The sequence below is a fragment of the Synechococcus sp. NOUM97013 genome (assembly GCF_014279815.1).
GTDB lineage: Bacteria > Cyanobacteriota > Cyanobacteriia > PCC-6307 > Cyanobiaceae > Synechococcus_C.
The window spans coordinates 1,959,013-2,181,330 of sequence record NZ_CP047941.1; the positions used below are offsets into that span (position 1 = coordinate 1,959,013).

Annotated in this window: 227 protein-coding genes, 4 tRNA genes, 3 rRNA genes, 3 pseudogenes and 1 riboswitch (1 of these 238 only partly in view); of the genes and pseudogenes, 117 read left to right on the forward strand and 120 right to left on the reverse strand. The window is 60.2% G+C overall.

The annotated features are described in order from the left end of the window. Both SynNOUM97013_RS10710 and ald read left to right on the forward strand, forming a co-directional pair. Window positions 1-646, forward strand: partial view of an NAD+ synthase gene (locus tag SynNOUM97013_RS10710; protein WP_186479788.1) — the end only. The gene continues 1,085 nt to the left of window position 1, outside the view; the window shows 646 of its 1,731 coding nt (coding positions 1,086-1,731); the start codon falls outside the window, past its left edge; the stop codon is at window positions 644-646. A gap of 29 nt (window positions 647-675) precedes the next feature. Further along, the gene (gene ald, locus SynNOUM97013_RS10715; protein WP_186479789.1) at window positions 676-1,815 is read left to right on the forward strand and encodes an alanine dehydrogenase; all 1,140 of its coding nucleotides are present in this window, start codon (window positions 676-678) and stop codon (window positions 1,813-1,815) included. Between the two features lie 4 nt (window positions 1,816-1,819). On the opposite strand, the gene SynNOUM97013_RS10720 is transcribed toward ald, so the two are convergent. The 14 genes from SynNOUM97013_RS10720 to SynNOUM97013_RS10785 form a co-directional block, all read right to left on the reverse strand. Beyond that, a complete protein-coding gene (locus SynNOUM97013_RS10720; protein ID WP_186479790.1) occupies window positions 1,820-2,248 on the reverse strand; it encodes a YchJ family protein in 429 nt (142 codons plus the stop codon). Further along, window positions 2,248-3,279, reverse strand: a complete 1,032-nt coding sequence (locus tag SynNOUM97013_RS10725; protein WP_186481587.1) for a DUF3326 domain-containing protein — start codon at window positions 3,277-3,279, stop codon at window positions 2,248-2,250. The genes SynNOUM97013_RS10720 and SynNOUM97013_RS10725 overlap by 1 nt, the downstream gene beginning before the upstream one ends. Before the next feature lie 20 nt (window positions 3,280-3,299). Beyond that, on the reverse strand, window positions 3,300-3,503 hold the full coding sequence (locus SynNOUM97013_RS10730; protein ID WP_186479791.1) for a hypothetical protein: 204 nt from the start codon (window positions 3,501-3,503) through the stop codon (window positions 3,300-3,302). Beyond that, window positions 3,500-3,835 (reverse strand): 2Fe-2S iron-sulfur cluster-binding protein, encoded by a 336-nt coding sequence (locus SynNOUM97013_RS10735; protein ID WP_186479792.1) that lies wholly within the window; start codon window positions 3,833-3,835, stop codon window positions 3,500-3,502. Before SynNOUM97013_RS10735 ends, SynNOUM97013_RS10730 begins: the two co-directional genes overlap by 4 nt. 32 nt (window positions 3,836-3,867) lie before the next feature. Continuing rightward, a complete protein-coding gene (locus SynNOUM97013_RS10740; protein WP_186479793.1) occupies window positions 3,868-4,596 on the reverse strand; it encodes a TIGR02466 family protein in 729 nt (242 codons plus the stop codon). A 79-nt stretch (window positions 4,597-4,675) separates the two neighbouring features. Then, on the reverse strand, window positions 4,676-5,626 hold the full coding sequence (locus tag SynNOUM97013_RS10745; RefSeq protein WP_186470316.1) for a F0F1 ATP synthase subunit gamma: 951 nt from the start codon (window positions 5,624-5,626) through the stop codon (window positions 4,676-4,678). Window positions 5,627-5,636: 10 nt separating this feature from the next. Beyond that, complete coding sequence (gene atpA, locus SynNOUM97013_RS10750; RefSeq protein WP_186479794.1) at window positions 5,637-7,157, reverse strand: F0F1 ATP synthase subunit alpha; 1,521 nt, start codon at window positions 7,155-7,157, stop codon at window positions 5,637-5,639. A gap of 60 nt (window positions 7,158-7,217) precedes the next feature. Then, window positions 7,218-7,766, reverse strand: a complete 549-nt coding sequence (gene atpH / locus SynNOUM97013_RS10755; RefSeq protein ID WP_186470314.1) for an ATP synthase F1 subunit delta — start codon at window positions 7,764-7,766, stop codon at window positions 7,218-7,220. After that, window positions 7,766-8,287 carry a F0F1 ATP synthase subunit B gene (locus SynNOUM97013_RS10760; protein WP_370586422.1) on the reverse strand — a complete coding sequence of 174 codons (522 nt, stop codon included), beginning with the start codon at window positions 8,285-8,287 and terminating at the stop codon, window positions 7,766-7,768. The genes atpH and SynNOUM97013_RS10760 overlap by 1 nt, the downstream gene beginning before the upstream one ends. Further along, window positions 8,287-8,751, reverse strand: a complete 465-nt coding sequence (locus tag SynNOUM97013_RS10765; protein WP_186479795.1) for a F0F1 ATP synthase subunit B' — start codon at window positions 8,749-8,751, stop codon at window positions 8,287-8,289. Before SynNOUM97013_RS10765 ends, SynNOUM97013_RS10760 begins: the two co-directional genes overlap by 1 nt. An 80-nt stretch (window positions 8,752-8,831) precedes the next feature. After that, on the reverse strand, window positions 8,832-9,080 hold the full coding sequence (gene atpE, locus SynNOUM97013_RS10770; RefSeq protein WP_006911576.1) for an ATP synthase F0 subunit C: 249 nt from the start codon (window positions 9,078-9,080) through the stop codon (window positions 8,832-8,834). Window positions 9,081-9,234: 154 nt separating this feature from the next. Next, window positions 9,235-9,963, reverse strand: coding sequence for a F0F1 ATP synthase subunit A (gene atpB / locus SynNOUM97013_RS10775; protein ID WP_186470311.1), 729 nt, complete (start codon window positions 9,961-9,963; stop codon window positions 9,235-9,237). A 21-nt stretch (window positions 9,964-9,984) separates the two neighbouring features. After that, window positions 9,985-10,320 carry a hypothetical protein gene (locus SynNOUM97013_RS10780; RefSeq protein WP_186479796.1) on the reverse strand — a complete coding sequence of 112 codons (336 nt, stop codon included), beginning with the start codon at window positions 10,318-10,320 and terminating at the stop codon, window positions 9,985-9,987. A gap of 113 nt (window positions 10,321-10,433) precedes the next feature. Beyond that, complete coding sequence (locus SynNOUM97013_RS10785; RefSeq protein ID WP_186479797.1) at window positions 10,434-11,672, reverse strand: trans-aconitate 2-methyltransferase; 1,239 nt, start codon at window positions 11,670-11,672, stop codon at window positions 10,434-10,436. 113 nt (window positions 11,673-11,785) lie between these two features. Here SynNOUM97013_RS10785 and SynNOUM97013_RS10790 point away from each other — a divergent pair, with 113 nt between their 5' ends. From SynNOUM97013_RS10790 to SynNOUM97013_RS10820, 7 genes are all read left to right on the forward strand, one after another. After that, a complete protein-coding gene (locus SynNOUM97013_RS10790; RefSeq protein WP_186481589.1) occupies window positions 11,786-14,743 on the forward strand; it encodes a phycobilisome rod-core linker polypeptide in 2,958 nt (985 codons plus the stop codon). A gap of 421 nt (window positions 14,744-15,164) precedes the next feature. Beyond that, on the forward strand, window positions 15,165-15,650 hold the full coding sequence (locus SynNOUM97013_RS10795) for an allophycocyanin (protein WP_067095786.1): 486 nt from the start codon (window positions 15,165-15,167) through the stop codon (window positions 15,648-15,650). A 39-nt stretch (window positions 15,651-15,689) separates the two neighbouring features. Then, the gene (gene apcB, locus SynNOUM97013_RS10800; RefSeq protein WP_186479798.1) at window positions 15,690-16,178 is read left to right on the forward strand and encodes an allophycocyanin subunit beta; all 489 of its coding nucleotides are present in this window, start codon (window positions 15,690-15,692) and stop codon (window positions 16,176-16,178) included. 4 nt (window positions 16,179-16,182) lie between these two features. Beyond that, window positions 16,183-16,383 carry a phycobilisome linker polypeptide gene (locus SynNOUM97013_RS10805; protein ID WP_186479799.1) on the forward strand — a complete coding sequence of 67 codons (201 nt, stop codon included), beginning with the start codon at window positions 16,183-16,185 and terminating at the stop codon, window positions 16,381-16,383. A gap of 112 nt (window positions 16,384-16,495) precedes the next feature. Beyond that, the gene (locus SynNOUM97013_RS10810) at window positions 16,496-17,788 is read left to right on the forward strand and encodes an FtsW/RodA/SpoVE family cell cycle protein (protein ID WP_255442751.1); all 1,293 of its coding nucleotides are present in this window, start codon (window positions 16,496-16,498) and stop codon (window positions 17,786-17,788) included. Window positions 17,789-17,940: 152 nt separating this feature from the next. Next, window positions 17,941-18,609, forward strand: a complete 669-nt coding sequence (locus tag SynNOUM97013_RS10815; RefSeq protein ID WP_255443101.1) for a cytochrome c biogenesis CcdA family protein — start codon at window positions 17,941-17,943, stop codon at window positions 18,607-18,609. Window positions 18,610-18,611: 2 nt separating this feature from the next. Beyond that, on the forward strand, window positions 18,612-19,904 hold the full coding sequence (locus SynNOUM97013_RS10820) for a cytochrome c biogenesis protein ResB (RefSeq protein WP_186479800.1): 1,293 nt from the start codon (window positions 18,612-18,614) through the stop codon (window positions 19,902-19,904). On the opposite strand, the gene queF is transcribed toward SynNOUM97013_RS10820, so the two are convergent. After that, complete coding sequence (gene queF, locus SynNOUM97013_RS10825) at window positions 19,876-20,286, reverse strand: preQ(1) synthase (RefSeq protein ID WP_186479801.1); 411 nt, start codon at window positions 20,284-20,286, stop codon at window positions 19,876-19,878. The genes SynNOUM97013_RS10820 and queF overlap by 29 nt on opposite strands. 296 nt (window positions 20,287-20,582) lie before the next feature. Between queF and SynNOUM97013_RS10830 the strand changes: the two genes are divergently transcribed. From SynNOUM97013_RS10830 to SynNOUM97013_RS10840, 3 genes are all read left to right on the forward strand, one after another. After that, window positions 20,583-20,798, forward strand: coding sequence for a DUF4278 domain-containing protein (locus tag SynNOUM97013_RS10830; protein WP_186479802.1), 216 nt, complete (start codon window positions 20,583-20,585; stop codon window positions 20,796-20,798). Between the two features lie 70 nt (window positions 20,799-20,868). Then, window positions 20,869-21,096, forward strand: coding sequence for a hypothetical protein (locus SynNOUM97013_RS10835; RefSeq protein ID WP_186479803.1), 228 nt, complete (start codon window positions 20,869-20,871; stop codon window positions 21,094-21,096). Between the two features lie 33 nt (window positions 21,097-21,129). Beyond that, window positions 21,130-21,468 (forward strand): P-II family nitrogen regulator, encoded by a 339-nt coding sequence (locus tag SynNOUM97013_RS10840; RefSeq protein WP_186470301.1) that lies wholly within the window; start codon window positions 21,130-21,132, stop codon window positions 21,466-21,468. A 16-nt stretch (window positions 21,469-21,484) separates the two neighbouring features. On the opposite strand, the gene SynNOUM97013_RS10845 is transcribed toward SynNOUM97013_RS10840, so the two are convergent. Then, entirely contained in the window at window positions 21,485-22,312 is an 828-nt protein-coding gene (locus SynNOUM97013_RS10845) for a TlyA family RNA methyltransferase (RefSeq protein WP_186479804.1), read from the reverse strand. A gap of 98 nt (window positions 22,313-22,410) precedes the next feature. Here SynNOUM97013_RS10845 and SynNOUM97013_RS10850 point away from each other — a divergent pair, with 98 nt between their 5' ends. From SynNOUM97013_RS10850 to fumC, 4 genes are all read left to right on the forward strand, one after another. Beyond that, on the forward strand, window positions 22,411-22,626 hold the full coding sequence (locus SynNOUM97013_RS10850) for a hypothetical protein (RefSeq protein ID WP_186479805.1): 216 nt from the start codon (window positions 22,411-22,413) through the stop codon (window positions 22,624-22,626). Window positions 22,627-22,694: 68 nt separating this feature from the next. Beyond that, complete coding sequence (purB, locus tag SynNOUM97013_RS10855) at window positions 22,695-23,990, forward strand: adenylosuccinate lyase (protein WP_186479806.1); 1,296 nt, start codon at window positions 22,695-22,697, stop codon at window positions 23,988-23,990. 15 nt (window positions 23,991-24,005) lie between these two features. After that, window positions 24,006-24,113: an adenylosuccinate lyase gene (locus tag SynNOUM97013_RS10860; protein WP_186479807.1), complete on the forward strand. Its 108-nt coding sequence runs from the start codon at window positions 24,006-24,008 to the stop codon at window positions 24,111-24,113. Window positions 24,114-24,131: 18 nt separating this feature from the next. Further along, complete coding sequence (gene fumC, locus SynNOUM97013_RS10865) at window positions 24,132-25,529, forward strand: class II fumarate hydratase (RefSeq protein ID WP_186479808.1); 1,398 nt, start codon at window positions 24,132-24,134, stop codon at window positions 25,527-25,529. A 16-nt stretch (window positions 25,530-25,545) separates the two neighbouring features. On the opposite strand, the gene SynNOUM97013_RS10870 is transcribed toward fumC, so the two are convergent. Next, window positions 25,546-28,320, reverse strand: a complete 2,775-nt coding sequence (locus SynNOUM97013_RS10870) for an RNA helicase (RefSeq protein WP_186479809.1) — start codon at window positions 28,318-28,320, stop codon at window positions 25,546-25,548. 9 nt (window positions 28,321-28,329) lie between these two features. Next, window positions 28,330-29,253, reverse strand: coding sequence for a bile acid:sodium symporter family protein (locus SynNOUM97013_RS10875; RefSeq protein ID WP_186481592.1), 924 nt, complete (start codon window positions 29,251-29,253; stop codon window positions 28,330-28,332). 68 nt (window positions 29,254-29,321) lie between these two features. Here SynNOUM97013_RS10875 and SynNOUM97013_RS10880 point away from each other — a divergent pair, with 68 nt between their 5' ends. From SynNOUM97013_RS10880 to SynNOUM97013_RS10900, 5 genes are read left to right on the forward strand one after another with little or no spacing between them, the layout of a single operon-like run. Beyond that, a complete protein-coding gene (locus SynNOUM97013_RS10880; protein WP_186479810.1) occupies window positions 29,322-30,467 on the forward strand; it encodes an aminotransferase class I/II-fold pyridoxal phosphate-dependent enzyme in 1,146 nt (381 codons plus the stop codon). Next, a complete protein-coding gene (locus tag SynNOUM97013_RS10885; protein ID WP_186479811.1) occupies window positions 30,464-31,192 on the forward strand; it encodes an alpha/beta hydrolase in 729 nt (242 codons plus the stop codon). Before SynNOUM97013_RS10880 ends, SynNOUM97013_RS10885 begins: the two co-directional genes overlap by 4 nt. Continuing rightward, complete coding sequence (locus SynNOUM97013_RS10890) at window positions 31,189-31,947, forward strand: methyltransferase (RefSeq protein WP_186479812.1); 759 nt, start codon at window positions 31,189-31,191, stop codon at window positions 31,945-31,947. Before SynNOUM97013_RS10885 ends, SynNOUM97013_RS10890 begins: the two co-directional genes overlap by 4 nt. Then, complete coding sequence (gene bioD / locus SynNOUM97013_RS10895; protein WP_186479813.1) at window positions 31,944-32,615, forward strand: dethiobiotin synthase; 672 nt, start codon at window positions 31,944-31,946, stop codon at window positions 32,613-32,615. The genes SynNOUM97013_RS10890 and bioD overlap by 4 nt, the downstream gene beginning before the upstream one ends. After that, window positions 32,612-32,767, forward strand: a complete 156-nt coding sequence (locus tag SynNOUM97013_RS10900; protein ID WP_186479814.1) for a hypothetical protein — start codon at window positions 32,612-32,614, stop codon at window positions 32,765-32,767. The genes bioD and SynNOUM97013_RS10900 overlap by 4 nt, the downstream gene beginning before the upstream one ends. 14 nt (window positions 32,768-32,781) lie before the next feature. Here the strand turns inward: SynNOUM97013_RS10900 and SynNOUM97013_RS10905 are convergent, their stop codons facing one another. Beyond that, the gene (locus SynNOUM97013_RS10905; RefSeq protein WP_186479815.1) at window positions 32,782-33,072 is read right to left on the reverse strand and encodes a hypothetical protein; all 291 of its coding nucleotides are present in this window, start codon (window positions 33,070-33,072) and stop codon (window positions 32,782-32,784) included. A gap of 56 nt (window positions 33,073-33,128) precedes the next feature. On the opposite strand from SynNOUM97013_RS10905, the gene bioA reads away from it, so the two are divergent. Beyond that, a complete protein-coding gene (gene bioA / locus SynNOUM97013_RS10910) occupies window positions 33,129-34,418 on the forward strand; it encodes an adenosylmethionine--8-amino-7-oxononanoate transaminase (RefSeq protein ID WP_255442754.1) in 1,290 nt (429 codons plus the stop codon). Window positions 34,419-34,424: 6 nt separating this feature from the next. On the opposite strand, the gene SynNOUM97013_RS10915 is transcribed toward bioA, so the two are convergent. Together SynNOUM97013_RS10915 and SynNOUM97013_RS10920 are read right to left on the reverse strand one after the other, a co-directional pair. Beyond that, window positions 34,425-34,691, reverse strand: coding sequence for a DUF3143 domain-containing protein (locus SynNOUM97013_RS10915; protein ID WP_186479817.1), 267 nt, complete (start codon window positions 34,689-34,691; stop codon window positions 34,425-34,427). Next, on the reverse strand, window positions 34,633-35,160 hold the full coding sequence (locus tag SynNOUM97013_RS10920) for a J domain-containing protein (RefSeq protein ID WP_186479818.1): 528 nt from the start codon (window positions 35,158-35,160) through the stop codon (window positions 34,633-34,635). The genes SynNOUM97013_RS10915 and SynNOUM97013_RS10920 overlap by 59 nt, the downstream gene beginning before the upstream one ends. Before the next feature lie 61 nt (window positions 35,161-35,221). On the opposite strand from SynNOUM97013_RS10920, the gene rsmG reads away from it, so the two are divergent. Further along, entirely contained in the window at window positions 35,222-35,986 is a 765-nt protein-coding gene (rsmG, locus tag SynNOUM97013_RS10925) for a 16S rRNA (guanine(527)-N(7))-methyltransferase RsmG (RefSeq protein WP_186481593.1), read from the forward strand. Here the strand turns inward: rsmG and SynNOUM97013_RS10930 are convergent. The 14 genes from SynNOUM97013_RS10930 to rpsT form a co-directional block, all read right to left on the reverse strand. Next, the gene (locus tag SynNOUM97013_RS10930) at window positions 35,962-37,170 is read right to left on the reverse strand and encodes an aldo/keto reductase (protein WP_255442755.1); all 1,209 of its coding nucleotides are present in this window, start codon (window positions 37,168-37,170) and stop codon (window positions 35,962-35,964) included. The genes rsmG and SynNOUM97013_RS10930 overlap by 25 nt on opposite strands. Beyond that, window positions 37,170-37,568, reverse strand: a complete 399-nt coding sequence (locus tag SynNOUM97013_RS10935; protein WP_186479819.1) for a ferredoxin — start codon at window positions 37,566-37,568, stop codon at window positions 37,170-37,172. The genes SynNOUM97013_RS10930 and SynNOUM97013_RS10935 overlap by 1 nt, the downstream gene beginning before the upstream one ends. Window positions 37,569-37,595: 27 nt before the next feature. Further along, on the reverse strand, window positions 37,596-37,988 hold the full coding sequence (locus tag SynNOUM97013_RS10940) for a DUF1257 domain-containing protein (protein WP_186479820.1): 393 nt from the start codon (window positions 37,986-37,988) through the stop codon (window positions 37,596-37,598). Continuing rightward, window positions 37,988-38,197, reverse strand: a complete 210-nt coding sequence (locus tag SynNOUM97013_RS10945) for a DUF2997 domain-containing protein (RefSeq protein ID WP_186479821.1) — start codon at window positions 38,195-38,197, stop codon at window positions 37,988-37,990. The genes SynNOUM97013_RS10940 and SynNOUM97013_RS10945 overlap by 1 nt, the downstream gene beginning before the upstream one ends. A gap of 104 nt (window positions 38,198-38,301) precedes the next feature. After that, window positions 38,302-39,111: a HEAT repeat domain-containing protein gene (locus tag SynNOUM97013_RS10950; RefSeq protein WP_186479822.1), complete on the reverse strand. Its 810-nt coding sequence runs from the start codon at window positions 39,109-39,111 to the stop codon at window positions 38,302-38,304. A 15-nt stretch (window positions 39,112-39,126) separates the two neighbouring features. Further along, a complete protein-coding gene (locus tag SynNOUM97013_RS13800) occupies window positions 39,127-39,252 on the reverse strand; it encodes a hypothetical protein (RefSeq protein ID WP_255442756.1) in 126 nt (41 codons plus the stop codon). A 39-nt stretch (window positions 39,253-39,291) separates the two neighbouring features. Next, window positions 39,292-41,055, reverse strand: a complete 1,764-nt coding sequence (locus tag SynNOUM97013_RS10955; protein ID WP_186481595.1) for a sodium:solute symporter family protein — start codon at window positions 41,053-41,055, stop codon at window positions 39,292-39,294. Window positions 41,056-41,083: 28 nt separating this feature from the next. Beyond that, window positions 41,084-42,124: a 23S rRNA (adenine(2503)-C(2))-methyltransferase RlmN gene (rlmN, locus tag SynNOUM97013_RS10960; protein WP_186479823.1), complete on the reverse strand. Its 1,041-nt coding sequence runs from the start codon at window positions 42,122-42,124 to the stop codon at window positions 41,084-41,086. Next, the gene (locus SynNOUM97013_RS10965) at window positions 42,121-42,273 is read right to left on the reverse strand and encodes a chlorophyll a/b-binding protein (RefSeq protein ID WP_186479824.1); all 153 of its coding nucleotides are present in this window, start codon (window positions 42,271-42,273) and stop codon (window positions 42,121-42,123) included. The genes rlmN and SynNOUM97013_RS10965 overlap by 4 nt, the downstream gene beginning before the upstream one ends. Window positions 42,274-42,341: 68 nt before the next feature. After that, the gene (locus tag SynNOUM97013_RS10970; protein WP_186479825.1) at window positions 42,342-46,433 is read right to left on the reverse strand and encodes a DNA-directed RNA polymerase subunit beta'; all 4,092 of its coding nucleotides are present in this window, start codon (window positions 46,431-46,433) and stop codon (window positions 42,342-42,344) included. A 46-nt stretch (window positions 46,434-46,479) separates the two neighbouring features. Next, entirely contained in the window at window positions 46,480-48,384 is a 1,905-nt protein-coding gene (locus SynNOUM97013_RS10975) for a DNA-directed RNA polymerase subunit gamma (protein WP_186479826.1), read from the reverse strand. 48 nt (window positions 48,385-48,432) lie between these two features. Further along, complete coding sequence (gene rpoB, locus SynNOUM97013_RS10980) at window positions 48,433-51,726, reverse strand: DNA-directed RNA polymerase subunit beta (protein WP_186479827.1); 3,294 nt, start codon at window positions 51,724-51,726, stop codon at window positions 48,433-48,435. Between the two features lie 267 nt (window positions 51,727-51,993). Then, window positions 51,994-52,779 (reverse strand): TatD family hydrolase, encoded by a 786-nt coding sequence (locus SynNOUM97013_RS10985; protein WP_186479828.1) that lies wholly within the window; start codon window positions 52,777-52,779, stop codon window positions 51,994-51,996. Window positions 52,780-52,852: 73 nt separating this feature from the next. After that, window positions 52,853-53,158 (reverse strand): 30S ribosomal protein S20, encoded by a 306-nt coding sequence (gene rpsT, locus SynNOUM97013_RS10990; protein ID WP_186481596.1) that lies wholly within the window; start codon window positions 53,156-53,158, stop codon window positions 52,853-52,855. A gap of 108 nt (window positions 53,159-53,266) precedes the next feature. Between rpsT and hisD the strand changes: the two genes are divergently transcribed. After that, on the forward strand, window positions 53,267-54,589 hold the full coding sequence (gene hisD, locus SynNOUM97013_RS10995) for a histidinol dehydrogenase (RefSeq protein WP_186479829.1): 1,323 nt from the start codon (window positions 53,267-53,269) through the stop codon (window positions 54,587-54,589). A 2-nt stretch (window positions 54,590-54,591) separates the two neighbouring features. Here hisD and rpiA read toward each other — a convergent pair whose 3' ends face one another. Together rpiA and SynNOUM97013_RS11005 are read right to left on the reverse strand one after the other, a co-directional pair. Beyond that, the gene (gene rpiA, locus SynNOUM97013_RS11000) at window positions 54,592-55,308 is read right to left on the reverse strand and encodes a ribose-5-phosphate isomerase RpiA (protein ID WP_186479830.1); all 717 of its coding nucleotides are present in this window, start codon (window positions 55,306-55,308) and stop codon (window positions 54,592-54,594) included. A gap of 37 nt (window positions 55,309-55,345) precedes the next feature. Continuing rightward, window positions 55,346-56,416, reverse strand: coding sequence for a trypsin-like peptidase domain-containing protein (locus SynNOUM97013_RS11005; protein WP_255443102.1), 1,071 nt, complete (start codon window positions 56,414-56,416; stop codon window positions 55,346-55,348). 223 nt (window positions 56,417-56,639) lie between these two features. Here SynNOUM97013_RS11005 and SynNOUM97013_RS11010 point away from each other — a divergent pair, with 223 nt between their 5' ends. The 9 genes from SynNOUM97013_RS11010 to SynNOUM97013_RS13870 all read left to right on the forward strand — a co-directional run bounded on the left by SynNOUM97013_RS11010 (window position 56,640) and on the right by SynNOUM97013_RS13870 (window position 66,588). Further along, window positions 56,640-56,906 carry a hypothetical protein gene (locus SynNOUM97013_RS11010; RefSeq protein WP_186479831.1) on the forward strand — a complete coding sequence of 89 codons (267 nt, stop codon included), beginning with the start codon at window positions 56,640-56,642 and terminating at the stop codon, window positions 56,904-56,906. 98 nt (window positions 56,907-57,004) lie between these two features. After that, window positions 57,005-57,916: an extracellular substrate binding-like orphan protein GrrP gene (gene grrP / locus SynNOUM97013_RS11015; RefSeq protein WP_186479832.1), complete on the forward strand. Its 912-nt coding sequence runs from the start codon at window positions 57,005-57,007 to the stop codon at window positions 57,914-57,916. A gap of 33 nt (window positions 57,917-57,949) precedes the next feature. Next, on the forward strand, window positions 57,950-58,270 hold the full coding sequence (grrA, locus tag SynNOUM97013_RS11020; RefSeq protein ID WP_186479833.1) for a GrrA/OscA1 family cyclophane-containing rSAM-modified RiPP: 321 nt from the start codon (window positions 57,950-57,952) through the stop codon (window positions 58,268-58,270). After that, window positions 58,267-59,412 carry a cyclophane-forming radical SAM/SPASM peptide maturase GrrM/OscB gene (grrM, locus tag SynNOUM97013_RS11025; protein WP_186479834.1) on the forward strand — a complete coding sequence of 382 codons (1,146 nt, stop codon included), beginning with the start codon at window positions 58,267-58,269 and terminating at the stop codon, window positions 59,410-59,412. The genes grrA and grrM overlap by 4 nt, the downstream gene beginning before the upstream one ends. A gap of 157 nt (window positions 59,413-59,569) precedes the next feature. Next, complete coding sequence (rimP, locus tag SynNOUM97013_RS11030; protein WP_186479835.1) at window positions 59,570-60,037, forward strand: ribosome maturation factor RimP; 468 nt, start codon at window positions 59,570-59,572, stop codon at window positions 60,035-60,037. 56 nt (window positions 60,038-60,093) lie between these two features. Further along, window positions 60,094-61,569, forward strand: a complete 1,476-nt coding sequence (nusA, locus tag SynNOUM97013_RS11035; protein ID WP_186479836.1) for a transcription termination factor NusA — start codon at window positions 60,094-60,096, stop codon at window positions 61,567-61,569. After that, window positions 61,566-61,847, forward strand: coding sequence for a YlxR family protein (locus SynNOUM97013_RS11040; RefSeq protein WP_186479837.1), 282 nt, complete (start codon window positions 61,566-61,568; stop codon window positions 61,845-61,847). The genes nusA and SynNOUM97013_RS11040 overlap by 4 nt, the downstream gene beginning before the upstream one ends. A gap of 62 nt (window positions 61,848-61,909) precedes the next feature. Continuing rightward, complete coding sequence (infB, locus tag SynNOUM97013_RS11045; RefSeq protein WP_186479838.1) at window positions 61,910-65,296, forward strand: translation initiation factor IF-2; 3,387 nt, start codon at window positions 61,910-61,912, stop codon at window positions 65,294-65,296. After that, the gene (locus SynNOUM97013_RS13870; protein WP_370586423.1) at window positions 65,296-66,588 is read left to right on the forward strand and encodes a low-complexity tail membrane protein; all 1,293 of its coding nucleotides are present in this window, start codon (window positions 65,296-65,298) and stop codon (window positions 66,586-66,588) included. Before infB ends, SynNOUM97013_RS13870 begins: the two co-directional genes overlap by 1 nt. On the opposite strand, the pseudogene SynNOUM97013_RS11055 reads toward SynNOUM97013_RS13870, so the two are convergent. Next, window positions 66,532-66,717 (reverse strand): annotated as a pseudogene (locus tag SynNOUM97013_RS11055) (DUF3493 domain-containing protein); the annotation flags it as partial. The gene SynNOUM97013_RS13870 and the pseudogene SynNOUM97013_RS11055 sit on opposite strands and share 57 nt — an antisense overlap. 40 nt (window positions 66,718-66,757) lie before the next feature. Between SynNOUM97013_RS11055 and SynNOUM97013_RS11060 the strand changes: the two are divergent. Both SynNOUM97013_RS11060 and SynNOUM97013_RS11065 read left to right on the forward strand, forming a co-directional pair. Further along, window positions 66,758-66,830 (forward strand) — tRNA-Thr (locus SynNOUM97013_RS11060). Between the two features lie 72 nt (window positions 66,831-66,902). Continuing rightward, window positions 66,903-68,123 (forward strand): DUF389 domain-containing protein, encoded by a 1,221-nt coding sequence (locus SynNOUM97013_RS11065; RefSeq protein ID WP_186479839.1) that lies wholly within the window; start codon window positions 66,903-66,905, stop codon window positions 68,121-68,123. A gap of 495 nt (window positions 68,124-68,618) precedes the next feature. Here SynNOUM97013_RS11065 and psbA read toward each other — a convergent pair whose 3' ends face one another. Next, window positions 68,619-69,698 carry a photosystem II q(b) protein gene (gene psbA / locus SynNOUM97013_RS11070; RefSeq protein WP_006040880.1) on the reverse strand — a complete coding sequence of 360 codons (1,080 nt, stop codon included), beginning with the start codon at window positions 69,696-69,698 and terminating at the stop codon, window positions 68,619-68,621. Window positions 69,699-69,891: 193 nt separating this feature from the next. Here psbA and SynNOUM97013_RS11075 point away from each other — a divergent pair, with 193 nt between their 5' ends. The 4 genes from SynNOUM97013_RS11075 (at window position 69,892) to SynNOUM97013_RS11090 (ending at window position 71,382) form a co-directional block, all read left to right on the forward strand. Continuing rightward, window positions 69,892-70,044 (forward strand): hypothetical protein, encoded by a 153-nt coding sequence (locus tag SynNOUM97013_RS11075; protein WP_186481671.1) that lies wholly within the window; start codon window positions 69,892-69,894, stop codon window positions 70,042-70,044. Window positions 70,045-70,084: 40 nt separating this feature from the next. After that, the gene (locus SynNOUM97013_RS11080) at window positions 70,085-70,432 is read left to right on the forward strand and encodes a hypothetical protein (protein WP_186479840.1); all 348 of its coding nucleotides are present in this window, start codon (window positions 70,085-70,087) and stop codon (window positions 70,430-70,432) included. Between the two features lie 125 nt (window positions 70,433-70,557). Beyond that, window positions 70,558-70,917: a hypothetical protein gene (locus SynNOUM97013_RS11085; RefSeq protein WP_255442759.1), complete on the forward strand. Its 360-nt coding sequence runs from the start codon at window positions 70,558-70,560 to the stop codon at window positions 70,915-70,917. A 96-nt stretch (window positions 70,918-71,013) separates the two neighbouring features. Next, window positions 71,014-71,382 carry a hypothetical protein gene (locus tag SynNOUM97013_RS11090; RefSeq protein WP_186479841.1) on the forward strand — a complete coding sequence of 123 codons (369 nt, stop codon included), beginning with the start codon at window positions 71,014-71,016 and terminating at the stop codon, window positions 71,380-71,382. On the opposite strand, the gene SynNOUM97013_RS11095 is transcribed toward SynNOUM97013_RS11090, so the two are convergent. Then, window positions 71,379-72,308, reverse strand: a complete 930-nt coding sequence (locus SynNOUM97013_RS11095; protein WP_186479842.1) for an aspartoacylase — start codon at window positions 72,306-72,308, stop codon at window positions 71,379-71,381. The two genes, SynNOUM97013_RS11090 and SynNOUM97013_RS11095, sit on opposite strands and share 4 nt — an antisense overlap. A gap of 55 nt (window positions 72,309-72,363) precedes the next feature. Here SynNOUM97013_RS11095 and SynNOUM97013_RS11100 point away from each other — a divergent pair, with 55 nt between their 5' ends. The 3 genes from SynNOUM97013_RS11100 to SynNOUM97013_RS11110 are packed head-to-tail and all read left to right on the forward strand — an operon-like array spanning window position 72,364 to window position 75,895. Continuing rightward, window positions 72,364-73,353 (forward strand): glutathione S-transferase C-terminal domain-containing protein, encoded by a 990-nt coding sequence (locus SynNOUM97013_RS11100; RefSeq protein WP_186479843.1) that lies wholly within the window; start codon window positions 72,364-72,366, stop codon window positions 73,351-73,353. Then, complete coding sequence (locus SynNOUM97013_RS11105; protein ID WP_186479844.1) at window positions 73,350-73,988, forward strand: DUF2301 domain-containing membrane protein; 639 nt, start codon at window positions 73,350-73,352, stop codon at window positions 73,986-73,988. Before SynNOUM97013_RS11100 ends, SynNOUM97013_RS11105 begins: the two co-directional genes overlap by 4 nt. Continuing rightward, entirely contained in the window at window positions 73,985-75,895 is a 1,911-nt protein-coding gene (locus SynNOUM97013_RS11110; protein ID WP_186479845.1) for an ABC-F family ATP-binding cassette domain-containing protein, read from the forward strand. The genes SynNOUM97013_RS11105 and SynNOUM97013_RS11110 overlap by 4 nt, the downstream gene beginning before the upstream one ends. Here SynNOUM97013_RS11110 and SynNOUM97013_RS11115 read toward each other — a convergent pair. Further along, the gene (locus tag SynNOUM97013_RS11115) at window positions 75,876-76,373 is read right to left on the reverse strand and encodes a hypothetical protein (RefSeq protein ID WP_186479846.1); all 498 of its coding nucleotides are present in this window, start codon (window positions 76,371-76,373) and stop codon (window positions 75,876-75,878) included. The genes SynNOUM97013_RS11110 and SynNOUM97013_RS11115 overlap by 20 nt on opposite strands. 156 nt (window positions 76,374-76,529) lie before the next feature. Between SynNOUM97013_RS11115 and SynNOUM97013_RS11120 the strand changes: the two genes are divergently transcribed. Next, window positions 76,530-76,748: a CP12 domain-containing protein gene (locus tag SynNOUM97013_RS11120; RefSeq protein ID WP_186479847.1), complete on the forward strand. Its 219-nt coding sequence runs from the start codon at window positions 76,530-76,532 to the stop codon at window positions 76,746-76,748. Window positions 76,749-76,818: 70 nt separating this feature from the next. On the opposite strand, the gene SynNOUM97013_RS11125 is transcribed toward SynNOUM97013_RS11120, so the two are convergent. Further along, a complete protein-coding gene (locus tag SynNOUM97013_RS11125; protein WP_186479848.1) occupies window positions 76,819-77,001 on the reverse strand; it encodes a hypothetical protein in 183 nt (60 codons plus the stop codon). A gap of 94 nt (window positions 77,002-77,095) precedes the next feature. Beyond that, a complete protein-coding gene (gene obgE / locus SynNOUM97013_RS11130) occupies window positions 77,096-78,085 on the reverse strand; it encodes a GTPase ObgE (RefSeq protein WP_186479849.1) in 990 nt (329 codons plus the stop codon). A gap of 60 nt (window positions 78,086-78,145) precedes the next feature. Here obgE and SynNOUM97013_RS11135 point away from each other — a divergent pair, with 60 nt between their 5' ends. Then, complete coding sequence (locus SynNOUM97013_RS11135) at window positions 78,146-79,378, forward strand: ABC transporter ATP-binding protein (RefSeq protein WP_186479850.1); 1,233 nt, start codon at window positions 78,146-78,148, stop codon at window positions 79,376-79,378. 41 nt (window positions 79,379-79,419) lie between these two features. Here the strand turns inward: SynNOUM97013_RS11135 and SynNOUM97013_RS11140 are convergent, their stop codons facing one another. The 4 genes from SynNOUM97013_RS11140 to SynNOUM97013_RS11155 form a co-directional block, all read right to left on the reverse strand. Further along, window positions 79,420-81,798 (reverse strand): endonuclease MutS2, encoded by a 2,379-nt coding sequence (locus SynNOUM97013_RS11140; RefSeq protein WP_186479851.1) that lies wholly within the window; start codon window positions 81,796-81,798, stop codon window positions 79,420-79,422. Further along, a complete protein-coding gene (locus SynNOUM97013_RS11145; RefSeq protein WP_186479852.1) occupies window positions 81,798-82,196 on the reverse strand; it encodes a VOC family protein in 399 nt (132 codons plus the stop codon). Before SynNOUM97013_RS11145 ends, SynNOUM97013_RS11140 begins: the two co-directional genes overlap by 1 nt. 132 nt (window positions 82,197-82,328) lie before the next feature. Next, window positions 82,329-83,330 (reverse strand): porphobilinogen synthase, encoded by a 1,002-nt coding sequence (gene hemB, locus SynNOUM97013_RS11150; protein WP_186479853.1) that lies wholly within the window; start codon window positions 83,328-83,330, stop codon window positions 82,329-82,331. Window positions 83,331-83,385: 55 nt separating this feature from the next. Further along, entirely contained in the window at window positions 83,386-84,402 is a 1,017-nt protein-coding gene (locus SynNOUM97013_RS11155; RefSeq protein ID WP_186479854.1) for a DnaJ C-terminal domain-containing protein, read from the reverse strand. A 118-nt stretch (window positions 84,403-84,520) separates the two neighbouring features. Between SynNOUM97013_RS11155 and SynNOUM97013_RS11160 the strand changes: the two genes are divergently transcribed. The 3 genes from SynNOUM97013_RS11160 to SynNOUM97013_RS11170 are packed head-to-tail and all read left to right on the forward strand — an operon-like array spanning window position 84,521 to window position 87,067. After that, window positions 84,521-84,889 (forward strand): hypothetical protein, encoded by a 369-nt coding sequence (locus SynNOUM97013_RS11160; RefSeq protein WP_186479855.1) that lies wholly within the window; start codon window positions 84,521-84,523, stop codon window positions 84,887-84,889. Window positions 84,890-84,893: 4 nt separating this feature from the next. Next, on the forward strand, window positions 84,894-86,534 hold the full coding sequence (locus SynNOUM97013_RS11165; protein ID WP_186479856.1) for a SulP family inorganic anion transporter: 1,641 nt from the start codon (window positions 84,894-84,896) through the stop codon (window positions 86,532-86,534). A gap of 11 nt (window positions 86,535-86,545) precedes the next feature. Further along, a complete protein-coding gene (locus SynNOUM97013_RS11170; RefSeq protein WP_255442762.1) occupies window positions 86,546-87,067 on the forward strand; it encodes a TerB family tellurite resistance protein in 522 nt (173 codons plus the stop codon). Here SynNOUM97013_RS11170 and SynNOUM97013_RS11175 read toward each other — a convergent pair. The 3 genes from SynNOUM97013_RS11175 to SynNOUM97013_RS11185 form a co-directional block, all read right to left on the reverse strand. Then, complete coding sequence (locus tag SynNOUM97013_RS11175) at window positions 87,064-87,237, reverse strand: hypothetical protein (protein ID WP_186479857.1); 174 nt, start codon at window positions 87,235-87,237, stop codon at window positions 87,064-87,066. The two genes, SynNOUM97013_RS11170 and SynNOUM97013_RS11175, sit on opposite strands and share 4 nt — an antisense overlap. A 534-nt stretch (window positions 87,238-87,771) precedes the next feature. After that, window positions 87,772-88,125 (reverse strand): hypothetical protein, encoded by a 354-nt coding sequence (locus tag SynNOUM97013_RS11180; RefSeq protein ID WP_255442763.1) that lies wholly within the window; start codon window positions 88,123-88,125, stop codon window positions 87,772-87,774. A gap of 394 nt (window positions 88,126-88,519) precedes the next feature. Beyond that, window positions 88,520-88,660, reverse strand: a complete 141-nt coding sequence (locus SynNOUM97013_RS11185; RefSeq protein WP_186479858.1) for a hypothetical protein — start codon at window positions 88,658-88,660, stop codon at window positions 88,520-88,522. A 278-nt stretch (window positions 88,661-88,938) separates the two neighbouring features. Between SynNOUM97013_RS11185 and SynNOUM97013_RS11190 the strand changes: the two genes are divergently transcribed. Further along, window positions 88,939-89,250: a hypothetical protein gene (locus tag SynNOUM97013_RS11190; RefSeq protein ID WP_186479859.1), complete on the forward strand. Its 312-nt coding sequence runs from the start codon at window positions 88,939-88,941 to the stop codon at window positions 89,248-89,250. Window positions 89,251-89,781: 531 nt separating this feature from the next. Here the strand turns inward: SynNOUM97013_RS11190 and SynNOUM97013_RS11195 are convergent. Continuing rightward, on the reverse strand, window positions 89,782-90,123 hold the full coding sequence (locus tag SynNOUM97013_RS11195; protein ID WP_186479860.1) for a hypothetical protein: 342 nt from the start codon (window positions 90,121-90,123) through the stop codon (window positions 89,782-89,784). 232 nt (window positions 90,124-90,355) lie between these two features. Here SynNOUM97013_RS11195 and SynNOUM97013_RS11200 point away from each other — a divergent pair, with 232 nt between their 5' ends. After that, the gene (locus SynNOUM97013_RS11200) at window positions 90,356-90,721 is read left to right on the forward strand and encodes a hypothetical protein (protein ID WP_186479861.1); all 366 of its coding nucleotides are present in this window, start codon (window positions 90,356-90,358) and stop codon (window positions 90,719-90,721) included. 221 nt (window positions 90,722-90,942) lie between these two features. Here SynNOUM97013_RS11200 and SynNOUM97013_RS11205 read toward each other — a convergent pair. The 3 genes and pseudogenes from SynNOUM97013_RS11205 to SynNOUM97013_RS11215 all read right to left on the reverse strand — a co-directional run. After that, a pseudogene (locus SynNOUM97013_RS11205) lies at window positions 90,943-91,155 on the reverse strand (Nif11-like leader peptide family natural product precursor); the annotation flags it as partial. A 173-nt stretch (window positions 91,156-91,328) separates the two neighbouring features. After that, window positions 91,329-92,903 (reverse strand): iron uptake porin, encoded by a 1,575-nt coding sequence (locus SynNOUM97013_RS11210; protein ID WP_186479862.1) that lies wholly within the window; start codon window positions 92,901-92,903, stop codon window positions 91,329-91,331. 69 nt (window positions 92,904-92,972) lie between these two features. Next, window positions 92,973-93,608, reverse strand: a complete 636-nt coding sequence (locus SynNOUM97013_RS11215; protein ID WP_255442764.1) for a HupE/UreJ family protein — start codon at window positions 93,606-93,608, stop codon at window positions 92,973-92,975. Window positions 93,609-93,614: 6 nt separating this feature from the next. Then, window positions 93,615-93,764, reverse strand: a riboswitch (cobalamin riboswitch). 218 nt (window positions 93,765-93,982) lie between these two features. Between SynNOUM97013_RS11215 and SynNOUM97013_RS11220 the strand changes: the two genes are divergently transcribed. The 3 genes from SynNOUM97013_RS11220 (at window position 93,983) to SynNOUM97013_RS11235 (ending at window position 96,331) form a co-directional block, all read left to right on the forward strand. Further along, entirely contained in the window at window positions 93,983-94,255 is a 273-nt protein-coding gene (locus tag SynNOUM97013_RS11220; protein WP_186479863.1) for a hypothetical protein, read from the forward strand. Between the two features lie 261 nt (window positions 94,256-94,516). Then, window positions 94,517-94,807 (forward strand): hypothetical protein, encoded by a 291-nt coding sequence (locus tag SynNOUM97013_RS11225; protein WP_186479864.1) that lies wholly within the window; start codon window positions 94,517-94,519, stop codon window positions 94,805-94,807. A gap of 351 nt (window positions 94,808-95,158) precedes the next feature. Then, window positions 95,159-96,331, forward strand: a complete 1,173-nt coding sequence (locus tag SynNOUM97013_RS11235; RefSeq protein WP_186479865.1) for a class I SAM-dependent RNA methyltransferase — start codon at window positions 95,159-95,161, stop codon at window positions 96,329-96,331. A 5-nt stretch (window positions 96,332-96,336) separates the two neighbouring features. On the opposite strand, the gene SynNOUM97013_RS11240 is transcribed toward SynNOUM97013_RS11235, so the two are convergent. Further along, window positions 96,337-96,738, reverse strand: coding sequence for a phage holin family protein (locus tag SynNOUM97013_RS11240; protein ID WP_186479866.1), 402 nt, complete (start codon window positions 96,736-96,738; stop codon window positions 96,337-96,339). Beyond that, complete coding sequence (locus SynNOUM97013_RS11245; protein WP_186479867.1) at window positions 96,735-97,175, reverse strand: hypothetical protein; 441 nt, start codon at window positions 97,173-97,175, stop codon at window positions 96,735-96,737. The genes SynNOUM97013_RS11240 and SynNOUM97013_RS11245 overlap by 4 nt, the downstream gene beginning before the upstream one ends. Before the next feature lie 54 nt (window positions 97,176-97,229). On the opposite strand from SynNOUM97013_RS11245, the gene SynNOUM97013_RS11250 reads away from it, so the two are divergent. The 3 genes from SynNOUM97013_RS11250 (at window position 97,230) to SynNOUM97013_RS11260 (ending at window position 102,511) form a co-directional block, all read left to right on the forward strand. After that, complete coding sequence (locus SynNOUM97013_RS11250; RefSeq protein WP_186479868.1) at window positions 97,230-97,640, forward strand: hypothetical protein; 411 nt, start codon at window positions 97,230-97,232, stop codon at window positions 97,638-97,640. 104 nt (window positions 97,641-97,744) lie between these two features. Continuing rightward, complete coding sequence (gene smc / locus SynNOUM97013_RS11255) at window positions 97,745-101,296, forward strand: chromosome segregation protein SMC (RefSeq protein ID WP_370586424.1); 3,552 nt, start codon at window positions 97,745-97,747, stop codon at window positions 101,294-101,296. A gap of 60 nt (window positions 101,297-101,356) precedes the next feature. Continuing rightward, a complete protein-coding gene (locus tag SynNOUM97013_RS11260; RefSeq protein ID WP_186479870.1) occupies window positions 101,357-102,511 on the forward strand; it encodes a PRC-barrel domain-containing protein in 1,155 nt (384 codons plus the stop codon). A gap of 43 nt (window positions 102,512-102,554) precedes the next feature. Here the strand turns inward: SynNOUM97013_RS11260 and msrB are convergent, their stop codons facing one another. The 3 genes from msrB to SynNOUM97013_RS11275 form a co-directional block, all read right to left on the reverse strand. Next, on the reverse strand, window positions 102,555-102,980 hold the full coding sequence (gene msrB, locus SynNOUM97013_RS11265) for a peptide-methionine (R)-S-oxide reductase MsrB (protein WP_186479871.1): 426 nt from the start codon (window positions 102,978-102,980) through the stop codon (window positions 102,555-102,557). Window positions 102,981-103,006: 26 nt separating this feature from the next. Beyond that, complete coding sequence (locus SynNOUM97013_RS11270; RefSeq protein ID WP_186479872.1) at window positions 103,007-104,293, reverse strand: glycosyl transferase; 1,287 nt, start codon at window positions 104,291-104,293, stop codon at window positions 103,007-103,009. 29 nt (window positions 104,294-104,322) lie between these two features. Continuing rightward, a tRNA-Leu gene (locus tag SynNOUM97013_RS11275) sits at window positions 104,323-104,404 on the reverse strand. Between the two features lie 150 nt (window positions 104,405-104,554). Between SynNOUM97013_RS11275 and accC the strand changes: the two genes are divergently transcribed. Beyond that, window positions 104,555-105,901, forward strand: coding sequence for an acetyl-CoA carboxylase biotin carboxylase subunit (gene accC, locus SynNOUM97013_RS11280; RefSeq protein ID WP_186479873.1), 1,347 nt, complete (start codon window positions 104,555-104,557; stop codon window positions 105,899-105,901). Window positions 105,902-105,934: 33 nt separating this feature from the next. Here the strand turns inward: accC and SynNOUM97013_RS11285 are convergent, their stop codons facing one another. Next, window positions 105,935-106,264: a YggT family protein gene (locus SynNOUM97013_RS11285; RefSeq protein ID WP_186481603.1), complete on the reverse strand. Its 330-nt coding sequence runs from the start codon at window positions 106,262-106,264 to the stop codon at window positions 105,935-105,937. 88 nt (window positions 106,265-106,352) lie between these two features. On the opposite strand from SynNOUM97013_RS11285, the gene psbX reads away from it, so the two are divergent. The 4 genes from psbX to SynNOUM97013_RS11305 all read left to right on the forward strand — a co-directional run bounded on the left by psbX (window position 106,353) and on the right by SynNOUM97013_RS11305 (window position 108,533). After that, window positions 106,353-106,475 (forward strand): photosystem II reaction center X protein, encoded by a 123-nt coding sequence (gene psbX, locus SynNOUM97013_RS11290; protein WP_186470221.1) that lies wholly within the window; start codon window positions 106,353-106,355, stop codon window positions 106,473-106,475. An 80-nt stretch (window positions 106,476-106,555) separates the two neighbouring features. Then, a complete protein-coding gene (locus tag SynNOUM97013_RS11295; RefSeq protein WP_186479874.1) occupies window positions 106,556-107,518 on the forward strand; it encodes a Ycf66 family protein in 963 nt (320 codons plus the stop codon). 35 nt (window positions 107,519-107,553) lie between these two features. Further along, window positions 107,554-108,048: a Tol biopolymer transporter periplasmic protein gene (locus SynNOUM97013_RS11300; RefSeq protein ID WP_255442765.1), complete on the forward strand. Its 495-nt coding sequence runs from the start codon at window positions 107,554-107,556 to the stop codon at window positions 108,046-108,048. After that, a complete protein-coding gene (locus SynNOUM97013_RS11305; protein WP_255442766.1) occupies window positions 108,045-108,533 on the forward strand; it encodes a hypothetical protein in 489 nt (162 codons plus the stop codon). The genes SynNOUM97013_RS11300 and SynNOUM97013_RS11305 overlap by 4 nt, the downstream gene beginning before the upstream one ends. A gap of 14 nt (window positions 108,534-108,547) precedes the next feature. Here SynNOUM97013_RS11305 and SynNOUM97013_RS11310 read toward each other — a convergent pair whose 3' ends face one another. Together SynNOUM97013_RS11310 and SynNOUM97013_RS11315 are read right to left on the reverse strand one after the other, a co-directional pair. Then, complete coding sequence (locus SynNOUM97013_RS11310) at window positions 108,548-108,763, reverse strand: chlorophyll a/b-binding protein (RefSeq protein ID WP_186479875.1); 216 nt, start codon at window positions 108,761-108,763, stop codon at window positions 108,548-108,550. Between the two features lie 9 nt (window positions 108,764-108,772). Then, window positions 108,773-110,434, reverse strand: coding sequence for an ABC transporter ATP-binding protein/permease (locus tag SynNOUM97013_RS11315; RefSeq protein ID WP_255442767.1), 1,662 nt, complete (start codon window positions 110,432-110,434; stop codon window positions 108,773-108,775). Here SynNOUM97013_RS11315 and SynNOUM97013_RS13805 point away from each other — a divergent pair. After that, window positions 110,426-110,644 (forward strand): hypothetical protein, encoded by a 219-nt coding sequence (locus SynNOUM97013_RS13805; RefSeq protein ID WP_255442768.1) that lies wholly within the window; start codon window positions 110,426-110,428, stop codon window positions 110,642-110,644. The genes SynNOUM97013_RS11315 and SynNOUM97013_RS13805 overlap by 9 nt on opposite strands. Before the next feature lie 138 nt (window positions 110,645-110,782). On the opposite strand, the gene SynNOUM97013_RS11320 is transcribed toward SynNOUM97013_RS13805, so the two are convergent. After that, entirely contained in the window at window positions 110,783-111,124 is a 342-nt protein-coding gene (locus SynNOUM97013_RS11320) for a histidine triad nucleotide-binding protein (protein ID WP_186481606.1), read from the reverse strand. A 73-nt stretch (window positions 111,125-111,197) separates the two neighbouring features. Between SynNOUM97013_RS11320 and SynNOUM97013_RS11325 the strand changes: the two genes are divergently transcribed. Next, entirely contained in the window at window positions 111,198-112,757 is a 1,560-nt protein-coding gene (locus tag SynNOUM97013_RS11325; protein WP_186481607.1) for a YifB family Mg chelatase-like AAA ATPase, read from the forward strand. A gap of 32 nt (window positions 112,758-112,789) precedes the next feature. Here the strand turns inward: SynNOUM97013_RS11325 and SynNOUM97013_RS11330 are convergent, their stop codons facing one another. From SynNOUM97013_RS11330 to def, 5 genes are all read right to left on the reverse strand, one after another. Beyond that, window positions 112,790-112,933 (reverse strand): hypothetical protein, encoded by a 144-nt coding sequence (locus SynNOUM97013_RS11330; protein WP_186479877.1) that lies wholly within the window; start codon window positions 112,931-112,933, stop codon window positions 112,790-112,792. A gap of 96 nt (window positions 112,934-113,029) precedes the next feature. Further along, window positions 113,030-113,200, reverse strand: a complete 171-nt coding sequence (rpsU, locus tag SynNOUM97013_RS11335) for a 30S ribosomal protein S21 (protein WP_006043142.1) — start codon at window positions 113,198-113,200, stop codon at window positions 113,030-113,032. 43 nt (window positions 113,201-113,243) lie between these two features. Then, entirely contained in the window at window positions 113,244-113,885 is a 642-nt protein-coding gene (locus SynNOUM97013_RS11340; RefSeq protein ID WP_186479878.1) for a DUF3747 domain-containing protein, read from the reverse strand. Between the two features lie 56 nt (window positions 113,886-113,941). After that, complete coding sequence (locus SynNOUM97013_RS11345) at window positions 113,942-114,139, reverse strand: hypothetical protein (RefSeq protein WP_186479879.1); 198 nt, start codon at window positions 114,137-114,139, stop codon at window positions 113,942-113,944. A gap of 4 nt (window positions 114,140-114,143) precedes the next feature. Then, the gene (gene def / locus SynNOUM97013_RS11350; protein ID WP_186479880.1) at window positions 114,144-114,749 is read right to left on the reverse strand and encodes a peptide deformylase; all 606 of its coding nucleotides are present in this window, start codon (window positions 114,747-114,749) and stop codon (window positions 114,144-114,146) included. Window positions 114,750-114,814: 65 nt separating this feature from the next. Here def and SynNOUM97013_RS11355 point away from each other — a divergent pair, with 65 nt between their 5' ends. Then, on the forward strand, window positions 114,815-116,743 hold the full coding sequence (locus SynNOUM97013_RS11355; RefSeq protein WP_186479881.1) for a prolyl oligopeptidase family serine peptidase: 1,929 nt from the start codon (window positions 114,815-114,817) through the stop codon (window positions 116,741-116,743). On the opposite strand, the gene SynNOUM97013_RS11360 is transcribed toward SynNOUM97013_RS11355, so the two are convergent. Next, the gene (locus SynNOUM97013_RS11360; RefSeq protein ID WP_186481608.1) at window positions 116,728-117,408 is read right to left on the reverse strand and encodes a class II aldolase/adducin family protein; all 681 of its coding nucleotides are present in this window, start codon (window positions 117,406-117,408) and stop codon (window positions 116,728-116,730) included. The genes SynNOUM97013_RS11355 and SynNOUM97013_RS11360 overlap by 16 nt on opposite strands. Further along, entirely contained in the window at window positions 117,395-118,507 is a 1,113-nt protein-coding gene (gene mtnA, locus SynNOUM97013_RS11365; protein ID WP_186479882.1) for an S-methyl-5-thioribose-1-phosphate isomerase, read from the reverse strand. The genes SynNOUM97013_RS11360 and mtnA overlap by 14 nt, the downstream gene beginning before the upstream one ends. Before the next feature lie 103 nt (window positions 118,508-118,610). Here mtnA and SynNOUM97013_RS11370 point away from each other — a divergent pair, with 103 nt between their 5' ends. Next, on the forward strand, window positions 118,611-120,044 hold the full coding sequence (locus SynNOUM97013_RS11370) for a sodium/glutamate symporter (protein WP_255442769.1): 1,434 nt from the start codon (window positions 118,611-118,613) through the stop codon (window positions 120,042-120,044). A gap of 16 nt (window positions 120,045-120,060) precedes the next feature. Here the strand turns inward: SynNOUM97013_RS11370 and SynNOUM97013_RS11375 are convergent, their stop codons facing one another. From SynNOUM97013_RS11375 to SynNOUM97013_RS11395, 5 genes are read right to left on the reverse strand one after another with little or no spacing between them, the layout of a single operon-like run. Then, window positions 120,061-121,341 (reverse strand): SufS family cysteine desulfurase, encoded by a 1,281-nt coding sequence (locus SynNOUM97013_RS11375; protein ID WP_186479884.1) that lies wholly within the window; start codon window positions 121,339-121,341, stop codon window positions 120,061-120,063. Continuing rightward, complete coding sequence (gene sufD / locus SynNOUM97013_RS11380) at window positions 121,338-122,516, reverse strand: Fe-S cluster assembly protein SufD (RefSeq protein ID WP_186479885.1); 1,179 nt, start codon at window positions 122,514-122,516, stop codon at window positions 121,338-121,340. Before sufD ends, SynNOUM97013_RS11375 begins: the two co-directional genes overlap by 4 nt. A 2-nt stretch (window positions 122,517-122,518) precedes the next feature. Next, the gene (sufC, locus tag SynNOUM97013_RS11385; RefSeq protein ID WP_186479886.1) at window positions 122,519-123,307 is read right to left on the reverse strand and encodes a Fe-S cluster assembly ATPase SufC; all 789 of its coding nucleotides are present in this window, start codon (window positions 123,305-123,307) and stop codon (window positions 122,519-122,521) included. Between the two features lie 51 nt (window positions 123,308-123,358). Further along, entirely contained in the window at window positions 123,359-124,798 is a 1,440-nt protein-coding gene (sufB, locus tag SynNOUM97013_RS11390) for a Fe-S cluster assembly protein SufB (protein ID WP_186479887.1), read from the reverse strand. A gap of 5 nt (window positions 124,799-124,803) precedes the next feature. Continuing rightward, complete coding sequence (locus SynNOUM97013_RS11395; protein ID WP_186479888.1) at window positions 124,804-125,163, reverse strand: ferredoxin-thioredoxin reductase catalytic domain-containing protein; 360 nt, start codon at window positions 125,161-125,163, stop codon at window positions 124,804-124,806. Between the two features lie 228 nt (window positions 125,164-125,391). Between SynNOUM97013_RS11395 and sufR the strand changes: the two genes are divergently transcribed. From sufR to SynNOUM97013_RS11435, 8 genes are all read left to right on the forward strand, one after another. After that, window positions 125,392-126,066, forward strand: coding sequence for an iron-sulfur cluster biosynthesis transcriptional regulator SufR (gene sufR / locus SynNOUM97013_RS11400; RefSeq protein ID WP_186479889.1), 675 nt, complete (start codon window positions 125,392-125,394; stop codon window positions 126,064-126,066). Next, entirely contained in the window at window positions 126,063-126,446 is a 384-nt protein-coding gene (locus tag SynNOUM97013_RS11405; RefSeq protein ID WP_186479890.1) for a hypothetical protein, read from the forward strand. The genes sufR and SynNOUM97013_RS11405 overlap by 4 nt, the downstream gene beginning before the upstream one ends. Window positions 126,447-126,520: 74 nt before the next feature. Next, window positions 126,521-127,111: a phycobiliprotein lyase gene (locus SynNOUM97013_RS11410; protein WP_186479891.1), complete on the forward strand. Its 591-nt coding sequence runs from the start codon at window positions 126,521-126,523 to the stop codon at window positions 127,109-127,111. Window positions 127,112-127,204: 93 nt separating this feature from the next. Then, window positions 127,205-127,963: a phycobilisome rod-core linker polypeptide gene (locus SynNOUM97013_RS11415; RefSeq protein ID WP_186479892.1), complete on the forward strand. Its 759-nt coding sequence runs from the start codon at window positions 127,205-127,207 to the stop codon at window positions 127,961-127,963. 174 nt (window positions 127,964-128,137) lie between these two features. Next, on the forward strand, window positions 128,138-129,208 hold the full coding sequence (locus SynNOUM97013_RS11420) for a DUF4912 domain-containing protein (RefSeq protein ID WP_186479893.1): 1,071 nt from the start codon (window positions 128,138-128,140) through the stop codon (window positions 129,206-129,208). A gap of 10 nt (window positions 129,209-129,218) precedes the next feature. Beyond that, a complete protein-coding gene (locus SynNOUM97013_RS11425) occupies window positions 129,219-129,401 on the forward strand; it encodes a hypothetical protein (RefSeq protein ID WP_186479894.1) in 183 nt (60 codons plus the stop codon). A 56-nt stretch (window positions 129,402-129,457) separates the two neighbouring features. Next, window positions 129,458-130,879 (forward strand): phosphatidylserine/phosphatidylglycerophosphate/cardiolipin synthase family protein, encoded by a 1,422-nt coding sequence (locus SynNOUM97013_RS11430; protein WP_186479895.1) that lies wholly within the window; start codon window positions 129,458-129,460, stop codon window positions 130,877-130,879. 96 nt (window positions 130,880-130,975) lie between these two features. Continuing rightward, window positions 130,976-133,003 (forward strand): tetratricopeptide repeat-containing sulfotransferase family protein, encoded by a 2,028-nt coding sequence (locus SynNOUM97013_RS11435; protein ID WP_186479896.1) that lies wholly within the window; start codon window positions 130,976-130,978, stop codon window positions 133,001-133,003. Between the two features lie 1,298 nt (window positions 133,004-134,301). Here the strand turns inward: SynNOUM97013_RS11435 and SynNOUM97013_RS11440 are convergent. From SynNOUM97013_RS11440 to SynNOUM97013_RS13880, 3 genes are all read right to left on the reverse strand, one after another. Further along, entirely contained in the window at window positions 134,302-134,607 is a 306-nt protein-coding gene (locus tag SynNOUM97013_RS11440; protein WP_186479897.1) for a hypothetical protein, read from the reverse strand. 581 nt (window positions 134,608-135,188) lie between these two features. Continuing rightward, entirely contained in the window at window positions 135,189-135,629 is a 441-nt protein-coding gene (locus SynNOUM97013_RS13875; protein WP_370586425.1) for a tyrosine-type recombinase/integrase, read from the reverse strand. Between the two features lie 324 nt (window positions 135,630-135,953). Then, window positions 135,954-136,250: a hypothetical protein gene (locus SynNOUM97013_RS13880; RefSeq protein WP_370586426.1), complete on the reverse strand. Its 297-nt coding sequence runs from the start codon at window positions 136,248-136,250 to the stop codon at window positions 135,954-135,956. Window positions 136,251-136,450: 200 nt separating this feature from the next. Between SynNOUM97013_RS13880 and SynNOUM97013_RS11450 the strand changes: the two are divergent. Further along, window positions 136,451-136,747 (forward strand): annotated as a pseudogene (locus SynNOUM97013_RS11450) (phospholipase D-like domain-containing protein); the annotation flags it as partial. 130 nt (window positions 136,748-136,877) lie between these two features. After that, a complete protein-coding gene (locus SynNOUM97013_RS11455) occupies window positions 136,878-137,264 on the forward strand; it encodes a hypothetical protein (protein WP_186479898.1) in 387 nt (128 codons plus the stop codon). Window positions 137,265-137,276: 12 nt separating this feature from the next. On the opposite strand, the gene SynNOUM97013_RS11460 is transcribed toward SynNOUM97013_RS11455, so the two are convergent. Then, window positions 137,277-137,516, reverse strand: a complete 240-nt coding sequence (locus tag SynNOUM97013_RS11460) for a hypothetical protein (RefSeq protein WP_186479899.1) — start codon at window positions 137,514-137,516, stop codon at window positions 137,277-137,279. A 113-nt stretch (window positions 137,517-137,629) separates the two neighbouring features. Here SynNOUM97013_RS11460 and SynNOUM97013_RS11465 point away from each other — a divergent pair, with 113 nt between their 5' ends. Continuing rightward, a complete protein-coding gene (locus SynNOUM97013_RS11465) occupies window positions 137,630-139,288 on the forward strand; it encodes an alpha-D-glucose phosphate-specific phosphoglucomutase (protein ID WP_186479900.1) in 1,659 nt (552 codons plus the stop codon). A gap of 34 nt (window positions 139,289-139,322) precedes the next feature. Here the strand turns inward: SynNOUM97013_RS11465 and SynNOUM97013_RS11470 are convergent, their stop codons facing one another. Genes SynNOUM97013_RS11470 through SynNOUM97013_RS11480 form a run of 3 tightly spaced genes read right to left on the reverse strand, consistent with a single transcriptional unit; the run spans window position 139,323 to window position 144,129 of the window. Beyond that, a complete protein-coding gene (locus SynNOUM97013_RS11470) occupies window positions 139,323-139,628 on the reverse strand; it encodes a hypothetical protein (protein WP_186479901.1) in 306 nt (101 codons plus the stop codon). Further along, the gene (locus tag SynNOUM97013_RS11475; protein ID WP_186479902.1) at window positions 139,625-143,056 is read right to left on the reverse strand and encodes an efflux RND transporter permease subunit; all 3,432 of its coding nucleotides are present in this window, start codon (window positions 143,054-143,056) and stop codon (window positions 139,625-139,627) included. The genes SynNOUM97013_RS11470 and SynNOUM97013_RS11475 overlap by 4 nt, the downstream gene beginning before the upstream one ends. An 11-nt stretch (window positions 143,057-143,067) precedes the next feature. Beyond that, window positions 143,068-144,129, reverse strand: a complete 1,062-nt coding sequence (locus SynNOUM97013_RS11480) for an efflux RND transporter periplasmic adaptor subunit (RefSeq protein ID WP_186481609.1) — start codon at window positions 144,127-144,129, stop codon at window positions 143,068-143,070. A 135-nt stretch (window positions 144,130-144,264) separates the two neighbouring features. On the opposite strand from SynNOUM97013_RS11480, the gene SynNOUM97013_RS11485 reads away from it, so the two are divergent. Beyond that, the gene (locus SynNOUM97013_RS11485; RefSeq protein WP_255442773.1) at window positions 144,265-146,481 is read left to right on the forward strand and encodes an AAA family ATPase; all 2,217 of its coding nucleotides are present in this window, start codon (window positions 144,265-144,267) and stop codon (window positions 146,479-146,481) included. Between the two features lie 75 nt (window positions 146,482-146,556). Here the strand turns inward: SynNOUM97013_RS11485 and SynNOUM97013_RS11490 are convergent, their stop codons facing one another. From SynNOUM97013_RS11490 to SynNOUM97013_RS11500, 3 genes are all read right to left on the reverse strand, one after another. Beyond that, window positions 146,557-147,183 (reverse strand): alpha/beta hydrolase, encoded by a 627-nt coding sequence (locus SynNOUM97013_RS11490; protein ID WP_186479904.1) that lies wholly within the window; start codon window positions 147,181-147,183, stop codon window positions 146,557-146,559. A gap of 208 nt (window positions 147,184-147,391) precedes the next feature. Further along, window positions 147,392-147,892 (reverse strand): thymidylate synthase, encoded by a 501-nt coding sequence (locus SynNOUM97013_RS11495; protein WP_186479905.1) that lies wholly within the window; start codon window positions 147,890-147,892, stop codon window positions 147,392-147,394. A gap of 24 nt (window positions 147,893-147,916) precedes the next feature. Next, the gene (locus tag SynNOUM97013_RS11500) at window positions 147,917-148,582 is read right to left on the reverse strand and encodes a 4'-phosphopantetheinyl transferase superfamily protein (RefSeq protein WP_255442774.1); all 666 of its coding nucleotides are present in this window, start codon (window positions 148,580-148,582) and stop codon (window positions 147,917-147,919) included. Here SynNOUM97013_RS11500 and bcp point away from each other — a divergent pair. After that, on the forward strand, window positions 148,581-149,048 hold the full coding sequence (bcp, locus tag SynNOUM97013_RS11505) for a thioredoxin-dependent thiol peroxidase (protein WP_186479906.1): 468 nt from the start codon (window positions 148,581-148,583) through the stop codon (window positions 149,046-149,048). The genes SynNOUM97013_RS11500 and bcp overlap by 2 nt on opposite strands. Here bcp and SynNOUM97013_RS11510 read toward each other — a convergent pair. Then, a complete protein-coding gene (locus tag SynNOUM97013_RS11510) occupies window positions 149,026-149,748 on the reverse strand; it encodes a type III pantothenate kinase (RefSeq protein ID WP_186479907.1) in 723 nt (240 codons plus the stop codon). The two genes, bcp and SynNOUM97013_RS11510, sit on opposite strands and share 23 nt — an antisense overlap. A gap of 2 nt (window positions 149,749-149,750) precedes the next feature. After that, window positions 149,751-150,503 carry a phosphoadenylyl-sulfate reductase gene (locus tag SynNOUM97013_RS11515; protein WP_255442775.1) on the reverse strand — a complete coding sequence of 251 codons (753 nt, stop codon included), beginning with the start codon at window positions 150,501-150,503 and terminating at the stop codon, window positions 149,751-149,753. Window positions 150,504-150,593: 90 nt separating this feature from the next. On the opposite strand from SynNOUM97013_RS11515, the gene SynNOUM97013_RS11520 reads away from it, so the two are divergent. From SynNOUM97013_RS11520 to SynNOUM97013_RS11545, 6 genes are read left to right on the forward strand one after another with little or no spacing between them, the layout of a single operon-like run. Next, entirely contained in the window at window positions 150,594-151,766 is a 1,173-nt protein-coding gene (locus tag SynNOUM97013_RS11520; protein ID WP_186479909.1) for an NAD(P)/FAD-dependent oxidoreductase, read from the forward strand. Continuing rightward, window positions 151,763-153,433 carry a GTPase HflX gene (gene hflX / locus SynNOUM97013_RS11525; protein WP_186479910.1) on the forward strand — a complete coding sequence of 557 codons (1,671 nt, stop codon included), beginning with the start codon at window positions 151,763-151,765 and terminating at the stop codon, window positions 153,431-153,433. The genes SynNOUM97013_RS11520 and hflX overlap by 4 nt, the downstream gene beginning before the upstream one ends. Next, window positions 153,426-155,270: an SLC13 family permease gene (locus tag SynNOUM97013_RS11530; RefSeq protein ID WP_186479911.1), complete on the forward strand. Its 1,845-nt coding sequence runs from the start codon at window positions 153,426-153,428 to the stop codon at window positions 155,268-155,270. The genes hflX and SynNOUM97013_RS11530 overlap by 8 nt, the downstream gene beginning before the upstream one ends. A gap of 5 nt (window positions 155,271-155,275) precedes the next feature. Beyond that, complete coding sequence (locus tag SynNOUM97013_RS11535; protein WP_186479912.1) at window positions 155,276-156,679, forward strand: TrkH family potassium uptake protein; 1,404 nt, start codon at window positions 155,276-155,278, stop codon at window positions 156,677-156,679. Window positions 156,680-156,703: 24 nt separating this feature from the next. Next, window positions 156,704-157,408 (forward strand): TrkA family potassium uptake protein, encoded by a 705-nt coding sequence (locus SynNOUM97013_RS11540; RefSeq protein ID WP_186479913.1) that lies wholly within the window; start codon window positions 156,704-156,706, stop codon window positions 157,406-157,408. 8 nt (window positions 157,409-157,416) lie between these two features. Next, window positions 157,417-158,571 carry an anhydro-N-acetylmuramic acid kinase gene (locus SynNOUM97013_RS11545; protein ID WP_186479914.1) on the forward strand — a complete coding sequence of 385 codons (1,155 nt, stop codon included), beginning with the start codon at window positions 157,417-157,419 and terminating at the stop codon, window positions 158,569-158,571. Window positions 158,572-158,696: 125 nt separating this feature from the next. Here the strand turns inward: SynNOUM97013_RS11545 and SynNOUM97013_RS11550 are convergent, their stop codons facing one another. Then, complete coding sequence (locus SynNOUM97013_RS11550) at window positions 158,697-158,996, reverse strand: hypothetical protein (RefSeq protein ID WP_186479915.1); 300 nt, start codon at window positions 158,994-158,996, stop codon at window positions 158,697-158,699. Between the two features lie 142 nt (window positions 158,997-159,138). Here SynNOUM97013_RS11550 and SynNOUM97013_RS11555 point away from each other — a divergent pair, with 142 nt between their 5' ends. The 4 genes from SynNOUM97013_RS11555 to SynNOUM97013_RS11570 all read left to right on the forward strand — a co-directional run bounded on the left by SynNOUM97013_RS11555 (window position 159,139) and on the right by SynNOUM97013_RS11570 (window position 162,065). Beyond that, window positions 159,139-159,453 carry a hypothetical protein gene (locus tag SynNOUM97013_RS11555; protein ID WP_186479916.1) on the forward strand — a complete coding sequence of 105 codons (315 nt, stop codon included), beginning with the start codon at window positions 159,139-159,141 and terminating at the stop codon, window positions 159,451-159,453. Window positions 159,454-159,568: 115 nt separating this feature from the next. Beyond that, window positions 159,569-159,796, forward strand: coding sequence for a hypothetical protein (locus tag SynNOUM97013_RS11560; protein ID WP_186479917.1), 228 nt, complete (start codon window positions 159,569-159,571; stop codon window positions 159,794-159,796). Window positions 159,797-160,036: 240 nt separating this feature from the next. Next, window positions 160,037-161,761, forward strand: coding sequence for an ABC-F family ATP-binding cassette domain-containing protein (locus tag SynNOUM97013_RS11565; RefSeq protein ID WP_186481611.1), 1,725 nt, complete (start codon window positions 160,037-160,039; stop codon window positions 161,759-161,761). Between the two features lie 115 nt (window positions 161,762-161,876). Next, on the forward strand, window positions 161,877-162,065 hold the full coding sequence (locus tag SynNOUM97013_RS11570) for a hypothetical protein (RefSeq protein ID WP_186479918.1): 189 nt from the start codon (window positions 161,877-161,879) through the stop codon (window positions 162,063-162,065). Between the two features lie 7 nt (window positions 162,066-162,072). Here the strand turns inward: SynNOUM97013_RS11570 and SynNOUM97013_RS11575 are convergent, their stop codons facing one another. Further along, window positions 162,073-163,191, reverse strand: a complete 1,119-nt coding sequence (locus tag SynNOUM97013_RS11575) for a trypsin-like peptidase domain-containing protein (protein ID WP_186481612.1) — start codon at window positions 163,189-163,191, stop codon at window positions 162,073-162,075. Between the two features lie 280 nt (window positions 163,192-163,471). On the opposite strand from SynNOUM97013_RS11575, the gene SynNOUM97013_RS11580 reads away from it, so the two are divergent. The 8 genes from SynNOUM97013_RS11580 (at window position 163,472) to SynNOUM97013_RS11615 (ending at window position 169,301) form a co-directional block, all read left to right on the forward strand. Continuing rightward, window positions 163,472-163,735, forward strand: coding sequence for a DUF2973 domain-containing protein (locus tag SynNOUM97013_RS11580; protein WP_186479919.1), 264 nt, complete (start codon window positions 163,472-163,474; stop codon window positions 163,733-163,735). Window positions 163,736-163,791: 56 nt separating this feature from the next. Further along, window positions 163,792-164,175: a hypothetical protein gene (locus SynNOUM97013_RS11585; RefSeq protein WP_186470175.1), complete on the forward strand. Its 384-nt coding sequence runs from the start codon at window positions 163,792-163,794 to the stop codon at window positions 164,173-164,175. 239 nt (window positions 164,176-164,414) lie between these two features. After that, entirely contained in the window at window positions 164,415-166,952 is a 2,538-nt protein-coding gene (hrpB, locus tag SynNOUM97013_RS11590; protein ID WP_186479920.1) for an ATP-dependent helicase HrpB, read from the forward strand. 69 nt (window positions 166,953-167,021) lie between these two features. After that, the gene (locus SynNOUM97013_RS11595; RefSeq protein ID WP_186479921.1) at window positions 167,022-167,165 is read left to right on the forward strand and encodes a chlorophyll a/b-binding protein; all 144 of its coding nucleotides are present in this window, start codon (window positions 167,022-167,024) and stop codon (window positions 167,163-167,165) included. A gap of 112 nt (window positions 167,166-167,277) precedes the next feature. Further along, on the forward strand, window positions 167,278-167,460 hold the full coding sequence (locus SynNOUM97013_RS11600; RefSeq protein WP_222929847.1) for a hypothetical protein: 183 nt from the start codon (window positions 167,278-167,280) through the stop codon (window positions 167,458-167,460). Further along, complete coding sequence (gene xseA, locus SynNOUM97013_RS11605) at window positions 167,450-168,604, forward strand: exodeoxyribonuclease VII large subunit (RefSeq protein WP_186481613.1); 1,155 nt, start codon at window positions 167,450-167,452, stop codon at window positions 168,602-168,604. Before SynNOUM97013_RS11600 ends, xseA begins: the two co-directional genes overlap by 11 nt. A 99-nt stretch (window positions 168,605-168,703) precedes the next feature. Then, complete coding sequence (gene xseB / locus SynNOUM97013_RS11610) at window positions 168,704-168,952, forward strand: exodeoxyribonuclease VII small subunit (RefSeq protein ID WP_370586427.1); 249 nt, start codon at window positions 168,704-168,706, stop codon at window positions 168,950-168,952. After that, window positions 168,945-169,301 carry a DUF2834 domain-containing protein gene (locus SynNOUM97013_RS11615; protein WP_186479924.1) on the forward strand — a complete coding sequence of 119 codons (357 nt, stop codon included), beginning with the start codon at window positions 168,945-168,947 and terminating at the stop codon, window positions 169,299-169,301. Before xseB ends, SynNOUM97013_RS11615 begins: the two co-directional genes overlap by 8 nt. Window positions 169,302-169,312: 11 nt before the next feature. Here the strand turns inward: SynNOUM97013_RS11615 and SynNOUM97013_RS11620 are convergent, their stop codons facing one another. The 11 genes from SynNOUM97013_RS11620 to SynNOUM97013_RS11670 all read right to left on the reverse strand — a co-directional run bounded on the left by SynNOUM97013_RS11620 (window position 169,313) and on the right by SynNOUM97013_RS11670 (window position 181,513). Then, window positions 169,313-169,663 (reverse strand): hypothetical protein, encoded by a 351-nt coding sequence (locus tag SynNOUM97013_RS11620; RefSeq protein WP_186479925.1) that lies wholly within the window; start codon window positions 169,661-169,663, stop codon window positions 169,313-169,315. Between the two features lie 47 nt (window positions 169,664-169,710). Further along, complete coding sequence (locus SynNOUM97013_RS11625; protein WP_186479926.1) at window positions 169,711-170,649, reverse strand: YihY/virulence factor BrkB family protein; 939 nt, start codon at window positions 170,647-170,649, stop codon at window positions 169,711-169,713. A 112-nt stretch (window positions 170,650-170,761) separates the two neighbouring features. Further along, a 5S ribosomal RNA gene (rrf, locus tag SynNOUM97013_RS11630) occupies window positions 170,762-170,878 on the reverse strand. Between the two features lie 117 nt (window positions 170,879-170,995). Beyond that, window positions 170,996-173,861: ribosomal RNA gene (locus SynNOUM97013_RS11635) — 23S ribosomal RNA — on the reverse strand. A gap of 390 nt (window positions 173,862-174,251) precedes the next feature. Further along, window positions 174,252-174,324: transfer RNA gene (locus SynNOUM97013_RS11640), tRNA-Ala, on the reverse strand. 9 nt (window positions 174,325-174,333) lie between these two features. Further along, window positions 174,334-174,407, reverse strand: a tRNA-Ile gene (locus SynNOUM97013_RS11645). Window positions 174,408-174,594: 187 nt separating this feature from the next. Next, window positions 174,595-176,079 (reverse strand): 16S ribosomal RNA (locus SynNOUM97013_RS11650). The 16S, 23S and 5S rRNA genes sit together here with 2 tRNA genes alongside, the layout of an rRNA operon. A 600-nt stretch (window positions 176,080-176,679) precedes the next feature. Then, window positions 176,680-177,483 carry an inositol monophosphatase family protein gene (locus SynNOUM97013_RS11655; RefSeq protein ID WP_186479927.1) on the reverse strand — a complete coding sequence of 268 codons (804 nt, stop codon included), beginning with the start codon at window positions 177,481-177,483 and terminating at the stop codon, window positions 176,680-176,682. Window positions 177,484-177,498: 15 nt separating this feature from the next. Then, window positions 177,499-179,223, reverse strand: coding sequence for a TolC family protein (locus SynNOUM97013_RS11660; RefSeq protein ID WP_186479928.1), 1,725 nt, complete (start codon window positions 179,221-179,223; stop codon window positions 177,499-177,501). A 24-nt stretch (window positions 179,224-179,247) separates the two neighbouring features. After that, entirely contained in the window at window positions 179,248-180,645 is a 1,398-nt protein-coding gene (locus tag SynNOUM97013_RS11665) for a TIGR03279 family radical SAM protein (protein WP_186479929.1), read from the reverse strand. Between the two features lie 19 nt (window positions 180,646-180,664). Next, the gene (locus SynNOUM97013_RS11670) at window positions 180,665-181,513 is read right to left on the reverse strand and encodes an undecaprenyl-diphosphate phosphatase (RefSeq protein WP_186479930.1); all 849 of its coding nucleotides are present in this window, start codon (window positions 181,511-181,513) and stop codon (window positions 180,665-180,667) included. 141 nt (window positions 181,514-181,654) lie between these two features. Here SynNOUM97013_RS11670 and SynNOUM97013_RS11675 point away from each other — a divergent pair, with 141 nt between their 5' ends. From SynNOUM97013_RS11675 to nadB, 3 genes are all read left to right on the forward strand, one after another. After that, window positions 181,655-182,386, forward strand: a complete 732-nt coding sequence (locus SynNOUM97013_RS11675) for a DUF3120 domain-containing protein (RefSeq protein ID WP_255442779.1) — start codon at window positions 181,655-181,657, stop codon at window positions 182,384-182,386. A gap of 116 nt (window positions 182,387-182,502) precedes the next feature. Further along, window positions 182,503-182,880 (forward strand): photosystem II complex extrinsic protein PsbU, encoded by a 378-nt coding sequence (psbU, locus tag SynNOUM97013_RS11680; protein WP_186479931.1) that lies wholly within the window; start codon window positions 182,503-182,505, stop codon window positions 182,878-182,880. Window positions 182,881-182,961: 81 nt separating this feature from the next. Continuing rightward, complete coding sequence (gene nadB / locus SynNOUM97013_RS11685) at window positions 182,962-184,647, forward strand: L-aspartate oxidase (protein WP_186479932.1); 1,686 nt, start codon at window positions 182,962-182,964, stop codon at window positions 184,645-184,647. A gap of 18 nt (window positions 184,648-184,665) precedes the next feature. Here the strand turns inward: nadB and SynNOUM97013_RS11690 are convergent, their stop codons facing one another. Further along, entirely contained in the window at window positions 184,666-185,607 is a 942-nt protein-coding gene (locus tag SynNOUM97013_RS11690; RefSeq protein WP_186479933.1) for a vitamin K epoxide reductase family protein, read from the reverse strand. A gap of 75 nt (window positions 185,608-185,682) precedes the next feature. On the opposite strand from SynNOUM97013_RS11690, the gene rimO reads away from it, so the two are divergent. Both rimO and SynNOUM97013_RS11700 read left to right on the forward strand, forming a co-directional pair. Continuing rightward, window positions 185,683-187,095: a 30S ribosomal protein S12 methylthiotransferase RimO gene (rimO, locus tag SynNOUM97013_RS11695; RefSeq protein ID WP_186481615.1), complete on the forward strand. Its 1,413-nt coding sequence runs from the start codon at window positions 185,683-185,685 to the stop codon at window positions 187,093-187,095. Further along, the gene (locus tag SynNOUM97013_RS11700) at window positions 187,092-188,318 is read left to right on the forward strand and encodes an MFS transporter (protein WP_222929825.1); all 1,227 of its coding nucleotides are present in this window, start codon (window positions 187,092-187,094) and stop codon (window positions 188,316-188,318) included. The genes rimO and SynNOUM97013_RS11700 overlap by 4 nt, the downstream gene beginning before the upstream one ends. Here SynNOUM97013_RS11700 and SynNOUM97013_RS11705 read toward each other — a convergent pair. Further along, the gene (locus SynNOUM97013_RS11705) at window positions 188,305-188,397 is read right to left on the reverse strand and encodes a cytochrome B6 (RefSeq protein ID WP_186479935.1); all 93 of its coding nucleotides are present in this window, start codon (window positions 188,395-188,397) and stop codon (window positions 188,305-188,307) included. The two genes, SynNOUM97013_RS11700 and SynNOUM97013_RS11705, sit on opposite strands and share 14 nt — an antisense overlap. 156 nt (window positions 188,398-188,553) lie before the next feature. On the opposite strand from SynNOUM97013_RS11705, the gene SynNOUM97013_RS11710 reads away from it, so the two are divergent. Then, window positions 188,554-190,128, forward strand: coding sequence for a B12-binding domain-containing radical SAM protein (locus SynNOUM97013_RS11710; protein ID WP_186479936.1), 1,575 nt, complete (start codon window positions 188,554-188,556; stop codon window positions 190,126-190,128). An 8-nt stretch (window positions 190,129-190,136) separates the two neighbouring features. Here SynNOUM97013_RS11710 and SynNOUM97013_RS11715 read toward each other — a convergent pair whose 3' ends face one another. Together SynNOUM97013_RS11715 and SynNOUM97013_RS11720 are read right to left on the reverse strand one after the other, a co-directional pair. Continuing rightward, on the reverse strand, window positions 190,137-190,511 hold the full coding sequence (locus SynNOUM97013_RS11715) for a DUF4346 domain-containing protein (protein ID WP_186479937.1): 375 nt from the start codon (window positions 190,509-190,511) through the stop codon (window positions 190,137-190,139). Between the two features lie 24 nt (window positions 190,512-190,535). Further along, on the reverse strand, window positions 190,536-191,714 hold the full coding sequence (locus tag SynNOUM97013_RS11720; protein ID WP_186479938.1) for a GNAT family N-acetyltransferase: 1,179 nt from the start codon (window positions 191,712-191,714) through the stop codon (window positions 190,536-190,538). A 67-nt stretch (window positions 191,715-191,781) separates the two neighbouring features. Here SynNOUM97013_RS11720 and SynNOUM97013_RS11725 point away from each other — a divergent pair, with 67 nt between their 5' ends. Beyond that, the gene (locus tag SynNOUM97013_RS11725; protein WP_255442782.1) at window positions 191,782-192,288 is read left to right on the forward strand and encodes a hypothetical protein; all 507 of its coding nucleotides are present in this window, start codon (window positions 191,782-191,784) and stop codon (window positions 192,286-192,288) included. Here SynNOUM97013_RS11725 and SynNOUM97013_RS11730 read toward each other — a convergent pair. Next, window positions 192,258-192,932, reverse strand: coding sequence for a RibD family protein (locus SynNOUM97013_RS11730; protein ID WP_255442784.1), 675 nt, complete (start codon window positions 192,930-192,932; stop codon window positions 192,258-192,260). The two genes, SynNOUM97013_RS11725 and SynNOUM97013_RS11730, sit on opposite strands and share 31 nt — an antisense overlap. Before the next feature lie 8 nt (window positions 192,933-192,940). Continuing rightward, window positions 192,941-193,861 carry a 6-carboxytetrahydropterin synthase gene (locus tag SynNOUM97013_RS11735; RefSeq protein WP_186479939.1) on the reverse strand — a complete coding sequence of 307 codons (921 nt, stop codon included), beginning with the start codon at window positions 193,859-193,861 and terminating at the stop codon, window positions 192,941-192,943. 51 nt (window positions 193,862-193,912) lie between these two features. Between SynNOUM97013_RS11735 and SynNOUM97013_RS11740 the strand changes: the two genes are divergently transcribed. Next, complete coding sequence (locus SynNOUM97013_RS11740; protein WP_186479940.1) at window positions 193,913-194,488, forward strand: shikimate kinase; 576 nt, start codon at window positions 193,913-193,915, stop codon at window positions 194,486-194,488. 3 nt (window positions 194,489-194,491) lie between these two features. On the opposite strand, the gene SynNOUM97013_RS11745 is transcribed toward SynNOUM97013_RS11740, so the two are convergent. After that, the gene (locus SynNOUM97013_RS11745; RefSeq protein WP_186479941.1) at window positions 194,492-194,755 is read right to left on the reverse strand and encodes a chlororespiratory reduction protein 7; all 264 of its coding nucleotides are present in this window, start codon (window positions 194,753-194,755) and stop codon (window positions 194,492-194,494) included. Between SynNOUM97013_RS11745 and SynNOUM97013_RS11750 the strand changes: the two genes are divergently transcribed. Further along, complete coding sequence (locus SynNOUM97013_RS11750) at window positions 194,754-195,524, forward strand: DUF6816 family protein (protein WP_186479942.1); 771 nt, start codon at window positions 194,754-194,756, stop codon at window positions 195,522-195,524. The two genes, SynNOUM97013_RS11745 and SynNOUM97013_RS11750, sit on opposite strands and share 2 nt — an antisense overlap. On the opposite strand, the gene SynNOUM97013_RS11755 is transcribed toward SynNOUM97013_RS11750, so the two are convergent. Continuing rightward, window positions 195,433-196,161 (reverse strand): glutathione S-transferase family protein, encoded by a 729-nt coding sequence (locus SynNOUM97013_RS11755; RefSeq protein ID WP_186479943.1) that lies wholly within the window; start codon window positions 196,159-196,161, stop codon window positions 195,433-195,435. The genes SynNOUM97013_RS11750 and SynNOUM97013_RS11755 overlap by 92 nt on opposite strands. Before the next feature lie 59 nt (window positions 196,162-196,220). Between SynNOUM97013_RS11755 and SynNOUM97013_RS11760 the strand changes: the two genes are divergently transcribed. The 5 genes from SynNOUM97013_RS11760 to SynNOUM97013_RS11780 all read left to right on the forward strand — a co-directional run bounded on the left by SynNOUM97013_RS11760 (window position 196,221) and on the right by SynNOUM97013_RS11780 (window position 200,547). Then, entirely contained in the window at window positions 196,221-196,427 is a 207-nt protein-coding gene (locus tag SynNOUM97013_RS11760; RefSeq protein WP_186479944.1) for a DUF751 family protein, read from the forward strand. 1 nt (window position 196,428) lies between these two features. After that, window positions 196,429-196,851 (forward strand): 30S ribosome-binding factor RbfA, encoded by a 423-nt coding sequence (rbfA, locus tag SynNOUM97013_RS11765; RefSeq protein ID WP_186479945.1) that lies wholly within the window; start codon window positions 196,429-196,431, stop codon window positions 196,849-196,851. Beyond that, window positions 196,838-198,454: a glycoside hydrolase family 3 protein gene (locus SynNOUM97013_RS11770; protein ID WP_186479946.1), complete on the forward strand. Its 1,617-nt coding sequence runs from the start codon at window positions 196,838-196,840 to the stop codon at window positions 198,452-198,454. The genes rbfA and SynNOUM97013_RS11770 overlap by 14 nt, the downstream gene beginning before the upstream one ends. A gap of 75 nt (window positions 198,455-198,529) precedes the next feature. Continuing rightward, entirely contained in the window at window positions 198,530-199,741 is a 1,212-nt protein-coding gene (locus SynNOUM97013_RS11775; protein WP_186481618.1) for a glycosyltransferase, read from the forward strand. Then, complete coding sequence (locus tag SynNOUM97013_RS11780) at window positions 199,738-200,547, forward strand: uroporphyrinogen-III synthase (protein ID WP_186479947.1); 810 nt, start codon at window positions 199,738-199,740, stop codon at window positions 200,545-200,547. The genes SynNOUM97013_RS11775 and SynNOUM97013_RS11780 overlap by 4 nt, the downstream gene beginning before the upstream one ends. Here SynNOUM97013_RS11780 and SynNOUM97013_RS11785 read toward each other — a convergent pair. The 3 genes from SynNOUM97013_RS11785 to zds are packed head-to-tail and all read right to left on the reverse strand — an operon-like array spanning window position 200,526 to window position 203,009. Then, on the reverse strand, window positions 200,526-201,143 hold the full coding sequence (locus SynNOUM97013_RS11785) for a hypothetical protein (protein ID WP_186479948.1): 618 nt from the start codon (window positions 201,141-201,143) through the stop codon (window positions 200,526-200,528). The genes SynNOUM97013_RS11780 and SynNOUM97013_RS11785 overlap by 22 nt on opposite strands. Then, window positions 201,094-201,543, reverse strand: a complete 450-nt coding sequence (locus SynNOUM97013_RS11790) for an SRPBCC family protein (protein WP_186479949.1) — start codon at window positions 201,541-201,543, stop codon at window positions 201,094-201,096. Before SynNOUM97013_RS11790 ends, SynNOUM97013_RS11785 begins: the two co-directional genes overlap by 50 nt. Further along, a complete protein-coding gene (gene zds, locus SynNOUM97013_RS11795) occupies window positions 201,543-203,009 on the reverse strand; it encodes a 9,9'-di-cis-zeta-carotene desaturase (RefSeq protein WP_186481619.1) in 1,467 nt (488 codons plus the stop codon). Before zds ends, SynNOUM97013_RS11790 begins: the two co-directional genes overlap by 1 nt. Window positions 203,010-203,119: 110 nt before the next feature. On the opposite strand from zds, the gene SynNOUM97013_RS11800 reads away from it, so the two are divergent. The 4 genes from SynNOUM97013_RS11800 to SynNOUM97013_RS11815 all read left to right on the forward strand — a co-directional run bounded on the left by SynNOUM97013_RS11800 (window position 203,120) and on the right by SynNOUM97013_RS11815 (window position 205,511). Next, window positions 203,120-203,545, forward strand: a complete 426-nt coding sequence (locus tag SynNOUM97013_RS11800) for an iron-sulfur cluster assembly accessory protein (protein ID WP_186479950.1) — start codon at window positions 203,120-203,122, stop codon at window positions 203,543-203,545. Window positions 203,546-203,612: 67 nt separating this feature from the next. After that, the gene (locus SynNOUM97013_RS11805; RefSeq protein WP_186479951.1) at window positions 203,613-204,032 is read left to right on the forward strand and encodes a hypothetical protein; all 420 of its coding nucleotides are present in this window, start codon (window positions 203,613-203,615) and stop codon (window positions 204,030-204,032) included. A gap of 1 nt (window position 204,033) precedes the next feature. Then, on the forward strand, window positions 204,034-205,239 hold the full coding sequence (locus SynNOUM97013_RS11810; RefSeq protein WP_186479952.1) for a lipid-A-disaccharide synthase-related protein: 1,206 nt from the start codon (window positions 204,034-204,036) through the stop codon (window positions 205,237-205,239). After that, window positions 205,236-205,511, forward strand: coding sequence for a hypothetical protein (locus SynNOUM97013_RS11815; RefSeq protein WP_186479953.1), 276 nt, complete (start codon window positions 205,236-205,238; stop codon window positions 205,509-205,511). The genes SynNOUM97013_RS11810 and SynNOUM97013_RS11815 overlap by 4 nt, the downstream gene beginning before the upstream one ends. Here SynNOUM97013_RS11815 and SynNOUM97013_RS11820 read toward each other — a convergent pair. Continuing rightward, window positions 205,447-206,391: a TIGR01777 family oxidoreductase gene (locus SynNOUM97013_RS11820; RefSeq protein ID WP_186479954.1), complete on the reverse strand. Its 945-nt coding sequence runs from the start codon at window positions 206,389-206,391 to the stop codon at window positions 205,447-205,449. The genes SynNOUM97013_RS11815 and SynNOUM97013_RS11820 overlap by 65 nt on opposite strands. A gap of 90 nt (window positions 206,392-206,481) precedes the next feature. Then, window positions 206,482-207,735, reverse strand: coding sequence for a cation:proton antiporter (locus tag SynNOUM97013_RS11825; RefSeq protein ID WP_186479955.1), 1,254 nt, complete (start codon window positions 207,733-207,735; stop codon window positions 206,482-206,484). Between the two features lie 58 nt (window positions 207,736-207,793). On the opposite strand from SynNOUM97013_RS11825, the gene SynNOUM97013_RS11830 reads away from it, so the two are divergent. Next, complete coding sequence (locus SynNOUM97013_RS11830; protein WP_186479956.1) at window positions 207,794-208,051, forward strand: NAD(P)H-quinone oxidoreductase subunit O; 258 nt, start codon at window positions 207,794-207,796, stop codon at window positions 208,049-208,051. On the opposite strand, the gene SynNOUM97013_RS11835 is transcribed toward SynNOUM97013_RS11830, so the two are convergent. The 4 genes from SynNOUM97013_RS11835 to SynNOUM97013_RS11850 all read right to left on the reverse strand — a co-directional run bounded on the left by SynNOUM97013_RS11835 (window position 208,048) and on the right by SynNOUM97013_RS11850 (window position 213,721). Further along, complete coding sequence (locus SynNOUM97013_RS11835) at window positions 208,048-210,126, reverse strand: phospholipid carrier-dependent glycosyltransferase (RefSeq protein ID WP_186479957.1); 2,079 nt, start codon at window positions 210,124-210,126, stop codon at window positions 208,048-208,050. The genes SynNOUM97013_RS11830 and SynNOUM97013_RS11835 overlap by 4 nt on opposite strands. After that, window positions 210,126-210,842 carry a J domain-containing protein gene (locus SynNOUM97013_RS11840; RefSeq protein ID WP_186479958.1) on the reverse strand — a complete coding sequence of 239 codons (717 nt, stop codon included), beginning with the start codon at window positions 210,840-210,842 and terminating at the stop codon, window positions 210,126-210,128. The genes SynNOUM97013_RS11835 and SynNOUM97013_RS11840 overlap by 1 nt, the downstream gene beginning before the upstream one ends. Continuing rightward, the gene (gene cysK, locus SynNOUM97013_RS11845; RefSeq protein WP_186479959.1) at window positions 210,839-211,807 is read right to left on the reverse strand and encodes a cysteine synthase A; all 969 of its coding nucleotides are present in this window, start codon (window positions 211,805-211,807) and stop codon (window positions 210,839-210,841) included. Before cysK ends, SynNOUM97013_RS11840 begins: the two co-directional genes overlap by 4 nt. A gap of 240 nt (window positions 211,808-212,047) precedes the next feature. Continuing rightward, entirely contained in the window at window positions 212,048-213,721 is a 1,674-nt protein-coding gene (locus tag SynNOUM97013_RS11850) for an iron uptake porin (RefSeq protein WP_186479960.1), read from the reverse strand. A 512-nt stretch (window positions 213,722-214,233) separates the two neighbouring features. Here SynNOUM97013_RS11850 and SynNOUM97013_RS11855 point away from each other — a divergent pair. The 3 genes from SynNOUM97013_RS11855 (at window position 214,234) to SynNOUM97013_RS11865 (ending at window position 218,500) form a co-directional block, all read left to right on the forward strand. Then, window positions 214,234-215,820 carry a glycosyltransferase family 39 protein gene (locus SynNOUM97013_RS11855; RefSeq protein ID WP_186479961.1) on the forward strand — a complete coding sequence of 529 codons (1,587 nt, stop codon included), beginning with the start codon at window positions 214,234-214,236 and terminating at the stop codon, window positions 215,818-215,820. A gap of 43 nt (window positions 215,821-215,863) precedes the next feature. Beyond that, the gene (locus tag SynNOUM97013_RS11860) at window positions 215,864-216,943 is read left to right on the forward strand and encodes a glycosyltransferase (protein WP_255442785.1); all 1,080 of its coding nucleotides are present in this window, start codon (window positions 215,864-215,866) and stop codon (window positions 216,941-216,943) included. 87 nt (window positions 216,944-217,030) lie between these two features. Further along, window positions 217,031-218,500, forward strand: a complete 1,470-nt coding sequence (locus SynNOUM97013_RS11865; protein ID WP_255442786.1) for a glycosyltransferase family 39 protein — start codon at window positions 217,031-217,033, stop codon at window positions 218,498-218,500. A 14-nt stretch (window positions 218,501-218,514) separates the two neighbouring features. On the opposite strand, the gene SynNOUM97013_RS11870 is transcribed toward SynNOUM97013_RS11865, so the two are convergent. From SynNOUM97013_RS11870 to psbD, 3 genes are all read right to left on the reverse strand, one after another. Then, window positions 218,515-220,143: a DUF2079 domain-containing protein gene (locus SynNOUM97013_RS11870; RefSeq protein ID WP_186479963.1), complete on the reverse strand. Its 1,629-nt coding sequence runs from the start codon at window positions 220,141-220,143 to the stop codon at window positions 218,515-218,517. A 27-nt stretch (window positions 220,144-220,170) separates the two neighbouring features. Beyond that, a complete protein-coding gene (locus SynNOUM97013_RS11875; protein WP_186479964.1) occupies window positions 220,171-221,130 on the reverse strand; it encodes a pectate lyase in 960 nt (319 codons plus the stop codon). Window positions 221,131-221,222: 92 nt separating this feature from the next. Then, window positions 221,223-222,278 (reverse strand): photosystem II D2 protein (photosystem q(a) protein), encoded by a 1,056-nt coding sequence (psbD, locus tag SynNOUM97013_RS11880; RefSeq protein ID WP_006041823.1) that lies wholly within the window; start codon window positions 222,276-222,278, stop codon window positions 221,223-221,225. Between the last annotated feature and the right edge of the window lie 40 nt (window positions 222,279-222,318).

Consider the following 222,318-nt stretch of genomic DNA (forward strand, 5'->3'; position numbering starts at 1 on the left):
GGGATTGGCCCATTCCATCGTTCCGATCGAAACCCTGATGGAGGGCTTTGAAACGACCTTGACCCCCGCGCTCCAGGCCGCGCCCAGCGGCGTGACCGCAGAAAATCTGCAGTCGCGCATCCGCGGCACGCTGCTGATGGCCGTCGCCAACCAACAGGGACAACTGCTGCTCACCACCGGCAACAAATCCGAACTGGCCGTGGGCTATTGCACCCTTTACGGCGACATGAATGGTGGTCTGGCGGTGATTGGCGATCTCTACAAGTCGACCGTGTTCGCGCTTTGTCGCTGGCTGGAAAGCGACGCCGCAGGCCCCTGCCGAAGCGAGCTCGGCCTTCCCGCAGAAGGCGCACTGATCGGAACAGCGATTCTCGAGAAACCGCCCAGCGCCGAGTTGCGCCCAGACCAGAAGGACATCGACTCGCTGCCCGACTACGACCGGCTGGATCCGTTGCTGATCGATCTAATCGAACATCGGCTCAGCGGAGATCAGCTTGTGGGCGCCGGTCACGATCCCAGGGAAGTCGAGCGGATCGAACGCCTGTTCCGACGCGCGGAATTCAAACGCCGACAGGCCGCTCCCGTACTGAAGATGAGCAACCAGGCCTTCGGTAGCGGCTGGCGGCTGCCGATCGCGGCCGTCTGAGCCAGATTAAAGGGACGATTCCGCCCTCCATGGCCCATTCCGTCCTGACGGCACCGATGGCCAGCATCGGCGTGCCCACCGAAATCAAAGCCGATGAGCAGCGGGTGGCACTCACCCCCGATGCGGTGCGTGAACTGGTGACCCACGGCCTGGAGGTGCGCATCCAGCATGGTGCTGGGGCAGGAGCCGGAATCAGCGATGACGCCTTCGCCTCCGCGGGCGCTCGCCTGGTGGATCGCGAGGAAGCCTGGGGCGCCCACCTGGTGGTGAAAGTGAAGGAGCCCCAGCCGGAGGAGTTCGGCCTGCTGCGGGACGACATGGTGCTGTTCACCTATTTGCACCTGGCGGCCTACAGCAAGGTGGGTCAGGCACTGCTGGATGCAGGCACCACGGGCGTGGCCTATGAGACGGTGCAACTGGAAAACGGCAGCCTGCCTCTGCTGGCACCGATGAGCGAAATCGCCGGACGCTTGGCAGCCCAGGTGGGTGCACGCCTGCTAGAGCGCCCAAACGGTGGGCGCGGTGTGTTGATCGGAGGCTGCACCGGCGTCCGTCCAGCGAAGGTGGTGGTGCTGGGTGCCGGCACGGTGGGCTGGAATGCCGCCCGGCTCGCCGCCGCCATGGATGCCGAAGTGCTACTGCTGGATCGATCTCCGGAGCGGTTGCGCAGTCTGGAATCAGATCGCCGTGGTCGCTTAATCAGCATGGTGAGCAGTCGCGGCTTGCTGGAGCGGCTGGTGCCAACGGCCGACCTCCTGATCGGTGCCGTGCTGACCCCTGGCGGTCGGGCTCCCACCCTGGTGGATGAAGAGATGGTCAGGCAGATGCAACCCGGCTCAGCGATTGTCGATGTGGCCGTCGATCAGGGGGGCTGTGTCGCCACCAGCCGGGAGACCACACACACGAATCCAACGGTCTGCATTCACGGTGTGCAGCATTACGCCGTCGGCAACATGCCCGGCGCTGTGCCCTTCACATCCACGGAAGCCCTGGTGAGCGTGACGCTGCCCTACATCCTCGGCATTGCCGGACGCGGCCTGGAAGAAGCCGTGACCGAACGGCCGGAGTTGCTCTCAGGCCTGAACACTGTGAAGGGTGCGGTCTGTCACCCCGGCGTCGCCAAGGCCCTGGGCGTCCCCCCACGGCATCCGATGGCCTGCCTGCGTTGAGGCGTCAATCCAACGCGCGGATGTAAAGCCAATCACCCTCGGGGTCTCCATTGCGGCGTTGGAACAACGACGTCTCACGGTGCACAAAGCGCTGGCCTCCGGCCGAGAAGACCGCCTCGAAACGCACGATGCCCTCCAGATCATCGGCTGTACCAGCCTCGGCGGACAGCACCTTGAGACCGCACCATCGACTGTCGCGACAGCTCTGTTTCAGGTCACGACGCCGTTGAGCAGGTGCTTCAGAGGGCATGGGATGGGTGGCAATCAAATAGTCGAGCTCCCCAAGGGCATAGGCGGAGTAACGCGAGCGCATCAGCGCTTCCGCCGTCGCAGGCTTGCGTTCACCACGATGCAGAGGACCGCAGCAATGGTCGAGGGTGTCACCGCTGCCGCAGGGACACGATTGAGCGGCCGTGGCAAACCCCCGTGTCATCAGCTCAGCTCCCGCAAGCCAGGCAGAGGACGGGTCAAGGCCTGCGGCGCGATGCCCTCGCGCAGCGCCATCAGCAACCCGGCTGCCTCGGCGTAGGAGGAGGCTTTCAGCACATGCTCGCCTAACGCCAAGGCCTCGGCCGTCACCGACAGCACGCCAGGGTTGTGAACGGCAATCACGGGAACGCGGCGTTCGAGACAGGCGAGGACCGCTTCCCCGCCCAAGGCGCCATCCGGCACGACCATGGCACCGAGCTGCTCCGCCGCCAGGTCCCCGGCATGAACCGAACCGGAGGCGGCCACCAGCGACGGCGCCTGGGCCAGGCCCACCAGCACACAAGCAAGAAAGGTGTGTCCAAGTTCCTCTCCAGCCGCTCGAGGATCCAGATCGGGGTCGAGAGGCAGCGCCCCCAGGGCCGGTGCATGCGCACAGGGGAGCTGCAGATGCCGGACCAGCAGATGACTGATCACCGCTTCAGCGCCCGCCAAAGCATCCACGCCTGAACCATGGCGGTACGCCTCCAGTGCGGTGGCGTCGGAATCCTCCGGGAAACGTGCGACCACAGCAATGGCCGTCGCACCGGCAGCCTTGAGCTGTTCTCCGGCTCGCAACAACGCATCCGGTCGCTGCATGGTGCCCCAGCTCGCACCGCTCTCACCCTGCTCCAGCGTCACCCCCAACGACACATCGCTGGTAACCACAGGGCCGATCTCCAAGCCGAGTGTGGCCCGACAGCCATCGGCCACCTGCAGATGCCGCTGGCGCAGATCAGCCTCGATGCCGGCATCCAGGAGCAATCCGATGCGTTGACGCCGCACAGGACGCAACCGCAGATCACCTGCAGCGAAACGGTCAAGGGCATATCCCTCGACGTAGTGAATGCGGGGATCACGCCAGTAGAGGGCCGCACCGTTCATCACATTCGGGTGCGTGATCAAACAACCACTGGCTGCTGCCAAGCAGCGGGCACTGGGCAGGGCATCGCCCGCAAAGCCGCCGATCTCACAGCCAATCCCTGTGGGAACCACCATCAGGGTGGGAAGTGGTCGTGTCACGGCGTGTCCACCGTTGGTGTGAGCACCACGGCCTCCACCTGCACGCACTGCTGCCCAGCCGCATTGACGGCAAGCCCTGTGATCGCCCAACGCAGCGGCTGACCGTGGGGATGCAACTGCTGATGCACCCAGTTGCGCATCTCAACGATCCCCTGGTGCTCAGGCCGAATCAGATCAAGCCTGAGCGACGACAGCTTCACTTCTGGTACTGACCGAACTGGGCCTCATAGAGCGCATCTTCCTGACCAGCAATCACCTTCAAATCCGAACGGGGATAGGCCACACACAGCAGTGAGAAGCCGTCCTTGCGCAGATCCTCCTTCACTCCCATGGCATCCGGCTGATGCACCGCACCCTCACTGAGGCGGGCGGCGCAGGTGGTGCAGACCCCGGCACAACAGGAACTGGGCACCATCACCCCAGCAGCCTCAGCCGCCGAGAGCACGGTCTGATCGGCACGACACTGGAACTGATGCTGCTGGCCATCCAGCTCAACACTGATTGTGTAGGTGGCCACCGTTGATTCGCTCATCCTTCAGGGGACGTTCCAGGCATGGCATCCTCTCAGGGCACGGGCCGTTTGCAGCGCTGCCATTGATGGGGATGGGGCGACAGGTATTCCGGAGGACGGCCTGCAGCACGCGCAGTGAGCACGAAGTCAAAACTGACGGACACACGCAGCGCATCCTCTGTCTCGTTGGCCGCCACGCTGTGGTGCAACCGCGACGGGAACAACACCAGCAAACCCGGTTCCGAGGACAGCATCCATTCCCGCTGATTGCAGGGGTGGTCATGGCTGATGGGCCCGCCATGGCCGACGGCCAAACCCGGAACCAGTTCGTTGAGCTGCTGCGGCGCGTGCAGACACAACGGTCCATCCACACCGCTGCCATCACCGCTGAAATACAGAACAGCACTGAGATGCGCATTGGGATGGTGGTGTCGCCCGACCACTTGCCCCCACTCGCTGAGCACAGGCCAGCAGCGCTGCAGATGAAGGTCAAGTGCATCGGCATCGAATCCCGTCAACGCCAAATAACGCCAGACGCGCGTCGTCACCTGATCCGCCAGGTCACGGAAGTCAGGGTGCTCATGCAACTGCCACACGCCATTGAGATCGCCGGTCCAGGCGCAGCCCTCATCGGGATTGCTGGAGGCGTCACCCCGCATCGCCAGGAGCGTCTGCAGTTGAGCCGCCAGATCCAGCGGGTCAAGAACGAGGCGATCCGTTGCAACAACGGTGGGGAACAGATGGTGCAGCTCCACAGGCAGGCGATCACACCGCCTCGCCATCCTCGTTCAAGACCACTGAACCGATCGGCAATAAAAAAGCCGGCCCTGGGGCCGGCGAAGAAAAACGGTTGAGATGAGATCAACCAACAGCGGCAGCACCACCTGCCACCTCGAGAATCTCCTGCGTAATCGCAGCCTGACGCGCCTTGTTGTAATCCAGGGTGAGCGTCTTGGCGAGCGCCTTAGCGTTGTCGCTGGCGTTATTCATCGCAGTCATCCGGCTGGCAAGCTCGGACGCTGCTGATTCCTGCAGAGAGCGCAGCAGCTGATTCTGCAAATACAGAGGAAGCAGTGCATTCAAGAGCTGCTCAGGGCTCTGCTCAAACACGATGTCGGAGGGAAGCTCCGGCTGGGTGTTGGCAGGAGCCGAACCCGATTCCACCCGCAGCTCACCATCTTTGGTGGTGAGACGGAAGATTTCATCATCCGCTTCTGCGATCCCTTGAGGATCGAGAGGCAGCAAGGTCTGAACGACAGGCTTGCAGCTCACCAAGTTGATGAACTTGGTGTAGATGATCTCAACGCGGTCGGTGGTTTCCGAGAGAAACTCAGCAAACACCTCGTTGGCGATGGAACCGGCTTCGTCTGCGGTGGGCACCTGCTCCAGACCTGTGAAGGTGGCCTGAATCGGGTAGTTGCGGTTGGTGAAATAGCTGATGGCTTTGCGACCGATCAGCACCAGATCAACCTTGTAGCCCTTGCTCTGAAGCTCTGCGAAACGCACTTCAGTGCGCTTGATGATGTTGGTGTTGTAACCACCGCAGAGACCACGGTCGCCGGTGACCGCGACAAGGGTGATCGACTCAACATTGCGCTGCTCCATCAAAGGAGCATCAGCGTCTTCAAACTGCATTCGCGTCTGAAGATTTTCCAGCAGGCGCGCAAGACGATCCGCAAAGGGACGGCTGCGCAACACCTGCTCTTGAGCGCGGCGAACCTTGGCCGCAGCCACGAGGCGCATGGCCTCGGTGATCTTGCGGGTGTTCTTGACCGATTTAATTCGGTCTCGGATCTCTTTGAGATTTGCCATACCTCAGACCTCAGTTAGCGGTCGCCAGCATGGTGGAGGTCACTTCGGAGATGGCCTCCTTCAGCATGGTTTCAGCCTCGGGGCTGAGAACTTTCTCGTCCTGGATCTTCTTGATGAACTCAGGCTTGTTGCTCTTCAGGTACTCGCGCAGTTCACGGGAGAACTGAACAACCTGTTCGACGGGAACGTCGTCGATCAGACCCTTGACGCCGGCGTAGACGATGGCCACCTGCTCAGCCAGCACCAGGGGGCTGAACTGTGGCTGCTTGAGCAGCTCACGCAGACGCTTACCGCGGCCCAGCTGCTTCTGGGTTGCAGCATCGAGATCGGATGCGAACTGGGAGAACGCAGCCAGCTCGTCGAACTGAGCGAGCTCAAGCTTCAGGGTGCCGGCAATCTTCTTAATGGCCTTGGTCTGGGCTGCACCACCCACGCGGCTCACGGAGATACCGACGTTGATGGCGGGACGCAGACCGGAGTTGAACAGGTCGGAGCTCAGGAACACCTGACCATCCGTGATCGAAATCACATTGGTGGGGATGTAGGCCGACACGTCGCCAGCTTGGGTTTCGATGATCGGCAGAGCGGTCATCGAACCTTTGCCCATGGCGTCGGACAGCTTGGCTGCACGCTCCAGCAAACGGCTGTGGCAGTAGAAAACATCGCCGGGATAAGCCTCACGACCGGGCGGACGACGGAGCAGCAGTGACATCTGGCGGTAAGCCTGAGCCTGCTTGGAGAGATCGTCGTAAATGACCAGAGTGGCCTTGCCCTTGTACATGAAGTACTCGGCGATGGAGGCACCGGTGTAAGGAGCCAGATATTGCAGAGCAGCGGGATCAGATGCGTTCGCCGCAACGATCACGGTGTAGTCGAGGGCACCACGCTCACGCAGAACTTCGGTCACCTGAGCAACGGAAGCCGCCTTCTGGCCGATGGCCACATAAACGCAGACCACGTCCTGATCGGCCTGATTCAGAATGGTGTCAATGGCGATCGCGGTTTTGCCGGTCTGACGGTCACCGATGATCAGCTCACGCTGGCCACGGCCGATGGGGATCATCGCGTCGATCGCGGTGATGCCAGTCTGCATCGGCTCATGAACCGACTTCCGCTGGATGATTCCGGGAGCGGGGGATTCGATCAGACGGGTCTCGGTGGTGCCGAGATCACCTTTGCCATCGAGGGGCACGCCCAGGGGATTGACCACACGGCCAAGAAGACTGTCGCCGACAGGCACTGAAGCGATCTTGCCGGTGGCGCGAACGGTGCTGCCTTCTTGAATGCCGAGGCCTTCACCCATCAGCACGGCACCGACGTTGTCGTCCTCAAGGTTGAGGGCGATGCCTTCAGTGCCGTCTTCAAACTCAACCAGTTCTCCGGCCATCACCTGTTGGAGGCCGTACACACGGGCGATGCCGTCGCCCACCTGCAGAACGGAGCCAACGTTGCTGACCGAAACGGACTTGTCGTAGTCCTCGATCTGCTGTTTGAGGATGGCGCTGATCTCGTCAGGACGGATGGAAACCATGGCGGGTAATCCCTGGGAAAGGGCGTGAAAGGAGGAGCGGAGGGGTGAAGAAGAAGGGGATCAGCTCGCCTTGGCGAGAGCAAGACCCAGACGTCGGACCTGGCCAGACAGGCTGGCATCGATGACCTGAGAGCCGATGTTCACGACAAAGCCACCGATGAGGCTGGGGTCGATGGTCAGGTCGATTTCGACCGTGCCGGTGCCGACCATGGACTGCACCTTGGCCGTCAGCGACGCTGTCTGGGCTTCGGTGAGTGCCTGAGCCGAGCGCACGTGGGCCAGGGAAATGTTGCGGGAGTCCCGATACAACTCAAGAAACCGGCGCAGGACCGAATCAAACGCAGCGAGACGTTGACGGTCTGCGAGAACCTTGAGCAGATTCATCAGGGAAGGCTTGACCTGCTCAGAGAGCAGCTCGGTGAGAGCCTTCTTCTTGGCAGCGGGCTCGAGCACCGGTGAGGTCATGGCCTCACGCAGTGAATCGCTGGAATCCCAGAGAGCAAGCAGCTCCTTGCACTGGGCGGCCACATCATCCGATTCGCTGCGGGCGTCGGTGACCTGAAGCAGAGCTTCGGCGTAGGGAGTGGCCAGGGTGTTGAGAAGGGGCATCAGGCATCCTCCAAATTGCTGATGGAGGAATCGATGAGGCGGGATTGGCCCGCAGCATCCAAACGTCCGGGGAGTTCAGCCATCACCTTGTCGATGGCGGCAAGTGCGGCCTGGCGACGGAGCTCTTCAGTCAGGCGGGCTCCTTCAGCATTCAGATCAGCCAGGGCATCCTGCTTGAGAGCTGCCATGGCCTGAATGGTGCGTTGCTCACCGTCCTTGCGGATGGCTTCGGCACGGGCCTTGCCATCAACTCGGATTTTTTCTGCCTTCTGCTGCGCAGCAGCCAGGTCTTCCTGGGCACGTGCGAGTTCGGCGGTTGCCTTGCGGAGACGACCTTCGGAATCCTCAAGATCCTTGAGGATGGCCTGACGACGACGCTCGAGGATTCCACCGAGGAACCCTTTGAGGAACCAATACAGAACCCCGATCACGATGACCAGGTTGATGAGGTTGGTCTCGAACAGGTTGAGGTTGAGACCGAAGCCGCCTTCGGAAGCGAACAGTGTGGGAAGCATGGTCATCAGGCAGCCAGAAGTCGTTTAATGATCTGGGCACTGAGCTGATCAACCTGACCCATCAACTTGGTCTGGGCGGTTTCACGCTGAGCTTCGATCTCTCTCCGAGCCTTTTCGCGGGTGCGGTTGGCTTCGGTCTCCGCTTCAGCAAGAGCCTCGCGGTAGAGACGGTCCACTTCCTGTTCGGCCTCGACGATGGCGGCTTGGGCCGCCTGACGGGCTCCACGGAGTTGGTCCTGGAGATCGGCTTCCAGTCGCTGAATCTGCTCAAGCTTTTGCTTGGCGTCAGCACGACTGGTCGCGATGTAACCCTCGCGATCCTCCACGACCTTGCCGACCGGCCGGAAGAACAGGGAATTGAGCAGGAAGGTGAGGAGAACCACCTGAACCGCCATCAGCGGCAAGGTGGCATCGAGGTCGAAAAGACCTCCCTCCGGAACACCTGCTTCAGCAAGCAGAAGCCAGGGCATGGAAGGGTGCGATGGGGTGAATCAAATCGAACGAATCAGGGACACGGAAGGACTCAACGTCCTTCCGCGCGGAGACCTGATCAGCCGGCGAAGGGGTTGGCGAACAGGAGCACCAGAGCCACAACCAGGCCGTAGATGGTCAGAGCTTCCATGAAAGCCAGAGACAGCAGCAGGGTGCCGCGGATCTTGCCTTCAGCTTCAGGCTGGCGGGCGATGCCTTCCACAGCCTGACCGGCTGCGGTGCCCTGGCCGATACCAGGGCCGATGGCGGCGAGACCCACCGCGAGGGCGGCGGCCAGAACGGAAGCGGCGGAGGTCAGATCACTCATTGGTGGAAAGCGGTTGGAGTTGCGCAGGATGAGCGCGGAAAGGGCAGGGCGCGCCCGGGACACCCCCACTGAAGAGAGTGGGCCCGGTTCCACCCGGACCTGCGCGCGATGTGTTTAGCAGATCGCGGGGGACCTGCGAAAGATGAGACGAGGCTTAGTGGGCCTCTTCGTGAACGGCTTCGCCGATGTAGTTGGCGGCGAGCGTCGCGAAAATCAGGGCCTGAATGGCACTGGTGAACAGGCCGAGGAACATGGCTGGCAGGGGAACCAGAACAGGCACCAGAAAGGCGAGAACGGCCACCACCAGCTCATCAGCCAGGATGTTTCCGAAAAGACGGAAAGACAGGGAGAGGGGCTTGGTGAAGTCCTCGATGATCTTGAACGGGAGCATGATCGGGGTCGGCTCCACGTAGTACTCGAAGTACCGCAGACCTTTACGGCTCAGACCTGCATAGAAGTAGGAGAGCGACACCAGCAGGGCCATGGCCACTGTGGTGTTGATATCTGCGGTCGGGGCACCCAGCTCACCGTTGGGGAGCTCGATCAGACGCCAGGGGATCAAGGCGCCACCCCAATTGCAGACGAAAATGAACAAGAACAGGGTTCCCACGAAAGGAAGCCAGTCGCGATAAGCCTTTTCTCCGATCTGCTCGCGGGCGAGTTCTCGGAGGTAATCCCAGAGGAACTCAAGGAGGTTCTGCACACCCTTGGGATCACGCTCCATCTTGCGGGTGCCACTCACCACGAGCAGCAGCAGCAGGCCAATCACGACCCAGGAGCTGAGAAAAACCTGGCCGTGGAGGTTCAGGTTGCCGATTTGCCAATAGAGGTGCTGACCGACCTCCAGTTCGGCAAACGGCAGGTTGAGGAGCGACGGAACCATGTGTGGGGGAAGTGCGCGGACTCAGCCGTCGATGACGGTCTGAAGAATCAGAGCTGGCTTGTAGAGAAGGAAACCGAGGAAGGCTGGAAGCAGTTCAAGTTGGGGGAGTTTGGCCGCTGCAACGACAAGAAGCATTGGCACAACCAATTGGAACCGACCAACCTGACGGGAACCTCCGCCGAGCCGGGCGACGCTGCGGGCGAGCAGGCGCAGGTAAAGAAGACCAGCGCATGAACCCACCAGCAAGCTGCGGGCCACCAGAGCATCAAATCGGACCAGCGCGATCAGAGCCGCAACTAGAGAAATCGCCAAAGTGGCCAGCATCAGGCGTTGTTGGAGCTTTGCGTACTCGCCCATACCCGAATCAGTCACAACGGATGCCGCGGTTGATTCGGTGGTGGTGGTAGCCAGCAAACAACATCTGAGAAAGCGCGCGGAATCTATCACGCGTTTTCTCCTGCACCGGCAGCTCAGGGCTCGAGAAGCAGCAGTTTCCGGGCCACAAGCTCTCTTGCCACGGCAGCAGTCTCATCGCCCAGACCCAGCTCACCCAGTGCATGATCGGGCTGATTCTCGATGGCTTCCAGCAAGCCAATCTCCGCAGCGCTCAAGCTGATCGGCTCGAGATCAGGCCCGAGCAGATTGGCGGACGGCCACCCCCAGAGACAGGGTTGTCGACGACCACGGGTCTTGAGCAGCTCGGCATCGTCATCCCATTGATGAGGACGAATGGGCGTGCGCGACACGAAAAATTCGAAATGGCTGATGTCAGGATCGAGATCTTCCACCAGCAGCCACCGATCCCGCTCGGGAAGCGCAAGAGCCCTGTCCAAAAGCTCCCCCTGGAGGAGCCGAGAAGGATTCCAGACCGCCGGATTCGAGAACCCGGCGAACTGAAGACCTGCAATGTCGATCAGGGAGAAGAGGCTGCTGAGGTCGTAGCTGGTTTCCTGAGGGTGGAGGTACATGTCTGCGAAGTTGGAATCAGCTGCGGTGTCGATCCGCCAGCGCTGCTCGTAATTGAGCCGCAGGCGATTGCTCTCCGGAAGCGACTGAAACAGGTCTCGACCCAGGCGCAGGCCCTCGGCTCCCGTCCCGGCTCCGAGACGGGTCAGAACCCTCTGAGTGCGGTGGATCTCCCAACGACCGCCATTGGCGTAAAGAAAGAGATGCAACAGGCCCCCATCAGCCAAGAGCGATCCCAGTGCCTTGAGCCCCGCCAACGGATCACGCAGGTGATGCAGCACTCCCACTGAGTTGATGTAGTCGAAGGGTCCCTCTCCCTGAAGGTCGAGAAGGCTGCGCTGTTCCTGACGCAGGTCATCCACCTGATCGGCGCCTCCAGACCGTTGCAGCCGCTCACGTGCAACGTCGAGTGCTCCGGCGCTGATGTCGACAGCAAGAACCTGGGCGCCGGGGTTCAAATGGCAGAGGTAATCGGTGCTGACACCGGTTCCGCATCCCGCATCCAGAATCCGCACCGGCATGGAACGGTCGGAGCGCTTGGGGACGGCTCCATGGACTGCGGCCAGCACGCTGTCATGGCACCAACGCCAGTTGTAACCAGGTGGCGGACCATCCTGAAGTGGATCTCCTGGATAGGGAAACCGGTCATAGAAATCGCTCACCACGGGTGTGGCGGCATCCGAAGGCGTGGGCTTCACGGGGCGGCGGACTCCAGAGGGTGGTTTGGGTTTGGAGCATTTCATGGGCGCCCCCTGTGGCACGCCTCTTGCAGCAACCCCTGCAAACATTTGTTCATGCTGGCTCGAGACGCCTCGGAGCGAGCCGTAACGTGGCCGGACCCTGCTTGCTCCCGTTCATGACCGTGACCGCCAGCAGCGGCAGCCCAAGGGTTTCCCCCCAGCTGTACGACACCCTGCCGCTCTCCAGCGTTCGCCAGGCAGAACAGCAAGACCGCTTCCCCGATGGAGGCGAGCTCGACACTCTGATCACCTTCTTCCGCAGCGGCAACGACCGACTAGAAGCGTCGCGGATCATTGCGTCGAACGCCGAGGCGATCGTGGCCCGTGCTGCCAACCGCATCTTTGTCGGTGGCACACCGCTGTCGTTCCTCGAAGCCCCCCTCAGCACTGGCGAACTCGCCCGGTCATCTGACGCCACACCTTTGGCAGCTGACCAGGTGGCGTTCGAACAATCCGTGCGCACCTTTACCGGTGACAGCGGCATCACCAAACGGGGCAACTTCATCACGCGTCTGTTGGAAGGAACCGGTGGAGACGCTGATGTCCGCGTGGTTCTTCCCACGGGATTCAACGCCATCAGCGTGGCCAAATACGGTCCCGCCTTCATGCGCAAGTCCGTTCGCGACCTCGGATGGTTCCTGCGCTACGTGGGCTACGCGCTCGTCGCTGGTGACCCCAGCATCCTTGCGGTGAACACCCGCGGACTGCGCGACATCCTTGAGAAAAATTGCTCCCTGATCGCCACCAACGTGGCACTTCAGGAGATGCGTGCCGCCTGTGCGGAGCTGCTGCGAGAGCGTCCTGAAGCCCGCCGGCTGGCCATCGATTGCTTCAACGTGTTGTTGAAGGAACTGGCCGTCGCAACACCCTCCACACGCCAGAAACCCGGCAGCCCGGTGAGCCAGGGCTTACAGCTGCCCGCGATCTATGCCTTGGCATCGGAATCAGCTCAACGCTTTGAAATGCGACCGGGTCTGTCCGGCGCGGAAAAGGCAGAGATTGTTCGCGCGGCCTACAGGCAGGTGTTCGAACGCGACATCGCCAAGGGCTACTCACAGACCCCCTGTCGCTCGGAAGCCAGTCAGCTCGTGCAGGGCAAGATTTCCATGCGCGAGTTCATTCGTGCTCTCGGTAAAAGCAAGGAATACAGAACCCAGTTCTACGGACGGTTTGTGAACAGCCGCGTCGTGGAGTTGGCCTATCGCCATTTCCTCGGTCGTGGCGTCAGCTCCCTGGAGGAATTCCGCAAGTCCTTCTCCATCGTGAGTGAGCAGGGGCTGAATGGACTCGTGGATGTCCTGGTCAACAGCAGCGAATACGCACAGACCTTCGGAGAAGAAACGGTTCCCTATCTGCGTGATCTGGGAGAGGAAGCACAGGAAAGCGCTGGCTGGGGCTCCAACCGACGGCTGTTCAAATTCAGCGCACCCTTCGAAGGCGCACCTCAATACGTGACGCTCTACGCGTCTTACCGCCAACCACTGGCTGATCAGCACGTCTACGGGGGGGGCAACGATCCCGTTGGCAACCAGTACGGAGCCATTTTCCCTTCGGGCACAGCGTCCGTCTCCACCCGACCGGCACCGTTCAGCTACGACACGCGCCGACTGCTGGTCAGCAACGGCATTGCACAGCCGGGACAGATGGACAGTCCTCAGTTCCGGGGAAGTCGACCACGCAAGGTGGGTCCCCGTGTGGTGAGGCTGCAGCAAATTGCCACCGGCGGAGCAGCCATGCCTCGCAGGTCCGGACAACCCAGCATCCGCAATACCGAATCGTCCACCCAGGCGGTCATTCAGGCGGTCTACGTCCAGGTTCTCGGCAACGCCGGTTATGCCGGTGAACGTCTCGGATCCGAAGAAGCCCGCCTGGAGAATGGCGACATCAGCCTGAGGGATTTCGTCCGCAGCGTGGCCCGCTCCGACGCCTTCCGGCGCCGTTACTGGGAAGGCCTCTACATCGCGAAGGCCATCGAAGTGATGCACCGTCGCTTGCTCGGACGTCCAACGTTCGGCCGGTGGGAAATTGATGCGTTGTTCGACACCGCGGCTCGCCGCGGCTTCTACGGCGTTGTCGACGCTTTGCTCGACAGCAAGGATTACAAGGATTGCTTCGGTGAAGACACCGTTCCTTATGAGCGGTTCATCACTCCTGGCGATCTGAACACCCGTCGTGCACCGTCCCTGCGCAGACCGTTCGAAGCGGCAGCTGTGGCGGATCTGACGATGGGAAGCCGGCCTGATGCCAGCCGAAGCACTGCATTTCGGGGCAGCGGCGAGCTGACCCAACGCAATCTTGCACCCAGCACCAGCAACAACGGTGGCATCACCAACTGGATGAACGGCATCAGCGAAGTGGCTCCAACCGGCCCCTGGAATCCCCGAATGCGCAGCATTCCGGATCGCTCGGGTCGCGGAACGGGCTCAGGCACCGCTGAATCCTGGAGCCGTTCACTGAGTTCGCCGAGCACCTTCTCCGGCCGAGCTCGGATGGTTCAACCGGACCAACCTCAGGCGCGTCTTCAAGCCGCACTGCCCGTGGGCGATGCCGCCGGCTATCGGAGGCGGGCTGGCCTTCCGATGAAGGCAAAACTCGTACGCTCAGCCTCGGATTCCGAACGCCGTGAGGTGCTGGATGCCGTTTACAGGCAACTGCTGAATCGTGTGCCTCTGCAGGCGGAACGTCTCCAGACACCTGAATCAATGCTGCGCGATGGCCAGATCGATCTCGAGGGTTTCATTGAGTCAGTCGCTCTCAGTGAAGCGTTCCAGGAACGTCTCTCTCGTATGGCCCCGCTTCGTGCTGCAACGGCCGCAACCATGGCCCTTTTGGGACGGGCCTCAACCCCGGCAGAAACCAGTCGCTTTCTGCAGATTCGTGCCGAATCCGGTCAACCCGATGCGGTGAGAGATGTGTTGACGCTGAGGGCATCAACCGGCGTGGATCCCTCTGATGTCCCCGATCTGGACAATCTGAGCACGCGGCTTGGGGTTGCTCAGTCAACACTTGCTCGTACCGCCAGCCTCTATCGGGGCAATGCAGGCCTGACACCTCCTCCGGGGGACGCCCTCTGACCAGAACAAGTCGTTCGGAAGCCATGATTTGAATCCAATTGGATTCAACCCAACATTATTTGAGCCGGAGCAATCAAGTCCTCCGGCTTTTTCATGCCTATTTATCAATAAAGGGCCGCAATCCCACGATAAGAACTTCAACTTCAGGGCCATAGACTGCCAATGAAGATCTGTTACCGGGACTCAGCCGCTTCAGGCTGCTGAATGAGAATCACGTTGGCCTGACTGCTCTCGGCATCGCGAACAGACCGGCGCCACCCGGAAAGTCAACAGATACAACATCTGAGGCTCTTTCCACTCGGATTTCCCCGATCCGAGCCCCCGCGGCCCTTAAGCTGCATCCGATCTCAATCGAGATCTCCACACCACTCACCGGATACCGGTCTCCTACGGGCGGCCGCTTGCTTCGAGGTAGAACTGCATGAGCATCGTCTCCAACTCGATCATCAACGCGGACGCCGAAGCCCGCTATCTCAGCCCAGGCGAACTGGACCAGATCAAGGCTTTCGTCAGCGGCGGACAACGTCGTCTGCGTGTCGCTCAGGTTCTCAGCGAGAGCCGCGAACGCATCGTCAAGACCGCTGGTGGTCAACTGTTTCAAAAGCGTCCCGATGTCATTTCTCCCGGTGGTAACGCCTATGGAGAAGCGATGACAGCCACCTGTCTCCGGGACATGGATTACTACCTCCGACTCGTCACCTACGGCGTTGTTGCCGGTGACGTCACCCCTATCGAAGAGATCGGAGTGATCGGCGCCCGTGAGCTTTATCGCTCCCTTGGCACCCCCCTCGAAGCCATGGCTGAAGCTGTGCGCGAGATGAAGACCGTGGCCATGGGCATCCTCAGCGGTGCTGATGCCGAGGAAGCCGGCTTCTACTTCGACTACGTGGTGGGCGCTCTCGCCTGATCCCCGATACCAACGCTCCCTTCACGTCACTTCTGATCCATGCAAGACGCGATCACCAACGTCATCAACAAGTCCGACGTCCAAGGTCTGTACCTGGACACGGCGTCCATGACCAACCTCGAGAGCTACTTCGCCAGCGGTGAGCTCCGCGTCAGGGCTGCTGCCACGATCAGCGCGAATGCTTCGGCCATCATTCGCGATGCCGTGGCCAAGGCTCTGCTCTATTCGGACATCACCCGTCCCGGTGGCAACATGTACACCACACGTCGCTATGCAGCTTGCATCCGCGATCTGGACTACTACCTGCGCTACTCCACCTACGCCATGCTGGCTGGTGACACCTCGATTCTCGATGAGCGTGTGTTGAACGGTCTCAAGGAGACCTACAACTCTCTGGGTGTGCCCATCGGTGCAACGGTTCAAGCCATCCAAGCCATGAAGGAAGTGACCGCTTCCTTAGTTGGTCCTGACGCCGGCAAGGAAATGGGTGTGTATTTCGACTACATCTGCTCCGGCCTCGGCAACTGAGCCAATGCGGTTGTTCAAAGTCACCGCCTGTATCCCCAGTCCTGAAAAGGTTCGGACGCAGCGCGAATTGCAAAACACCTTCTTTACGAAGTGGGTGCCCTACGACAGCTGGTTTGCTGAGCAACAGCGCATCCAGAAACAGGGAGGTCGAATCATCAAAGTTGAGCTCTGCACGGGAAACCGTCAGGTCAACGTGGGCAACTGAGCATCAGTTCCTCCATCTTTCGAAACCCGGCCTTAGGTCGGGTTTTTTTGTGGGAGATCCCTTGGCAAACCCTGATTCGGACGGCTCAATAGAAGCAATATTGTGAATCGTTTTGAGCAGCGCCAGCGTGATCTCCAAAAGGAGTCGATCCTCACGGAGGGGCACTGTGAAGGAGCGGAACGCCATAGCCTCTGACCCCAGCCCCTTCTGGCAACGCCACTTACCTCTCGACTGGTCGTTGTGGCCGGCGGAAGCAAGACTTTTACTGACGCTTACAGCCATCTGGAGCCTGGCTGGACTACTTGTTTTGGCATCAGCCAGCTGGTGGGTCGCAGCGCGGGAACAGGGAGAAGGGGCCTACTACCTCAAGCGACAGCTGGTCTGGATGACCGCGAGCTGGAGCCTGATGGCCTTCACCGCCTCCATCAATCTGAGGCGATGGCTCAAAGTGGCAGGACCAGCACTCTGGATTGGCTGTCTGCTGATCGCCGCCACCCTGGTGATGGGAACAACCGTCAATGGCGCCAGCCGCTGGCTGGTGATCGGTCCCATCCAGATCCAACCGTCGGAATTGGTCAAACCATTCGTGGTGCTCCAGGCCGCCAACCTGTTTGCCCATTGGAAGCGAACGCGCCTGGATCAGAAACTGCTCTGGCTCAGCAGCTTCGGCATCTTGGTGCTGCTCATTCTCAAACAGCCCAATCTGAGTACGGCGGCACTCAGCGGTCTACTGATCTGGTTGATGGCCTTTTCAGCAGGTCTTCCGCTGGTTCAACTCTTCGGCACCGCCATCGGCGGAGCCATGCTGGGAACTGCCAGCATCCTGATCAACGAGTACCAGCGATTGCGGGTGATTTCGTTTCTGAACCCCTGGAAAGACCCGCAAGGCGATGGGTACCAATTGATTCAGAGCCTTCTAGCCATCGGCTCAGGAGGGCCGTTCGGACAGGGGTTCGGACTCTCGACCCAGAAGCTTCAGTACCTGCCGATCCAGAGCACTGATTTCATTTTTGCGGTCTATGCCGAGGAATTCGGACTGGTGGGCTCTCTCTTGCTGTTGCTGTTCCTGATGCTGATCGGCTATCTGGGCCTGCGCGTGGCCTTGCGCTGTCGCAACAACCAAGCCCGCCTGGTGGCCATTGGTTGTGCCACGCTCCTGGTGGGCCAATCAGTGATGAATATCGCTGTGGCTTCTGGAGCGATGCCCACCACAGGCCTACCGCTGCCACTGATGAGTTATGGAGGCAACTCCCTGCTCTCGAGTCTGATGATTGTGGGTCTTTTACTCCGATGCTCGCTGGAATCGACGGGACTGATCGGCGGACGTGGCGTCGGCCAGAGGCCAGCTTCGGAGCGCCGTCGACGACGGGCACGACCAGCACATTCATCCGGTCATCCCATCTGATTCCCATCCGCAGGAACAACGGTCACAGGACTGCGCTTCGACAGCTGCACTGCAAGGATCAGTAATCTTGATTTTGTCTCTTCCGGCTCGGGCAGACCACCATCGCCTTCCTCGACCTGGCCTTGTCAGACCTGGCCCGCAGCGGTGAGCAGCTGCTGAACAACACCCTGCAGCAACCGGGGCCGCTGAGCCTCGGCATTGTTCTGCTAGTGGGAGCGCTCACCAGCCTGGGCCCATGCTCCCTGTCATTGCTCCCCGTGACCATGGCTTACCTGGCAGGGTTCGACAGTGAACAACCACCCTGGCAACGCAGCCTCGCTTTCTGCACCGGGATCGTTGGTGCCCTGGTGATGCTGGGCAGTCTGAGTGGATTGCTGGGTGGAATCTACGGACAGGTTCCCGGACTGATTCCCACCCTCGTGGCAATTCTGGCCGTGGTGATGGGGCTCAATCTGCTTGGCATTGTGCGTGTGCCGCTGCCAGCAGGTCCCGATCCTCAGGCCTGGAGCCGTCACGTTCCAGCACCATTGGCTCCGATCGCAGCTGGCCTTGCCTTCGGCTTGGCTGCTTCACCTTGCACCACCCCAGTGCTTGCAGTCCTGTTGGCGTGGATCGCCAGCACAGGGAATCCTGTGCTCGGCCTCCTGTTTCTGCTCAGCTTTGGGATCGGCCAGGTGCTGCCACTGCTCCTGGCGGGCAGTGTTGCTGCATCGATTCCCAAACTCATGGCCCTGCGCTCAATCAGTCGCTGGATCCCCAGCATCAGCGGCGTGATTCTGCTCACGGTCGGCACGCTCACACTGCTGGCGAGAGTGGTTTAGGCATGCCGTTATTCAAACGAATACTGGCGATCCTTTCGGACCTGCGACTGGCGATCGCTTTACTGCTGCTGATCGCTCTGGCCAGTGCTCTTGGAACCATTCTTCCTCAGCAGGAAGCCACTGATCTGTATCTGGAACGCTTCAATGCAGACCCATGGCTGGGCCTGATTAACGGCGACCTGATGCTGCGTCTGCAGCTTGATCATGTGTACGCCAGCAACTGGTTTCTGACCCTGCTAGCCCTGCTGGGACTGGCCCTGATGCTCTGCAGCTGGCGCCGGCAATGGCCTGCTCTGCAGGCGGCGCTGCGCTGGATCGACTATTCCCGCCCAAGGCAGCTCAGCAAGCTGGCGCTGGCTGAAACACGCACCTGCTCAGACAGTGAAGAAGCGCTGAACGCTCTGGCCGGTGAGCTGAAAGCGAACGGATGGGACGTCCGGCAACAGAGCGATCGCTTGGCGGCCCGTCGCGGCGTGGTGGGCAAAGTCGGACCGCTGCTAGTGCACACCGGTCTGGTGCTTCTCCTGATCGGAGCCGCATGGGGAGCCTTGGCCGGTCAGCGACTGGAGCGCTTTCTCGCGCCTGGACGTTCACTGGATCTCCTCAGTCCATCAGGCGACAGCCGGCTGAGCGTCACCCTCAAGGATTTCGCCATCGAACGCGATCCCGCCGGTCGGCCTGAACAGTTCAGTTCCACCCTCCAGTTGACGCCGACCGGCGAACCCGAGGATGAACGCAAGATCAGTGTGAATCATCCGCTGCGCTATCGAGGCATGACCGTCTATCAGGCGGACTGGTCTCTGGCCGCGATCACCGTGCAGATCGGGCGAAGCCCCCAGTTGCAACTGCCACTCAGCACCTTTCCAGAGCTTGGTGATCAGATCTGGGGGCTTGTGCTTCCCACGCGTCCGGACGGCAGCGAACCGGTGTTTCTGAGCACAGGAAGTGAGCAGGGCCCGGTTCAAGTGTTCGATGCAGACGGAAGTCTGATCACCAATCTGCGACCCGGTGGCGATGGAACGGACGTCAAAGGACTGCCGCTGCGGGTGGTGGAGATCATGCCGGCAAGTGGGCTGCTTCTGAAACGAGACCCTGGCGTTCCCCTGGTGTACGTGGGATTTGCCATCACCCTGCTGGGAGGCGGCCTGAGCATGGTGGCTACCCGACAGATCTGGGCCGTAACGGAAACGACCCCGGCCCGCCTTCATGTGGCAGGCCTCTGCAATCGCAACCTGGCTGGGTTTGCAGCAGAACTTCCTGCGCTGATCAGCAGGGTTGACGCTCTCCGTGGCTGACCCGAACCACAGTGTGCACATTGCCGCGGGGATGAAAGTCGGCCTCAAGCTGCATCCAGACCGGATCGCAGGCTTCAACCAAGTCATCCAGGATGCGATTGGCCACCTCCTCATGGGAGATGGTCTTGTCGCGGTAACTGTTGACGTAGAGCTTGATGGCCTTCAGTTCCACCACACGCGGGCCGGGCTGATACATCAGACGCAGCACCGCAAAGTCGGGATAGCCGGAAAACGGGCAGAGACAGGTGAACTCCGGCAGTTCAATTGACACTTCAAAAGGGCGACCGGGACGCGGATTGTCAAAGCAGATCAGCTCGGCTTCGGCGATTGCCCGCTCGCCATACAGGGGGGTCCGGGTGGATTCCGACGTGGAAGCACTCATCAAACGAGAGAAACGCAACGCTTTGTAAAAACCCTAAAACCCAGCGTCACCGTCAGCGGCAAGCCCAGTGCGAAGAACAATCCGGCAAAACCCCATCACAGAACTCAAAACTGTTCGCCATGAACAGCAGAAATAAGGTAGAAATGCATTGAAGGACAAACCGTTGGGCTTGGGCCTGGCTTGCCAGCCCCTCACCAGCCGGAAGTAGCCACCCGCGCGGCGAAGCAACGCTCCTTCCCACGAAGCGATCCCGATCACCGATCGGACAACACGCCATCCCTTCGAGGCCAGACCCGATGAAAACCCAAGAGCGCACCTACCGCGGCGTCACCTACAACCCCGCAAACCACGAGCGCCTCAGCCACGCCAGCGTCGACCACACCTACCGCGGCCGCCACTACGACGCGCCTCTGAGCCACGCCGCAGCGACCGAGTCCACCGTGGAACTCCACTACCGCGGCAGCATCTATCAGCACCGCCGCGCGCAGGCAGAGGTCCAGCTCAACTCCTGATTCTGTAGCAACGCGTACATCTTTCGAGAGAGCCGCAGGTCGTAATAGAGACGTCGTCTGTGGCTCTTTCATGGATCTCCGTCTGCTCGCTGAAGGCACCTCCTTCCGGTTGGTTCCAGCAAGCGTCCACGGAATCCTTTGGCTTCAGACCCATTTCGAGTCGGAGCACTGGGAGCTCCTGGCCGACGGACTCATCACCCTGTGCAGAGATGACGTTGAGAGCCTCTGCTCTGATGCAGCCGAAGCAGGACTGAGCCTGGATCCATTGCCCTCACCCACCTCCTCAAATCGCGTCTGAGCACCTAGTTTCAGGCCATCACGACTAGCCGTCATGAAAAAAGTCGAAGCGATCATCCGTCCGTTCAAGCTTGAGGACGTCAAGCTGGCCCTCGTCAACGCCGGCATCGTCGGCATGACCGTGAGCGAAGTGCGGGGCTTTGGGCGCCAGAAAGGCCAGGTGGAGCGTTATCGCGGTTCTGAGTTCACCGTCGAGTTCCTGCAAAAACTCAAAATTGAAGTGGTGATCGACGACTCCAGAGTCGATACCGTCGTCAATTCCATTGCTGAAGCCGCCAAGACCGGTGAGATCGGTGACGGCAAGATCTTCATTTCACCCGTCGACACCGTGGTGCGGATCCGCACCGGCGACCGCGATGGTGCTGCGCTCTGAATCGACAGTCCCCTTCTCAAATCCTGAGAGTTTCAGTGATCACGTCCTTGATGGTGGTCGTGGTCACTGTGTGGTGATCAGCGGAGCTGAGCCATAGCAGGTACTCATGATTGCCTGCCGGTCCAGTGATCGGTGAACCCACGAGTCCGCTCGCCTGCCATCCCAGGGGGGCTGCCTGAGCCATCACCCCCGCGATGGCATCCGCATGGGCCTCCGGATCGCGCACAACCCCTCCTTTGCCGACCCGCTCACGTCCCACCTCAAACTGAGGCTTGACCAGCACGATGGCTTCACAACTGGCGGCCTGAGGCCCGTCCGTCACCATCAGGGCACGCAAGGACGGCAACACCAGTCCCAACGCGATGAACGACACATCTGCCACCGCAAGCGTCGGCCGTGGATCGCCTGGCACGTACAGCTCCTCTGCCGTCAGACGCCTGAGATTGGTGCGTTCGCGCAACACCACCCGCTCATCTGTGCGCAGACTCCAGGCCGTTTGCCCATAGCCCACATCGATGCCATACACGCGGCTTGCCCCGTGTTGGAGAAGGCAATCGGTGAAGCCGCCGGTGGAAATTCCACCGTCCAGGCAGACCCTGTCCGACACCGTGACGGGGAACGTCTCCAAAGCACACAGCAATTTCTCCCCACCCCTTGAGACGAAACGCGGTGGCTGCTCAACCCTCAGTTCCGCGGCTTCCGAAATTTCCTGCCCCGGCTTCTCCAGGCGTTGACCATTGACGTCGCGAACCTTGCCGGCTCGAATCAGCTGTTGGGCCTGCTGACGCGATGACGCCAGCCCCAACGTGAGGAGATGCAGATCCAGACGGCGTTTTCGGGCCATTTCTTCATAAAAGCAGAGGGCAAATCGGAACAAAGTTGCGAGGTTCACTGAGGACCCCAAACAACTCCGGGAAGATCAGTCCGACCCGTTGTACGGACATGTCAGCCAAGCAGCCCCCGCATCAGCGCAAGAGGCGTCGCAACGTGCTGGAACTCCTGCACCCCGGCACATTCGTGACCATTGAAAATCACCCAAGCGACCTTCCTCCTTTCCAGGTGATCGAATGTCGAGGTGGTCTGTGCCGGGTGCGTCAGCAAGCCTGGGGCCAGCATGTGCAGTGGGAAGTTGAGCATCGCCGTCTCCGCTCGGCTTGAAGCCGAGCCAGGGGTGCACGCACCTGCGTCGCCGTATGGTCATGGATTGACCGTTCAACTGCGATCCCTTGATCGAGCGCTACACCCTGCCCGAAATGGGCGAGATCTGGACCGACCGGGCCAAATACCAGAGCTGGCTCGATGTTGAAGTGGCTGCCTGTGAAGCCAATTGCAGCCTGGGACGCGTTCCCGAAGCGGCAATGGCCGATATCCGCAGCAAAGCTGCTTTTGAACCCGAGCGGATCCTGGAAATCGAAGCGGAAGTGCGTCACGACGTGATCGCCTTTCTCACCAACGTGAATGAACACGTGGGCGATGCGGGGCGCTACATCCATGTGGGCATGACCAGCAGTGATGTGCTGGACACGGGTGTTGCACTGCAGCTGAAGGCCTCTGTGGCCCTGCTGCGCAAAGAGCTAGCAGCACTCGATGCTGCCATCGCCAAGCTGGCTGCAGAACACAAATCCACCGTGATGATCGGCCGCTCCCATGCCATTCATGGCGAGCCGATCACCTTCGGCTTCAAGCTGGCTGGCTGGCTGGCTGAGACCCGACGCAATGCCGAACGACTCGAGCGGCTGGAGCACGATGTGGCCGTTGGCCAGGTGAGCGGCGCCATGGGCACTTATGCCAACACCGACCCCGAAGTCGAACGTCTCACCTGCGACCGCCTCGGCCTGACGCCCGACACTGCCAGCACTCAGGTGATCTCCCGCGATCGCCACGCTGACTACATCCAGACGCTGGCCCTGGTGGGCGCGTCACTGGATCGCTTCGCCACAGAGATCCGCAACCTGCAACGCACCGACGTGCTGGAAGTGGAAGAAAGCTTTGCCAAGGGGCAGAAAGGCAGCTCCGCGATGCCCCACAAGCGCAATCCGATTCGCAGCGAACGCATCAGCGGTCTGGCCAGGGTGCTGCGGAGTTACGTCGTGGCTGCACTGGAGAACGTGGCCCTTTGGCACGAACGGGACATCAGCCACAGCTCGACCGAACGGATGATGCTCCCCGACTGTTCCGTCACGCTGCATTTCATGCTGCGCGAGATGACCGCAGTGGTGGCCGGCCTCGGGGTTTACCCAGGCAACATGCTCCGCAACATGAATGTCTACGGCGGCGTGGTGTTCAGCCAACGGGTCCTGCTGGGTCTTGTGGACGCCGGCATGAGCCGGGAAGACGCTTATCGCGTGGTGCAACGCAATGCGCACACCGCCTGGAACACCGATGGAGGTAACTTCCGCGCCAACCTGGCGGCAGACCCTGACGTCACCGCCAAGCTCACTTCCGAGCAGCTCAATGCCTGCTTCAGCACCGAGCTGCACCAGGCGAACCTCGGGGTGATCTGGGACCGTCTCGGACTCTGATTCAACGATTGCAGCATGTTCTGGACCCCCTACGCAGACTGGATCTATGTGGTGGTGAGTGTCAGCGGCATGCTGCTGATCATTGCTTTAGTGCTGCGGCCCGGCGGGGGTCCGCGCTCATGAATCTTCTGCTGGCCTGGAATGCCTGACGCGACACGGATCGAAACCGACAGCATGGGTGCCGTGGAGGTGCCTATCGAAGCGCTCTGGGGTGCCCAGACCCAACGATCACTGCAGAACTTCGCGATCGCGTCCGACCGAATGCCCCCAGAACTGATCCATGCCCTGGCGCGGATCAAACAGGCGGCAGCCATCACCAATGCACGGCTTGGGGTGCTGGATCAAGAGCGCTGTGAGCAGATCGTGGCAGCGGCCGCAGCTGTGGCCGAAGGACAGCACGACACCCAGTTCCCCCTGCGGGTGTGGCAAACAGGAAGCGGCACCCAAACCAACATGAACCTCAACGAGGTGATCAGCAATCTGGCCGCTCAGGCCTCGGGAGAACCGCTGGGGAGCCATCGCCCCGTCCATCCCAACGACCACGTCAACCGCTCCCAATCAACCAATGACGCGTTTCCGGCCGCCATCCACGTGGCAGCCGCGGAGGGCATCACCCGGCGGTTGCTGCCGGAACTGGAGCATCTGCAGGCAGCCTTTGCGGCCAAAACGACGGCCTGGGAAGCGATCGTGAAGATCGGTCGAACGCATCTTCAGGATGCGGTGCCGCTCACCCTCGGCCAGGAGGCTTCAGCCTGGCGGGATCAGATCGGCATCGCTGCCCAACGCATCGACGCCAGTCTCAGCGAAGTGCTGCCACTTCCTCTGGGAGGCACAGCCGTCGGAACCGGACTCAATGCGCCTGATGGCTTCGCCAAGCAGGCTGCGGCGGAGATAGCCCAGCTCACGGGCCTGCCATTCAGCACAGCTCCCAACAAGTTCGCGGTCATGGCCAGCCATGACGGCCTTGTGAATGCCATGGGTCAGCTGCGGCAACTGGCGGTGAGCCTGCTGAAAATCGCCAACGACATTCGTCTGCTCGCCTGCGGCCCGAGGGCTGGCCTGAATGAGCTGGAACTACCAGCCAATGAGCCGGGCAGCTCGATCATGCCGGGCAAGGTGAACCCAACCCAGTGTGAAGCCATGGCCATGGTTTGCACTCAGGTGATCGGACTTGATGCCGCTGTCGCCATGGCCGGCGCCGGCGGGCATCTGCAGATGAACGTCTACAAGCCCCTGATCGGCTTCAACCTGCTTCAGGCCATCACTCTGCTGACGGACGCCTGCCGCTGCTTCCGGGTGGCCATGGTGGAGGGGATTGAACCCAATGCCAAACGCATCCAGCACGATGTGGAACAGTCACTGATGCTGGTCACGCCCCTGGCACCGGTCATCGGCTACGACAAGGCCAGTGCCATTGCAAAGCATGCCCATGACCAGGGTTCAAGCTTGCGCGAGGCCGCCCTTGAACTGGGCTATGTGACCGGCGAGGAGTTTGATCGCATCGTGGATCCCGCCGCGATGGCCGTCTGCCGCGGCTGATCACACGAGAAGCTGATCACGCAGCCCGTTCGGTCGCTGGATTCAGCCCCTCCGCCTCGGCCGCCGCGGCCTTCAGCAGGTCGTCGGCTTCGGCCACGGGGAAGCGGTTGATGGCCTTCAGCGCCTGACGGGCCTTGCTGCGGAGCTGCTCACTGATAGCTTCGCAGTAGGGCACCTGAGCGAGCAGATCCACCGTCCGGCGCATGATCCGAACGACATCGCCTTCATCCAGTGAGGTGTTGGCAATCAGATCATTCCAGGAGGTCCCACTCGCCCATGCCTCCACAAGGCCCATCAGCTCGGGCTCCCACCAGGCGGGAACTACCACTTGGTGGTGTTCCTGAGCCCGCAACAGCTCACGTCGAAGTCCGGATAGATCCTGGAGCGCCTCTTCCGCCCGTGCCGGCGGCGGGAAGCCACTCCACAGATCCGGACGGTTGACCTCGGTGCTGATGGCTTCAAACACAGCAGCCAGTTCCGCCGGGGGCAGATCATCGAGATGTCCGCTCATCAGCGCCAGGCCGAGCCACAGTTCGTTGTCACCGCGCAAGGCCGCAACGGTGCGGCCAATCTCCGTGGGCTCCAGGTCATGGAGCGCCGCAAAGTGCTGGAGGATCTCCATAAGGGAGAGGAATGTCTCCCAGTGACGGTTCGCCCGGTGATGCAACACCTGCTGACGCTCAGCAATCTCCACCTCCAGATCTTCCATGCGGCGGCGATGCTTCTTGAGCTGCTTGCGATCGCCCCAGCGATGAGCCGGGTGCTCCTGGAGATCCGCTTCCAGATCGTTCACCGTCTGAGCCTGAGACAGCACTTCACCCGCCAGGTCGTACTGCGGAGTGGTCATGTCATGCCGCTGAGCCATATGCCCGACGGCAAGTGCCAGGCCGCCGCTCTGCTGGTCACCATGGCGCAATTCCCCAGGACGACTGAGCTCAGGAGATTGAACACCCTCGACCTGCAGGCAGCTGAGTTCAGCATGCAGGCTCACCACGGCCTGACAGGGCACCAACAGCCAAACGTTGTCGAGCGTGAGACAGAGCAGCAGCGGAAACTGACCTGGCCCCTCACATTTCTCGACGATCACCGCCGGCGTGACCCCTCCTCTGAGCTGGGGTGACTTCAGGCTGACCAGAGTTCCCACGCTGGCGAACTGCAAAGCCAGCGTGAGTTCATGGGCCAGGGTTTCTTCAGCCTGCTGCTGAAGGATGCGCAGGAGACGGCGCTCTTCGCGCAATCGTCCCCGGCGCTTTTCATAGTCCTCGAAATCCTCCCAGGGGACATCACCGGCTGATCCCTGCAATTGCCCGAGCTGCAGTCGCAGCTGCTCGAGGATCTCTTCCTCTTCCACAAGGTCGAGGCCGGCCAGATAACGCCCGAAACTGCGTTCCACCAGCTCACGCGCCTTGGCCAGATCGTGACGCTGCAGGAGGTTGAGAACCATGCCGTAACTGGGAGTGAACTGACTCACCAGAGGATCTGCCGGGCTGGTGGCCAACTGACCCGCCTCACGAACCCCTTCAAATCGGCTTTGCACCGTGACCACATATCCCTTGGAATCCAAGCCACGGCGTCCGGCCCGTCCGGCCATCTGCAGAAATTCACTCGCCATCAGCGGGCGATGGCCACGCTCGGTGCGTTTCGACAGGGACGCAATCACCGTGCTGCGAGCGGGCATGTTGATGCCGGCGGCAAGCGTTTCAGTGGCAAACACCACCTTCACCAAACCCTGCTGGAACAGCTCTTCAATCAACTCTTTCCAAGCCGGCAGAACGCCGGCGTGATGAGCGGCGATGCCACGGAGCAGGGCATCGGCATGCAGACCATCGCGCACCGCTTCCGGATTGGCCGCGGTGTAGGCCTTCAGGCGTTCTCGGATCCGAGCCTGCTCGGCCTCGGTGACCAGACACTGCACACCGAGATCGCGCACCGCCTTGTCACAACCGCGGCGGCTGAAAATGAAATAGATGGCCGGCAGCATGTCCCGCTCTGCCATCTGCGCCACGACGAAGCTGATTGGCGGGGGCTCTGGCTGAGGAGGACGGGGCGAACGCCCCTTGCGTTTGTGGCCTTTGGGTGCTCGCCAGACCTTGCAGTTGGGATGAATTCCTGTGCCCTCATCGTTCAACAAAGGGTGCAGTCCCTTGGCACTGCAGAAGCTGAACTGCAGCGGCACCGGTCTGAAGTCACTGAGCACCAGTCGAGTGGGGCCATGGACCCGTTCAATCCAATCGGTGAGCTGCCCTGCATTGGCCACCGTGGCGGACAGCGCGACCAGCTGAACCGCCGGTGGGCAGTGAATGATCGATTCTTCCCAAACGGTGCCTCGCTGGGAATCATTCATGTAGTGGCACTCATCCAGCACCACGGCCTCCACATTCGCCAGGGGATCGTCATGCTCATCCGCCTCGGCGTAGAGCATGTTGCGGAAGATTTCCGTGGTCATCACCACGATCGATGCTTCGCGGTTGACGCTGAGATCGCCTGTCATCAGGCCGACGTTCTCGGCACCGAACTGCTCGCGGAAATCACGAAGCTTCTGATTAGACAACGCCTTCAGAGGCGTGGTGTAAAAAACCTTCTGACCATGTGCCATCGCCCTGTAGATGGCGTACTCACCGATCAACGTCTTCCCAGAACCCGTGGGAGCGCTGACCACCACGGAATGGCCCTGGTTCAGCGCATCGATCGCATCCAGCTGAAAGTCATCCAGTGGAAACGGAAACAGTTGCGCCGGATCCGGAGATCCCCCGCTTTCGGGCTTTGCAGCCTGGGTCTCGGGATCTGACATGGGGCGATCCTAAGGACGCCGCCGCCAGAGAGCTGCCAAAAGGCTTCCCAGCAGGGAATGGATCACAGCTGAAATGGCACCCGGCAGAGCCGTGAGTGGGCTGGCAAAGCCACCGGAGCGGGCCAGAACCACAGCCAATCCCGAGTTCTGCATGCCGACCTCAATGCTGATGGTGCGCTGCGCCGGTACCGATTCCCCCATCACCGCGGGAATCAGCCAACCCAAGAGGAACCCACCGCTATGCAGCAGCAGTGTGGCCAGCACTAGCAATCCTCCCTGACGCAACAGCACCTCCTGCTGACTGCCAACAATGCCGCCCACGATCAGCGCAATCGCAAGCACTGCCACCGGAGGCATCAGGGGCTCGACACGGGCCGCGAAGCGCGGCAGCCCCTGCTTGAGGGACACGCCCAAGGCCACCGGAACCAGCACCACCTGCAGCACATTGGCCAGCAGGGTCCAGCCATCCACGGGCACATAACGCCCCGCCAGCAGACTGGTCAGCAGAGGTGTCAACACCACAGCCAGCAGCGTGCTGAGCGAAGTCATCACCACCGAGAGGGCGATGTCGGCTCTGGCAATCAGTGCGACCACATTGCTCGCGGTTCCTCCGGGGCAGCAGCCCACGAGAATCAACCCCACTGCCAACGGTGGTGCCAGACCCAGCATCCAGGCCACCAAGGCCGCCAGCAACGGCATCACCAAAAACTGACAGACCACACCGACCAAAGCCGGTTTGGGCGCCACCAGCACCCGGCGGAAATCGGCCGGTGCCAGACCCAGCCCCATCCCCAGCATGATCAAGGCAAGCGACCAGACGATCACAGGGCCACTCACCCAGCTGAACCAATCGGGCTGCAGCAGCGACAGCGCTGCAGCCATCAGAGTCCAGAGGGGAAAGAGCAGGGTGAAACGCTCCAGGGCACGTGCCATGGATGGAGGCTGTGAAAGCCAAACAACGTCGTCCATCCTGCTGGGCAGTGGGGACCGAGACTGATGGCATGAGTATTCCTCCGGCCCGTCGCCGTCAGCTGCGCACCTGGACTCCAACTGGTGAGGACGGTCGCTTGCGAGCGGGGGTCACTGATGCCGATGAGGGAATGCTGGATCTGGCCAGCAATGACTATCTGAGCCTGTGCCGCCATCCGGCTGTGATCGCCGCAGCGCATGAGGAACTGCTGCGCAGTGGTGCTGGAGCCGCAGGATCACGCCTGGTGAGCGGTACACGCCCCGTGCACGACCAACTGGAAACCGCGCTGTCCCACTGGCTCGGACGCGAACGGGTGCTGCTGTTTCCCAGTGGGTTCCAGGCCAATCTGGCGGCCGTGAGCGCGCTGGCGGACCGGCACACAATTGTGCTGGCGGATCGGCTGATTCATCACTCCCTGCTGGTGGGCGTGCAGGCCAGCGGTGCTCGGCTCAGGCGATTTGCCCACAACGACCTTCAGGCGCTGGAGCATCTGCTGCGGCAATGCCGGAACGATCGTCCAAGCGCTGCGCTGCTGGTGATCACAGAAAGCCTATTCAGCATGGAGGGGACCAGTCCTGTGCTGGCGGACCTGTCAGCGCTCTGTCGAGAGCACGGAGCCAAGCTGCTGCTGGATGAAGCGCACGCCCTCGGCGTGCTGGGTGACGCTGGTCGGGGTCTGGGGTTCGGGATGCACGACGTGACCATGATCAGTGGCACCTTTGGCAAATCCTTCGGCAGCGGTGGCGCTTTCCTCGCCTGTGACGAAGCCCTTGGCGAGCATCTGCTGCAGAGCAGTGGTGCCTTTCGGTACACCACTGCTCTGGCGCCTTCACTGGCCGCCGCGGCCCTGGCCGCTTTGCAGCTGATCCAGGCCAACCCGACCTGGGGGGCGGAGCTGGTGCAACGGGGCGAGACCTGGCGAGCTCAACTGCAGAACGCAGGCTGGACACGGCCGATCGGGACCGGACCGATCGTGCCTCTGCTGGTGGGGGACGACCAGGCATCGCTGGACCTGCAGGGAGAGCTGGAGCTAGCAGGTTTGCTCACCGTTGCGATCCGCCCACCCACCGTGCCGGAAGGCAGTGCCCGGCTCCGCCTGGTGCTGCATCGCACCCTGCCCGATGAGACATTGGACTCTCTGATCCAGGTTCTGGCTCGCACCGGCAGTCCTCGATGAAACAGGTCATCGCCATGCATGGCTGGAGCGGCGACGGGAGCAGCTGGCACCCCTGGGAGCGTCATTTCAGCCGGCATGGCTGGAGCTGGTGCAATGGCGAACGCGGCTACGGCGACCGCACACCTGTGATCCCCACCTGGAGGACGACGGAACCAAAGAAAACCAAACCATGCCGTGCTGTCATCGCTCATTCCCTGGGCCCCCATCTCATTGGGCCTGATGTGCTGAGTGAAGCCACGGAGATCGTGCTGCTGGCCAGCTTCGGGCGATTCGTTCCGGAAGGCCCGCACGGGCGTGCGCTGCGAACAGGACTGAAGGGCATGCGCAAGGCAATCGGTAGTGCAGAAGAAACCGCCATGCTGCGCACCTTCCTGCAACGGGCCGCGCAGCCCGACAGCGCTGATGGCTTGCCGCCTGGGCCTGTGCAGAAAGGACTGTCTACGGAAGGCCGAGAACGCCTGGCCAACGATCTTGACCGGCTGATCGCCACTCGTGGCCTGCCCGAAGGACTCCCCTCCAGCGCGAGGGTTCTCGTGGTGGATGCCGAGGAGGATGCGATCGTCTCTCCAGCCGCCAGTCGAGATCAGCTGATCGCCCTGGAAGGCCATCTCGAACAGCCACCAGAGCACTGGCATCTCCGCAGTACTGGCCATGCCCTGCTGGTACCCGATCTGCTGAGGCGTGTTCAACAGTGGCTGGACCGTGTGTCCCCAGAACCGGCATGACAGCCGATCAATGGGGTGACCGCGTGCTGTCACGCTTCGGGGCCGCGGCCGGGAGCTACGACGCGGCGGCGATGCTGCAGCGGGCCGTGGCCTGGCGCCTAGCCGGCCATTGCAAAAGGATCGGCGTCCCTAGGGGGCTATGGGTTGATCTCGGCAGCGGCACCGGGAACCTTGCCGATGCACTGGAGACCCATCACCCAGGGCAAGGAGTGCTGCGACTGGACGGGAGTGATGCCATGTTGCGCCGCCAACCACCCGATGCGCACACCCAGCTCTGGGACCTGAGGCAACCTCTGCCGAACTGGGAGCCAAGCCCCAGTCTGCTGGCCTCCAGCTTCTGTCTGCACTGGCTGGACAGTCCTGAACAACGGGTGCAGCAATGGCTGCAACGGCTTCAACCGGGTGGATGTCTAGCGCTCGCCTTACCCGTTGAAGGCTGCTTCCCGCAGTGGCATCAGGCTTCGGCCCAAAGCGGTGTTGCCTGCAGCGCCCTGGCGTTTCCACACCACGCGTCGTTATGCGGCAATCTCGAACCGGAGCAGATCCAATTCACCCAACAGCTTCGCTTCACCACAACGGCCATCAATCTTCCCCGGCTGCTGAAACCGCTCCGCCGCGTGGGTGCTGGTTCAAGCCGGAACCGGGCCCTGTCTGTGCAGGACTGGCGGGCGCTGCAGAGGTGTTGGCCTGATTGCGACGGCGATCGACCACTCAGACTCACCTGGTTGATCCAACTGCTGCTGATCCGCCGATGACGGCATCCCGGACTCCACTGCGCCTCGCGGTTTGCGGCACCGACACCGACGTCGGCAAAACCGTGATCAGTGCCTTACTCGTGCAGGGGTTGAAGGCCCGTTACTGGAAACCGGTCCAGAGCGGACTGGAGGGCGGCGGAGATCGTCAACGGGTGGTGGATCTGATCGACTTGCCAGCCTCCCACTGGATTCCCGAGGCTTACGCCTTTGAAGCTCCTGTGTCGCCGCATTGGGCTGCAGAGCTTGAGAACAGACATCTCGACCCCGATCGCCTGACCCTGCCAGCAGACGATGGAACGCCCCTCGTGGTGGAAACAGCGGGGGGGCTGCATGTGCCACTGAACCGGTCATGGCAGCAAATTGATCAGCTGCAGCGCTGGGGGCTGCCCGTGGTGCTCGTCGCTCGCAGTGGGCTAGGCACGCTTAATCACACCCTGCTCAGCCTGGAGGCACTCCGAAACCGCAGCATCCCAGTGCTGGGTCTCGTGATCAACGGTCCCCTGCACGACGACAATCCACGCACCCTCGCTGAACTGGGAAAGGTTCCCGTTCTGGCGGAACTACCGCCGTTGCAACCGCTCAACGCGGCTGCACTGGCGCATGCATGGCAAAAGCAGGGCTTGGGCACTAAGTTCGAGGCGCTTGCTGAATGCCCGGATCACCAATGACTAGCCGTCAGACCTGGGCCACCGTTGCCGTAGTTCTTCTCTGCGGCGGCATTCTCGTCCTGTTCACGGATGTGGAAGTGCAGTTGGTGCGTTGGTTCAACTGCGGACCGATCGCAACCCAGAGCGAACTAGACAGCGAAGTCTGCCGCTGATCGCAATCCCTTGCTTAACCCAGCGGCCTGGACCGCAAGGGACAACGCCCCATCAGCAAAGCCACATGGCGCACAGCCATTGACAGAGGCCATCCCTGGCGCAACTGCTCATGGATCTGTTCGATCTGTGATGGTGACCAGCCCCGCATTTCAAGACGTGCCTTGATGCAGGGCCAACCACCTTCGAAAAAGATGCTCCGGGAACCTTCACGACCCGAGCCATAGCGCGGTGTCTGAGGCGCAGGCTGCACGAAGCGATTCGAGGGTGATCGCAGCCTGCGGCCACGAACCTGAGGCGTGGTCATGGTCCCCCCCCTCTCGTCGTATGCCCATGATGACAACAGGCGATCGAACGTGCTCAGTGTCACGGAACCATCACCCCAATCTTTGGCCTCCTTTCACCTCCATCACCAGCACGCCCCCGCTGGAACAGGTGGTTCGCGGCGAAGGTGCGGTTCTCTACAGGGCGGAAGGGGCACCGCTGATCGATGCCATCAGCAGTTGGTGGGTCACGCTGCATGGCCATGCCCACCCTGTGGTGGCAGCAGCAATCGCGGGACAGGCGGCCACCCTGGAGCAGGTGATCTTCGCCGAATTCACCCATCCCCAGGCGGAACGCCTGGCGGAACGCCTGGCCGAACGCACTGGACTGGACCGGGTGTTCTTCTCCGACAACGGATCCACAGCCGTGGAAGTGGCGCTGAAAACGGCCGTGCAGTGGTGGCACAACCGTGGCGAAGCCCGTCAGCAGCTGATTGCCTTCGATGGGGCTTATCACGGCGACACCTTTGGCGCGATGGCCGTCGGGGCACGCAGTCTGTTCAGTGAACCCTTTGATCCGCTGCTGTTTCCCGTGACCCGGGTTCCGTGGCCCCATACCCACTGGAACGACGAGGAGGTGGAGCGCCGCGAGCAGCAGGCCTTAGACGCACTGGAACTGGCGCTGCGCACACCGACAGCAGCTGTCATTCTCGAACCGCTCGTTCAGGGAGCGGGCGGGATGCGCATGGTGCGTCCGCAGTTTCTGCAGGCGGTTGAACAGCGGGTGCGCGAAGCCGGCAGTTTGCTGATCGCCGATGAAGTGATGGCGGGATTCGGACGCTGCGGCCGCCTGCTGGCGTCCCAGAGAGCGGGCATCACACCGGATCTGGTGGCCCTATCCAAGGGGCTGACAGCAGGGTTCTTGCCGATGGGAATCACGCTGGCAACGAAAGCGATCTTCGAGGAGTTTCTCGGCACCGATCCAACCAAGACCCTCTGGCATGGCCACAGCTTCACGGCCAACCCGCTGGGCTGTGCTGCGGCCAATGCCAGCCTGGATTTACTCGAAGCCGAGCCGCAACTTCACGAACAATTCGAACAGCGCCATCGCCATCGATTGGAACGGCTGGCACACCATCCCAGGGTGCAGCGTCCTCGGCTCTGCGGCACCATCGCCGCCTTCGACCTGGTGACCGATGGCGCCCAGGGCTATCTCAACCCGGCCGGCAAAGTGTTGCGACGACTCGTCAGGGACCAGGGGGTGCTGATTCGTCCTCTGGGGGATGTGGTCTATCTTTTGCCGCCGCTCTGCATCAGCAACACCCAGCTGGATCAGTGCTATGAGGCGATCGCCAACGGATTGGAGGCATTGCCTGCCAGCGCCCCGTGAAATGGATCAAGGGCCGAATCGCAAGGCGGCCTCGACGTCGGCTCTGGGAAGCCGGTAGGAGTAACTGCAGCTGCGCGGTGGCACCGCCGAATCCCACATCACACCAAGGTCTTCCTGATCAAGACGCAACCGTGCCCTCCATTCAGGCTGTTCCCAGTTCCAGTCGCAGGGGTCTTGCTCACTGCGAGTCGCACCCAGCGTCTCCAACCAGCCTTCAAGGGCTCTGAGGGAGTGCTGGTTGAGCGGCGTTTCTGACGAAGGGAGTGAGGCCATCGGAACCTCCGGATTGCTCAGCACTCTTCTGAGTCTGCTCCTCGAGCAACCAGCTCGGCTGCACCTGAAGCTCCAGCCCACGACTCCAGGCCACACCCACACCCAGCAGCAGACAAAGAGCCAGAGCACCCAGCAACAGGAGCAGCGACAGCCATTCGCCGCCGGAGAGAGGCCGACGCTGACCGATGCTGTCAGGGACCGGAAACGAGGGGGTCTTCAAAGCTGGGGGATGGTCGCGCTCCCGCAGCGCAGTGTCGTAGAGCCGCCGCATGCCTGGATCCGTGAGCTGCTCGTAGGCGTCGCGCAGCAATTGGAACTGACGGGCAGCGTCCTCAGCCGGCAAACGGGTGGTGTCGGGATGCACGGCCTTACTCAGGCGTCGGAACGCCTGCCGCACGGTGTCGACATCAGCTCCGCGGGACACGCCCAGACGCTCGTAATGGGTGATGTCCTGGACCGGAGGAGCCATCGCCAGCAGAAGCACCTACGTCCTTGCAGGCATTCTAGGAAGGTCTGAAGGGCAGGCCGCCATGCCGGATTCATCGCCGTTCGCCAAGCCAGGGCCAGAGCTTTGGAGGTTGCTCGGATGGACTCCGGATCCCCAGCAACTGCAACAACTGATTGACCTGCAACGGTTGCTGGAGGACTGGAACGGCCGGGTCAACCTCACCCGTCTGGTGCAAGGCGAGGATTTCTGGATTGCACAAGTGCTGGATAGCCTCTGGCCCCTGCTGCCGGAGCTGGAGAAACCAGAGACCCCACGTCGCTGCATTGATGTGGGCACAGGTGGGGGATTTCCAGGGCTGGCTGTGGCGATTGCGCTGCCGGGTGCCCACCTGACTCTGGTGGACTCGGTTGGGCGTAAAACCGCAGCAGTCGCTGCCATGGCGACTGCGCTGGGGCTGAGCGACCGCGTGGTCGTTCGCACCGAACGGGTCGAACGCACAGGCCACGATCCAGGGTGCAGAGGTCAATTCGACCTGGCCATGGCACGGGCTGTGGCTGCTGCACCTGTGGTGGCGGAATATCTCGTGCCCCTGCTTCAACAGCAAGGGCAGGCCCTGCTCTATCGGGGCCGCTGGCAGGACAGCGACGATGCCGAACTGCAACCGGCCCTGAAGCTGCTGAACGCACGCAGCGACGGCATCAGCCGCACGGAACTGCCTGCGGATCGGGGCCCCCGCACACTGATTCGCATCAGCACTGATCGCGCAACACCCAAGATCTATCCCCGCGCGATCGGAGTGCCGACGAAGCTTCCCTTGGGAGGTCAGGCCGACGAAAGGCGCTCCTGACGCTCTCCGCCCACACGATCTCTGAGACGTCGAAGGATTCCAGGAATTTGATCTCGCCAGGGGCTGGCCTTCAGAACAGCCAACAGATCCGTCTCCGTGACGGTGAGATCAAGGGGGTCCGCATTGGAGCCAGGAAACCAATGGCCACCACGCCCGAGCAGACCATATCGGGCTTTGACAAAACCCTCGAGATCCCAGGCCTCGAGCAGGTTATGCAACCACAGAAGCAGAGGAAGATTCAGCTCACCCGGTGTGTCTTGCCAATGGGGCAGACCCTGCTGCCAACTGTCCATCCATGCACCGCCCAATGCTTCCCGTGCCGCTTGCTCCAAGCTCTGCTCGATCGGCGTGATCAGCCTGTCCGCCTGGTCGAGCATCGCCACCGCATCAAGGTGGAGCCCCAAATCATCCGGGCAGGAAGCCCCGACGCTGATCGTGTGCACCCTGGGGTCCCGCAGACAGAAGAGATCGTTGAACACGATTGGATGCAGGGGCGCTGTCAACGCACGGAGCCGTGGCCCCGGTGTGTGCAGATGCCCCCCCTTGTCCGTCGGACTGATGATGAACACACCCATGTCATGGCGATGGGCTGCCGCGATCGCAGGTTCATTGTCCTGACGGATGAAATACCAGTGCAAGTTCACGTAATCGAAACAGTCCGTCTCGATCGCATCGACGATCAGCTCGGGCTCGCCATGGGTGGAGAACCCCACGTGACCAATACGCCCCTCCGCTTGCCAACGGCGGACGACGTCCAGACATCCACCGGGGCGAATGGTCTGTTCGAGATGGTCATGACGGTTGATGCCATGAATGGCCAGCAGATCAACCCGTTGCACCTGCAGGCGTTCCAGCGATAACTCCAGCTCAGCCTCAAAGGCCTCGGGATCAGCCTGGGGCGGCACCTTGGTCTGAAGGATTCTTGACACATCGGGGCTTTCGGGAAGAGCCCAACCCAGTTGACGCTCTGAACTGCCGTAATGCCGCGCGGTTTCCACATGGTGGAATCCAGCCTGCACCGCACGGCCCAGAGTGTCTTCCAGGAGACGCTGAGATTCCCCGGTGATGGCGTCAGGCGCCAAGTCGGTCCAGCTCTGCTGAAAGCGCATGCCACCCAAAGAGAGCACCGGCATGGCGATCTCCGTACGCCCGAAACGTCGGGTGGGCAGAGCGGAACTAGACATCAATCGTGGCTGGTGTTGCGTGGCAACTGTCGACGCAAACGAGCCGGTGAAGGGAGGCCCAGTGGCAGCAACTCCTGGGCATCCAGTTGCTGCTTCAAGCCCGGCAGATCATCGAAGGCAACCCAATGGATGCAATCCACCGGACAGGTCTCGATCGCCTCCTGAATGCGTTCGGTGCTGTCGCCGTCCTGACGGATGGCACGCGAACGCCCGAGGTTGGGTTCAATGCAGAACGTGTTGGTGGCGACATGGGCGCAATAGCGGCAACCGATGCACACCGCTTCATCCACCCACACAGCCTTTTCGCGCAGCTCACCTCCAAGAACAGGCTCCCGTCCGGTGCGCTCATCCTGCTCGTAGGAAGCGGCGACGTAGGCGGCCGCCGAGGGGTCAACCACTGATCTTCCGACGCAACATGACTGGACTCAGGCGTCCCAGCGGGTCACCACGAGCTCAATAGAACCGTCCTGGCAATCAGTCTGTTGAGCCACATCAAACCCTTCTTGGCGGCTGGCTTCCAGCACAGAGCGCAGGGCGTAACGCTGGGTGAGCTTGGAGAGGAATCGCTCCACCGGAATGGGCTGACGCCAGAGGTCCAAATCGGTGACGAACTCGTAGGCGCCACTGGATTCATTCCAACTGAAACCGAAATCCGCACTGCCCTCGACAGCAACGGCCAGTTCTGCGTCAACGGTCTGACCCTGGTAACCGCGCACAGCTTGCTGAATCTCGCCCGGGGTGTAACCCAGATCTTCAAGCGCTCCGCGCAGTGGGGCGAGCTGACGAAGTTCGGTTTTGACGGTGCTGAAGTGAGACATCAGGAAGGCTCGACGGACTGAGATTGCGACTGGGTCAGGACCTGAGGGGTATTGAAGGCTTCAGCCGTGGGCTGACGCTGTTCAACGGTGCCAAGGGCTGCCTCAAGACGATCCGTGAGCTGCAGACAGGCGTCGCCGCTGACACCCTCCACCTGCTCTTCAACACGCCCGTCAGGACGGATGCGGAATCGAACTGTGCGTTGAGGCATGCACCAACACAGAATTGAGCGCATGTTAAGGGGAAGTGACCGAAGCCTGAGATCACCTGTCACCGGATCCGACCACATTTGATTCAGAGCTTCAGGCCCTGGAGTCAAAGCAGCAGTCCTTCGTCCAGCAGGGTCTGCAAGCGGTCCACCAGGTCCGGACTGTCTAACTGCTCGAGAGCGGTCCGCGCTTCATCGCGTACTGCGGTTTCAGGATCCTTCAGAAGTGCGGCCACGAAGCTTTCGACCACTTCCTCCTGGCGAGGCTTGACCAACATGTCGTGAAGGCGGCCGAGTGCCCAAATGCAGTTGCTGCGCACCACAGGCTCGCTGTCGATCTTCAGGCTGAGCAGAAGCTGTCCCGCAGCGAGATCCGCCTTGGCGGGAGAGGTACTACCGGCCTCAGCCAGAGAAACGGATGCCCAAAGTCGAACAGCTGCAACGTCGACCTGCAAGGCACGGATCAACGGATTGAGCACCGGAGCATCGGAGTAATTGCCCAAACTCCAGGCCGTGGCTTTGCGTACATAGGCATTGCTATCGACCTGAAGAAGATTGAGCAACGCCTGCACAGCCTGCGTCGAAGGATTGCGACCCAGCGCATAAACAGCACTCATCCGTACCACTGGACAGGTCTCGTCCAGCAGCGGCAACAGCAAGGGGACGGCCCGAGGATCGCGGTGCTCGCAGAACACTCTGAGACCCTGAAGCCTTTGGTCATGGCCTTGCTTCAGCCACTCCAAGCCTGCGTCGCAGGAACGCACGGCCTCGAGTGCATCACCTTCCGGATCATCGGGTGCGATCTCATCGAGGGGGTCACCCACAAGCTCCGCTTCGAGCTCGCGCGCCAGCACATCAGGGTCGATGGCCAACTCAGGCCTCGGGTCCTCCTTCTGGTTGCCGGATGAATCGCTCATGGACCGATCGTAATCTCAGCCGATTGGTGCAGGCGCCAGCATGTCACCGGGGAGCCAAATCCTGGCGCTGACGGCGACGAGAGCCAGAGCGAACAGAGCCACGATCAGGATGGGGAGCAGGGTGCTGCGGAAAAAGGCCAAGGCGTTTCCTGATTTCAGTGCATTGTGACTGGCGCTCGCTCAGAGCGGTGCGACCGAACGACGTGGGAGGCGAAGCAGCGTCAACGAGACCACAGCCACCACCAAGCCGAGCCAGCCCAGCAACGTCTGGTGCAGAAGGAAAGCACCGGACCCCAACAAGGCACCGAACAGCACACCCGAACTGAACACGAACCGGGCCAGCAGGTCTGAAAGGCTCTCACTGGCCTGCACATCAAAGCGCCGACGCCACTGGCTCCAACCGGGGCCAGGGGGTTGCACCGTCTGCACAAAGCGCTCCAGCACAGCCGGTGACTCCGGTGGTGTCACCAGCATCACAAGGATCCAAACCACAGCGGTGAGCGAGGTGGTGACCATCAGTCGCTGGCCGTAATCACTGATCTGCAGCAGGGGCACCACCGATGTGGAGAGTCCAACCACAAAGCCACAGAGCATCGCGGCCAGCTCCGCAGCTGCGTTGATCCGCCACCAGAACCAGCGCAGCACCAGCACCACCCCTGGACCGGTGCCGATAGCGATCACCAGACGGAAGACCGTTCCGATGCTGTCGCTGATCAGAGCCGTTGCCACCCCCAGGACCAACAGCATCACACTCATCACCTGACCCACCAGCAGCAACTCGCGCGGCGAAGCGTTCGGGCGCAGGAAACGTTGATAGAGATCGTGGGTCAGATAGCTGGCACCCCAGTTCACGGAGGTGCTGACGGTGCTCATGAAGGCAGCAACCAGTGACACCACCACCAGACCAAGCACCACCGGAGGCAACAGCTGGACAGCCAGGGCGGGGTAGCTCATCTCCCAATCGCTCTGATCCGGCAGCAACACGAGAGCCGCCAAGGCCACGAGCACCCACAACCAGCTGCGTACCAAATAGTTGACCACCAAAAACACCCAACCGGCCAGCCGCGCCTGCTGCTCGTCTTTCGTCGCCAACATCCGCTGGATGAATTCACCACCGCCGTCACTGCGTCGGAAGCTCCACCACTGCACGGTGAGATAAGCCAGGAAGGTCGAGATGCTGATACCAGCTCCACCGATCCAGTCGAAACCATCGGGGCCCCAGCGCCATGGAACGAGGGACAACAGCTCCGGACGCTCCATGGCGCTGAGCTGATCCAGAAGTGAGCCCATGCCGCCAGCCGCATGCACGGCAGCCCAAGCCACGGCGGAGGCCCCCAGCAGCGCCAAGAGCAACTGAATGAAATCGGTAATCACCACGGCCCACAGTCCCCCGGCCACGGTGTACGCCAGCACCAAGGCAGCCACGATGCTCAGCAGCAGCAGTGTGTCGGGGATGCCTCCGGCGGCGGCCACCGGTTGGTTGGAGACGATGCCCAGAGCCTCCACCACTTTGCGCATGGCCAGGAAGGCGTAACCGATGCCGATGCAGTTGACCGGCAATGCCAAGAGGAAGGCTTTGATGCCGCGGAGCCAGGCCGCTGCCGGCCCCCCGTAACGCAGTTCGGTGAAGGCCGCATCCGTGAGCACGCCACTTCGGCGCCAGAGCGGTGCAAACACCACCGCCATCGCCACATGAGCCAGGCCGAACCCCCACCACTCCCAGTTGGCCGCGAGGCCTCGGGTGCCGACGATGCCCGCCACGTAGAGCGGCGTATCGATGGAAAAGGTCGTGGCCGCCATCGATGCACCCGCAAGCCAGCCGCTGAGACTGCGACCTGCCACGAAGTAGTCATCCTCACCACGGTTGCGTCGAGCCAACCAGAGACCCAGAGCCAGCGTCGCCGCCAGATAGCCAATCAGGATGATCCAGTCGATCGGAGCCATAAGACCGGGCAGGTGGCCGCAGTCTCCCCTACTTCTGGCGAGAGCGCCGCAGCTGACCGCAAGCAGCATCCTGATCCAGACCGCGGCTGGCCCGCAGGCTCACAGCGATGCCGCGACGCTCAAGCACCCGCCTGAAGCCTTCGATGCGTTCACGGGAGGGACGCTGGAACTCCTCTTCTTCGATCGGGTTGTAGGCAATCAAATTCACATGGCTCTGAAAGCCACCAACACGGTCTGCCAGCTCTTCAGCATGCTGCGGACGATCATTGAGATTACCGAGCAGGATGTATTCAAAACTCACCCGCCGACCGGTCACCGCCAGGTAGTGGCGGCAATCCTCGAGGAGGTCGTCGTAAGGGTAGGCATGGGCCGTGGGAATCAACTCCTCGCGCAGTTGCTGATTCGGTGCATGCAGGCTGACAGCCAATGTGAATTGGGCGCGTCCAAGCGTTTCAAGGGCCAGTTCCGCCAGCTGCGGCAGCGTCTTCGGAACGCCAACAGTGCTCACGGTGATCCGGCGCTGGCCAATGCCGAGATCATCGTTGATGCAGCGAATCGCCTCAAGCACCGCCTGACTGTTCAGCAATGGCTCGCCCATGCCCATAAACACGATGTGTGATGGGCGCCGATCCATGGCTTCGCGCACGCTCAGCACCTGATCAACGATTTCGTGCGTGTGCAGTGAGCGCTGCAAACCGTCCTTGCCGGTTGCACAGAAGCGGCAGGCCATGGGGCATCCCACCTGACTGGACACACAGACCGTTAACCGCTGATCGGTGGGAATGCCAACGGTTTCGATTGTTTCACCGTCGTCGGTTGCCAACAGAAGTTTGGTAGTCGCATCCGAGGCCACGGATCGGTGCACTTCCTTGAGACGACCAATGGTCACGCCTTCGTCTCGAAGGCTGGATCGCCACGCTTTGGGCAACACCGTGATGTCATCCAGGCTGCGGGCCCCTTTGGCGTACAACCAATCGTGGAGCTGCCGTCCACGGAAGGCCTTCTGACCCTGGGACACCACCCAGTCTTCAAGCTCGGCCGCGCTGCAACCGAGCAGTGCCTTGCTCACCAGATCAGCAGGCCATGGCCGAGCTTGATCTCCACCACAAGAAGAGCGATGAAGCCAAGCATGGCAACCCGTCCGTTAAGACGCTCGGTGTGGGTGTGAAACCCATACCGAGGCAATCGGCGAACCGGGATCGTGGTGGGGTCAAGCATGGGCTGAACAGGCTTCATCAAACAGTTTGCTGGCCGCCGGGAAGCGGCCGCGAGAGCGAGCGGGAAACTCACTCATCACTGAGCAGACCCTCCTCCTGCAGACCCTCGACGGCTTCTGCATCCACCACCTGCTCTTCCTTCAGCTCGTTGTCGCCTTCAGGACGGGCAAATGCTGCGAAGTTGGCACCCGCTTCAATACCGTGTCGGCTGCGGGTGGCCTCGAGATCCGCATCGCTGGGATCATCGAGAACCGCAGAGGCATCGGCAGCGGGAGCTGCCGGCATGTCGACGGTGTAATCCGGACGCAGATTCTGCATGCGGCGATAGCCAGCGGGATCCTCAGCAAGTATGTCCGGGTGAGGACCGGCCTCGGCCCGAAGCTCTTCCTCGAATCCGCTGAAGCCGGTACCGGCCGGAATCAGGCGACCGATGATCACGTTCTCCTTGAGGCCACGCAGCCAGTCGCTCTTGCCCTCGATGGCAGCTTCCGTCAGAACCCTGGTGGTCTCCTGGAAGGAGGCAGCAGAGATAAAGCTGTCGGTATTGAGAGAGGCCTTGGTGATGCCGAGGAGAACGGGCGTGAACTCCGCAGGCGCACCACCGGTGATCGACATGGCCTGGTTGGTGTCTTCCACCTGACGCAACTCGATCAGCTCACCAGGCAGAAGCGTGGTGTCACCAGCGTCCTCGACCCGCACCTTGCTGGTCATCTGACGCACGATCACTTCGATGTGCTTGTCATCAATCGAGACGCCCTGGGACTTGTAGACGTTCTGAACCTCGGTCACCAGACGGTGCTGAAGGTTGGCGATCGCCTCCTGAGCCGCATCCATCAGAGGCTTACGACTGCGCAGGTCTTCGAAGAAGCACTCCAGCAGTTCGTGGGGGTTGATCGGTCCATCGGTCAGCAGCTCACCGGCATGAACCTGCTGGCCATCGCTGACCATCACGTTGCGGCCGAGAAGAATCGGATATTCGGCGACTGCATCATCAGCCTCAATCACCGTGACAACGGTGGTTTCATCGTCCTCTCCCTGCTTGATCTCGACGGTGCCGGGCTTCTTACAGAGGATGGCCGACTCCCTCGGACGACGGGCTTCCAACAGCTCTTCAATTCGGGGCAGACCCTGAACGATGTCACCGGTCTTCTGGCGCTCAAACACCAGCAAGGCCAGACCATCCCCACGCTGCACAAGGTCGCCGTCACGCACATGAAGCACGGAATCCGGCGAAATCATGTAGGGGCGACCCAGTCGCAGGGTGACGGCCTTGGCGTCGACTTTCTCGACTTCACCGCAGCAGTCCGCAGGCTGCCCCTCAGCGAGAAGTTCACCGTCAACAATCCGCTGACCGACGGTCACCACAGGCGCAGACGATGTGTTGATGGTGATGGTGTCTTCGGGGCGCTCGACGATCAGACGACGCACAGGCTCGTTCTCCGAGGGTTCGGGCAACTGAGCGACACCCTCCTGCTTGCACAGGATCTGGGTGGTGGCGACCACATCACCAGCCTTGATGGACTGGCCGTCCTCCACCTGCAGTTCGGTGTGCGTGGAACCGTGGCTGGAGTCGGAGATAGTGTCGCGACGCACCAGGATGCTCTCCAGGATCACCAACTGCAGGCGTTCGATCGTCTTGGCGCGCCTATCGGGCACACGCTCGACGTCGACCGTCATCTGCGGTGTGGTGTCAAAGGTCTCGAGCATGAGCTGCGTGCGCAGCAGCTCGACACCCTCAACAGACTTGACCAGCTCGTTGTCTTTGAACGCAAGACGCTGGGTTGCCTTCAGACCCAGGTGCGGGCCATTGGGCTGTTTGACGTGGCCGAGATCAGGCAGCTGAGCCTCGTTGGGGATGGTGTATTCCTCGACAGGACGCAGCAATAAGCCCGTGCCCTCGGGAGTTTCGACGGTCTGCACGTAGACCGTGGCATCGGTGCTGATGCCCTTGGCGATGGGCTCGCCAGGGTTGACCATGACGCCATCGCCGGTGAAGCGCTCTAGCGCTTTCTTCTCGGTGCAGAGATGGAAACTGCCGCTGCGAACGATGATTTCGCGAAGAATGTCGTTCTTCTGGGTCACCGTGACGATGCCCGCGGTCTGGCTGAAGATGTCCTTGACCACCTCGGTGCCAGCTTCGATCCACTGACCATCGGTGATCATCAACAAGGAGATGTCCTTGTTGATCTCGTGGGTTTCCTGAGGAATCCACAGCAAGGTGCCGCCCTTGTTGACCTCGTAACCGTTCTTGGCTGAACGGGCTTTCTTGATCGCCAGTCCAGGGGCGAACTTCACCAGACCGCCGGTCTGCGTGCGGAAGCGGTCGTCGTTGAGCTCAGCGACGACTTCACCACTACCGATCTTGCTGCCGGGGATGGTGTTGAGGCGATAACGGGTGCCGTCCTTGGCCTCAAGGTTCCAGATCTCACCAGCATGGGTGGATTCACCCTGGAGCTTGAAGTCACGCAGGGTCATCGCCGTGGTGACGATCTGAACCTCGCGGGAATCACCCAGAGCCTCACGCAGGCGAACTGCACCGCCGTACTCAGTAGCCTGGCTGGCTTCCGCCAGAACCTGTGCTTCGGTCACCTGAGCGCCGGCTGTGACGACAGGCTGAGCATTGGGAGGCAGGTTGTAGACATCGCCGGCCAGCACCCACATCCGACCCAGACGCTGGGCCTTGTGCGTGATGTTGCCCTGACGGTCGGTGACTTCCCGGGGCTGAATGGTGGGGTCATAGCTGACCTGACCCGCAAGGTCGCAGATCACGTCCTTGGTGGCTTTCTCGACGCTCTTCTTCACCGCACCTGCGGCGATCTGGGCCACAGTCACATCGGTGTCAATGGCCTGGCCATTGTCAACGAACAGCAGAGAACCGTTCGTGATCTCAATCTTCTGGGCCTTGCCTTTGCCCGAAGGCTGAATGGTCAGGTTGAAGTCGACCTCAGCCTGTTGCGCATCCACACCATGCGGGGTGCGATAGGGGCGCACCCGTGCTTTGGCGCCGAATTCCACGGTTCCCGCCAGTTTGGAGCGGACCACACCCGTTTCAGCAGTAGACACACCACCGGTGTGGAACGTCCGCATCGTGAGCTGGGTTCCGGGCTCACCAATGGACTGAGCCGCAATGATGCCGACGGCTTCACCCAGATCGACGAGTTCGTTGTGGGCCAGTGCCCAGCCGTAACACTTCCGGCACACCGAGCGATTGGCTTCACAGGTGAGCGGCGAACGCACGCTGACCGCGACGACCCCAGCAGCTTCAAATCTCTTTGATAGAGGCGGATCGATCTCGGTGTTTCGCTCCGCCAGCACCTCGCCGTCGGCGGACACCACCTGATCGGCCGTGAGCCGTCCGACCAGTCGGCTGCCGAATTTGCTGTCCTCAGCCTTGACGACGATGCAGCGGGTCGTGCCGCAATCGTCTTCGCGAACGATCACGTCCTGAGCCACATCCACCAGACGTCGTGTCAGGTAGCCGGAGTCAGCAGTACGCAGCGCCGTGTCAACGAGACCTTTCCTGGCGCCGTAGGAGGAGATGACGTACTCGGTGACCGTGAGGCCCTCACGGAAATTGGTACGGATCGGAAGGTCGATGATTTCACCCTGCGGGTTGGCCATCAGACCGCGCATGCCCACCAGTTGACGCACCTGGGACATATTTCCCCGGGCGCCGGAATTGGCCATCATCCAGACCGAGTTGAGCGGGTCGTTCTGGTTGAAGTTCTTCTTGACCGCATCCACCAGACGCTCATTGGTCTCGGTCCAGGTGTCGATCACCTTGGTGTGACGCTCCACTTCGGTGATCACACCGAGGCGATAGGACTCCTCCGTTGCCGTGATCAGCTCCTCGGCTTGACCCAGCAGATCCTGCTTCGCTTCAGGAACCTTGAGGTCATCGACGGAGATCGAAACAGCCGCTTGAGTGGCGTATTTGAAGCCGAGATCCTTGAGTTGGTCGGCCATGGCGGAAGTCGCCGCCGTGCCGTGGTGCTTATAAGCCCAGGCCACCAGCTGCTTCAGACCTTTTTTATCGACCACCTTGTTGCGAAAGGGCGGTGGTGTCTTGGCCAGAGCGCGGGCTTCTTTTGCCGCCTTGGCGGCTTTGGCCGCTTTGGACGCCTTGGAGGACTTACGGGACTTGGAAGGAGTGGAGGTCATGACAGCGCGGTGAGATGAAGTTGAGAAGCGGATCGAGGGAGAGCGTTCAGGTGGCTGCCACGGCGTCGATGATCGTGTGATTCATCACCACACGTCCCACGGTCGTGAGGATGTAGCGGCTGATCAGGGCTCCGTCTTCATCGAAACGGTCACGACGGAAGGACCACTGCTCCAGACGTGTGCCATCGGACAGGGTTTCGCTGCTCACGGGTTCATCCCGTTCGTCATCGTCGTCAACTTCACCGTTGAAGCGAACCCACACCCAGTCGTGCAGGCCGAGACGCTTGTCTTCAAAAGCGTGAATCACGTCTTCCAGACCCGAGAAGGTACGGCTGCGGTCGCCGAAGTCGATCGGTGCCATGTCCGGTTGAAGTGCCGTGAGGTAGTAGGCACCGAGCACCATGTCCTGGGAGGGCGTGATGATCGGCTCACCGGTCGCAGGCGACAGAATGTTGTTGCTGGCCAGCATGAGCATGCGGGCCTCGGTCTGCGCCTCGATCGCCAGGGGCACGTGAACAGCCATCTGGTCACCGTCGAAGTCAGCGTTGAAGGCTGGACAGACGAGGGGGTGCAGCTGAATGGCACGACCATCCACCAGCTTGGGCTCAAACGCCTGGATGCCGAGACGGTGCAGCGTCGGAGCACGGTTCAGCATGATCGGGTGACCTTCGATCACCTCCTGCAGCACCTGCATCACTTCGTCATCGGCACGCTGAATCAGCTTCTTGGCCGCCTTGATGTTGTTGACGATGTTCTGGCGGATCAGGCGGTGAATCACGAAGGGCTGGAACAGCTCAATCGCCATCTCCTTGGGCAAGCCGCACTGGTGCATCTTCAGCTTCGGACCCACCACGATCACGGAACGGCCGGAGTAGTCGACACGCTTACCGAGAAGGTTCTGTCGGAAACGACCCTGTTTGCCTTCGATGATGTCGCTCAATGACTTGAGCGGACGGTTATTGGCGCCGACCACAGTGCGGCCACGACGACCGTTGTCGATCAGGGCATCAACGGCCTCCTGCAGCATCCGCTTCTCGTTGCGGACGATGATTTCAGGGGCCAGGATTTCTTGGAGCCTTGCCAGACGGTTGTTTCGGTTGATCACCCGCCGATAGAGATCGTTGAGATCACTGGTGGCGAAGCGACCACCATCGAGCTGCACCATTGGACGCAGGTCGGGGGGGATCACCGGGATCACATCAAGCACCATCCACTCCGGACGGGCATTGGTGGCGATGAAGTTGTCGATCACGCGCAGACGCTTGATCAACTTGGCCCGCTTCTGACCCTTGCTGCCGGCGATCTCCTCGCGCAGCTGTTCTGCCACCTCGTCAAGGGTGAGATCCTCGAGCAGCTGCTTGAGAGCTTCAGCTCCGATGCCCACAACCGGCTCGTTCTCAATCTCCGAATCCTCGGCGTAGATCTCGTCTTCGATCTCCAGCCACTCGTCTTCAGTGAGCAGCTGCTTGTACTTCAGATCCTTGTGATCGCCGGGATCCAGCACCACATAGCAGTTGAAGTAGACGATCTGCTCAACATCCCGCAGGGGCATGTCCAGCAGGATGGCCACGTAGCTGGGGATCCCTTTGAGATACCAGACGTGGGAGACGGGTGCCGCCAGCTTGATGAAGCCCATGCGGTGACGACGCACGCGGCTCTCGGTGACCTCCACACCGCATCGCTCACAGACGATGCCCCGGTGACGGACGCGCTTGTACTTACCGCAGTGGCATTCCCAGTCTTTGGAAGGACCGAAAATCTTTTCGCAGAACAGCCCATCCATCTCGGGCTTGAGGGTGCGGTAGTTGATGGTCTCCGGCTTGGTGACCTCACCGACCACCTGGCCGTTGGGCAGGGTGCGCTGTCCCCACTCCATCACCCGATCGGGTGAAGCGAGGGTGATCTTGACGTAATCGAAGTGGTTCTCGGTGCGGAGGTTGCTGTTGGTCATTGACGGTTAAGGAAGGAGGAGCGGTTTGTCGGTTCGTTCGTTGGTCCGTCAGTCCTCGTCGTAATCCGCGACGCCGAGGGATTCGTAGGTGGGCCTGCTGGGGGTACTGCGACGGGGGTTCACGTCCTGCATCAGGTCCACTTCCTTGCCTTCGTCGGTGAACACAGCGATGTCGAGACCCAGGGACTGCAGCTCGCGCATCAACACCTTGAAGGATTCCGGCGTGCCAGGACGTGGAATCGGCTTGCCTTTGACGATCGCGTTGAGAGCTTCGTTACGACCCTGCATGTCATCGGACTTGACCGTGAGCAGTTCCTGAAGGGTGTAAGCGGCGCCGTAGGCCTCCAGTGCCCAAACCTCCATCTCACCCAGACGCTGACCGCCTTGCTGGGCTTTACCGCCAAGAGGCTGCTGGGTGACCAGGGAGTAGGGGCCCGTGGAACGGGCGTGGATCTTGTCGTCGACCAGGTGCACCAGTTTGAGGAAGTGGGAGTAACCCACCGCCACCGGTTGGTCGAAGGGCTCGCCGGAGCGGCCATCGATCAGCTGCAGCTTGCCGGGGTCGTCAGGGTTGTAGATCCAGTCTTTGCCAGGCTGCTTGGCCGCTTCCTTGAGGTAGGCCTCAACGGTCTGCTGCGACTTCTCGGCGCCGTACATCTCGTCGAAGGGAACCACCTTGACGCGGCAATCGAGGTTGGCGGCAGCCCAGCCCATCAGCAGCTCGAACACCTGACCGACATTCATCCGGCTCGGAACACCCAGGGGGTTGAGCACGATGTCGACGGGGGTGCCGTCGGGCAGGTACGGCATGTCCTCCCGGGGAAGGATGCGACTGATGATGCCCTTGTTGCCGTGACGGCCGGCCATCTTGTCGCCGACCTGAATTTTGCGACGTTGGGCCACATAGACGCGCACCACCATGTTTGCACCGGGGGGCAGCTCGTCACCCTGCTCCCGGGTATAGATCCGCACATCGACGACACGGCCGCGTTCGGTGCTGGGAACGCGCAGGGAGTTGTCACGCACATCGCGAGCCTTCTCACCGAAGATCGCTCGCAGCAGCTTCTCTTCGGGCGGCTGGTCCGACTCACCCTTGGGCGTCACTTTGCCCACAAGGATGTCGCCGCTTTCCACGAAAGCGCCGATCCGAATGATGCCCATCTCATCCAAGTTGCCGAGGCTCTCCTCCGCAACGTTGGGAATCTCGCGGGTGATCTCTTCAGGGCCGAGCTTGGTCTGACGTGCTTCGATCTCGTACTTCTCGATGTGCACCGAGGTGTAGAGGTCATCATTGACCAGACGCTCACTCACGAGGATGGCGTCCTCGTAGTTGTATCCCTCCCAGGGCATGTAAGCGATCAGAACGTTCTGACCGAGAGCAATCTCACCGCCTTCACAGGCCGAGCCATCGGCAAGCACCTGTCCAACGATCACACGGTCGCCCTGACGGACGATCGGACGCTGGTTCAGGCAGGTGTCCTGGTTGGAGCGCTGGTACTTCTGGAGGAAATGGTTGTGATCGTTGCCGTCGTCGTCCTGCACCACGATCGCCGTGGCATCGACAAAGGTGACGGTGCCATTGACCCGTGAGATCGGCACCATGCCGGAGTCGCGCGCCACCTGCGTTTCAAGCCCGGTTCCCACCAAGGGGCGCTCGGGGCGCAGCAGAGGCACAGCCTGACGCTGCATGTTGGAACCCATCAGCGCCCGGTTGGCGTCGTCGTGCTCCAGGAAGGGAATCAGAGAGGTTGCAACGGAGATCACCTGAACCGGTGAGAGCTGCACATAATCCACCTGCTCAGGGGGAACCTTCTCGAAATCCTGGCGGTAGCGGACGGGAATCAGATCGGCAAGGATCGAGCCGTCACTGTCAGTGGCCACGTCACCGGGGGCGACACGGCATTCATCCTCCAAATCAGCCGAGAGGTAGATCGGATCACCTTCTTTCAGGACCCGTCCGTTCTCAACTTTCCAGAACGGGGTCTCAATGAAGCCGTACTCATTCACCCGAGCGTGCGTGGCCAGGGAGTTGATCAGACCGGCGTTCGGCCCCTCAGGCGTCTCAATCGGGCAGAGACGTCCGTAGTGGGAGGGGTGGATGTCACGAACGGCGAAACCGGCACGCTCGCGGGTCAGACCTCCAGGGCCGAGAGCCGAGATGCGTCGCTTGTGCGTGAGCTCAGCCAGAGGATTGGTCTGGTCCATGAACTGACTCAGCTGGCTGGAGCCGAAGAACTCCTTGATGGCCGCCACCAGGGGTTTGGGGTTCACCAGCTGCGCAGGGGTGAGTGAATCGGTTTCACCCACGGTCATCCGCTCTTTGATGATGCGCTCGAGACGGTTCAGACCAACCCGGACCTGGTTCTGCAGCAATTCACCCACCGAGCGCACACGCCGGTTACCGAGGTGATCGATGTCATCCAAGCTGGCGCCACCGACGTCCAGTTCCAGATTGATCAGGTAATCCAGGGTGGAGAGCACATCCTCATGGGTGAGGGTGCGCACCGAATCAGGGATGGTGAGACGCAGCTTCTTGTTGATCTTGTAGCGGCCAACGCGACCGAGGTCGTAGCGCTTGGGATCGAAGAAGCGGGTTTGCAGCAGTTGCTGACCGCCGCTGACAGAAGGGGGTTCACCGGGACGCAGCTTCTTGTAAAGCTCGAGAAGCGCCTGATCCTCGGAACTGATGCCCTCATCATTGGCGGCATCGATCGACTTTTTGTAGTACTCCGGGTGACGGAGTTTGTCGATCACATCGTTGTCAGACAGACCCATCGCGCGCATGAGCACGTGGGCATTGATCTTGCGAGTTTTATCAACACGAACGTGCAGCAAATCGTTCTTGTCGGTTTCAAACTTCAGCCAGGCTCCGCGGTTGGGAATCACGCTGGCGTTGTAGGTGCGACGACCGTTCTTGTCCATTTCATCTTTGAAATAGACACCCGGACTGCGAACGATCTGGTTGACGATCACACGCTCAGCACCGTTGATGATGAACGTCCCCCGTTCGGTCATCAGCGGAAGCTCACCAATGAAGACCTCCTGCTCCTTGATTTCGCCGGTTTCCTTGTTGACCAGACGGCAGGTCACATACATCTGTGACGCGAAAGTGGCATCACGACGCTTGGCTTCTTCAACGTCGTGGCGCGGACGCTTCAGTCGGTACTCGCTACCGACGAAGTGCAATTCGAGCTTGCCGGTGTAATCGGTGATCGGGGAGAAGCTCTCAAGCTCCTCGATCAGACCTTTCTCCAAGAACCACTTGAAACTGGCACGCTGAACCTCCACCAGATCGGGCAGATAGGTGGCGGTCTTGGCGACCTGAATCGCGCTGCTGCTCATGCGGAGACCTGCAGGTATCAGAGGGGACAGAGGGGCCTGAAGTAGGCAGCGGTTCAGACTCGAAACTGGCAACCAACACAACGGTGGTCATCCCCACGGGGAGGGACAACCACCGTGATCACTGGCTTCAGAAGACTCGGGTCAGAACAGCTGACGTCGTCAATGCACCGGACGGTAATGGACGCTTCGGGAGCCCAAGCACAGAAAACCGTGCCTGGCCAGGCCAATAAATCATCTTACACTTTCGCGCATGATGGCATGACTTACTCAAGGAAGGCCAAAGAGTCGACGGGCATTTGCCGTGGTGTCTTCCGCCACCCGCTCCAGAGGCTGCTCTCTTAACTCGGCCACACGCGCTGCGACCGAAGCCACAAACGCCGGCTCGTTGCGTTTTCCCCGACGTGGGACGGGGGCCAGAAACGGACAGTCCGTCTCGACCAGAAAGCGGTCTTGGGGAACTTGCCGGGCGCAGTCATGCGTTGGCGTGGCCTTGGGGAAGGTCACAGTGCCACTGAAACTGATGAAGAAACCCAGCTCCAGAAATTGATGCATCTCCTCGGGTGTCCCACCCCAGCAGTGCATCACACCCCGCGGGCAACACCCCTGCTCTTGACGCCGACGCAGTTCCTTCAACATCGGATCGGCTGCATCACGGCAGTGAATGATCACCGGGAGATCGAGCTCAACCGCGAGATCCAGTTGAGGCCGAAGCACCGCGAGCTGTTCATCCAGATTCTTGTCGCGGAAGAGATCCAGTCCCAGTTCACCGATGGCCACAACACGGTCATCCGCCTGAGCTGCCTGCCGCAGGACCTCGAGTGTGTCCTCACGCCAGTGCTCAGTATCCAGGGGATGCACCCCTACCGAGTAACGCATTTCCGGAAACTGATCGGCAAGAGCGCGTATCGCCGGAATTTCGCCGGGCTCGACACAGGCATGCAGCAACGACTGAACGCCGGCTTCTCGCCAGCGGGCTGCGACCTCGTCAAGGTCCTCTTCGAAATTGCGGAAGACGATGTGACAGTGACTGTCAATCAATGCCGGAGTGGCCATTGGATCCTGAAACGCGCCTTCAGGATCCATTCTGCAGGGACGGGCCGTGGCCCTGTCCTCAAAGCGACTTGAATCAGCCGGCGGTCGGAGCCGGATCGATGGCCTTCTTCACCGCCACTGTGAGACGTGCCTTCTGGTGGGCACCGGAGTTGCGATGCAGAACGCCACGCTTGACAGCCTTGTCGATTTTGCTGAAGGCTGCATTCAGGCTGGACTGAACCGTGGCCTTGGCTTCGTCGCCAGGGGTGGCGGTGTAGGCATCACAAGCACTGAAGCAGCGCTTCATAAGAGTGCGCATGGCGGACTTGTAGGCCTTGTTCTGGAGGCGGTTGCGCTCAGCGATCTCGACGCGCTTCTTCGATGACTTGTTATTGGCCACAGAGCCGGATTTCAGATCGACAATCCGCAACCATAACGCAGACCCCTCCCTAGGACCATGCAGCCACCCAGTGGGCCCTAGCGTGCATAAACCTGACCCTGGGAGTTGATGAGCACCCTGAGCACTGATCCAATCAAGTCCGGACTGCCCAGGTGTCTTCACAACGCAGCCGAAGCTGAACAGCAGCTCGACCTCATCTCCAGACGCACCACTGGAGCAACCCAGCGGGATGCGACCGCCACCGTTGAATCGATCCTCGAACAGGTGCGCAACGACGGTGATTCGGCACTAATGGCGCTCACAGAGCAGTTCGATGGTTTCAAGCCTGATCCTCTCCAGATCTCCCCCACAGAGCTGAGTCAGGCCTGGGATCAGACTCCCACCAACCTGAGAGATGCCCTGGAGCTGGCGCACCGCCGCATCCAGGATTTTCACCAACGCCAGAAACCCCAGGATCTCGACGTGAAGGGGGTTCACGGAGAGCAGCTCGGTCGCCGCTGGCGGCCGGTACAGGCCGCGGGCCTGTATGTCCCAGGTGGACGGGCGTCCTACCCCAGCACCGTGCTGATGAACGCCGTGCCCGCCAAGGCAGCCGGAGTCGAGCGCGTGGTGATGGTCACCCCCGCAAGCTCCGACGGAAACGTGAACAGAACGGTCCTGGCAGCCGCCCACCTCGCCGGCGTTCGAGAGGTTTACAGAGTGGGCGGGGCCCAGGCCGTGGCAGCCCTGGCCTTCGGCACGCAGACCATTCCCCGGGTCGACGTGATCAGTGGTCCAGGAAATCTGTACGTCACTCTGGCCAAAAAGCTGGTCTACGGCCAAGTCGGCATCGACTCGCTCGCAGGCCCCAGTGAAGTGCTGGTGATCGCCGATGCCTCGGCCTCCGTGACCCAAGTGGCCTCAGACCTGCTGGCGCAGGCAGAGCATGACCCTCTGGCTGCTGCGATTTTGCTCACCACATCGCAGGCCCTGGCCGACGCCCTGCCGGCGGAGCTGGATCGTCAGCTCGCAGAGCATCCACGCGAACCGATCTGTCGTCAGTCGCTGAGCGCGTGGGGCCTGGTGGTGGTCTGCGACAACCTTGAAGAATGCGCCTGCCTGAGCGATCGCTTCGCTCCTGAACATCTGGAACTCTTGGTCGAACGCCCCCGGATGCTGGCCGACCGCATCCAACAGGCCGGCGCTATTTTCATTGGCCCCTGGAGTCCTGAAGCGGTCGGCGATTACCTGGCAGGCCCCAACCACACACTTCCCACCTGTGGGTCAGCCCGCTACAGCGGCGCCTTGAGCGTGGAGACCTTCATGCGCCATACCTCGATGATCGAGTTCAGCAGGGAGGCACTGGAAGCAACAGGAGGCGCTGTGATGGAGCTGGCTGGCAGCGAAGGGCTGCACAGCCACGCCAATTCCGTCCGCGTGCGCCTGAACTGAGCTCAACCAGCCTTCTCGAGGCTGCGGACACCGGCGACACCATCGCTGACTTCACCGACCAGCACCTCATCGGCGAGGTTGACGAATAGGCCGTTCTCAAGCACCCCGGGAATGTTGTTGATCTCCCGTTCCAACGCCACAGGATCAGCGATGCCACCGTTGAAGCGCACATCCAGCACGAGATTGCCCTGGTCCGTCACCACAGGGCCCGCCTTGCGTTGCGCCATGCGCAGCTCAGCTGCACCATCCATGCCGGTCAACTGCTGCTGAACCTGACGCCAGGCTCCTGGCAACACCTCAACCGGCAGCAGGAAACCGAGGTTGAGACGGTCCACCAACTTGGTGGAATCCACCACGACGATGAAACGATCGGCGCGGGCCGCCACCAGCTTTTCCTGCACATGACAGGCACCGCCACCCTTGATCAGCTGAAAAGCGGGATCGACTTCATCCGCACCGTCAATGGCCAGATCGATCCGGTCAACTGCATTGAGGCTCAACAGGGGAATCCCCAGCTCTGCAGCCAGCACCTCACCTTGAAAGGACGTGGTCACCCCAACAATGTCCTTGAGCTTCCCTGAAGCCAGTCGTTGACCCAGGCCCTGAATCATCAGAGCAGCCGTCGAACCGGACCCCAGACCGACAATCATGCCGTCCCGGAACTGTTCGACCGCCGCCTCAGCGACGGCCTGCTTCATCTGGTTCTGAAGATCTGACATCACGCAGGATTAATCCGGCGCGACCGTAGCAAGGGTTTCAGCTGAACCCAGGCAGCGGCTCAGGCTCCACTGAAAGCTGCAGATCTTTCTGGCCACGAATGATCTGGAGCGGCAACGGCTGATGGAGCTCGGCCTGATCCACCTGCTGGAGGAGCGTCTGGGGGTCGGAAACCGTCACTTCGCCAGCCTTCACTACTAAGTCACCCCGACGCAGCCCGGCGCGCTGGGCAGGACTGTCAGGCAGAACCGACTGGACCAACGCACCGGAACGCTCCGGCAGTTCCACCAACGCATTGGGGTCGCTGTTGTGCTCTCTGGCGATTCGTGCCGTGAGGGGCACCAGCTGCAAGCCAAGGTAAGGGTGCACCACTTCACCGGCCAGCTGCAGCTGATCGGCCACGCGCCTCGCGAGGTTGATGGGGATTGCAAAGCCAAGTCCGGCGCCGGGGCCAGAACGCACAAGAGTGTTGATCCCGATCACACGACCTTCGGCATTGACCAAGGGGCCGCCGGAATTGCCGGGATTGATGGCCGCATCCGTCTGGATGAGATCCAGTCGTTTGTCGTTGAAACCCAAACTGCTGATGTTGCGATGCAGGCTGCTGACAATGCCCAGCGTGACGGTTCGCTCGAGGCCATAAGGAGTGCCCAGAGCAATGGCCCAGTCACCCACATCCAAGGCATCGGAATCACCCAGACGGGCCGGCTTGGGGGGAGCCTCGCCCTTGAGACGGACCAGCGCCAGATCCGTGATTGGGTCACGGCCGACCACCACCCCATCGCGCTGCTCGCCATCGGCAAGAGTGACGCCGACATTCTCCACTTGCTCCACCACATGAGCGTTGGTGAGCACAAGGCCATCTCGGTCGATGATCACGCCTGACCCTTGTCCCCGTTGACGCTCGGGGCCATAGCCCGGCTCCCCAAGCAAGTCTCGTAACAGAGGATCGATCAGATTGGGATCAAAGGGTTGTCGCTCCACGACGCGTTCGGTGTCGATGCGAACGACCGCGGGAGCCACATTGCGGACGGCATCGGCCACAAAACTGTGAGGTCCGGGGGCTGTTGCGGACGCCGCCTCCACAGGGGACACCACGGTCAGCACGATCGCTGACCACGCTGCTAACCAGCGAACAATCAACGAAGGGAACGTCGGACCTTGAGTCACAGGTGCAGGCGCATGCTCTCAACTCACGCTAGGGCTGCCCTTCGGTGATAAGTGGCACAGAACATCACCTCGTCAGCACCACCGTTCGGTTGCACCCCAACTGTGATGAGGCGCATGGGCTGGGATTCACGCACTAACGTCCGCGCACCATCTCCCTGCGTCGATGAGCCTTGCCACTGATCAACACGAGCGTTGCCCTCTCTGTGACGTGGAGATCCAGGGACAAGGGGGCCCATCCGATCAGGTGATCTTCAGCCGCGGCACCCCCGGCAGCCGAAGCAAACTCTGGGCCCGGGTGTGTCAATACCTCAAGAGCGATGGGCAGCGCAGCCAATGCATCAACCAGAACCCCGAACTGCGTGGAGACTGTCGTCCTGGAGACGGCTTTGAGGAAATCGACGCCATTCAGATCGGCAACAGCACGCCCTGACCCTGATCCGGATTGGGCAGGTTTTGTCCTGACGCGCGTGGCCGCTTTCCAGTGGCGTGTCTAGACGTAGCGAAACCCGATCTGACGGTGTTCTCACCATGCGCCTGATCAAGACGGCCGCAACAGGCCTGATCGCTCTGTCTTCAATTGCCCTGGTTGCCTGCCAGAAAGAAGCCTCGAGCCCAACCCCTGCCGCCACGTCATCCAGCGTCTACGACACCGGCAAATTGCGTGCTGTGGTGATCGGCAATGCTCTGCCGATGGTCGAAAAAAATGGCGACAGCTACGACGGATTGTCCTTCGTGGTTCTGGATGCGATTCGGGACCAGATCAATGTGTCGCCTTTGAAAAAGGACAAGGACGTCGCCATCGAACCCGTGGCCGTGAGCTCACCCAAAGAAGGGCTCGACAAAATTCGTTCCGGCGATGCTGACATCGCCTGCGGTGTTGACTTCAGTTGGCAGCGTCAGCGCACCCTCAACTACACCCTTCCGTTCGCGATGGGTGGCGTCAGAGTGCTTGCACCAGCCGGGAACGACGGCACTCCCGAAAGCCTGAACGGCAAGACGGTGGGTGTGGTGAAGGACACCACTGCCTCCTCAGTGCTGGCGTCATCGGTGGACGATGCAACCTTCAAGTTCTTCGACAGCCCAGGCGAAGCTCTGGCCGCCATGAAGGATGGCAGCATTGAGTTTCTGGGCGGAAACACCCTCTGGCTGAGAGCCAACCAGTCTGCAACCGCGCCGGATTCAGCTCTAGTGCCGACCTTGCCTTACGCCCGTTCGAGCATCGCCTGTGTGGTGGCCGACACCACGCCGAAGCTGTTGAACATCAGCAACCTGGCCATCGGTCGCCTGCTCTCTTCCTACATCAACGACAACACCGAAGTGCGCTCAGCCATCAACCAATGGGTCGGCAAGGGAAGCACCGTTGGACTGACCGATGACCAGATCGGCAGTTTCTTCACGATCGTGCTGTCCACAGCGGCTGAATTCTCCAAGCAGTCCTGATTTCGTCTTCGTCAGATTTCCGCATCTTCAACCATGAACAAGACCAGTCTTCTCAGCCTCGCCGCCGTTCTGGCCACGAGTGCTGCCCTCTGCGAATCCGCGCAGGCCGCCGTACACAGCGCGCCTGATCTCGGCAACACGCTCGAACAGCGCATCGAGCGCATGAGCCCCGAGGCCTGGGCCGTTCTGGAGCAACACGGCATTGCTGGCGACGAGACCATTGCCCGGGCCTGGGGCAACGGCAATGGTCGCGCCTGGGGCAACGGTGGACGTCGTTTTGCCAACGGCGGCGGCTTCCGCAACGGCGGCGGCGGCTTCGCCAACGGATACCGCGGCGGGTTTGCCAATTGGTGAACCATTCCGATTACGGCCCGATCGGGCTGCTGGTGATCCAGTCGACGTCGCTCTGCAATCTCGACTGCAGCTACTGCTACCTGCCGGATCGCCAGCGCAGGAACATCTTCGACCTTGAGCAGCAGCTCCCTCTGCTGCTCAATCGGATTTATGAAAGTCCGTTCTGGGGTCCACACCTGTCAATCCTCTGGCACGCCGGTGAACCGCTGACCCTGCCCACCGACTTTTACGACCGCGCGACATCACTGCTTCGCCAACAAACGTCGGAGCTCCAAGATCAGGGCGTTGTGATTGAACAGCATGTTCAAACCAATGCCACATTGATCAATGATGATTGGTGTGACTGTTTCGAACGCAACGACATTGTTGTGGGCGTCAGCGTGGACGGTCCGGAGGACATCCACGACAGCCATCGCCGCTTCCGCAACGGCAAGGGGTCCCATGCCATGACCATGCGTGGCATCCGCAAGTTGCGCGACCGGGGCATTCCGGTTCATGCCATCTCGGTTCTGACGGCCGACGCCTTGGAACAACCGGAGCGGATGTATGCCTTCTTCCGGGATGAGGGCATCCTGCACGTCGGTTTCAATGTGGAAGAGCAGGAAGGGGTCAATCTCAGTTCCTCCATGCAAGGCGAGGAGAAAGAACTGCGTTACAAAGCCTTCCTCGAAAAATTCTGGGCCTGCAATCAAAGGGATGGATTTCCCGTCAAGGTGCGTGAATTTGAACAGGTGATGGGGATGATCGCAGGCGGTCAGCGTTTGCGCCAGAACGAGATGAATCGGCCTTATTCCATTCTGAGCGTGGACGCCAAGGGCAACTTCTCCACCTTTGACCCAGAACTTCTCTCCGTCGAAACAGAGCGATACGGATTGTTCAATTTGGGTAACATCCGCGATCTCTCGCTGATCGAAGCGACGAAAAGCGACGTCTTCCAGACATTGCTCAAGGATATGAATTCCGGGATGGAGCGATGCAAACAGGAGTGTGACTACTACGGCTTCTGCGGAGGAGGAACTGGCAGCAACAAATACTGGGAGCACGGCAGCCTGGATGCCAGCGAAACCTGTGCCTGCCGCTTTTCAAGTCAAATCCCCGTGGATGTCCTCCTGGAAAAGCTTGAAACCGCAGCTGGAGCCTGAACCTTTCCAGGGCAACTGCCATCACACCTTGATGGCGGATCGGCGTGGGTTCCGTCATCCCGTACATTGATTTGAGGCCCGTTGAGTTCCTCTCTTCGGGAGGGTGATCACTGCATCAACCATCGGGCCGAAGCCCGAGACCACCCTCGAATCTTCCTTGCCTCATCCTCTTCTGCCGGATCTGACGTCCCTGGCATCGGCCACAGCCGAGCGCCATGGATTTGAGATGGTCAGCGTCCAGGTGCTCACCCACCTTCAGCCGATGACGCTGCAGATCCAGATCCGCCGCAGCAATGGTGCCGATGTCTCCCTGGACGACTGCGCAGGCTTCAGCGCCCCGATGGGTGAAGCCATTGAAGGGTCCTCCCTGCTCACGGAGGCGTATGTTCTGGAAATCAGCAGTCCCGGCATCGGAGACCGTCTCCAGTCGGACAGGGACTTTCAGACCTTTCGGAGCTACCCAGTGGACGTTGTCTACACAGACGGCGACGGTCACGAGCAACGTCAGTCAGGGACACTGCTGGAGCGCACCGCAGATCATGTTCAGATCAATATGCGCGGCCGGGTTAAACGCATCCCACGGGATTCAGTGATCAGCGTCGAACTCACCAGCCCCACCGGCTGAACTGATCGCAATCACCGCTCAGATACTCCACCTCTTCCCCTCCTCTCGCGCTCGCCATGGCACTCGTTCTTCTTCCTGGCCTCACCAACCTGATCGATGACATCAGCGAGGAGAAAAAACTCCCTCCTCAGGTTGTGGAAGCTGCTCTGAGGGAAGCCCTGCTCAAGGGATATGAGCGTTACCGCCGAACGCTCTACCTGGGAATCGGCGAAGACCCGTTTGATGAGGAGTATTTCAGCAACTTCGATGTTGCCCTCGACCTGGACGAAGAGGGTTACCGGGTGCTGGCCAGCAAGATCATTGTTGAAGAGGTGGAAAGCGAGGACCACCAGATTGCGCTGGCTGAGGTGATGCAGGTGGCGGAGGATGCCCAGGCCGGTGACACCGTTGTTCTCGACGTCACCCCGGAAAAAGAGGATTTCGGTCGGATGGCAGCGGCCACCACCAAGCAGGTGCTGGCCCAGAAGCTGCGGGATCAGCAGCGGCGAATGATCCAGGAAGAATTCGCCGATCTGGAAGATCCCGTTCTGACGGCGCGGGTGATCCGCTTCGAACGCCAGTCCGTGATCATGGCTGTGAGTTCAGGACTCGGACGTCCCGAAGTGGAAGCTGAACTGCCGCGTCGCGACCAGCTCCCCAACGACAACTACCGCGCCAACGCGACATTCAAGGTGTTCCTCAAAGAGGTCAGCGAGGTTCCACGGCGTGGCCCCCAGCTGTTTGTGAGTCGGGCCAATGCCGGCTTGGTGGTGTATCTCTTCGAAAACGAAGTCCCCGAAATTCAGGAGGGATCCGTCCGCATCGTGGCGGTGGCGAGTGAAGCCAATCCTCCCTCGCGCTCGGTGGGTCCTCGCACCAAGGTCGCTGTCGACAGCATTGAACGCGAGGTCGACCCCGTGGGCGCCTGCATCGGTGCGCGTGGTTCACGCATCCAGCAGGTTGTGAACGAACTGCGCGGCGAAAAAATCGACGTGATCCGCTGGTCACAGGACCCAGCGCAATACATCGCCAACTCCCTCAGTCCGGCGCGCGTCGACGTGGTGAGGCTTGTCGATCCCGTCGGTCAGCATGCCCACGTGCTGGTTCCACCGGATCAGCTGAGTCTGGCCATCGGTCGTGAAGGTCAGAATGTTCGTTTGGCAGCCCGTCTGACCGGCTGGAAGATCGACATCAAGAACTCCACCGAATACGACCAGGCCTCGGAAGATGCGGTGGTCTCGGAATTGATTGCCCAGCGCGAACAGGAAGAAGCACTCCAACGCGAAGCCGAGGAACGTCTGGCTGCTGAACAGGCTGCACGCGCCGAAGAGGATGCGCGTCTCCGCGAGTTGTATCCGCTCCCGGAAGATGAAGAGGACTACGGAGCCGAGGAGCAGACCGCGATTGACGAAGCCGATGCCTACGACGAGCAGGCTCAGGCGGAGGCAACAGCCGAGACCGCTCTCGAAACCGATGCTGACGGCGCATCTGGTGATGACACAGTTAACGAAGAGATGACGGAAGAAGACACAACCGAGGAAGGAGCCCGGTGAACGACGCTCGCCCCGTCCTGCGTCGTTGTGTCGCCTGCCGCGAGCTGCTGGATCGCAGCCTGCTCTGGCGGGTCATCCGAGACCATCGGGACGGGGTTCTCCTGGATCAGGGCATGGGTCGTTCGGCCTACCTCTGTCCACAGGAGAGCTGTCTTGAGGAAGCACAGCGCCGCAAACGCCTGCAGAAAGCCCTGCGATGCCAGGTGCCTGACAGCGTGCTTGAGGTGCTGAGAGAGCGACTGAAACCCGACACGGGATCAGACGCTGAGGCAAGATGAACACTGGCACCACCATGTGTGGCGCCCCGAGCACCTCGTGCGCGGACCGACCGGAGACCTGAATGACCAGCAGCGGCAAAGTCAGAATCTATGAGCTGTCCAAGGACCTGGGCCTGGACAACAAAGACGTGCTGGATGCCGCTGAGAAGCTGTCCATTGCGGCAAAGAGCCACAGCAGCTCGATCAGCGAATCCGAGGCAGGCAAGATCCGCTCCCTGCTCAAGAGTGGCGGTGGATCCAAAGCGGCTCCAGCGCCGGCCAAACCTGCTCCTGGCAAAGCCATCCTGTCGGTGAAGAAAGCGGCCGACACCCCTGCAGCAGCTCCGGCGAAGCCAACACAGCCACGGCCCGTTGCTGACAAACCCGTCGCAGCGCCAGCCGCTCCCAACCGGGCCACGGCTCAGAAGCCTCCGGCACGTCCCCCGGCGCCTGCCAAGCCAGCTGCCCCACAGGCCGCAGCTCCCCCGAAGACAGCCCCGCAGAAGCCGGTGGCTCGCCAGCAGACGATTGTTCGTCAGCAGCCGGCACAAAAGCCGGTTGAGCGCCGTACTGCTGCTCCACAGCAACCCACCCCACGACCAACCGCTGCACCGACACCCAACCGGACCGCCAGTCGACCGACGGCTCCGCCGGCACGCCCCTCAGCACCCGCACCGGCAGCAAAACCACGCAGCACAGCTCCAATCCGCCGCGCACCCGCTGACGGTGCACGTCCTTCAGCACCACCGCCGACACGGCCCCAGCCCAAGTCACCGATCAACAGAACGGCGCCGCCTCCGCAACGGCCGGCCAAACCGGAATTGGTGGGACGCCCTCAGCCGAAACGCCAAGGCGCACCTGCACGTCCGGGTGCTCCTGCGCGCCCTGGCGCACCCCGTCCTGTCCCAGCAGGTGGGCAGCGCCCGGGAGCCCCTCAGCGGCCTGCCGGTGCTCAGAGACCCGGAGCACCCTCACGTCCCGGCTCTCCGGCGGGACGCCCCGGAGCCGGACGACCCGGCAGCACCCTTGAGCTGGTCGGGAAACCCATCCGCCGTGATGGCAGCGGCAACCGTGGCGATGCAGGCCGGCCAGGCGCTGGACAGCGCGGCGGCGCTGGCGTCAATCGCTCAGCCATGCCACCAGGCATGCGCAAACCGGTTGCGCCGGGTGAGCTCATGCAGCTGCAGAAGCCCACAGGCCGTCCTGCGGTTCCTCCACCGCGTCGTCCTGATGGAACTCCCGTCAGCCCCCGTGGTGATGGCCCCAAGGCCACACCCCCTGTTTCTCGGCCCAACCCTCCGTCTCCGGCCACCGCGCCGCGACGGCCTGGATTCCGTCCAGGTGCAGGTCCTGGCGGCCAGCGCCGTCCCGGTCGGCCCGACTGGGATGACAGCGCCAAGCTGGAAGCGCTCCGCAACCGCTCGCCTCAGAAGCAGCGCCAGAAGGTTCACATCATCGGCGAGAACGATGATTCACTTGCAGCGCAAACCGGTGGTTTCGCTGGCGAACAGGAAAACATGGTGCTGTCGGCTAGCTTGGCTCGTCCTGCCAAGCCCAAGTCGCAGCAGAGAACCACACCGAAACCGGTGGCAGCGATGCGCAAGCGTCGCAAGGAAACGGCACGTCAACGGCAACGCCGCCGGGCCATGGAATTGCGAGCTGCACGCGAAGCCAAGCAGGTGCGGCCGGAAATGATCGTTGTGCCGGAGGACAACCTCACGGTGCAGGAGCTGGCCGACATGCTCAGCGTGGAGAGCTCAGAGATCATCAAATCCCTCTTCTTCAAAGGGATCATTGCCACGGTCACCCAGACCCTGGACATGCCCACGATCGAGACCGTGGCCGAAGAATTCGGTGTGCCTGTTCTGCAGGACGACGTGGAGGAGGCGGCCAAGAAGACCGTCGAGATGATCGAGGAAGCCGATCGCGAGCACCTGATCCGTCGCCCACCCGTGGTCACCGTGATGGGCCACGTTGACCACGGCAAAACCAGCCTGCTGGACGCGATCCGAAAAGCGCGCGTTGCCGCAGGCGAAGCCGGTGGCATCACCCAGCACATCGGTGCGTATCAGGTCGAAGTCGAGCACAACGACCAGGCCCGAAAGCTCACCTTCCTGGATACACCAGGCCACGAAGCCTTCACCGCCATGCGTGCCCGTGGCACCAAGGTCACGGACGTTGCCGTGCTGGTGGTGGCTGCCGATGACGGTGTCCGTCCTCAGACCTTGGAAGCCATCAGCCACGCCCGTGCGGCGGAAGTGCCGATCGTGGTGGCGATCAACAAGATCGATAAGGAAGGTGCCTCTCCAGACCGCGTCAAGCAGGAGCTCTCGGAGCAAAACCTGCTGGCCGAGGAGTGGGGCGGCGATGTGGTGATGGTGCCGGTGAGTGCCATCAAGGGCGAAAACATCGACAAGCTCCTGGAGATGCTTCTGCTCGTCACTGAAGTGGAAGACCTTCAGGCCAACCCGGATCGCATGGCCCGCGGCACCGTGATCGAGGCCCACCTCGATAAGGCCAAGGGACCAGTGGCAACGCTGTTGATTCAGAACGGCACCCTGCGCACCGGTGATGTGGTGGCTGCAGGCCCCGTGCTCGGCAAGGTTCGAGCCATGGTGGATGACGCAGGTCTGCGCCTCAAGGATGCCGGTCCGTCCTGTGCCGTGGAGGCGCTCGGTTTCAGCGAAGTCCCCACCGCCGGCGACGAGTTCGAGGTCTATGCGGATGAGAAATCGGCAAGGGCCGTGGTGGGCGATCGTGCCTCCGATGCGCGTGCCACACGACTGGCCCAGCAGATGGCATCTCGCAGGGTGTCGCTCACCGCGATGTCAGGCCAGGCCAATGAAGGAGAGCTCAAGGAGCTCAACCTCATTCTCAAAGCTGATGTTCAGGGCTCCGTGGAAGCCATCCTCGGATCACTGGAACAACTGCCGAAGGACGAGGTCCAAGTTCGTGTCCTGCTTTCCGCACCAGGAGAAATCACTGAAACCGACGTGGACTTGGCCGCTGCGTCAGGCGCCGTGATCATTGGCTTCAACACGTCCATGGCATCGGGGGCCAAAAAGGCCGCTGATGCCAATGGTGTCGACGTTCGCGATTACGACGTGATCTACAAGCTGCTGGAAGACATCCAGCTGGCGATGGAAGGTCTACTCGAACCAGAACTGGTGGAGGAAGCACTGGGCGAAGCCGAAGTCCGCGCCGTGTTCACCATCGGCAAGAGCGCTGTGGCGGGTTGCTATGTCACCACTGGCAAACTGCAGCGCAACTGCAAGGTGCGCGTGCATCGCGGCAAAGAGATCGTTTATGCAGGCGATCTCGACTCGCTGCGACGCAACAAGGACGACGTCAAAGAGGTGGCCACAGGCTTCGAATGCGGGGTGGGAACCGATCGTTTTGCCAACTGGCAAGACGGTGATCGCATCGAAGCGTTCAAGATGGTCACACAGCGTCGCACGCTCACCACCTGATGATCACGCGCCGAGAGCCACTGCTCTGGCTCCAGTTGATGGCGGTCGCCGTCATTCCCCTGGAGCTCGAGCTGCTCAGGCTTCTGCTTGCAGGACCTGCACTGGGTCCAGCACCCGCTCTCGAGCGCCTTCTGATCTGGGGACTTGCGGTCATCGGACCAGGACTCCTGTTATGGAGACGTCCTGCGGACTGGGGCTCCATGCTCCTGGTGCGTCTTCCCCTGGCTGGGCGCAGTTCTGATCAACGACGCATCAGCGCACTGCCTCAGACGCTTGCCATGAAAGTGGCTCTTGTCCTGGGCATGGGACTGCTGCTGTTTAGCTTCTGGAGCATCGACCGATCGGCCCTGCTGGTGACACAGATGTCACCGCTGGTCGACGGCAGCCGACTCACGGCTCTTCTGCTTGCAGGGCCCCTGCTCACCTTGATGCTCTGGCAGTGGCAACAGCTCAGTCAGGCGATCTGGCTTCTCACCCGCTCGGACCAGGCCTTTGAGAACCTTCAGCCGATGAGCGAGGCGGAACTGCGTGATCGCACCATGTCATTCGGGCTGAACGTTCTGCAGTTGTCGGCCCTCGAGTGGCCAACCCCCCAAACCCCTGCGACAGCATTAACCCCCCCCACATCTATCGACAGCGAAGAGCCTACGGCTGATGCCAGTGAGGCAGCAGCACCGGAACTCGCTGATACGGCGAAAGAGCCCGAAGCCGTAGACCCCGAAACGTCATCATCCGTCAGCGCCGAAGAAGATGAGCCCGCGTTGGACGCAAGCGACGATTCGAGCACCAGTTCTGAAGCGGCGGCTGAACCAGACAACGCCAAACAGGAACAATCCGAACCGGAAGAGCCTGAAACAGAGGAGACGGACACGGACGATACCGAACTAGACCCTGCCGTGCCGGAGATCTTGGACAGCGCCGAAGACGCTGACGCCGAAGACGAACCCCACGAAACATCAGCATCCGTCAGCACCGAAAAAGACGAGCCCGCGTTGGACGCAAGCGATGATTTGAGCACCAGTTCTGAAGCGGCGGCTGAACCGGACAACGCCAAACAGGACGAATCCGAACCGAAAGGGCCTGAAACAGAAGAGCCTGAAACAGACGCGGAGGCCACATCAGAACCCACAACCACCACTGACGATGCTGAGTCGGTGAAATCAGCTGTCTCTGGATCGATCAAACCAGAGGAGGGAACCACAGACGACGACGGCTCCGACTTGGATGGCGAGGTCACTGATAACGACTTGATCCCCGGCGGAGAGGCGGAACGTCATCACGAAGAGACCTAAGCCACCAGAAGCGAACAACGCCAGCCAGAGCAAGCGGCGCAGCCCTCTCCAGGGCGTCCGCGATTCTTCCAACAGCCTTTTGCGCAAAGCGGGATCCAAGCGCTGATCTCCACCAGGTCCGTCGTTCAAAAGGATTTTGCGGGACTTCGAATGTTAATTTCCTATGGACGCCGATGTAGCTCAGCTGGTAGAGCAACGCTTTCGTAAAGCGTGGGTCGCCTGTTCAAGTCAGGTCATCGGCTTGGAATGTTCCCTGCATTAGGGACGAGTCGCCAGGTCAGACAGACCAAATTGCACTGACCGTCTGACACTCCATGGACACGGACAACTTGTCCAGCAGGAAGCTCAAGCGACTGCATCACAGTCACATGCGTGACGCCGAGCTGAATGAGGTGTTTCTCGTGCTGAGCGTGGGGGCGAGTCTGATCGCCACGCTTGGACTGCTTGCCAACAGCACTGCTGTGGTGATCGGGGCGATGGTGGTCGCCCCCTGGATCACACCGCTGCGGGCCGCCGCTTTCGCGATCCTCTTAGGGGAAGTGCGTTTGTTGGGACGATCGCTCAGAACTCTGCTGGTGGGAGTGTCCACCACCACACTGCTCTCATTGATCCTGGGATTGGCAGCTCGTCTCCCCCAGTTCGGGACGGAAGTACTCACGAGAACCGCGCCCAACCTGCTCGACCTCGGCATCGCTCTCGTGGCTGGGGGGTTGGCGACCTACGCAAAATTGCGCAGTGACGCGGTGAGCTCCATGGCTGGAACAGCCATTGCCGTCGCCCTAGTGCCACCGATCTGTGTGATGGGTCTGCTGCTATCGCATCAGCGCTGGAGCGAGGCCTACGGAGCAGGTCTGCTCTTCACCACCAACCTGCTGGGGATCCTTACGGGGGGCTTGGTGCTCATGGCCTGGAAAGATCGGCAATTCCGTCATGTGCTGCGTCGTAGTCACCTGAGTGCAGCCAGCTTTCTGCTCACAGGCCTGCTGTTGATCCCTCTGGGGAGCAGCTTCGTGAGCCTGCTGGGACAAGCGAGGAAAGACAACACACGCGACATCGTGCAGGGGACCATCAAGCGCTTCCTGACCAGGGAAACCCTCACCTTCGGCGATCCAGAATCCGTTGATGTCGAGCGGGTGGATATTGCCTGGGATCAAAACCCACCGGTCATTCTTGTGGTTGTGCGTGTGGCTGATTCCAACCGTCCCACGTTCAAAGAAGTCTCGATGGTGCAGGAGGAAATCAACCGCCGCCAACCGATTCGCTTCAGGCTGTTGGTTCAACGCACCGCGGTGGATGTCGTTGGTCCCGAAGAAAAACCCAACGAAAACAGTCCTGAAGTGCGCCAACTGCTGAGTCCTCCACCTGTCATTGAAGCGCCTGCGGTGGAGCCAACATCTGCACGAACAGAGGAGGGGGCAAAGGGAAATGACGACTCACTCTCGATCCAAGACGCATCTGCATCCAAGCTTGGAGAGAAAGACCTCTCTGATCAGACCTTTCAACCTGCGCCAGACACCGAAAGCACACTTCCTTAAGACCTTGATTTAGGAGCAACACATCCCCCACCGATCCCTCTGCTTCACAGTCCGAAGAGCGACATGGTGACAGTCGAAGGATGGCGATCTCTTGATCGGGGCAGCTCGAGAGAAAAGCCTTGCCTCGAGGAGCCGCCAACACGAACAGCTTGCCAGGCGGCCTTCGCCCTTAAGAGAGCCGAAGCCACTCCAACGGCGATGCAGGCCTTGTGAAAACTGTCGTCAAGGCCTCCTCTCACCCTGCTGGATTGGTCAGCCGCCGATCAATCGATCTCCGAGAGAACGCTGAACCTCAACAGCTTCTCTGAGATGCAGACAGACCAGCTTCCAACAACCATTGTCGCGCCTGGTTTTGCTGAAGCACGTCGACGCCACACCCAGTGGCAGCGTCCTCAACGCGGTTAAGTCGTTCAATACCAACACACAACAAAAAGCCCCCTCGTGAGAGGGGGCTTTCCGATTCAACCGAAGCTGAATCTTTTTGAGACTTCAGCCTCAGCCGATGGCGGGAGCTTGCAGAGCCACAGGAGTGGACTCAGCAGCAGCCAGGTCGAGGGGGAAGTTGTGAGCGTTGCGCTCGTGCATCACTTCCATGCCGAGGTTGGCGCGGTTCAGCACATCAGCCCAGGTGTTCAGGACGCGGCCCTGACCATCAAGGATGGACTGGTTGAAGTTGAAACCGTTCAGGTTGAAAGCCATGGTGCTGACGCCCAGGGCAGTGAACCAGATGCCAACGACAGGCCAGGCAGCCAGGAAGAAGTGAAGGCTGCGGCTGTTGTTGAAGGAGGCGTATTGGAAGATCAGGCGACCGAAGTAACCGTGGGCAGCCACGATGTTGTAGGTCTCTTCCTCTTGGCCGAACTTGTAGCCGTAGTTCTGGGACTCGCTCTCGGTGGTTTCACGCACCAGGGAGGAGGTCACCAGGGAGCCGTGCATGGCGGAGAACAGGGATCCACCGAACACACCTGCGACGCCCATCATGTGGAAGGGGTGCATCAGGATGTTGTGCTCAGCCTGGAACACCAACATGAAGTTGAAGGTGCCAGAGATGCCCAGGGGCATGCCGTCAGAGAAAGAACCCTGACCGAAGGGGTACACCAGGAACACGGCGGAGGCAGCAGCCACGGGTGCGCTGTAAGCAACGCAGATCCAGGGGCGCATGCCGAGGCGGTAGGAGAGTTCCCACTCGCGGCCCATGTAGCAGAAGATGCCGATCAGGAAGTGGAAGACAACCAGCTGGTAAGGACCGCCGTTGTACAGCCACTCATCGAGAGAGGCAGCTTCCCAGATGGGATAGAAGTGAAGGCCGATGGCGTTCGAGGAGGGCACAACAGCACCAGAGATGATGTTGTTGCCGTAGATCAGGGAGCCAGCAACGGGCTCACGGATGCCGTCGATGTCGACGGGGGGTGCTGCGATGAACGCAACGATGAAACAGGTGGTGGCAGCCAGCAGGGTGGGGATCATCAGCACACCGAACCAGCCCACATACAGGCGGTTGTTGGTGGAGGTGACCCACTCGCAGAAGGACTGCCAGCCATTGGCGCCGGAGCGCTGCTGAATGGTGGTGGTCATGAGAACGGGAAAGAATGTCTCCGAGGAGACGGTTTATGGAAGGGCAGGAAGCCCTGCCAAGCCGGAGTGTAAAGCAACATTGCGGAACGTGTCCACAGCTTTATGAAGCTGATGTGAAGAACCGTTGAGCCGGCGCTCCGGCGGGCAGCAAAACAAGCGAAGCGCCTAAAGGATCACTTAAGATTCTCGGATCGTGTCTCGTGAGACGCCAGTGGTTTTGATTCGATGGTTAATCGCGGGCCAACGGCTTGAGGAGACCGTGCCAACCGAGCATGCGCGCCATCGCCGCCATGAGCTCGAAGCCCAGGGGGCTGTTGTGTATTGGAGCGAACGGCTGGCCGAATAGCGCGAAACGCCCAGACTGTTGAATATCGACAGCTGGGGTTATGCATCTCTTCAGAGCCTCCGTCACGAGATCTCTGGTGGTGGCCTCTCTTGTTCTGGTGACGGGCAGCTTGCTGGGAGCCTGTCAGCCGAAATCAAGCCCACCCTCGTCGCCGCAAAGCAAAGACGCTGAGATCAACAGCCTGCAGACACGACTCGACCAGCTGGAAGGACAGGTGAGAGCTCTGAGTCGTGGCGACGACGCCGGTGATCGTGTGCCTCCAGGCCCCATCCAATCGATCACGTTCCGCAGCGGCACTGCAGACGATCGCGTCAGGATCTACTGGGAAAGCGGCACCGTGAGCGATCTCCCATGCACCCTCGAACAGGGAACGTGGGCATGCGGATAAGTCACGCCTGGATCGAGATCGCCCCTCGCCCTCTCCAACAGTCAGATCCAGACATGCCTTGCCGGGCTCCATTGAACACACCATTAGGAAGAGAGGGCCAGGCTGAAGCGACCTCCCCCTTTTGCATGCTGCGACTGCTGACCGTGATCTCTGGCCTAGTGCTCACCATGGGCGCATCGCCACATGGGCTGGCAGAGCCCTCGATGCCCTTGGCACAACCCCAAGCCGCGAATTTGGCCCGGATGCGTGCGGAATCCCTCAATGGAGGACTTGATTCCTATCGCGCTGCAGGTTGCATGTACGAAACAGGTGCGCGCGCCTGTCTGGTGTCGAGCTCCAACGAGGGCTTCACCTTCCGATTCCGTGGCGGCGCGCCTGGGTGGGAACAGCAGTCACCACCTACGCCCAGCCTGGAGACCACAGTGCGCATCTCGAGAGATGGCACCAGGGTCCTGGCAGTTCCATACAACGGCCCGATCCAATGAGTCCTGTTGACAGGCCATCAACGATCTACGGACCACAACAGTTTTGTTGACAGAGACAGCAGCAATGTCTCCGATAGGAAGGTCTTCTTCAAGACCATGAACGTTTCCACCTTGACCGCTCTGGCTGTGATCGCCGGAACAGGATCCCTGGCCGTCACACCGCTAGTGGCCCAGGCAGCAGTGCCCGCTGCTCAGGTGCGTGCTCTCAACCTGGCTCGCAACACTGCCGTTACCGAAAACGGAGGACTGAGCGTGTATCGCCCCCAGCCATGCATGTTCCAGACCAGCTCCGGCGGTGGTGACTGCCTCGTGCAGAACGATCCAAGCGGTTACACCTTTCAGTTTCTGGGTGGAAGCCCTGGCTGGCCAGAGGACGGCAGTGATGCCACCACTGAAACCGAGATCCAGATCTCACCGGACGGCCGAACCGTCGACAGCATCATCTACAACGGCTCACCCCGCTAGGCCACACCCAGCAATGCTCTGAGTCCCTTGTCCCAGTCTGGAGACAAGGGCCAACATTCTCGTTGGGTGAGGCTGAAGGCGATCGCTTTCTCGGCATAGGCCGCCTCGTTGATAAAGACCGGTACAGCGCCATCAGGGCCCTCAAAGTTGATGGTGGTGCCATCGGCTGTGATGAACATCGGATCGCCCTTGCGCAAAGGGGCCCAGTCGCTGTTTTGAAATTGGGGATGGATAAGGGCAGATGCTCCGCCGTCATGCTCCCGCGGCAAATCCATGCTGCCGAGATGACGATGAACAACGAGCTGACCGGGGTAACGGGCTGAGCCGTCGATCACTGCGGCCAGCGCCGACAAACAAGCCTGAAGTCCAAGCCTGGTCTGTTCAACGATGTCGTGACGGCGAACGTTCTGTGGCACTGGGCCCACTTCAAGCACCAAGCCCAAGGGCCAGCGTTCCACCAGGAATCCCTGCTGGGCGGCGTCCGCTTCATGGAGATAAACGGGCAAGCCGAGTCGGGCCTGAACAAGAGCCGCCAGCGCCAAATCAGCTGGACGCCGTCCGTACACCACCATGCAGTTGCCCATGGCAGCGGTGGTGCTGTGCAGATCAAGGACGCAATCACAGGGGGTCTGGCCATGGGGTCCAAACGCCTCCAGCAGCGCCAGGGCACGGCGCATCTCCTGGTCCGCTTGTTCGGGGTTGTCTTTGGCGCACTCGAGGAGGTCCGGACGAAAGGAACGGTTGAGATCCCGGTCGCGATACCGACGCCCATCAGCTTGGGCACCGGGATTGCCGGTGATCGTCTCCACCTCGCAACCGCAGCTATCGATCAGAGCTGGATGACTGGCCCATTGCTCCAGCAACCAGGGGCCATTGATCTCATTGCCGTGGGTGCCCGCCACCACCAGCACTCGGGGCTTTGCCATCACAACGCTGCACTCGCCGTCAGCCTGGCGGACAATGCAGCGAAACGGTGTTGAGATGTCGATCCCTCCGCTGGTGGTGCGCAGCGTCCGTCAGGGCTGGCAGTGGCAATGGAGACAACTGATGGGCGGCCTTGGACCCGCCGACAGCGACGGGAACTACCAGCGCCCTGAGAGCCAGCCGATGCAAACCATGGTTCTCGATGCTGATGATTTGCAGCGACGTGATCCGGCATGGCGCCCAAGACTGATCATCGGTCGCAGCTGCCCTTGGGCCCATCGGGTGTGGCTGATGGTGCAACTGCGCGGGCTGGGCGATTCGATCCAAGTGCTCACCGCCACAGCCGATCACAATGAGGGGCGATGGCGGCTGGACCCCAGTTGGCTGAGCTGTTCCAGCCTGTTGGACCTTTATCGACACTGCGGCGCCGAACCGAGCCTGCGGGCCACAGTTCCTGTGCTTGTGGATCCCGGCGCTGGGCCTCAGAGTCAAGCCCGGCTCCTGGGCAATGACAGCAGCCCACTCAGTGCTGCACTGAACCGCTGGCCAGCCGCAGCAGACGCGCCAGATTTGTCGCCACCCCACCTGGAAACCGCCATCGAGCGATGGCAGTCCTTGTTGCAGCCCGCCGTGAACGACGGCGTCTACCGCTGCGGATTTGCTCGCCATCAAGCGGCCTATGAGCGGGCCAGCACCGCCCTGTTTGCAGCCCTGGAGCAGACCGAAGAGGCGTTGCGTCGAACAGGACCCTGGCTCTGCGGAGAGGTGCTCACCCTTGCCGATGTGCGGCTTTTTCCCACCTTGATTCGATGGGAAAGCGTCTACGCCCCCCTGTTCGGCTGCACTGCGCAGCCGTTGTGGATGTTCCCGGCACTATGGGCGTGGAGACAGCGGTTCCTGAACCTGCCAGGAGTCGCCTCCACCTGTGATTCCGCGGCCTGGCGTCATGACTACTTCGGCGCTCTTTTTCCGCTCAATCCCGGGGGAATCGTCCCGGATGGACCGAGCTTGATCACACTGGTCAACAGACCAATCCCGCAGCCATGACCACGGCCGATCCCCAGTTCGATGGCGTGTATGGGCCGTTCACGATCACCGCGAGGGATCGTGCAGAGGTGCAGCGCTACCGCTTCTGCCTGCTCATCAGCGGCATCGCCATGAGCGCAGGCCTTCTCCACTGGTGGCTGATCGGCAGCCAGTGGGCCTGGATCTGGCTGATGCCGCTCTGCATCGGGCTTGGCTTGGCCTTGCGGTGGATTCACATCTATCTGCGCCCACTGCATCAGGCGCTGCAGATCTTCTGGCTGATGGGCTGCCTGGGGTGGCTGGTGCTGATATGGAAGGTCTCTCCGGGTCAGGCCCTCGACACCCTGGGCTTCCATCCCATTTGGATTCTGGCCGTCGGCCCCCTGTTTGCGGCACTGACCGGCATCGGGTTCAAGGAATTTTTCTGCTTCAGACGCCCAGAAGCTGTTGGTCTCACCCTGTTGCTTCCCATCGCCCTTCTGGGCCGGTTGACGGGCCTGGTCGGCACCAGCAGCTGCATGGGTCTAATGCTCACCGCCGCCCTGCTACTCCTGGTGCTGTCGATGCGCAAATTCGGCATGGACGCAGCGGCCGACGTGGGGGACAAGAGCGTGTTTGCTTATCTGGACGCCCAGCGCCAAGTCGCCAACCCGTGAGTCTGATCAGCCTGGTTGATGCCTCCAAGGACTTCGGGATCCGCACCCTGTTCGAGGACCTCACCCTTCACATTCGTGAAAACGACCGCGTGGGACTGATCGGTCCCAACGGGGCCGGAAAGTCCACCCTGCTGCGGGTGTTGTCGGGCAAGGAACCCCTAGGGGGTGGAGAACGTCGCTGCTCGTCGCGGCTGCGCGTGGAACTGGTCGGCCAGGACAGCCTTGTGGAGCCAGGCCTGACGGTGCTCGAACAGGTGCTGGCGGGTTGTGGAGAAAAGCGTGAGCTGCTGCTGCGATTCAGTGCGGTGTCGGAGACCGTGGCCCGTGAACCCGATAACACCACCGCGATGAGGGAGCTCGGCGCCCTGAGCGAGCGCATGGATGAAGAGGGTGCCTGGGGATTGGAACAACAGTGCCAGGAGGTTCTGCAACGCCTGGGCATCAGTGATCTGCATCGACCCGTGGAGGACCTGTCCGGCGGATACCGCAAACGCGTGGGACTGGCCTCGGCCCTGGTGGCCAGCCCGGATGTGCTTCTGCTCGATGAGCCGACGAACCACCTTGACGCCGCCGCTGTTGAGTGGCTGCAGAGCTGGCTGGATCGCTACCCCGGAGCGGTGGTGCTGGTCACCCACGACCGCTACGTGCTCGACCGGGTGACACGACGGATTGTGGAGGTGGAACGCGGTCAGGCCACCAGCATCGAAGGCAACTACAGCGCCTATCTCCAACGCAAGGCGGAGCAGGAGGTGGCCGACGCAGCGGAAGCCGCACGCTTCAAAAGCGTGATGCGCCGAGAGCTGGCCTGGCTCCGGCAAGGCCCGAAGGCACGCAGCACCAAGCAAAAGGCCCGGATCCAACGCATCGAGGCCATGCGCGAAGCGCCGGTGAAACAGAGTCGTGCCCTGCTGGAGATGAGCAGTGTGAGCCGACGGATCGGCAAGCTCGCCATCGAAGCGGAAGAGCTGATGGTCACCGCCGACGGCACCCCGGACGGTCCTGTGCTGCTGAAGGATTTCACCTACAGCTTCAGCCCAGAGGATCGCGTCGGCATCATCGGCCCCAACGGCAGCGGCAAGTCCACGCTGCTGGATCTAATCGCGGGACGACGCGACGTCACTGGCGGCAGTCTGCGTCTGGGCGAAACGGTTCACCTGGGCTATCTCGATCAGCACACCGATGCCCTCAGCGAAGGTCGCGGGCTTGAACGCAAAGTGATCGAATTCGTCGAAGAGGCGGCATCGAGGATTGACCTGGGTGGGGAGCAGTTGAGCGCCTCGCAACTGCTGGAGCGCTTCCTGTTCCCCCCCGCCCAGCAGCACAGCCCTCTGAGCAAGTTGTCGGGTGGCGAGCGACGGCGGCTGAGCCTCTGCCGGATGTTGATTCAGGCGCCGAATGTGCTGCTGCTGGACGAACCCACCAACGACCTCGATGTGCAGACCCTGAGCGTCCTGGAAGACCTGCTGGAGGACTTCCGGGGCTGTGTGGTGGTGGTGTCACACGACCGCTACTTCCTGGATCGCACGGTCGATCGCCTCTTCTGTTTCGAGGCTGGACGGCTGGAACGCTTCGAAGGCAACTACAGCGCATTCCTGGATCACCGCCGAGAGCAGGAGAAAGTGGCTGCGGACCAGGCAAGTCGCAGCCGAACCAATGAGTCCGGCAAGAAGAAAACCTCTCCCAAACCCAGCGATGGCCCACGACGGCGCAGTTTCAAGGAGTCGAAGGAACTGGAGTCCCTGGAACGCGAGTTGCCCAAGATGGAGCAACGCAAAACAGAGCTTGAGCAGGACATCGCCTCAGGATCAGGCGATCTGACCAGCCTCAGTCAGGAGCTGGCCAACCTGCTGGAGACGCTGGACAACAGCGAGGAACGCTGGCTGGAGCTCAGTGAACTGGCTCCTTAAGCGAGCGGCGGCGGCGGCGGGGGTGGAGCAGATCATCCGCTACTTCCGCGGTTGGGTGATCGCCCTCCGCCATGGAAGGGATCGGGCAGCTCAGGCAAGCCGGAGCCTCACCGATCCAGGGGGCTGGCCGCACCGACCGGCCTGACGCCTCAGCCAGCTTGATGGCCGTCGGCCGGTAATCCGAGGCAGAACGATGGAGCGCCATCTGGTCACCCATCCGGCGCAGATAGAGATCATGCGACCAGAGCACCTGGTTGTGCTCAAAGGCTTCACAGGCTGCCTGCACCGATTTGAACCGCTGGCTCACCAGTCCCGACGGCGCACATTGCTTCCACTCGAGCACATCTTGAAAACTCAAACCTGTGCGCCACTGGCGTTGTTCGGAGAGATAGCAGAACGTTTCCGGACCATTGATCCAGAACATCCGCCCTTCTTCATCCATGAAATGGCGCCCCTGACGGTGTCGGATCCTGACCATGACCACCAGCCCACTCTTCTTTGCTGGTAGCCGAGGTCACCAAAATGCTGCAACGGTGTTGTTACGGAAACCAGCTGTCATGCGTGGGTGCTGGCAGCCCCGTTCAGCAGCCGTATGGTGAGCGGGTAGCCATCGGCCTGGACAGGCCGCGTTGCCATGAAATCGATCGACGAGCACATCAAGAAAGACCAAAGCGATCTTGAAGCGGCCAAAGCCGAGGGCAACGACGCCAAAGTTCGCCACATCAGCGAAGAACTGGAATCTCTGCAGGACTACAAGAAAGAGCATCCTGGCGACAGCCACGACCCCACCCCTCTGGAGCTCTACTGCGAAGCCAATCCTGACGCCGATGAGTGCCGCGTCTACGACGACTGAGCCGTCGCTGACCTCGAGATTGGATCAAAAAAAAGCGGGGCCGAGGCCCCGCTTTTTTTTGGCTTGGCCATCACTGCTCTTCATCGAATTCAGCGGGACTGCCCGTGAGCGTGCACACCACAGCCTCTTCAGGCTTCATGGCGTGGACAGCAGCAATGGGGCGGCCCCGGCGGCGGAGAGCATCAATCTGAGCAGGCGTCTGACACCGAGCGATTAGTTGACCACGGTTGTCGAAACAGGTGAAGAAAGTCATGAGACGTTCTCGCGGTGTTTCTGTTATCGCCACGGCCAACACAAGGCACAAGTGCAAATGTGCCCACGCCCATAAAGTTTCGCGACGGACGGCCTCAAACCCCCAGCTCTGCCCAAACACGATTCAACAATGCATCCAGCCCTTGCCCCATCGCCGCAGAGATCAGAAGGGGCTTTTGACCGCTGGCGAACTCGAGCTGCGCCGACAGCTCCTTACGACCCGCTTCATCCAGCAACTCCAGCTTGTTGACCACCAGCAGCCGCTCACGATCCACCAGACCATGGCCGTAGGCCTCAAGCTCCCGCTCCACCACACGCAAATCACCGAGGGGATCCTCAGCACCGCCATCCACCACGTGAATCAACAGCCTTGTGCGCTCGATGTGGCGGAGAAAGTCATGGCCTAGACCGGCACCTTGCGCGGCACCGGCAATCAATCCTGGGATGTCAGCAAACACCGTGCCATCTCCGGTGGGTCGACGCACCACGCCCAGATTGGGCACCAACGTGGTGAACGGGTAGTCGGCGATCTTGGGGCGTGCTGCTGACAACACGCTGATCAGGGTGCTCTTGCCCGCATTGGGCAAGCCGATGATGCCAACCTCCGCGAGGAGTTTCAGCTCCAGCTGCAGCGGCCACTCCTCGCCATCGCGACCCTCCGTGCATTTCTCCGGAGCACGGTTGCGATTGCTCAGGTAATGCGCATTGCCGAGACCGCCTCGCCCCCCAAAGGCGACGGTGAGCTGTTCACCTGCTGAAGTGAGATCTCCCAACAGGATGCCAGTGGAGAGGTGTCTCACCTCGGTGCCACAGGGAACAGGGATGATCAGATTCTGGCCCGACGCCCCCGTGCAGCGATTGGGGCCACCGCGACGACCATCGATCGCCGCGAACAAACGCTTGTATTTGAAATCCAGCAGGGTCTGAAGGTTGGAATCTGCCTCCAGCACCACATGGGCGCCGTGGCCGCCATCACCGCCGGAAGGCCCCCCTGCGGGCACGTACTTCTCACGCCGAAAGGCAACGATGCCGTCGCCTCCACGGCCGCCTCGCACACTGATTCGCGCCTGGTCGATGAACTGCACGAAATGCCTCGGTCGTGGCCAACCACCAACCCTAGGATCGCAAGGCACGGGAGATTGAGCTTGGCCGGCGTTCGCTTTGAAGCGCTCAGCAAGAGCTACCCAGCGCGCGGTGGTGAAGGCCCCGTCGAGGTGATCAGCAACCTGTCACTCGACATCGACGATGGCGAATTCCTGGTGCTCGTTGGCCCCTCCGGATGCGGCAAGAGCACCCTGCTGCGGTTGATGGCCGGACTGGAATCACCCAGTTCCGGAGAAATCTGGGTTGGCAATGAAGCAGTAAGCCAGCTGCGCCCCGCCAAGCGCAACGTGGCCATGGTGTTCCAGAGCTATGCGCTTTACCCACATCTGAGCGTGCGCGACAACTTGGGCTTCGGTCTGCGTCGCAGCCGTCAGCGATCCGCCGTCGATCAACTGCAGGATCAGCTGCATCGCAGCACCCGCTGGCTGCCTGGCCGACTGCGATACAACTCCGAACGGGAAGCCAGGGTGGAACAACGTGTGCACGAGGTGGCCGCCGCACTCGAACTGGAACATCTCCTGGATCGACGTCCTAAGGAGTTGTCAGGCGGGCAGAAGCAACGAGTGGCCCTAGGCCGGGCCATGGCGCGTCAACCGGCAGTGTTTCTGATGGATGAGCCCCTCAGCAATCTCGACGCCAAATTGCGCGGTTCCACCCGCAAACAGATCGTGGAACTACAGCGTCAGCTCGGCACCACCACCCTCTATGTGACCCACGATCAGGTGGAAGCGATGACCATGGGGCACCGGATCGCGGTGCTGAACCAGGGGCGGCTGCAGCAGCTGGGCACACCGATGGAGCTTTACCGATGGCCCTCCAATCTGTTCGTGGCCCAGTTCATTGGCAGTCCCCCAATGAATGTGCTGCCCGTGCAGGTGGGACCAAGCCAGACGCTGATGCTCGGCGAGCGACGCCTCAGTGTGGAGGGACCCCTGGCGGATGCACTGGGCCCCTTTGAAGGTCACCAGCTGAGCGGCGGGATCCGCGCCGAACAACTGCGGGTGGCTCCCGCCACCAACCGCAATCTGCCGGCGGAGGTGAGCCACAGCGAAGTTCTTGGCAATGAACAACTGATCACCTGTCGATTGCTCGATGGCAACCACCTGGTGCAGGTGAGAGCCGAGCCCGGCCTTGATGCGGTGGCTGGGGCGGTGATCCACCTTGAAGCGGATCCGCGCGGATGGCGCTTGTTCGATCAGCACGGAAGCGCCATCAACCCACCGGTGGCAAGCCGCCTGAACGACGCCGAGCCGGTGCTGCCCGAGCTGAATTGAGCCAGGCTGAGTTTGAGCGGAGCTGAACGGGATGGCGGAATTCAGCGCATCCAGATCACACTGCAGCCGGCACCACCATCACCCTGATCGGCATCCACCACACGATCGATGTAATTCAGGGATCCAAGCCAGTCCCGCAGCCCACGCTTCAGCCGTCCTGTGCCGATCCCGTGAATCACCCAAACCGGTCCGTTGGCACCCCGCAGCACATCTTCAACAGCGGCCTCAGCTTCGTGCACGCGCATGCCACGCACATCCACGGTGTTGCGCGCCGTACGCACCCCCGCCGAACCACTGCCCCGCCTGGCCTTGACCTGCACCACAGGGGCCTGCGGTGGCTCGGGCTTGCGCCCGTCAAGACTTTCCACCGCCGACAACTCCACGGTGCTGCGCATCACGCCGCAACGCACCTGAAGTTGCAGACCATCGTCGGAAACAGCGAGCACTTCAGCAGCTTTGCCTAGGGCGAGCAGACGAATGCGATCCCCCACCTGGGGGCGCCACCCCTGATGCTTTCGACGCTCTGGGGTCGAGCGATGACGATCCTCGAGTTTGCGCAAGCGCTGGCCAGCCTTGCGCGCGGTTTCACCATCTGCCTGATCATCACGGAGGCGACGAATCAGCTGGCGCACCTCTTTCTGGCCAGCCCGGATGGAGGTCTCCAGTCGTTGCCGGCCCTGTTCTTGCCGTTCAGCGGAATGACGCTTCTGCGTCTCCCAACGCTGAAGCAACTCCTCATGCAGCAATTCGGTGCGCGCCAGCAGGGCGGCGGCATCTTCAGCGGCCGCCTGTTGGCGCTGCCGTTGTTCCTCCAGGCCCTGGATCACCGTGTTGGCCTCCCCCTCTCCACCGGGTGACAACAGGCTGCGGGCCTGCTCGATCACGCCCGTCTCCAGACCCAGCCGGGTGGCGATCGCCAAGGCATTGCTGCGTCCAGGGATCCCCCACAGCAAGTGATAAGTCGGAGACAGGGTCTCGCTGTCGAACGCAACGGACGCATTTTCGAAGCGCGGGTCGCTGTATTTGAGAGCCTTGAGCTCTCCGAAATGAGTGGTGGCCACGGTGAGCCGCGCCCGATCCGCCAGGGCGCGCAGCAGGGCTGTCGCCAGAGCCGTGCCTTCGCTGGGATCCGTTCCTGCACCCACTTCGTCCAACAGCACCAACGCTGGCGCCGGACCGGAACCCACCGCCGCGAGGATGCGACCGATGCGCTTCACATGGCCACTGAAGGTGGAGAGGCTTTGCTGCAGGGACTGTTCATCACCGATGTCAGCGAGCACCTGAGCACACCAGGGGAGCGTCGGGATCCCACTGCAAGGGAGCCAGAGGCCAGCACGGGCCATCAGTGCGGCAAGGCCCAGACTCTTGAGGGTGACTGTTTTGCCGCCGGTGTTGGGACCAGTGATCGCCACCACCCGCAGAGAGGAGGACACATCCACGCTGACCGGCACCACGGCAGGTCCCTGTTCTTTGCGCTCTTGCCACACCAACAGGGGGTGACGGAGATCCTTGAGGGTGAACGGCGCATCCTCTGAAGCCTCCAAGGTTGGAGGCACAGCGCCGAGCCACTGGCCATAACGACCGCGCGACAACGCCAGATCCAGCTCCAGCAGTACCACCATCAGCGCCTGCAGCCCATCCACCTGCTCGGCCACAGCAGCACTGAGCTCCGCCAGCACCCGCTGCTCCTCTTCGCGAATGCGGCCATCAAGATCGGCCAGTCGATTGCCGAGATCGATCACCGACTTGGGTTCCACGAACACTGTGTTGCCGGAGGCGGAGCTGTCGTGAACCATGCCGGGACACTGACCTCCGGCTCCGGCCTTGACCGCCAGAACGGGGCGACCATGGCGCTCCGCAATCACCGTGTCCTGCAGATGGGACGCCCAGCGCCGGATCACCTCCTGCAGCTTGTCGCGACGCCGGGCGCGAAGCTCCTGCCATTGGCGACGGAGTCCCTCAAGCAACGCACTGGCACGGTCCGCAACGCGCCCCCCCTCTTCGATCGCGAATTTGAGGCGCTGCTCCAACTCCGGCAGGGTGGCCACATCCACCAGCAGTGCCGTGCAGTGGGGGCGCAAGTCCGGATCATCGATCTGACGTCGCAATCGCCGGGCAGCCCCGAGGGTCTCAGCCACCGCCAGCAATTCTTCGCCGGACGCGACACCACCTTTGCTGCAGCGCAGCAAGATCGGGGCCAGATCACTGACGCCCTGGAAACTCAGCCCGCCCTCCAGAAGACCATCCAGAGCGGCCATCTCCAACGTTCTGGCCTGAAGCAGCAAGCTGGCGGGCAACGACTCCGGCAGAGCACCGACGCGACAGGCGCGACGGCCCTGGACCGTGCTGGCGAAAGTGGACAAGTGCTCACACAGCCGCGGCCACTCGAGCAGCTCCAGGGTTTCCTCGAAAGCAGACATCAAGCGGTCGTCGTCGCACCTGGCTGATTGGAGGGGATCCCTCCGGGAGGTTCGTAAAGCATTTCCAGCCAGTTGCCTTCTGGGTCACGCAAATAGAACGATGCCGTTCCATCGCGGTGGTCGTGCACAGCCCCCACCGCCACACCGGAAGCCTTCAGGCGTTCATGCACAACATCCACCTCAGCGCGGTCGCGGAAGTGAAAGGCGAAATGCGGACCGGCAGCTTTGTAGTTCGGTCCAAGCAGAGCCAGGCCATCCCTCGAGTCTCCGGCTTCGAGGTAGCACCAGTCATCGGCCTTCCACACCATGCGCATGCCGAGATCGGTGTAGAAATCGACTGCACGTTCCATGTCGTTGACGCGGATAGCGACATGACCCAGGCGCTGCACCGCAGACATGAATGAGCTCGCGAGATCGGCTCATTCTGTAGGGCGCTGGATCCTCAATGAGAGGAGGGCCCTGCAAGACGCAAGACCATCCATGACGGCGTCAGATCCACGGCTCAAGTGCGAGGGCCGTGGGCGGCCACATCATCCCTGTTTCAACCACTCCGCCGCATCACAGGCGTGATACGTGAGGATCAGATCCGCGCCAGCCCGTTTGAAACTGAGCAGGGTCTCCAGCACAACTGCGCGCTCATCGATCCAGCCACGCTCCGCTGCGGCTTTGACCATCGAATACTCACCGCTGACGTTGTAAGCGGCAATCGGCAGCTCGGACTCCTCCCGCAGGCGGTGAATGATGTCGAGATAGGCCAAGCCAGGCTTGACCATCATGATGTCGGCACCTTCCTGTTCATCCAGCTGAGCCTCTGTGATGGCTTCCCGGGCATTGGCGGGGTCCATCTGATAGGTGTCCTTGTTCTTAGGGATGGGTTTGCTGCCTGCAGCGCGGGGAGCTGAGTCGAGCGCCTCACGGAAAGGGCCGTAATAGGCCGAGGAGTATTTGGCTGTGTAGCTGATGATTCCCACATGCTGGAAGCCCTCGTCATCGAGCGCTTCACGGATGGCACCAACCCGCCCATCCATCATGTCGCTGGGGCCAATCAGGTCAGCACCGGCACGGGCTTGCATCACCGCCTGCTTGCAGAGCAACTCAATGGTTTCGTCGTTGAGCACCACTCCTTGCTCACTGACGATGCCGTCATGTCCGTCGCAGGAATAGGGATCGAGCGCGACATCAGTCATGATCGCCATCTCGGGAAGCTCCTGATTCAGCTGGAGGATAGCACGAGGAATCAGGCCGTTCTCGTTGAAGCACTCGGCGCCGTCTTCAGTTTTGAGTTCCTCCGACACCTTGGGGAAGAGCACCACGCAGCGGATACCGAGATCCCAGGCCCTCTTCACCTCACCGGTGAGTTGATCCAGGCTCCAACGATTGGCACCCGGCATGGCACCGATCGGCTGCACGTCCGCGCCCTCATGCACAAAGAGGGGATAGATGAAATCGGCAGGAGACAGACCCGTCTCCCTGACCATGGCACGCAACGCCGGTGAACGGCGCAGACGGCGAGGGCGATAGGTGATGTCCATCAACGGGAGTGGCTCTACGGAGGGCGATCGTAGGCGTCAAACACCGGCCTCCCTGTCAGAGACGGGCCTTCTGTAGCCAGTCTCCACGCGGATCTTCACGACGTGCGCCCCGCAGCTGTTCCAACAGGGATCGCTGTTCTTCAGACCACTCACTCGGCCAGCGCAGGCTGAGGCTGAGCAGCAAATCGCCACGGCCCGATTTCATCGGCCAACCCTTCCCTTTCAAGCGAAGGCTGCGTCCGGGTGCTGTCCCTGCGGGAATCGACACCTCGGCCTCACCATCGGGAGTCATCACCGTCACGGTGCCACCGAGCGCCAGCTCATCGAGTGACACGGGCAGTTCGCCGCGGAGCTGATCGCCATCAAGACGCCACACCGGGTGACCTTGCACCTCAAGGTTGAGATAGAGGTCGCCGCGACGGCCGGTGCCAGGCTGCAGATTGCCTTTGCCTTTCAAACGCAGACGGGATCCTGTCTTGACGCCTGCAGGAATGCGCACCTGCACCCTCTCACCGTTCACCGACAGGGTTCTCTCAGCACCGCGAAAGGCTTCACCAAAACTCACCTTCACGCTGGTTTCAGCATCGAGATTGACCGGCGGACGGGAAGCGCCGCGAGGGAAACCACCGCCTCCGAAACCACTGCTTCCGAAACCACTACCGGGGAAGCCGCCACCCGGGAAACCACCACCGGCAAAGCCACCGGGCGCTCCGCCGAACCCAGCGCCGCCAGGTCCTCCGAAACGACCGAGCAAGTCATTGATGAAGTCGTCAAAGTTGCCGTAGCGACCGAAATCGACGTCGAAGCCACCGGGCCCCGCTCCCGCGCCAGCCCCCGCCTGGTTCCAGTACTGGCCGAACTGCTCATAACGACGGCGCTTGTCTGGATCAGAGAGCACCTCGTAGGCCTCACTCACCTCCTTGAACTTCGCTTCAGCCGTCTTGTCACCGGGATTCACATCAGGGTGGTACTGACGCGCGAGCTTGCGAAACGCGCGTTTGATCGCATCGGCGTCGGCACCGCGATCCACTCCCAGCACCTTGAAGTAGTCGCGGTAGCCACTGCCGGCCATGGTGATCGCTCAGCCCTGAGGGCTCCACATATTCACCAGTGTCCCAGTTCCGTCCGGGGTTCGGCACCGAAGCGGGAGTCGGGATGCCCGTACGTCGGAGCGCACGTACATTCTGGCCATGGTCAGATCTCTCTTGTTGGCGGCCCTTGCCGGAACCAGCTCGGTTGCCCTGAACAACGTGGCTGTGAACGCCGCACCTGATCCTGCTGCCCTGGCAGATCACCTCAAGGCATCCAAGGTTGTCTATTACGGCTCCTGGCGCTGTTCAGCCTGCCAATACCAAGGTCGTCTCTTCGGGGATGCCGTCAACCGCCTTCCTTACGTGGAATGCGCCAAACCCGATGAGTTTCCGATTCAGGCCGCTGCCTGTCAGACCGCTGAAATTCGCGCGTTCCCCACCTGGATCCTGCCCAACGGAGAGCGTCGCGTCGGGGTGCAATCGCTCGAGGAACTGGAGCGCTGGTCGGACATGAGTCCGAGCCCTTAACGCCATGCCCGTGCGCCGGCCTGCCCTGTTCGTTGGCTTCAGCCGACAGCACTGGCGAGGTGATCTGACCGGAGGACTCACAGCAGCCGTCGTGGCGTTGCCGCTGGCTCTGGCCTTTGGCAATGCAGCCCTTGGTCCCGGCGGGGCCATCTATGGCTTGTATGGGGCGATCATCACCGGCTTTCTGGCCGCCTTGTTCGGAGGCACGCCGGCTCAGGTGAGTGGGCCCACCGGCCCGATGAGCGTCACTGTTGCCGGCGTGGTGAGCACGCTCGCGGCCATCGGTGCCAGTCGTGATCTGGCGGATGGAGAAATGCTGCCGCTGGTCATGACCGCCGTGGTGCTTGGCGGACTGCTGCAAATCCTGATGGGCGTCCTCAGGCTGGGGCGCTACATCACGCTGGTTCCCTATTCGGTGGTGTCCGGCTTCATGTCGGGGATCGGGGTGATCATCCTCACCCTGCAGATCGGACCCTTGCTGGGGATCAACAGCCGAGGCGGAGTGCTGCAATCACTGGAAATGGTGATCCGTGGTTTCGATCCGAATCCAGCAGCTCTGATCGTCGGTCTGGTGACCCTGTTGGTGGTGTTCACCACCCCGCGCCGGATCAGCCAATGGATTCCCTCACCACTTCTGGCCCTCGTTCTGATCACACCGCTGTCGCTGTTGGTGTTTCCGGAAGGGTTAGCGCGCATCGGCACCATCCCCGGGGGGGGCCTGAGCTTCAACCTTCCGAACTGGCAGGAGCACTGGCCACTTCTGCTTCGGGCTGGCCTGGTGTTGGCTGTGCTGGGTGCGATCGACTCCCTGTTGACCTCCCTGGTAGCGGACAACATCAGTCACAACCGCCATCGTTCCGACCGTGAGTTGGTGGGTCAGGGCATCGCCAACACGGTCGCAGGTCTGTTCAACGGGCTCCCCGGTGCGGGAGCCACCATGCGCACAGTGATCAACATCCAGTCGGGAGGACGCACACCCCTCTCCGGCATGACCCATTCGATCGTTTTGCTGCTTCTTCTGCTGGGAGCAGGCCCATTGGCGGAGGGCATCCCAACGGCCTTGCTGGCGGGAATCCTGATCAAAGTGGGGCTCGACATCATCGATTGGGGCTTCCTACGCCGAGCCCATCGCCTGTCGATGAAAACAGCGCTGGTGATGTGGGGCGTGCTGTTGATGACGGTGTTCTGGGATCTGATCGGTGCGGTTGTGGTTGGCATGTTTGTGGCCAACCTGCTCACGATCGAATCGATCACCGACCATCAGCTGGGAAGCATGGACACCGGCACGGCTCATCTGTCCACGCACGAACAAGAACTGCTGGAGCGCTGTGGCGATGACTTGATCCTGTTCCACCTGCATGGACCCTTGAGTTTCGGAGCTGCGAAGGGAATCAGCGAACGGATGATGCTGGTGCGGCAATACAAAATCCTGTTGCTGGACATCACCGATGTTCCTCACCTCGGCGTGACGGCAAGCCTGGCCATCGAACGCATGGTGGAAGAAGCCGAGCGGAACCACCGTCGGGTGCTCGTGACAGGTGCCAGGGGAAAGGTCAAACGACGCCTGGCCCAGTTCGGCATTCACGATCTTGTTGACGAACGCTTTGAAGCCCTTCAACAGGCCGACCGCTGGCTGAACGGTTGATCCGAACGCAATTGGCTGCAGACTCGGAGAAATATGCCAATCAGTTCTCCATGTCGCATGCATCCAGCCATTCGACGCTGCTGATGATTGCCCAGGTGATCGCCCTCAGCGATGGCTCGATCTCTGAGCAGGAGGAGCAACTGATCATGGAACTACCAAAACGACTGGGGCTCGAGACCGAAGCGGGGATCGACAGACAATCGCTTCCGAGCCTGACGTCACTGGCCCAGCACCTGACAACCGCTGGAGACCGATGCCTAGCCGCTCGGATTGCTGCTCTGGTGGCAGGTGTGTCCAGAAATCCTGGCGACGAACAAGACATCAATTCCCAGGAGCGCACCGCCTACCGGGAACTGATCGCGGCGCTCGAGTTGGATGCGAGCCAACTGGAAGAAATTGAATGGAGCGTTCGCCAGGAGCTCAGTCAGGAAAAAAGCCTGCTTCAACGCATCGGCGACGCCCTCTTCGGCCAAGGGGCATGGCCTGATTCAGAGATGATGAACCCAGGAACTGAAATTCCTGGACTGGGCTAGGAAAACAGCGAGAACACACCAAGCATGGACCCGGAAGTCAGAGCCTTGATCATCAGCCAGCTGCTGGTGATCACCCTTCCCGTCGCCACCTTGATGGCGCTATGGATCTGGCTCTTGAGAACCGGCCCGAAGAGACGGCAACAACCACCCAATTCATGAGTCCAGATCACGTCTGGACATCAAAAAACCACAGCACTCCAAATATCGAAGCGCTGTGGTGATCATTCCGATCTGCGACTTAGTCAAGCAGCCAGAGACTCATTCGCAGCGGCCGGAAACGGAAGCACAGACTGCACACCGGATTGCTGACAGAGGCCCTCAGAGAGACGCGTCTTATATTCGACGCCCCGGTAAACGAGAAGGTGCTGCTTGGACTCCTGGACACGGGGAGCACGGGGATACTTGACAGCTCGATATTGCATCAACTGCATTTCATCAAAAACGGTTGATGCGTTTGTACTCGCCCAGAGACGCCCTAAGACGTTCAGGGCGCTACACAATGATGGTTACCACTGATACAAGAGACCACCAATCAGCAGCTCTGATCAACGCATTCTGTCGATGCAAGAACCGCATCAACCACCCCGCTTGCATGCCCACAAAAGCGAGGTAGCGAAGGAGGCAGCCAGTCAGAAAATCAGGAATCAGCAAGAACCACCGATTGGTGACGCTGATCGCAGCGACGCAGCGGTTGAAGCGATTAATCAGCGACGGCGACCCAAGACCTTCCGCCTCACCACACCATTCTCCTTCTGATAGAGAACAAGGCGATCCTCTTCTAAAGTGACGTAATTGACAAAACCATCAGCACGATATTGGCGATTGAAAGGAACAACCCATGAGGTCCCCATTGCCATCACATAGATCAACTCCTTCATATCAGAACTGATGCAATACCTCACTTTCTCATCAGCAAACACACCCACATCACTAATGAACTCAGCCTTGGTGTAATCACAAGCCTGGGCGCGTTGAAACTCATCTTTGATATTTCCGGTCGCCTTCACACTTGACGCATGAAGCGCATTCGACTGGAACGTCAGAACAGCGGCGAACACTGGGATGAATCGAGCAAGTCGCATACGTCTCCGGCACTTCATACACACAATCCTTCATAGCAAATCTTGGCAAGCCTGTCGCGAGCCAACAAAGAAAGCCAGGCCTGAATGCTGCCCAGAGAATTTTAATAGGCACAAATTATCGCGACCAAAGCACCGAAGGGTAGACAGACAAAACAACAACCGAATGAAGCAATGCCAATATCAGCCTGAGAACGATTCATTGCTCTAGGCAACAACAATGCACATGCATTATCGCAACAGCCAGCCGTGACAGAGGAAACCCTCGAGTGGATGCGTTCCAATGCCCAGGGTGATCGCTCTCGTCAATGTTGGGCAGGGAAACACCGCAAGGAGGCTGCCTTGGCAGCGGAAAGAGACTCGAACTCGATGATCACCGCGAGATGACCTGGGCCTCCCCCCTCACATCAGCGTCCAGATCCCTGCAGAGAAAGCGGGCTTCACACATGGCCCAATAGGGCTCCGCAATGGCCAAACAGGCCCCCATGCGCAGAGACAGGGGCTTCCAGACCATGACCTGAGGTGCTTAACTTCCTCTTAAGGAAAGGCCGGCAAGCCATTGAATCCCGCCAAGCAACACCGCAAACTCAAGAAGCTGCAGCTGAAGGCACAGGACTGCCTGTCTCGGGAGGAAGCACAGAGGATCATCAAGAAAGCAGAGAAAGCGCACCGCAAACTTGCTGAAGGGGACAACAGCTGATCCCGCTGCACCCATGCAGCTGTTGGCGCATCCCACTGTGACCAAAAACGAACAGCATCTCAAGCAAGCTTTCTTCCTGATACGAATCGCCAATGCTAAGGACCATTGCCAGCTCAGCGATCCTGTCTTTGCTCAGTTTGCTCAGCCCAGCTCAAGCAGAAATCGTCAAAGCCGAGTGCAAGCTCGAAAAATACGGAGACAACGCACTGGTAGAAATCTTTCCGTGTGACTTTCGCCAAAACCTGGGAAACGTTCAGGTTTGGAGCAAAAATTGGAATTTTAAGTTTCTCGCCGCTGAGCAAGGAAAAAGCTACGTACGGATCAATACCAATCCACTTTCATTCCACCGCGTTGGACGCTACAGCCTTTTCATAGATCAAACAGGAATGCCAACAACAAAGTGAGCCAGGTGTTCTTTCGAAATTCAGATCAGAACGACAAGAGCGGCGAGAAACGCATTCGCAAAAACAATCGACATCAAGACTTGGATAGCCGCAAAAGGCACTTGCCATCCCTCAACTGAGGGACAGCATCACCCATGTCCCTCCCTCATCTGGGTGCGTGACGTCTATCCCGCTTTAACTTCACCCAAATCGCTTTCTCAAGCGCCGTCAGCCTCGGAGAATCTTCATCGAGCAATGCACTGGCCCGCGCCTTGGCATCAACGATGTACCGGGTCGTGCGATCTAGTTCATCAAAGGCCATATTTGCCAGCCAGACAACACATCAGTCGTAACCGAAGCGAAATCAAGCAAAATGTGTCATCAATCACCATATCGATGAACTTCAGACTGAGTTTCGGTGAAACCTTCGGGTGGCTGTGCGCGCAGCTCTAGATCCACAATCGAGTTTCATGGCATCCACCAATGCCTGAACGTTTCTGCTCAGGAACTGGTAGGAGCCATGGTCTTCACGCATGCGTGATTCTCGGATACTCAGAACTTCCTTGGATAGGGAGGATTCCCTGCCATTTCAACGTTGATCTCCCTGCAGATGTTCATCCATGCACCCAATCCAAAATTCACGCCATTGGGGCCATCGATGAACTCTTGGAACTGCTCCGCAGTGATGCCCTCGCGAACTTCCCAGATGCAGAAGGCAGGACCCTCAGGTCCAACAGGGCAGAACGCGTGGTTGTAAAAACCCGCTTCGAGATTTTGAGCGACTGCCTCGTCCCAACCACCACCGGGAGCCATCGCTGCTTGCGCGGTCTCCCACCACTGCTGCGCTTTGCCAGCACGGAACTCATGATGCACGTGGAAAAACTTGGATGCCATGAAGCGATCGTGGTTCGGACCATCTTGAATGAGGTGCTCAGCCCGCGCTGTTGCTTGCAGCACTCCGCAGTAAAGCAATGCCGAGGCGACTCCTGATATGGAGGCAGTGCCGTGCTATCCGCCGCTAGAGCAACCCTGCCGAGGGAACAAAGGCGTCAGCCAAGACACAAATTAGCTAGAGAAATTCCAGTTGATTGAGCGATACGATGACCACAAGGCCAAAATCAGTCGGATGAAAATCCCCAACACAATCGCAGCCGCTACACTTCTCGGAATCTTTTTCCTACCAACAAGACCTGCTGAAGCCAACACATCTGTGATGACAGCAGGCTGGCTTCAAGGTATCAGCGATAAACGCTGTATCGAAAGAGCAACGAAAGTCGCAAAGATTGCGGGCTTTACGGAATCCAATGAGGTCGTCAGGGGCAAAGGAATGCAAGACTTTTATGGATACACAAAGAAAGGACCTTATGCATTAGCGGTCAGCTGCAATTCAGACTATGGCGCCAGCTCATTGGCTGTTAGCGGAATTTCATCCGACGGCGTCTATGAAATGTATAACAAAGTTTTAAAAGCCTATCAACAAATCGACGAGTAGATGAATCCGAAAATCACAAAAATACCAATCTCCAAACAGATTGGTACTGAAAGCGCCTCATAGAGACGAACAAACTCATGCCAGAACATCGCATTCGCAGGCAATAAAAAAGACCCACCAACGCTGACGGTGTCAATATTTTACCGGGAGATAGACAATGATCATCGAGGCACTCCCTATGACTCCAGAGGCTTAAGTTCGCCAAAAAGCCTGCTCAACTCTCATCCCCTGCAAAAAATTCCATATCCACGAGTTGCCCCACAAGCTCCATTGTATCTGGGATTCGTACCTCCTCCACCATCCACGCCTTCTAGCTCCTCTTCACTGAGTTCAACGATCTTTTCAACGGTGAATTCATGACCATGTTCTTTAGCGATCGACACCACATCATCTGATGACTTCGCGGCTTTTAGTCGGCCTTGAAGACTGGCATCACACTTAACCTTTTAGAGAAAGGCCTTCAGCTGCTCTTTCGACATCGTTGGCGTGGTCGCTTCAGCAGTCATAGCAACGGTCGGCAGCGTTTCTCAGCCCCAATGCGTAACACTCAGCCAAACCGAGAAGTCCCCAATGTTCATCGGGGGCCTCTGGGTTAATCCCAGTCTTCCTAAAAACTAAAGCTGGTCTTGATCAAGCCTCCGAGTTGCTGAAAGCTACGCCCTTGTGGCGTGTTATTTCCCAATGGCCTGCTCAGATAGAAGAGTGCAGGTGTGACGTTAATATTGTCTGTGAGCTGGACTTTATACCACCACTCCCAGGCATAATTGCCGTCATCGGGCGTGTTGCCACTGTTGAGGCTGGTTGCGAAAGGAGCCTGGCCAACGGCCATTCCCAAGGCGTTCCCCTGGAAGAAAGCATCACTCCATTCAAGTCCAACGCTCCACGATTGGCTGATACTCACCAGCCCCTCATCGTTCACAGCATTGCTATAAGCAGTGGAATTAATTCCCCAGCCGGTGCTGATCGACGGGATCCAGCTCCTTTCAGCGGGTTGCCAGTAAGCACTCAGCCCAAATGCAGAAGTATTGCCCGGATTGCTGAAGCTCTCGAGGGCAAAGTTCGTGGCATACACCAACAGATCGTTGGCGTTCTGGATGCTGGAGTAAGTCGCAGCCAGGCCCCACTGCTCAGCCGCATATCCGATCTGAACGGTGCCAGTGCCAGCTGCTCCATCAGTGGCGATCCCACCGTCTTGTGGGTTTGAGTTCGCCCCATTGGCAGCCACGTAATTGGCACTGATTGCCCATCCGTTCTTCTGCCACCACAGGCCAGCACCAGCGCCCAGATTTTTGTTGTATGCGCCAGGTGCTCCAGCAAGGGTGAGCACATCCAAAACTGTGCTGGCGGGGTAGAGACTGGGCCAGATGGCGAGCATGTCTTCCTGCCCGACACGGCCGCCGACGGTGAAGGTGACGTCACCGAATGGGGCTTGATAAAAGAGGCGATCAATCCCCACAACATTCGGTCCACCTTCCTCTTGAAAGGCCACTTCCAGCGATGACAAACTGCTGGGACCGGCTCCACCAAAACTGTTGGAGTCACCGTCAAAGTTGCCGCTCCGCAAGGTGGCGCGCAGCAAGTCTTTCCCGGTGAAGCTGGTGTCCAGGTTCAGCTGCAGGTCGTAATTGAACGTAGTTGCACCGAAGATCTGCTTGTTGTCATCCACCAGCAAATCGGCGCTTCCACTGAAGGTGTTGGCACCAACAACAAAGTTGACGGCTCCATTCAGCTTGGTGGTGGTGGAGAACTGGGTTGCTTCCAGTTCGCCAACGCGGGCTTCCAGACCGTCCACGCGGCCCTTGAGGATGGCGAGCTCCTTTTCGAACTCCTTCATCAGGCGCTTCAGCTCATCGGTCACTTCGGTGACGCGGTCGAGACAAGCGTTCAGCAGTGCGGCCGCTTCAAAGCGGGTCATCGCACGGTTGCCGCGGTAGGTGCCGTTGGGATAGCCAGCGACGCAGCCGTAGCGCTCGATCAGGTTGCTCAGAGCCTGATAAGCCCAGTCCGTCGGATAGACATCAGAGAACTGAGTGATGCTGGTGACCTGCTCGAGGCTGCTCCCTGAAGAGCTCGAGGCGTAGTCGGCAACACCGGCAACGTTGACTTCAGTCGCACCGGCGGCCACAGGAGCCAGAAGACCCAGGGCAGCGGGAGCAACCAGCAGTTGCTTGAAAAGTTTCATTTGTAGGTATAAAAAAAAGCCCCAGAGGTGATCTCTGAGGTCAAAAGCTGTGAAACGACCTGCTCGTGATCAGTCGATCAGGGCCACCCAGGCAAAGGCCATGCCGATGCCCATCCAGATGCCGGCACCAAGGCGTTGCCCCTGGGCACCAATGCGCTCCAGCAAGGACTGGGACCAGCTAGTCACCACCAGCAGCAATGCGCCTTGGCCAATCAGCAGACCCAGGAAATAGGTCGCCAGAGGGGTGGGTTCGGCACCCACAATCGTGCTGCCCAAGAGAAAACCGTGCAGGGCCACCAACGGCAGCAGCCAACTGGCGGAGGCCACGGTGAGAGCCATCAAACCCTCAACAACCAGGCTGAGCGACACCAGAGCTTCCGCCCAGGGAGCCACGGCATCCGGCAGGGGAATGAACTGCGACACAACACTCCCGCCCAGGCCAGCGGCCAGCAGAGGAATCACCCAGGCTCGGGGACGTTGCAAGCCGATGAAAGCGATGGCCAGCAGAAACAGCAGATGATCGGGACCCAGCAGGGGGTGGCCAATGCCACTCAACAAACCCTGCAGAGCCGAAAGGTCTGTGCTGTCTCCCATGCCGAACGGGTGATGGGCATGGACCGGGTTGAACAGGGAAAGGGTGAGCAATCCCGCAATGGAGATCACACCAGCCCTCAGCATCGGGCTGGCTTTGGTCAAAGCGTTCATACGATCCGCGTCGTTTGGAATCCTGGCGGGCGTTCTGACTGACATCGGTGGAGAGCCGACGTTTCACAGCTGCGGGACAGTGACGGATTCGCACCGTTCTTTCCCCGTTTCCTCCAGCGGCTGATCCCCGCTGAAACCAGACAGCTCACGCTACTGGTCGCTCCATCGAGCGCTACTCAGCCCCACAAAAACTCCAGATTGGTGATCGATCAGGAGCTCGTTGGGGTGTCGGGTTTGAATTGCACCACCAGCTCCTCTAAAGCATTCACCAGCCAGCCCTGTGTTGTTCCTGGCTGATGTGGTCTCACTGAGCAGGAAACCGACACCGCTGCCTTTCGCCAGGTGCTGGCAAGTCGTCCGCCTGTGCCTTGGCCTTGGGTATGCGCTTGGCCATGGTGCTGTGGCCTGGCTACAGCCCTGATCAGGCAGCCATTGCCGAACACGGCAGTGGAAAGGCGTTGGCGGTGCATCTGGGCATCACCAGCAGCAACCCTGCACGGTGGATCTCAGACCACCGGCGGCGAATCAAAAATCCCTGGAATCCTGAAACTCGAGCGTCCCTACGGGGGGCTTTTTTTGTATCTATCGGACTGGCGGTGGACACCGACGCCAGCCCAGTCAGAACTTCCACTGAGCTTCAGATTTGACGCGGCGAATCGATGCTTTTATCCCGCTTTCTGGGTAGAGAGCCTTGATCGCTGAACGTTCTGAACGCTTCCACCTGATGCAGTACAGGAGGGGGGAGTACGTCCTCAATCGTTTGAAGGCACAGATGGCGGTCAAAAAAGTTGTGAGCTTTACCTACCGAGGTGTTGCCTACGAGAAGCAGCTCTAAACCGGGTGCATTTGTAGTCAACGCACTGGTGGTGAGCACCGTCGCCAAACTGAAGCGTTGCCAACAAAAGCCCATGCTGGGAACCGCCACGACCAACGTCGAGAGGACGTTTCTGCGCGGTGTGGCGGATCTGGAAAGGCTTGAGGGCCCATGGCTTGATGGCCTGGCCACCGGTGACCCCGAGGTGGCAGAGACAACGGTGCGACTGTTGCTGGCCGACCTGACCTGGAACAGCAAAAGGCTGATGGCGGCGATGGTGCTGGATCGCCTGGACGTGGCGTTGACCAACACCCGACTAGATCTCCACGACGATGTCCACACCCTCGGGATGTCCACCGGGAAGTCCCAGACCCCTGAGCACTAAAAAAGGCGACCTCCGAGATCGCCTGTCCTGGAATGTTTGAGGGGGCCTTCCAGCCCCCGCGGGTCAATTGGGTGATAAGGCTGACCTCACCCCATCTCCCTTATTGGGTCAGGCAGCAACAGGGGCTGCTTGACGGGAGAAACGAACGATGTTGTTCGCAGTTACGGGTTTGCTCTCACCGAGCAGGCTTCAGTCACCCTCCTCATGCCCCGTCGAAACCATTGCAGCCCCATGAGGGGGGAATGGAGCTGAGCGGAATCGAACCGCTGTCCGAAACACTGGTGTGGATCACCTAGTCCGGAAAACCGGACCCTGTCATTCTGACAGCAGTGGAGACCGGGAGCACAGCCGTTGGGTCGTGAAAACCGGATCTCCGCAGTCGCCGTGCTGCCCCAGGGGTTGGAAAACGCTGGCTGCGAGGAGCTTCAAGCCCTTGGCGCTCATGACGTGCGACCCCTCCGACGTGCTGCCGCCTTCCAGGCCGACATGGCCTGCCTCTATCGGCTGCACCTGCAGGCCCGATTGCCGTTCAGGCTGCTGCGCCAGATGGCCCGTTTCCCCTGTCAGGGCAGAGACGATCTCTATGACGGCATCCGCCGGGCCCTGAACTGGGAGCGCTGGCTCCATCCCTCCATGACCTTCCGGGTGGATGTGACCGGCACTGCGCCTGGACTGAACCACAGCCACTATTCAGCGTTGCAGGTGAAAAATGCGCTGGTGGACCAGCAGCGCGACCTGTGGGGTGAACGTTCCTCCGTTGACTTAGACGATCCAGACCTTTCCCTGCAGGTGCACCTTGGTCGAGGCGATGCCGTGCTCAGCCTCGACGGCAGCGGCGGCAGCTTGCACCGCCGCGGCTACAGGGCCGCCATGGGTGCGGCTCCACTGAAGGAAAACCTGGCGGCAGGCCTGATCAGGCTCACCGAGTGGGATGGATCAACGCCCTTGGTGGATCCCTGTTGCGGTTCGGGCATCCTGCTGATCGAAGCAGCGCTCACGGCGCTCCAACAGGCCCCAGGTCTCGGCCGCCAGTTCGCGCTGGAGGGATGGGCCGACTTCGATCAACAGCTTTGGCAACGGGAATGCGATCGCGCCCGAACGCGGCAGCGCGAGCCACACACCCTTCCTCCGATCGTGGGGTTTGAACAGGATCCAGACATCGCGGATCAAGCGCGGGACAACATCAGAGCCGCAGGACTGGAGGCATGCATCACCATCCGCACCGGTGACTTTCTGGATCAGTCACTGCCGGAATCACCCGGTGTTCTGGTCTGCAATCCCCCCTACGGCCATCGCATCGGCGATGAGCAGCAACTCGAAGCCCTTTATCGCGACCTTGGCACCTATGCCAAACAGAACGCTGCGGGGTGGCAGCTATGGCTGCTGAGCGGAAACCGCTCGCTCACGGGGGCCCTGAGGCTCAAAGCCTCCAAACGCATCCCCGTCAGCAACGGCGGCATCGATTGCCGCTGGCTGCACTACGGCTTGCGGGCCCCTTCAAGCGAACAAGCCGCGACGCCCTGAAGGGGTCAAATCTTGCCCAGGAGTGCACGAATCGTCTTGGTGACACCATCCAGCGTCTGCGGCAGGAAGGGCCCCTTCAGCACCTGTCCACCGATGCGCAGACTGACGCCAGCAACGGCCATGTTCAACACTGCCAACGTGAGCAGTGATCGCAACAGCGACCAGCCTCCGGCCTCCAGCATCCACACGAGAAGGGCTGCTTCCGCGGTCACCAAGGCGAGCAGCATCAGCGTTCCACCCATGGCCAAGAAGACGCCACCGCTGATCAGGCGGCGTTTCTCGCGGTCCACCTCTTGCAGAGCGATGCGCACGTGCAGATCCATGACGGACCCCGCCAGCGCCGTGACCCTGGCAGCAGCGCCAAGACCGCGGGGTCGTGGCTCCTGCTGACGCGGCAGTTCACTCATGAGGACCTCCCAGCGCCGCGGATCATGGCGCCCACCAGCACACCAACACCGGCCGCGACCGCCAAAGCCAGTAACGGACGCTCACGCACGGGTTTCTCGATCTTGGGCCGCAGGGTTTGGTTGAGCTCATCCAGGAGATGCTCCAGTTGCTCCTCCAAGGGATCCAGGCTGTCGGCCAGATGCTTCGTGCGATCTCCGGCCTGATGCAGCAGTTCTTCGAGCTGAATGCTGACAACATTGCCGGCGCGATCACTGTGCTCTGAGAGCAGCTGGACCACCTCATCGAAACTGCCGCGCGTGGCCTCCAGTGCCTGTTGGGTCACCTCGGGCCAGCGCCGCTGGATGTCGGGCACCAGCGACTCGAAGCGATCCCGGAACCGATGCGCCAGATCGGGCGACTGCTCAGGCGTATCGGCAGGGGATGGTGCTGAATCCATGACGGTGCTCACGGCCTCACGCAGGGTAGGGGTGGTGACTGCCGGAGGAAACCCATGGGTGCGCATCCGCTGCGCTACGTGCTGCTGGAGCATTTCGGAGCTCCGGACGACCCGCGCGGCTGCCATCTCGATCTGCTGCTGGAAGACGGTGACAGCTGCCGCAGCTGGCGACTGGATGCCATTCCTGGCCTCAACGGCCCGGCAGTCAGAGCCACCGCGTTGGCACCGCATCGACTGGTGTGGCTCGACCGGCAGGCCGCCGCGGTCTCAGGCGGCAGAGGCTGGGCTCGTCGTGTGGTGGGCGGAGCGATGGCCGGTCCCTTGCCCTCCGACCCCCTGGCACCGATTCACGTGCTCCTCTCGGGTCTGGGAGTGATCGGTCTGCCCGAGCAGGCGGTGCTGGATCTGCAGGGCGATCAATGCCGCCTGCTGCACAGCGACACGCTTTTTAAAGACAGCACTTGAGGATTTCCAAAGCTCCGCTAATTTCGACAGGCTGACAGCCGTGGCCCCTGTTGGTTCATATCAATCAGGTCGGGCTAACGCAGTTCAAGTCCTTCGGCGGGGCGATGACGATCCCTCTTGAGGAGGGATTCACCGTGGTGACCGGGCCCAACGGCTCCGGCAAGAGCAACATCCTGGACGGGGTGCTCTTCTGTCTCGGCCTGGCCAACAGCCGTGGCATGCGCGCTGATCGCCTGCCCGATCTCGTCAACAGTGGCGTTCTCAAGGCCGGCAAGTCGGCGGAAACCACCGTGAGCGTGCGTTTCGATCTGTCGGACTGGCAGCCCGATGCGGCCGAAGAGGGCCTGGAGGCGCCGGAGGAAGGCCCCTGGATCCGTGCCGATCAGAAGGAATGGACGGTCACGCGCAAATTGCGGGTGATGCCAGGTGGCTCTTACAGCAGCAGCTACAGCGCCGACGGCATCCCCTGCAACCTTCAACAGCTGCAAACCCAGTTGCGCCGGCTGCGCATCGATCCGGAAGGCAGCAACGTGGTGATGCAGGGGGATGTCACCCGCATCGTGTCGATGAGCAACCGCGATCGCCGCGGCCTGATCGATGAACTGGCCGGGGTGGCCCTGTTCGACAGCCGCATCGAGCAGACACGACGCAAGCTGGACGAGGTTCAGGAACGACAGGAACGCTGTCGGATCGTGGAGCAGGAGCTGCTGACGGCCCGCCTGAGACTGGAGAAAGACTGCGCCAAGGCACGCGCCTATCAAGAGCTCAGGGAACAGGTGCAACTTGGTCGGCGCCAGGAACTGGTGCTGGCCTTTGAAGCCGCGCAGGCCGAACGCCAACGTCTGCAGCAGCGCCAGCAGCAGCTGAGCGAACAGGACGAACGTGATGCACGCGCGATTGAGCAACGGGATCTCACGCTGCAGGAATCGGCCCAGCGACTCCAGACGCTGCAGGAGAGCGTCAAAGCATTGGGGGAAGACCAGCTGTTGAGCGTGCAGGCGGAACTGGCTGGCTTGGATCCGCAGAGCCGCGAACTGGAGCGCCAGGCGACACAACATCAACAGGAGGGTGAACGGCTCCAGGGGGTACGGCATCAGCTTCAGGCACGCCGCGGCCAGCTCCAGGCCGAAGGCGACACGCTGCGCCTCCAGACCGATCCCGATGGCCTCGAGAAGGTTGAGCAGCTCTGCAGGGAGGCGGAAGCGGCGGTTGAGCTGTCACGGCGCCGACTGGGAGAAGTGGCTGGTCGATCCGGGAGCTGGTTGGAGGAACAGAAGCAACGCTCCGGACGGCGTCAGGAACTGTTGAGCACCATCCAGCCGCTGCAGGAGGAACGTCAGCAGCTCAAGGAACGCCTGCGCCAGGACGAGGAACGTCAGCGTGAGCTGGAACAGGATCGTGACCAGGACGGCGCTGAAGATCAACGCGTCCAGGGACTTCTGGAACAGCTCGAGCAGGAGTGGCAAACCCTGCTCGAATCGATCAAGAGCGGCAAGGAGCAGCTGCAGCAGTTGCTGGAGTCAGTTGCCATTCAGCAGCGCACCCGCTCCCGACTCGAACAGGAACAAGCGCGCCTGGAACGGGATATCGCCCGGCTCGACAGCCGTCGGGAAGCACTGCAGGAAAGCCGCGGCACCGGCGCACTCCGCCTGCTGCTGGAATCCGGTCTGGAGGGCATCCACGGTCCTGTCGCCCAGCTTGGTGAAGTTGAGGAGCGCCACCGGCTTGCGCTCGAAGTGGCCGCCGGTGCGCGCATGGGCCAGGTGGTGGTGGACGACGACCGCATCGCCGCGCGCGCCATCGATCTGCTCAAGAGTCGGCGGGCCGGACGTCTGACCTTCCTGCCGCTCAACAAGATCCGAGCACCCGGTGGTGGTGGGGGTGCCGCCATGGCACGGGGACGACGCCCAGACACCACAGGGGCCGGAGGTCTGGTGGGTCGCGCTGTGGATCTGATTCGCTACGAACCGATCTATGCAGACGTCTTTGCCTATGTGTTCGGAGACACCCAGGTGTTTTCCGACCTTGGCAGCGCGCGCCAGTTCCTCGGCCGCTCGCGAGCCGTGACCCTGGAAGGGGAGCTGCTGGAGAAGAGCGGCGCCATGACCGGTGGCAGCTTCTCGCAACGCAGCGGCGGATTGAGCTTCGGTGTCAGCAGTGACGGAGACGAGGCAGCCCCCCTGCGTCAGCGGCTGCTGGAACTGGGCGAAACCCTCGCCGCCTGCAGGCGGGAAGAACAACGGCTCGTGGAGGCAGTGGATCAGCAGCGTCCCGCGCTGCGTCAACTGGAGCAACGCCAGGCAGCGCTGGAGGCGGAACGTCAGGCCGCCAAGCGCGCCCACGGGCCACTGCTGGAACGCGTGCAACAGCGGCAACGCAAGCTGAGTGAACTGCAGCAAGCCCGGCAGTCCCACGACCAGCGGCTGCAGCAACTGGCGGCCAGCCTCACCCCGATGCAAACCGAGCTGGAGCAGCTCAACCAGCAGGAGTCCGCGGTGGAAGCCAACGGTGATGCCGAGCGCTGGCAGGCACTGCAGCAGGAACTGGAACAGGCTGATACCGGACTGGAAACAGCTCGCCGTCAACGGGATGCCCTGTTGCAACAGGAACGTGACCGCCAACTCTCCCAGCAACGATTGGCAGATCAGCAGCAGAGCGTCGAGCGGGAAGAACAGTCGCTGCAGCAGGCGGTGCAAGCCCTCGCCGAAGCCCACGGCCGCTGGAGAGAACAGCAACAGGCTCTGAAAACGCGACGCGAGGCTCTCGAAGCCCAGCAGAAGGAACTGCAAACGCGGTTCGGTGAAGAGCGACGCGCCCGGGATGAAGCCGAAGCGGTAGTGGCCGAACAGCGCCAGGCCCTGCAGCAGGCCCGCTGGGAGCTGGAGCGTCTGCGCGAAGAACGCACGGCCCTGGAAGAGCAGCTGCGCAGCGGTGGCATTCGCCTGGAAGAACTGCGCAACACCCTTCCCAATCCACTTCCAGAGATCAGCGACGACCTACGCGAAGCCGGCCTGGAGCAGCTTCAGGAACGACTGCAGCAACTGCAAGGCCGCATGGAAGCCCTGGAACCGGTGAACATGCTTGCCCTTGAAGAGCTCCAGGAACTGGAACAGCGGCTTGGGGATCTGGGCGAACGTCTGGATGTGCTCAGCCAGGAACGCGAAGAACTGCTGCTGCGCATCGAAACGGTGGCCACGCTGAGGCAGGAGGCCTTCATGGAGGCGTTCACCGCGGTGGATAGTCATTTCAGAGAGATCTTCGCCAGCCTTTCCGACGGAGACGGCAAACTCCAACTCGACAATCCGGATGATCCTCTGGAGGGCGGACTGACCCTGGTGGCGCATCCAAAAGGCAAGGCTGTCCGGCGCCTAGCTGCGATGTCCGGAGGAGAGAAATCGCTGACGGCGCTTAGCTTTCTTTTTGCCCTGCAGCGCTTCCGTCCTTCTCCCTTCTATGCCCTTGATGAGGTCGACAGCTTCCTCGATGGGGTCAATGTGGAGCGCCTTGCGGCCTTGATCGCCCGTCAGGCCGAACAGGCCCAGTTTCTGGTGGTGAGCCACCGGCGACCCATGATCGGTGCCTCGACACGCACCATTGGTGTCACCCAGGCGCGTGGTGCCCACACCCAGGTGGTTGGACTTCCTGATGCGGCCTGAACTTCCCCTCTTGAGTCCTTGCGTCAAAATGGCTGCAATCCCTCCGGCTGAGGCCCGCGGTTGAGCTTGTCGTCAACAACGAACGATCCTTTGACCAACGTGCCCAGTGACCGCCTCTGGCTGAGGTCGGAACTAATGGGCACGCAGGTGATCACCCGCGACAGTGGACGTCGGCTGGGCGTCGTGGGCGAGGTGATCGTGGACATCGACCGGCGTGAAGTGGTGGCTCTGGGGCTGCGCGACAACCCCCTCACACGCTTTTTGCCGGGTTTGCCGCGCTGGATGCCGCTCGATCGCATCCGCCAAGTCGGCGACGTGATCCTGGTCGACTCATCGGATTCCCTCAGCGAAGGCTTCTCAGCGGACCGCTACAACCGTGTGATCAACTGCCAGGTGATCACCGAATCCGGGCAACAGCTGGGCCGCGTGCTCGGCTTCTCCTTTGATATTGAAACCGGTGAGCTCACCACCCTGGTGATGGGTGCGGTGGGTGTGCCGCTCTTGGGTGAGGGCGTGCTGAGCACCTGGGAAATTCCCGTGGACGAGATCGTCAGCAGTGGCGCCGACCGAATCATTGTTTACGAAGGAGCAGAAGAGAAGCTCAAGCAACTCAACAGTGGATTCCTGGAAAAGCTCGGAGTGGGAGGCTCCAGCTGGGAAGAGCAGGAGCGTGAGCGTTACCGGCTCAACGTGGTGCCAGTCGAGAACCAGCTGAGCTCTGGCCAGCCGGCGGAAGCTGCCCCCCGTCAACTCGAGGCGTCCCAGACTGAACAGTTCCAAGCCGAGCAACCGGAGTTGGAATACGTCGAACTCGAGCAGCCACGGGAGCAGGAGCAAACCAGGCGGCGCTATCTCGACGAGATGCCGATGGACGAACCAGAGCCCTATAGGGAACCGGACCGCTACCGCAGCCGTGGCCCTGAACCGGATGAGCCCGTCTACAGAGATCCGGAGCCCCGCTACAACGAACCCCGAAGGGGGTGGGAAGAACCCCCCGCCTACGACGAAAGGCCTCGCTTTGACGACCGACCGCGTCCAGCGTCAAGGCGACCGGTGGAACGCCCAGGTGCCCCTTTGGACGTCGAACCGATGGAGCGCGAGCGGATGCCATTGGACTTGGAGCCCCGCAATCGCGCTCCTCAGGATCCGGAACCGCCACAGCGCAACCCCCAACAGCAGCGCGCTCCGGAAGAACCGTTGGATGACCCCTGGTGATTGCTCACCAGGACTCACTCAGATCCAACCCATCGGCATCCCTTCAGACAGGATTCGTGTTTTTGAACTGCAGTGACGCGCTGTTCACGCAGTAGCGCTGCCCTGTGGGCGTTGGACTGTCCTTGAACACGTGTCCCAGGTGACCATCGCAGCGAGCACACAGGATCTCGGTGCGGACCATGCCGTGGGTGCGGTCTTCCTTTGTGCGGATTGCACCAGAGCTGACTCCGTCCCAGAAGCTGGGCCAACCGGTGCCTGACTCGAACTTGGTGCGTGAGCTGAACAAGGGGGCATCACAGCAGACGCAGTGATACATCCCATCCTCTTTGTGATTCCAGTAAGCACCTGTAAAAGCACGCTCCGTTCCGCCTTGACGGGCAACCTGGAACTGCTCAGGTGTGAGCTGCGCCTTCCACTCCTCCGGAGAGCGCTCGACCCGATCGCCACCGACGGGGGAAGTGCTGGTCATGATCAAGGCACCAAACTCAAAAAAAGCTAGTCGGAAAGCGCCGGGGGCAGCAGCTCGCGCACCTGTTTGGCCAGGGCCGCCACTGCGCCAGGCTGTCCACGCAAAGCCCGCAGGTCCTGCCGCTGTCCTTCAAGCCGCTCGGGCGACTGCAGCCAATCGGACGCCTCCGAGGCGATCTGAGCGGGCGTGATCGTCCCCACCCGTTCAGGCACCACCATGCGCCCCGCTGAGATGTTGGGCCAGGCCAGAAGACCGTGATTGCGCAGGCGCCAGGCACTGAGCAGCAAACCAATCAGACGTTTCAACCCCGGGAGCCGCGCCACCAACCCCATCCATCCATCCCAGGCCTGCATCACCCCTAGATGTTGCATGGGCACCAGCACGATCATGGGCACCCCCAGCGCCCCCAGCTCAGCGGTGTTTGCACCCACAGTGGTCAGCGCGAGGGCGCACTGACTGAGCACGCCATGGGCAGGCGGATCTTCATGCAGATGGATGAGAGTTCCTGCCCGGGTGAGCAGACGCCGCCATGGCCAGCCATCACCGGGCGGCAAAAGGGTTTGGATGCTGGCGACGTAACTCGCCGCAATGGCGTTGGAAGGCTCCAGATAGCGAAGCAATTCCTCAACGCTGGTGGTGGGAGCGACCGGCAGCAGGAAGCGGCATCCAGGACGCTCGGCCGCCAAACGGTCTGCGGTCTCCAGCAGGAAAGGGACACCGACGGAAAGCTTGGCCGGCTTGGATCCCGGCAATAGGGCCACCCACTCCCCCTCGGGCAGCGGGTCTTGTGCACGGGCGTGGCTGGAGAGATCGGCCATGAGATCACCCACCACCTCGCAACGGGAGCGAAATCGTCTTGGCAGCTGATCGCGCACCGAGGGAGCCATCGCCGCAATGCGGTCATTCCATCGGGGCCATCGCGCCACCCATTCCGCATAGGTGATATGGCGGTAACCGAGACGCGCCGAAAGCAACACCGTCCAGAACTGATCGCCACCGAGAAACACCACCACCCCCTGCGATGGCCAGCTGCCAAAGCGCTGGGGACGGAGAAGCAGAGACCAAAACTGACGTGCAGGAATGATCTGGTCAAACTGGCCCCAGCGACTGGCTGCATCGGCCTCCTGTCCGGTGGCATTCGGACAGGGCACCAGCACCAAAGAGAGGCTCAGAGCCGATTGCGGTGCGCGAGGCCGCAATAGGAGTTGGTGGTGCAGCGCTTCCGCAAGAGGACGAACCCAGGTGCTCAGTTCACCAGGACCATTGGAAACAAAAACAATCGAGAGCGTTGGATCCGGGGTTCGGAGCGTCACGCGTGCCGGATCGTGATGGGAAGGAGAAATGCGGATGGCGAGACTTGAACTCGCAAGGCCGAAGCCACACGCCCCTCAAACGTGCGTGTCTACCAATTCCACCACATCCGCGTGGTTGATTCAGCCACTCGGGCCTCATCGCAGAGAAATATACCGGCTGGGGGGCCCACCCCCCAGCAAGCCCAGAAGTCAAATGATCTCCAGAGCGAGAACGCGAAACGCAGTCACTGATACGATCCGCCCTGGCTTTGAGTCTGCGGGATGCCCATCGGCAAGGTGCTGATCGCCAACCGCGGCGAAATCGCTCTCAGAATCCTGAGAAGCTGCAGGGAGCTCGGCATTGGCACGGTCGCTGTGTACAGCACCGTTGACCGCAACGCGCTGCACGTTCAGTTGGCGGACGAAGCGGTTTGCGTGGGCGAAGGACCCAGTAACCGCAGCTATTTGAATGTTCCCAACATCCTTGCGGCGGCGACATCCAGGGGGGTCGATGCCATCCACCCCGGCTATGGATTCCTCGCCGAAAACGACAAATTCGCGGAGATGTGCCGCGACCACGGTCTGACCTTTGTCGGCCCATCACCGCACGCGATCCGGTCGATGGGTGACAAGTCGACCGCCAAGACGACCATGCAGTCGGTCGGCGTTCCCACCGTTCCCGGCAGCGAGGGGCTTCTGGCCAATCCGTCAGAAGCCGCAGCCCTGGCCGAATCCATGGGCTACCCAGTGATGATCAAGGCCACCGCCGGAGGCGGAGGTCGCGGTATGCGCCTGGTCCAGAGCCCTGACCAGCTCGACACGCTCTTCAAGGCTGCTCAGGGCGAGGCGGAAGCCGCCTTCGGCAACCCCGGCCTGTACATGGAGAAATTCATCGACCGGCCCCGCCACGTGGAAGTGCAGGTGCTGGCGGATCGCCACGGCAACGTGGTGCACCTGGGTGAACGCGACTGCTCGATCCAGCGCCGTCACCAGAAGCTGCTCGAAGAGGCTCCCAGCCCTGCCCTGGATCCGGAGCTGCGACGCCGCATGGGTGAGGCCGCCGTGGCGGCAGCCCGCAGCATCAACTACGAAGGCGCAGGCACCGTTGAATTCCTCCTGGATCGCAGCGGCGGTTTCTATTTCATGGAGATGAACACCCGCATTCAGGTGGAACATCCCGTGACAGAAATGGTCACCGGTGTCGACCTGATCACCGAGCAATTGCGCATTGCAGGCGGCGAACCGATCAGCGTGCGTCAAGACGACATTCAGCTGCGCGGTCACGCCATCGAATGCCGGATCAATGCTGAAGACGCCCGCCACAATTTCAGGCCCGCACCGGGCAAGATCACCGGTTGGCTACCCCCCGGAGGTCCCGGTGTTCGCGTCGACAGCCACGTGTACACGGGCTACGACATTCCGCCTTTCTATGACTCCCTGATCGGCAAGTTGATCGTGTGGGGAACCGATCGCAACCATGCGCTTGCACGCATGAAGCGAGCACTCAACGAGTGCGCCGTCACCGGGATCCCCACCACCGTTGAATTCCACCTGGAAATGCTCGACAGACCGGAATTCATCAACGGTGACGTGCACACCAAGTTCGTTGAGCAGGAAATGCTCCCCTGAGCCGGCTGAGGGAGCAGAAATCACGCTCCGGCTTCAAGCCACAGCCTGAGCGCGCATCAGGATCTGGGACAGCACGCCCTGCTGCCCGACGAGCAGCTCACGAAACAAACTGACCAACCCCAGCCAGATCACCGGCGTGACATCCACACCGCCGATCGGAGACACCACACGGCGCGTAAGCGACAGCACCGGCTCCGTCGGCCAGATCACCAACGCCCAGACACCTGAGGCCGAATCCACCTGGGGATACCAGGTGAGCACAATCCGCATTAGGAACATCAGGCTCCAGGCCGCCAGCAGCAGGCCAAGGACCAGATGGATCGATGGCAGCACCTGGAGCAACGTCGGCGTCACAAAGCTCAAAGCATTGGCCACGGCATCGTAGAAAGTCGCCGCTGATCTCTAGGATCGGCAGCATTCAGTCTTCTGACGGCAGTCCGGCTCGATCGTTATGACCCCATCCCTCGCCAATTTCCTCAGCAGCCTGGCCTGGGGTGCCGTGATCGTGGTGGTCCCCGCCTCCATCGGCCTGTTTTTCCTGAGCCAGACCGACCAAGTCGACCGCAAGCTCTGAAGGCGCTGGCGCGCTTCGTAAACTTGGTGTGAAAGTTCCCGGTTCTTGCGGACCGGGCCACCCAACCAGAGGGCCTCAACGTGGTTAACGCCAGTCTTAACTGGGCCAGCATTGTGGGCATCGTTCTAGCCGTCGGCGGAGCGATGCTCTATTTCATGCGCAGCTTTAAACCTGCCCTTGCCCGCGACTACGACGTTTTCTTCGCTGCAATCGGTCTTCTGTGCGGCGGCATCCTGTTTTTCCAAGGGTGGAGACTCGACCCCATCCTTCAATTTGGGCAGTTTCTGCTGGCGGGCACAACGGTGTTCTTTGCCTACGAGAGCGTTCGTCTGCGTGGTGTTTCCGCAGAGCAGGCCCGTCGCTCCGCTTACTTCGATGACGAGCCTCCAGCCAGGGCTCCAGCCGGAGGGATGCGTGGCTACGACGACAGCTACGACCGCTTTGATGAACCCCAGCCAGTCAGGCGACGTTTTGCGGCGCAGGACTTCGACGAAGCGGAAGGTCCAGAGCAGGATTTCTACCGGCCGCGTCGCAACTCCAGGGCCGCCATCCCTGAACAGGCAGCCAGCCGTAGGCGAGGTCGTCCCGAGACAGCATCGGACTGGGGTAGCGACAGCGAGCAGGACCGTCGCATGGCGCGATTCGGCAACCGCGATGACGAACGTTCACCCTCGGGTCCCAGCTTCGGCGATCGCCGCACACAGAGAGATGATCAACGCCGCGGCAGCCGCCCCAGCGCCGCCACGCGTGGAGACAGTGCAGCGTCGCCCCGTGCAGCTGTCGACGGCAAGGCCTCAGGGTCACGCCCCTCAGCAAGCAGCCGCGCACCAATGAACGGGCAGCCCGGCGTTCCTCAGGGCACCCCTTACAGGCAAGCTGCCGAAGATGCGGCGTATAGCCCTAGCCGACGGCCCACCAACGCTCCCTCATCGACAGCTCCCTCATCGGCAGCCTCATCCACCGCTGGGCGCCCACAGGATCCTGCCCGGACGCCACCTCGGAGCTCTCGCCCCCGGGACAACAGTTCCCGCTTCGACGACTGATCCGCTTCGCCCCGCTGCTGCTGCTCGTGGTCAGCTTGATAGCGACCGGGTGCAGCGGCAGATCGCAACGTGCCCCTGGATCGCTTCTGCCTGAACAGCAACAGGAGCCTGCTCTAAGCGGTGATGGACGCAAGCTGGCAGTGATTGCGGACCAACGCGGCCGTGCGACGGTTCAACTGAACGATCTTCGGGATGGAAGGTCGCTGCCACTCCGTCATCTCAATCGCAATCAACCCCACAGCTCACCCTCGCTGAGCTGGAACGGACGCTACTTGGCGGTGATCGTTCAACGGGGAAACCGCCGGATGGTTCTCATAGAAGATCGCCTCAACGGCCGCGCCCACCCCCTGCGACTGCCCTCGGGGCGCAACCCAGTTCGGCTGAGCCTGGCGCCGGATGCGCGGCAACTGGCCGTTCAGACCGCAGAACGCGGCCGCTGGCAGGTGGAGATTCTGGATCTCAGCGGCATCCTGGAACCCGACAACCCAGGAGGCCTGCGCCGGAGCACTCCCATGGAGTCCACACCGTGACCAGGCCGGACCGAATCATCGTCACCCTGCTGGCGAGCTTTGTTCTCACAGGTTGCGGCGGATCAGGACTACGCCCGCAAACAGCAGTCAGCAGCGCCTTGCAACGCAGCGCGGACAGTCGACGCTGGCCAGCGATGAGCGACCGCTGGCTGGTCTCCATCGCCAGCCGCAACGGACGCGAGCGCATCGAGTTGGTGGATCTGAGCAGCAGGCAACCGGTGCCACTGCCAGGCCTGAATCAGGCGGATGCACAACCGGTGAGCGTCAGCGTCAGTGCTGACGGCAACAGGATTGCACTGGTGCGTCGCCGCAACGGGCAGACCGAACTCAACCTCTACAGACGCAACGTTGGCCTGCTTCAACGGCTGCCACTGGAACCCGCAGGGGTTCCAAGGGACGTGAGCCTCGACGGCTCAGGACGGCTGCTCGCTGTCCAGGTGAGCCGCAGGGGACGGTGGGACGTTGACTTGATCCGCCTGCCCTGAGGCACTGAACGCGATCAGGACACCAGACCGGCCCAGTGCAGGAAGGTGTCATGGCTAATGGCTTCGACCACCAACACGGCCACAAAACCGATCATTGCGAAGCGACCGTTCACCCGCTCGGCATAAGCACTCCAGCCGAAAGCAGGAATGTCCGTCGTGGTGGCACTGGGGGTCGGAGTCGATTCAGCTTCAGCCCCCTGGGCATTCGCGTCGGCACTGCTGGTGGTCATGCGCAGGGATCAGGAATGCCCAAAGTCATAGCTTGCGGCGGGGAGCAGCTGCCAGCCACCCTCGCCATCCAGAGCCAGAACGGTGTCGTGGAACGATTTCAGCGTGGGCCGGTGACCAATGCTGATCACAGAGAGTTCGCGCTGACGCAAAAGCGAGTAAAGCCGATCTTCTGTTGCCACATCCAGAGCGCTTGTCGCTTCATCCAGCACCACGAAACGCGGTGCGTTGAGTAACAACCGGCCGAACGCGAGCCGCTGCTGCTCACCCAGCGACAGGATCCGTGGCCAATCCTGTTTCACATCCAGATCGGGATAGCGGTTGAGCAATCCGCCGAGATTGACCTCTTGAAGCACATGACGAAGCTGATCGTCGCTGTAGCGGCTTTCCTCGGTGGGGTAACAGAGCTGTTCGCGCAAAGAGCCCAGCAGCATGTAGGGCTTCTGCGGAATGAATAACAGGTCTCCTGTGGCGGGTCGCATCACATCGCCACGGCTGGGAGTCCAGAGACCGCTGATCATGCGCAGCAATGAGGTTTTGCCACAACCGGAGGGTCCCACCACCAGCAGACGATCTGCCTCGCCAACGCTGAGGCTCAGGTCGCGGAGGATGGGCAACTGACTGCCCGGGGGCGTGAGGTCGGCATGGCGGATCACGATGGAATTGGACGCCTGCTGAACAGTCGACACATCAATGGTGTCGCGGCTCACCTGCTCAACCTGGCTCTGGAACCCTTCAAGACGCGTCACACCCGCCGTGAACTTGGCGAGTTCGTCGATGCGGTTCACAACAAATAGCAATGAACCTTCCACCATGTTGAACGCGAATCCCGCCTGAACAAAACGTCCGTAGTCGATCTCCCCCGCAAAAAAAGGACCGGCCATGATCAGATAAGGGAAAAAGACACCCGCATACCCCACAGATCGCTGCATGGCACTAATGATCACCTGCCACACAATCAGAAGGTTGAAGTTGTCGACGACAGTGCCCAACCTACGCGTTGTCTCCTGTTTCTCGGGTTCTTCCCCGGAATAAAAAGCAATGGACTCAGCATTGTTTCGAATATGAACCAATCCGTAGCGAAAATTCGCTTCATAACGGAGTTGATCAAAATTGATCCTCACCAAACGGCGACCTGCGAAAACAAGCAATGTCGTCGTCACAAGAGCGTAGCCAAAAAGCGAAAACGTTAATGTTTGACTAATCGTCCAAAGAATAATGATATTCAGAGAAAATGTTAAAATTGCATCAAAGATCCCAAGCGTGAACAGAAGGCTTTGCTCCGTGAAAGCCTTTACATCATCAGTGATTCGCTGGTCAGGGTTATCAAGACCCGTCGACTGCTCGTCGTTCGGATTCAAGACATAATAGGCTCTATTACTCAGATACTCATCAATCAGTCCACTCGACAACCACTCGCGCCAGATCAGACCAAGCTTGGCAGTAAAATAAATCTGGGCCGTACGAATCGGCAACGCAACAATAAAGCAGGATGCATAGATCGCAAGAATCCGATTAAATCCCTCTTGCTGTTTAGCAACCAAAGCATTGGTGATATCCCGTGCAATAAATCCAATTCCGGCATTAATGCCATTGACCGCGAGCAACATCAGAACGATGGCCCCAAGCAAGAGCCAATGCAGCCAGCGCCTGTTGCGCAGCTGTTGGCGCATCAGCAGGAAGGACGATGCTCCCAGCACAAACAGTGCCGAAAAAACGACACCCCACCAGCCACTCCAGATGCCGTCAATGGTGGTGCTGATGCCACCGAAATATTTTTCAGTCAGCGCTGGAAGCAGCTGCTCCGAAAGATTGATCAAGCCCGTGAGGGCCACCAGCACCAGGCCGCCCACACAGAACAGAAGCGACAGCAGCAGACCTGAGAACTGCCAACCGGTGGCCTGATCGAGAGGAAGGAAAAAAGGCTGGGCGAGATTACGAAGCCTCTTCAGCTGGCCTGACAAGCCAGCCGCAGGCGCCACAGAAGAATTGATCATGACGACATTCTGGCCAGGTCAGCCCTAGCCGGGTGGCCAGGTGAGCTCACGTCCGCCGATCACGTGCACATGCAGATGAAACACGGTCTGCCCAGCGCCAGCACCGCTGTTGATCACCGTCCGCCAGTCATCCAGACCTTCCTGTTTTGCCACCTTGGAAGCCACTAGCAGAAGGTGACCGAGCAGAGCAGCGTGTTGTTCGCTGGCTTCGCGAAGGCTTGGGATCGGCTCGCGCGGAATCACCAGCACATGGACCGGTGCCTGGGGTGCGACGTCGCGAAAAGCGAGGCAACGGTCGTCGCTGTAGACCTCATCGCAAGGAATCTCACCCCGCAAGATGCGGGAAAAGATCGTGTCCTCGGCCATGGCGCAGAAGCTCGCATGCAGGGGGGAATGAGACAGGCGGGGCACAGGAACCATGCACCACCTGACCCAACCAATGCTGGCACGCTGCCTTAGTGCATCTCTGCTCGGATTCGATGCCATCCCCGTCACCGTGGAGGTGGACCTGGCCCCTGGACTGCCTGGTCTCCAGTTGGTGGGACTGCCGGACGCTGCCATCCAGGAATCACGCGAACGGGTGAGGGCAGCACTGCGCAACAGCGGTTTCCGCGGTCCTCTGGTGCGAGTGGTCGTGAATCTGGCGCCCGCCGATCTACGCAAGGAAGGCCCCTGCTTCGATCTGCCTATCGCTTTAGCGCTGCTGGTGGCGAGCGGACAACTGGATGCCCCTGTCCTGCGAGGACTCTGGTGCGCTGGCGAACTCGGACTCGACGGGAGCATCAGGCCCTGCCGTGGCATTCTCGCGATTGCTTGCCGGGCCGCTGAGCAAAAAGCTCGCGCGCTGGTGGTGGCCAGTGACGATGCCGCAGAAGCCAGCTTGGTGGATGGCCTGACTGTGGTCAGCGCCACCACGCTGCATGACCTGGTGGAGGGTCTCAAGGCCGGCGGGGAACGGAGCGTAAACCGGCTCGCAAGAGCATCGACACTGGCGACGCCATCAGCTCCGCGCCCACCCTCAGCAAGCACCACTCCGGCCAGCACCCTAATTGCGAAACTCCCGGGTCAGCGACTGGCGCGCCAGGGCCTGGCCCTGGCCGCCGCAGGCGGGCATCACCTACTACTGGTGGGGCCACCGGGTTGCGGCAAAACACGACTCGCGCATCAACTGCCTGCCCTGCTACCACCTCTGGGAAAGCAGGAGTCGCTGGAGATCACACGGCTGCACTCCATTGCAGGCCTGACACGGGGTCATGGCCAGTTGATCCGAACGCGGCCGTTCCGGAGTCCGCACCACACCAGCACATCAGCGGCCTTGCTGGGGGGTGGCGCCTATCCGCGCCCCGGAGAACTGAGCCTGGCCCATGGAGGCGTGTTGTTCCTGGATGAGATGGCGGAATTTCCCAGATCCCTGCTGGACCAACTCCGGCAGCCCCTGGAAGAAGGAGTGATCTGGCTGAGCCGATCGCGCCAGCGCTGCCGCTTTCCCAGTCGCGTGACCCTGGTGGCTGCCACCAATCCCTGCCCCTGTGGATGGGCCGGGGATCCCCGCTGCACCTGCAGCGAGCTCAAGCGGAAGCGGTATTGGAGTCGCCTGTCAGGCCCCCTTCTGGACCGCCTGGATCTTCAACTGAAACTGGATGTTCCCGCCGCCGACAACCTTCGGCGCTGCTTCGGCCAGGAGGCCACGGATCTGGAACCAGACCTGGATGCAGCAACGATTCAGCAGGCCAGAGCCCGCATGAGGGATCGCAATCCAGATCAAGCAACCAATCGAGACCTGGATGCCAAGGCCCTCTACGAATGCGGTCAGTTCAGTTGCGACACAATCGATCGCTGGGACGCCGTCATCCAGACCCGCAGGCTGAGCCTTCGCAGTGGCCTGCGCCTGCTGCGTGTCGCCAGGAGCATTGCCGACCTCCGCGCCAGCGAAATGGTCGAAGTTGCCGACCTGGCGTCAGCGCTCTGTTTCCGAAGTTTTGATCTCGAGCAATCCTGAAGACAGGACATCAGGGATGTGCCGCGAGCCCGTCAACGGCCATGCACAGGCACATCCCGATAGGGCTGTGGGCCGATGGCCGGCGGGTTGGTCAACTTCTCTTCCCTGGGATTGCCCATGGCATGGGACAGGGTTTCCACAACCCAGGTACGGAATTCATCGAACTTGCGACCCATGGGTTCAGCCTCGTCTCTCTCAACTCAGTCTCGGGAAAGAAAGAGACGACGCCAACAGGCCGAAATACCGAACTTTCAGCCTGCTCGGTGCGCGAATCAGCGACGGCGACGGCGCTGCTGAGCTTTGCGCTTGTACTTCTCGATCGGGGTCTCGTGGTGACGCAGACGCTTGAGATCAGCGAAGATCCCTGCTTTCGAGACCTGACGCTTGAACCGGCGCAAAGCCGATTCGATGCCTTCGTTTTCGCCAACCGTGACCTGGGTCATTCAACAAGCAGGGACTTCAAGCTCACCAACTTAGCAAGCGGCCTCAGGGTGTCACTTCAGCTTCACCGTCTTGGGTGGCATCAGCGCCGTCTGCCTCAGCGGGTTGCTCGTCAACGCCAGCGGCCGGCTGGATCGCATCGCGATACACATACAAATGGCCAAGGGTGCGCGTGCCGTACTGACGACGCTTGAGGCTCCAGCCTGGTTCGAGCACAAGCTGGATGAAGCCGTTGCCAGGCCCCCCGGCTTTGGCCACCAACAGCGCGGGCTGGGAGGGATTCCGCGTCGGCACGGCCATCAGTTCAATGTCATTCGCCGTCTTGATCACCGACAGGCGGTAGCGCGTGCCCAGGTCGTCTCCGCCGATGCGCAGGGAATAGCCATTGCCATCGATATAGCGGTTGCAGATCCCGGTGAAGTCGAACGTCGCCATCAGGGGATCCACGACGGCAGGAGCACTTCCCTTGACCTCGAAACAGGGCCGGGCGCTGGTTCTCTGCTCATAGATGTTGAGCTGAGAGTTGGGCCCCGAACCGATCGGTGCTGCCACCAGAACGAATTTTGATTCGTCCACATCAGCGGTGGTGAACAGGGAACCCTGAGCACGCACCGAGGAATTCAACCCCGTGATGAGGCTGGAGCCGAAGACAGCAAGAGCAGCAGCGGCGATCCGGAGTCGAGCCATCGGAGCAGAAGGATGTGTTGGGATCGTAAAAGTGACGATGGGCTTCGTCTGCGGGTTCAGGCCGGTTTGTTCAGCCGAATCGCAACCAGAAGTGACCCGATGGTGGCGGGAAGGCTCAGACCCAAAATCCAGCGTGTTGTGGTGACCCCCAGATCAGGGTCTCCGTAAGACAGTTCAAACACGCTGCCTGTGGCGGCGATGCCCAGCACACAGGCGAGGGCCAGAAACAGCCCTGCAAGAGGTTTCATCGGCATGGGATCAGGAGAGCGCGCGCACGTCAGAGGACTTGAAGCCATGATCCTTCAATTCCTTGTCGAGCCCCCCGGCATCCGTGACACGGTCCACAAACAGCACGCCGGTGAGATGGTCCATCTCATGCTGGATGCAGCGGGCCATCAATCCGTCGGCCTTCATCGTTCGGGGACGCCCCATCTCATCGCGATAGCTCACCTGCACAGCACTGGGACGCACCACATCCAGATACACCCCGGGAATGCTCAGGCAGCCCTCCTCGTAACTGTCGACACTGGCGCTGGCGGAAACGATCTCAGGGTTGATCAGCACCAGCGGCGGCGTGCTGGTGTTCTCCGGGTCTAGGTCAATGACCAGCAACTGCTTGTGGACTCCCACCTGCGGAGCCGCCAGGCCGATCCCGCGTGCGGTGTACATGCTGCGGAGCATGTCGCGAGCCAGATCACGGACGGTCGCATCAACCTTGCCGATCCGGCGGGCATCGACACGCAGGACGTCATCGCCGAGGGTATGGATCTGAAGAGGCGGGACCTCAAGAGGTGTCTTGGGGACGGCCACCGTGGAGCCGGATTTCTCCGCAGATCGTGCCAACTGGGCGAAGCTCCTAGCCAAGGTCTCAACCTGCGTCCTGTCTGTGCTGATCTTAGGCAGTCTCCTCTGAGCATCGGATCGCCGCCATGAGCCGTCGCCAGCCTCTCTCCGCCAGGACTGCCCTCGGACGTTCACCAGCCCTCAAAGAGCCGCGACTGCTGGGGAACTGGGTGCTTTGGCTGGAACAACGCCCCCAAGAAAAAGGACGCACCACGGCCCTGATCCGGCCCTGGGGTCAGCCCGACATCGCGCCGCAAGAGCTGACAGCGGCACCCACCAACCTGCGCTGCCGCATTCACGAATACGGCGGCGGTCCTCTTGCCGCATCAGCGCGCGGGGATCAACTTCAACTCATCTGGGTTGACGACAACGACCGCTGTCTCTGGCAGCAGACCTGGCGAGGACTGCTGGCGCCGAAGCCAACAGTCCTCACTGCCATATCCGCACCCACTCGCCTGACCGCACCAGGCTCGGGTTCCCTGGGTGGCGGCGTGATCGACCTGCAGCGACAGCGGTGGGTTGGTGTGCTGGAGCGGGATGGACTCGACCACCTGGTGAGCGTTGCCTTGGACCAGAGCGATCAAGAACCGCGCGTGCTACACACCGCCGCTGATTTCGCCGGATACCCAGCCATCAGTGCGGATGGTCAGCAACTGGCCTGGGTGGAATGGCAGCAGCCGGCGATGCCCTGGGATGCCTCGGAGCTTCACGCCGCCTCGATCGACGCTCAAGGCCAGCTCGGGAACCACCGCACTCTGGCGGGCAGCCACCCGAGTGCTGCGCAATGCATCTCCGTGTTTCAACCCCTCTGGCAGCCGGACGGAACCCTTGTGGCGGCGGAGGATTCAAGCGGTTGGTGGAACCTCATGCGGCGAGCCAGCCCCGGCGATGCCAGTGCTCATGATGCCGACCATGGCTGGGAGCGTCTCTGGCCGATGCAGGCGGAAACCGCGATGCCCCAGTGGGTGTTCGGCATGCGAACCACCGCCTGGGACGGAACCCACCTGCTGGCCGCGATCTGCGCCGAAGGGCGTTGGCAACTCACTCGGCTGTCCAGTGATGGGACCGCCAGCCCGGTGCATCAGCCCTTCGACGACCTCGCGGACCTTGATGCCGATGCCGGTCGGGCCGTGGCCATTGCCAGCAGCAACAGCATCGGCCAGGGACTACTGGAGCTGGATCTCCACAACGGCACGTGGTGGCACACCCCAGCCACCGAAGCCGTGTTGGAGCCGGGCGCCATCAGCACCGCGGAACCGTTGTGGTTTGAAGGCGCCAACGGTCAGCGCACCCATGCCTGGTATTACCCCCCCAGCGCGGGGGAAAGCTCAGAAGCCCCCTTGCTGGTGAAGAGCCACAGTGGCCCCACCGCCATGGCACGCCGCGGCCTCAACCTGGGCATTCAGTTCTGGACCAGCCGCGGCTGGGGGGTTGTGGACGTCAACTATGGAGGCTCCACCGGTTTTGGACGGGCCTACCGGGAACGTCTTAACGACGGTTGGGGAGTCGTGGATGTGCAGGACTGTGCCGCCGCCGCAACGACGCTGGTGCAGGCCGGCAAGGCACACCCGGAGCGGATCGCCATCGAAGGCGGCAGTGCCGGTGGTTTCACCACCCTGGCCTGCCTGTGCTTTACCGATGTCTTCCGCGTCGGAGCCTGTCGATACGCCGTGAGTGACCTCAGTGCCCTGGCCACGGAAACCCACCGGTTTGAAGCGCGGTATCTCGACACCCTGGTAGGTCAATGGCCACAGGAACAATCGCGTTATCAGGAACGCTCACCCCTGCAGCATGCCGATCGGATTCGCTGCCCTGTGATCTTTTTTCAGGGCCTCCAGGACAAGGTTGTTGTGCCGGAGCAGACCGAACGGATGGCGGCTGCCCTCAGGGCCAAGGGCATCCCGGTTGACGTGCAGACCTTCGCCGACGAAGGCCATGGCTTCCGAGACAGCGAGGTCAAGGTGCAGGTGCTGGAGGCGACCGAAGCATTCTTCCGTCATCACCTCGGACTCTGAGTCTGTTGTCCGTAGTGCAGGCCCTTGAATTGAGCATGAACTTGCTGCATCTGCGCTGCGGACAGCAATGGAGGGGCACCCAGCTGGAGGGCCTGTAGATACATCCGCGCCAGGGTCTCCACCTCCACCGCCACCCTCAGAGCCGCCTCCGGATCAGAGCCAAGCGTCACCAGCCCATGCCGGGCTAGCAAGCAGGCCTGACGCTGCACCAAAGCCGTTACCGCATGGTCCGACAGCTCTGCGGTGCCGAAGGTGGCGTAGGGAGCACAGCGGATGTCGTCACCTCCGGCCACAGCGACCATGTAGTGAAAAGCGGGAATGCCGCGGTCATGGCAAGCCAGAGCGGTGGCATGGATGGGATGGCAATGGAGCACGGCCATCGCTTCGGGGCGTGAAGCGAGCACATCCGCATGCAGTCGCCATTCGGACGACGGTCGTCGCTGGCCTGACTGCAGCGGTTGCCCCTTCAGATCAAGAGCAACGAGATCACTGACCTGCATTTGCTCATAGGGAAGCGAGCTCGGGGTGACCAACATCCCGCCCTCAATGCGCACGGAGAGATTGCCCGAAGTCCCCTGATTGAGGCCGGTGTCGTTCATGCGACGACCGACGCTCACCAACTGGTGACGCAGCATCAGCCCGTGCTGTTGATCATCCACGGCCATACAACCCCTGGAGCCCCCGTTCGCTGGCGTCGGCAACACCGCGATCGGTGATCAGAGCCGTGACCAGCCGTGCAGGGGTCACATCAAAGGCGGGATTGAATCCATCACTCCCATCTGGCGTGAGCTGCACCTGAGCGAGCTCACCAGCGGCAGAACCCGAGAGCACCCGACCCTGAATCGCGGTCACCTCAGCGGCAGACCTGGCCTCGATGGGGATTTCAGCGACACCATCATCCAGGTTCCAATCAATGGTGGAAGCGGGCAACGCCACGTAGAAGGGCACATTGTTGTCATGCGCTGCTAGCGCCTTCAAATAGGTGCCGATCTTGTTGCACACATCTCCACGGCGGGTGGTGCGGTCGGTGCCCACGATCACCGCATCCACCTCGCCGTGCTGCATCAGATGACCACCCGCGTTATCAACGATCACGGTGTGCGGCACACCTTCACAGGCGAGCTCATAGGCCGTGAGGGATGCACCCTGGTTGCGCGGGCGCGTCTCGTCGACCCACACATGCACGTTGAGCCCAGCGCGATGGGCCTTGTAGATCGGCGCCAGGGCTGTTCCCCAATCCACGGTGGCCAGCCAGCCGGCGTTGCAGTGCGTCAGCACCTGAAACGGCTTGTCGTGACGCGCTGAGGGACGAGCCGCCGCCAACTGCTGAAACAGTGCGAGGCCGTGATCACCGATGGTCGAGCACATGGCCACATCCTCGTCCGCAATCAAGCCGGCTTCCTCCTTCGCGGCTGATGCACGTTCGTCCAGGGGCAAAGGGATCACACGGTCGCGCACCCGCTCGAGGGCCCAACGAAGATTGACCGCCGTGGGACGGGTGGCATTGAGCTGGTCGAAGGCTGCTGCCAGAGCCGCATCGCTGGGATCAACCTGCAGCGCCAGCATTAGGCCATAGGCACCCGTCACGCCGATCAACGGAGCCCCGCGGACCACCATCGTGCTGATCGCTGAGGCCGCCTGGTCACAACTGGTGAGGGTGCGGGTGCAGAAGTGATGGGGAAGCTGCGTCTGATCAATCACCCAGACCGATCGACCATCCGGTTCCAGGCCGATGGTGCGCCAGGCCTGACCGTCAATGTTCATGGGTGCGGGTGAATGGAGAACCTCGATCAATTTGCCTCCTCGCTTCGCGCCACGACCAGGGCAGCACGGGAGATGGCAACCTGCCCACACTTGCAATGCGGGCTTGGAGCTCAAGCTGTTTGATGTTCTCGTGGCCTTCTCGGGGCTCAGCCTGCTGCTGCTCCTGGGCATGGCCCTACGCCAAAGACTGCGTTGGCTGAGGGTTCTCGGCATTCCGGAAGCCCTCGTGGCGGGACTCCTCGGATTGTTAATTGGTCCTTTCGGCCCCTGGTCCGTCTTTCCTGAACGGGTGTACCGGATCTGGAGTCAGACGCCGGGGGTGTTGATTTCACTGGTGTTCGCGACGCTGTTCCTCGGCCAAACCTTGCCGAGCCCTCGCGTGATCTGGAATCGGGCGGCGGGACAGACCGCCTTCGGCATGGTGCTCGGCTTCGGCCAGTACCTGGTGGGAGGTCTGTTGGTGCTGCTGGTGCTCCAGCCCTTGTTCGGAACGAATCCCTTGATGGCGGCGCTGATCGAAGTGGGTTTCGAAGGCGGCCATGGCACGGCGGCAGGGATGGGAGCGACCTTCAGTGAACTCGGCCTTCCCGCTGGCGAAACGCTGGGTCTGGCCATGGCAACCGTGGGCGTGCTGACGGCCGTTCTGCTGGGGAGCGCCCTCGTGGTGATCGGACGCGGACGCAACTGGCTGGTGAGTGGAGATCCAAATGACGCCGCCGCCACCGGAAGCACGCACCAGGGCTTGAAGAGCACCGACCAAGACCCGATCTCCGCCGATGAGCGTCTGAATCTGGAACGTGCGGCGGGCACGATCCAGCCGGAATCAGCCCAGTCGATGACCATCGACTCCCTGACCGTGAACGTGGCACTGGCAGGAGGTGCAGTCGGTCTGGGCATTCTTCTCAAAGCCAGTCTGACCGGACTGGGGGGCGTGTTCGGTGGCCCTGAAACGGCCAAGCTTCTCCAGGCCATCCCCGTGTTTCCTCTGACCATGGTGGGAGGCCTGATCGTGCAGGTGATCCTGCAACGCACCCGTCAGACGCAGCTGGTGTCTGCAGTGGCTCAGGCCAGCGTGGGATCCCTCGCCATGGATCTGCTGATCACGGCGGCGATGGCGAGCCTGAACCTGCCGTTGCTCGAAGACAACTGGATCCCCTTCCTGGCCCTTGCCATCGCGGGGTTGAGCTGGAACGTCTGCGCTTTCCTCTGGCTGGCACCACGCATCTTCCGCGATCACTGGTTCGAACGAGGCATCGCCGATTTCGGCCAGGGGACCGGTGTGACCGCCACGGGACTGCTGCTGCTGCGCATGGCCGATCCATGGGGACGCAGCAGGGCAATGGAAGCCTTTTCCTTTAAACAACTGCTGTTTGAACCCTTCCTGGGTGGAGGATTGGTGACCGCACTCTCACCGCTGCTGATCGTCAGCTGGGGGCTACCTCGGTTCAGCGCCGCAGCAATGGTGCTGACGATGGCTTCCCTGCTGTTTGGCCTGCGACTTGGGCGCCGTCGCACCAACAGCGACGCGCCGGCGTGATGACCGAGCCAATGCTTCAGGCGTGCTCGCGGAAAAAAGCGATCACGCTCTGAAGTTCATCCGCAAAACAATCGATCTCATCCACCGTGCTGGTGAAACTGAGACTGGCCCGCGCAGAACCCGTCACGTTGTAGTGGCGATGCAACGGCTGGCAGCAATGATGACCGCTGCGAATGCAAATGCCAGCCAGATCGAGCATGGCGGCGATGTCATTGGCATGCACACCCTCAACCAGGAAGGTGGCTAAGGCGCCACGACCGGGCTGCTGATCAGGCGTCGGACCGAGAATGCGCAAGCCGTCAATAGACTGCAGCCGTTCAAACAGATGCCCCGTGAGCTGGGCTTCCCAGGCCTGAATGGTGTCCAGACCAATGGACTGCAAGTAACGGATCGCCGCACCCATACCCACGGCTTCACCGATAGCTGGGGTGCCTGCCTCGAACTTGTGAGGCAGAGACGCCCAGGTGCTGTGATCCAGGAACACGTCCTGGATCATTTCGCCGCCGCCGAGGAAGGGTGGCATCGCCTCCAGCAACGATTGGCGTGCCCACAGGAAGCCCATCCCGGTGGGTCCGCAAAGCTTGTGGGAGGAGCCCACGAGGAAATCAACACCGAGGGACGCCACGTTGATGGGCTTGTGCGCCAGGCTCTGGCAGGCATCCACAAGCACCAGCGCACCGGTGGCATGGGCCGCGGGAATGATCACTTCCAGCGGATTGCAGCAGCCCAGGGCATTGCTGATGTGCACAAGGCTCACCAGCCGGGTTCGCGTGCTGAGCTTGGCGCGGAAATCATCCAGATCCAGCTCGCCGGTCTCGGTGACACCGACGTGACGAAGCACGCAACCGGTGCGCTGAGACAGCTGCTGCCAGGGAACCAGGTTGCTGTGGTGCTCCATCACCGTGAGCAGCACCTCATCGCCTTCGCGCAAATTGGCATCACCCCAGGTGCGGGCGACAAGGTTGATCGCCTCGGTGGCATTGCGGGTGAAGACGATTTCACTGGCGCTGGCGGCACCGACGAAATCAGCGGCGGTGGAGCGGGCTCCTTCGAACGATTCGGTGGCTCTGGCACTGAGCTGATGAGCACCACGGTGCACGTTGGCGTTATCGGCGGCGTAGTAGTGCTGAAGTGCCTCAAGCACCTGACGAGGCTTCTGACTGGTGGCAGCGTGATCCAGATAGACCAGCGCTCGCCCATCCGCAGCCTGCTGATCCAGGATCGGAAAATCAGCACGCGTCCGGGCCAGCAATGCGCCGAGATCCGCCTGCGACTGTGCTGATTGCATCAGCGTCATGAGCTCAGTCCTTCCATGACCCGCTCCAGCGGGCTCCAGACCTGAGCCGCCTCAGGAAGCTGCCCGATGATCTCTTGGCAAGCACCACGCAACAGCAACGCTGCTGCGTCGGAAGCACCGATGCCCCGGCTTTGGAGGTAAAAGAGTTCGTCTTCCTGCAGTTGCGACACCGTCGCGCCGTGGGCGCAGCGCACATCATCAGCAACGATCTCCAGCTCAGGCTTGGTGTCGACCCTGGCGCGATCGGAAAGGAGAAGGTTGCGGCTGAGCTGCGCCGCATTGGTGCGCTGCGCTTCGCGAGGCACGTTGATCGCACCGTTGAAAATGGTGTGCGAGCGATCAGCAGCCAGACATTTCTGCAGTTGATCCAGCTCCCCCTCAGGACCGTTGAAGCGCACCGATGTGTGGGTGGCGAGCTGCTGCTCTGCACTGGTGACCGCCAGCCCCTTGATGGTGGTGGAGGCCTGACCATCCACCTGAACGACGCGCGGTTCCAGCCTGCCGAGCAACCAGCCCTGCACCACTGAAGTGAAGGCATAGCTGCTGCGGGGTTCCTGCTCCACAGCGCAATGGGTCAGCAAAGAGGAGGATCCGCCAGACGTCGCCAGGAAGCCGTGTCGCAGCTCAGATTCCTGACCCAGGTGGGCTTCGATCACATGACTGTGCGCATTGGTCCCGTCAGCGAGCACCACCTCCAGCAGATCAAGCGAAGCTTTCTCCTCGAGCAAAAGAAGCACGCGCGTTGCTGTGAGTCCATCGCCACCAGACAGCACCAATTCCAACGGGGGCACATGACCGCGGATGCGCAGAGCCAGCACCTGGCGGCTTCTGGCGTGGTTGAACTCCACAGGCCAGGACTCAGCGCATCCACAGCGGTCAAGAGTGTGTCCGAGAGCCTGCCTGAGCTCTGCCTCGGAGAGGACGCTGATGCCGGCCGGCAACGTCACGCCTTCAAGAGGGTCGGACTGACCATCGAGGACGACACGCACCACACCATCGGCACTGGACGGCAAGGATCCGCCGCTGGCATCTGCGCTCAGCGGCAACGCCGCCAGCGATTCAAGCCGCTTGAGATCTGTCAGTCGCCAGGGTTCCTGACGCCGAGTCGGCAAACCAAGGCGTTCAAGGGCTGCACGACCGCGTTCCTGCACCGGTGCGAGCACACAATTTGCCATCGTCAGGCCACCCCCTGAGCAGCCAGTTCCTGATCAACCCAGTCGTACCCAGTTTCCTCAAGCTCGAGTGCCAGTTCACGGCCACCGGTGCGCAGGATTCGCCCCGCTGCCATCACATGCACGTAATCCGGTGTGATCTCGTCGAGTAGACGCTGGTAGTGGGTGATCAGCAAGGTGGCGTTGTCTTCAGTCGCCAGCTGGTTCACACCACCGGCCACGATGCGCAGGGCATCGATATCTAGGCCCGAATCAGTTTCGTCAAGGATGGCCACGACAGGCTCAAGTAGAGCCATCTGAAGAATTTCATTGCGCTTCTTCTCTCCGCCGGAGAAGCCTTCGTTCACGCTGCGCTCTAGGAAAGCTGGATCCATTTGGACCACCTTGAGCTTCTCGCGCACATGATCTTCGAAATCAAAGGTGTCGAGCTCCTCTTGCCCCTGCTTGTCACGCCGGGAATTGGTGGAGACGCGCAGAAATTCAAGGTTGCTGACGCCAGGAATTTCAACCGGATATTGGAATCCCAGGAAGACGCCGAGACGGGCACGATCTTCAGGCTCCAGGTCAAAAAGATCCTGGCCGCGATAGCGCACAGATCCAGCCGTAACGCGATAAGCGGGATGACCTGCAAGCACTTTCGACAAAGTGCTTTTGCCGCTGCCATTACGACCCATGACGGCATGAATTTCGCCGGCTCGCAGCTGCAGATTCACACCCTTGAGAATGGGCTTGTCTTCCACCGATGCATGCAGGTCGGTGATGTCAAGAAGCAACTCGGCGTCTGGGCGAATCACGGAAGTAAAAAAGAAATCAAAGACAACGAATAGGGATGGGACGAGGAAGAATCAGCCCACAGAACCCTCAAGCTTGAGCGCCAACAACTTGTCAGCTTCAGCAGCAAATTCCATCGGCAATTGATTGAACACATCGCGACAGAAGCCACTCACCATCATCGAAACCGCCTCCTCAAAACCGATGCCTCGGCTCTGGAGATAAAACAGCTGATCTTCGGAGATGCGACAGGTGCTGGCCTCATGCTCGATGGCAGCCTGAGGCTGCTGCGAACGAATGTATGGATAGGTATTGGCCGCAGCCTGATCGCCGATGAGCATCGAATCGCACTGACTGTAATTGCGTGCACCCTTGGCTTTCGGCCCCATCTGCACCAAACCCCGATAGCTGTTGCTCGACTGCCCGGCACTGATGCCTTTACTCACGATTGTGGAGCGAGTGCGCGGTCCGATATGGACCATTTTTGTGCCGGTGTCGGCCTGCTGACGATTATTGGTTAACGCCACGGAATAAAACTCTCCGACGGAGTCGGAGCCCTGCAGGACACAGCTGGGATATTTCCAGGTAATGGCTGATCCGGTCTCCACTTGCGTCCAGCTGATCCGACTTCGATCGCCACGACACTGACCACGCTTGGTCACAAAGTTATAGATACCGCCGACGCCGTTCTCGTCGCCGGCATACCAGTTCTGAACGGTGGAGTACTTGATCGATGCATCATCAAGAGCCACGAGTTCAACCACCGCCGCATGCAACTGATTAGTGTCAAACATCGGAGCTGTGCAACCTTCCAGGTAACTCACCGAGGCACCTTCTTCCGCGACGATCAAGGTGCGCTCGAACTGACCGGTATCACCTGAATTGATCCTGAAATAGGTGGAAAGCTCCATGGGGCATTCCACACCCTTTGGAATGAAGACGAAGGATCCATCACTGAACACAGCAGAGTTCAGCGCGGAGAAGTAGTTGTCATTGCTGGGAACAACCGTGCCGAGATAACGCTCAATGAGCGCGGGATGCTCTTTCACAGCTTCACTGAAGGAGCAAAAGACAACTCCATGCTCAGCGAGCTTCTCTTTATAAGTCGTGGCGATGGAGACGCTGTCAAAGACAGCATCCACGGCCACATTGCTCAGGCGCTTCTGTTCACTCAGCGGAATCCCGAGCTTATCGAACGTTTCCAAAAGCTTGGGGTCAACCTCATCGAGGCTGTTTTTTTTCTCCTGCTGCTTGGGAGCTGCGTAATAAACGATGTCCTGATAATCGATCGGGTCGTAGCCCAGCTCAGCCCAATCCGGCTCTTCAAGGGTTAACCAATGCCGGAAAGCCTTGAGGCGGAATTGAAGAAGGAAATCGGGCTCTTCCTTCTTCTTAGAGATCACACGCACCACCTCCTCGCTGAGACCTTTGGCGATCTTGTCGGTCTCAATCTCGGTAACGAAGCCGTATTTATACGGCTGGCTGACGAGATCACGGGTGGAGGTGGATGTCATGTCACTCAGCCTGCAGTGGCATGGATGGTTTCAGTGGCGATCGTCTGCTCCTCACCACGGAAGGGGTTGTCCTCAGTCAGGAAGAGCATGCAATGGCATTCCTTGCGCTCTCGCATTGGCACACAAGGGCAGTTCCAAAAGGCCTGTGACACCTCAGCCTCTTTGTCTTCGTAATGGCGGCAGGGACACAGCGCGCCACCCAGATCATCCTTGTGACGCGCAAGACCCTTCAGCACCACAGACGTCACACCGGGATCGCTGCAGAAGTAGGTCCCAGTCCGCTGGGCATAGGTCTCAGCGAACTTGCGGATCACTTCAAGGCTCTCCGCGGTCGGTTCTTGGTTGCCCGCAGGGGACTCAGTCATGACAACGAAACTGGCAGAGGAACGAAGCCGGGGAGATACGAAACAGATGGGTTTCGTATTCGAAGCCTAGGGCACAGATCAGGCACCCGACGTCGAGAACATTGTGACGGACCCTGGATCCCAATCGCATCCTCGATGACGACCGATCCAGCTCTCAACAGGATCTGAATCATGATCCAAGGCAGTTGCCCGAATCCCGTGGCATCGTGACCGTATCGTCCCGGTCCCATGGGTGCGTCCGCGCAAGCTCCCACACGTGAAGCGACGCTGACCCTGCTTCTGAGGCAGGGTCAGGTCAGTGCGTCCGCTCTTGCGGATCAGCTGAACATTTCCGTGCAAGCCATGCGCAGGCATCTGCGCACGCTCGAAGATGAAGGGTTAGTGGAATCGCGTGCGGTGTCGGCAGGACCGGGTCGCCCCTCCAACCAATGGCGACTGACGAAACAGGGACATCAGCACTTTCCGGACGGCAGCGAAACCTTCGCTCTTGACCTGCTGGAGTCGATGGTCACGAGCCTCCCGCCCGACACCCTGGTCACCCTGCTCAACAGCCAGGCTCTGCACAAAGCAGACCTCTACAGACGCCAATTAGGCGAAGGCTCCCTCGAGGAACGCATCCGCACCCTGGTTCAACTGCGCAGCGACGAGGGCTATGTCAGCGAAATGGTGCCAGCTGCCGAAGGATCCGGCTGGTGCATCAACGAGTACCACTGCTCCGTCCAGCGCATTGCCGAAGAGCATCCAGCGGTCTGTGATCAGGAATTACAGGTGATTCGCATGACCTTTCAGGACTGCAGAGTGGAGCGGATTCACTGGCGACTGGAATCCGGGCACTCCTGTGGTTTTCTGATCAGCCCCCAGGTCAATCCGCTCCACCAGCCCTCATCCGACCTGCACTCATGAGCAGTGGCGCCATACCGGCAACAGGACCTCTGACCCGTCAACAGATCGAAGCGATCGAGGCCACCCTTCTCCCCACGCTGGATCGTCACCACCTCAGGCTGCAGGCCCATTGCCTGGCCACGTTCCAACAAATGGCCAGCCCTCTCCAGCAGGGACCGCTGCCCAACCGTCAGCGCTGGCAGAGCTGGTGCGAGCAACAGCCGCAATTGGCCGACGACCCTGACTTCATGGAGCTGCTGATGATGCAATTCACAGTCATCGCGACTCAACTGGAGGATGTGGCGAGCGGCCTGGGCATCAGCCCGCTCGAGCTCAGCTTGGACAACCTCATCCGCCATAGCGAAAAGGCCAGCAGGCAACGGCTGGAGAGCTCCCACTAAGTGTTGCCACGCCATGCAGACGTCACATTGATGACTGCGTCCTGCGATCATCCAGAGGATTGGATCCGCCGCTGATGACCCTGGACATCCCCGACGCGCCGACCTTCTTCCGCCTGAGCTGCGGCAGCTGGCGGTCCCAGCGCAGCGTGCACCATCTACTGCACCGTCGCGCCGAAGCCGGCGGATCTCTGATTGTGGTGGAAGATCTGGAGATCGATGATGCACGGTTGCTGGATATGGCCCGTCAGCACGATCAGGATCCCGGTCGGATCATCGGAGGAAGCTATGTGCGCTGGAGCGCGTCCATGGCATGGGATCGCGATGGGGATGCCCATGACGGTGAAACCTGCTTTGCCTTGATCGGCGACAGCGCGTCCGCACGATCGGGAACCATGCTCAGGGATCAGGGCTACGCAGAAAAAGCCCCTGCCACATCCACGTTCAGCATGGACGACCGGGATGGTCTGATTCTCTGCACCAGCTACGAGATGATGACCGTGTGGGAACGCTTCAGCTTCTCGGGAGCGGATGTGCGGATTCGGTCGAGCACGGTTGAAGGCCTGTCCAACAACGCCTCCTTCTGTGTTGAGACCCGATTGAAGGACGACGGCTCAAGCGGTGAGAGTGCTCTGTCAACAGCTGTGACTTCACCCTTCGGATGGTGAGTGTCCACTGTTACGGACTGTGAGTAGCCCGGGGAGCCACGGGGAGCACGTTCATTCACACTTCTACGATCGCTGCAGTGTGTTCCGAACAGCGTGGCTCTTCCTCTCCTGCAGTACGCACCGACCACGCAGAACAATCGCGTAGCTCCCATCCGCGTTGCATCCGACGAGAACGAGCGTTCTCAGCAGATGGACATCGCCATGGATGCGGACAACGTTGAGACCGTGATCGAGTCGGCGTACCGCCAGGTGTTTTTCCACGCGTTCAAGAGCGACCGCGACGCCTTCCTCGAATCCCAGCTTCGGAACGGACAGATCACGGTCCGCGATTTCATTCGCGGGCTCTGCCTCTCCGACACCTTCAAGCGGACCTTCTACGGGTTCAACTCCAACTACAAGGTGGTGCGCCACCTTGTGCAGAAAATTCTTGGCCGCAAGACCCACGGCCAATCAGAAGAGATTGCCTGGTCCATCGTGATTGCCTCCCAGGGCATCGAAGGCATGGTCGACACCCTCCTCGACAGCGATGAATACCTGAGCGCCTTCGGTTACGACACCGTGCCCTATCAGCGCAATCGCGTTCTTCCCGGACGCGAGCTCGGCGAGACCCCCTTCAACATCACCACACCTCGCTACGACGAGTACTACCGCGGAATCCTGGGCTTCCCGAAGATCGTCTACACAGGCACCGCCAAGACCCTGCCCGAGCGCGCCAATCGCAAGCGCGGCGGTTACACCGAGGACTATCTCCCCTGGGTCCGCGGCATGGCCCCCGGAATGGGAGCTTCACCGACTGGGAGCGCCGACATCGATTACCTCTCCAAAGTTCCGTTCCGCAGCATCGGTCGCTGAGTCCAACCCAGCTCAACCCCTTCAAAAAGGAGCCCCTCAGGGCTCCTTTTTTTGTGTCCACGACTGGTCCTACAAGCGCATTGCCGTCAGAAGATGCTGACCACGGGGCTCTTAGCGCCCTGAAAAAGAACAATTGCCAGCAAACTGATCCCAAAGAAACCCGGTAGCTCGAACGTGACGCAAGCCATCACATCCCTCGCCCGCATGACCCTGCGTCAGCTGCGTCAGATGGCTAGTGATCTCGGCGTGACTCTCTACAGCCGCAAGAGCAAGGAAGATCTGGTCTCAGCGATTGCCGAGCGGCAGGAACGACGCGGTGGAGACCTCAAAGCCATCGAGGCAGAACTCACACCACCCTCCCAGTCTCAGTCGACAACCCGAGTGGTGTTTCTCCCCCGGGATCCCCAATGGGCTTATGTGTTCTGGGAGATCTCCGATACCGATCGCCGCCGCGCCCAGAGCGAAGGTGCCGCGCACTTGAGCCTTCGCCTCGCCGACGTCACCGGTCTTCAAAACGGTTCGGCTCACCCACACACGCTCCAGGAAGTGCCTGTGGATAGCCACAGCACCGAGTGGTACCTCCCTGTTCCTCTCTGCGACCGCGACTACCGCGTCGAGCTCGGTTTCCGTTCTGGCAGCAACTGGATCTCCCTGGCCTTCTCCTCGGTAGCTCGCGTTCCCGCCCTGCACCCCAGCGACCAGATCCTCGATCAATTCGTTCCCTTCAGTCTGGAAGCGGCAGCACCTGCTCCCGCACCGGTCGCTCCGCCGGCCGAGCCCAGCGACAGCGGTCTGCACGAGCGCCTTTATCAAAGCGCGACCACCCACTTCCGCAGCCGCAGGGTTGGTTCGGAAGTGCTTCACGAACAGGATTCCATGCCTGGTGACCAGCGCGGTCTGAGCGATTCGGGCGCCGGACTATGGGCCAGCGGTCGCAACGAATCAGGCTTGGGTGGTGTTGCTCCACGCCAGCGCACCTTCTGGCTGGTGGCTGACGCCGAGCTGATCGTCTACGGCGCTACCGATCCCTCCGCCTGCCTCACCATCGGCGGCGAAGAAGTTCCCCTCTCGGACGAAGGAACCTTCCGCATTCAGGTGCCCTTCCGCGACGGTGAGCAGGTTTATGCCATCGAAGCCACTGCCGCCGATGGCGAACAGAAGCGCAACATCACCTTGAACTTCGAGCGCGTGACACCGGAAGACAACAGCAACCCCGCCAGCGAAGCCAAGGCTGAGTGGTTCTGATCCCGTGGGAATGAAGCGGAACACACTCCGTTGGTTTGTGGCCATCACTCCCCTTGCGGGGGCGATGGCCTTTCCCGTCTTGGTCCCCCTGACCATGGCGAAACTGGGAATCGGCGCCGGAGTCGGCGTGGCCTTGGCGCTCAGCAGTCTCTGGTTTGTGACCATGCTCAGCACAGCAGAAATGCCCCACTAGGCCAGCGCAGGATTTTGCTTAGGGGAACACTGCACTCACCGGAGTGAAGTTTCTCGATGCGCCCACGACCCCGTCCTCTGAAAGCAGGAGTCACCACAGCATCAGCGCTGTCGTTCTTGCTGTTGAGCTGCAGCCAGCCAGGGACGGTGGTGGGTCGAGGGGGCGAACCACTGGCGATGCCCAATGGCATCACGCTGCACTTCAACCATCGCGACAGCAACCGCTACCGCCATCCGCTGACGGGGAAATGGCGCAATGGCGATGACCTCGAACAAGCCTTGATCGCGCAGATCGAAAGTGCAGAGCAGGAACTGCTGGTGGCTGTTCAGGAGCTTTCATTGCCCGCCATTGCCGATGCGCTGGTGCAGGCCAGCCAGAACGGAGTGAAGGTTCACGTGGTTCTGGAGAACACCTACAGCACCCCCTGGACTGAGCTGCACCCCACAGACCTGCCCGCCCACGGCCGTCAACGCCTGCATCAACTCCAGACACTCGCCGATCGCAACCGTGACGGCACACTGAGCGCTGAAGAACGACTCCACGGTGACGCGGTCGCCATCCTGAGGCGCGGCGGCGTGCCGACCATCGATGACACCGAAGACGGCAGTCGTGGAAGCGGCCTGATGCACCACAAATTCATGGTGGTGGACCGACGGCGTGTCGTGACAGGAAGCGCCAACTTCACCAGTTCGGGATTGCACGGCGATGCCGGGGCACCCCAAACCCGGGGCAACGTGAATCATCTGCTGAGCATCGACAGCGCAGAACTGGCGGCGGTGTTCCGCGAAGAGTTCGAACAGATGTGGGGTGACGGACCCTCAGGGCAGAAGGACAGCCGCTTCGGTCGAGGGAAAGAGAGTCGACCTCTTCAGACCGTGCACCACGACGACATCAGGATCGATGTGCTGTTCCCACCGCACTCCCCAAAGGATGCAGACCATGGCTTGAACCTGATTGGCCGAATACTGGACACGGCACAACAAACCATCGACATGGCTTTGTTCGTGTTCTCAGCGCAGTCACTGACCAACGTCCTGGCTGAACGCCAAGACGCAGGCGTGGGAATCCGCTTGCTGGCTGATCCCGGCTTTGCCAGCCGCTCCTTTTCGGAGGTTCTGGACCTGCTGGGTCTGGCGCTGCCCGACCGTTTCTGCAAGCTCGAAGCCGGCAATCAACCCCTGACCACTCCGATCAAGGGCATCGGCACCCCCCGCCTCGCCCGCGGCGACAAGCTCCACCACAAGTTCGCCGTCATTGATCACAAAACAGTGATCACAGGATCCTTCAACTGGTCGCCCTCAGCTGCTCACACCAACGATGAAACCCTGCTGGTGATTCACTCACCCAAGCTTGCCGCGCATTTCACCCGTGAAATGAATCGCCTCTGGCGAGGTGCTGAACTGGGCATCAATGCGCGCATTCGCAAAAAACTTGAACGGCAACGGATCCGCTGCGGAGATGGAGTGGAGAGGGGTTAAGAGGAGGAGCAAGTGGCTTGAAAGGTGGCTTAGTGGGTGACCACGAAACCCTTGAATGAACCTAAATTCGACCGCAAGCAAGCGCAGTGGCACTCAGTGGATCAACAGACCATTAAGGAGCTCTCATCCACTGGACGCCATCAAGAATGCCTACAGGCTTGCCAACAGCTTCTCCAGAGCGAACCCGAAAGCCTAGTTCCGTGGAAGTACGCAGGCAAATCACTTCTTGCCCTGGGGCAATTTGAAAAAGCTCAACAGTGCTTAGCCAAAGCTCATCAGATCGACAATAAAGACCCCGAGATCGTCAAAGACATTGGAAATATATTTAACGCCGTACAAAACGACGCGGAAGCAATAAGACTCTACAAAGAAGCACTTTCAATCGACCAGAATTACGCACCAGCAATTAACAACCTTGGCTTGATTGCTAAACAACAGGGCAACTTAGTCGCCGCCGGACAATTAGTTAAAAGAGCATGTGATATTGATCAATCATTCGCCCCATACCACATGAATCTGGGCGGCATCTACAAAGACCTCGGCAACCTCGATCAGGCTCTTGCCTCCACTCTCAAATCACTCGAGCTCAATCCTGATAACCCCGATGCCCTCATCAACCTAGGCGGCATCTACAAAGACCTCGGCAACCTCGATCAGGCTCTTGCCTCCACTCTCAAATCACTCGAGCTCAATCCTGATAACCCCACTGCCCACATGAACCTGGGCGGCATCTACAAAAACCTCGGCAACCTCGATCAGGCTCTTGCCTCTACTCTCAAATCACTCGAGCTCAATCCTGATAACCCCGATGCCCACATGAACCTAGGCGGCATCTACAAAGACCTCGGCAACCTCGATCAGGCTCTTGCCTCCACTCTCAAATCACTCAAGCTCAATCCTGATAACCCAGATGCCCTAATCAACCTGAGCGGCATCTACAAAGACCTCGGCAACCTCGATCAGGCTCTTGCCTCCACTCTCAAATCACTCGAGCTCAAACCTCGAGGATCAGCAGCATTATGCAAACTTGGTCTAATTAAGATGGCACTAGCGCAGACCGAAGAAGCCAAAAAATATCTATTTGACTCGATTGCATGCAACACTCAAGAGTGCGAAGCGTACTTTGCATTAAGCCAGATAATAGAAACAGCAAAAGACGCAGAGGGACTCATTGAATCCACCAAACAAATCAAAACATCACATCTCACTCCGAGGACAAGAACATTTATTGAATTTGCACTATCAAACTGTCTCCACAAACTCAAAAAATACGACCAAGCCGCTAAGCACTTGAAGGCAGCAAATTATAATAAGCTGACAGTATTTCCGTCCGATGCCAGCAGACTTCAACAAGCAATAGCACTCAGCATTTCACGCTCCGACCCCACCGAAAAATCAGCGATCAATACGAATTACGGCAAGGATAGAATTTTTATTATTGGCATGCCCAGAAGCGGCTCCACTCTGTTGGAAACAATATTGAGCATGAATCCAAAGATCAAAGACCTAGGGGAGAGTAGATCCCTTGAAAAAGCGATAGCAAAGATCCAACAACAGAAAGGATGCAAATCTGATCATCAAGATCTTAATGAGGTATATTCCCAGCTGGAGCCCATCAACAACACCCAGCACAAATACACAACTGACAAACAATTATACAATTTTATTTACATTAATTGGATTACTGCGCATATGCCTTCAGCCAAGATTATTCACTGTCGCAGAAATCCAATGGACAATATCCTTTCGATGTATAGAAGCAATCTGACGACTGGAAATAATTACACCGCAAACCTGGAAGACTCAGCAAAAGTACTTGTGGCACAGGAGAAAGCAATACAAATTAACAAGAAAAGATATCCTGAAAAAATATTCACTTTTGACTACGACCAATTTGTCAACGCACCCGAGGACAACCTACGGAAACTTCTAAGATGGCTAGATCTAGATTTCGACGATAACTATCTCCACCCCGAGAAAAGCACGAGAAGCGTCAACACAGCGAGCGTTATACAAGCCAGGAAGCCAATTAGAAACAAATCAGTAGGCGGATGGAAAAACTACGAAACCCTACTAAAACCTGCGCTTAAACTTATTCAAGAAAGCGGAGTTAAAATAGACTAAAACAATAATTAACCACCCAGCATTACAGAATAATATCCTACTGCGAGCCTTGGTTGGCCATTAGATCTCAACGAAACCTTTTCTTCCTCTCTGAGACATAGAACATTCCTACTGTCTCATTGAGAATGAAATCTATGGATCCATAACGAGAGTTCTTTCTCAGCATCTCCTTGAGCAGAGCCTCACTCTTCTTATCTAACTTAATATTCATCGTCTTGGAAAGTGCTTGAAGCACAAATCTTCCATTGCCACCTTTTAATATCCAGACCTTGTCAATCTGGTCTTGCGCATCAAGACTTCCTGCATCTGACGAAACGCATTTACTTCTCATCTATTGAAGGAGACATTCGTAGAGGGGGTCTTAGTGATATACATAGTTCTGAATAGAAAAGATTGTGATGTCGGCTGATCATGGATCTAGCTGGACCTATGAGAGTGAAGCCTCTGGCAAAAAGCACACTTGAGTTCTTGAAAACATTTGAATCTATTTATATGATTTCCACCTTAAAACCAATCACTTTTGAATCAAAAATTACTCCAAAGAGGACTCAAGCGCACTTAAAGCGGAAGCAGTGCGGAGTCAAAGCTCAATAGCCATGATCCAATCGATTCATACTCAAAGGAGTCTTGAATGTGAATTTCCTATACCTTCACCACTATGTATAAGAGTTTTCAGTCAGAAACAGTTATGCGTAGCCTGTTGTCATATTCAACTGAGGTGTATTTCTAGGGGATAAGGACTACTGGTGCTCATCACCATGGATTCTTCGATTACCCCTGTAAAGATGTCTCGGTAGATGCTGTGACCTCCAGAGAGCATCAGAGATGCCCCTCTGAGGTGGAAGGCGAGTAACCCTCTCCTCATCACCACAAGCATCAACAGCCCCTGGAGAGGGCACCTCTAAGACCTCAGATGTAGGCAGCAGTAGGTGAGCTGCATGCTCCCTCACGAAGTCCAGCAAGGTCGTTGTCATGCCACAGCGATGCCACTTGAGCCTCCATCGACCTGGAGATCCTTTCTCAGGATGGAGATGCCCCTTGTGGACGTAGCCAGGGATATGACCGTCGTGTTGACAGTAGGGGCACCGAAAGCGATACACCCCACTGTCAGTCTTTCTCCAACCCAGATGCTGCAAGGTCACTGTGAGACCCTGCAGCAGTTGCTCTGGGGAGTGCATGAGACCTCAGGTCAAAGACCGAGCTTTACCTTCAGACCCTTGTACTCATCAAGATCAGCCTGAGAAGGGGCAGCCTCCAGATGGTTGGAGATGGCTTCTTCCACAGCCTCCTGATCGCCATCACTCCAAGTGACACTGAGAAAAACGAGGATTCCAGCCGTCCCCAATCCCCGCATAATCGCCTGAAATCAAATCATCAAAGAGGCTCTGGCATTCCCGTTCTTTCAAGACCTCTTCAGAGACATAGTTAATGCACTCCCATTCACTCTTAGGCTGAAGGTTGGGGCTGGTTGTCCACACCTCCATCTCGCCAGTGGAATTGCAAGGGAAAGAGTTATTCGCTTCAAGAAGCTCGTTCAAAATCAGGGGATCAACGTATTGATGCTCAGGGAGAAAGACATAGCCGCTGTCGTATTCAGCAGCCATGGACTGGACATAAAAGATTTCAAACTTGGACTTTACAGACATGGATAAGAGTATGCGATTGATGTGGCTTTTCTCGGTGTTTCTCACCGCTAGGGTTTAGAGACGGTTTATCGTCTTCGCCAGAGCAAACATGCAGTGGCGAGTATTTTATTTTCGGATCGCAGAGAAGGCGTCCTGCCCTCGTTTCGAAATACATATTATAAGGCAGTCAGAAACCAGAACTACCTAGAGTGCGCACTTCATCTTTACAGCATATTTAGACATAAAAATCAGTTCATATAAACCAGTTATACCAATGGCTCTGGAGCATGAAACCAGCAATCTCAAGCCCCCTGATATAGCCCCAAAAATTGGCACACACCCTGCCTTAAAAGCGAGCAGAAGCACCCTCCAGGAGGAGGACTAATCAAATCATTAGCGGCTCATCTTATCTCGCTTACACTCCTGCTGATGCCTTCTATAGATCTTGGCTGAATACAAACCAAGGACACCCTCCATAGAGCAGGCAATGACGTCTCCGCAATGAGGGCATCTGAATTTCTCCCTGCTTTCCTCAATCTACTGATGCTTGCTCTGACTCACTATTTCGGCACCTTGACCCGTCCCGTTGGCTTCGCATAGGTCCTGAGCAGCTCCCCCGTGCGATGTCCTGCAACTGCTGCCAAATCAGCGGGGCTATTCTCCAGTGCCAGGGCATGATTCAGAAACGAGTGCTTTTGGGCATACAGACGCCTTGGAGCTAATCCCACACGTCGCTGCGAGCGCTTCCAGACCTTCTCTAACCCTGAGTCATACAGATGCCCATGGGTCCTTGGCGTCACAAACACCAAGCCATCTTTCGTGTTCAGTCCCAGGCACTGCATGGTCTCTCTGTGCTTCCTCAGCACCTCAACGACCTGCTGACCTAACGGCACCACCCGAGCCTTGCCTGTCTTGGTGCCTGACCAAAGTCTTAGATGCGTAGCAGTGCCATCACGCCTCAACGTCTTGCTGATCAGCAGCTCCCCTTCATCCAGGCGCACACAGTCCTAGGTCAGACCAATCACTTCTGCATTCCTGAGCCCTGTGCTCAACCACAGGGCAAAGCAGGGGTAAAACCACTCCTCATTGCTTGTGAGATCGTCCAGCACTTTCTTGATCTCCTCCCGACTAAGTACTTCCTCTTCCACTGACCTTGCTGGCACCTTCACCTGGACCAACCGCAATGCCTTATTGCCTGGTTGCACAGATCGAATCGTGCTGAGGATCCTGGACTGAGTGGATGCAGCCAAACCCTCTGCCTTCATCCATGCAAGGAAGCGATCAACCTGGGCTCTGGTCCTGATCGGCAAGCCAAACCTCTTCGCTTACCGATAGGCATGAGTGACCCTTGCCTGCTTCTTCTCCTCTGCCAGTGACCTAAGAGCATCGAGCAAATCCTGATCTCGACCCTCCACCAGTGGGCGATATCGATTCAGAGCTAGGTCTAAATCGCCCTGCTGGGCATCCCGCCAGATCTCAGCGCAGATGGCTTGTGCCCTGGCTTGGGCGACTGGATCTTCAAAACGACCAGGGCGATTGATGAAATGGTCCCGCCCATCGAGCCTCAACCTGACTTGGAGAGCACCGTTGTTGTCCCTCACCCTCGGCGGCTTCTTCAGCATCCCTCTCCCCTACATGGGATTCGGGCTTAGAGCTGACACCCTCAAAAGCCAAGCCAGATCCATTATTTAGTAGCCCTTCGTAGCCCTAGGGCGTCTCATCACGAGATCCAGCGCCTTTCTGGCCTGGGTATTGGCTTATGGGCGCGGGAGAGTCCTGAGCGCCCCTGAGCGGTTCCTTCAAAAACACTGCACATCAATGCATCGGCACACCAAGACTGGCCCGCGGCGACAAGCTCCACCACAAGTTCGCCGTCATTGATCACAAAACAGTGATCACAGGATCCTTCAACTGGTCGCCCTCAGCTGCTCACACCAACGATGAAACCCTGCTGGTGATTCATTCACCCCAACTCGCCAAACACTTCACCCGAGAGATGGATCGTCTCTGGCGAGGGGCGGAACTGGGCGTCAATTCGCGCATTCGCAAAAAACTTGAACGGCAACGCGCCAAGTGCGGCAGTGGAGAGCAAAGGCCAGCAATCACCTCAGATTCATGAAGAGAAATCGGTTTCGATCGATCAATGGCAACATCCGCTCAGCTCCAACTTGATCCGCTGCAGGCGAGGCGTTGGGCAACCCAATGCCGATCGTCGACCGGCATGCCGATCGGGTCAGAATGCTCATGCAATGACTGATTCACTCTCCGTGAGATTGCCGCTGTCCCTCTTGGGGCTTGCCCTGTTGCTGCCTCCAGCGGCCTTCACGCAGGTCAAGACCGTCCCCCTGCCCACGCAAGAAGAGATGCGGTCGCTGCAATTGCTCGCCTACAGCTGCTCGCGGGAGAACGACCTCAGCAGCTGCGATCAGACCCGGAGCATTGCGGATCCACTGATGGATCACCCGCGGCTGCCAGCTGCCTGTAAGGACACGCTCTGGGAATTGATCCAGGCCTCTCAGGTGGCCAGCAGCAACAGCTTTCAACGGCGGGACAGCATTGATCGTCCAGCCCGTCGACTCACTGTGGTCTGCGCGAAGGCTCCAGCACCGGCACCAAAAGAGCCCACACGAACATGAAGCTCTTCGGACTCAATCCCAATCGAAACTGAAGCGTTGCCCTGGGAGCAAGCGCTCCACTTCATCGCGAACCTGCTGCATCAGCTCACTGCTCAACGCAGGATGCTCACGCAGTTCACGGGTCAATTCGTTCACGTCATCAGCTGTTAAGCCGTGGCTTGAGACCATTGACTCCAATCGTTGACGGACATGGGCGAGGAGCTCTTGTTGCTCCTGAGAGAGAGGTACTGCATTGGGGCGATTGATCTCCATCACAACTCAGCCGACGCGATGAGCAAAAGGTAGCTGCGACAAGTGGTTGCCCCTAACACCCTGGATCTGTCCAGGCATGTTTAGGTTCCGTAGATCCACCCCAACCGCCCGGGATGACTGCCTCCGCCTCGGCCGAGCCCACGCAAACCATCGTGCGACTCGACGCTCCTTTCACAGACCAGAAACCCGGTACATCGGGACTGCGCAAGAGCAGCCAACAATTCGAGCAGCCTCACTACCTCGAGAGCTTTGTTGAAGCGGTTTTGAGGACCCTGCCTGGCGTGCAGGGCGGCACTCTCGTGCTCGGTGGTGACGGTCGCTACGGCAACCGACGGGCCATCGACGTGATCTTGCGCATGGGGGCAGCCCATGGACTCGGCAAGGTGGTGGTCACCACAGGCGGCATCCTCTCAACCCCCGCAGCCTCCAATCTGATCCGCCAGAGGAAAGCGATCGGAGGCATCATTCTTTCCGCCAGCCACAATCCCGGCGGTCCCGATGGCGACTTCGGCGTGAAGGTGAATGGCGCCAATGGTGGTCCCACTCCGAGCTCCTTCACGGATGCGGTGTTCGAGTGCACGAAAACTCTGGAGCAATACGCGATCGCTGAGGCACAGCCCCTCAGCCTCGACCAACCGGGAACGCATCAGATCGGTGCGATGCAGGTTGAAATCGTCAATGGCGTTGATGACTTTGTTGCCCTGATGCAGCAGCTGTTTGATTTCGATCAGATCAGAGAGCTGCTCAAGAGCGACTTTCCGCTGGCCTTTGATGCCATGCACGCCGTGACAGGGCCGTACGCCAAACGGGTGTTCGAAGACCTGCTCGGCGCACCTGCTGGCAGCGTGCGCAATGGCGTGCCCCTCGAGGACTTCGGCAAAGGACACCCTGACCCCAACCTGACCTATGCCCACGACCTCGCGGAGCTCCTGCTCGAGGGTGACGGCTACCGGTTCGGCGCCGCCTGCGACGGAGATGGTGACCGCAACATGATCCTGGGCCATCACTGCTTCGTGAATCCCAGCGACAGCCTCGCGGTGCTCACGGCCAACGCCACCCTCGCCCCCGGGTATGCCGGAGGCCTGTCGGGCGTCGCCCGATCCATGCCCACCAGCGCGGCGGTGGATGTGGTGGCCAAGGATCTGGGCATCAACTGCTTTGAAACACCCACTGGGTGGAAGTTCTTCGGCAACCTGCTGGATGCCGGCGAGATCACCCTGTGTGGAGAGGAAAGCTTCGGCACCGGCAGCAATCACGTGCGCGAAAAAGACGGCTTGTGGGCCGTGCTGTTCTGGCTGCAGATCCTTGCCGTACGCCGCTGCAGCGTGGCCGACATCATGAACAGCCACTGGCAACGCTTCGGCAGGCACTACTACTCACGCCATGACTACGAAGCGGTACCAACGGAAGCTGCTCACGGCCTCTATGAACGTCTGGAAACGATGCTGCCCTCGCTGGTGGGGCAATCCTTCGCTGGTCAGACCATCAGCGGTGCTGACAATTTCAGCTACATCGATCCTGTGGACCAGTCGGTCACTCAAGGGCAGGGGTTGAGAATCCTCCTAGACGATGGCAGCCGTGTGGTGATCCGTTTATCCGGCACGGGCACCAAGGGGGCCACGATCCGGGTCTACCTGGAGAGCTACGTCCCCAACACCGGAGACCTCAACCAGGATCCTCAGGTCGCCCTGGCCGGGATGATCAACGCCATCAACGATCTGGCTGAGATCAAACAACGCACCGGCATGGAGCAGCCCACGGTGATCACCTGATCACCGCATCCACCCTGGCAGGGAGGTGATTCGTCTATTGACGAGGCCTCCCTGGCATTGACTTGCTCGTGCGGTACTCCTCTTCGGGCGCACTCTCCTGCAGCTGACGCATGCTCTCAATCGAGGCACTGAAGAGAGCGGTCGAAGAGATCACGACCCCATAGAGGTAATGGAGCCGTGTGTGGCGAATGGTCGCAGGTGTGTTGCGGATGAAGGTGTCGAGAAAAATCGACAGCACCACACCGATTCCCGCACCAATGAATGTGAACCAAAGCACCTTGAAGCCGTTGAAATCAGAAGGCTTGTGGGTGTCAGCCCCAGGTCGAACCCGCTGTGTCATGAGGTGATCAATCCCGGATCATCCCCGGCTGCTGGACCACTGCTGGCCCCATCCGCCTGGCCCAGCAGAGACTTCATCACGACATAGAACACAGGTACCACAAACAACGACAACACGGTGGCCACCAGCAGACCACCGAACACCACGGCACCCAGTGACGTCTGACTCCGGGCTCCAGCTCCACTGGCGAACACCAGCGGAACGAAGCCAAACAACGAGGAAATCGCCGTCATCAGAATCGGACGCAGACGCGAGCTCGCCGCAAAACGCGCGGCCTCCAAGGCATTGGCACCGGCCTGCATGCGCTGATTGGCCATGTCCACAATCAGGATGCCATTGCCTGCCGCCAGGCCAATCAACATCACCAGGCCCACCTGGGCGTAGACGTTGAGCACCTCACCACGCAACGCCAGAAAGAGCAGGGCACCGAGCATGGCTGCAGGGACCGTCATCAGAATGATCAGCGGGTCGGCATAGCTCTCGTATTGGGCGGAGAGAACCAAATACACCGCGAGAATGCCCAAAGCGAAGATCACCACCGCCAAAGCACCAGCTTTCACTTCTTCCCGGGAGATGCCGGTCCAATCAAAACTGAGGCCCTGAGGGTTCACGCTTTCGAAGATCCCCTTCATCGCGTTGATGGCCTGACCGGAACTGTTGCCTGGTGCCGGCGTGCCTTCGATTTTGATCGACCGGTACAGGTTGAAATGGGGCACCACCGTGGGGCCATAGGTTTCCCGGACGGTGAAAAATTCAGCCAAAGGAATCAGATCACCTGTGGCACTTTTCACGTACACAGCGGATAGACGCTCGGGTGTAGCTCGGCTTTCTGCATTGGCCTGCACATAGACACGCCGCACCTTTCCTTCCTGGAAGGTGTCGTTCACATACAAACCGCCGAAGTTGACGCTGAAGGTTTGCATCGCCGATCCGAAGTCCACATCGACAGCAGCCATGCGATCACGGTCGACCTGGATCTCGATCTGGGGTGATTCAGGCGAGAAAAGCGTGTAGACCCGGTTGAGTTCAGGATCGGCATTGCCGGCCTGGATCAGACGACCGGCTGTGGCGTTGAACTCCGCAAGGCTGTAGGCACCACCGCTCTGATCGAGCAGCTGGAACTCAAATCCACCACCGGTGCCATAGCCGGGAATGGAGGGAGGCTCCACAACAAACACCCGAGCACCATCGACGGAAGCCGCCAGCTTCTTGTTGAGGCGCTCCACGATCGACGCCACCGATTGGTCTTTCTGCTGGCGATCCGACCAGTTGGTGGTGCCAAAGAAGAACAGGCCCTTATTGGGACTGTTGCCATCGAGGCTGGCACCGCTGAAAACGGAGGCAGCTGTGATGTCTTTTTCGGTGCGCAGCACTGCGGCCACCTGCTGATTGATAGCTTCTGTGACCTGAGTAGACACCCCCTCTGGCGCCTGCACGACGCCGATGGCGTACCCCTGGTCTTCAATCGGAACGAACCCACCGGGGATCGCGCGAAACGCTACGGCCGTCAGCAAGATGCCAGCGCCGAGGATGCTCATCACTAGCTTTCGGCGGCCAAGTGCCCACTGCAGGGCAGCGGCATAACGGCTTTCCATCACCGCATAGCCGCGGTTGAAGTTGGCGAAGATCACCGGAGTGAACCAGCCCAACGCCAGACCCAATGCGGGGTAGATGACGACTGGCAGGATGCGGCTCACTCCCACCAAAATCAAACCGGCGATGGCTCCACCGATGGTGAAGGGCAGGGTGGCCGGACGATCCAAAACGCGGCCGAGCAGTAGCCCGGCCAAGGCTCCGATGGCGGTGGGCACCAGCACCAACGCGGCCCCTCCACCGACCACAAGCAGGCCGTACACGAAACCGATCACGGTGCCGGCGATGGCATAGGCCTTGCGACCGGGATCCTTCGATTCGCGAGCCAACAGCAACGCCGAGAGCATCGGCGAAAAGGTGAGTGCGTTGAAGGTGGAAATGGCGATCGAGAAGATCACCGTGGCCGCAAACTGCTTGTAGATCGTTCCTGTGGCCCCGGGGAAGAAGAGCACCGGTAGGAACACCGCGAACTTCACCAGAGAGGTGGCGATCACGGCGGAGAACAGTTCATCCATCGTGGCTTTGGCCGCCTCAAGCGCCGTCATGCCTTCGGCTTTCTTGCTGGACGTGTCCTCGATCACGGTGATGGCGTCATCCACCACCAGGCCGGTGGCCAGCACGAGACCGAACAGGGTGAGCTGATTCAGGGAGAAGCCGAAACCAAGCACCAGCCCGAAGGTGCCGATCAACGCAACAGGGATGGCAATCCCTGGAACCAGCGTGGCCTTCCAGTTCTGCAGAAACAGAAACAGGATCAACACCACAAGGATCACGGCATCCCGTAAGGAATTCACCACGCCCTGAATGGAGGCGGTGATGAAGTCGGTGTTGTCGTAGATCTTCTCCATCTTCATGCCCACCGGCATGGTCTTTTCGAACTCGGCCAGCACCGACTTCACTCCGTCGGAAACCTCAAGGGCATTGCTGCCGGTGAGCTGATACACCGCCAGTCCCACCGATGGGACGCCCTGAAGATCGGTAGCGCTCACGGCATAGGACTCACCACCGAGTTGGACGCTGCCCACATCCCGCAAGCGCACGAGCCCACCTTCTTCAGCGGTGCGGACAACCATCGACTCAAATTCCTCAACGCTGCGCAGACGGCCTTGCAGCTGCACCGTGAAAGTGAACTGCTGCCCCTGCGGCGATGGTTCACCGCCCACCTGACCAGCCGGCACCAGACGGTTCTGGCTGGACAGCTGGTTGACAACGTCCGTTGAGGTGAGACCGAAAGCCGTGAGCTTGTCGGGATCCAGCCAGAGGCGGAACGCCAGTTTGCGATTACCGAAATAAGTGAGATCACCAACCCCGGTCACGCGCTTGATCGAGTCCGTAAGGTTCAGATCGAGAAGGCCGCTGATCGTCTCAGCGCTGTAGGTGATCGTGTCGGGATCCTCACTGCCGAAGTTGTAGACAAGCAGAATTGAGTTGGATGCCTTGTTGACGGTCACCCCGGCTTTGCGAACCTCTTCTGGGAGCTGTGGCTCAGCAAGCGAAACCCGGTTTTGAACATTGACCTGGTTGATGTCGCCATTCGTGCCGCTAGCAAAAGCCACATCAATGGAGCTCACACCATCGGCCGAGCTGTTGGACTTGATGAAGTCCATGTTCTCGACACCATTGATCTGCTGCTCCAGCACCGAGGTGACACCCTCTTCCACGGAGATGGCATCAGCTCCGGTGTAGTTCGCACGCACCTTGACGGTGGGCGGCGCGATGTCGGGCAGGTTTTCGATCGGGAGGATCGGAATCGCGATCAAACCCACGATCACGATCAGGATGCTGCAGACCGTGGTGAGAACCGGTCGGGTGATGAAGTTGTTGGATGCAGACATTGCTCAGGCGCTCAGTTGTTCACCTTCACGGGCACGCCATGGCGGAGGCTCAACAGATTGCTGGTGATCACCTTCTGGCCTAACTCCAGCCCTTTGGTGACGGGATAACGATTGTTCTGAAGCGAACCGAGGCTCACCGGGGTCTGCAGTGCAAACAGACTTGTGGAAGGAATCACGCCACGTTCAATGCCCTTCTTGATGCGATCCAGATCAGCTTTGCCCGGCTGAGCCTCAAGCTCTCTAAGGGTGCCGAGCCGAAACACAAAGCTCTGGCCTGAGGTTTGGGTGACAGCCGCAAAAGGAACGGAGGGAAGCTCGCGGGCATCCAGTTGCACCCGGGTGCGCAATCGCTGACCATTGCGCAGGGATCCATCGGGATTGGGGAATTCCGCCAGCACCAGCAGAGCCTGTGTTCCCGAGACGATTCCGGGATCCACAGAAGACACGGTGCTTTGCGCTAGCACCTCATCGCTACCGGGAAGGCTGAGAAGAACCTGCTGCCCCAGGCGGATGCGATTGGCGTAGGTGGAAGGGACCTCAACCCTGGCTTCCAGAGTGTTGTCGCGAATGAGCTTGGTGAAGGGGTCGCCGGTCTGCACCACATCGCCGACCTGCACCGAGACATCCGCTACAAATCCGGCGATGGGTGACTCCAAATTGCTGTAAGCGAGTTGCGCCTCTTGAGCCAGAACCTTGTTGCGGGAAGCGATATAGACAGCTCGACGCTGATCGCGTTCCGACGCCTCAGCAGCTCCAAGCGGGACTAAGAATTCATAGCGTTTGAGCTCCAGCAGATCCTTCTGCTCTTCAGCTCGGGCGGTGGCCAGGCGTGCTTGTTCCGCGGCCTGATCCAGAACCATGAGCAACTGGCCTGGCTTCACCTGATCACCCTGAGCGATCTTCAGCTCAAGAATGCGGCCGGAAGCCTGAGCTGCCAGCTGCACCAGATCACTCGCTTCGAGGGTGCTCACCGTGTCGACATCGTCGGTGAACATCGCTTCTTCGACAGGAGCCTGTTGCACCTCGGGCAAGGGTCGCTGTGCTCCACCGCCCATCCCACAAGCCGACAGCATGACGGTCGTCAAGGCCAGCGGAATCAGGGGTCGGTTCAGACGCACGGCCAGATGTCAGACGGCCGCATTATGACTGCGATTTTTAGTTTGATTGGCCTAAATCAGGCAAGAATCACAACTTCAGGATTCGATGCCGTGGGCGGACCTTCAGATCAGGATCTGTTCAGCCATCACGGCGATGCCCTGAGACGTCAGCAGGCACCCCTTGCCGACCGCCTCCGTCCGCGTGATCTGGATGAATTCGTCGGCCAGGGAGCAATCCTCGCCGAAGGCAGGCTGCTCCGACGCGCCATTGCCGCCGATCGGGTCGGCAACCTGATCCTGCATGGTCCTCCAGGAGTCGGCAAAACCACCCTGGCGCGGATCATCGCCAATCACACCCGAGCCCATTTCAGCTCGCTCAATGCTGTGCTGGCTGGGGTGAAGGATCTACGCCATGAGGTGGATGAAGCGCACCGCCGCCTGGAGCACCACGGACTGCGCACAATCCTGTTCATCGATGAGGTGCACCGCTTCAACAGTGCCCAGCAGGATGCGTTGCTGCCATGGGTTGAAAACGGAACCCTCACGCTGATCGGAGCGACGACTGAAAACCCCTACTTCGAAGTCAACAAGGCACTGGTGAGCCGCTCGCGGCTGTTTCGGCTCGAAGCCTTGGAAGCCGATGACCTGAGCCGGTTACTCAGGAGCGCACTCAGCGACGCGGAACGCGGCTACGGCAACCGAAAGGTGGAGATCACACCAGAGGCGGCCGACCACCTGGTGAACGTTGCCGGCGGTGACGCGCGCAGCTTGCTGAATGCGCTCGAACTGGCCGTGGAGAGCACACCCACCAGCGCGAAAGGAGTGATCGAGATCGACCTCGGCATCGCTGAAGAGTCGATTCAGCAGAGAGCCGTGCTGTACGACAAACAAGGGGATGCGCACTTCGACACGATCAGTGCCTTCATCAAATCGCTGCGCGGTTCTGACGCCGATGCTGCTCTGTTCTGGCTGGCCCGGATGATCGAAGCCGGAGAAAATCCGCGCTTCATCTTTCGCCGCATGCTGATCGCCGCCGGAGAAGATGTGGGCTTGGCTGATCCCCAAGCGGTGGTGGTGGTGGAAGCCTGTGCCGCGGCCTTTGAACGCATCGGCTTACCGGAGGGTCTTTATCCCTTGGCACAGGCCGCCCTTTATCTGGCCTGCACAGACAAAAGCAACAGCACTTCCGGGGTCTTCGAGGCCCTGCGCAGCGTGCGTGACGCACAGCGTCAGGAGGTGCCGACCCACCTAAGGGATGCCAACCGCGATGGCGATGCCTTCGGCGATGGCAAGGGCTATCGCTATCCCCATGCCTTCCGCGAACACTGGGTAGCTCAGCAATACCTTCCCAAGGCCCTACAAGGTGAGGTGTTCTGGTCAGCGAGCAGCCAGGGATGGGAAGGCCAACGGCGCGAGCGGATGCTGGAGCGCCGAGCGGCGCAGCTGGCAGCCTCCGCGGAAGCCGTGGATGAGCATCCGCTGCTGATGAGCAGTGGCCCGGAAGAACCCCAGCTGGAGCGATGGTTGCAGCGGCAACGGGCTGTGGATGGTGAACGCCTGCAGGAGCTGCGCCAACGGCTCTGGTCGGATCTCGACTGGAAGCGCACTGACCGCGTCGTCGTGCTGGGTGGACGCTCGCTGCTGTGGTCACTCGACCCGCTGGGCGCCGTTGCCGAAGGTGGGCTGACAATCCTCTGCGCCTCCCGCACCGAACAGCAACGGCTGGACGCCCAGCTGCAACTGCTCGACCCGCTCCATCAACCGACCGTGCTGGACAGTCCGAAGGGGCTGGACAGGTTCAAGGCCGATTACCGCTTCGAGGTGCTGGGAGGAAGGCTCAATGCTCAGGACCTGTCCTCGCCAGAACTGGAAACCATCTGGAAGGCATTGAGTGCAAGGGCGATGCCGGATGCACAGCTGCGTCTGTTGTTCAGTGAGCCCCAACTCGGACCCGCTGCCGCAGTGCTCGAGCTGGTCGACAACGACACAACCGATCCGTACCTCCTGCAGGCTCTCAACTCTCTGGCCCAGCGGGAGGGCGATTGGCTTTCCCAGGAGACGCAACGGGAGCGTCTGCTCGCGACACTCGACACCAACGGTTGGACAATCCAGCCGTCCAGCTGGCAGGAATCCCTGACGCTGACGGTGGATGCCAGCCTGATCGAACGGTGGCTCGGAGACAGTCGTCCCTATCAGCAGGCGATGGAAGCATCAGGAGACATCGGCTCAGAAGAGCTTTCCGTGCTTAGGCAAGCCCTAACGCGACTGCTCGGGCAGACCCTTCCTCAACGGTTGCGCCACTGGCGACTTACCGGCGTGTATCACTGAGAGCGGCATAAAAAAAGCCCCGGCAATGCCGGGGCCTTTTGAACGATGACGTCGAACCTGAAGGGTTCGAATCGATCACCAGAGGCCGCGAACGGGGGCGGCAACAGGAGCGGGCTCCGCAGGGAGGATCTGGTTGGCCTGCACGCAAGCGGGCAGGAACACGTACCAGGAGAGCAGGGAGGTGGACTGAGGCTCGTCGAGGCCGTCCTTGCAGACGTTCTGAGCACCGTCAGAAGTGCCGTTGTCGTTCAGACGGAAGTCGACGGGCAGGTTGGCCATGATGCCGGCGGAAGAGATTTCGCCGTCAGCAGCGTCGAGAATGATGGCGGAGCGAAGAGCGACCACAGCGGTCTTCTTCTTCTGCCAGTAGGGGAAGTAGCTGCGGGTCTGGTCGTCGAGGAAGGCGACGCCATCGGCGGAATACAGGAAGCGGGACACGCCAACCAGATCCACGTCGTAGGTCTTGGTCATGCCTTCCTGGATCTCATCGGCAGTCCAACCGGAGTTGTTGATGCCGGCCTGAAGGGCGCGATCGGTGATTTCGCCTTCGCTGAAGAACTTGGCGAAGGAACTGGCTTTGGTGGTCCAGACAGCACCACCGGACACCCAGCGCACGGGGCGCGAGGTGCCAGCTTCAGCGGCGACAGCCAGAGTGGTAAGGGAAGCGGCGGCGAGTGCGCCGGCTGCAAAACGGGTGAACACGGACGGCGAAAAAAGACGTCTCTAAAAACCTAGCCGTATGAAAAACAGTTGCCAACAAAATCGCCGAAAGCGGCGGAATCACAAGAGAAATCCGCACGATTCGGCCCACCCAACCTCGAGTCTCGCGATTCCCGCCAGACCCGAGAAACCCATTTAAAGACCGGAAAGTGTTTCAGATGACCTGAAGATTGCTAATGCATCAAGCACATCACTGAGGCAGTGCAGTCCAACCCGCAGGGCATTGATCGCTGTCAGTCACAGCTGCTGACGTGGCGCCAACATCGGCGATCGGACCTCGACAGTGCACGCGACGCAATTTTCCTCCATCGACGCTGACTTGAGAGAGGTAGGCCTCATCTCCACGCCTTGGCGTCAGCCAAAGCCTTGTCTGCAAAGGCTGACTCTCCACGCTCGCTTTCAAGGAAGGATCAGCGACGAGCCCCAGATCAATCAGTGAGGAGGCGAACTGGCCCCAGTAATGACGTGTGAGCTGAGCTCGGGTAAACGCGCCCAAGAGCTCTTCCGCTTGGCGTCGCTGGTGAAGCGTGGCTTCCCGCTCGTCCAACCTGGTCCACTCGGAATCACCAGCCAGCCAGGCGACATCAGCGGCCGTGCGACCCTGCCCATGCAATAGTCCGGAAGCACCAAGGCCTGCCAGCAAGGCCGCGCTGGCAAACGTTGGAACCCAATGCCAGCGAGAGGCAGGCAAAACCGGACGACGAAACGACTGAAGTCACGCTAGGCAGAGTCGGCAATCCTGCAGCAATTGTTTGTCGGCGACGGCGACTGCCATGCGCCAATCACCCTGGGATCGCAACTCAACCGCGATCTCAACGGCCAGATCACCGTGACGTGCCCATCTCAGGCATGGACTCACTTCCCAGAAGCGCAAGTCACCGGCCAGCGTTCCGCGTTGCCACTTGATGGCCGCTTCCTTGATCAGCCAGCGATCCAGCACCTCGCGACGCAAGCGCTCACCCTGGAGGGCAACCAAATCGCTTCGTTCCACGCCGGTGAAAAAGCGCCGCATCAAAGCATCCGCAGGAAAGGCGCGATCGGCTCGCTCCAAATCGACACCAACCGGCTGCGGGCTCCAAGCCAGCAGGCAAGCATCGACGCAATGGCTGAGGCTGATGTAGCCCCAACCAGGAGCAAGGAGGGGCGCCGCCCCTGGCGGTGCCGTCAAGGGAACCTCTTCGGCAGAGCAACCATGCAGCGACGCCAGGCAGCTCCGCATCCAAAGCCGTGAACGCCGGAACTGCTTCGCGCGAGGCTGAGGAAGGCCTTCCTCCCAGACCATCTCCTCTGCCGTGAGTCCCGATGGATCGTCGCTGAGCTCGGAACGAGACTCTCTTATCCATAGAGCCGTTACGCTGCCGCCGATTGTTCTGCCGCCCATGACACTGCAGATCGGCGATCCCGCCCCTGATTTCACGCTTCCGGATGAAAATGATCAGCCCGTGGCCCTGTCATCCCTGAAAGGACAGCGGGTGGTGATCTATTTCTATCCGAAGGATGCCACCCCTGGCTGCACCAAAGAGGCCTGCAACTTCCGTGATCGCTGGGGCGATCTGCAAAAGCACAACATCAAGGTGCTGGGCATCAGCAAGGACAATGCGGCATCTCACACCCGGTTCATCGCCAAACAGGAACTGCCCTTCACCCTGCTGACGGATGAAGAGCCGTGTGCCGTCGCCAGTTCCTACGAGAGCTATGGACTGAAGAAATTCATGGGTCGCGAATACATGGGCATGATGCGCCACACCTTTGTGGTGGATGCCGAAGGCAAGCTCGAACTGATTTATCGCAAGGTGAAAGCTGACTCGATGGCTGATCAAGTTCTCAACGATCTGGGCCTGAGCTGACCAACGCGACCATCGACTGCATCACGAGATCCGGGGCATGCGTCACAGCCAAGCCCCGGGATGCCAGGACCGACATCAGCAGTGGAGCATCGCCACCGCACAACCACAGTGAGGACGGGTCCTTCTCCTGGGCCTGCAAGATCAAGCCAACAAGACTTTCCACAACGCCGCGCCGCATCGCCTGAGCGGTCTCGATAGGGAAATCCGTCCCTGCCAAGAGCTCAGAAATTGCATGGTCAGGGAGCTGAAGTGCAACCGTTCCCTGCGCCATGGCCCGCAACTGAAGACTGACACCAGCGGCCAGCCACCCTCCTGCAAAACATCCTGTCCTGGACACACGGGTGAGGCTGAGAACGGTGCCTGCATCCACCACCATCACCGATGATGCGTTGCCAGCACGCTCCCATGCACCCCAGCCCGCCAATGCACGGTCGACACCGAGCCAGGAGGGCTTCTCAGCCAGCGGTATCTCTGCCAATCCAAGTTGGCTCGTGGGTTGCAACAGCGGATGGGAAGGAACAGGGCCAACAGCCGCCCAGCCGGTCAGCGAAGGCAGATCATCCAGGCGTGTCTGTGTTGGAAGGCCATGAGAAAAGTGCCAGGCTTGCGCACCAGCAGCGGCACTCGAATTGGCTGGCGTGCGTTCAGCCCAATGCCAACGGCTGTTGCCGATAAGCAGACAATGCTGCTGAGCCTCCATGGTCAGATGCCATCACCCATCACCCCGGGCACGTGGATTCCGCACTCCTGCCTCTGTCCGCCGAAACGAGTGCTGCGCCCTTCCACTTCCAAGCCATCGGGAGCACTGGAATGCCAATCCCCAACAGTGGAATACCCCTGATCGAACAGAGGATGCTGCGGAAGCTCATGCTTCTGCATGTAATAGAAGACATCCCGATTGGTCCAACCAAGAAGGGGGCGCAACGACAGGCGGTCTCGGATGGGATCCAACACAGTCATCTTTTTGCGCAGGTCGGTTTGGCCGCGACGGACACCACTGGCCCAGCAGCGCACCGCGCCCTGATCCAAAGCTTTTTCCAGAGGCTCAACCTTGCGCAGCCGCAGATAAAGGTCCATGTCCTCCTCCAGGCCTGATTCCCAGAGGCGACCATGCAGCGCTTCCATTCGGGCCGGTGACACGCTGGACTGCGCCACGACAAGGCGCGTTCCCAGCCGTTCACACAGGGTCTGGGCATAGCGATAGGTCTCGGGGGGCAAATAACCGGTATCCACCCAGATCACCGGAACCGCATCGCCGCCTGGCAAACGGCTGAGCATGTGCAGCAGCACGGAGGACTGGATCCCAAAACTGGTGGTCATCGCAAAGCCGGCGCCGTAGCGATCCAGCGCCCACTGCAGACATTGCTGTGGCTCAAGAGGCTCCAACTGCGCCCGCAACGCGCTTAGGTCGGCATCTGCCGCTCCTGAGTCGACACCGCCCGCGGTGCTGATCATGTTGCTGGTGCCTTGCCTCATCCCTCCATCCTCCAATGCCGGGGGGACCACCGCGCTGCCTATGGTTTCTACGCAAGTTTCAGTGTTGCCTTGACAACCCCTGCCAGCGATCAACTTGCGCCAATCGTGGTGATCGGTGGTGGTTTCGCCGGATTGTCGACGGCACTGGCCTTCCGTCATGTGCATCCGCGGCCACCGGTTGTCTTAATCGAACCCAGGGAACGTTTCGTTTTTGTTCCACTCCTCTATGAACTGCTGAGCGGCGAATTGCAGGGATGGGAGGTAGCGCCCACCTACGCATCCTTGTTGCAGGGCCGTGGCATCAGTCATGTGCAGGATCACGTCAAGTCCATCGATTTGAAGGCGCGAACGCTGCAAACAGCATCAGCGCAGACCCTGAACTACAGCCAGCTGGTAATCGCCACCGGCGCCCAGCCGGCAGATTTCGGCATCCAAGGCGTGCACGAGCACGCGCTGCGCTTCCACACCCTGTCGGATCTCGCTCCTCTACGGCAGTGCCTGCAGCAGGTGACGTTGAGGCCTTCCGGAAGCTCCACTTTGGTGATCGCAGGGGCAGGGGCCACCGGCGTCGAACTGGCCTGCAAGCTGTTCGACATGCTCGATGGTGCCGCGGCGATTCAGCTGGTGGAACTGGGTGAACAGATTCTTCCCAGGTCACGGGCCTTCAACCGAGAGCAGGCACAGCGGGCTCTGGAGAAAAGGGGCATCACGGTGCGCTTGAACACCCGTGTCGACGCCGTCTCTCCGACCTCCGTCAATCTGCACGGTCCAGAGGGGGCCGTCACGCTTGCTCATGACGGCTTGATCTGGACCGCTGGCAGTCGCCCCAAGATTCCGGATCTCTCTCCCGCCGTGACGCTGCAGGGTGGTCGCTTGCCAGTGACGTCGGCGCTGCGCCTCGAAAGCCATCCTGAGGTCATGGTCCTGGGCGACATCGCCATCCATGCATCACACGACGAGGCATCCCACTGGCCTCTCTCAGCACAGGCCGCCATCCAGCAGGGGCAATTCGCGGCCAAGGGCCTACAAGCGCACCTAAATGGAGGAGACCCAGAACCCTTCATCTTCCGGGATCTGGGAGAAATGCTCAGTCTGGGCATTGGCGATGCCTCACTCACCGGTCTTGGCATCACCCTTGCCGGACCCCTCGCCTTCAAGTTGCGCAGGCTCACCTATCTCACTCGTCTGCCTGGGTTGTCGCTCGGGCTGAAAGCCGCAGGAGCCTGGCTCGTCAGCCCTTGAAGCAGACCCACCTGGCAGGACGCACGCGCGGTCTCCGTCCATCACAACTCAAACAACTGGAGCGCCTCAGCCATCGCCGTCACCCCGACGAAAGCGGTGCAGATCTGCTGTCACTGGAGCGGCTCGCCGAACTGGCACTGGAGCTAGAGACAACACTGCATCTGCTTCTGGACGATCGAGGTGTCTGCCGTCTGCTCTGGGTCGGCCCACTCGGCGAGTCGGATCGACTGGAACACCATCTCCCTGGTGGCTCCAGGCGGCGATCCAGACGCTGGAGACTGATCAGCGTGATGCTGGGCCGCCGTTCCCCGGATCTGGTTCCCGAAGGCCGGGATGCCGTGATTGCTCTGGATGTGGAGCCGGTTGACTGGTTGCGTTATCAGGCCTTGGTTGCGCCAGGCGGCACCCGTCTTGGTGCGCGATGGTGCCCTGATCCAGCCACATCCGGGGGATGGCAGTGCTGTGATCGGGGCGATTTAGCGACCCTCTGCCAGGGCACTCCAGAGCTCAAACCTGTCGCATCAGCACGCGAGGTGGTGACCGCCGCCTCCACGGCGGGAGCTGAACGGGTGCTGCTGCTGACTCTCACTGGAGCGGACCCCGCGCGCAACGAGCGCGAGCTGGCGGAACTTGAGGGGCTCACCCGCAGCGCTGGTGCCCGCGCCGTGGCCGTCTGTCGCCAGCGGGAAGGACAGATCAACCCTCAGACGCTCTGGGGACGCGGAAAACTGCAGGAAGCGGCGCTGGAAATCCGCAAGCAAGGCGCAACGCTGGTAATCACCGACAGGGAGCTCACCCCCGTTCAGGCTCGCAATCTGGAACGGCTGCTGGACAGCCCGGTGACCGATCGCAGCGAGCTGATTCTCGACATCTTTGCGCAGCGGGCCTCAAGCGCTGCAGGCCGGCTTCAGGTGGAACTGGCCCAGTTGCGCTATCGACTGCCGCGACTGACGGGGCGTGGGCTGAGCCTCTCCCGCCAGGGCGGAGGCATCGGCACCCGCGGACCGGGTGAGACGCAGCTCGAAAAAGACCGTCGAGCGATCAGCCGCCGGATTGAGCACCTGGGACGCGAGCTTCGCCAACTCGGAGCTCATCGCGCCCGGCTGCGGGAACGCCGCCGTGAACTACCCCGCGTGGCGCTGGTGGGGTACACCAATGCGGGGAAATCATCCCTGCTCAATGCGCTCTGTGAGCGAGGCCAGGGCGGAGCTGTGCAGGCCGAAAACATTCTTTTCGCGACCCTGGATCCCACCACGCGTCGACTCTGTCTGCCGAGGGTTGGCGCCGCGCCCCGGGAATTGCTGATCACCGACACCGTCGGCTTCATTCGAGAACTGCCTGGTCCCCTCACCCAGGCCTTCATGGCCACACTGGAAGAAACACGCGATGCCGACCAGCTTCTGCTGGTGGTTGACCTGGGAGATCCCGATTGGCAAGGACAGCTGCAAGCCGTCCACACGATTCTGGATGACCTCGGCTGCCAGCAACCGCGACAGGTCCTGGCCAACCAGATCGACCGCTGCGATGCCGACGCGCTCGAGCAGATCCATGCATTGGAGCCAGGGACGCTCTATCTCTCCGCCACGCAGGGAACAGGCTTGAAGGGTCTGCGAACATGGCTCGAACAGACGTTCTGGGAGCCGGCAGGCACGCCACCCCATGGTTGAGCTCAGTGCTGCTCTGCAGAACGGAGATGCGTTGGTCACCCTGGGGGTGCTGCTGCTGGCAGTGGTGCTGTTCATTAGCGGTGCCATGGCACCTGAGCTGGTGGGGCTTCTGAGTGTCTCCCTGCTGATGATCGGCGGGGTGCTGACTCCCCTGCAAGCCCTGAGCGGCTTCGGAAGTCCAGCCCTGATCACGCTGATGGGCCTGTTTGCCGTTTCAGCGGCTCTGTTCCGCAGCGGCGCCCTAGATCGCCTCCGGGAACTGATCGCATCGGAGCGGATCCGCAGCTCCCGCCGGATGGTCGGCCTGCTCACGCTTGTGGTGGCACCGATCTCCGGTGTGGTGCCGAACACCCCGATCGTGGCCAGCCTGTTGCCCGTGCTGGAGACCTGGTGTCACAAGCGAGGGATTGCTCCATCCCGGGTTTTGCTCCCCCTCTCTTTCGCCACGCTGCTGGGAGGAACTCTCACACTGCTGGGCAGTTCCGTGAACTTGCTAGCCAGTGATGTCAGCCAACAGCTGGGCTACGGAGCCCTGGACCTGTTCAGCTTCACCGCCATCGGCGTCCCGGTCTGGCTGGCTGGCGCCACCTACATGCTGTTGGCGCCCCGGGCGCTGCTGCCCGATCGCAGAAGCCCTGACGATCAGCTGAGCACCAGCCAGGCGATGATCGGATACTTCACGGAAGTCACGATTCCATCCACGTCAACCCTGGTGGGGCAGACCCTCAGGCACAGCCGCCTTCAGCGACGTTTCGATGTTGATGTGCTGGAACTGCAGCGGGGAGGAGAACGCATCCTTCCTCCTCTTGCGGATCGCGGCATTGAGGCGGGAGATCGCCTGCTGCTCAGGGTCACCCGTGCAGATCTGCTGAGACTGCAGCACGAGCACACTGTTCAGCTTGCGTCCGCGAACCGCCCAGCTGCGTCAAGCCCCTCCATGGGCGCTATGGACTCGTCTCTCTTCAATGCGGGAGACGAGGGCCAGAAGACGGTGGAGGTGCTGCTTCCTGCCGGTTCAACGCTGGCTGGAGCGAGCTTGCGCGAACTGCGGTTCCGTCAGCGGCACAACGCCACGGTTCTGGCCCTGCGCCGCGGCCAGCAGACGGTGCAGGAGCGCCTCGGCCAGGCAATTCTGCGAGAAGGAGACGTCTTGCTACTGCAGGCTCCGCTGGATGCCATCCGCGGCCTTCAGGCCAGCAATGACCTGCTTGTTCTTGATCAGCTTGAGAACGACCTACCGACGATCCGGCGGAAACCCCAAGCAATCACCATCACGGCGCTGATGCTCTTGGTTCCCACGGTCACCAACATTCCCTTGGTGGCATCAGTGCTGTTCTCCGTGGTGCTGCTGGTGCTGGTGGGCTGCTTACGCACGGGAGAAGTGCAGCGATCGATCCGCCTTGACGTGATTCTGCTGCTGGGTTCCCTCTCCAGCTTCAGTGTGGCGCTGCAGACCAGCGGGCTCGCCAACGCTTTGGCGACCGACATGGAGCGATTGCTGCTGAACTGGCCGGCTTACTGGGCCTTGCTGGTGATCTTCCTGGCCACCAACCTGATCACCAGCGTGATGAGCAATGCCGCCTCGGTAGCGCTGTTGGTGCCTGTGGCCACTCAGCTCGCACCCTCCTTGAACCTGCCTCCCCAGGCTCTACTGCTCACGGTTCTGTTCGGTGCTAGCCAATCCTTTCTGACCCCGATGGGTTACCAAACCAACCTGATGGTGTTCGGTCCAGGCAGGTATCGCTTCTTTGATGTGGCGCGCTACGGAGCTGGTCTCACCGTGTTGATGACCCTACTCGTTCCGGGGCTGATCCTCATGCAGGCAGGAGGCCTCTGACGCCCATGCCTCTTCCCCAGGCCATTCATCGCACCCAGGCGTGGTATCGACGGCTGACAGTGCCCCAGTTCACTGTGGTGACCGGGCTACTCGTGATCAGCCTCGGCACCTTGCTGCTGGCCAGCCCCCTCTGTTCCAGCCAGAACGTGGGTCTGTGGGAAGCACTCTTCACCGCCACATCAGCCGTCACGGTGACCGGTCTGACCGTGATCGATGTGGGCAGAGATCTGACCACCTGCGGCCAGGCCGTGCTGGCGCTGATGATCCTGGTGGGGGGGCTCGGCCTGATGGCCATCACGACCTTCCTTCAAGGCTTCGTGGTGCGCGGCGCCTCTCTCCGCCGACGACTGGACCGCGGTCAGACCCTCGACGAATTTGGTGTGGGCGGCGTGGGCGGCACCTTCCGGAGCATTGCGCTTACGGCAGCGGCGCTAATCATCGTCGGAGCTGCAGTCCTCTACAACTTCGGCTTTTCAGACATTCCCGCCGGCGGTGAACGGCTTTGGGCCTCCGTCTTTCACAGCATCTCGGCCTACAACAACGCAGGCTTCGGACTCTGGAGCGACAGCCTCGTCTCCTACCGAACCAACCGGGTGGTGAACGCCGTGATCATGATTCTGATCGTGCTGGGCGGCCTGGGCTGGCGAGTAACCAGTGATCTGTGGAGCAACCGTCAACGCCTGAAGCGCAAAAACCTCAGCCTGCACACCCGATTGGTACTGCGGACCTCAATCCTGCTGGTTCTGACCGGCACACTCGGCCTGCTGCTGACCGAATCGCTGTCCAAGGGGCACGTGATGACAACCATGGGCTGGGGTGAACGGATGATGAGCGCGCTGTTCGAGTCGGTGAGTGCACGCACAGCGGGGTTCACCACCCTTCCCTTGTCCGTCGAGAGCGTGTCGGATTCAGGTCTGCTTCTGCTGATGACGTTGATGTTCATCGGCGCCAGCCCAGGAGGTACTGGCGGAGGCATCAAGACCACAACAGTGGCGGCACTGATGGCTGCCACCCGCTCCACCCTGCGCGGTCAGGACAATGTGGTCATTCGTCATCGCCAGATCTCGGACAAGGTGGTGCTGCGGGCCCTGAGCATCACCATGGCGTCGCTGATGTTCGTACTGGTGATGGCAATGCTTCTCGCCCTCAGCACCAATCAGAACATTGAAGAACCACTGACCTTTCTGGAACTGCTGTTCACCTGCATCTCAGCCTTCGCGACTGTGGGCCTGGACTTAGGGGTGACCGAACAGCTAGGTCGCTTCGGCCAGCTGATTCTGGTGGTCGGCATGTTTGTGGGTCGACTGGGGATCCTGTTGCTGTTGAGTGCCATCTGGGAGAGCTTCGATCGCAACCAGTTGCAACGCCAGAATCGGATCGGTTATCCACGAGAAGATCTCTATGTCTGACCACGCTCCATTGCGACTAAACCGATGAGGGAGTGGTGGCACTGGTCACCGCCAGCTGGCGACGATGTCCGCAGCTTCGGCGTCGTCGGCGTTGGACGCTTTGGCAGTGCGGTCTGCCGTCAGCTGATGCAGAACGGTGCTGAGGTGCTGGCCGTGGACCGCTCCTCCAAGGCGATCGAGGAGCTGCGGCAGCTGGAACCATCCATTGAGGCCAGAGTGCTGGACTGCACCGAGGAGGAGTCGCTGCGGGAAGCTGGCATCCTCGACATGGATACGGTGGTGGTTGCGATCAGTGAACCGATCGAAGCGAGCATCACAGCCACACTGATCGCCAAGGACAGTGCAGGCACGCGGGTGCGACGGGTGATCGCAAGGGCGACCAGCGACCTGCACGAAAAAATGCTGAAGCGTGTCGGTGCTGACCGCGTGGTTTTCCCCTCCCGCATGCAGGGAGAGCGCCTGGGTCTGGAGCTGGTCCGCCCCAACTTGATCGAACGACTCGAGCTGGATGACCACAATTCCATTGAAGAGATCAAGGTGCCGGAACGCTTCATGGGCCAGTCACTGCGCGATCTGAACCTGCGCAAGAACTATCGGGTGAATGTGCTGGCCGCCGGGCCCGCTGGGGAACTGATGGTCAACCCCCCGGCGTCCTACGTGCTCATGGATGGGCATGTGCTGGTGGTGATGGGGCTGACGGACGACCTCCAGAACCTGCCAAGAGTCTGAGCCGATCGATGCGCGTGCTCGGGCTGATGAGCGGCACCAGTGCAGATGGTGTCGATGCGGTTCTGGCCGATTTCCAGGGTCGGCCGGAGTCACCGCGCTGGCGCCTGCTGAGCGAAGCCTCCTGCGCTTACCCGCGCGAGCTGCGCGCACAACTGCTGGCCGTGGCCCAAGGAGAGCCCACCGAGGCTGGCGTTCTTCTGGCGCTCGCCGAAGCGATCACGGAGCTGCAGGCGCAAACCGCCAAAGCCTGTGATCCCAAGCAGTCCGCTGAGCTCGTGGGCTGCCATGGCCAGACGATCTGGCATCGTCCCCCCAGCCAGGGAGCTGAAGGGGTGCCGCGCCGAGGTAGCAGCTGGCAGATGCTGCAGGGTCCGCTCCTAGCAGCCATGCTCCAACGCCCGGTGGTCCATGACTTCAGAGCGGCAGATCTGGCCCTCGGAGGCCAGGGGGCACCACTGGTTCCGATGGCCGACGCTGCGTTAATGGGCCGAATCGAGGGGTGGAGAGCGCTGCTGAATCTGGGAGGGATCGCCAACATCACCCTCATCCCACCCAGTCGAGGGCCAGAACGAGAGCAGCCTGTACTGGGGTGGGACTGCGGCCCTGCCAACAGCCTGATTGACCTGGCCATCAGCCAGTTCAGTGGGGGGCGCGATCAGTTCGATCGAGGAGGAGCCTGGGCCGCCAAAGGATGCGCCGAAGACGGGATGATCGAGCGCTGGCTCCAGGAAACGTATTTCCAGGCAACTCCACCCAAATCCACTGGACGAGAGCTATTCGGCAGGGAGGATCTGACCCGGCGGCTCCTTGACCTCAACCACTGTTCGGAGGAGGACCAGATCGCCACCCTGACCGCCTTCACAGCCGCAGTGGTCGCGCAGGATCTCCACAACCTCAGAACCCAGGGGCGATCGCTGCCTGTGGAGATGGTGGTGGCCGGCGGCGGCAGCAAGAACCCCGCATTGATGCATCAGCTAAGGATCCGCTGCCGCGGCCTCAGGGTGCGCCTCAGTGACGAGCTCAACCTTCCGAGCCAATCCAGGGAAGCCCTGGTGTTTGCAATGCTCGCCTGGTGGAACGCATGCCGTCATCCAGGCAATGCACCGGCTGTGACCGGGGCCGATCGAGCCTGCGTGCTGGGTTTGCGCGCAGATCCTCCCTAAGAGCCACCGCCTGCACCAGCCCGCGGCATCAACCGGGCGAAGGCCAAACCCTTGAATCGTCAAACCGTTTCACAGCCAAACTGTTGCACAGCCAAACCATGCGACGACGGCGTGAGCTTTAAGGCTCAGGTTGGACGGTGCAGCCTCAAACGCCGCGGCGCACCGCGCAGACGCCGCGGCTGCTGAGCCTCCAAGGCGGAGCGAAGTCGATCGGTCGTGGAGGGAGGCGGCGTCGGTGCCGCAGAGACGACCCCCTGCTCAAGGCGTTGAACACCCTGCTGGATCAGCACTTTGGCCATGTTGCTGACGGTGCGTGATTCCTGCTCGGCGAGCGCCGTAAGCCTGTTGCAGAGATCTTCAGGAAGTACCACCTGAATCCGTGGCGACTTCGGCTTCCCGCTGGATGACGTTTGGCGGGTGGCCACGAACTATGAGGCAGAGGTACTGAGAAGTGTACAGAGATGCGCAAGGATAGTATCCAGCACTATGATGCTGGCATTGATCGGACCCCTGACGCCCGGCTTTCCGCTCCAAGGACCTCTGCCTCAACCCACCGCCAGGACTGCCATGCCCCGTACGACCAGCCAGGCCACCACAACACGCAATCCCGCTCCTCGCGCCCGTCGATCCTCCGGTTCGCGACGCAGCCGCCGGGCCGCCGATAACAGTGACGTGCTGGTGTCAGCGGTGATCAGCTCCTATCTGCTCACACACCTGCACCATGTGCTCCAACGTGCCGAATACGGCGCGGTCCAGGAAGGTCGCACCTCCCAAGCCGCCAACTACGCCCAGTTGCGCAAGGTGCTCTGCATGGATGCCCGCAGCATGGAAGATGCGTCAGCTTGCGGCCTGAAGGAATCCGACCACGACCAAGCCGCCTGAGTCAAAGCCACATCAGTCCAAGCGGGCTGAATGAATTGATGATGCTGAGAGTAGGCAGCTCCGACAGCCATGGATAGTTTGAGCTGAATAGGTTTGCGTGAGTTGGTTCAGAGCCATGAGCAATGCAGCTGCGCTCTACGAAAAAATCGAACAGGACCGGGACCTTACCCGCGCTTTGTTCCGTCAAGCCCTACAGAACCCATCAGGGGCCATTGAAACGATTTGCCAGGTCGGCGATCAGCTTGCACTTCCCGTCAGCACCGACGACGTCAAGGCCTTCATCAGCAGCCTGGATGACGACCTCAGCAAGCAGTGGCTGATCAAGGCTCGGGGCGGTTTGTAAGCAGAGGTTCCAACGGAAGCGCTTGCGACTGAGCAGCAGGCTCAGGCCCACGCTGTCTCTCACGACTGCCGCCACCGTCCGCCCAGCTGAAAAAAAGCCAGTAACTGACCACGGCTAGCCCCGCAGCCACCACCAGGGCAGCAACCTGCTCAAGCCTTCGCATCAGCCCTGCTTCCCTAAGTCACACCAGTCTGCCCTCACCCCCACACGGGATGATGGAGGTTGTCCGCGTCCTCTTCGGTGCTGCGACTCGAGAACGTCAGCAAGATCTATCCCACCGGCGAGGTGCTCCGGGATGTCACCTGGGAGATCAAACCCGGGGATCGCATCGGCCTGGTGGGCGTCAACGGTGCCGGCAAATCCACACAGATGCGTCTCATCGCAGGCCATGAGGAACCCACCAGCGGCATGGTGGTTCGCCAGGGCGATCCCAGGATCGCCTTCCTGCAGCAGGAATTTGACGTTGATCCTGATCGCACAGTGCGGCAGGAACTGTTCCAGGCCTTCGGCGAAGCAGCGACGGTGCTCAACCGCCAGCGCGAGGTGGAGGATGCGATGGCCTCGGAGAAAGCAGCGGAAGACCCGGATCATCTCGATGATCTGATCCACGAGCTTGGACGCCTGCAGACCCGCTTTGAAGCGCTGCATGGATACGAACTGGATGCCCGTATTGACAAGCTTCTGCCCACCATCGGCTTTACTCCCGAAGGCGCTGAGCTGCAGGTCAGGGACTACTCAGGCGGATGGCAGATGCGCATCGCGCTCGGCAAGATCCTGCTCCAGGATCCGGATCTGTTGCTGCTCGACGAGCCAACCAACCACTTGGATGTGGAGACGATTCAGTGGCTTGAAAACTATCTGCAAGAGCAAACCGCTGCCCTGGTCGTGATCAGCCACGACCGGACCTTCCTGGACCGCGTCTGCAACCAGATCGTGTCGACCGAGCGCGGGATCTCTCGGAGCTATCTCGGTAATTACACGGCTCACCTGGAGCAGAAACAACAGGAACAGGAGGCGACACAGGCGGCCTATGAACGCCAGCAGAAGGAGATCGCCACACAGCAGGCCTACATCGATCGCTTCCGGGCCAGCGCCACTCGCAGCACCCAAGCCAAAAGCCGGGAAAAACAGCTGGAGAAGGTGGAACTGGTCGACGCGCCGATTGAAAGCGTTGGCGGCCCGAGCTTTCGCTTCCCACCTGCTCCGCGTTCCGGGGCACAGGTGGCTGTGATCGAGAACCTGACCCACAGCTACGGAGAGAAAATCCTCTTCCTTGGCGCAGAGCTGGAAGTGGAGCGGGGGGATCGCATCGCCTTTGTGGGTCCCAACGGCGCCGGCAAGTCCACCCTGCTGAGGCTGGTGATGGGCACCGAAATTGCCGACGACGGCTCAGCACGCCTAGGCGAACACAACGTGATCGCGCGTTATTTCGAACAGAACCAAGCCGAAGCCCTGGATCTGAGCAAAACCGTGATCGACACCATGTTTGAGGCCGTCCCCGACTGGACACAGACCCAGGTGCGGTCACTGCTGGGCAGTTTCTGCTTCAGCAACGACACGGTCTTCAAGGAGGTCGGCAAGCTCAGTGGAGGAGAGAAAGCCCGTCTGGCCCTAGCGCTGATGCTGCTCAGTCCTTGCAATCTTCTCGTGCTCGATGAGCCCACCAACCACCTCGATATTCCCGCCAAGCAGATGCTGGAGGATGCTCTCTGCTCCTACGAAGGAGCTGCTCTTCTGGTGTCCCACGACCGCTACTTCATTTCACGGGTCGCCAACCGCATCGTCGAGTTGCGCGACGGGGAGCTGGTGCTCTATCGGGGTGATTATTCCTACTACCTCGAAAAGAAAGCCGAAGAGCGCGCCGCGGCAGAAGAAGCGCTGCGCGTTGCTGAACAGGAGGCCAAGCGCAAGGCCAAGCGCGACAAGCAAAAAGAACGGGAAGCACGTCGCAAGAATGCTGCTTAAAAGGAGTCTCTGACCCGTCAAAACGAATCTTCACGAACATTTAGGCAGGAAGACTTATTTGTCTTTACCACTCCAGAACGTGTGCATAGGCTGACATCACTAAGGGAGCCGGCCCATGACATCGATAGGAACAATCAACGCCGGCGTCAACGGCAGCAGCCAGCCTCAGCCCAACGACGCAGACCATGATCAGACATGGGATGCCGTCGAAACCTATTTCGAGTGCATCACGACATGTTCCCTTGATGATGGGGAGTGCATCACACGCTGTGTGCAACAGCTGCGTGAATCCGACGACAACTAGCTCCTGATCAACGCATCTTCAGAGCACGCATTTCCACAGGGATCACCGTTAGGGGCAAGCTCTGTCCCTGACGTCTGACGTCGATTACCAGAGGCTGCCCCACACCACTGCGATCAATCGCGGTCACAACCTCGGCGGGAGTTCGCACCGGATCGCCACCCACTGCTGCGATCACGTCATTCACTTGAAGCCCCGCAAGAGCTCCCGGCCCACCGGGCATGACCGAACGGACCACAGCCCCCGGAGGAACAGCTCCCCCGGGCGTCGGTGCCGGAACCGTAGACAGTCCGATCCCGACCATGGGATGGCTGGCACGTCCCTGATTGACCAGTTGCATCGCAATGGTGCGGGCTCGATTGATCGGAATGGCGAACCCCAGCCCTGCGCCGGGCCCAGAGCGCACCAGGGTGTTGATCCCCACCACCTCACCGGAGGCATTGAGAAGCGGGCCGCCTGAATTACCGGGATTAATCGCTGCATCAGTCTGAATCAAATCCAGACGCTTCCCTTGAATTCCAAGCTGGGACACATTTCTGTTGAGGTTGCTGACAATCCCGAGTGTCACGGTGTTTTCCAAACCGAACGGGTTACCCACGGCAATGGCCCAGTCACCGACCTGCAGCCGGTCGGAATCTCCCAGAGGAGCGGTGGGCCAGGCTCCCTGCCCCTTGATCCGGACGACAGCAAGATCCGTCACTGAGTCCTGCCCCAACACCTGACCCCGTACGCGACGGCCGTCCGGAAGCCCCACCATCACTTGATCAGTGTTTTCCACCACATGGGCGTTGGTCAGCACCAGACCCTGGCGGTCGAAGATCACGCCACTACCCTGCCCACGCTGCACGCGTGAACGGGAGGTCTGAGGAGCTTGCAGGCCGAAAAAGCGTCGAAAGAATGGATCATTCAGCATTCCCTGCGGCAGCCCCGACACGCCGGCCGTGCGCACCGTGCGCGAGGTTTCCAACGTGACCACGGCGGGACCACTGCGCTCGACGGCTTCCGCCACGAAGGAACGCGGCACGCGTTCAACGGATGCCCGCGGCACGGATGCACGCGGCGCCGCCAGCACTTCGCGCCCCGGCAAAGCGATCAAATCCGGAGCCAGCAGCGTGAGTCCCATCACCATGGGCAACACGAGTCGGCCGTGCCGCACGCCTTGACAAGCCCGGGACGTTAAGGGGGAAATCTGAGGCATTCGACGGGATGTCACAACCATGGCGAGGACAATGACGCGCTTCGTGGAACAGACCGTAAGCAGATGTTCCTGGTCAGCCCAGGGGGGGTCGCCGCCCATTCCATGACCAGATGCAACCGCTGCCCTCTCCTGGGGCAGCAAAAAGCACCTCACCATGGCGATGATGGTGATGATTCACGTCCAGCCCTAGACAGCCCATCGCAGTCACTCCATGCTCAGCAGCCTCTTCCCTCTGATCTACGGCCTGGTCTTCATCGTTTTGCTCTGGCAGGCCTTCCAAGTGATGGGACGTGGCTTCAGTGCTGCGGGACGACCCTTCGGCACTCCTGACCCGGGCAAGGACCGCACCGGCAAAGTGACCATTCATCCCGAGCTGCTCGACGGAGATGGACGCCTGACCGAGGAGGACCTGCTAACTGTTCGATTCAGTGGTGATGAAGAGAGCGGAGAGTCGAGTGCCCGTTCCGGTGAATAAGTTGGGAACGAAAGCTGTCAGACAGCTCGTCACGGACTCATAGGGAGAACCTTCTGGTGGATCAAAGAACACGGGTCGTAGCTGCAGTGATCAAATCCGTGAAGCTGCCTCCTCGCTTCCGCTTGCGCTTACTCAAAGAAGATCCCGTTCGCCTGGAGCTCAGCCTGACTCCCGCTTACGGGAAAGATCCGATCCAGGTTGGATTGGTGGAATCACTGGACCTGGTGGCTCGCCGTGACCGGGAAGGGCGCATTCCCAGAGACCTCCAGGGCACATGGGACTGGACCGTGCGCCACGGGCAGGTCAGCACCGGGGGATGGAATCCCTATCTCAAGGAGGCCCTGCAGACCATGTTCGAAACAGGACTCCCGGCGATTGTTTACGAAGAACTCACGGGTGAGGACTACCACCCGGTGGATGGCGCCCGCCACGTTCGCTGAGTGGCGCCCTGACCTGAACAGAGATGTGAAGCCGTGCGAACGGATACGGCGTACGGCAAACAAGGAGAGCTAAAACAAAGCGACTACGGCCTTTAAGGATTTCTTTATGGCCACGCTTCGCTTTCGTATCGCTCCCCTGGTTCGCTTGCTTGCCGCCATGGGCGCCTTGAGCAGCATCTTGTTGCTGGGACTGCTCAATCTGTTCAGCTAACGCCGACCGTCAACCCCGACCGTCAACGTTGAGTGCTTTCCCGATCGATCCGTTGCTGCCAGAGCTTTGTGCTCGGCTGCTCGGAACTGGGACCCTGATCCTTCAGGCGCCACCTGGCGCTGGCAAAACCACGCGCGTGCCTCTGGCCCTGATGGGGGAGTTGGGGGTGACCTCCAGCCTGAAGGGGCGCATTTTGCTGGTCGAACCCCGCCGCCTGGCTGCACGCGCCGCCGCATCGAGACTGGCCCAGTCCATCGGCGAACCGGTCGGACAGCGGGTGGGCTACTCCGTGCGCAATGAGCAGAAACGATCCGCCAAGACCCATGTCGAAGCGATCACAGACGGGCTGTTCCTGAGACGCCTGCAATCACAACCGGACCTCCCGGGCGTGGACTGCGTGATCTTCGACGAATTCCACGAACGCCGGCGGGACAGCGACGTGGCGCTTGCGCTGCTGCGGGAGGCCCGAAGGATTCTGCGTCCTGATCTCAAAGTGCTGCTGATGTCAGCAACCCTGCAGATTCAGGAGCTGGCCTCAAAGCTGGATGATGCGGAAAGCCTGACCAGTGAGGGCCGCGCTTACCCCGTTGAGACACGACACAGTCCCAAGCGAGAGCGGGAGACCCAGGCACAGCATGTTCTTCGTGCTGTCGAGGAAGAGCTCCAGGACCTGGAGGCTCATCGGCGTGCCGGGAGCACACCCCCTGGCGTCCTGGTGTTCCTCCCGGGCATCCGGGAAATTGAACGTTGCAAGCAGCGGTTGCTGGCTGCCCCAAGCCTGACGAACTGGGACGTACGGGCACTGCATGGCCAGTTGCCGCTCAAGCAACAGAGCAACGTGCTGAACCCCTGCGACGGGCAGTGGAGTGGCCGCATCGTCCTGGCGACATCGATTGCGGAAAGTTCACTCACCCTGGATGGCATCCGGCTCGTGATTGATGCAGGCCTGAGTCGCCACACACTCTTTGATCCGGGAACCGGCATGGAAGGGCTGGTCACGGTTCCCGCCAGCCTGGCCAGCGCCGAGCAACGTCGCGGACGCGCCGGCCGCCAAGCTCCTGGACGTTGCGTGAGGCTCTGGTCGGCGGCGGAGCATCAACGCCGGCCGCAGCAGGATCGCCCTGAATTGCAGCGCGCTGATCCCCAACCCACAGTTCTCGACCTCGCGCAGTGGGGCGCTGGACTGGGCGAGGGCCTGCCATGGCTGGAACCACCGCCCCGCGCGTTGCTGGAAGAAGGACAGCAGCAACTGAAACAACTGGGGCTTGTCAGCGACAGTGGCCAGATCACCGCCGACGGCCATCGCGTGGCGCGGTTCGGCATGCACCCCCGGCTCGGACGGATGCTGCTCCAGGCCAAACGCTGGGGGGTCGAGCCTCTGGCCTGCGATCTTGCCGCACTGCTCAGCGAAAGGGACGCACCAGGGTTCCGCAACCTTGGCGCCGACCTGAGCCAGCGCCTCCGGTCGCTCCGAACGCCCCGTCGGACTGATGGGGGCGATGGACTCGGCACCATCCGCCAACAGAGCCGCCAATGGCTGCGACAGCTGCAGCAGATGGACATGGAAATCGAGGAAGCCCCTCTCGATGATCCGCCCGATCTCGCCATGGCCCGGTTGATTGCGACCGCTTTCCCCGAGTGGCTGGCCATGGCACGACCAGGACGCATCGGCGCCTTTGTGCTCCGGCAGGGGCGTGGTGCTGTGCTGCCGGAGACCGATCCGCTCAGCACCTGTGAAGCACTGGCCGTGGCCCAACTCGACCTCAAGGACCGTGATGCGCGCATCCGAATCGCTGTTCCCCTTGGCCGTTCCACGCTTCAGACCATGGCCGAGGAGGCTGGCGCGTGGAAGGAACAGGTGATCTGGGATGAGAAGCAGCAAAAAATCCGTGCCGAACGGGTGTTGCATCTGGGAGCACTTGAGCTGCAGCGCCAACAACTTCCACGTCCATCCGCTGAGTTGGTCAGTAAGGTGCTCTTGACGCGACTGCGTGAGAACGGGCTCGACTTATTGCCATGGGATGACCGACTTGAGCAGTTGCGTCGACGCCTGCAGTTGGCCCATTGCCGCCTCGGCTCACCATGGCCGAACCGCAGCCGTCAAAGGCTTCAGGACGCCCCTGAGGACTGGATCCTGGAGGCGAGCCTCAGCTGCAGCAGTTGGAGTGAGCTGGAGAGCTCAACCTTGCAGGAAGCACTATGGGGAAATCTCAGCTGGCCTGAACGACGCGAATTGGATCGCCTCCTCCCTGAGCGTCTCACGATTCCGAGCGGCCGGGACGCGCGCCTGGAATACGGCGAAGAGGAGGTGACCCTGGCGGTGAAGCTGCAAGAAATGTTTGGCTGCTCGGAGGGTCCTGTCCTGCTGAACGGCGACTTGCCCGTCACCCTGGAGCTCCTCTCCCCAGCTGGCCGCCCGTTGCAACGCACCCGCGATCTGCGGGGATTCTGGGCTGGGAGCTATAGCGATGTCCGCCGGGAAATGCGTGGCCGCTACCCGAAGCATCCCTGGCCGGAATCACCGATGACCGCTGCACCAACCGCCAAAACCAAAAAAGCGCGCTGATGTCGCTTTTACGACATTCAACAAAACTCCAACCTTTGTTACATTGTGTTCAGTCACGGAACACCACCCATGTCTGACAACGCAACTCGCTTCGGCTTCGTCAACTTCGCTGAAACCTGGAACGGCCGCCTGGCCATGCTGGGCTTCGTCATCGGTCTCGGCACCGAGCTGCTGACCGGCCAGGGCATTTTGTCCCAGATCGGCCTCGGCTGATTCACCAGCTTCCAGTTTCACAGAGCTAACGCTCTAACGAATGAGCCCCGTGGAATTCCACAGGGGCTTTTTTTGTGGCCTGCCGTTGCGAGAGAGTGTGTCCAGCCGATCTTTGTCCTTGCTCCCCTTCTTCGCCGGCAATCGCCGCGATGGTGCCAGGCTGCTGAGCAGTGCACTGGTCTTCCTGACCATCGGGATCACCCAGCTTGACCAGCGCTGGGGCCAGGTTCTGACCCTGATCGCAAGTTTGGTCTGCATTTACTGGGGTGTCGCGTATCGCCGTCTTGATCGCTGACACCATTCCCAGTTACTCCGTTCAGGAGCTGAATCAAGCCATTGGAGCCCTGCTGGAACGGGGATTCGCACCGCGCTTTCTCGTCCAAGGCACCGCCTCCCGTCCTCAGGTCAAAAAAGGACATCTCTGGCTGAACCTCACGGATGGAGACGCCACCATCACGGTCGTTTGCTGGTCGTCACGACTAAAACAGCTCAACTACGTGCCAAAGGATGGCGAAGGCATCACAGTGGTGGGCAAGCTCAATTTCTGGGCAGCCCGAGCCTCGTTAGCCGTCCAGGCCGTCGACATTCGGCCAAGCCTGAGCACCGTTGAACGTCGATTTGAGGCTGTTAAAGCGCTGCTGACACAAGCAGGCTTGATTGACCCAAGCCGCAGTCGTGCTTTACCGGCACAGCCGAAACGGATCGCCGTGCTCACCAGCGTTCCGAGCTCGGCCCTTGCCGACATCTTGCGCACGGCGAAAGACCGTTGGCCGCTCACCGAACTGTTGGTGGTGCCCATTCCGGTGCAAGGCGCCGTGGCCGACAAGATTTGCCACGCCATCGGTCGTTTGACAGTTGCACAGACATCGCTGAACTTGGATGCCCTTGTGCTGGCACGAGGTGGCGGCAGCAGGGAGGACCTGATGGTGTTTGACGATGAGCAGGTTTGTCGAGCCTTGGCAAACTGCCCATGCCCTGTTGTGACCGGTCTTGGACACGAAGATGACCTGACAGTCGCCGACTTGGTGGCGGACCACCGTGCAGCCACCCCAACCGCCGCGATGGTGAGTCTTCTTCCCAGCAAAACCACCGTGCTGCAGGCCTTGCAACAGCAGAGTGTGCGACTGCAGCAGCAGCAAATCTGGCGCCTAAAACGCGAACAGGAGCGGCTCCATCAACGCAGCCAGATGCTCAGCCGTCTTCAGCCAAAAACCCTGTTGATGCAGCGACGCTCACAGCTGAACCAGCGGGAGCAACTGCTCTGCGCTTTGAGTCCCGATCGCTGGTTGAACCGTGGATTTGCCAAGGTGACCCGAACTGACGGCTCACTCCTCCAATCCGCAAGCCATGCGCGCCCAGGGGATGATCTTGTCGTTCAGGTGCACGACGGTCTCCTCGAAGTCAACGTCGCGTCAGTCAAAACTTCAGGATCGGGGTGAGCGCTCGCTGCACCCTTCCTCCCCTATGCAACGCACTGATTGCCCACATCCTGACGTTTGTCTCTGATGCCGAAAAAGTCCAAACCAACTGACAGCAACTTGTCCGCCACTTGGGCCAAGGAAGCTGAAGCGCTGACGTATGAGGAAGCCTTTCAGGCACTCGAGCTGCTGCTGGTGAAACTTCAGGACGACGCCTTGCCCCTGGCCGATCTTCAGAGCAGCCATCAGCGTGCGGAGATCTATTTGCAACGCTGCCAAGCCCTGTTAAGCGAAGTGGAACAAAGCGTTTTGAAGCTCGATCCGGATACGTTGGAGACTGAACCCTTTGAGCAGCAACAGGATGCGTAGCGCTTTGACCTGGGGCTATTTGGTTCTGGCTGTGCTGGGAGCAATCTTGCCTTGGCAAGCCAATTTGGAGTTCATGCAAGCCGCTGCAGGCCCTGGATTTGATCTGCCTGGCTTCATCCAAGATGCCAATCTGACGGCCGCTTCGCGCTCCCTGAGTCGAGACCTCCTGGTCGCAGCATCAGCGTTCACGATCTGGATCGGCGTCGAAGGGCGACGCATGCAGGTGCGTGGATGGTGGGTGACATTGATCGTCTGCGTGACGGTGTCGTTCGCCTGCGGAGGACCGTTGTTCTTGCATTTGCGTGAACGTCGACTGCAAGAACTCGAGGCTGCCGAAGAGTCGTCCTGAAAACCACCAGATCAGGATTCAACGTCTTCAGCAGTGATGTCGATGGTGGCTGAACTCGCGGGTGTCGACACTGCATCCACGCTGGCTGCACCATCACCTGATCCATTAGAAACAGGCATGGCGGCGCCACAAACGGGACAGTTCTGCGAACGCTGCAGAGTTGCCGCTCCGCAGGCGGGGCAAACCTGCATCCTGCTTTGAATCAACTTCCAACCAATCCATCCCAGGCCTCCCAGCAAGAGAGGCAGCGCCAGCACAATCAGCGCAAGCCCCCCCAACACATCGATGACTGCACGACCAGCGGCGGTCGGTAACAACAGCAGCAATGCCAGCAGCCAAATCAACGGAGACACACGACCCATGCCAGTTCGGTCCTTCAAAGGATTGATGACATAATCATCGATTAAGGTCAGTTCTGGCTGAGATTGACGAGCGGATCACCGTCCTTATTCATTCGCATGTTGGCCAACTCAACACTCCAACACTGTCCGAAATAAATCACAACCCCAATCATCCAGACCCACAAGGTCAACACAAGAACACCACCAATCACGCCATAGGCCTGAAATCGAGCACCAAGAGAAAGAATGCTTCGGCTGACAGCCAGATTCAACAATGTCAGAAGAAAACCAATTAATAATGAGCCAGGGATGAGCGGAGAGAAGGGCACTCGTCGACTCGGCAAAAGGAATTGCAAAAGCAACGCCATCGCCGAAAAGCCCACAAAAGGTATCAACAAGCGTCCAAATTGAAGCACAGGAACATCAGCGAGAAGCTCGGCAAGCCATGGCAGTGATTGCGCAAGGTCAGCCATCAAGGTTGCTGGCAACATCCGCAGATTGGCACTGATCTGGTCAACAACAACCAGCAATCCAACCAGCATGACAACAAAAAAGGCTTCGATTCTCACCCGTACAAACTGATACGCCTGAGCACCCAATGGCAACGCGTTAGGGAGAGGTTGCAGCACATCACGCCACAAACGATCAGCCCCCCGCTGCAAGGTGAGATAAACATTTCCAGCCGTCACCAGCAACACACCTGCGCCAAGCAAGCCAGCACCGAAACCTTGTTGAACCAGCTTCTCCATAGTTTGCCTCACGATGGAAACAGCCGTAGGAGGCAACACACCACTGGCGTAACTAATGATTTGATCATCTAGATTCTGCTGACGACCAAGCAACCAAGATGCCAGCGACAAAGAAATCAGCAGGATTGGAAAGATCGACTGCAAGGTGTAATAAGCAAATGCCGCACTGAGATCCACACAGTCAGCGTTAGCCCAACGAAGATAAGCCTTCCAAAGAGATCGAACCAATCGACGAATCAGTAGCCTTTTGCTAGGCATGAATTCGCTCAAACCTGGAAACCCAAACTCAAACTAGCGCGTTAAGGCACAAAAAAAGCCACCCCATCGCGGGGTGGCTTTCTTTGGATCACAGCAGTGATCAGAATGTTTTACCTGGCATCGAGCTATTTTCTCAGGGGGCTACCCCCCAAATATCGTCGCCGCTGCTGCGTTTCACAACCGAGTTCGAGATGGATCGGAGTGGGACCACAGCGCCATGGACACCAGGATAGAAAACATTCTCAAGGAGTGAACCCTGAGAACTGCATAGGTCATCACCTTCCACTTTCGCTTCAAAGTGATGGTCAGAATCGAATAAAACTTGCCTCAGACAAGAGCCAAATGAATGGTCAAGCCCTCGGTCTATTAGTACTCCTCCGCTGCATCCATTGCTGGACTTCCACGTAGAGCCTATCAACGGGTGTTCTTCCCGTGACCTTACTGGGTTACCCCATGGGAATACTCATCTTGAGGTGGGCTTCCCACTTAGATGCTTTCAGCGGTTATCCACTCCGCACATGGCTACCCAGCGTTTACCGTTGGCACGATAACTGGTACACCAGAGGTGCGTTCCTCCCGGTCCTCTCGTACTAGGGAGAAATCCTCTCAATATTCCTACGCATACACCGGATATGGACCGAACTGTCTCACGACGTTCTGAACCCAGCTCGCGTACCGCTTTAATGGGCGAACAGCCCAACCCTTGGGACCGACTTCAGCCCCAGGTTGCGATGAGCCGACATCGAGGTGCCAAACCTCCCCGTCGATGTGAACTCTTGGGGGAGATCAGCCTGTTATCCCTAGAGTAACTTTTATCCGTTGAGCGACGGCCCTTCCACTCAGAACCGTCGGATCACTAAAGCCGACTTTCGTCCCTGTTCGACTTGTAGGTCTCACAGTCAAGCTTCCTTCTGCTTTTGCACTCGTCGGCTGATTTCCAACCAGCCTGAGGAAACCTTTGCGCGCCTCCGTTACCTTTTAGGAGGCGACCGCCCCAGTCAAACTGCCCACCTGATACTGTCCGCTCCCCGGATAACGGGTGAACGTTAGAACCCTAGCTCTGAAAGAGTGGTATCTCACCATTGACTCCCTCGTACCCACGAGCACGAGATCAACGTCTCCCACCTATCCTGCGCATTCAGAGCCCGGGCACAATACCAAGCTACAGTAAAGCTTCATAGGGTCTTTCTGTCCGGGTGTATGTAGTCCGCATCTTCACAGACAATTCTATTTCGCCGAGCCTCTCTCCGAGACAGCGCCCTGATCGTTACGCCTTTCGTGCGGGTCGGAACTTACCCGACAAGGAATTTCGCTACCTTAGGACCGTTATAGTTACGGCCGCCGTTCACCGGGGCTTCAGTCGCCAGCTTCGCTTACGCTGACCGGCTTCCTTAACCTTCCGGCACTGGGCAGGCGTCAGCCCCCATACATCGTCTTGCGACTTAGCGGAGACCTGTGTTTTTGGTAAACAGTCGCCAGGGCCTCTTCACTGCGACCACCTTGCGGTGGCACCCCTTCTCCCGAAGTTACGGGGCCATTTTGCCGAGTTCCTTAGAGAGAGTTACCTCGCGCACCTCGGTATTCTCTACCACCCCACCTGTGTCGGTTTCGGGTACTGGCAGTTATGCCTTAACGGGTATAGAGCTTTTCTTGGAAGCTTGACATCACCAACTTCGCTGCCGTAGCAGCTCGTACTCACGCCTCAGCTCGGAACGTTTTCGCCGCTCCTCAACGCCTTGAACGCTTGAACCAGTAACCAACATCTGGCTTGGCTAGCCTTCTCCGTCCCTCTTCCCAAAACATAACCGGTACAGGAATGTTGACCTGTTATCCATCGACTACGCCTTTCGGCCTCGCCTTAGGTCCAGACTAACCCTCCGCGGACGAGCCTGCCGGAGGAACCCTTAGGGTTTCGGTGCATGGGATTCTCACCCATGTTTTCGCTACTCAAGCCGACATTCTCACTTCTATGCAGTCCACGCCCGCTCACGCTAACGCTTCGCCCCACATAGAACGCTCCCCTACCATAAATCCGCAGCTTCGGTACAACACTTAGCCCCGTTCATTTTCGGCGCAGGATCGCTCGACCAGTGAGCTATTACGCACTCCTTTGAGGATGGCTGCTTCTAGGCAAACCTCCTGGTTGTCTGGGCAATCCCACCTCCTTTATCACTTAGTGTTGATTTGGGGACCTTAGCTGGCGGTCTGGGCTGTTTCCCTCTCGACCATGGAGCTTATCCCCCACAGTCTGACTGCCTCGCTACACACAGGGTATTCAGAGTTCATCTCGATTTGGTACCGCTCTCGCAGCCCGCACCGAAATGGTGGCTTTACCCCCCTGCTGGAGCACGAGACGCTACGCCTCAACGTATTTCGGGGAGAACCAGCTAGCTCCGGGTTCGATTGGCATTTCACCCCTAACCACAGCTCATCCGCTGATTTTTCAACATCAGTCGGTTCGGACCTCCACTTGGTATCACCCAAGCTTCATCCTGGCCATGGTTAGATCACCCGGGTTCGGGTCTATAAACACTGACAAACGCCCTATTCAGACTCGCTTTCGCTATGGCTCCACCATTTCCGGTTTAACCCGCCAGTGCCTATAAGTCGCCGGCTCATTCTTCAACAGGCACACGGTCACCCTATAAGTAGGGCTCCCATTGCTTGTAAGCTCACGGTTTCATGTTCTATTTCACTCCCCTCCCGGGGTTCTTTTCACCTTTCCCTCGCGGTACTGTTTCGCTATCGGTCACACAGGAGTACTTAGCCTTACGAGGTGGTCCTCGCAGATTCACACGGAATTTCACGTGCTCCGTGCTACTCGGGATACAGCTAGGTCAGTTCAGTTTTCGTGTACGGGACTTTCACCCTCTGTGGTGTGTCTTTCAAACACTTCCACTAACATTCCTTTTCCACATTGCTGTCCCACAACCCCAATAGTCGAAACTATTGGTTTAGGCTCTTCCCCGTTCGCTCGCCGCTACTTAGGGAGTCGTTTTTACTTTCCTTTCCTCCAGCTACTAAGATGTTTCAGTTCGCTGGGTTGGCTCGCGCCAGCCTATGGATTCAGCTGGCCGTATTAAGGGTTGCCCCATTCGGAAATTCCCGGATCAAAGCGTGTTTCCAGCTCCCCGAGACTTATCGCAGGTAACCACGTCCTTCATCGCCTCTGTGTGCCAAGGTATCCACCGTGAGCCCTTTGTAGCTTGACCATATAATCTCCAACACGCTTGCCGTCGTTGAAACGGATTCTCACTGATTTATTCCTAAATCAATAATCAAACTCCTGATTGCTCGACACAATCAGAAGAACGTGATGGAGTCTCGGCTCTTGCTCAAGAATTAACATCATCCTCAAAAAAGAATGATGCATCCATGAGAGATGCTTTATTCTTTCCAGACTCACCTATGCAGTTGTCAAGGTTCTGCTAGACATCCAACTGATTGCTCAGTTCGAGCCCAGCATCTTATCAACCAAATTCAGAGAAAAACTCTTCACTTAGAATGACAGGAAGCTGAGTTCATGCCAGCGGACACATCTAAATCACACGCCATCGAGTTCACCTTCCATAATTCAGAAGATGGAGATTAAGTTCGGACAGTGGAGGTTAGGAGACTCGAACTCCTGACATCCTGCTTGCAAAGCAGGCGCTCTACCAACTGAGCTAAACCCCCAACACCGAATGGGCCATCCTGGACTTGAACCAGGGACCTCACCCTTATCAGGGGTGCGCTCTAACCACCTGAGCTAATGGCCCAGGAAGACTCAACCCTTGTGGGGTGTGACCTAGACAAAGTTTAGGAACTGAACATCTCCTTCAGTCTCTTGATAATTGCTCATCAATTACTGCTCTTAATGCTGAGGTACCGATCGACCTAAGGTGACAGGATTTCGGCCTAAGAATAAAAGTACTCAGGCATCAAAATCATTGTGTTGTCTCCCTGTTAGGAGGTGATCCAGCCGCACCTTCCGGTACGGCTACCTTGTTACGACTTCACCCCAGTCATCAGCCCCACCTTCGACGTCCTCCTCCACAAGGGTTGGAGTAACGGCTTCGGGCGTGGCCAACTTCCATGGTGTGACGGGCGGTGTGTACAAGGCCCGGGAACGTATTCACCGCAGTATGCTGACCTGCGATTACTAGCGATTCCTCCTTCACGTAGGCGAGTTGCAGCCTACGATCTGAACTGAGCCACGGTTTATGAGATTTGCTTGTCCTCGCGAACTTGCTGCTCTTTGTCCGTAGCATTGTAGTACGTGTGTAGCCCAGGATGTAAGGGGCATGATGACTTGACGTCATCCACACCTTCCTCCGGTTTATCACCGGCGGTCTCTCTAGAGTGCCCAACTAAATGCTGGCAACTAAAGACGTGGGTTGCGCTCGTTGCGGGACTTAACCCAACATCTCACGACACGAGCTGACGACAGCCATGCACCACCTGTCACTGCGTTCCCGAAGGCACTCTCTCGTTTCCAAGAGATTCGCAGGATGTCAAACCCTGGTAAGGTTCTTCGCGTTGCATCGAATTAAACCACATACTCCACCGCTTGTGCGGGCCCCCGTCAATTCCTTTGAGTTTCACACTTGCGTGCGTACTCCCCAGGCGGAACACTTAACGCGTTGGCTACGACACCGGAGGGGTCGATTCCCCCGACACCTAGTGTTCATCGTTTACGGCCAGGACTACAGGGGTATCTAATCCCTTTCGCTCCCCTGGCTTTCGTCCATGAGCGTCAGTGATGGCCCAGCAGAGCGCCTTCGCCACTGGTGTTCTTCCCGATATCTACGCATTTCACCGCTACACCGGGAATTCCCTCTGCCCCTACCACACTCAAGCCCAACAGTTTCCACTGCCATGATGGAGTTAAGCTCCACGTTTTAACAGCAGACTTGAAGGGCCGCCTGCGGACGCTTTACGCCCAATAATTCCGGATAACGCTTGCCACTCCCGTATTACCGCGGCTGCTGGCACGGAATTAGCCGTGGCTTATTCCTCAAGTACCGTCAGATCTTCTTCCTTGAGAAAAGAGGTTTACAGCCCAGAGGCCTTCATCCCTCACGCGGCGTTGCTCCGTCAGGCTTTCGCCCATTGCGGAAAATTCCCCACTGCTGCCTCCCGTAGGAGTCTGGGCCGTGTCTCAGTCCCAGTGTGGCTGATCATCCTCTCAGACCAGCTACTGATCGATGCCTTGGTGAGCTCTTACCTCACCAACTAGCTAATCAGACGCGGGCTCATCCTCAGGCGAAATTCATTTCACCTCTCGGCATATGGGGTATTAGCGGCCGTTTCCAACCGTTATCCCCCTCCTGAGGGCAGATTCCCACGCGTTACTCACCCGTCCGCCACTAACCCGAAGGTTCGTTCGACTTGCATGTGTTAAGCACGCCGCCAGCGTTCATCCTGAGCCAGGATCAAACTCTCCGTTGTAGATCATTTCCTCTTAGACGTTCTCACGTCCTCAAAATGATTTGCGTCACCCATTGCTCAGTTTTCACTCGCAACAGTTGAGGCCTCCTTTCGCTGACACAAAAGGGTTCTTAAGAGTGCATCTCTAGATTTCTCTTTCAATGACTTTCCAGGATCTCAGATCCGGTTGTTGCTCCACATCGCGCACACCGACAACTCAAAAGCTCGTGAAAACTTTCAAGCTGTAAGCACGATGCTTCTTTGCAACGAATAATTGTTGACGGGACCTCACACCTTCATCGCTCTTTCATCAAATCCCGCAACACACATCAAACGATGTATCTCGCGGTCCTTGACGCGATGAAAGCGTCAGTTCCTAAACTTTTCGATTGTCCAGGTTCTGCCTTCGCGCCCCCTCTCAGGAGCGGTTGGCGGTGCGGTCTCGCGACCGCTTGTGAAACTTACAACACCGTGGGATCGCTCCCTCTTGGCCTCGTAAGCACTCCCAAACACTACAAGCTCGCGCTCTTCACGTTTAGAAGCTGCGCTTCAGGCTTTAGCCCCCCGCGCAGTCCAAAACCATAACCCCTTCACCCCCTCACCCGCAACCCCTCACCCTTCTCAAGGGAGAAGCAGCGACTCTCCCCATGGCTTGAGCCGGTTCAGCTCAGCCTGCGATGCCGCCACGAGCACCGGATAACTGACCTCTGAAAGGTCACGACCCGGCGTGAGCACAGCCGGGTTTTCATCAAGCCAAAGAACAGGACATTGAAGTTCGCTGAGCACCAACCAGGCCGCAGCCAGATCCCAGATCTTGGGAGTCGCCTCTAAAGCGGCAACGGTCTGTCCCATGGCAACGCTGACCATGTTGAGACTGGCGACGCCGAGCAAACGGATCTTGGCGGGGAAAGGCTCTTGATGACGGCGCTGCAACACGCGGATTGCACGACTGCAGAGAGACACACAGGCACTGCCCGAGGACTGACGGGTCTCAACAGCAATCGGTTTTCCATTGCGCCAGGCACCTCGACCACGAATTGCAACGATGCGCTGTCGCAACGAGGGGACCTCGAGGAATGCCTCCGTGGGCTGACCATCCACAAAACGAGCCACGGAGATCGCCCAGTAAGGAATGCCTGCAGCGAAGTTGGTCGTGCCATCAAGGGGATCGACCACCCAGAACGCTGAGGAAGACGGACACTGCTTCTCACCTTCTTCGCTCAAGGTGAATTCACCGGGGGCCAGCGCAGCAAGACCGTCCACCAGCATCTTGTCGCTCCAACGATCACAGGCAGTAATCAAGCTTCCATCAGGCTTCACGTCGGAAACGATGTGACCGAAATCCTGGCGCTGACGATCCGCCACCCGGTCAAGCAGCTGATGAACCGCGAGCAGTTGCTGAGGAGAAAGGAGGCTGGAAGTCAACGTCTCAGCATTGCCTCAGACGCCCATTTGTGAAGCTTCGCAGCTGGAACGGTAAGGAGTTGGTTCAATCAGGACCTGCCCAACACCAAGCTCTTCAGGCTTCTCCGCAGGAAGGTCGATTGCAGGGCAAGACTGCACTTGATCCAAACCAGTCCGACGTCGCAACTGGGCGAGACTTCCGTTGTAGTTCAGAACAGCGTCGGCGTAGCGCACCTGCGCATTGGTGAGGTCGCGCTGGTTGTCCACAACTTCTCGCTGGGTGGTCACACCTGCCTGGAAACGCAGCCTGGCCAAACGCAGGGATTCAGTCGCAGACAACACCTCCCGAGCTGTGGTGCGAATGTCTTGCTGGCTTTCGCGGAGTTCGTAAAAGCTCGCCTCGACTTCACTGCGAATCGTGTTGCGCTGGGTGGCGAAATTGAAGCGGCTCTCCTCAGCACGCTGTTTGTTCTGTCGGTAGCGGGCGCGCGCTCGACCACCATCGAAAATATTCCAGCTGGCTGACAGACCGACCGCATTGTCAAAACTCCAGCCATAGACCTGGTCTTCCGGAGGATTGACCACATTCGCCTCACCCTGAAAGCGCTGCGTGGAGAAGTTATTGAAAATGCTCAGAACGGGCTGCACTGCGGACAGTGACAAGTTGGCATTGCTGTTGTTGATGGAGATATCGAGGAGGAGCTGATCCAGCTCTTCGCGGAACGCATAGGCAGCAACAATGCTCTCCTGCAATGAGGGAATCCAAGTTCCGATCACCCTTGCTGGAGCAGCAGCTGTTGGCGTCACATCCTGTGGCAGGTCCAGGGTTGCCGCCAAGGAGCGCCGGACTTCAGCTTGATCACCAATGGCATTGGTCAAGAGTTGCTGATCACGGGCGAGCTGCGTGATGGCCTCCAAGACTTCCAGCTTGGTCGCCACGCCCGCCTGAAAGCGGGCTCGTGCATCCCGCAAGCTCACGATGGACGCTCGAACAGATTGCTGTCCAATCCGCACCTGCTCGTCACGCCGCTGCAGGGTGAAATAGTCGAGAGCGACCTGGAGCCTGAGTTCACGCAGAGCGATCAGATATGCCTCACGGCTGCGCTCATAGGTGTCTCGCGCTGCAGCAATCTCAGGGACGCGACCGGGATCAATCAGATTCCAATTCAGACGAGCACCGAAATTGGCTGACCATCGCGATGTGGTGGTGCGAACACCAGCAGGAACACCAGTCGGAGTGCTCTCGCCTGTGACGGGGTTGATGTTTTCGGTGCGGCGTTGATCGAAGTTTTGCTGTTCGCCACCTAAGTACTGGGGCAATCCATTGGCACTGAGATCAAGAGTCGGATACCAACGGGCAAGCGCAGCCCTCAAGCCTGATTTGGCTTGTTGAACCTGACTGACAACCGCTTTCAGATTGGGATTGTTGACCTCGGCTAGCTGCTCAACTTCGGCCAGGGTGAGGGGTCTGAGTTCGCGAATGCGGACCTGATTCGTCTGATCAGGCAAAGCAAGACTTGGAGGTGCTTGCAGCGACTCCATCGATTCCGGCAGCGTTGTTGCCGCCGGAGGCAACACAGAAGGATCTGCCTGAGGACGAGAACCCTTCAGATCAACAGCGGAAGGAAGCGTGGTCTGATCGATCAATGCCGATCCATCAGCTGAATCTGATTCAGCATTGGCTTGCGCGCGGGCGACATCGGCGAAGCAAACAGGCAGTACACCGGCAGCCAGAAGAAGACCCGCAGCAGTCCGAAGCACAACAACACCTGAGCTTGGCGGAGCTTAGGTGGTTTCCGGCCGTTCACCGAGGACGGCAGCCACGATGTCAGCTGCTCCATGCACGATCCGTATCGGAACCGGCAACGCAGCCTGAACCTGCTCCAGCGTCATGTCATCGAGGAAGACCGGCTGCCCCTGCCGAAGCATCACCGACGGCAGCAGCAGCTGGTCGCCCAGCGGCTGATCTCTTAAGCCTTCAATTAGGTCCTGACCGGTGAGCAGGCCAGTCACCACTTGATCTTGCCCCCAATACGGACTTGGCAGGCCATACAGATTCAGGGTCACACCATGAATGCGGTTCAGACGATCGGAAACAGGCTCCAGAGCTTTGTCCACCAGCCGCCCGACGACCCAGCTGCTGCGCAGCGGACTTCCAATGCTGTCGGGCAACGACGTCGTCGCGACATCCAAATCCTCCAGGAAGGCTCGGATCGTGCCCACGCCATTTTCCTGCTGAGGAAGATCCTCATAACTGTCGCGCGGAGGCAAAGGCCGACCTGCAATCAGATACCACTCGTCGGAAAGCCAGGCGAAACGGCTGCCGAGCTGCTGCTGAAATCGCTGCTGCAGCGGTTCCACGGCGTCAATCACCTGTTCAGCATCCTTGGGTGTCACGGCGCGCAAGCCATCTCCTGGGGGCCGGAAACGGGTCAATCCAACGGGGACGACAGCGGCAGATAAGACGGCAGGCCATTCACCACCGGCAAAGCGAGCCAGATCAGTCAACGACTGGAGCAAGGCATGTCCATCGTTTAACCCCGGACAGACGACGACCTGGGCATGGATTTGGAGATCGCGTTCGTCAAACCATTCCAATTGCTGGAGCAAGCGGCCAGCGCGGGAATTCTCAAGAAGAGAGGAACGCAAGTCGGGATCCGTGGCATGCACGGACACAAACAACGGCGTCAGACGTTGCTGCTCGATCCTGGTCCAATCGGTCTCCGACAGATTCGTGAGCGTGAGATAGGAGCCATACAGAAAACTGAGCCGGTAATCATCATCTTTGAGATACAGGCTGTCTCGATGCCCCGGAGGTTGCTGGTCGATGAAGCAAAACGGACAGCGGTTGTTGCATTGCCGCAAACCATCGAACAACGCTTCGGTGAAGGCCAGCCCAAGACCATCATCCGCGTCTTTCTCAAAGTCAACGCGGTGCAATTCCCCCGCACTGTCACGGACCTCGAGTGTCAGCTCCTCCTCAACGATTAAGTAGCGGTAATCAATGAGATCCCGCGGCCGGACTCCATTGATACTGAGCAGTTGGTCACCAGGCTCGAATCCCAGCTCCTCACCGATCGAACCAGCCTCCACTGAGGCAACGACGGCTGGATCCGGCTGGCGGGCAGCTCGACCAGGGTCGAGAGCCGTGACGGCTACCCCTGCGGAGGGTTCATTCCACACAGCGTCTGGGCAACTGCTCTCAGTTTGAGCCTGCGACCGACCACCAGGCCAGAAGAAGCACACCGAACAGCAGTCGGTAGATCACAAAAATCCAGGTGCTGTGGCGCTGGAGATATTTCAGAAGCCAGTCGATGGCCAGCCATGACACCACCGCTGCAGAAAGAATTCCCACCATCAGCGGAAGCACACCGACCAAGCTGAAATCCGCGAAGGCGTCCCTTAACTCCACGACTCCCGCCAGCGTGATCGCAGGAATGCCCAAAAGAAACGAAAAACGTGCCGCATCAGGCCGCTTCCAGCTATCGAACAGCGACGCCGTCAAGGTGCTCCCTGAACGCGAGACACCCGGAATGAGCGCGAGTGCCTGAGCCAGGCCCACCACGAGCCCATCACGGCCCTCGACCTGCGCGAGACGCTTGCTTCGCGGACCGATCTTTTCGGCCAAGGCCAGCAACACGGCCATCACGATCGACACGATGGCGATGGCGGGAACACTGCGCAACGGCGACGTTTCATACCCCGGCCAGCTCAATTTGATCACCAATCCAGCGATCAAAATCGGCACAGTGCCGACAGCCATCGCAAGGCCAAGACGGGCATCCGGCTCCCGCCACTGTCCTCGGCGCACAGCACGACTGATGCCCCGCAAGACAGACCGCAGGTCGTGACGGAAATAGCCAATCACCGCTGCAATGCTGCCCAGCTGGATCACGGCGGTGGCCGACACCCCTGGATCCCCCCAACCGAGGAGAACCGGCACAACTTTGAGATGAGCCGTACTGCTGATCGGCAGGAACTCCGTGAGTCCCTGCACAACCCCAAGCACGAGGTTTCTCCAAATGGCCTCAAGCAGACCGGAATCCGACACCGCTGGGTTCCTGACTTCAAGTGCTGGGACGCTATGCCCAACCCGTCACCCACGCCAGTGACGCGGAACACTCCGACGTGATCGACGTTCAGATCTTCTAAGGTTTCGATTCTTTCTTCACATTCGAGCGGAGGCGAGTCCTTGTTCAGCGGGCTGATACGCAACCAGAGCCTGGCTGAGCCGGTCCAAACCACGACGCTCGGTTTTGCCGCGATTCCTTTCTGGGCCTCCTGCTTGGTGGTTCTTCCGGTGTTCGCGCAGGCGCCTTGGGTGCGTGCGCAGCCCTTCAGTGCCGCGTTATTCGGATTTGTGCTGCTTGTTGCAGGCCTCCTGAGCCACTGGCTTGCGCCAACGAAAGGGAAAGATCTGGGCGCGCTTCTGGTGGGCTTCAGCGGCAGCTGGCTGGCAGGGAGTCTGTTTTGGGGGTGGTTGTCCAGCCATCCCCTGCTGCACCTTCCGGTGGAAGCTTTTGCACTACCACTGGCGCTGACAGGCCTCAACACACGCTGGCGCCTGGGCTGTGCCTTTTATCTCGCATCGTTGCTGGGGACCGGATTCACAGATTTGGCCATGGCCCTGACCAACGTGATGCCTCTCTGGCCGTCGGTGGTGACGGCCACGCCCTCTGAGGCGGCTTTGCTCCTTCAAGAGGCAGCGGCACGCGTGATGCGGCCTGAATCATTCCTGGTCATCAGTGCCTCCGCAGTGTTGATCCTCCGTCTCGTTCGTGACTGCCGGATCCGCAGCCTCAACGCAACGCCCTGGTCAACAAGTTGGGCAGTCGCAGCATCAGTGCTGTTCACAACCCTCCTAATTGACGGACTCTTTTTGACCTTGTCACTGCTGGCACCCGAACTCAGTGGTCTGATCTGAAACGAACTGCAAAAACTGCAGCCTTGAACCACGGCTCGGGCTGAGGGCACTTGTAAGGTTTGCAAGCCGGCCATGTCGGCGTCCATCCCGTTCCGATCTCAAAGACGGAGACTTCCATGAAGCGTCTGCTGTGCTGGCTGACCAGCATTGCTGTGATGGCAGGGCTGCTGATGAGCCTGGCCCTTCCCGCGAGCGTTCAAGCCGCAGAGATCCGCAATGTGGCCGACGACAAGATCGCTGAACGCGGCGACAAGGTGGATCTCAACAATTCATCCGTTCGTCGTTTCCAGCAATTCCCTGGCATGTATCCGACTCTCGCCGGAAAAATCGTGCTGGGTGGTCCCTACGAGACAGTCGATGACGTGTTGTCTCTCGATCTAAGCGACCGTCAAAAAGAGCTGTTCGAGAAATACCGCGACAATTTCACCGTCACAGCGCCATCGATTGCTCTTAACGAGGGCTTCGACCGCATCAACGACGGCCAGTACCGCTGAGGTTTCTCTGAACGAGCCGATCTCCATTGATTGGATTGCGTTAAAACCGCCGGACTCCCCGGCGGTTTTTTTGGTTCAGCCATGACAACGCCTCGCCAAGGAATGGAACCGATCCCTGCCGGTCCTTGGGATGTCGTGGTGGTTGGTGCCGGTGCCGCAGGTCTAATGACCTGTCTTGAGCTGCCTGTCGGACTCCGGGTTCTGCTCGTCAACCGCAACACGAGCCGTCGATCGTCCAGTCTTTGGGCACAAGGAGGCATTGCCTCCGTCACACGACCAGACGACAGCAGCGGTAGCCACGCCGCGGACACCATTCATGCCGGAGCAGGGCTCTGCGATGGGGATTCCGTTCGACTGTTGGTGGATCAGGCACCGCAATGTGTAGATCGGCTCCTGCAGCTGGGCATGGAGTTTGATCGCAATCGCGATGGAAGCCTGGCCACCACGCTGGAGGCGGCCCACAGTCATCACCGGGTGCTGCATGTGCAGGATCGCACCGGTCATGCTCTCGTCGATGTGCTGCGAGACCAGGCCGAACAACGGCCTGGTCTGCTGCATCGCCGAGGCGTGCGGGTCAGCCAACTTTGGGTTGAACACGGACGCTGCTGCGGCGTTCAGGTGGTGGATGGTTGCCGGCTGCAGTGGATCCGCTCAAGAGCTGTGGTCTTGGCGACCGGCGGCGGTGGCCATCTGTACACCAACACCACCAATCCGGCTCAGGCTGCAGGCGAGGGGGTGGCACTGGCCTGGAGTGCTGGCGCAGCCATCGAAGATCTGGAGTTTGTGCAGTTCCATCCCACAGCTCTCAAACTGCCGGATGCGCCATGCTTTCTGATCTCGGAAGCCGTTCGTGGAGAGGGAGCTCGCCTGGTGGATGCCGCAGGTCAGAGCCCTGTTTCAGACCTGGCGGGAGCCGATCTGGCACCGCGCGATCAAGTCAGCCGCGCCCTGCTCAGGTGCATGCGAGAGCAACACACGGACCACATCGGACTGGACTGGTCAGGGATCCCTCGAGACCAAGCCGAACGGCGCTTCCCAACCATTCTTGAACGCTGCCGACAGCACAACCTGAATCCTCTGGAGCAACCGATCCCAGTCGCTCCAGCAGCCCACTACTGGATGGGAGGAGTGGCCACGGACCTGAAAGCCGCAACATCGCTACCTGGTCTCTACGCCGTCGGCGAAGTGGCCTGCACCGGTCTGCATGGTGCCAATCGACTGGCCAGCAACTCGCTAATGGAATGTCTCGTGTTTGCCCGTCAGCTCGGCGAAATCGACCTTCCTGCAGCAAGCGAAACCGACCGAAGCCACTGGAGTTCTCCTCAAGGAAGAAGTCAGACCATCGTCAACCATGCACGCAGCAAGGCCAGCATCGGTCACTTGATGCGAGAGATCGAACAGCTCAGCGAACGGTGCTGGGATGTGGCTGGCGTGGATCGTTCCGTGACCGGGATGCAGAGCTTGCTGCAAGCCACTGATCAGGCCAGCTTGCGGGTGCAACAGGAAGAACTGCTGCAGCTGGTCAACGGACAACCCCACAACCAGCCACTCCAGCTCGCAGAACCCAGTCGCCAGGAACTGAATCTGTTGCTGGATCTTTTGCATCGCCAACGCACCAGCATCCTGTTGCTCGAAGCTTGCCTGTTCCGCACCGAAAGCCGAGGGGGGCACTACCGCAGTGATGCCCCTGCCCCTCTCCCCCAATGGCGCCGACACAGCCGTCAGGTGAGAGGAATGCCGATTCACACGCGCCAGGTCAGCGAATAGCGCGGCGAAGCATGAGCCTTAGAAGTCGGTGTCGCCCTTAAATCCCGACAGCCTGGCCAGCGTCTTAAGAGGTTTCACGCCGGAATCAAGCTTGCCGTTGATCTCCCAGGTGGGATAACCCTCGATGTTTTTGCTTTCACAAAGAGCTCGCTGACTGTTCTGGCCATCTGCAGCGCACTCAATCACAGTGAGCTTCTTGGCGGCTTCTTCACCGAAATCCTCTTTCTGCTCGTGGCAGTGCGGACACCAGTAAGCGCTGTACATCACCGCTCCAGTCGCTGTGAGGTGTTCAGCGAGCGCCACCTTGGCAGGGGTGCTTTCGGTGGTGACCAGCGGCGGCACACCAGCTCCGCTAACAGCTGCATCAGGACGCTCTGGATCCACTACAGAAGACCAGATCAGGCTGCCGATGAGCACAACCAGCGCCAGAAGAACGCCGCGAAACACGACCTGCCCGGGATCATCCCAACCGCCGCCGATCACAGCAAGGAGCAACAACAGCACCGACAGCGTTGCTGAGAGAGCGCAGAAGAAGCAGAAAGCCTGGATCTTGAAGACCATCAGCCCCACCAGCACAAGGCTGAACACGGCCATACCGAGCGAGACGACAAGCAGTCCCCACCAGGTGCGACGCGACAAATCGCCTCGGTTCTCCGCCAATCCCGGCAACAAAGGCACCAGCGCCATCACCACGATTGCCAGATAGGCGAGCAGACCAGCAAACGACAGTGGAATGCTGAAAGCGTCGGTCTGAAACAGTGTTCCCCAGGCGCTGTTGAGCACTTTGTCGCACCCATCAGCTCCCATCGGACAGGTGAGGTCGCCAAGCAGCCCCCAGCGCTTGAGAGTGATCGACCCTGTGTCGATCACTCCGACGGTTGCCAGCACCGCCATGGCGATGCGCGCCCATTTGAAGCCTTGATCCTGACGGCGGCGGCTGGTGAGTCGGGTGGTGCTCATTTGCACTGCACTTCGCGGTGAAAGTCTGGCAGGCGTCAGCGCAGATTTATGTTGATTAATTGATCCGTCGTGCCCATGTCCCCGGACCAACCCCAAGTCCGAGACGGAATCAGCACCAAGTCCACTGTGAAACCCACCGTGGCGTTTGCCCATCTGGGCTGCGAAAAAAATCGTGTTGACACCGAGCACATGCTCGGCCTGCTGACGCAGGCCGGCTATGGGGTGACCAGCGATGAGAGCGACGCCAATGTGGTGGTGGTGAACACCTGCAGCTTCATCCAAGACGCCCGCGAGGAATCGGTTCGCACGCTGGTGGGCCTGGCGGAACAGGGCAAGGAACTGATCATCGCCGGCTGCCTAGCTCAGCATTTCCAGGAGGAGCTGCTCGACTCGCTACCTGAAGCTAAAGCGATCGTCGGCACCGGGGATTACCAACACATCGTGGAGGTGCTGCAGCGGGTCGAAGCTGGAGAACGGGTCAATCGCGTGAGCCAAACCCCAACCTTCGTCGGTGACGAAAATCTGCCCCGATACCGAACGACAGGAGAAGCGGTCGCCTATCTGAAAGTGGCGGAAGGCTGCGATTACCGCTGCGCGTTCTGCATCATTCCCCACCTACGTGGCGATCAACGCTCGCGGACAATCGAGTCCATCGTGGCTGAAGCCCATCAACTGGCTGCGCAGGGGGTGCAGGAGCTGGTGCTGATCAGCCAGATCACCACCAATTACGGCCTCGATTTATATGGACGACCACGGCTGGCCGATCTGCTGCGCGCCCTGGGCGAGGTGGAGATCCCCTGGATCCGCGTGCACTACGCCTACCCAACGGGCCTCACACCCGATGTGATCGCGGCCTATCGAGACGTGCCGAACGTGCTGCCGTATCTCGATTTACCCCTGCAGCACAGCCACCCTGAGGTTCTGCGCGCCATGAATCGCCCCTGGCAGGCGGATGTGAATGAACGCCTGATGGACCAGCTGCGGGAGCAACTGCCCGATGCCGTGCTCCGGACCACGCTGATCGTGGGTTTCCCGGGTGAAACAGAAGAACAGTTCGAACATCTGGCGGGCTTCTTAGAACGCCAGCGCTTCGACCATGTGGGGGTGTTCACCTACTCCGCCGAGGAAGGAACCGCCGCGGCCAAGCTTCCGAATCCAGTCCCGGCAGACATTGCCATCGCCCGTAAAGATCGCTTGATGTCCCTTCAGCAACCGATCTCCGCTGAAGCCAACAGCCGCTGGGTCGGACGCACCGTGGATGTGTTGATCGAACAGCACAACCCCAGCACCGGGGCCATGATCGGTCGATGCGCCCGATTTGCACCCGAGGTGGATGGCGAAGTGCAGGTGCAACCTCGGGCTGATGGTCTTCAGGCTGCACCGGGAACCATGGTCCCTGTGCGGATCACCGGCGCAGATATCTACGACCTGACCGGCGAGATCGTTGGCGCAACCGAAATGGTTGCTTCGGCGCGGACGACTTCGTGAGCGGATCTGGATCGCACGATCGTCAACGCATCATCTTTTTGATCGCTTCCGGCATGAGCACCGCAGGATCCTTTGCGGGGCTCACCGCCAAGGGTTGGATCCTGATGGATCAAACGGCAGACCCGATGGTGCTGGCGCTGCATTTCGCTGCGCTGTCGCTTCCCACCATGCTGGTGAGTGGCCCAGCAGGCGTTCGCACGGATCGCGTGGGATGTGAACGCGTGCTGATACAGGCGCAATGGGCGCTGCTTGGAGCCGGCCTCCTGGCCGCTCTGGCCATCCCCATACTGGACGGACAATCCCAGGTGCTGATGCTGTTGACCAGCACACTGCTGGCGGGCATCGCTGGTGCCTACGAACTCACGGCCAGGAACAAATACTGCGCGCTGCTGATTGATGACGCCAGCCAGCTAGCGCCCTATCTGACGAGCTTTTCCGTGGTGTTCAACGTGGGCAAACTGGTGGGACCGCTTCTTGGCGGCTGGTTGGTCACCCTCACGGGCCCCGCGCAGGCACTCACGTTGGATGCCGCCACCTATCTCTTGCCCATCGCCAGTGTGATCTGGCTTCTGAAACCACGGCTGGAGCTGGAGGAGCGGAGCACACCCGGCAAGACAGCGACCCTGAGCGTGGCGTGGCGGGAGTGTGGAAGCACCCTGCGCAGCGTGCTGATGTTCACAGCATTGATGTGCGTCGTGGGCTTTTTCCATCCAGGACTTGGCCCTCTGATCGCAGCGCAAGAACTGGGAACGGCCCCGATGGACCTGGCCATGTTCACCAGTGTTCTGGCCCTGGGAAGCATCGCGGGAGGGATCGTGCTGCAGCGCAACAGCCACCGCTTCTGCAGCAGACCCTCACTGACGTTGGCAGGCTTCGGACTGACCACAGCCCTGGCGCAGCTAGGCATGGCACGCGGAGGGAGCACACTTTTCGTGCTGGCCATGACGCTGCTGATCGGAGCAGGCACAGCTGGATTACTGAGCAGCAGCAATCTGATCACCCAAGTGGGTGCTCCTCAGGTCCTGCGGGGAAGAATGGCAGGACTGAGCCAGATCGCCTTTTTAGGGGGAGGTGGCTTGAGCGGCCTGATCGCGGCACAACTCAGCATCTCCCTCGGACTGGCAACAACCTTTGCCATCACGGGAGGCATCGGAGTCGTGCTGGCGCTGTGGGAGATCTGGCGTCGTGGCGGAACGGTGCTGACCGAGATCAGATCAGCTTGATTCCACGCAGCACGAAGCTGATGATGGCAGCGGTGACGAGGCCGGCACCGACAAGACCCAGATAGATGACGACGCCCATGGCTGTCACAAATGGCAGCAACCATTAGATCAGACACCGGAGCAAGGATTGCCAGATCCGCCTTAAGCTTCTGCACAACGAAATCAAATGGGATCGGACGGTTCTCTCAGCAGGGTCGACCGCAGACAACAGACGTTCACCTCAACGCCACTGATCATGCGCACCCTGTTCATCTATCCCCTCTTCCCGAAAACCTTCTGGAGCTACGAAAAAATCCTGGAGCTGGTGAACCGCAAGGTGCTGCTGCCTCCCCTGGGACTGGTCACGGTGGCTGCACTGCTTCCCCAGGAATGGGAGATGAAGCTGGTCGACCGCAATGTCCGTGAAGTCACCGAGGCCGAATGGGATTGGGCCGAGTTGGTGGTGATTTCCGGAATGATCGTCCAGAAGGACGACATGCAGGTGCAGATTGCCGAAGCGAAGCGGCGTGGCTTGCCTGTGGCCGTGGGTGGCCCTTACGCCAGTTCCACCCCTGATGCACCAGAAATCGCCCAGGCCGATTTCAAAGTGCTGGACGAAGGTGAAATCACTCTGCCTCAATTCATCGAAGCCATCCAGCGGGGTGACACCAGCGGACGCTTTAGCGCCGAAGGTGACAAACCCGACGTCACAGCAACCCCCATTCCACGCTTCGATTTGTTGGAACTGGACGCCTACGACTCGATGAGCGTGCAGTTTTCACGGGGATGTCCCTTCAACTGCGAGTTCTGCGACATCATCGTTCTCTATGGACGCAAGCCGCGCACCAAGCAACCCGAACAGCTGATCGCTGAGCTGCAATACCTCTACGACCTGGGATGGAGACGCTCCATCTTCCTGGTGGACGACAACTTCATCGGCAACAAGCGCAACGCCAAGCTGCTTCTTCCGCAGATCAAAACCTGGCAAGAAGAGCGGGGCTACCCCTTCAGCTTTGCCACCGAAGCATCCGTCGACCTTGCTGACGACGACGAAATGATGAGGATGATGCACGAAGCCCGCTTCGAGAGTGTGTTTCTTGGCATCGAAACACCCGACGAGGCCAGCCTGGAAACCTCTCGAAAAATTCAGAACACCCGCAATCCACTGGATGCGGCCGTCGATCGGATCACCGGCAACGGCATTCGCGTGATGGCTGGATTCATCATCGGTTTCGACGGTGAAAAAGACGGGGCGGGCCGCCGCATCGTGGAGTTTGTGACACGCACCGGCATCCCCGCCGCAATGATGGGCATGCTGCAAGCGCTGCCTAATACCGCTCTTTGGCATCGCCTTGAGAAAGAAGGGCGGCTGATCCAGGACAAGGACGCCGCCAAAGGGGTTAATCAGACCAACCTGCTGAACTTCAAGCCAACCCGACCAATCCGCGACATCGCCAACGAGTACGTCGAGGCGTTCTGTGAGCTCTATGAACCCAATGCCTACATGGATCGGGTGTATTCCTACTACCTGAAAATGGGAGCTCCGCGTTGGAAAGGAAAGGCGTCGCTGCCCACCTGGACCGACATCCGTGCTCTATCCATTGTGGTGTGGCGGCAGGGCTTCAAACGCAGCACCCGCAGCCGCTTCTGGCGCTACATGCTGAGCATGGCCCGTCGTAACCCGGCCATGCTGGAGCAATTCCTGGTGGTGCTGGCCCACAACGAGCACTTCCTCGAGTACCGCGCAATCGTTCAGCGTGAAATCCGCGAACAGCTGGAATCGCTTCCCCCTGAAGAGCCCAGCGCATCCCGGGAATTGCAGCCGGCCTGAGTGCCGATTCAGTCCTGCACGTAGGCGTCGCCGTTCCTCAGGCAGATCTCGGCTTTCTGTAGCTCGCGCCCGAGATACAGAGCATGGTCGAGACGACTGAGCGGATGCGGCCCGTCGCCTTCGGTGAGCGCGATCCCGAGTTCCTTGGCGGTGCGGCCGCGAAAGCGGCGGAGGGCTTCTCTTGGTCCGCCACCGCGGCAGGCCAACACTTCACCGGTCTCAGGATCGGTGGCACGACCCTTGTCGTCCACATCGTTGCTGTAGTGCTCAACCACCAGTTCAGCAGCGTCGGCATCCACCTTGATCAGGAAATAACCGCTGGGGTCGAGCGCAATGAAGCGTTGCGACAGCTGGTCGTCGAGTGATGAAGGGACGCTAGTCATCAGCTCACCCTACAAATCGAAGTCTCAAAGCCCCAATGCTGGGGGCTCTGATCGGAAGGGCAGCTCAGCGTTCATCGCCTCGATCTCCTCATGCATCAGACCATTCGCCCGAGGCAACCAGGAGCGAATCAGAGTGTCCATGCGTGGGTCATACCAGCGATGCAGGCTGGTGTGGGGTCTGGCCACAAAGCCGCGGCGGCGTTTGTGGCTGCCACCCGCCCCAGGGTCGAATTTCAGGAGCCCTTGCTGCAGAGCCCACTCAATGGGAGCGTAGTAACAGACCTCGAAATGAAGGCAGTCAATCTCTTCATCGCTACCCCAGTAGCGCCCCCAGAGATGTTGCGCATCCTGCACGCAGAGCGACATGGCCACGGGATCGCAGGGGTCACCGCGATGGGCACTGAACAGCACCACATGCTGAGCAAGACCAGGCTCGATTAACCGATCGAAAAAGGAAGCCTGAAGATATTTGCTGCCCCAGACTCCCCAACGCGAGCAATGCTGTTCATAGAAACCATGCATGCGTGACAGCAACGCTGGCGTGAGGGCCTCACCTGTGATGGGAGTCACGCTGAGCCCAGCCTTCTGCACTGCTTTGCGTTCCCGCTTGATGTTGCGTCGCTGATTGGCATTGAAACCCGCGAGATAATCGCTGAAATCCGCCTGGCCATCAGCGCTCCACAGGCTCTGCTGGTTGACCCAAGCCGCACAGCCGGCCGCCTCAGCGAGTGGCTTCCAGCTGGGATCCACATAGAGGAAGTTGCAGCTGAGGATCTCGTTCCGCGCAGCGAACTCATCGATCAAACGCAGCATCACGGCCGTGAGCTCCTGAGCATCCTCCTGCGGGTGAAAATGAAAGCGGTAGCCCTGGATCGGACTGACCGGGCTCATGCCAATCAGCTTGGGGTAGTAGCGAAGCCCGAGATCGCCTGCCAGACGTGCAAATGACTGATCAAAAACAAATTCGCCGTAACTGTGACCCTTGAGATACAGAGGGGCAAACGCCACGAGCTGCTCCTCTCTCCACATCGAGAGGTGGAGAGGCTGCCAGCCCTGGTCCGGCGCCACGCTTCCAGAATTTTCGAGAGCCGCCAGCCAGCTCCAGCGGTAGAACGGACTCACGTATTCCGCCAGCAGGTTGTCCCACTGCTGCTGCGGGATCTCGCGGATGCTGCGATGCCAACGAGCCGTAAGCGGTGCCATCCGGGGCCAGGGTCAACGACTCAGGCACGACCCTAACCAGCGAGATTGAAACGGGCGATGCTGGAACATGCATGGAACGGGCATGGAACGGGCAACGATGAAACAGACCGTGGATGTCGTCTTCAACCGTCGCCCCCTGCCTCCGCTTGAACGTCTTCCCCTCGTGCTACTCGCAGTGCTTTGGGCCCTCGACAGCGCCAACCTGCGCACCAGGGCAGGAGTGCTGAAACCGGTGCTGCAGCTCCTGCAGCCCAGCGTCGAAAACCGCTTGGCGGATCAATGCAGAAGCCTGGCAGCGCAAGCGGTCGACAGGAAATGGAGTTCTGAAACATTGGTGCTCCAGGCCGTGGAACAGCCCTGCCGGTCCCTGGCCCGGCCCGTCAGTGAGTGTCTGATCAACGAGACCAGCCGCAGCGGCCGAGAGTGGGGCGTGATGACGGAGCTGCTCCGAGGACAGATCGGAGACGATTCTGACGTGGTCATCAAGCGCTGCCTGGCCACATTGTTTGGACTGCCTTCATCCAATCTGGAGACAATCCCAGTTCAGGGACTCGTGGACCGATTGCGGCCGTAGCGCACCAACACTTCGTGTCCTCCCAGATCACGGAGTTCACGCAGATGCCAAGCGCTTGGTTCCAGCAATGAGTCGGGCAGCGGAGAGCCGTTGACTGGCAACCAGCTGAAGGGCCCACCGAGCACACGGGGACAAAGGGTCAACTGCAGCTCATCGACGACATCCTGCGCCAAGAGGGAATGACATAGCTGCGACCCTCCCAGCAGCAGGAGCCGGGTCCAGCCTTGAGCGCTCAAACCGTTCAAGGTGTCCTGCCAAGAGGCGGTCAGGCGATGGCCCGCCTGAAAACCAGGCGCGACCAGACCCATGGGGGTGAGCAGGTGACGTTCAAAGGGTTGCTGAAAGAACGGCCACTCCAGAGGGAACTCTCCCGAACGGCTGACCACCACAGCCGCCGGCTGAGGACAACGGGCCGCTGTGGTGCGTTGCTGCAGCAGATCATCCGAACGGATCAAACAACTGCAGCGATGGGCGCGCAAGGTACCGGCACCGACCAAGACCGCATCGCTCCATGCCAAGGCCTCTTCCAGAACACGCCGATCGCCGGACCCACCAAGTTGGGCAGCGCCACCGGACGGTGGAGCCAGGCGCCCATCAAGACTGATCGCCAGCACGAGGCGGACGGTGATGGGCTCAGCAGACAAAGCCTGGGTCAGACCGGGGCCATCGCTTCAAGAGACGCAGGCGTCATCTCCAGCTGCGGTGTTTCGGCATACACCTCTGCCGCGTTGTTGGGACTCTCCTGCAGACGAATCTTGTGCAGATGTGCGCCGATGGCCTTGATGGGGGCCGAAAGGCGATCCGCAATGTGGAGAGCAATGTTCTCAGCAGTGGGGACGCAATCCTCAAAGAAAGGAACATCCTTGTTGAGGAAGGTGTGATCGAAGGGCTCAACCACAAGATCGTCGACCAGACGCTGCAGCGCTGAGAGATCGCAGACCATCCCGGTGCGTGGGTCAATGGTGCCGCGGACTGTCACATCCACCAGATAGTTGTGGCCATGACCATGCGGCCGAGCACATTTGCCGTAGATGCGTTCATTGTCTTCCTGGCTCAACTCAGGGCGGGCCAAGCGGTGCGCAGCAGCAAAATGGGTGCGGATGGTGAGAAAGGCGTCCATGGGATGTCCGAGATAGTCGGCCCAGAGGCCCGGTTGTTCGTAAAGGCGTAAGGCTGTGATCGGCAGATGCGGACTCAACCGCTTCCAGATCTGGCGGACGAGTGCTTCCGTGGTAGGGAGGCATCCATCAGGGCGGGACACGTCGAACTCAGGCCATGCCTCGTTCAGAAAACGGAAGTCCAGCTGTCCAGTGACCTCACTGCGGATGGCGTGCTTGACCTCGGAGAGGTTGAGCACCATGCCGTCTTCATCCAGACCTCCGGCCATGGACACGATCAATTCATAGTTATGACCATGTCCTGGTGCCAGAGCACAGGGGCCAAACTGAGCGGCATTGTCGTCAGCGGAGAGTTCCGGCAGCCAATAACGGTGGCTGGCACTGAAGCAAGCCCGACGTGTGATGACACAACCGCGTCCACGGCCATGCCGTGCAGTCGACTTCGTTTCAGTCATGTGACGGTTCGGCCAGAAGGCATCCTAATGAGCTAACGGCAAATTCGAGTCATGGCCGAGACCACTCCAACCCTGCGACAACGCCTGGGCGGAAGAAGCCTGTATCTCGTGGGAATGATGGGAAGCGGCAAAAGCAGCACAGGCAGGCCACTCGCCGAAAAGCTGGGGTATGGCTTTGTGGACTCCGATTCGGTCATTGAACAGCTGGCGGGCTGCACCATTCCTGAGATCTTTCAGCGGGATGGTGAAGCGGGGTTTCGGGCACTGGAAACCCAGGTTCTGAGCGCCATCAGCGAACGTCACTCACTGGTGGTGGCAACAGGAGGCGGCGTGGTCACCCGCTCCGAAAACTGGGGAGTGATGCATCAAGGCATCGTGATCTGGCTTGATGTGGAACGCGAGCAGCTGCTGAAGCGGCTTGAAGCTGACAGCACCCCACGCCCCCTGCTTCAAGAGGCGGATCCCGCTCAGGCTCTCGACAGGATTCTCAACGCACGGCGTCCGCAGTACAGCGAAGCCGATCTGACGGTGGTGATTGAGGAGGAGACACCGGATGTGGTCGCTGATGGCATCCTGCAGCTGCTGCCAAACCTGATCCAGGACCCGCCCAAACAGCGTCCGGAATGAAGCTCAGGCGGTTGGTGGTTCCAGTCGGACCGCGTACCACTGCAGAGAGAAGCCTGGTGACATCTCCAGTTCGCAGGCCGTGTCGAGAAGACGGGAGGCCGCCTGTTCCGGGCTCGCGCAACCCTTCAAATCCGCCGGCCATGGGTCCAGCCCGCGCAAACGTTGTGCCAGCCATGCCAGGGTGTCGCCTGCGCTGAGCAGCTGTTCCGGTTCTCCGGGCACCAGCACCACGTAGTGATCAAGCGATCGGATCAGAGGATCAGACATGGTGAAATCGCTGTTGGCACTGCTGCTCACCATGGTGCTGCAGTTGGTGCAGGTCGACGCCGCAGCCGCTGACGATCGCAACCAGGTGTTCCTGGAGCAACGCTTCAGCAACTGGCCCGAATGGACGCTGCCGGCTCCTTTGCCGAGACCCCGTGGCCGCCAGGATCTGATTTATCCCTCCTGGTTTGACGGCACCTGGGAGGTGCGAAGCGAACAGCTTGATCGCCAAGGTGAAAGTCAAAACGGAGATGACCCGCTGCTGCATCAAGCTCGCTTTCGACTCAATCAACGTGGTGACCTGGTGGGCGACCGTGTGTTCAATGCCCGTTCCGTTGGTGACGCACTGCTAGGCACTCAGTTGCTCAGCGTTGAGCAGGATCCTGATCAGGTGAACCGTCAGCTGGCCCGGTTGAAGGGAGATCTGATGCTGGAGACAACCGTGATCGGTCGCAAAGAAAGCGACCCCAGAGAGCGTTCAGTCTTCTTCAGCGATGAGCTGGCACTGCAGGTGGTCCACGGCCCCGCAGCACCTCGGATCAGCCGCATCGAGACGCTCACCCGCTACGAGCGCTGTGGTGCTGCGATCTGCGCCGATCAACGCCAGGTCAGCCATGACGGTCCCGGCCTTGAGAGCGAGGTATCGCTGGAAGGGCGCAGCAGCCGATTCCAGCTCACCCTCACACCGTTGCAGCTGGATCCTGCTGGATCAGACGCGCCTCCAACTGATCACGCCATTGAAACAACGACTGCAGTCGAGGGTGATCGCTAATCCCTGGAACGCCGCGGCCAGCCAGCGCAGAGCCTGCTGAAGGTGGGAAACGCAGAAGCGACAACTGCGCCGCCACCGACAGATCAGCCAGGCTCAGCACATCGCCAACCATCACCCCAGCGGCATCGATGGCATCAGCCATGGAGCAGAGGCTGCTGAGCATGGAGGCCCTCTGCTCCTGACCGAGCAAATCGCCTACGCCACTCAGCCAACCGCCTGGCAGTCCTGACATCACCTGCCGAACGGGTGACGGCACATCGTCGGGAAGCAGCGCATCTCTTAGCAGTGGGTCATCCACTGCCGCCTGCAACAGTGCTGCACGGGCTGCAGCTGCCAGGGTCGTATCTGCCCAGTCTTCGATCAACTCCACCTGAGCGCGCAGGCGGGGCTCATCGGGGATCAGGGCTGGCGCTGGCTCAAGCGTCTCGAGATAACGGCAGATGGCACTGGAATCGGCCACCACCTGATCACCATCCACCAACACGGGCACCTGACGTTGTCCCGAAAGCCTGAACACCGCGATCTGGCCGATGCCGGGAGTGACCTCCACCTCTCTGAAACTGAGTCCTTTCGACTGCAGCGCCATCCGCACCTTCAGACAGAAGGCCGAATGACGGAACTGATGAAGCTCCAGCATGTCCACGCCGGGTCAAGAGCCGGCAGAGTAGCCATCAAGTCCTGACCCTCGCCATCGCCATGCGCGATTTTTTCGTCAATGTGACGCGCTACCCGCGCTATCTGATCACCTTTGGCCTCGGTGTGATCAATTCCGTCGCTGAGCCACTGGCACGTCGACGCAGCAATCCGGTCACCGCTGTCGCGCTGATCGGGGCACTGATCAGCGGCTTCCTCAGTGTCAGTTTCGTGCTGCGTGCCATGGTGTCTTCAGCACCACAACTCTGAAATGGCCCCCGGACGTCGGGTTGAACGCGTGGCCGCCCTGATCCGTCGGGAGACCAGCGAACTGCTGATCAGCGGCATCCGGGATGAGCGGGTGCACCAGGGCATGGTGAGTATCACCAACGTGGAGGTGAGCGGCGATCTTCAGCACTGCAAGATCTTCGTCAGTGTTTTGGCTGATGGCGAAGCCCGCAACCAGGTGATGGATGGGCTGCAAGCCGCCAGTGGTTATTTGCGCGGCGAACTTGGACGGCGACTGCAGATGCGTCGTGCCCCTGAAGTGATCTTTCAACTCGACCGTGGCCTTGAAAAAGGCACCTCCGTGTTGAGCCTGCTGGGTGAACTTGAACGTGAGCGACAGGTCCGAGGGGAGATTCCCGCCGGCAGTGATATTGATCCCGGACAAACCGGAGATGAACACAGCTGAACGCCGCCGGGCTGTCGCCCAGCTGCTGGTGGTCCGAGCCAGTGGCCATGCGAGTGACAGGCAACGGCGCTATCCCCGCTGGGAACTCAGCAACGCTGCCCTGCAGGAGCTGCTGGAGGCTGGTGTGGGAGGGGTGATCCTCCTGGGTGGCAGCGCCACGGATCTTCAGCAGCGCTGCCGAAATTTGCGCGACTGGGCTGGTCACTCAGACCTGCTGCTGTGCGCCGATGTGGAGGAAGGCGTGGGCCAGCGGTTTGAAGGCGCGTCCTGGCTCGTGCCCCCCATGGCGCTGGGGCGGCTGAAGACGAAAGATCCCGACACAGCCGTGGCGTTAGCAGAAAGCTATGGAAGGGTCACGGGAGCTCAGGCCAAACGTTGCGGCCTCAACTGGGTGCTTGGCCCGGTCTGCGACGTCAACAGCAACCCGGCCAACCCGGTGATCAATGTGCGGGCATGGGGTCAAAACGCTGAAGTGGTCGCCGATCTGGCGGAGGCGTTTCAACGGGGTCTACACAACAGTGGGGTTCTGGGGTGTGCGAAACATTTCCCCGGACACGGTGACACCGCACAGGACTCGCATCTGGAGCTTCCTGTGATTCACCACTCCCGCGAACGCTTGGATCGGTTGGAGCTGATTCCCTTTCGACGACTGATTGCCGCTGAGGTCGCCAGTGTGATGACAGCCCATCTGCTGGTGCCGTCTCTGGATGACCAAAGACCAGCCACGCTCTCCAAGGCGGTCCTGACCGATCTGTTGCGGCACGACCTGGGCTTCCAGGGGCTTGTGGTCACGGATGCCTTGGTCATGGAAGCCATCAGCCGACGGGTGGGACCTGGAGAAGCCGCGGTGCAGGCCTTTGAAGCGGGTTCCGATCTGATCCTGATGCCTGTGGATGCCCATGCGGCGATCGATGCCATCTGTGCCGCCCTCGACAACGGCAGGATTCCCGAATCACGCCTGCACGAATCGATGCAAAGGCGTCAGCAGGCTTTGAAGCGCTGTTCAGATCTGGAAACTGCAACGCCTGGCAACGCAATCGAAACCGAAGCCGACCATGCATTGGCCATGGAGTTGGTGGAACGCTCTCTGGAAGCCCAAGGACCTGTGCTGACACCCACAGCGCAGCTGACAGGCCTGAACCTGATCCGCGTGGATGGCGTGCTGCCCTGCCCCGTGCTGCGGGCTGATTCAGCGGCGGTCTCGGCACCGGAAGGCCTCGGCTTCAGGACTCGGATCTGCCACGACAAAGGACTCTCGCCATGGGCAGATCGCGGTGATCCGAAGGAGCCCCTCGCCCTAGAGACCCTGGGGGATGGTGGAGTCTTGCTGCAGCTGTTCCTGCGCGGCAACCCGTTCCGGGCAGGTCAGGAACGCAGCGAACCATGGGCGGAAGCGATTGAGCAACTACTGCGGCATGGACGCCTGGCAGGCCTGATCGTTTACGGGTGTCCCTACCGCTGGGATGCACTGCGCACTCTCCTGCCGGAGTCCACGCCCGCTGGCTACAGCCCCGGACAAATGCCTGAAGCCCAGGAACAACTGCTGAGCAAGATCATCGGCACGACACCTGCAGGGACTGGAGGCAGGGACTTCACCGACTGAACACCGCACAGCCAATCCGAAGCAGAACAAGAGAGAGATCTGCCCTTAATCTCAGCGCCAGTGTTCAAGGCCGCCATGCTCAGCCTCTCGATGATCGTGCGCGATGAAGCGACGCGGATCGAGGCCTGCCTGCAGTCCGTGCAGGACTTTGTCGATGAGATGGTCGTCGTCGACACCGGCTCCACGGACGAGACGGTGGCAATGGCCCAAGCCTGCGGGGCCCGTGTTGAACATCTGGAATGGCCGGGGGACTTTGCCCCCGCACGCAATGCAGCACTGGAGCATGTGAAGGGGGATTGGGTGCTGGTGCTCGATGCGGACGAGCAGCTCCGCACGGAAGCGATTCCCAAGCTGAAAGCCCTGATGGCCCAGCCGGATGTGCTGGTGATCAATCTGCTCCGACATGAACTGGGTGCGGCGATGGCGCCCTACTCCAATGTGAGTCGCCTGTTCCGCAGGCATCCCCGCATTCAATGGAGCAAGCCCTATCACTCCATGATCGATGAGAGCGTCGCTGCTCTGATGCGCGACGAGCCCCAGTGGCGCATTGCCAATTGCGCCGAACCGGCACTCCTCCATGACGGCTATCGCCCCGAGCTCCTCTCAGGAACCGACAAAGCCAAGCGTCTGCGTCAATCGATGGAACGCTGGCTGGAGGAACAACCCGGTGATCCCTATGCCTGCGCAAAGCTCGGCGCCCTGGAAGTCAGCGAAGGAAACCGCGACCGAGGCATCAAGCTGCTGCGCCATGGCTTGGAGACACTGCCGAGTGGCGAAGAGTTCATTGCCGAGCGCTATGAACTGCTGCTCAACCTGGGCATCGCCCTGGCCGCAGACGACCGCGAGGCGGCCATGGCCTGCTACCGAGAGGCTTTGGCGTTGCCCCTGGAGACACGGCTCAGCCTTGGCGCCCGCCTGAATCTGGCAGCCCTGCTGATGCAGCAGAACCAACTGGAGGAAGCCATCCAGCTCACGACCACCGCCTGCCAGCGCGCTCCCGAAGTGGCTCTGGCCTGGTACAACCTCGGCTTAATGGAACGGCGCCGTGGCGATCTGTTGGCCGCGATCAACGCCTACGAGCGTTCAATCGGCCTTGACCCTTCCCATGCTGAAAGCCACCAGAACCTGGCCGTGGCACGACTGATGGGAGGGGACATCGACGGTGCTCGAACCGGATTCCGTCAGGCGATCTCCGTTCTGCAGGCGCAGCAGCGCCATGAGGAAGCTGCGGCACTGAAGGCGCAGATCAGTGGCCTGGTGAAACTGGACGAGACTCCAGGCGCATGACTTCCAAGCAGCATCAGCCACTGCAGGGACGCACGGTGGTGATCACCCGTGCCCAGGAGCAACAAAGTGAGGGACGGCGCATGCTGGAGTCCCTTGGCGCCAGGGTTCTCGAGCTGCCAGCCCTAGAGATCGGCCCCCCAGACAGCTGGGCCCCCCTCGACGATGCACTCGCCGAACTGGAGAACTTTCACTGGCTGATCCTGTCCAGCGCCAACGGTGTTGATGCGGTCGAATCCAGGCTCCAGAGGATGGGACGGTGTTTAGCCAGACGTCCTGAGAGCCTCAAGATCGCAGCCGTGGGGCGCAAGACCGCCCGGCGCTTGGACGACCTTGGTGCCTCTGCCGACTTCGTGCCACCCACCTTCGTGGCCGACAGCCTGATCGACCATTTTCCCGTGTCGGGCTGGGGGCTGCGCATCCTGTTGCCAAGGGTTCAGAGCGGCGGACGCACGCTGCTCGCTGAGGCCTTCGGCGAGGCCGGCTCGCGAGTGGTGGAAGTCGCGGCCTATGAATCGCGCTGCCCTGAGACGATTCCACACGACACGCTCCAGGCCCTCGAAGCCAGCGAGGTGGATGCCGTCAGTTTCAGCAGTGGGAAAACGGTGAGTCACACCGTTGCTCTGCTGACTGAGGCCATCGGCAACGACCGGATGGAATCGGTGTTTCAAAAACCGGCCGTGGTGTCGATCGGGCCCCAGACCAGCCTGCGCTGCATGGAGCTGCTGGGGCGTGTCGACGCCGAAGCCTGCCCGCATGACCTCGATGGGCTGGTGGAAGCGTGCGTTCAAGCCATACAACGGCGCTGAGCCTGACCCGAGACCATCACGTCAAGACATCCTCGGCGTAGATCAATGCTTTGAATGCTCCAACCCGAGGGCAGCAGCGCGGCTGCATCCCCGGGGCAACGGCCCCGCGGTCCGACACAGACCGTGCCAGCACCCGTGGCTGTCTGGACCAGAGCGCGGAGCTCACCACCCACCTGCAACACCCCCTGAACCTTCATGTCCGGAGCGGGGGTTGCATCAGCGTCAGCGGCTGTAGAAGTCGCGGTTTCCTCGCTCGATCCCACCACCCCTGTACGAGACACGACGGGTGCAAAGGGATCCGATCGTCCTTCCGGCACGGATGCCAGAACCTGGTCGCGACTAGGGAGAGGGATCAATCCTGGTGTTGATGCCAAGCCAGGGGAGACTTCCGGTTCCACAATCTCTTCCCCAACCGGAGTCGCCACAGGTGGCGGGAACTGGGAGAGATCAGGCTCAGTGGCACGACCACAGGCTGCAAGCCCCACCAGCACCAGGGGAAGACAACGCGTCAACCACGGGGAATACCCACGAACAGGCCGATGCAGATCAGGAGTGGGCGGCTCCGCCGTCTTCCACCAGGTCTCGAAAGCGATCAAGGTTGGCCTGCAGTTCTTTCGTGACGATCCCTCCAAGGATGGTCGGTTCCATCAACGGTGCCAAGACTCCTGGAAGCTCGTAGGTCACCGTGAGCTTCACCGCAGTGCGATCCGGTTGTTCGGCATAGAAGCGAACCCCACCTTTGGTGGGGAGCCCACCAACCGATTCCCAATGAAGCTGCTGAGCTTCCACCCGCTGGGTGATTCGCGCTTTCCAGCTGAAGCGGAATCCCTGCGCCGCCAGGGTCCAGTCGGTGAGATCGGGATCATCGAGGGTCTTCACCGACTCAATCCAGCGCATCCATTTAGGCATCGCTTCAAGGTCACTCCAGACGGCCCAGACGCGGTCTACAGGTGCTTTGACCTCCGTTGTCACCGAATGTTCAAGCCAACGTCCCATCAGGCCACCGCCGCATTCGTGGCCAGCTGCACTAGTCGCTTGAGAATTTCCGCAGCCGCGAGGTGGCCACTCATCGTGGCTCCCTCCATGGAATCGATGTAGTCCTGACGCGTGTAACTGCCTGCCAGGAAAAAGTTCCGAACCGGTGTGCGCTGCTCAGGGCGGTAAGGCTCCATGCCCGGTGCCTCGCGGTAGAGCGATTGCGCCAGCTTCACCACATTGCTCCAAGTGAGCTTGAGATTGCGGGCCGAAGGGAACAGCTCGCGCACCTGACGGTCGGTATGGGCAACGATCTCATCGACAGACTTGGGAATCCATGGGTCACCTGGTGTGAGCACACACTGCAGCAACGATCCCTCACCCGGCTTGCGGTAGTCCTCAGGACTAGCCAAAGCCAAGTCCGCGAAGCAACTGAAATCAGCATCAGCGGTGTAGAGGAGATTGTTGAGGCCTGCGGGCTGATCCACATCACGACGGCGGGACTCCTGTTCGTCACCAAGTTCCGTCACCCAACCGTCGTAGCGGAGTTGAACGGTGGCCACAGGAACGGCTTCCAACTTGTGAATCGCCGCGAACTGAGGGAAACGCTTCCACTGCTCAGGGAGGAGTCGCTGAATACCGGGGACATCACAGGCGGCCAAATAGGCATCTGCTTCAACGCGAACATCACCATCCGGTGTCGTCAGCTGAAGGGCCGTGACCTCCGGTTGATCTCCATCACTGAACTCCACTTGCTTCACGCGGTGGCGGAGGTGCAGCTTTCCACCACGCGCCTGGATGTAGTCAAGGATCGGGCCAGTCAGCCAACGGTGAGGAGATCCTTTGAGCAGATTCAGTTTCGAAGCTTCAGTTTTGGCCGCGAACATCATGAAGATGGTCAGCATGCAACGGGCCGAGATCGCTTCGCAATCGATGAACCCAAGTGCGTAGGCAATTGGATTCCACATGCGCCGGATGCTCTCCATGCTCCCGCCATGGCCCACAAACCAATCTTGAAAACTGACGGAATCCAGCGCGCGAATCGTGCGCATCGCCCCCTCGTAATCCACCAAACCGCGAACGATGGGGCTGGTGCCCAGCGCCAGAGCATTGCGCAGCTTGTCGATCCAGGTGAGCTGAGGTGTGGTGAAAAATGCCTTCAAACCGTTGAACGGAGCACCGATCGGAAAGCGGAAATCGAGCTCTCGCAGATCACCGCCCTTATTGCAGAACAGGTGGGTGTGGTTCTTCGGCAACAAATTCTCGAAGGCGCCCACTTTGCGCATCAAGGCAAAGAGATTGGCGTAATTGAAGAAGAACACATGCAATCCCATCTCGATGTGATTGCCGTCGGGATCCACCCAGCTGCCCACTTTTCCGCCCATGAACGGACGAGCCTCATAAAGGTTCACCTCATGGCCGGCATCCACAAGATCCACAGCAGCGGACAGGCCTGCCAGACCGGAACCAACAATCGCGACCCGCACCATCTGGCGTGCAACTAGAGCGACTCTATGAAGAGACCTGACTGCACTGCTTCAGGCGGCAGGCCTCAGCCATTCATAAAATGAATTTGGATTCTGTCCCAGAGCCTGCAATGTCCAGCTCCGAAACCACCGCTGAAACAACTGCAACTGCAGTGGTAGACACGGCTCCCTCCCACACCGCACGGGATGGCAAAGGCGTCCTGATCACCGAACCTGCCATGCAGCAGTTGGCGAAGCTGTGCGCTGATCAGGGTGACAACAAGGTGCTGCGCGTCGGTGTGCGCTCTGGCGGCTGCAGCGGTATGAGCTACACGATGGACTTCGTGCCGGCATCCGAAACGCTTGAGGATGACGAAAGCTACGAATACGAGGCTCCCGATGGCGCCACTTTCACGGTGATCTGCGATCCCAAGAGCCTGCTCTACATCTACGGAATGCAGCTCGACTTCAGTACGGCACTGATCGGCGGCGGCTTCAATTTCACCAATCCGAACGCAACGCAGACCTGTGGCTGCGGGAGCTCTTTTGCTGTCTGAGTCGGGGGCCCGGTTCGCTGAGGCTTCTGTGGGAATCTGAAGAGATTGCTTGAAGGTTCAACGCTTCATGGAGTCCAGCCAGGAAAGTCTGTTTCAGCAGGCGATGAGCCGCTATCAGCAAGGTGCTCCAGCCCAGGAGCTGCTGGCCGATTTTGAAGCGATCACCGCTTCAGCGCCGCGTCAGTCAGCGGGTTGGACATGCCTGGCCTGGTTGCAACTGCTCTGTGACCAATCTGATGACGCCCTGCGCTCAGCCCGGATGGCCGTGAAGTTGAACGGACAGGACCCCCAGGCTCGCATCAATCTCTGTTTGGCGATGCTGGAAACGAAAGCCAAGGGCGTGAGAGATCACATTGAAGTAGTTCAGCAGGTGCTGGCGCTGGCTCCCGATGTGGGCGCAGAACTGAAGGAATCGATCGACGACGGACTGAAGCGGCGACCTGAATGGCCGGCTCTTTTGAAAGTGAAGGCCTGGCTGGAGCTCTGAGGTGAGTCGACTGCTGTTGCTCAGCAATGGTCATGGGGAGGATCTCTCCGGTGCCTTGCTGGGCCGCGCGCTGCAGGCTGAAGGACACAACGTCGAAGCACTTCCGCTGGTAGGGAAAGGCCAGCCCTACCGGGATGCAGGCATTGGCCTGATCGGGGGAACCCAGGAGTTCAGCACCGGTGGACTGGGTTACACCAGCCTGCAAGGGCGCCTGACCGAATTGGTCCAAGGACAGGTGATCTATCTCTTGAGACGCCTGGTCCGCCTGCTGCGCATTGCCAAGCGCTACGACCTCGTGGTGGTGATCGGCGATGTGATTCCAGTGATGGCGGCTTGGCTGAGCAGACGCCCTGTGGCCACTTACCTGGTGGCCTATTCCAGTCACTACGAGGGACGCCTGCGCCTGCCATGGCCATGCAGTGACTGCCTGCGCAGTCCACGTTTCAAAGCGATCTTCAGCCGCGATCAACTGAGTGCCGACGATCTCAGCAACCAGCTCAAACGACGCGTCGATTTCCTCGGCAACCCCTTCATGGATCCTGTGCTGAGCGACACCAGGCGGCTGCCCCCGGCCCGTCGCCGGCTGGGGCTGCTGCCGGGCAGCCGGCGACCGGAACTGGAACAGAACCTGCTGCTGTTGCTGCAGGTGATCGATCAGTTGCCAGAGTCTTGGCGCAACAACGGTGAGCTTCAGCTCGAGCTGGCACTGGTGTCGTCTCTCCAGGATGCGGAGCTCTCAGCATTGGTTGCACCACGCCACTGGCACCTGGAGGCAGGATCGGACAACAGACCTTCGGCGTTGTGTCGTGGTAACTGCCACATTTGGATCCGGCGCGGCAACTTCGGCGCGGTGTTACACAGCTCCGACCTGCTGCTCTGCATGGCCGGGACGGCCGCAGAACAGGCGGTGGGACTCGCAAGACCGGTGCTGCAACTGGTGGGGCAGGGTCCGCAGTTCACCGAAGGCTTTGCTGAGGCCCAACGCCGTCTGCTGGGACCCAGTGTGTTTTGTGCTCCAGGAGAAGCTGGTGATCCAGTCACGCTCGAACGGACGGCTCAGATGGTGTTGAACCTCCTGGAGCGACATCAACAGGACGCTGAGTTGAGATCCATCTGTGACAGAGAGGCTGTGAATCGTCTCGGCCTGGCCGGCGGGGGGAGCAGGATGGCGGCATCCATCTCCCGACTGCTGCAGGCGTCTCCATGAGCGCTCCGACGTCTCAACCGATCTGGAAGATCTGGCTGGATCGCCTGCTGGTGGTCAATGTCTTCCTGGTGATGGGAGGAGCCGGCTGGTTTGGACTGGCCGTGGTCAGCAGCAGCCAAGGGCTGGAAGCACCGATGCGTCAGTTCATGCGGCTCTGGGAGCCGCTGTTCACCCCTGCCATTGGTCTGTTGATGGGCGCTGCGCTGATCAACGGCGTCTGGAGCTGGTGGCAACGTCAAGTGCAACGGGCAAGGTCGGACAACGAAAGCTGAAGCCCACGGACTCGAGTCGGGTGGAGCGGACCTGCTGCCCCTCGAGAACAACCTTGGCGCCATCACCAAGCAGCAGCTGCAGCATCGGCCCAGGTACGGGAAGCAGACTCGGGCGACCGAGACAACGTCCAAGGCTGCTGGCAAAGATCGCCATGGACACGGGTTCAGGTGCGACGGCATTGAACGCACCGGACCAGGACTCCGATTCCAGTGCCGTCTGGATCATCGTGCAGAGATCACTGCGCTCGATCCAGCTCATCCACTGACGACCCGAGCCGATCGGACCACCGAAACCGGCGCGGAACACCGGAAGCATCTTGGCCAGTGCACCACCTTCGGCTGACAGCACAATGCCGATCCGCAGCTGCACCAGACGCGTGGAGGCTGGCTTGGCGGCGGCGGTTTCTTCCCACCGCTGACAGAGCTGAGCCAGAAAATCGTCGCCAGCGGCACTGGCTTCATCGAAGCAAGCCTCTTCACTTGTGCCGAAATAACCCACAGCCGAGGCATTGACCAAAACCGAGGGCGGCTGATTCAGCGAGGCCATGGCAGCCACAAGATGACGGGTGGTGTCCAGGCGGCTGCTTTCAAGCAACTGACGATGCTGGGCTGTCCAGCGCTTCTCCGCGATCGGTTCACCCGCCAGATTCACCACGCCATCGCACAAATTCAGCGCCTCGTGCAGTGGAGTGGATGGCGCCCAACTGGCCGCCACGGCCGGGTCGAGTTGGATCCAATCAAGCTGGGTAGCTTGAGCCGACGAGAATCCGGCTGGTGATGGCCGGCGACTCACCACAGTGAGTTGATGACCTGCAGCTTGAAGCTGAGGCACCAGGCCACGGCCTACCAGACCGGTGCAACCAATCAGCAGGAGGCGCATGGGATGGCGTCAAAGGAAATTGACGTTAAGCAGCAAACAACGAATCGGAGGACAGTCGATGAACGAAATGCAGCAGCGCGCCAACTCTGATCAGGATGAGACGGACATCTCGGGAGCGTCTTCCGGCAGGGTGAGATTCAACTTGCGCGCCAGCGGCACCAGCGCAAAACCCTGGATGAACAGACCGTAAAGAACCACGGCAAGGGCAAGCGGAGGCATGGAGGCACCCCAACTCACGCCCGAAGACCAAGCCGTGATGGCCATGGCGATCGGCACAGCACCGCGTAGGCCAGCCCAGCAAACGAAGATGCGTTCCCCGGAGCTGAACGGAGTTCGCCAAAGGAAGATGTGCACCATTAGCAACCGGACCAGCTGCATCACAAGGAACAACACCAACGCGAGCCCTGCCGCATAGACGACGTCCTTGGGGTTGACCACCAGGCCCATGCAGAGGAACAGAAGCAATTCCGCCATCTTTGCGTAGCTGGAATGAGCCTCAGCAAGACGGTCTTGATCAAGATCGTGGCTGTTGCCGAGCACCAACCCCGCCACATAGGCAGCCAGCAAAGGGCTTCCGCCCAGCAGCGATGTGCCGCCACTGAGCACCATCAGTAACGCCAAGCTGACCACCGGCAACATCGCTGATTGATTCAGTCCCATGCGCGTCCCCAGCAGCTGAACCGTCAAGCTGCCGCCGAGAAAGCCAATCAGGATGCCGAGCAGGAACTGACGCACCAGGTCCGTCACAAGCGATCCTGCCTCCATGCCAGAACCGCCGGCCAGAGCGAGCGCAAGACCAGCCAACACAACGGCCATCGGGTCGTTGAAGCCCGACTCACACTCGATCAGATCGATCAGCGGCTTGGGCAAGCGTCCCTGCAAAGGCCTCAGCAAGGCGAGCACCGCCGAGGCGTCGGTGCTCGCCACCATGGCTCCAACGAACAAACATTTCGGCAACAGAGCCACCATCGACCTCTCGCCCTGGGCCAGGCCAAACCCAAGGCCCACCAGCGTGATCAGCGCAGCCGTCATCAGCACGCCGACCGTTGCCAATCGACCCGCAGGCTTGATCACGCCACGCACGGATTGCCAATTGGTGGTGAGCCCGCCGAAAAACAGCACCAGCACAAGGGCCGCTTCTGTGATCTGCTGCGCATGGTCGAGGTTCAGCAGCGTGATCTGCTTCGTGCCGACGACATCAACATGGTTGTCAATCAACAGGCCGAGCAACAGCACCATGAGGATGCCTGGCACGCGAACCCGTGCCGCCAGATCATCGAGGAGCACCGCCACCAGCAGCAATCCCCCGAAAGCCACCAGATAGAGGGAAAGGCCGTTGTCCAAGTGGAGTGGAGTTGCAGTGTGAAAGGGTTCTAGCCTGCCTCAAACACAACGTCCCGTGATGGCCGAGACACCGTCGAGCCCAGCACCAGCCGCCAAGGCCAAACCGGCCCTCAAGAAGGGTGCTCTGGTGCGTGTGAATCGATCCGCCTATGCGGGCAGCGTCGAAGCAGGAGCCAGCGATCCCCATCCTCCTGCCTACATCTTTGATGGGCCCGGCGAAGTGCTGGTGGTGAAAGGTGACTACGCCCAGGTGCGTTGGCGTCGCCCGGTTCCTGACGTCTGGCTGCGCATCGATCAGCTCGAATCCTTCTCCTAAGGCTTGAGAGCCTCTTCAACACTGGAAACGGCTGCCGGCACCGACTGAATCGCTTCAGGCAGTCTCCACAACGCTCCGCCAAGAACAGCCGACAACGCATCAAGGCTGTCGAGAATCGGTTCGGAACCATGGCGCATGCGGGCCTGAGCCGCTGTTGAAGCGGCTTGCCAGGGGTTCCATCCCGCTAGCAGCACAACGCTGCGGTAGGCACTGGGCCAGGGATTCTCAGGAATCAAGGCCTCCAGCGCTTCGAATTGGCGTGCAGCCTCCTCGGGACGATTTCCGAGGACGGCGAGCAAAGCCAAATTCCAACGGGCCTGAACATCGGATGGGTCTCGCGCCAGTCGATCCATCGCCTCCGCTTGCACCAGCGGCCGATAGTTGAAATGGCCGTCGAGCATGTGCTCAGTAGCCACACTGCTGAACACCGGATCCAGGCCTTGGGGGCCGGCGGCCATCCCAGCGGCGAGATCAGGGAAACGTCGCTCAAAGCCGACCGGTGCAGGCGCATCCCCACGGCGACGCCACAACGAGTAACTGCCCCCTTCCGGCCTGGGGAATACCTCCACCTGCTGAAAAACACCGCTGTCGCGAATGGCCTGATCAAAGGCCCGGGCGGCTTTGCGAACCGAGCCTTGTTTGCCCTCCGCCAGCAACACCCAAGAGGCATGCCGCAAAGCCGGCTCAATGTGATCAGGGCTGCCACCAAGCTGACGGCCAACCAGCTGTCCGCCGTTGCGACGACCGTAGTAGCTGACGTTGTGTTGATTCAGATCAGGCGTGCTTGGCACCACGATCAGCGTTGCCGGTTCAGCCGTGGGATCCGCGCCACCGGCCCGAGCAACGATGGCCTCAAGGGGTTGCCCGTTGGTGAGGCGAAGACGAGCGCTCTGGGCCTTCCAAGAGGGTGCAAGCACGGCCAGACCACCGACTGCCAGAGCGAGGCCAGGAAGCCAGGGCGAACGGGAGGGCCAGCGCTGGCCGATCCATTCCCCCCACTGCCACCAACCACGCGTCAGCAGAAGCAGCAGGGACGGCAACAGGGGGGCGATGTAACGCGCGTCCTTGTTAGGGCTCAGATTCGTGACCAGCCAACCCAACAGCAATGTGCCGATCAACCAGCACCAGGGATCACGGCAATCCTTTCCCAGGGCCACTGAGGCAGTCCCCTTCAAACGCTGCGTTCGCATCCACAACAGCAACCCTGCAATCCCCACGCAGAGCACCAACCAACCGATTTGATCGGGCAGCACACGCAAGTACCACAACCAGCCTTCGAGACTGAACACGCCAGGGTCTCCCTCACGGGCCGCCGACTCGATCACCGCGCGGTTGGTTCCGCCGAGGGTGGTGATCCAGTTGTGGCGGAGCCAAGGAAGCACAGCCAGCAGCACCAAGCCGAAACCAGCCAGAGCCTGCAGCCGTCGGCCCTGGCCAATGCGCTGCGCCGTCATCAGACACCATCCCAGAGCAGGCAATAAAACAAGCAGGGAGCTCTGTTTGACCAGTAGACATCCGGCCACAGCAGCGGCCGCCAAACCGGCTTGCCACCAGCGACCACCACTCTGGGGAGACCACCAGGCACCAAGCCGCCAGAGCGCCAGTGTGACCATGGCCATCAGTGGCAGTTCGAGGACGTAATCCGTGCGCAACTCCAACACCATCGGAGCCAGCACCACTGCCGACACAGCCAACAAAGCGAAGGTCCTGGCCACACGCAACGGCTGCAGCAGCTGGAGGGCCCAAGCCGCTGTCGCGCCAAGGAGCAACGCGTTCCAGACACTCAGACTCCAAGCGGCCTGCGAGGGTGAATCCCCCGCCAAAGCCATCACCGAACCGTTCACCAGCGACGCCAGCGGCGGAATCTTCGGCGATAAATCCAGAAGAGCATTCCAACCCTGCCACTCACCGCCTGCCAGCACGCCCAGAGCACGACCATGGTCCAGCGCGCTGTTGAGGTAATCGGCCTGATCCCAAGAGGGAAGACCACCATGTTGACTCCACCAGAGCCGATCCATCGCTGTCGCCAGAAGCCAGAGCAGCAGCAGACCCAAGCGAAACCCAAGCGCTCCCATCAGACGATCTCCAGGCGACGGCGTTCGTCCTGCAGCCGTTTTCGACGCTGACGCGCTTCCCGCAACATCTCCCGGCCGTCGTGGAGATAGTTGTCGACGTAGCCCATCGTGTAGCGCTCAAGCTCCGCGATGGCGTCTTCCACCTGAGAGAGACAGTGATAGACGCTCAGACCAAAACCCTTGGCAGACGGAGGTGTGGGAAGCGACTGAAAGAGCGTCTTGACCTTGTCGAGACGATTGCGACTCTGTTCGAGATAGCTGCAGAACGCCTCCATCAGCGCATCGTCATAGGGGTCGGCCGACAGGGCGCGAAGTTCCCCGGCAAAAGGATTGATCACCTGCCCAAGCAGACGATCAATGGGGACATAGACCTTCTGAAGCCAGGTGGCCAGCTCCTGATCGGCACTGGCACCCTGCCCTGAAGCGCGTCGCGCCGCACGGCTGGCACGCGCATTGCGCGCACCGCGGGCACGCGCTTCTTCACGGGCTGAGCCACTTAACCGATCGAAAGCACGGCGGCTCTGAGGATCGCCGAGCTGCTCCCAGGCAGCATTGAGCGCGAGGATGGTTTCTTCATCACCACCCGCATCGGGATGATGCTGTTTCACCAGGCGGCGATACGCCGCCTTCAGCTCATCCTGGGAGGCAGTCGAAGCCACCTGCAGCACGGCATAAGGGTCAAGAGATGACTCGTGCTCCGCGGAGTTGAAGCTCAAAGCTGACCATCCCGCCGCGCCGGCAGTACCGAAGCAGCACTGAACATTGGTGTCGAGAGATAGCGCTCTCCGAAGCTGGCAAGAATCACCACGATGCGGCGCCCCTCCATCGAGGGGCGCTGACCCAGCTGCAGTGCAGCGGCCACAGCGGCTCCACTGCTCACACCAGACAGCAACCCTTCTTCCCTGGCCAAACGACGACCGATATCCATGGCTTCGTCATCGGAAATGGCCATCACCTCATCAATCAGATCAGGATCCAACACAGGGGGAACAAATCCAGCCCCGATGCCCTGGATGCGATGAGGCCCGGCGGATCCACCCGACAAGACAGGACTGGCTGCAGGCTCTACCGCCACCACCTGCAGATTTGGCCGACGCTCCCGCAGCACCCTTGCACAACCGGTGATGGTGCCACCGGTTCCCACACCGGCAACAAAGGCATCCAAAGAACCATCGGTGTCGCTCCAGATCTCTTCAGCCGTGGACTGGGCATGCACGGCTGGATTCGCAGGATTGTCGAACTGCTGCAGCAGATAGGCCTCTGGGATCTCGTCTACTAACTCACGGGCCAGATTGATGGCACCTTGCATGCCCTCACTGCCTGGCGTGAGCTGAAGCTCGGCGCCATAAGCGCGAAGCATCGATCGCCGCTCCGTGCTCATCGTGTCGGGCATCGTGAGGATGAGCCGATAACCACGGGCGGCAGCCACCATGGCCAAAGCAATGCCCGTGTTGCCACTGGTGGGTTCCACCAACACCGTTCGGCCTGGTTCGATGGTGCCGTCACGCTCGGCAGCCTCCACCATGGCTCCGGCAATCCGATCCTTTACCGAAGCGGTGGGATTAAAGCTTTCGAGCTTCGCGAGGATCTCAGCTTTGCAACCAAAGGCCTGGGGCAAACGGTTCAGCCTCACCAGAGGGGTGCGTCCCACAAGCGCAGTGATGTCAGAAGCGATGGGCATGCGAGTCGGGCGACTTGGCTCCTTGACATCCATTCAATGAGCAGGGCAGCAGCTCACTGACCTTGGAGGAGACATCAATAGCAATCTGAATCGCCAGCGTAGGTAATGAAGAAGGACCTGAAGCGCGCCTCGGGCATCAAGCGAGCCGCCAAGTGATCCAGGAGGCCATGGATCAATCAGCCCGCATGCAAAAAAAAAGCCCCCTCGTTGAGGGGGCTCGTCAAGCTGATCAGGACGTGATCAGAACTTGAAGGTGGTCTTCACGAGACCGCCGAAGTTGGAGAAGGTGTCGTCGCGGTCGCCTTCGGGGTCGCCGGAAGGACCGAAACCACCGCTAAGAGCAGCGGTACCTTGACCCAGGGGACGGCTCAGGTAGAAGAGCGCGGGAGTCACAGAGATGTTGTCGGTGACTTGGAACTTGTACCACCATTCCCAGGCGTAGTTGCCATCGCCGATCCACTCGCTGCCTTCGAAATCGTCGTCGAAGTCAACGCCGGTGATGAAGGTGGACTGGCCAACAGCCATACCAGCAGAGTTGCCTTTCAGGAAGACATCAGACCACTGCAGACCCACATACCAGGACTGGGAGGTGGCGCTGTCAGCGAAGAGGCTGGCATCGTCGTCGATGTTGGTGGTGTTGATACCCCAACCGGTGCTGATGCTCGGGAACCAGCTAGCTGATTCAGGAGACCAGTAGGCGCTCAGACCGAAGGAGTTGGTGACACCCAGGCCAGCGAAGCTGACAGCGGAGGGAGTGGCATTGCCGCCGTAGATGCCAACACCGTTGTCGCCGGAAGCGTAGTTATACGCAGCAGCGATGCCCCAGTTGTCATCGGTGTAAGCGATCTGCACGGTGCCGTTGGAGGCTGCGCAGTCAGTGGCGATACCACCGCAGCTATCGATGAAGTCTTCACCGATGAACTCTTCGTCGTCTGAAGCGAAGAAGCTGTTGTCTTCAGGGTCGGAATTAAAGCCGTTAGCGCTGACGTAGTTAGCGCTGATGCTGAAGCCACCGCTTTCCCAGCTCAAGCCAGCACCTTGACCCAGGGTCAGGTTGTAAGTACCAGGAGCACCGGCGTAGGTGAAGAAGTCGAGGACGGTGTCAGCGGGGTAAGCGCTAGGCCACACAGCCAGCATGTCGTCCTGACGGACCAGACCACCCACGGTTGCAGTGAAGCTGTCGCCGATGGGGAACTGATACCAAACGCGGTTGATGGCCACGTTGTTGGGACCGTTGGGCTCTTCGAAAGCGGTCTCCATGGTGGTCATGCCGTTACCGAAAACGGACTGACCGAAGTTGCCAGCACGCAGCATGGTGCGCAGCAAGTCCTTACCCGTGAAGCTGGTGTCCAGGAACAGACGGGTGTCGTAGTTGAAGGTGGTGGCGCCGAATTCAGCTGCATATGCATCAGCTGCGTCATCAACGCTGCTGCTTGCAGTGGAAGCACCGATCACGAAGGTGGTTTGACCCTTCAGCTTGGTGGTGGTGGAGAACTGGGTTGCTTCCAGTTCGCCCACGCGGGCTTCCAGACCGTCCACACGGCCCTTGATGATGGCGAGTTCCTTTTCGAACTCCATCATCAGGCGCTTCAGCTCGTCGGTCACTTCGGTGACGCGGTCGAGACAAGCGTTCAACAGTGCGGCCGCTTCAAAGCGGGTCATCGCACGGTTGCCGCGGTAGGTGCCGTTGGGATAGCCAGCGACGCAGCCGTAGCGCTCGATCAGATTGCTCAGAGCCTGATAAGCCCAGTCCGTCGGATAGACGTCAGAGAACTGAGTGATGCTGGTGACCTGCTCGCCAGTCGAGGCGTAGTCGGCAACACCGGCAACGTTGACTTCAGTCGCACCGGCGGCCACAGGAGCCAGAAGGCCCAGGGCAGCGGGAGCAACCAGCAGTTGCTTGAAAAGTTTCATAGGAAAAGGGTCCTCACACAGACCGACGCATAGCGTCATATGCACCATGCTCGTGAGCCGACTTCGAATCCATCGGTCGTGTGACACAAGCAACCCTGGCTGGTATCAAGCGACACGCTGCAAAAAAGTTCGTGTTGATACAAAACAAACATCGGCATTGCCTGCTGTCAGCGGTTGCTGCCCACACAAAGACAGGGGTCGAGAACCCCAAAACAAAACGATGCCCCCGACCGAATCTCGGCCGGGGGCTCTCGCCGGGTCCGCTCTGGCGCGGAACCGATTGATCAGTCAGAAAATGGTGCCGTCAGCCGGCGTTCTCCGCGATCAGCAGACCCTGCTTCAAAGAACTGGAACTCATGGACACCTCCTCCTGAAGGATTGTGAATGCCGGCAACGCCTTCGAAATCAACGCCACTCCGAAGAGTGAAGTCAATCTCACGTCACTGCACTCTGAACATTCCAACCCTACCGAGATCCACCCGAACTGTGGACCCTCTGTACGCTCCGAGGCCATGGCCCAAAAGCTCCCCTGGCGCCTGCTGCTGATTCTTTGGGTCACGGCAGCACTGCTTTCCTGCATTGGCCTTGGCGACTTGCCGCTGAGAGATTTTGATGAAGCCACCGTCGCCCGCGTGGCGCTGGAATTCCATCAGGGCAGAGGCGAAGCCTTTTTGCTTCCAACCCTCTGGGATGAGCCATACCTCAACAAGGCACCAGGGCTGCACCTGATCATCGCAACACTGATTGGCCTCACCTCCCAACAGGCACTTCCCTCGGAATGGACAATCCGCATCGCGCCTGCGTTGCTTTCAAGCCTGATCGTGCCGCTGGGGGGATTGCTGCAGTGGCAGCTGCGTCCAGGCGACCGTGACAGCTGCCTTGCCACCAGCGCCATCCTGCTCACGCTGCTGCCGATCGCCCGCCATGGACGACTGGCGATGCTGGACGGCACGCAGCTGACCGTGATGGCTGTGCTGTGGATCGGCTTGTTGCGCCTGCATCGGGCACGCCATCCGGCAGGAATCGGCTTAATGACAGGACTTGCAGCCAGCGGCATGCTCCTGCTGAAGGCCCCACTACTGATACCGACCGCTGCCGCCGGCCTGGCCGCCATAGCACTGGGCCGGGAATGGCGGCATTGGCGATGGATCTCCGCAGCTCCAACACTGCTGATCGGCATCCTTCCCGGCATCGCCTGGCACCTCTGGCATGGCTGGCAGCGGGGAACCTCTGCGCTTTGGCTCTGGGGAGGCGACGGCGCCGGTCGTGTGCTGCTGGACGCCGGAGAAGGCAGCGACCTTGGCTGGCGCGTGCCCCTGATCGAGCTCCTGGAAGGCGGATGGCCCTGGCTCCTGCTCTTCCCCATCGCCCTCTTTGGGGCTTGGCGCATACGCCAATCGCGCTGGGGCTATTGGAGCCTGGGCACCATGGCGGTTCTTGCAGCAGCAATCCTGCCGCTGCGCACCCAGCTTCCCTGGTACAGCCATCCCCTCTGGCTTCCGTTCGCACTGCTATGCGCACCACTGCTGGCATGGGTGGTCAACCGGATGCCCTGGCCATCAGGCACCGTGCCGATGCGCAGGATCCTGGCTCTGATACCTGCACTCTGGGCAGGCCTTGGGGGGCTTCTGCTGATCGCCGGGATGGTCAGCCTGACGCCGGCCGCAGATGCCTTGAGTGATTACCGGTCGCCTGCTTTGACACTTGGGGCTGGCTGGTGCATCGGCGGCATCCTGCTGATGCACGACACACAGAACAGACGACGAGTGGGCGCCTTATGCCTGGTGATCGGAAATGTGGCCGCTCTTGCGCTCGTCTTCCACTCGCCGCTCTGGTTGTGGGAACTGAACGAAAGCTGGCCCGTCAGGCCCGTGGCCGAGATCACAGCAAGCGCAGACGGATCTCCGATCCGCCTCAAGGGCTTCAACGAACGCCCAAGTCTGAACTGGTATGCCGAACAACGCATTCGGCGCGAGCAATCAGACAACGGCAAGGCCCTCCGACTCAGTGATCAACCGCAACCCGACTGCCAACTCCTCGCCGAAACAGGCGACTGGACCTTGTCTGACTGCGATAAAATGACCAAGAAGGGTGAATAACGTGTCTTCCAGCGCAGCAAATATCACCAATAAGAGTCAAGGATTGTCAATCATCCTGCCCACATTCAATGAATCCGGGTCCATCAAGCAGGTCATCACCGCTCTTCTGGATCTCACCCAATACCGTCCAATTGAAATTCTGATTGTCGACGACGACTCGATCGACGGCACCGCGGAAATTGTTCGAATCCTGGCCAGGGAGGATTCAAGAATTCGCATCATTCAACGGGTCGGACGCTCAGGCCTCGCCAGCGCCATCAAAGAGGGATTGATTGCGGCCGTCCATCCCATCGCAATTGTCATGGACAGCGACGGACAGCACGAACCAGCATCCGTGCAGCAGGCCATCGAAGCCTTGAGCGCCAACAATGATTTGGTCGCAGGCAGCCGTTTTCTTGACCAGTCAGAAATCCGTGGACTGAGCAACCGCCGCACCGATGGCTCAACCATGGCCAACCGCATGGCGCGATGGAGTCTTCCAACAAACTATGCACACCTCACCGATTACATGAGCGGCTTCATCGCGCTCAACCTTGATCGTTGTCTTCCATTCATCCGCCAAGTGGATGTCAACGGTTTCAAATTTCTCTACGAATTACTGGCTATCAGCAAAGGTCAACTTCGCGTCACTGAAATCCCCCTTCGCTTTCAACCACGACTCCATGGGAGTTCAAAACTTGACTATGCCGTGCTCTGGGACTTCGTGATCTCTTTGATCCATACGTCCACCTTTCGGATTTTGCCGAGACGCGCCATCAGCTTTGGCCTCGTCGGCGCCTCAGGAGTGGTGATTCAACTCCTCAGCACCTTCGTTCTGATGACGATCGGGTTGAGCTTTCCGCAATCGCTTCCCCTTGCCGTGATCACAGCGGCAAGCTCCAATTATCTGATCAATAACATCCTGACCTTTGGAGATCGACGGCAAAAAGGGCGTCAACTGATCAAAGGACTGTTGAAATTTTTGCTGGTTGCCTCACTTCCCTCTCTGGCCAATGTGGGCTTGGCTAATAGCTTTTACAACATGGTCCAGTCCCATGCTGTTTTGGCACAGCTTGCGGGAATCATCGTGGTTTACATCTGGAATTACGCAGCGTCATCTCGCTTTGTGTGGAACACCCCCTGAATCACGGCCGGGATGAACTCAAGTGATGATCAACAGACCAGGTCATGTCAGCCACCAGCTGGCATCTGGGCACCTGTCCTGCTGGGCGTGGTTCTGCGTTTGGTGAATATCTGGATGCCCGTGGTTGGCATCCACAGCTGGCGGCAAGCAGACACGGCTGCCATGGCCAGGCATTTTGCTGAATCCAACACGGCGATCTGGTTGCCGCAGATCGATTGGGGAGGAGCTTCACCCGGATACGTGGAATCGGAGTTTCCACTGTTCCCTTACCTGACAGGTCAGATCTATCAGCTGTTCGGGATTCACGAATGGATTGGCCGTGGCCTGTCGGTGCTATTCAGTGCGCTCACCATTTGGCTTGTCATCCGACTGGGTCGACGCTGGTTCAATCCGGCAGCCGGGTGGTGGGGTGGCATGGCTCTAGCCGTGGCACCACTCGGTGTGTATTACGGACGCGTCTTTCAAGCGGAAGCTCTGCTGCTGCTCTGTGCAGCAGGAGCATTGGAAGGCCACAGCATCTGGGTGGAACGACGGGCCTTCTGGGCACTCGCGTTGAGCTGGCTGTGTTTCACAGGAGCAGCCCTGATCAAGGTGATTCCCTTGCTATGGCTCGGCCTTCCCCTATTGCTGCTGCAGCTCACTCCATCCCCCCAAGGGGCAGCAGAGCCTCCTCAGCAGATGCTGCAACGACTGCTGCGTTTGCTGCGCAATCCCTGGTTCTGGGTTTACACAGCCACCACTCTGGCGGTGACATCAGCCTGGTATCTGCATGCCTATCAATTGGGCCAGAGCAGTGGTCTGACCTTCGGCTTCTGGGGAGAGGACAGCGATCGCAGCAACATCGAACTGGTGCTGAATGGTTCGAGCTGGGTGAACCTTGCCATCCGTGTAGGTCTCCGTGCACTGCTCGTGGTGGGGATGCCCTTCCTCGTGATCGGCGCCATTCACGGCTGGAGGGTTGGTGGTGGGCGCATCGCCCTCTCAGGCGTGATCGGACTTCTGCTCTGCACTGTGGCGACGATGCGATCCAGCACGGTGCACGAGTACTACCAGTTTCCGTTGCTGCTGTTCAGCTCACCCCTGGTGGGACTTGGTTGGCAGACCTGGCAATCCCATCAGCGGCGCTGGCTGGTCCGGACGTTGCTGAGCCTCACCTTGATCATCAGTGTGATGGTGCTGTCGATCGACTACTGGGCGGTGGAAGCAAGGCAACGCAGGATCTGGATGCCACTCGCTGAGACCATCCGACGCGAGCTCCCCGATGACGCTCGCATTGTGAGCGTCACCGGACCGGATCCAACCCTGCTCAACCTGGCGCGTCGTCAGGGTTGGCTGATCGCCAGCCAAAAGCTCACGCCAGAGCGCATCCAGGAGTTGAGAGACGCCGGAGCCAGCCATCTGGCAGGCAGTTTCCAATGGCAGGAGACCTACAACCCACTGCACGAGAAGCAGAGATCCAAGCTGGAACGGCTGGCCATCTCCAGCTCAGCTCCTTGGGTCGACCCACAGAAGCAGACCTATCTGCTTCCGATTGACGGGTTACCGGGCAACTTCTGATTCCAGACAGCTTTTCAGTTCAACCAGGAACAGGAGCAAGGCTCGATGAACGTCTCAGCGGGAGCGCTGATCTCGGCCGACGCACGCTGCAAGACCACCGTGCCAGCACGACAGTGCACCACTCGGTAGTCACCGGATTCAACAAGGCGCGTGAGCTCACGCCGGATGGAGCGTTGCTGGTTGCGCTCCAGCTCAAACACAGGCGCCAACGGCGCGTAGTGGCCGGGGAATGCCACCACCCAGTCGACCGACTGAGGCTCACCGGAACGATCGAGATAGTGGGTGGACTTGGGGAAACGGATCAACACCTCCCGCTGCGCAAGTGAGGGCAGAACAGGCGTATCGGCCGACACACTGGCCTGGTCAGGGATCAAGGCGACAGCTTCACGCAGGGCGGCGCGGCGTTCGAGCATCGCGACTGGAGAGACATGAACCCAGGGCGAAAAGCTGTCGGGCACGAGCGCCGAAAGGCTGCGATGGGGATTCGCCACCAGGGTGAGCGTGAGACCGAGTGCCAGGGCACCCACCCAGCAGCGACGAATCCACCGCCTCGACCAGAGCAAGGGATGGCGCTGCCACCACAGAACGGAACCCAGGTAGAGACCGGGCACCAAGGCCAGCACATAGCGAAGGGTGACGGACAGTGCCGAGCGCCCTTGCGAGACCAGTGCAATCAGAAGAGGAGCCGCCACCAGCAAGGCTGAATCCACCGACAGCAATGGAATCAGCAGCAGCGGCAGACTGAGCGCCAACAGAAATCCCAGTGTGGCGCCAGGGGGGGACACAATCGCCTGCAGTAGCGCCAGAGGATGGCGCAGCATGGCGAGCAGCACCGAGAGGGTCCCGCCCGACACGTCCTCCACGAGATGGCCGAACTTCTCCTGCAGAAAACGGTCAGACAAGGACGAATCAACCGCCGGTTGCATCCATCCGGTCACCAGCAGCACCCACAGGAAAGAGGCCGCCATCAGTCCGACACCGCTCCAGCGTGAACCGGGCTGACGCACCAGAGCCCAGAGCCCCAAAGAGAACAAGACAAGACCGCTGTCTTCCCGAACGAGCAGGAGCATCACAGCTGCTAGCACCAGCTGACGACGGCGCTGCTCCAAAAGCGATTCCACCACAAGAAATCCGAGCAGGGGTAGCCAGATCAGATCGTGAAAGTTTTCAAGGGCCGGGCCAATCACGGCACCACTGAGGTAGTAAGCGGCGGTGATCCGGATCGCCAGTGACGCCGGGAGTCGCCTTGCGGCGATCCTCCAAAGCACCAGGCCTGCGGCCGTCAACACGCCCACCTGCACCAGAGGAAGCGCCCAGCTCCCCAGCAGAGCCACCAGTGGTGCGATGAGCAACGTGAGGAAATTGGCGTGCTGGCCCAGATGGAGATAGGTCACCGACGGCAATTCACCGTCCACCTTCACCGCCGCGGACAGCACTGATGAGAGGCTGCTTTCAAAGGGACGCCCCTGCGCCGTTGACCAGAGTTCTTGGAGAAAGAGTGCCTGGTCGTAGGTGGCACTGAGACTCTCCAGCCGCCAGATCTGAATCGCCAGACAGACCAGAAAGAATCCTGCCGCCAGAGCCTTCACCACACCTGGCATCAGACCTGATGAGGGGACCGCCGGTGCGGTGGAGTCACTCATGCAAGCCTGGCGTCGAATGGGAGCAGATTAAGGAGCCTCTGCATCGCGCTCAGGTGCTTGGCATTCAGCCGTTCCCAACAAAACGCGCATCCGCAGGAGCAGAAGCAAGGCCGATCCATAAAGCACAAGCTCGCCCCACTCCTGATCGCGGTTATGGAGAAGTTCAGGGAAGGATCGCGTGGCAACGCAGTAAGCAATCACGGCCACGAACAAAAACAAGGGCCAGCTGTATGAGGCTGGCGTGAGAGCCCAGACAAGCGAGCGATTCTCGGAAGACTGATGGCGAAGCCATCTGCGGACGAGCCGAGGAGCCAGCACCACAGCCAGCAGCACAACCAGCATGGCCACAAACGTGAACCCATCCAGACGATCCTGAAACCAACCGATGTTGTGCAGGGTCGTTTCCTGCTGAGCGTTGATCGTTCGAATCGCTTCCGGGGTCTGCCAGCTGAAGATCACCTGCCCCCAAGCCAGTTCCTCCAGAAGCAACAACCCGAGAAGACCTGCAAAGCCCCTGGCCAGCCAACCGGGGCGCGCATCATCGAGCCGGCGAAACAGGTCATCGCCGATCAGCCAGCTCACACGGATCGCCGCGGCCAGGAGCAGCACTTGCCCCCACTCCACCAGACCGCCCTCGCCGAAGACCAGGCGCTTGTAAGCATCAAGATCAGGTGAACTGAGCTTCAGCCCCGTAATCAACAGCACCATGGCGACAACCAGAAGCCACACCGTGACCTGACGGGCGCGATTCGCCCCTGGAGCGTCATCGGCCAGAAGCCGAACCAACAGGCCCGACGCGCGTCCCCAGCCGCCAAGAGCGAGCAGCACCAGAGCCAGTACCCACCAGCCGGAGTCAGCTGCTGTGCCGTTGACGAGCAGCAACGCCAGCTGAATCAACGCCACCAGGGCACACACACCACCAACCCCGAAAAGACCGGTCAGGACCCAGCTCTTCAGACGGACTCCCCTGACGTAGCGACGCGACACGCAGTTAGCTCTCAAGATGAAAGGGAAGTTAAGCGTTGAAGCCAATAAAAAAGGGGCCCCGTGGGACCCCCAGGTCAACAGGGTGAATCCGATCAGAGAGCGTTGCCGCGGGGCAGAACCTCTTCAGGGAAGACGAAGTTTTCGTGCGGCTGGTCAGCCGGTGCCATCCAGGCACGCAGACCTTCATTCAGAAGGATGTTCTTGGTGTAGAAGGTCTCGAATTCGGGATCTTCTGCAGCGCGGATTTCCTGGGACACGAAGTCATAGGCGCGCAGGTTGAGGGCCAGACCGATGATGCCGATGGAGCTGGTCCACAGGCCCATCACAGGCACGAACAGCATGAAGAAGTGCAGCCAGCGCTTGTTGGAGAACGCAATTCCGAAGATTTGGCTCCAGAAGCGGTTGGCGGTGACCATGGAATAGGTCTCTTCTTCCTGAGTGGGCTCGAACGCCTTAAAGGTGTTGGCCTGCTCGCCGTCCTCAAACAAGGTGTTTTCCACGGTGGCACCGTGAATGGCGCAAAGCAGTGCACCGCCGAGGATGCCGGCGACGCCCATCATGTGGAAAGGATTCAGGGTCCAGTTATGGAAGCCCTGAAGGAAGAGAAGGAAGCGGAAGATCGCAGCCACACCAAAGGAGGGCGCGAAGAACCAGCTGCTCTGGCCGAGGGGGTACATCAGGAAGACGCTGACGAACACCGCGATCGGACCGGAGAAGGCGATGGCGTTGTAGGGGCGGATGCCGACCAGACGGGCGATCTCGAACTGACGCAGCATGAAGCCGATCAGAGCGAAGGCGCCGTGCAGGGCCACGAAGGCCCAAAGGCCACCGAGCTGACACCAGCGAACGAAGTCACCCTGGGCTTCAGGGCCCCAGAGCAACAGAAGGCTGTGCCCCATCGCATCAGCGGGGGTGGACACAGCAGCTGTCAGGAAGTTGCAACCTTCCAGGTACGAAGAGGCGATGCCGTGGGTGTACCAGGAGGTAACAAAGGTGGTGCCTGTGAGCCAGCCACCAATGGCCAGGTAGGCCGTGGGGAAGAGAAGAATGCCGGACCAGCCGACAAAAACGAAGCGGTCGCGCTTGAGCCAGTCATCGAGGACGTCAAACCATCCCCGCTGAGGCGCGCGTCCTACAGCGATCGTCATGAGAAGAGCTTCATGAAGCTTTACGTGCCGAGCCTAGTTG

Excerpts from the sequence above, each read along its gene's own strand:
- rimO (WP_186481615.1), top strand. The coding sequence starts at position 185,683 with ATGTCCCCGGACCAACCCCAAGTCCGAGACGGAATCAGCACCAAGTCC.
- bioD (WP_186479813.1), top strand. The coding sequence starts at position 31,944 with ATGACGGCATCCCGGACTCCACTGCGCCTCGCGGTTTGCGGCACCGAC.
- SynNOUM97013_RS11460 (WP_186479899.1), bottom strand. The coding sequence starts at position 137,516 with ATGGAGATCAATCGCCCCAATGCAGTACCTCTCTCTCAGGAGCAACAA.
- SynNOUM97013_RS11215 (WP_255442764.1), bottom strand. The coding sequence starts at position 93,608 with ATGAACGCTTTGACCAAAGCCAGCCCGATGCTGAGGGCTGGTGTGATC.
- grrP (WP_186479832.1), top strand. The coding sequence starts at position 57,005 with ATGCGCCTGATCAAGACGGCCGCAACAGGCCTGATCGCTCTGTCTTCA.
- ald (WP_186479789.1), top strand. The coding sequence starts at position 676 with ATGGCCCATTCCGTCCTGACGGCACCGATGGCCAGCATCGGCGTGCCC.
- SynNOUM97013_RS11195 (WP_186479860.1), bottom strand. The coding sequence starts at position 90,123 with ATGGCATCCAAGTTTTTCCACGTGCATCATGAGTTCCGTGCTGGCAAA.
- SynNOUM97013_RS11440 (WP_186479897.1), bottom strand. The coding sequence starts at position 134,607 with ATGGCTGCTGAATACGACAGCGGCTATGTCTTTCTCCCTGAGCATCAA.
- SynNOUM97013_RS11090 (WP_186479841.1), top strand. The coding sequence starts at position 71,014 with ATGAACGTTTCCACCTTGACCGCTCTGGCTGTGATCGCCGGAACAGGA.
- SynNOUM97013_RS10880 (WP_186479810.1), top strand. The coding sequence starts at position 29,322 with ATGAGTATTCCTCCGGCCCGTCGCCGTCAGCTGCGCACCTGGACTCCA.
- atpA (WP_186479794.1), bottom strand. The coding sequence starts at position 7,157 with ATGGTTTCCATCCGTCCTGACGAGATCAGCGCCATCCTCAAACAGCAG.
- psbA (WP_006040880.1), bottom strand. The coding sequence starts at position 69,698 with ATGACCACCACCATTCAGCAGCGCTCCGGCGCCAATGGCTGGCAGTCC.
- sufD (WP_186479885.1), bottom strand. The coding sequence starts at position 122,516 with ATGGCAAATTGTGTGCTCGCACCGGTGCAGGAACGCGGTCGTGCAGCC.
- SynNOUM97013_RS10940 (WP_186479820.1), bottom strand. The coding sequence starts at position 37,988 with ATGTCTCACTTCAGCACCGTCAAAACCGAACTTCGTCAGCTCGCCCCA.
- SynNOUM97013_RS11535 (WP_186479912.1), top strand. The coding sequence starts at position 155,276 with ATGCCTCTTCCCCAGGCCATTCATCGCACCCAGGCGTGGTATCGACGG.
- SynNOUM97013_RS11540 (WP_186479913.1), top strand. The coding sequence starts at position 156,704 with ATGAGGGAGTGGTGGCACTGGTCACCGCCAGCTGGCGACGATGTCCGC.
- SynNOUM97013_RS11830 (WP_186479956.1), top strand. The coding sequence starts at position 207,794 with ATGGCCGAGACACCGTCGAGCCCAGCACCAGCCGCCAAGGCCAAACCG.
- SynNOUM97013_RS10760 (WP_370586422.1), bottom strand. The coding sequence starts at position 8,287 with ATGACCATGCTTCCCACACTGTTCGCTTCCGAAGGCGGCTTCGGTCTC.
- SynNOUM97013_RS11710 (WP_186479936.1), top strand. The coding sequence starts at position 188,554 with ATGCGCACCCTGTTCATCTATCCCCTCTTCCCGAAAACCTTCTGGAGC.
- SynNOUM97013_RS10735 (WP_186479792.1), bottom strand. The coding sequence starts at position 3,835 with ATGAGCGAATCAACGGTGGCCACCTACACAATCAGTGTTGAGCTGGAT.
- SynNOUM97013_RS10725 (WP_186481587.1), bottom strand. The coding sequence starts at position 3,279 with ATGGTGGTTCCCACAGGGATTGGCTGTGAGATCGGCGGCTTTGCGGGC.
- SynNOUM97013_RS11530 (WP_186479911.1), top strand. The coding sequence starts at position 153,426 with ATGGTTGAGCTCAGTGCTGCTCTGCAGAACGGAGATGCGTTGGTCACC.
- SynNOUM97013_RS11330 (WP_186479877.1), bottom strand. The coding sequence starts at position 112,933 with ATGGGTCGCAAGTTCGATGAATTCCGTACCTGGGTTGTGGAAACCCTG.
- SynNOUM97013_RS11760 (WP_186479944.1), top strand. The coding sequence starts at position 196,221 with ATGCGCGATTTTTTCGTCAATGTGACGCGCTACCCGCGCTATCTGATC.
- SynNOUM97013_RS11355 (WP_186479881.1), top strand. The coding sequence starts at position 114,815 with ATGAGCCGTCGCCAGCCTCTCTCCGCCAGGACTGCCCTCGGACGTTCA.
- psbX (WP_186470221.1), top strand. The coding sequence starts at position 106,353 with ATGACCCCATCCCTCGCCAATTTCCTCAGCAGCCTGGCCTGGGGTGCC.
- SynNOUM97013_RS10905 (WP_186479815.1), bottom strand. The coding sequence starts at position 33,072 with ATGACCACGCCTCAGGTTCGTGGCCGCAGGCTGCGATCACCCTCGAAT.
- SynNOUM97013_RS11515 (WP_255442775.1), bottom strand. The coding sequence starts at position 150,503 with ATGATCAGCACCGCGGGCGGTGTCGACTCAGGAGCGGCAGATGCCGAC.
- SynNOUM97013_RS10875 (WP_186481592.1), bottom strand. The coding sequence starts at position 29,253 with ATGGCACGTGCCCTGGAGCGTTTCACCCTGCTCTTTCCCCTCTGGACT.
- SynNOUM97013_RS10870 (WP_186479809.1), bottom strand. The coding sequence starts at position 28,320 with ATGTCAGATCCCGAGACCCAGGCTGCAAAGCCCGAAAGCGGGGGATCT.
- SynNOUM97013_RS11160 (WP_186479855.1), top strand. The coding sequence starts at position 84,521 with ATGGTCAGATCTCTCTTGTTGGCGGCCCTTGCCGGAACCAGCTCGGTT.
- SynNOUM97013_RS11080 (WP_186479840.1), top strand. The coding sequence starts at position 70,085 with ATGCATCTCTTCAGAGCCTCCGTCACGAGATCTCTGGTGGTGGCCTCT.
- atpB (WP_186470311.1), bottom strand. The coding sequence starts at position 9,963 with ATGGTTCCGTCGCTCCTCAACCTGCCGTTTGCCGAACTGGAGGTCGGT.
- SynNOUM97013_RS11115 (WP_186479846.1), bottom strand. The coding sequence starts at position 76,373 with ATGGTCAGGATCCGACACCGTCAGGGGCGCCATTTCATGGATGAAGAA.
- SynNOUM97013_RS11140 (WP_186479851.1), bottom strand. The coding sequence starts at position 81,798 with ATGTCTGCTTTCGAGGAAACCCTGGAGCTGCTCGAGTGGCCGCGGCTG.
- SynNOUM97013_RS11750 (WP_186479942.1), top strand. The coding sequence starts at position 194,754 with ATGGTGAAATCGCTGTTGGCACTGCTGCTCACCATGGTGCTGCAGTTG.
- SynNOUM97013_RS11690 (WP_186479933.1), bottom strand. The coding sequence starts at position 185,607 with ATGAGCACCACCCGACTCACCAGCCGCCGCCGTCAGGATCAAGGCTTC.
- SynNOUM97013_RS11805 (WP_186479951.1), top strand. The coding sequence starts at position 203,613 with ATGGAGTCCAGCCAGGAAAGTCTGTTTCAGCAGGCGATGAGCCGCTAT.
- SynNOUM97013_RS11735 (WP_186479939.1), bottom strand. The coding sequence starts at position 193,861 with ATGACTGAAACGAAGTCGACTGCACGGCATGGCCGTGGACGCGGTTGT.
- SynNOUM97013_RS11085 (WP_255442759.1), top strand. The coding sequence starts at position 70,558 with ATGCTGCGACTGCTGACCGTGATCTCTGGCCTAGTGCTCACCATGGGC.
- SynNOUM97013_RS11570 (WP_186479918.1), top strand. The coding sequence starts at position 161,877 with ATGACATCGATAGGAACAATCAACGCCGGCGTCAACGGCAGCAGCCAG.
- SynNOUM97013_RS10785 (WP_186479797.1), bottom strand. The coding sequence starts at position 11,672 with ATGAAATGCTCCAAACCCAAACCACCCTCTGGAGTCCGCCGCCCCGTG.
- SynNOUM97013_RS10845 (WP_186479804.1), bottom strand. The coding sequence starts at position 22,312 with ATGGCCCGAAAACGCCGTCTGGATCTGCATCTCCTCACGTTGGGGCTG.
- bcp (WP_186479906.1), top strand. The coding sequence starts at position 148,581 with ATGACACTGCAGATCGGCGATCCCGCCCCTGATTTCACGCTTCCGGAT.
- hisD (WP_186479829.1), top strand. The coding sequence starts at position 53,267 with ATGAGCACCCTGAGCACTGATCCAATCAAGTCCGGACTGCCCAGGTGT.
- SynNOUM97013_RS11510 (WP_186479907.1), bottom strand. The coding sequence starts at position 149,748 with ATGGAGGCTCAGCAGCATTGTCTGCTTATCGGCAACAGCCGTTGGCAT.
- atpE (WP_006911576.1), bottom strand. The coding sequence starts at position 9,080 with ATGAGTGATCTGACCTCCGCCGCTTCCGTTCTGGCCGCCGCCCTCGCG.
- SynNOUM97013_RS11480 (WP_186481609.1), bottom strand. The coding sequence starts at position 144,129 with ATGCTGTCGGCTTGTGGGATGGGCGGTGGAGCACAGCGACCCTTGCCC.
- SynNOUM97013_RS10835 (WP_186479803.1), top strand. The coding sequence starts at position 20,869 with ATGGATCTCCGTCTGCTCGCTGAAGGCACCTCCTTCCGGTTGGTTCCA.
- SynNOUM97013_RS10965 (WP_186479824.1), bottom strand. The coding sequence starts at position 42,273 with ATGCTTGACCCCACCACGATCCCGGTTCGCCGATTGCCTCGGTATGGG.
- SynNOUM97013_RS10900 (WP_186479814.1), top strand. The coding sequence starts at position 32,612 with ATGACTAGCCGTCAGACCTGGGCCACCGTTGCCGTAGTTCTTCTCTGC.
- SynNOUM97013_RS11470 (WP_186479901.1), bottom strand. The coding sequence starts at position 139,628 with ATGACACAGCGGGTTCGACCTGGGGCTGACACCCACAAGCCTTCTGAT.
- SynNOUM97013_RS10850 (WP_186479805.1), top strand. The coding sequence starts at position 22,411 with ATGTCAGCCAAGCAGCCCCCGCATCAGCGCAAGAGGCGTCGCAACGTG.
- SynNOUM97013_RS13870 (WP_370586423.1), top strand. The coding sequence starts at position 65,296 with ATGATCACGCGCCGAGAGCCACTGCTCTGGCTCCAGTTGATGGCGGTC.
- rpsU (WP_006043142.1), bottom strand. The coding sequence starts at position 113,200 with ATGACCCAGGTCACGGTTGGCGAAAACGAAGGCATCGAATCGGCTTTG.
- SynNOUM97013_RS10720 (WP_186479790.1), bottom strand. The coding sequence starts at position 2,248 with ATGACACGGGGGTTTGCCACGGCCGCTCAATCGTGTCCCTGCGGCAGC.
- SynNOUM97013_RS11790 (WP_186479949.1), bottom strand. The coding sequence starts at position 201,543 with ATGGGACGTTGGCTTGAACATTCGGTGACAACGGAGGTCAAAGCACCT.
- SynNOUM97013_RS11315 (WP_255442767.1), bottom strand. The coding sequence starts at position 110,434 with ATGCGCCAACAGCTGCGCAACAGGCGCTGGCTGCATTGGCTCTTGCTT.
- SynNOUM97013_RS13880 (WP_370586426.1), bottom strand. The coding sequence starts at position 136,250 with ATGCTGAAGAAGCCGCCGAGGGTGAGGGACAACAACGGTGCTCTCCAA.
- SynNOUM97013_RS11100 (WP_186479843.1), top strand. The coding sequence starts at position 72,364 with ATGTCGATCCCTCCGCTGGTGGTGCGCAGCGTCCGTCAGGGCTGGCAG.
- SynNOUM97013_RS11815 (WP_186479953.1), top strand. The coding sequence starts at position 205,236 with ATGAGCGCTCCGACGTCTCAACCGATCTGGAAGATCTGGCTGGATCGC.
- SynNOUM97013_RS11560 (WP_186479917.1), top strand. The coding sequence starts at position 159,569 with ATGAGCAATGCAGCTGCGCTCTACGAAAAAATCGAACAGGACCGGGAC.
- nusA (WP_186479836.1), top strand. The coding sequence starts at position 60,094 with ATGGCACTCGTTCTTCTTCCTGGCCTCACCAACCTGATCGATGACATC.
- SynNOUM97013_RS10790 (WP_186481589.1), top strand. The coding sequence starts at position 11,786 with ATGACCGTGACCGCCAGCAGCGGCAGCCCAAGGGTTTCCCCCCAGCTG.
- SynNOUM97013_RS10740 (WP_186479793.1), bottom strand. The coding sequence starts at position 4,596 with ATGGCGAGGCGGTGTGATCGCCTGCCTGTGGAGCTGCACCATCTGTTC.
- SynNOUM97013_RS11620 (WP_186479925.1), bottom strand. The coding sequence starts at position 169,663 with ATGGGTCGTGTGTCTCCGTTGATTTGGCTGCTGGCATTGCTGCTGTTG.
- SynNOUM97013_RS10795 (WP_067095786.1), top strand. The coding sequence starts at position 15,165 with ATGAGCATCGTCTCCAACTCGATCATCAACGCGGACGCCGAAGCCCGC.
- SynNOUM97013_RS11095 (WP_186479842.1), bottom strand. The coding sequence starts at position 72,308 with ATGGCAAAGCCCCGAGTGCTGGTGGTGGCGGGCACCCACGGCAATGAG.
- SynNOUM97013_RS10840 (WP_186470301.1), top strand. The coding sequence starts at position 21,130 with ATGAAAAAAGTCGAAGCGATCATCCGTCCGTTCAAGCTTGAGGACGTC.
- SynNOUM97013_RS11595 (WP_186479921.1), top strand. The coding sequence starts at position 167,022 with ATGTCTGACAACGCAACTCGCTTCGGCTTCGTCAACTTCGCTGAAACC.
- SynNOUM97013_RS11375 (WP_186479884.1), bottom strand. The coding sequence starts at position 121,341 with ATGACGCTGATGCAATCAGCACAGTCGCAGGCGGATCTCGGCGCATTG.
- SynNOUM97013_RS11200 (WP_186479861.1), top strand. The coding sequence starts at position 90,356 with ATGAAAATCCCCAACACAATCGCAGCCGCTACACTTCTCGGAATCTTT.
- SynNOUM97013_RS11455 (WP_186479898.1), top strand. The coding sequence starts at position 136,878 with ATGACTGATTCACTCTCCGTGAGATTGCCGCTGTCCCTCTTGGGGCTT.
- SynNOUM97013_RS11820 (WP_186479954.1), bottom strand. The coding sequence starts at position 206,391 with ATGCGCCTCCTGCTGATTGGTTGCACCGGTCTGGTAGGCCGTGGCCTG.
- psbU (WP_186479931.1), top strand. The coding sequence starts at position 182,503 with ATGAAGCGTCTGCTGTGCTGGCTGACCAGCATTGCTGTGATGGCAGGG.
- SynNOUM97013_RS11725 (WP_255442782.1), top strand. The coding sequence starts at position 191,782 with ATGCATGGAACGGGCATGGAACGGGCAACGATGAAACAGACCGTGGAT.
- atpH (WP_186470314.1), bottom strand. The coding sequence starts at position 7,766 with ATGCCCCTTCTCAACACCCTGGCCACTCCCTACGCCGAAGCTCTGCTT.
- SynNOUM97013_RS11740 (WP_186479940.1), top strand. The coding sequence starts at position 193,913 with ATGGCCGAGACCACTCCAACCCTGCGACAACGCCTGGGCGGAAGAAGC.
- SynNOUM97013_RS10830 (WP_186479802.1), top strand. The coding sequence starts at position 20,583 with ATGAAAACCCAAGAGCGCACCTACCGCGGCGTCACCTACAACCCCGCA.
- SynNOUM97013_RS11720 (WP_186479938.1), bottom strand. The coding sequence starts at position 191,714 with ATGGCACCGCTTACGGCTCGTTGGCATCGCAGCATCCGCGAGATCCCG.
- SynNOUM97013_RS10860 (WP_186479807.1), top strand. The coding sequence starts at position 24,006 with ATGTTCTGGACCCCCTACGCAGACTGGATCTATGTGGTGGTGAGTGTC.
- SynNOUM97013_RS10930 (WP_255442755.1), bottom strand. The coding sequence starts at position 37,170 with ATGTCTAGTTCCGCTCTGCCCACCCGACGTTTCGGGCGTACGGAGATC.
- SynNOUM97013_RS11395 (WP_186479888.1), bottom strand. The coding sequence starts at position 125,163 with ATGACTGAGTCCCCTGCGGGCAACCAAGAACCGACCGCGGAGAGCCTT.
- SynNOUM97013_RS11120 (WP_186479847.1), top strand. The coding sequence starts at position 76,530 with ATGAAATCGATCGACGAGCACATCAAGAAAGACCAAAGCGATCTTGAA.
- SynNOUM97013_RS11780 (WP_186479947.1), top strand. The coding sequence starts at position 199,738 with ATGACTTCCAAGCAGCATCAGCCACTGCAGGGACGCACGGTGGTGATC.
- SynNOUM97013_RS10780 (WP_186479796.1), bottom strand. The coding sequence starts at position 10,320 with ATGGGCGAGTACGCAAAGCTCCAACAACGCCTGATGCTGGCCACTTTG.
- SynNOUM97013_RS11430 (WP_186479895.1), top strand. The coding sequence starts at position 129,458 with ATGCGCCCACGACCCCGTCCTCTGAAAGCAGGAGTCACCACAGCATCA.
- SynNOUM97013_RS10765 (WP_186479795.1), bottom strand. The coding sequence starts at position 8,751 with ATGCCCTGGCTTCTGCTTGCTGAAGCAGGTGTTCCGGAGGGAGGTCTT.
- SynNOUM97013_RS11165 (WP_186479856.1), top strand. The coding sequence starts at position 84,894 with ATGCCCGTGCGCCGGCCTGCCCTGTTCGTTGGCTTCAGCCGACAGCAC.
- SynNOUM97013_RS11850 (WP_186479960.1), bottom strand. The coding sequence starts at position 213,721 with ATGAAACTTTTCAAGCAACTGCTGGTTGCTCCCGCTGCCCTGGGCCTT.
- SynNOUM97013_RS11770 (WP_186479946.1), top strand. The coding sequence starts at position 196,838 with ATGAACACAGCTGAACGCCGCCGGGCTGTCGCCCAGCTGCTGGTGGTC.
- SynNOUM97013_RS11855 (WP_186479961.1), top strand. The coding sequence starts at position 214,234 with ATGGCCCAAAAGCTCCCCTGGCGCCTGCTGCTGATTCTTTGGGTCACG.
- SynNOUM97013_RS11475 (WP_186479902.1), bottom strand. The coding sequence starts at position 143,056 with ATGTCTGCATCCAACAACTTCATCACCCGACCGGTTCTCACCACGGTC.
- sufB (WP_186479887.1), bottom strand. The coding sequence starts at position 124,798 with ATGACATCCACCTCCACCCGTGATCTCGTCAGCCAGCCGTATAAATAC.
- hemB (WP_186479853.1), bottom strand. The coding sequence starts at position 83,330 with ATGGACATCACCTATCGCCCTCGCCGTCTGCGCCGTTCACCGGCGTTG.
- SynNOUM97013_RS10890 (WP_186479812.1), top strand. The coding sequence starts at position 31,189 with ATGACAGCCGATCAATGGGGTGACCGCGTGCTGTCACGCTTCGGGGCC.
- SynNOUM97013_RS11145 (WP_186479852.1), bottom strand. The coding sequence starts at position 82,196 with ATGTCTGCGGTGCAGCGCCTGGGTCATGTCGCTATCCGCGTCAACGAC.
- SynNOUM97013_RS10975 (WP_186479826.1), bottom strand. The coding sequence starts at position 48,384 with ATGACCAACAGCAACCTCCGCACCGAGAACCACTTCGATTACGTCAAG.
- SynNOUM97013_RS11555 (WP_186479916.1), top strand. The coding sequence starts at position 159,139 with ATGCCCCGTACGACCAGCCAGGCCACCACAACACGCAATCCCGCTCCT.
- SynNOUM97013_RS10955 (WP_186481595.1), bottom strand. The coding sequence starts at position 41,055 with ATGGCTCCGATCGACTGGATCATCCTGATTGGCTATCTGGCGGCGACG.
- sufR (WP_186479889.1), top strand. The coding sequence starts at position 125,392 with ATGGGTGCGTCCGCGCAAGCTCCCACACGTGAAGCGACGCTGACCCTG.
- SynNOUM97013_RS11190 (WP_186479859.1), top strand. The coding sequence starts at position 88,939 with ATGCTAAGGACCATTGCCAGCTCAGCGATCCTGTCTTTGCTCAGTTTG.
- SynNOUM97013_RS10805 (WP_186479799.1), top strand. The coding sequence starts at position 16,183 with ATGCGGTTGTTCAAAGTCACCGCCTGTATCCCCAGTCCTGAAAAGGTT.
- SynNOUM97013_RS10915 (WP_186479817.1), bottom strand. The coding sequence starts at position 34,691 with ATGGCCTCACTCCCTTCGTCAGAAACGCCGCTCAACCAGCACTCCCTC.
- SynNOUM97013_RS11545 (WP_186479914.1), top strand. The coding sequence starts at position 157,417 with ATGCGCGTGCTCGGGCTGATGAGCGGCACCAGTGCAGATGGTGTCGAT.
- SynNOUM97013_RS10985 (WP_186479828.1), bottom strand. The coding sequence starts at position 52,779 with ATGGCCACTCCGGCATTGATTGACAGTCACTGTCACATCGTCTTCCGC.
- SynNOUM97013_RS11800 (WP_186479950.1), top strand. The coding sequence starts at position 203,120 with ATGTCCAGCTCCGAAACCACCGCTGAAACAACTGCAACTGCAGTGGTA.
- SynNOUM97013_RS11125 (WP_186479848.1), bottom strand. The coding sequence starts at position 77,001 with ATGACTTTCTTCACCTGTTTCGACAACCGTGGTCAACTAATCGCTCGG.
- rsmG (WP_186481593.1), top strand. The coding sequence starts at position 35,222 with ATGCCGGATTCATCGCCGTTCGCCAAGCCAGGGCCAGAGCTTTGGAGG.
- SynNOUM97013_RS10950 (WP_186479822.1), bottom strand. The coding sequence starts at position 39,111 with ATGAGCGATTCATCCGGCAACCAGAAGGAGGACCCGAGGCCTGAGTTG.
- nadB (WP_186479932.1), top strand. The coding sequence starts at position 182,962 with ATGACAACGCCTCGCCAAGGAATGGAACCGATCCCTGCCGGTCCTTGG.
- SynNOUM97013_RS11225 (WP_186479864.1), top strand. The coding sequence starts at position 94,517 with ATGCTGGGAACCGCCACGACCAACGTCGAGAGGACGTTTCTGCGCGGT.
- SynNOUM97013_RS11715 (WP_186479937.1), bottom strand. The coding sequence starts at position 190,511 with ATGACTAGCGTCCCTTCATCACTCGACGACCAGCTGTCGCAACGCTTC.
- SynNOUM97013_RS11250 (WP_186479868.1), top strand. The coding sequence starts at position 97,230 with ATGGGTGCGCATCCGCTGCGCTACGTGCTGCTGGAGCATTTCGGAGCT.
- SynNOUM97013_RS11325 (WP_186481607.1), top strand. The coding sequence starts at position 111,198 with ATGCTGGCACGCTGCCTTAGTGCATCTCTGCTCGGATTCGATGCCATC.
- SynNOUM97013_RS11625 (WP_186479926.1), bottom strand. The coding sequence starts at position 170,649 with ATGCCTAGCAAAAGGCTACTGATTCGTCGATTGGTTCGATCTCTTTGG.
- mtnA (WP_186479882.1), bottom strand. The coding sequence starts at position 118,507 with ATGAACATTGACGGTCAGGCCTGGCGCACCATCGGCCTGGAACCGGAT.
- SynNOUM97013_RS11105 (WP_186479844.1), top strand. The coding sequence starts at position 73,350 with ATGACCACGGCCGATCCCCAGTTCGATGGCGTGTATGGGCCGTTCACG.
- grrA (WP_186479833.1), top strand. The coding sequence starts at position 57,950 with ATGAACAAGACCAGTCTTCTCAGCCTCGCCGCCGTTCTGGCCACGAGT.
- SynNOUM97013_RS10745 (WP_186470316.1), bottom strand. The coding sequence starts at position 5,626 with ATGGCAAATCTCAAAGAGATCCGAGACCGAATTAAATCGGTCAAGAAC.
- SynNOUM97013_RS11580 (WP_186479919.1), top strand. The coding sequence starts at position 163,472 with ATGCTCAGCAGCCTCTTCCCTCTGATCTACGGCCTGGTCTTCATCGTT.
- msrB (WP_186479871.1), bottom strand. The coding sequence starts at position 102,980 with ATGACCAGCACTTCCCCCGTCGGTGGCGATCGGGTCGAGCGCTCTCCG.
- SynNOUM97013_RS11240 (WP_186479866.1), bottom strand. The coding sequence starts at position 96,738 with ATGAGTGAACTGCCGCGTCAGCAGGAGCCACGACCCCGCGGTCTTGGC.
- smc (WP_370586424.1), top strand. The coding sequence starts at position 97,745 with ATGACGATCCCTCTTGAGGAGGGATTCACCGTGGTGACCGGGCCCAAC.
- SynNOUM97013_RS10820 (WP_186479800.1), top strand. The coding sequence starts at position 18,612 with ATGCCGTTATTCAAACGAATACTGGCGATCCTTTCGGACCTGCGACTG.
- SynNOUM97013_RS11615 (WP_186479924.1), top strand. The coding sequence starts at position 168,945 with ATGCGTAGCGCTTTGACCTGGGGCTATTTGGTTCTGGCTGTGCTGGGA.
- fumC (WP_186479808.1), top strand. The coding sequence starts at position 24,132 with ATGCCTGACGCGACACGGATCGAAACCGACAGCATGGGTGCCGTGGAG.
- SynNOUM97013_RS11755 (WP_186479943.1), bottom strand. The coding sequence starts at position 196,161 with ATGCTGGAGCTTCATCAGTTCCGTCATTCGGCCTTCTGTCTGAAGGTG.
- SynNOUM97013_RS11310 (WP_186479875.1), bottom strand. The coding sequence starts at position 108,763 with ATGACCACCAGCAGTGCCGACGCGAATGCCCAGGGGGCTGAAGCTGAA.
- SynNOUM97013_RS11155 (WP_186479854.1), bottom strand. The coding sequence starts at position 84,402 with ATGGCCGGCAGTGGCTACCGCGACTACTTCAAGGTGCTGGGAGTGGAT.
- rpoB (WP_186479827.1), bottom strand. The coding sequence starts at position 51,726 with ATGAGCAGCAGCGCGATTCAGGTCGCCAAGACCGCCACCTATCTGCCC.
- SynNOUM97013_RS11320 (WP_186481606.1), bottom strand. The coding sequence starts at position 111,124 with ATGGCCGAGGACACGATCTTTTCCCGCATCTTGCGGGGTGAGATTCCT.
- SynNOUM97013_RS11465 (WP_186479900.1), top strand. The coding sequence starts at position 137,630 with ATGACTGCCTCCGCCTCGGCCGAGCCCACGCAAACCATCGTGCGACTC.
- SynNOUM97013_RS11405 (WP_186479890.1), top strand. The coding sequence starts at position 126,063 with ATGAGCAGTGGCGCCATACCGGCAACAGGACCTCTGACCCGTCAACAG.
- SynNOUM97013_RS11705 (WP_186479935.1), bottom strand. The coding sequence starts at position 188,397 with ATGGGCGTCGTCATCTATCTGGGTCTTGTCGGTGCCGGCCTCGTCACC.
- SynNOUM97013_RS11775 (WP_186481618.1), top strand. The coding sequence starts at position 198,530 with ATGCTCAGCCTCTCGATGATCGTGCGCGATGAAGCGACGCGGATCGAG.
- rbfA (WP_186479945.1), top strand. The coding sequence starts at position 196,429 with ATGGCCCCCGGACGTCGGGTTGAACGCGTGGCCGCCCTGATCCGTCGG.
- SynNOUM97013_RS11575 (WP_186481612.1), bottom strand. The coding sequence starts at position 163,191 with ATGGTGATGGGACTCACGCTGCTGGCTCCGGATTTGATCGCTTTGCCG.
- SynNOUM97013_RS10885 (WP_186479811.1), top strand. The coding sequence starts at position 30,464 with ATGAAACAGGTCATCGCCATGCATGGCTGGAGCGGCGACGGGAGCAGC.
- SynNOUM97013_RS11835 (WP_186479957.1), bottom strand. The coding sequence starts at position 210,126 with ATGGGAGCGCTTGGGTTTCGCTTGGGTCTGCTGCTGCTCTGGCTTCTG.
- SynNOUM97013_RS11425 (WP_186479894.1), top strand. The coding sequence starts at position 129,219 with ATGAAGCGGAACACACTCCGTTGGTTTGTGGCCATCACTCCCCTTGCG.
- SynNOUM97013_RS10920 (WP_186479818.1), bottom strand. The coding sequence starts at position 35,160 with ATGGCTCCTCCGGTCCAGGACATCACCCATTACGAGCGTCTGGGCGTG.
- SynNOUM97013_RS11745 (WP_186479941.1), bottom strand. The coding sequence starts at position 194,755 with ATGTCTGATCCTCTGATCCGATCGCTTGATCACTACGTGGTGCTGGTG.
- SynNOUM97013_RS11210 (WP_186479862.1), bottom strand. The coding sequence starts at position 92,903 with ATGAAACTTTTCAAGCAACTGCTGGTTGCTCCCGCTGCCCTGGGTCTT.
- SynNOUM97013_RS10970 (WP_186479825.1), bottom strand. The coding sequence starts at position 46,433 with ATGACCTCCACTCCTTCCAAGTCCCGTAAGTCCTCCAAGGCGTCCAAA.
- infB (WP_186479838.1), top strand. The coding sequence starts at position 61,910 with ATGACCAGCAGCGGCAAAGTCAGAATCTATGAGCTGTCCAAGGACCTG.
- queF (WP_186479801.1), bottom strand. The coding sequence starts at position 20,286 with ATGAGTGCTTCCACGTCGGAATCCACCCGGACCCCCCTGTATGGCGAG.
- SynNOUM97013_RS11340 (WP_186479878.1), bottom strand. The coding sequence starts at position 113,885 with ATGGCTCGACTCCGGATCGCCGCTGCTGCTCTTGCTGTCTTCGGCTCC.
- SynNOUM97013_RS10945 (WP_186479821.1), bottom strand. The coding sequence starts at position 38,197 with ATGCCTCAACGCACAGTTCGATTCCGCATCCGTCCTGACGGGCGTGTT.
- SynNOUM97013_RS11360 (WP_186481608.1), bottom strand. The coding sequence starts at position 117,408 with ATGGCCGTGGATGATCAACAGCACGGGCTGATGCTGCGTCACCAGTTG.
- SynNOUM97013_RS11500 (WP_255442774.1), bottom strand. The coding sequence starts at position 148,582 with ATGGGCGGCAGAACAATCGGCGGCAGCGTAACGGCTCTATGGATAAGA.
- apcB (WP_186479798.1), top strand. The coding sequence starts at position 15,690 with ATGCAAGACGCGATCACCAACGTCATCAACAAGTCCGACGTCCAAGGT.
- SynNOUM97013_RS11185 (WP_186479858.1), bottom strand. The coding sequence starts at position 88,660 with ATGGTCTGGAAGCCCCTGTCTCTGCGCATGGGGGCCTGTTTGGCCATT.
- psbD (WP_006041823.1), bottom strand. The coding sequence starts at position 222,278 with ATGACGATCGCTGTAGGACGCGCGCCTCAGCGGGGATGGTTTGACGTC.
- SynNOUM97013_RS11065 (WP_186479839.1), top strand. The coding sequence starts at position 66,903 with ATGGACACGGACAACTTGTCCAGCAGGAAGCTCAAGCGACTGCATCAC.
- SynNOUM97013_RS11345 (WP_186479879.1), bottom strand. The coding sequence starts at position 114,139 with ATGCCGATGAAACCTCTTGCAGGGCTGTTTCTGGCCCTCGCCTGTGTG.
- SynNOUM97013_RS11245 (WP_186479867.1), bottom strand. The coding sequence starts at position 97,175 with ATGGATTCAGCACCATCCCCTGCCGATACGCCTGAGCAGTCGCCCGAT.
- rpiA (WP_186479830.1), bottom strand. The coding sequence starts at position 55,308 with ATGTCAGATCTTCAGAACCAGATGAAGCAGGCCGTCGCTGAGGCGGCG.
- accC (WP_186479873.1), top strand. The coding sequence starts at position 104,555 with ATGCCCATCGGCAAGGTGCTGATCGCCAACCGCGGCGAAATCGCTCTC.
- SynNOUM97013_RS11870 (WP_186479963.1), bottom strand. The coding sequence starts at position 220,143 with ATGAGTGACTCCACCGCACCGGCGGTCCCCTCATCAGGTCTGATGCCA.
- SynNOUM97013_RS11410 (WP_186479891.1), top strand. The coding sequence starts at position 126,521 with ATGACCCTGGACATCCCCGACGCGCCGACCTTCTTCCGCCTGAGCTGC.
- SynNOUM97013_RS11010 (WP_186479831.1), top strand. The coding sequence starts at position 56,640 with ATGAGCCTTGCCACTGATCAACACGAGCGTTGCCCTCTCTGTGACGTG.
- cysK (WP_186479959.1), bottom strand. The coding sequence starts at position 211,807 with ATGCCCATCGCTTCTGACATCACTGCGCTTGTGGGACGCACCCCTCTG.